At 47.8% G+C, this 230,686-nt stretch carries 214 protein-coding genes, 14 tRNA genes, 1 pseudogene and 1 riboswitch (2 of these 230 cut by a window edge); of the genes and pseudogenes, 96 read left to right on the forward strand and 133 right to left on the reverse strand.

The features are described from left to right. Both FMS18_RS04050 and FMS18_RS04055 read left to right on the forward strand, forming a co-directional pair. Positions 1-429, forward strand: the 3' portion of a protein-coding gene (locus FMS18_RS04050) for a diguanylate cyclase (protein WP_163292474.1). The gene continues 1,212 nt to the left of window position 1, outside the view; 429 of the gene's 1,641 nt are visible here — the last part of the coding sequence; its start codon lies off the left edge, out of view; it ends in the stop codon at positions 427-429. A gap of 68 nt (positions 430-497) precedes the next feature. Continuing rightward, entirely contained in the window at positions 498-1,118 is a 621-nt protein-coding gene (locus FMS18_RS04055) for a LysE family translocator (protein ID WP_163292475.1), read from the forward strand. A gap of 15 nt (positions 1,119-1,133) precedes the next feature. Here FMS18_RS04055 and FMS18_RS04060 read toward each other — a convergent pair whose 3' ends face one another. Continuing rightward, positions 1,134-1,880 carry an ABC transporter substrate-binding protein gene (locus FMS18_RS04060; protein ID WP_163292476.1) on the reverse strand — a complete coding sequence of 249 codons (747 nt, stop codon included), beginning with the start codon at positions 1,878-1,880 and terminating at the stop codon, positions 1,134-1,136. Positions 1,881-2,058: 178 nt separating this feature from the next. Between FMS18_RS04060 and FMS18_RS04065 the strand changes: the two genes are divergently transcribed. From FMS18_RS04065 to FMS18_RS04080, 4 genes are all read left to right on the forward strand, one after another. Next, complete coding sequence (locus FMS18_RS04065; RefSeq protein ID WP_163292477.1) at positions 2,059-2,457, forward strand: DUF2007 domain-containing protein; 399 nt, start codon at positions 2,059-2,061, stop codon at positions 2,455-2,457. A 17-nt stretch (positions 2,458-2,474) separates the two neighbouring features. After that, positions 2,475-3,116, forward strand: coding sequence for a cyclase family protein (locus FMS18_RS04070; RefSeq protein ID WP_163292478.1), 642 nt, complete (start codon positions 2,475-2,477; stop codon positions 3,114-3,116). Between the two features lie 230 nt (positions 3,117-3,346). Next, a complete protein-coding gene (locus tag FMS18_RS04075; RefSeq protein WP_163292479.1) occupies positions 3,347-3,595 on the forward strand; it encodes an amino acid-binding protein in 249 nt (82 codons plus the stop codon). Between the two features lie 97 nt (positions 3,596-3,692). Continuing rightward, the gene (locus tag FMS18_RS04080; protein WP_163292697.1) at positions 3,693-4,157 is read left to right on the forward strand and encodes a phosphatidylglycerophosphatase A; all 465 of its coding nucleotides are present in this window, start codon (positions 3,693-3,695) and stop codon (positions 4,155-4,157) included. A gap of 87 nt (positions 4,158-4,244) precedes the next feature. Here the strand turns inward: FMS18_RS04080 and pal are convergent, their stop codons facing one another. The 18 genes from pal to rsfS all read right to left on the reverse strand — a co-directional run bounded on the left by pal (position 4,245) and on the right by rsfS (position 18,278). After that, positions 4,245-4,835, reverse strand: coding sequence for a peptidoglycan-associated lipoprotein Pal (gene pal, locus FMS18_RS04085; RefSeq protein WP_163292480.1), 591 nt, complete (start codon positions 4,833-4,835; stop codon positions 4,245-4,247). 153 nt (positions 4,836-4,988) lie between these two features. After that, on the reverse strand, positions 4,989-6,362 hold the full coding sequence (locus FMS18_RS04090) for a PD40 domain-containing protein (RefSeq protein WP_163292481.1): 1,374 nt from the start codon (positions 6,360-6,362) through the stop codon (positions 4,989-4,991). Positions 6,363-6,377: 15 nt separating this feature from the next. Then, the gene (locus FMS18_RS04095; protein WP_163292482.1) at positions 6,378-7,328 is read right to left on the reverse strand and encodes an energy transducer TonB; all 951 of its coding nucleotides are present in this window, start codon (positions 7,326-7,328) and stop codon (positions 6,378-6,380) included. Between the two features lie 28 nt (positions 7,329-7,356). Continuing rightward, positions 7,357-7,773: a protein TolR gene (tolR, locus tag FMS18_RS04100; RefSeq protein WP_163292483.1), complete on the reverse strand. Its 417-nt coding sequence runs from the start codon at positions 7,771-7,773 to the stop codon at positions 7,357-7,359. A 2-nt stretch (positions 7,774-7,775) separates the two neighbouring features. Next, positions 7,776-8,492 carry a MotA/TolQ/ExbB proton channel family protein gene (locus FMS18_RS04105; RefSeq protein ID WP_163292484.1) on the reverse strand — a complete coding sequence of 239 codons (717 nt, stop codon included), beginning with the start codon at positions 8,490-8,492 and terminating at the stop codon, positions 7,776-7,778. A gap of 61 nt (positions 8,493-8,553) precedes the next feature. Beyond that, complete coding sequence (locus FMS18_RS04110) at positions 8,554-9,300, reverse strand: NAD-dependent deacylase (protein ID WP_163292485.1); 747 nt, start codon at positions 9,298-9,300, stop codon at positions 8,554-8,556. Positions 9,301-9,307: 7 nt separating this feature from the next. Then, positions 9,308-9,964 (reverse strand): histidinol phosphate phosphatase domain-containing protein, encoded by a 657-nt coding sequence (locus FMS18_RS04115; RefSeq protein WP_163292486.1) that lies wholly within the window; start codon positions 9,962-9,964, stop codon positions 9,308-9,310. Positions 9,965-9,973: 9 nt separating this feature from the next. Continuing rightward, complete coding sequence (locus FMS18_RS04120; RefSeq protein WP_163292487.1) at positions 9,974-10,453, reverse strand: bifunctional nuclease family protein; 480 nt, start codon at positions 10,451-10,453, stop codon at positions 9,974-9,976. Continuing rightward, positions 10,447-11,823, reverse strand: coding sequence for a tRNA (N6-isopentenyl adenosine(37)-C2)-methylthiotransferase MiaB (gene miaB / locus FMS18_RS04125; RefSeq protein ID WP_163292488.1), 1,377 nt, complete (start codon positions 11,821-11,823; stop codon positions 10,447-10,449). Before miaB ends, FMS18_RS04120 begins: the two co-directional genes overlap by 7 nt. Positions 11,824-11,958: 135 nt before the next feature. Next, the gene (locus tag FMS18_RS04130; RefSeq protein ID WP_163292489.1) at positions 11,959-12,315 is read right to left on the reverse strand and encodes a hypothetical protein; all 357 of its coding nucleotides are present in this window, start codon (positions 12,313-12,315) and stop codon (positions 11,959-11,961) included. Further along, a complete protein-coding gene (locus FMS18_RS04135) occupies positions 12,275-12,823 on the reverse strand; it encodes a hypothetical protein (RefSeq protein WP_163292490.1) in 549 nt (182 codons plus the stop codon). The genes FMS18_RS04130 and FMS18_RS04135 overlap by 41 nt, the downstream gene beginning before the upstream one ends. 85 nt (positions 12,824-12,908) lie before the next feature. Continuing rightward, positions 12,909-13,100, reverse strand: a complete 192-nt coding sequence (locus FMS18_RS04140; RefSeq protein ID WP_163292491.1) for a SoxR reducing system RseC family protein — start codon at positions 13,098-13,100, stop codon at positions 12,909-12,911. Between the two features lie 37 nt (positions 13,101-13,137). Beyond that, positions 13,138-13,647, reverse strand: coding sequence for a hypothetical protein (locus FMS18_RS04145; RefSeq protein ID WP_163292492.1), 510 nt, complete (start codon positions 13,645-13,647; stop codon positions 13,138-13,140). A gap of 111 nt (positions 13,648-13,758) precedes the next feature. Beyond that, complete coding sequence (locus FMS18_RS04150; protein ID WP_163292493.1) at positions 13,759-14,061, reverse strand: hypothetical protein; 303 nt, start codon at positions 14,059-14,061, stop codon at positions 13,759-13,761. After that, entirely contained in the window at positions 14,061-15,893 is a 1,833-nt protein-coding gene (locus FMS18_RS04155; RefSeq protein WP_163292494.1) for an RHS repeat-associated core domain-containing protein, read from the reverse strand. The genes FMS18_RS04150 and FMS18_RS04155 overlap by 1 nt, the downstream gene beginning before the upstream one ends. Before the next feature lie 198 nt (positions 15,894-16,091). After that, positions 16,092-16,334: a hypothetical protein gene (locus FMS18_RS04160; RefSeq protein ID WP_203544512.1), complete on the reverse strand. Its 243-nt coding sequence runs from the start codon at positions 16,332-16,334 to the stop codon at positions 16,092-16,094. A 3-nt stretch (positions 16,335-16,337) separates the two neighbouring features. Then, on the reverse strand, positions 16,338-17,870 hold the full coding sequence (gpmI, locus tag FMS18_RS04165; RefSeq protein ID WP_163292496.1) for a 2,3-bisphosphoglycerate-independent phosphoglycerate mutase: 1,533 nt from the start codon (positions 17,868-17,870) through the stop codon (positions 16,338-16,340). A gap of 21 nt (positions 17,871-17,891) precedes the next feature. Beyond that, positions 17,892-18,278: a ribosome silencing factor gene (gene rsfS, locus FMS18_RS04170; protein ID WP_163292497.1), complete on the reverse strand. Its 387-nt coding sequence runs from the start codon at positions 18,276-18,278 to the stop codon at positions 17,892-17,894. 491 nt (positions 18,279-18,769) lie between these two features. Between rsfS and FMS18_RS04175 the strand changes: the two genes are divergently transcribed. The 4 genes from FMS18_RS04175 to FMS18_RS04190 all read left to right on the forward strand — a co-directional run bounded on the left by FMS18_RS04175 (position 18,770) and on the right by FMS18_RS04190 (position 22,432). Next, the gene (locus FMS18_RS04175) at positions 18,770-20,080 is read left to right on the forward strand and encodes a phenylacetate--CoA ligase family protein (RefSeq protein ID WP_163292498.1); all 1,311 of its coding nucleotides are present in this window, start codon (positions 18,770-18,772) and stop codon (positions 20,078-20,080) included. Positions 20,081-20,105: 25 nt separating this feature from the next. Then, positions 20,106-20,537 carry an ACT domain-containing protein gene (locus FMS18_RS04180; RefSeq protein ID WP_163292499.1) on the forward strand — a complete coding sequence of 144 codons (432 nt, stop codon included), beginning with the start codon at positions 20,106-20,108 and terminating at the stop codon, positions 20,535-20,537. A gap of 81 nt (positions 20,538-20,618) precedes the next feature. After that, positions 20,619-22,046, forward strand: coding sequence for an RtcB family protein (locus FMS18_RS04185; protein ID WP_163292500.1), 1,428 nt, complete (start codon positions 20,619-20,621; stop codon positions 22,044-22,046). Between the two features lie 41 nt (positions 22,047-22,087). Continuing rightward, a complete protein-coding gene (locus tag FMS18_RS04190; protein ID WP_163292501.1) occupies positions 22,088-22,432 on the forward strand; it encodes an Hpt domain-containing protein in 345 nt (114 codons plus the stop codon). A gap of 69 nt (positions 22,433-22,501) precedes the next feature. Here FMS18_RS04190 and FMS18_RS04195 read toward each other — a convergent pair whose 3' ends face one another. The 7 genes from FMS18_RS04195 to FMS18_RS04225 all read right to left on the reverse strand — a co-directional run bounded on the left by FMS18_RS04195 (position 22,502) and on the right by FMS18_RS04225 (position 28,428). Then, positions 22,502-24,367, reverse strand: coding sequence for a potassium transporter Kup (locus FMS18_RS04195; protein WP_163292502.1), 1,866 nt, complete (start codon positions 24,365-24,367; stop codon positions 22,502-22,504). A gap of 84 nt (positions 24,368-24,451) precedes the next feature. Then, on the reverse strand, positions 24,452-24,913 hold the full coding sequence (locus FMS18_RS04200; RefSeq protein WP_368854142.1) for a nuclear transport factor 2 family protein: 462 nt from the start codon (positions 24,911-24,913) through the stop codon (positions 24,452-24,454). A gap of 66 nt (positions 24,914-24,979) precedes the next feature. Beyond that, on the reverse strand, positions 24,980-25,588 hold the full coding sequence (locus tag FMS18_RS04205) for an adenylyl-sulfate kinase (protein ID WP_163292503.1): 609 nt from the start codon (positions 25,586-25,588) through the stop codon (positions 24,980-24,982). Further along, positions 25,560-26,642: a phosphotransferase family protein gene (locus tag FMS18_RS04210; RefSeq protein WP_163292504.1), complete on the reverse strand. Its 1,083-nt coding sequence runs from the start codon at positions 26,640-26,642 to the stop codon at positions 25,560-25,562. Before FMS18_RS04210 ends, FMS18_RS04205 begins: the two co-directional genes overlap by 29 nt. Positions 26,643-26,774: 132 nt before the next feature. Further along, positions 26,775-27,707, reverse strand: coding sequence for a carbohydrate kinase family protein (locus tag FMS18_RS04215; RefSeq protein ID WP_163292505.1), 933 nt, complete (start codon positions 27,705-27,707; stop codon positions 26,775-26,777). A 109-nt stretch (positions 27,708-27,816) separates the two neighbouring features. Beyond that, positions 27,817-28,131 (reverse strand): divalent-cation tolerance protein CutA, encoded by a 315-nt coding sequence (gene cutA / locus FMS18_RS04220; protein WP_163292506.1) that lies wholly within the window; start codon positions 28,129-28,131, stop codon positions 27,817-27,819. 9 nt (positions 28,132-28,140) lie between these two features. Beyond that, positions 28,141-28,428: a hypothetical protein gene (locus tag FMS18_RS04225; protein ID WP_163292507.1), complete on the reverse strand. Its 288-nt coding sequence runs from the start codon at positions 28,426-28,428 to the stop codon at positions 28,141-28,143. Between the two features lie 131 nt (positions 28,429-28,559). Between FMS18_RS04225 and nth the strand changes: the two genes are divergently transcribed. From nth to FMS18_RS04240, 3 genes are read left to right on the forward strand one after another with little or no spacing between them, the layout of a single operon-like run. Continuing rightward, positions 28,560-29,222, forward strand: coding sequence for an endonuclease III (gene nth, locus FMS18_RS04230; protein ID WP_163292508.1), 663 nt, complete (start codon positions 28,560-28,562; stop codon positions 29,220-29,222). Next, positions 29,222-30,358 (forward strand): tRNA guanosine(34) transglycosylase Tgt, encoded by a 1,137-nt coding sequence (tgt, locus tag FMS18_RS04235; protein ID WP_163292509.1) that lies wholly within the window; start codon positions 29,222-29,224, stop codon positions 30,356-30,358. Before nth ends, tgt begins: the two co-directional genes overlap by 1 nt. Next, a complete protein-coding gene (locus FMS18_RS04240) occupies positions 30,358-30,999 on the forward strand; it encodes a YdcF family protein (RefSeq protein ID WP_163292510.1) in 642 nt (213 codons plus the stop codon). Before tgt ends, FMS18_RS04240 begins: the two co-directional genes overlap by 1 nt. A gap of 45 nt (positions 31,000-31,044) precedes the next feature. Here FMS18_RS04240 and FMS18_RS04245 read toward each other — a convergent pair whose 3' ends face one another. The 6 genes from FMS18_RS04245 to FMS18_RS04270 form a co-directional block, all read right to left on the reverse strand. Next, positions 31,045-31,833, reverse strand: coding sequence for an ArsA-related P-loop ATPase (locus tag FMS18_RS04245; protein ID WP_163292511.1), 789 nt, complete (start codon positions 31,831-31,833; stop codon positions 31,045-31,047). 9 nt (positions 31,834-31,842) lie between these two features. Further along, the gene (cooS, locus tag FMS18_RS04250; protein WP_163292512.1) at positions 31,843-33,720 is read right to left on the reverse strand and encodes an anaerobic carbon-monoxide dehydrogenase catalytic subunit; all 1,878 of its coding nucleotides are present in this window, start codon (positions 33,718-33,720) and stop codon (positions 31,843-31,845) included. A gap of 175 nt (positions 33,721-33,895) precedes the next feature. Beyond that, positions 33,896-34,546, reverse strand: coding sequence for a Crp/Fnr family transcriptional regulator (locus FMS18_RS04255; RefSeq protein ID WP_163292513.1), 651 nt, complete (start codon positions 34,544-34,546; stop codon positions 33,896-33,898). A 2-nt stretch (positions 34,547-34,548) separates the two neighbouring features. Then, positions 34,549-35,919, reverse strand: coding sequence for a YihY/virulence factor BrkB family protein (locus tag FMS18_RS04260; RefSeq protein WP_163292514.1), 1,371 nt, complete (start codon positions 35,917-35,919; stop codon positions 34,549-34,551). Between the two features lie 60 nt (positions 35,920-35,979). After that, positions 35,980-39,198: an AsmA family protein gene (locus FMS18_RS20970; RefSeq protein WP_368854143.1), complete on the reverse strand. Its 3,219-nt coding sequence runs from the start codon at positions 39,196-39,198 to the stop codon at positions 35,980-35,982. A 113-nt stretch (positions 39,199-39,311) separates the two neighbouring features. Then, positions 39,312-40,163, reverse strand: a complete 852-nt coding sequence (locus FMS18_RS04270) for a DUF89 domain-containing protein (protein ID WP_163292516.1) — start codon at positions 40,161-40,163, stop codon at positions 39,312-39,314. A gap of 290 nt (positions 40,164-40,453) precedes the next feature. On the opposite strand from FMS18_RS04270, the gene FMS18_RS04275 reads away from it, so the two are divergent. Genes FMS18_RS04275 through FMS18_RS04290 form a run of 4 tightly spaced genes read left to right on the forward strand, consistent with a single transcriptional unit; the run spans position 40,454 to position 42,811 of the window. Further along, positions 40,454-41,314 carry a P-loop NTPase gene (locus FMS18_RS04275; RefSeq protein WP_163292517.1) on the forward strand — a complete coding sequence of 287 codons (861 nt, stop codon included), beginning with the start codon at positions 40,454-40,456 and terminating at the stop codon, positions 41,312-41,314. A 1-nt stretch (position 41,315) separates the two neighbouring features. After that, a complete protein-coding gene (locus FMS18_RS04280; protein ID WP_163292518.1) occupies positions 41,316-42,173 on the forward strand; it encodes a 4Fe-4S binding protein in 858 nt (285 codons plus the stop codon). Between the two features lie 12 nt (positions 42,174-42,185). Continuing rightward, on the forward strand, positions 42,186-42,554 hold the full coding sequence (locus tag FMS18_RS04285; RefSeq protein WP_163292519.1) for a CGGC domain-containing protein: 369 nt from the start codon (positions 42,186-42,188) through the stop codon (positions 42,552-42,554). Between the two features lie 11 nt (positions 42,555-42,565). Then, on the forward strand, positions 42,566-42,811 hold the full coding sequence (locus FMS18_RS04290; RefSeq protein WP_163292520.1) for a zinc ribbon domain-containing protein: 246 nt from the start codon (positions 42,566-42,568) through the stop codon (positions 42,809-42,811). Positions 42,812-43,005: 194 nt separating this feature from the next. Here FMS18_RS04290 and FMS18_RS04295 read toward each other — a convergent pair whose 3' ends face one another. The 9 genes from FMS18_RS04295 to lysS all read right to left on the reverse strand — a co-directional run bounded on the left by FMS18_RS04295 (position 43,006) and on the right by lysS (position 52,901). Beyond that, on the reverse strand, positions 43,006-43,842 hold the full coding sequence (locus FMS18_RS04295; protein WP_163292699.1) for an LpxI family protein: 837 nt from the start codon (positions 43,840-43,842) through the stop codon (positions 43,006-43,008). A gap of 4 nt (positions 43,843-43,846) precedes the next feature. Then, on the reverse strand, positions 43,847-44,650 hold the full coding sequence (lpxA, locus tag FMS18_RS04300; protein ID WP_163292521.1) for an acyl-ACP--UDP-N-acetylglucosamine O-acyltransferase: 804 nt from the start codon (positions 44,648-44,650) through the stop codon (positions 43,847-43,849). Next, a complete protein-coding gene (fabZ, locus tag FMS18_RS04305) occupies positions 44,650-45,114 on the reverse strand; it encodes a 3-hydroxyacyl-ACP dehydratase FabZ (protein WP_163292522.1) in 465 nt (154 codons plus the stop codon). Before fabZ ends, lpxA begins: the two co-directional genes overlap by 1 nt. 1 nt (position 45,115) lies before the next feature. Beyond that, positions 45,116-46,144 carry a UDP-3-O-(3-hydroxymyristoyl)glucosamine N-acyltransferase gene (gene lpxD / locus FMS18_RS04310; RefSeq protein ID WP_163292523.1) on the reverse strand — a complete coding sequence of 343 codons (1,029 nt, stop codon included), beginning with the start codon at positions 46,142-46,144 and terminating at the stop codon, positions 45,116-45,118. A 6-nt stretch (positions 46,145-46,150) separates the two neighbouring features. Beyond that, a complete protein-coding gene (locus tag FMS18_RS04315) occupies positions 46,151-46,678 on the reverse strand; it encodes an OmpH family outer membrane protein (RefSeq protein WP_163292524.1) in 528 nt (175 codons plus the stop codon). A 93-nt stretch (positions 46,679-46,771) separates the two neighbouring features. Further along, on the reverse strand, positions 46,772-49,486 hold the full coding sequence (gene bamA, locus FMS18_RS04320; RefSeq protein ID WP_163292525.1) for an outer membrane protein assembly factor BamA: 2,715 nt from the start codon (positions 49,484-49,486) through the stop codon (positions 46,772-46,774). Further along, positions 49,473-50,156 (reverse strand): ABC transporter ATP-binding protein, encoded by a 684-nt coding sequence (locus tag FMS18_RS04325; RefSeq protein ID WP_163292526.1) that lies wholly within the window; start codon positions 50,154-50,156, stop codon positions 49,473-49,475. Before FMS18_RS04325 ends, bamA begins: the two co-directional genes overlap by 14 nt. After that, positions 50,149-51,378: a lipoprotein-releasing ABC transporter permease subunit gene (locus FMS18_RS04330; RefSeq protein ID WP_163292527.1), complete on the reverse strand. Its 1,230-nt coding sequence runs from the start codon at positions 51,376-51,378 to the stop codon at positions 50,149-50,151. The genes FMS18_RS04325 and FMS18_RS04330 overlap by 8 nt, the downstream gene beginning before the upstream one ends. Beyond that, complete coding sequence (lysS, locus tag FMS18_RS04335) at positions 51,375-52,901, reverse strand: lysine--tRNA ligase (RefSeq protein ID WP_203544531.1); 1,527 nt, start codon at positions 52,899-52,901, stop codon at positions 51,375-51,377. The genes FMS18_RS04330 and lysS overlap by 4 nt, the downstream gene beginning before the upstream one ends. Before the next feature lie 277 nt (positions 52,902-53,178). On the opposite strand from lysS, the gene FMS18_RS04340 reads away from it, so the two are divergent. The 3 genes from FMS18_RS04340 (at position 53,179) to FMS18_RS04350 (ending at position 54,023) form a co-directional block, all read left to right on the forward strand. Continuing rightward, positions 53,179-53,254 (forward strand) — tRNA-Asn (locus FMS18_RS04340). 334 nt (positions 53,255-53,588) lie between these two features. After that, a tRNA-Asn gene (locus tag FMS18_RS04345) sits at positions 53,589-53,664 on the forward strand. A 283-nt stretch (positions 53,665-53,947) separates the two neighbouring features. Beyond that, positions 53,948-54,023 (forward strand) — tRNA-Asn (locus FMS18_RS04350). A gap of 562 nt (positions 54,024-54,585) precedes the next feature. Here the strand turns inward: FMS18_RS04350 and pyk are convergent. Then, positions 54,586-56,013: a pyruvate kinase gene (gene pyk / locus FMS18_RS04355; RefSeq protein ID WP_163292528.1), complete on the reverse strand. Its 1,428-nt coding sequence runs from the start codon at positions 56,011-56,013 to the stop codon at positions 54,586-54,588. Between the two features lie 249 nt (positions 56,014-56,262). On the opposite strand from pyk, the gene FMS18_RS04360 reads away from it, so the two are divergent. The 3 genes from FMS18_RS04360 to FMS18_RS04370 all read left to right on the forward strand — a co-directional run bounded on the left by FMS18_RS04360 (position 56,263) and on the right by FMS18_RS04370 (position 59,748). Further along, on the forward strand, positions 56,263-56,739 hold the full coding sequence (locus FMS18_RS04360) for an OmpH family outer membrane protein (protein ID WP_163292529.1): 477 nt from the start codon (positions 56,263-56,265) through the stop codon (positions 56,737-56,739). A gap of 185 nt (positions 56,740-56,924) precedes the next feature. Beyond that, positions 56,925-58,583 (forward strand): Na/Pi cotransporter family protein, encoded by a 1,659-nt coding sequence (locus FMS18_RS04365; RefSeq protein ID WP_163292530.1) that lies wholly within the window; start codon positions 56,925-56,927, stop codon positions 58,581-58,583. 16 nt (positions 58,584-58,599) lie between these two features. Next, entirely contained in the window at positions 58,600-59,748 is a 1,149-nt protein-coding gene (locus tag FMS18_RS04370; protein WP_163292531.1) for a hypothetical protein, read from the forward strand. A 20-nt stretch (positions 59,749-59,768) separates the two neighbouring features. On the opposite strand, the gene FMS18_RS04375 is transcribed toward FMS18_RS04370, so the two are convergent. The 6 genes from FMS18_RS04375 to FMS18_RS04400 form a co-directional block, all read right to left on the reverse strand. Further along, positions 59,769-61,415 (reverse strand): PAS domain S-box protein, encoded by a 1,647-nt coding sequence (locus tag FMS18_RS04375; RefSeq protein ID WP_163292532.1) that lies wholly within the window; start codon positions 61,413-61,415, stop codon positions 59,769-59,771. After that, positions 61,399-62,559 (reverse strand): alcohol dehydrogenase-like regulatory protein ErcA, encoded by a 1,161-nt coding sequence (gene ercA / locus FMS18_RS04380; RefSeq protein WP_368854144.1) that lies wholly within the window; start codon positions 62,557-62,559, stop codon positions 61,399-61,401. The genes FMS18_RS04375 and ercA overlap by 17 nt, the downstream gene beginning before the upstream one ends. Positions 62,560-62,766: 207 nt before the next feature. Continuing rightward, complete coding sequence (locus FMS18_RS04385; RefSeq protein WP_163292534.1) at positions 62,767-64,302, reverse strand: DUF4301 family protein; 1,536 nt, start codon at positions 64,300-64,302, stop codon at positions 62,767-62,769. Between the two features lie 527 nt (positions 64,303-64,829). Continuing rightward, positions 64,830-64,906, reverse strand: a tRNA-Met gene (locus FMS18_RS04390). A 197-nt stretch (positions 64,907-65,103) separates the two neighbouring features. Next, a tRNA-Met gene (locus tag FMS18_RS04395) sits at positions 65,104-65,180 on the reverse strand. A 115-nt stretch (positions 65,181-65,295) separates the two neighbouring features. Further along, positions 65,296-66,168 (reverse strand): LysR family transcriptional regulator ArgP, encoded by an 873-nt coding sequence (locus tag FMS18_RS04400; RefSeq protein ID WP_163292535.1) that lies wholly within the window; start codon positions 66,166-66,168, stop codon positions 65,296-65,298. A gap of 98 nt (positions 66,169-66,266) precedes the next feature. On the opposite strand from FMS18_RS04400, the gene FMS18_RS04405 reads away from it, so the two are divergent. Continuing rightward, complete coding sequence (locus tag FMS18_RS04405; protein WP_163292536.1) at positions 66,267-66,887, forward strand: LysE/ArgO family amino acid transporter; 621 nt, start codon at positions 66,267-66,269, stop codon at positions 66,885-66,887. A gap of 155 nt (positions 66,888-67,042) precedes the next feature. Here the strand turns inward: FMS18_RS04405 and ptsP are convergent, their stop codons facing one another. From ptsP to dhaK, 3 genes are all read right to left on the reverse strand, one after another. Continuing rightward, the gene (gene ptsP, locus FMS18_RS04410) at positions 67,043-69,529 is read right to left on the reverse strand and encodes a phosphoenolpyruvate--protein phosphotransferase (protein ID WP_163292537.1); all 2,487 of its coding nucleotides are present in this window, start codon (positions 69,527-69,529) and stop codon (positions 67,043-67,045) included. Between the two features lie 51 nt (positions 69,530-69,580). Beyond that, complete coding sequence (gene dhaL / locus FMS18_RS04415) at positions 69,581-70,210, reverse strand: dihydroxyacetone kinase subunit DhaL (protein ID WP_163292538.1); 630 nt, start codon at positions 70,208-70,210, stop codon at positions 69,581-69,583. Positions 70,211-70,388: 178 nt separating this feature from the next. After that, positions 70,389-71,447, reverse strand: a complete 1,059-nt coding sequence (gene dhaK / locus FMS18_RS04420; protein WP_163292539.1) for a dihydroxyacetone kinase subunit DhaK — start codon at positions 71,445-71,447, stop codon at positions 70,389-70,391. Positions 71,448-71,947: 500 nt separating this feature from the next. Here dhaK and FMS18_RS04425 point away from each other — a divergent pair, with 500 nt between their 5' ends. After that, on the forward strand, positions 71,948-72,547 hold the full coding sequence (locus FMS18_RS04425; protein ID WP_239060936.1) for a VPLPA-CTERM sorting domain-containing protein: 600 nt from the start codon (positions 71,948-71,950) through the stop codon (positions 72,545-72,547). Positions 72,548-72,785: 238 nt separating this feature from the next. Next, the gene (locus tag FMS18_RS04430) at positions 72,786-73,418 is read left to right on the forward strand and encodes a hypothetical protein (RefSeq protein ID WP_163292541.1); all 633 of its coding nucleotides are present in this window, start codon (positions 72,786-72,788) and stop codon (positions 73,416-73,418) included. A gap of 147 nt (positions 73,419-73,565) precedes the next feature. On the opposite strand, the gene FMS18_RS04435 is transcribed toward FMS18_RS04430, so the two are convergent. Next, positions 73,566-73,642, reverse strand: a tRNA-Met gene (locus tag FMS18_RS04435). Between the two features lie 88 nt (positions 73,643-73,730). On the opposite strand from FMS18_RS04435, the gene FMS18_RS04440 reads away from it, so the two are divergent. The 7 genes from FMS18_RS04440 to FMS18_RS04470 all read left to right on the forward strand — a co-directional run bounded on the left by FMS18_RS04440 (position 73,731) and on the right by FMS18_RS04470 (position 80,021). Beyond that, positions 73,731-74,462: a glycosyltransferase family 2 protein gene (locus tag FMS18_RS04440; protein WP_163292542.1), complete on the forward strand. Its 732-nt coding sequence runs from the start codon at positions 73,731-73,733 to the stop codon at positions 74,460-74,462. Next, a complete protein-coding gene (locus FMS18_RS04445; protein ID WP_163292543.1) occupies positions 74,463-75,152 on the forward strand; it encodes a TVP38/TMEM64 family protein in 690 nt (229 codons plus the stop codon). It begins immediately after the preceding gene. A gap of 148 nt (positions 75,153-75,300) precedes the next feature. Then, positions 75,301-76,284 (forward strand): MoxR family ATPase, encoded by a 984-nt coding sequence (locus tag FMS18_RS04450; RefSeq protein ID WP_163292544.1) that lies wholly within the window; start codon positions 75,301-75,303, stop codon positions 76,282-76,284. Positions 76,285-76,293: 9 nt separating this feature from the next. Next, the gene (locus FMS18_RS04455) at positions 76,294-77,607 is read left to right on the forward strand and encodes a VWA-like domain-containing protein (RefSeq protein ID WP_163292545.1); all 1,314 of its coding nucleotides are present in this window, start codon (positions 76,294-76,296) and stop codon (positions 77,605-77,607) included. Between the two features lie 133 nt (positions 77,608-77,740). Beyond that, a complete protein-coding gene (locus FMS18_RS04460; protein ID WP_163292546.1) occupies positions 77,741-78,199 on the forward strand; it encodes a hypothetical protein in 459 nt (152 codons plus the stop codon). A 155-nt stretch (positions 78,200-78,354) separates the two neighbouring features. Then, positions 78,355-78,912 (forward strand): manganese efflux pump MntP family protein, encoded by a 558-nt coding sequence (locus tag FMS18_RS04465; protein WP_163292547.1) that lies wholly within the window; start codon positions 78,355-78,357, stop codon positions 78,910-78,912. 146 nt (positions 78,913-79,058) lie between these two features. After that, a complete protein-coding gene (locus tag FMS18_RS04470; RefSeq protein ID WP_163292548.1) occupies positions 79,059-80,021 on the forward strand; it encodes a YheT family hydrolase in 963 nt (320 codons plus the stop codon). Positions 80,022-80,052: 31 nt separating this feature from the next. Here the strand turns inward: FMS18_RS04470 and FMS18_RS04475 are convergent, their stop codons facing one another. From FMS18_RS04475 to FMS18_RS04540, 14 genes are all read right to left on the reverse strand, one after another. Next, positions 80,053-80,394 carry an Hpt domain-containing protein gene (locus tag FMS18_RS04475; protein WP_163292549.1) on the reverse strand — a complete coding sequence of 114 codons (342 nt, stop codon included), beginning with the start codon at positions 80,392-80,394 and terminating at the stop codon, positions 80,053-80,055. A gap of 58 nt (positions 80,395-80,452) precedes the next feature. Beyond that, entirely contained in the window at positions 80,453-82,177 is a 1,725-nt protein-coding gene (locus FMS18_RS04480; protein ID WP_306774074.1) for a methyl-accepting chemotaxis protein, read from the reverse strand. A 370-nt stretch (positions 82,178-82,547) separates the two neighbouring features. Next, positions 82,548-82,850, reverse strand: coding sequence for a Dabb family protein (locus FMS18_RS04485; RefSeq protein ID WP_163292551.1), 303 nt, complete (start codon positions 82,848-82,850; stop codon positions 82,548-82,550). Between the two features lie 228 nt (positions 82,851-83,078). Then, positions 83,079-84,881, reverse strand: a complete 1,803-nt coding sequence (locus tag FMS18_RS04490; RefSeq protein WP_163292552.1) for a methyl-accepting chemotaxis protein — start codon at positions 84,879-84,881, stop codon at positions 83,079-83,081. Between the two features lie 377 nt (positions 84,882-85,258). Then, entirely contained in the window at positions 85,259-87,418 is a 2,160-nt protein-coding gene (ldhH, locus tag FMS18_RS04495) for an L-lactate dehydrogenase (quinone) large subunit LdhH (RefSeq protein ID WP_163292553.1), read from the reverse strand. 2 nt (positions 87,419-87,420) lie between these two features. Then, positions 87,421-88,044: a lactate utilization protein gene (locus FMS18_RS04500; protein WP_163292554.1), complete on the reverse strand. Its 624-nt coding sequence runs from the start codon at positions 88,042-88,044 to the stop codon at positions 87,421-87,423. 255 nt (positions 88,045-88,299) lie between these two features. Then, a complete protein-coding gene (locus FMS18_RS04505) occupies positions 88,300-89,490 on the reverse strand; it encodes an acetate kinase (RefSeq protein WP_163292555.1) in 1,191 nt (396 codons plus the stop codon). A gap of 1 nt (position 89,491) precedes the next feature. After that, positions 89,492-91,609 (reverse strand): phosphate acetyltransferase, encoded by a 2,118-nt coding sequence (gene pta, locus FMS18_RS04510; RefSeq protein ID WP_163292556.1) that lies wholly within the window; start codon positions 91,607-91,609, stop codon positions 89,492-89,494. A 203-nt stretch (positions 91,610-91,812) separates the two neighbouring features. Then, the gene (locus FMS18_RS04515; protein WP_163292557.1) at positions 91,813-93,108 is read right to left on the reverse strand and encodes a (Fe-S)-binding protein; all 1,296 of its coding nucleotides are present in this window, start codon (positions 93,106-93,108) and stop codon (positions 91,813-91,815) included. Between the two features lies 1 nt (position 93,109). Beyond that, positions 93,110-94,495, reverse strand: coding sequence for an FAD-binding oxidoreductase (locus FMS18_RS04520; RefSeq protein ID WP_163292558.1), 1,386 nt, complete (start codon positions 94,493-94,495; stop codon positions 93,110-93,112). A gap of 108 nt (positions 94,496-94,603) precedes the next feature. After that, a complete protein-coding gene (locus FMS18_RS04525; RefSeq protein ID WP_163292559.1) occupies positions 94,604-96,316 on the reverse strand; it encodes an L-lactate permease in 1,713 nt (570 codons plus the stop codon). A 228-nt stretch (positions 96,317-96,544) separates the two neighbouring features. Beyond that, complete coding sequence (nifJ, locus tag FMS18_RS04530) at positions 96,545-100,069, reverse strand: pyruvate:ferredoxin (flavodoxin) oxidoreductase (protein ID WP_163292560.1); 3,525 nt, start codon at positions 100,067-100,069, stop codon at positions 96,545-96,547. 432 nt (positions 100,070-100,501) lie between these two features. Further along, the gene (locus FMS18_RS04535; RefSeq protein ID WP_163292561.1) at positions 100,502-101,974 is read right to left on the reverse strand and encodes a sigma-54 dependent transcriptional regulator; all 1,473 of its coding nucleotides are present in this window, start codon (positions 101,972-101,974) and stop codon (positions 100,502-100,504) included. Next, a complete protein-coding gene (locus FMS18_RS04540) occupies positions 101,967-104,627 on the reverse strand; it encodes an ATP-binding protein (RefSeq protein WP_163292562.1) in 2,661 nt (886 codons plus the stop codon). The genes FMS18_RS04535 and FMS18_RS04540 overlap by 8 nt, the downstream gene beginning before the upstream one ends. Positions 104,628-104,810: 183 nt before the next feature. On the opposite strand from FMS18_RS04540, the gene FMS18_RS04545 reads away from it, so the two are divergent. Then, entirely contained in the window at positions 104,811-105,857 is a 1,047-nt protein-coding gene (locus FMS18_RS04545) for an esterase-like activity of phytase family protein (RefSeq protein ID WP_163292563.1), read from the forward strand. 200 nt (positions 105,858-106,057) lie between these two features. After that, the gene (locus FMS18_RS04550; protein ID WP_163292564.1) at positions 106,058-106,237 is read left to right on the forward strand and encodes a hypothetical protein; all 180 of its coding nucleotides are present in this window, start codon (positions 106,058-106,060) and stop codon (positions 106,235-106,237) included. A 156-nt stretch (positions 106,238-106,393) separates the two neighbouring features. On the opposite strand, the gene FMS18_RS04555 is transcribed toward FMS18_RS04550, so the two are convergent. Then, positions 106,394-106,780, reverse strand: coding sequence for a DUF3568 domain-containing protein (locus FMS18_RS04555; protein ID WP_163292565.1), 387 nt, complete (start codon positions 106,778-106,780; stop codon positions 106,394-106,396). A 431-nt stretch (positions 106,781-107,211) separates the two neighbouring features. Here FMS18_RS04555 and FMS18_RS04560 point away from each other — a divergent pair, with 431 nt between their 5' ends. The 4 genes from FMS18_RS04560 (at position 107,212) to FMS18_RS04575 (ending at position 111,037) form a co-directional block, all read left to right on the forward strand. Further along, complete coding sequence (locus FMS18_RS04560) at positions 107,212-108,495, forward strand: hypothetical protein (protein ID WP_163292566.1); 1,284 nt, start codon at positions 107,212-107,214, stop codon at positions 108,493-108,495. Between the two features lie 137 nt (positions 108,496-108,632). Beyond that, on the forward strand, positions 108,633-109,433 hold the full coding sequence (locus FMS18_RS04565; protein WP_163292567.1) for a DUF3100 domain-containing protein: 801 nt from the start codon (positions 108,633-108,635) through the stop codon (positions 109,431-109,433). Beyond that, positions 109,433-109,891: a hypothetical protein gene (locus FMS18_RS04570; protein ID WP_163292568.1), complete on the forward strand. Its 459-nt coding sequence runs from the start codon at positions 109,433-109,435 to the stop codon at positions 109,889-109,891. The genes FMS18_RS04565 and FMS18_RS04570 overlap by 1 nt, the downstream gene beginning before the upstream one ends. Then, on the forward strand, positions 109,892-111,037 hold the full coding sequence (locus FMS18_RS04575) for an amidohydrolase (RefSeq protein ID WP_163292569.1): 1,146 nt from the start codon (positions 109,892-109,894) through the stop codon (positions 111,035-111,037). It abuts the gene before it with no gap. 63 nt (positions 111,038-111,100) lie between these two features. On the opposite strand, the gene FMS18_RS04580 is transcribed toward FMS18_RS04575, so the two are convergent. The 7 genes from FMS18_RS04580 to FMS18_RS04610 form a co-directional block, all read right to left on the reverse strand. After that, on the reverse strand, positions 111,101-111,496 hold the full coding sequence (locus FMS18_RS04580) for a response regulator (RefSeq protein ID WP_163292570.1): 396 nt from the start codon (positions 111,494-111,496) through the stop codon (positions 111,101-111,103). A 235-nt stretch (positions 111,497-111,731) separates the two neighbouring features. Next, positions 111,732-113,438 (reverse strand): FAD-dependent oxidoreductase, encoded by a 1,707-nt coding sequence (locus tag FMS18_RS04585; RefSeq protein ID WP_163292571.1) that lies wholly within the window; start codon positions 113,436-113,438, stop codon positions 111,732-111,734. A gap of 210 nt (positions 113,439-113,648) precedes the next feature. Then, on the reverse strand, positions 113,649-114,146 hold the full coding sequence (locus FMS18_RS04590; RefSeq protein WP_163292572.1) for a PocR ligand-binding domain-containing protein: 498 nt from the start codon (positions 114,144-114,146) through the stop codon (positions 113,649-113,651). Between the two features lie 202 nt (positions 114,147-114,348). Continuing rightward, positions 114,349-114,825: a cyclic pyranopterin monophosphate synthase MoaC gene (gene moaC, locus FMS18_RS04595; protein ID WP_163292573.1), complete on the reverse strand. Its 477-nt coding sequence runs from the start codon at positions 114,823-114,825 to the stop codon at positions 114,349-114,351. 1 nt (position 114,826) lies between these two features. Beyond that, positions 114,827-115,948, reverse strand: a complete 1,122-nt coding sequence (gene dnaJ / locus FMS18_RS04600) for a molecular chaperone DnaJ (RefSeq protein WP_163292574.1) — start codon at positions 115,946-115,948, stop codon at positions 114,827-114,829. A 3-nt stretch (positions 115,949-115,951) separates the two neighbouring features. Then, positions 115,952-116,173, reverse strand: a complete 222-nt coding sequence (gene rpoZ / locus FMS18_RS04605; RefSeq protein ID WP_163292575.1) for a DNA-directed RNA polymerase subunit omega — start codon at positions 116,171-116,173, stop codon at positions 115,952-115,954. A 38-nt stretch (positions 116,174-116,211) separates the two neighbouring features. Beyond that, positions 116,212-117,462, reverse strand: coding sequence for a DUF4340 domain-containing protein (locus FMS18_RS04610; RefSeq protein ID WP_239060938.1), 1,251 nt, complete (start codon positions 117,460-117,462; stop codon positions 116,212-116,214). 267 nt (positions 117,463-117,729) lie between these two features. On the opposite strand from FMS18_RS04610, the gene FMS18_RS04615 reads away from it, so the two are divergent. From FMS18_RS04615 to FMS18_RS04675, 13 genes are all read left to right on the forward strand, one after another. Continuing rightward, entirely contained in the window at positions 117,730-118,479 is a 750-nt protein-coding gene (locus tag FMS18_RS04615) for an ATP-binding protein (RefSeq protein ID WP_163292577.1), read from the forward strand. A 77-nt stretch (positions 118,480-118,556) separates the two neighbouring features. Then, complete coding sequence (locus FMS18_RS04620; protein WP_163292578.1) at positions 118,557-119,462, forward strand: M23 family metallopeptidase; 906 nt, start codon at positions 118,557-118,559, stop codon at positions 119,460-119,462. Between the two features lie 178 nt (positions 119,463-119,640). Next, positions 119,641-120,444 carry a flagellar biosynthetic protein FliR gene (gene fliR / locus FMS18_RS04625; protein WP_163292579.1) on the forward strand — a complete coding sequence of 268 codons (804 nt, stop codon included), beginning with the start codon at positions 119,641-119,643 and terminating at the stop codon, positions 120,442-120,444. Positions 120,445-120,455: 11 nt separating this feature from the next. Next, positions 120,456-121,517 (forward strand): flagellar biosynthesis protein FlhB, encoded by a 1,062-nt coding sequence (gene flhB / locus FMS18_RS04630; protein WP_163292580.1) that lies wholly within the window; start codon positions 120,456-120,458, stop codon positions 121,515-121,517. A 68-nt stretch (positions 121,518-121,585) separates the two neighbouring features. Beyond that, positions 121,586-123,673: a flagellar biosynthesis protein FlhA gene (gene flhA / locus FMS18_RS04635; protein ID WP_163292581.1), complete on the forward strand. Its 2,088-nt coding sequence runs from the start codon at positions 121,586-121,588 to the stop codon at positions 123,671-123,673. Between the two features lie 13 nt (positions 123,674-123,686). Further along, positions 123,687-124,775, forward strand: coding sequence for a flagellar biosynthesis protein FlhF (locus FMS18_RS04640; RefSeq protein WP_163292582.1), 1,089 nt, complete (start codon positions 123,687-123,689; stop codon positions 124,773-124,775). Between the two features lie 112 nt (positions 124,776-124,887). Further along, the gene (locus FMS18_RS04645) at positions 124,888-125,715 is read left to right on the forward strand and encodes a MinD/ParA family protein (RefSeq protein ID WP_163292583.1); all 828 of its coding nucleotides are present in this window, start codon (positions 124,888-124,890) and stop codon (positions 125,713-125,715) included. Then, positions 125,657-126,448: a FliA/WhiG family RNA polymerase sigma factor gene (locus tag FMS18_RS04650; RefSeq protein ID WP_163292584.1), complete on the forward strand. Its 792-nt coding sequence runs from the start codon at positions 125,657-125,659 to the stop codon at positions 126,446-126,448. The genes FMS18_RS04645 and FMS18_RS04650 overlap by 59 nt, the downstream gene beginning before the upstream one ends. A 10-nt stretch (positions 126,449-126,458) precedes the next feature. Beyond that, complete coding sequence (locus FMS18_RS04655; RefSeq protein WP_136674900.1) at positions 126,459-126,842, forward strand: chemotaxis response regulator CheY; 384 nt, start codon at positions 126,459-126,461, stop codon at positions 126,840-126,842. A 103-nt stretch (positions 126,843-126,945) separates the two neighbouring features. Then, entirely contained in the window at positions 126,946-127,650 is a 705-nt protein-coding gene (gene fliL / locus FMS18_RS04660; protein ID WP_163292585.1) for a flagellar basal body-associated protein FliL, read from the forward strand. A gap of 5 nt (positions 127,651-127,655) precedes the next feature. Beyond that, complete coding sequence (locus FMS18_RS04665; RefSeq protein WP_163292586.1) at positions 127,656-127,979, forward strand: hypothetical protein; 324 nt, start codon at positions 127,656-127,658, stop codon at positions 127,977-127,979. 72 nt (positions 127,980-128,051) lie between these two features. After that, positions 128,052-128,462: a hypothetical protein gene (locus tag FMS18_RS04670; RefSeq protein WP_136674902.1), complete on the forward strand. Its 411-nt coding sequence runs from the start codon at positions 128,052-128,054 to the stop codon at positions 128,460-128,462. Between the two features lie 6 nt (positions 128,463-128,468). After that, positions 128,469-129,302, forward strand: coding sequence for a hypothetical protein (locus tag FMS18_RS04675; protein WP_163292587.1), 834 nt, complete (start codon positions 128,469-128,471; stop codon positions 129,300-129,302). Here FMS18_RS04675 and FMS18_RS04680 read toward each other — a convergent pair. The 16 genes from FMS18_RS04680 to FMS18_RS04755 all read right to left on the reverse strand — a co-directional run bounded on the left by FMS18_RS04680 (position 129,299) and on the right by FMS18_RS04755 (position 140,278). After that, positions 129,299-131,431 (reverse strand): methyl-accepting chemotaxis protein, encoded by a 2,133-nt coding sequence (locus tag FMS18_RS04680; protein WP_163292588.1) that lies wholly within the window; start codon positions 131,429-131,431, stop codon positions 129,299-129,301. The two genes, FMS18_RS04675 and FMS18_RS04680, sit on opposite strands and share 4 nt — an antisense overlap. A gap of 168 nt (positions 131,432-131,599) precedes the next feature. Next, positions 131,600-132,526, reverse strand: a complete 927-nt coding sequence (lpxC, locus tag FMS18_RS04685; protein WP_163292589.1) for a UDP-3-O-acyl-N-acetylglucosamine deacetylase — start codon at positions 132,524-132,526, stop codon at positions 131,600-131,602. A gap of 175 nt (positions 132,527-132,701) precedes the next feature. Next, positions 132,702-133,565 carry a peptide chain release factor N(5)-glutamine methyltransferase gene (gene prmC / locus FMS18_RS04690; protein WP_163292590.1) on the reverse strand — a complete coding sequence of 288 codons (864 nt, stop codon included), beginning with the start codon at positions 133,563-133,565 and terminating at the stop codon, positions 132,702-132,704. A 74-nt stretch (positions 133,566-133,639) separates the two neighbouring features. Continuing rightward, a complete protein-coding gene (gene prfA / locus FMS18_RS04695) occupies positions 133,640-134,710 on the reverse strand; it encodes a peptide chain release factor 1 (RefSeq protein ID WP_163292591.1) in 1,071 nt (356 codons plus the stop codon). Then, complete coding sequence (locus FMS18_RS04700; RefSeq protein ID WP_163292701.1) at positions 134,710-135,639, reverse strand: DUF1385 domain-containing protein; 930 nt, start codon at positions 135,637-135,639, stop codon at positions 134,710-134,712. The genes prfA and FMS18_RS04700 overlap by 1 nt, the downstream gene beginning before the upstream one ends. Before the next feature lie 263 nt (positions 135,640-135,902). Further along, entirely contained in the window at positions 135,903-136,133 is a 231-nt protein-coding gene (gene rpmE, locus FMS18_RS04705) for a 50S ribosomal protein L31 (RefSeq protein ID WP_136674908.1), read from the reverse strand. A 316-nt stretch (positions 136,134-136,449) separates the two neighbouring features. After that, positions 136,450-136,767 (reverse strand): TusE/DsrC/DsvC family sulfur relay protein, encoded by a 318-nt coding sequence (locus FMS18_RS04710; protein ID WP_163292023.1) that lies wholly within the window; start codon positions 136,765-136,767, stop codon positions 136,450-136,452. A 199-nt stretch (positions 136,768-136,966) separates the two neighbouring features. Beyond that, positions 136,967-138,694, reverse strand: a complete 1,728-nt coding sequence (locus tag FMS18_RS04715) for a YcaO-like family protein (RefSeq protein ID WP_163292592.1) — start codon at positions 138,692-138,694, stop codon at positions 136,967-136,969. Next, on the reverse strand, positions 138,694-139,413 hold the full coding sequence (locus FMS18_RS04720) for a methyltransferase (RefSeq protein ID WP_163292593.1): 720 nt from the start codon (positions 139,411-139,413) through the stop codon (positions 138,694-138,696). Before FMS18_RS04720 ends, FMS18_RS04715 begins: the two co-directional genes overlap by 1 nt. 185 nt (positions 139,414-139,598) lie before the next feature. Beyond that, positions 139,599-139,673, reverse strand: a tRNA-Gly gene (locus tag FMS18_RS04725). 3 nt (positions 139,674-139,676) lie between these two features. After that, positions 139,677-139,751: transfer RNA gene (locus tag FMS18_RS04730), tRNA-Cys, on the reverse strand. 14 nt (positions 139,752-139,765) lie between these two features. Beyond that, positions 139,766-139,840: transfer RNA gene (locus FMS18_RS04735), tRNA-Gly, on the reverse strand. Between the two features lie 59 nt (positions 139,841-139,899). Beyond that, positions 139,900-139,974: transfer RNA gene (locus FMS18_RS04740), tRNA-Gly, on the reverse strand. Between the two features lie 64 nt (positions 139,975-140,038). After that, a tRNA-Gly gene (locus FMS18_RS04745) sits at positions 140,039-140,113 on the reverse strand. Positions 140,114-140,116: 3 nt separating this feature from the next. After that, a tRNA-Cys gene (locus FMS18_RS04750) sits at positions 140,117-140,191 on the reverse strand. A 12-nt stretch (positions 140,192-140,203) separates the two neighbouring features. Beyond that, positions 140,204-140,278, reverse strand: a tRNA-Gly gene (locus tag FMS18_RS04755). A gap of 366 nt (positions 140,279-140,644) precedes the next feature. Here FMS18_RS04755 and dksA point away from each other — a divergent pair. Then, positions 140,645-141,007: an RNA polymerase-binding protein DksA gene (dksA, locus tag FMS18_RS04760; protein ID WP_163292594.1), complete on the forward strand. Its 363-nt coding sequence runs from the start codon at positions 140,645-140,647 to the stop codon at positions 141,005-141,007. 16 nt (positions 141,008-141,023) lie between these two features. Continuing rightward, positions 141,024-142,535 (forward strand): NFACT RNA binding domain-containing protein, encoded by a 1,512-nt coding sequence (locus FMS18_RS04765; RefSeq protein WP_163292595.1) that lies wholly within the window; start codon positions 141,024-141,026, stop codon positions 142,533-142,535. Between the two features lie 9 nt (positions 142,536-142,544). On the opposite strand, the gene FMS18_RS04770 is transcribed toward FMS18_RS04765, so the two are convergent. Together FMS18_RS04770 and FMS18_RS04775 are read right to left on the reverse strand one after the other, a co-directional pair. Further along, complete coding sequence (locus FMS18_RS04770; RefSeq protein ID WP_163292596.1) at positions 142,545-143,534, reverse strand: hypothetical protein; 990 nt, start codon at positions 143,532-143,534, stop codon at positions 142,545-142,547. A gap of 140 nt (positions 143,535-143,674) precedes the next feature. Continuing rightward, positions 143,675-146,314, reverse strand: a complete 2,640-nt coding sequence (locus FMS18_RS04775) for a hypothetical protein (RefSeq protein WP_163292597.1) — start codon at positions 146,312-146,314, stop codon at positions 143,675-143,677. 29 nt (positions 146,315-146,343) lie between these two features. Between FMS18_RS04775 and FMS18_RS04780 the strand changes: the two genes are divergently transcribed. Next, positions 146,344-146,706 carry a molybdenum cofactor biosynthesis protein MoaE gene (locus FMS18_RS04780; protein WP_163292598.1) on the forward strand — a complete coding sequence of 121 codons (363 nt, stop codon included), beginning with the start codon at positions 146,344-146,346 and terminating at the stop codon, positions 146,704-146,706. A 50-nt stretch (positions 146,707-146,756) separates the two neighbouring features. Here the strand turns inward: FMS18_RS04780 and FMS18_RS04785 are convergent, their stop codons facing one another. Beyond that, the gene (locus FMS18_RS04785) at positions 146,757-147,602 is read right to left on the reverse strand and encodes a glycosyltransferase family 2 protein (RefSeq protein ID WP_368854145.1); all 846 of its coding nucleotides are present in this window, start codon (positions 147,600-147,602) and stop codon (positions 146,757-146,759) included. A gap of 207 nt (positions 147,603-147,809) precedes the next feature. On the opposite strand from FMS18_RS04785, the gene FMS18_RS04790 reads away from it, so the two are divergent. Continuing rightward, positions 147,810-148,916, forward strand: a complete 1,107-nt coding sequence (locus tag FMS18_RS04790; RefSeq protein ID WP_163292600.1) for a glycosyltransferase — start codon at positions 147,810-147,812, stop codon at positions 148,914-148,916. Positions 148,917-149,263: 347 nt separating this feature from the next. Here FMS18_RS04790 and FMS18_RS04795 read toward each other — a convergent pair whose 3' ends face one another. The 5 genes and pseudogenes from FMS18_RS04795 to FMS18_RS04810 form a co-directional block, all read right to left on the reverse strand. Beyond that, positions 149,264-150,175 carry a lytic murein transglycosylase gene (locus FMS18_RS04795; RefSeq protein ID WP_163292601.1) on the reverse strand — a complete coding sequence of 304 codons (912 nt, stop codon included), beginning with the start codon at positions 150,173-150,175 and terminating at the stop codon, positions 149,264-149,266. 18 nt (positions 150,176-150,193) lie between these two features. After that, a pseudogene (locus tag FMS18_RS20860) lies at positions 150,194-150,346 on the reverse strand (dual CXXC motif small (seleno)protein); the annotation flags it as partial. A 206-nt stretch (positions 150,347-150,552) separates the two neighbouring features. Beyond that, complete coding sequence (locus FMS18_RS04800; protein ID WP_163292602.1) at positions 150,553-151,977, reverse strand: TolC family protein; 1,425 nt, start codon at positions 151,975-151,977, stop codon at positions 150,553-150,555. Between the two features lie 115 nt (positions 151,978-152,092). Further along, complete coding sequence (locus FMS18_RS04805; protein ID WP_163292603.1) at positions 152,093-152,866, reverse strand: MogA/MoaB family molybdenum cofactor biosynthesis protein; 774 nt, start codon at positions 152,864-152,866, stop codon at positions 152,093-152,095. A gap of 19 nt (positions 152,867-152,885) precedes the next feature. Beyond that, entirely contained in the window at positions 152,886-153,590 is a 705-nt protein-coding gene (locus FMS18_RS04810) for a DUF1614 domain-containing protein (protein WP_163292604.1), read from the reverse strand. 131 nt (positions 153,591-153,721) lie between these two features. Between FMS18_RS04810 and rfbA the strand changes: the two genes are divergently transcribed. Both rfbA and FMS18_RS04820 read left to right on the forward strand, forming a co-directional pair. After that, positions 153,722-154,600, forward strand: a complete 879-nt coding sequence (rfbA, locus tag FMS18_RS04815; protein WP_163292605.1) for a glucose-1-phosphate thymidylyltransferase RfbA — start codon at positions 153,722-153,724, stop codon at positions 154,598-154,600. Between the two features lie 2 nt (positions 154,601-154,602). After that, positions 154,603-155,088: a hypothetical protein gene (locus FMS18_RS04820; RefSeq protein WP_163292606.1), complete on the forward strand. Its 486-nt coding sequence runs from the start codon at positions 154,603-154,605 to the stop codon at positions 155,086-155,088. A 65-nt stretch (positions 155,089-155,153) separates the two neighbouring features. On the opposite strand, the gene FMS18_RS20450 is transcribed toward FMS18_RS04820, so the two are convergent. Further along, complete coding sequence (locus FMS18_RS20450) at positions 155,154-155,297, reverse strand: hypothetical protein (protein ID WP_203544513.1); 144 nt, start codon at positions 155,295-155,297, stop codon at positions 155,154-155,156. Between the two features lie 223 nt (positions 155,298-155,520). Between FMS18_RS20450 and FMS18_RS04825 the strand changes: the two genes are divergently transcribed. Next, on the forward strand, positions 155,521-156,072 hold the full coding sequence (locus FMS18_RS04825) for a PilZ domain-containing protein (protein WP_163292607.1): 552 nt from the start codon (positions 155,521-155,523) through the stop codon (positions 156,070-156,072). Positions 156,073-156,111: 39 nt separating this feature from the next. Beyond that, positions 156,112-157,074: a D-2-hydroxyacid dehydrogenase gene (locus FMS18_RS04830; protein WP_163292608.1), complete on the forward strand. Its 963-nt coding sequence runs from the start codon at positions 156,112-156,114 to the stop codon at positions 157,072-157,074. Between the two features lie 109 nt (positions 157,075-157,183). On the opposite strand, the gene FMS18_RS04835 is transcribed toward FMS18_RS04830, so the two are convergent. From FMS18_RS04835 to FMS18_RS04845, 3 genes are all read right to left on the reverse strand, one after another. Continuing rightward, on the reverse strand, positions 157,184-157,624 hold the full coding sequence (locus FMS18_RS04835; RefSeq protein ID WP_163292609.1) for a response regulator: 441 nt from the start codon (positions 157,622-157,624) through the stop codon (positions 157,184-157,186). Positions 157,625-157,781: 157 nt separating this feature from the next. Next, positions 157,782-158,150, reverse strand: coding sequence for a hypothetical protein (locus FMS18_RS04840; RefSeq protein WP_163292610.1), 369 nt, complete (start codon positions 158,148-158,150; stop codon positions 157,782-157,784). 89 nt (positions 158,151-158,239) lie between these two features. Beyond that, positions 158,240-158,443 carry a hypothetical protein gene (locus tag FMS18_RS04845; protein ID WP_163292611.1) on the reverse strand — a complete coding sequence of 68 codons (204 nt, stop codon included), beginning with the start codon at positions 158,441-158,443 and terminating at the stop codon, positions 158,240-158,242. 237 nt (positions 158,444-158,680) lie between these two features. On the opposite strand from FMS18_RS04845, the gene rdgC reads away from it, so the two are divergent. The 5 genes from rdgC (at position 158,681) to FMS18_RS04870 (ending at position 162,890) form a co-directional block, all read left to right on the forward strand. Further along, entirely contained in the window at positions 158,681-159,298 is a 618-nt protein-coding gene (gene rdgC / locus FMS18_RS04850; RefSeq protein WP_163292612.1) for a recombination-associated protein RdgC, read from the forward strand. 27 nt (positions 159,299-159,325) lie between these two features. After that, positions 159,326-159,859: a hypothetical protein gene (locus FMS18_RS04855; RefSeq protein ID WP_163292613.1), complete on the forward strand. Its 534-nt coding sequence runs from the start codon at positions 159,326-159,328 to the stop codon at positions 159,857-159,859. 2 nt (positions 159,860-159,861) lie between these two features. Beyond that, complete coding sequence (locus tag FMS18_RS04860) at positions 159,862-160,425, forward strand: arylesterase (protein WP_163292614.1); 564 nt, start codon at positions 159,862-159,864, stop codon at positions 160,423-160,425. Positions 160,426-160,506: 81 nt separating this feature from the next. Beyond that, positions 160,507-161,673: a patatin-like phospholipase family protein gene (locus FMS18_RS04865; protein WP_163292615.1), complete on the forward strand. Its 1,167-nt coding sequence runs from the start codon at positions 160,507-160,509 to the stop codon at positions 161,671-161,673. Continuing rightward, complete coding sequence (locus FMS18_RS04870) at positions 161,670-162,890, forward strand: ABC transporter substrate-binding protein (protein ID WP_163292616.1); 1,221 nt, start codon at positions 161,670-161,672, stop codon at positions 162,888-162,890. The genes FMS18_RS04865 and FMS18_RS04870 overlap by 4 nt, the downstream gene beginning before the upstream one ends. Positions 162,891-162,941: 51 nt before the next feature. On the opposite strand, the gene FMS18_RS04875 is transcribed toward FMS18_RS04870, so the two are convergent. Together FMS18_RS04875 and FMS18_RS04880 are read right to left on the reverse strand one after the other, a co-directional pair. Continuing rightward, the gene (locus FMS18_RS04875) at positions 162,942-165,041 is read right to left on the reverse strand and encodes a PAS domain S-box protein (protein WP_163292617.1); all 2,100 of its coding nucleotides are present in this window, start codon (positions 165,039-165,041) and stop codon (positions 162,942-162,944) included. 125 nt (positions 165,042-165,166) lie between these two features. After that, complete coding sequence (locus FMS18_RS04880; RefSeq protein WP_163292618.1) at positions 165,167-165,841, reverse strand: TVP38/TMEM64 family protein; 675 nt, start codon at positions 165,839-165,841, stop codon at positions 165,167-165,169. Between the two features lie 152 nt (positions 165,842-165,993). Here FMS18_RS04880 and FMS18_RS04885 point away from each other — a divergent pair, with 152 nt between their 5' ends. Together FMS18_RS04885 and FMS18_RS04890 are read left to right on the forward strand one after the other, a co-directional pair. Beyond that, on the forward strand, positions 165,994-167,691 hold the full coding sequence (locus tag FMS18_RS04885) for a YcaO-like family protein (protein ID WP_163292619.1): 1,698 nt from the start codon (positions 165,994-165,996) through the stop codon (positions 167,689-167,691). 57 nt (positions 167,692-167,748) lie between these two features. After that, positions 167,749-167,835: transfer RNA gene (locus FMS18_RS04890), tRNA-Leu, on the forward strand. A gap of 115 nt (positions 167,836-167,950) precedes the next feature. On the opposite strand, the gene FMS18_RS04895 is transcribed toward FMS18_RS04890, so the two are convergent. From FMS18_RS04895 to FMS18_RS04905, 3 genes are read right to left on the reverse strand one after another with little or no spacing between them, the layout of a single operon-like run. Beyond that, a complete protein-coding gene (locus FMS18_RS04895) occupies positions 167,951-169,012 on the reverse strand; it encodes an HD domain-containing phosphohydrolase (RefSeq protein WP_163292620.1) in 1,062 nt (353 codons plus the stop codon). Next, entirely contained in the window at positions 169,013-171,646 is a 2,634-nt protein-coding gene (locus tag FMS18_RS04900) for an ATP-binding protein (RefSeq protein ID WP_163292621.1), read from the reverse strand. After that, positions 171,636-172,439 carry a substrate-binding domain-containing protein gene (locus FMS18_RS04905; RefSeq protein ID WP_163292622.1) on the reverse strand — a complete coding sequence of 268 codons (804 nt, stop codon included), beginning with the start codon at positions 172,437-172,439 and terminating at the stop codon, positions 171,636-171,638. The genes FMS18_RS04900 and FMS18_RS04905 overlap by 11 nt, the downstream gene beginning before the upstream one ends. A 362-nt stretch (positions 172,440-172,801) precedes the next feature. Here FMS18_RS04905 and FMS18_RS04910 point away from each other — a divergent pair, with 362 nt between their 5' ends. Next, positions 172,802-173,011, forward strand: a complete 210-nt coding sequence (locus FMS18_RS04910) for a hypothetical protein (protein ID WP_163292623.1) — start codon at positions 172,802-172,804, stop codon at positions 173,009-173,011. 3 nt (positions 173,012-173,014) lie between these two features. Here the strand turns inward: FMS18_RS04910 and FMS18_RS04915 are convergent, their stop codons facing one another. From FMS18_RS04915 to FMS18_RS04950, 8 genes are read right to left on the reverse strand one after another with little or no spacing between them, the layout of a single operon-like run. Then, positions 173,015-174,049 carry an adenylate/guanylate cyclase domain-containing protein gene (locus tag FMS18_RS04915; protein WP_163292624.1) on the reverse strand — a complete coding sequence of 345 codons (1,035 nt, stop codon included), beginning with the start codon at positions 174,047-174,049 and terminating at the stop codon, positions 173,015-173,017. A 3-nt stretch (positions 174,050-174,052) separates the two neighbouring features. After that, a complete protein-coding gene (locus FMS18_RS04920; protein ID WP_163292625.1) occupies positions 174,053-174,436 on the reverse strand; it encodes a DUF1987 domain-containing protein in 384 nt (127 codons plus the stop codon). 12 nt (positions 174,437-174,448) lie between these two features. Next, positions 174,449-175,039, reverse strand: a complete 591-nt coding sequence (locus FMS18_RS04925; protein WP_163292626.1) for a SiaB family protein kinase — start codon at positions 175,037-175,039, stop codon at positions 174,449-174,451. A gap of 55 nt (positions 175,040-175,094) precedes the next feature. After that, positions 175,095-176,339: a SpoIIE family protein phosphatase gene (locus FMS18_RS04930; RefSeq protein ID WP_163292627.1), complete on the reverse strand. Its 1,245-nt coding sequence runs from the start codon at positions 176,337-176,339 to the stop codon at positions 175,095-175,097. Then, positions 176,339-176,926 carry a SpoIIE family protein phosphatase gene (locus tag FMS18_RS04935; RefSeq protein ID WP_163292628.1) on the reverse strand — a complete coding sequence of 196 codons (588 nt, stop codon included), beginning with the start codon at positions 176,924-176,926 and terminating at the stop codon, positions 176,339-176,341. Before FMS18_RS04935 ends, FMS18_RS04930 begins: the two co-directional genes overlap by 1 nt. Positions 176,927-176,928: 2 nt before the next feature. Continuing rightward, positions 176,929-177,339, reverse strand: coding sequence for an anti-sigma regulatory factor (locus FMS18_RS04940; RefSeq protein WP_163292629.1), 411 nt, complete (start codon positions 177,337-177,339; stop codon positions 176,929-176,931). Then, the gene (locus tag FMS18_RS04945) at positions 177,336-177,791 is read right to left on the reverse strand and encodes an STAS domain-containing protein (protein WP_163292630.1); all 456 of its coding nucleotides are present in this window, start codon (positions 177,789-177,791) and stop codon (positions 177,336-177,338) included. Before FMS18_RS04945 ends, FMS18_RS04940 begins: the two co-directional genes overlap by 4 nt. Before the next feature lie 5 nt (positions 177,792-177,796). Beyond that, entirely contained in the window at positions 177,797-178,576 is a 780-nt protein-coding gene (locus FMS18_RS04950) for an STAS domain-containing protein (RefSeq protein WP_163292631.1), read from the reverse strand. A gap of 285 nt (positions 178,577-178,861) precedes the next feature. Between FMS18_RS04950 and FMS18_RS04955 the strand changes: the two genes are divergently transcribed. From FMS18_RS04955 to phoU, 3 genes are all read left to right on the forward strand, one after another. Next, positions 178,862-179,155: a YhdT family protein gene (locus tag FMS18_RS04955; RefSeq protein ID WP_163292632.1), complete on the forward strand. Its 294-nt coding sequence runs from the start codon at positions 178,862-178,864 to the stop codon at positions 179,153-179,155. Then, positions 179,152-180,624: a sodium/pantothenate symporter gene (gene panF / locus FMS18_RS04960; protein ID WP_163292633.1), complete on the forward strand. Its 1,473-nt coding sequence runs from the start codon at positions 179,152-179,154 to the stop codon at positions 180,622-180,624. Before FMS18_RS04955 ends, panF begins: the two co-directional genes overlap by 4 nt. Positions 180,625-180,764: 140 nt before the next feature. Continuing rightward, positions 180,765-181,433, forward strand: a complete 669-nt coding sequence (gene phoU, locus FMS18_RS04965; protein ID WP_163292634.1) for a phosphate signaling complex protein PhoU — start codon at positions 180,765-180,767, stop codon at positions 181,431-181,433. A 79-nt stretch (positions 181,434-181,512) separates the two neighbouring features. On the opposite strand, the gene FMS18_RS04970 is transcribed toward phoU, so the two are convergent. The 3 genes from FMS18_RS04970 to FMS18_RS04980 all read right to left on the reverse strand — a co-directional run bounded on the left by FMS18_RS04970 (position 181,513) and on the right by FMS18_RS04980 (position 184,935). Beyond that, positions 181,513-182,451, reverse strand: a complete 939-nt coding sequence (locus tag FMS18_RS04970) for a HEAT repeat domain-containing protein (protein ID WP_163292635.1) — start codon at positions 182,449-182,451, stop codon at positions 181,513-181,515. A 165-nt stretch (positions 182,452-182,616) separates the two neighbouring features. After that, positions 182,617-184,167 (reverse strand): DUF4831 family protein, encoded by a 1,551-nt coding sequence (locus FMS18_RS04975; protein WP_163292636.1) that lies wholly within the window; start codon positions 184,165-184,167, stop codon positions 182,617-182,619. 12 nt (positions 184,168-184,179) lie between these two features. After that, the gene (locus FMS18_RS04980) at positions 184,180-184,935 is read right to left on the reverse strand and encodes a hypothetical protein (RefSeq protein WP_163292637.1); all 756 of its coding nucleotides are present in this window, start codon (positions 184,933-184,935) and stop codon (positions 184,180-184,182) included. A 177-nt stretch (positions 184,936-185,112) separates the two neighbouring features. Further along, a riboswitch (TPP riboswitch) is annotated at positions 185,113-185,214 on the forward strand. A gap of 69 nt (positions 185,215-185,283) precedes the next feature. On the opposite strand from FMS18_RS04980, the gene thiS reads away from it, so the two are divergent. The 6 genes from thiS (at position 185,284) to FMS18_RS05010 (ending at position 189,087) form a co-directional block, all read left to right on the forward strand. Beyond that, positions 185,284-185,484 (forward strand): sulfur carrier protein ThiS, encoded by a 201-nt coding sequence (gene thiS / locus FMS18_RS04985; RefSeq protein WP_163292638.1) that lies wholly within the window; start codon positions 185,284-185,286, stop codon positions 185,482-185,484. Between the two features lie 5 nt (positions 185,485-185,489). Beyond that, a complete protein-coding gene (locus FMS18_RS04990; RefSeq protein ID WP_163292639.1) occupies positions 185,490-186,266 on the forward strand; it encodes a thiazole synthase in 777 nt (258 codons plus the stop codon). A gap of 5 nt (positions 186,267-186,271) precedes the next feature. Beyond that, the gene (gene thiH / locus FMS18_RS04995; protein ID WP_163292640.1) at positions 186,272-187,393 is read left to right on the forward strand and encodes a 2-iminoacetate synthase ThiH; all 1,122 of its coding nucleotides are present in this window, start codon (positions 186,272-186,274) and stop codon (positions 187,391-187,393) included. Then, positions 187,390-188,013, forward strand: a complete 624-nt coding sequence (gene thiF, locus FMS18_RS05000) for a sulfur carrier protein ThiS adenylyltransferase ThiF (RefSeq protein ID WP_163292641.1) — start codon at positions 187,390-187,392, stop codon at positions 188,011-188,013. Before thiH ends, thiF begins: the two co-directional genes overlap by 4 nt. Positions 188,014-188,027: 14 nt before the next feature. Continuing rightward, positions 188,028-188,678, forward strand: a complete 651-nt coding sequence (gene thiE, locus FMS18_RS05005) for a thiamine phosphate synthase (RefSeq protein WP_163292642.1) — start codon at positions 188,028-188,030, stop codon at positions 188,676-188,678. A gap of 76 nt (positions 188,679-188,754) precedes the next feature. Then, positions 188,755-189,087: a hypothetical protein gene (locus FMS18_RS05010; protein WP_163292643.1), complete on the forward strand. Its 333-nt coding sequence runs from the start codon at positions 188,755-188,757 to the stop codon at positions 189,085-189,087. A gap of 37 nt (positions 189,088-189,124) precedes the next feature. On the opposite strand, the gene FMS18_RS05015 is transcribed toward FMS18_RS05010, so the two are convergent. From FMS18_RS05015 to fdnG, 4 genes are all read right to left on the reverse strand, one after another. Further along, positions 189,125-189,853 (reverse strand): bifunctional 2-polyprenyl-6-hydroxyphenol methylase/3-demethylubiquinol 3-O-methyltransferase UbiG, encoded by a 729-nt coding sequence (locus tag FMS18_RS05015; RefSeq protein WP_163292644.1) that lies wholly within the window; start codon positions 189,851-189,853, stop codon positions 189,125-189,127. A gap of 163 nt (positions 189,854-190,016) precedes the next feature. Next, complete coding sequence (locus FMS18_RS05020; RefSeq protein WP_368854146.1) at positions 190,017-190,922, reverse strand: formate dehydrogenase accessory protein FdhE; 906 nt, start codon at positions 190,920-190,922, stop codon at positions 190,017-190,019. Positions 190,923-191,258: 336 nt separating this feature from the next. Further along, positions 191,259-191,993 (reverse strand): 4Fe-4S dicluster domain-containing protein, encoded by a 735-nt coding sequence (locus FMS18_RS05025; RefSeq protein WP_163292645.1) that lies wholly within the window; start codon positions 191,991-191,993, stop codon positions 191,259-191,261. Positions 191,994-192,040: 47 nt separating this feature from the next. Then, the gene (gene fdnG, locus FMS18_RS05030; protein ID WP_163292646.1) at positions 192,041-195,082 is read right to left on the reverse strand and encodes a formate dehydrogenase-N subunit alpha; all 3,042 of its coding nucleotides are present in this window, start codon (positions 195,080-195,082) and stop codon (positions 192,041-192,043) included. 344 nt (positions 195,083-195,426) lie between these two features. Between fdnG and FMS18_RS05035 the strand changes: the two genes are divergently transcribed. The 4 genes from FMS18_RS05035 (at position 195,427) to FMS18_RS05050 (ending at position 200,502) form a co-directional block, all read left to right on the forward strand. After that, on the forward strand, positions 195,427-197,739 hold the full coding sequence (locus FMS18_RS05035; protein ID WP_163292647.1) for a protein kinase: 2,313 nt from the start codon (positions 195,427-195,429) through the stop codon (positions 197,737-197,739). A 25-nt stretch (positions 197,740-197,764) separates the two neighbouring features. Then, positions 197,765-198,259, forward strand: a complete 495-nt coding sequence (locus FMS18_RS05040; RefSeq protein ID WP_163292648.1) for a deaminase — start codon at positions 197,765-197,767, stop codon at positions 198,257-198,259. 15 nt (positions 198,260-198,274) lie between these two features. After that, positions 198,275-198,490 carry a hypothetical protein gene (locus tag FMS18_RS05045; protein ID WP_163292649.1) on the forward strand — a complete coding sequence of 72 codons (216 nt, stop codon included), beginning with the start codon at positions 198,275-198,277 and terminating at the stop codon, positions 198,488-198,490. Between the two features lie 356 nt (positions 198,491-198,846). Continuing rightward, positions 198,847-200,502: an alpha-keto acid decarboxylase family protein gene (locus tag FMS18_RS05050; RefSeq protein ID WP_163292650.1), complete on the forward strand. Its 1,656-nt coding sequence runs from the start codon at positions 198,847-198,849 to the stop codon at positions 200,500-200,502. Between the two features lie 80 nt (positions 200,503-200,582). Here the strand turns inward: FMS18_RS05050 and FMS18_RS05055 are convergent, their stop codons facing one another. Both FMS18_RS05055 and FMS18_RS05060 read right to left on the reverse strand, forming a co-directional pair. Next, positions 200,583-201,002, reverse strand: coding sequence for a winged helix-turn-helix domain-containing protein (locus FMS18_RS05055; protein ID WP_163292651.1), 420 nt, complete (start codon positions 201,000-201,002; stop codon positions 200,583-200,585). Between the two features lie 9 nt (positions 201,003-201,011). Further along, positions 201,012-202,697: an FmdE family protein gene (locus tag FMS18_RS05060; RefSeq protein ID WP_163292652.1), complete on the reverse strand. Its 1,686-nt coding sequence runs from the start codon at positions 202,695-202,697 to the stop codon at positions 201,012-201,014. A 506-nt stretch (positions 202,698-203,203) separates the two neighbouring features. On the opposite strand from FMS18_RS05060, the gene FMS18_RS05065 reads away from it, so the two are divergent. The 12 genes from FMS18_RS05065 (at position 203,204) to FMS18_RS05120 (ending at position 215,011) form a co-directional block, all read left to right on the forward strand. After that, positions 203,204-204,337 carry a double-cubane-cluster-containing anaerobic reductase gene (locus FMS18_RS05065; protein WP_163292653.1) on the forward strand — a complete coding sequence of 378 codons (1,134 nt, stop codon included), beginning with the start codon at positions 203,204-203,206 and terminating at the stop codon, positions 204,335-204,337. A 20-nt stretch (positions 204,338-204,357) separates the two neighbouring features. Then, the gene (locus FMS18_RS05070) at positions 204,358-205,491 is read left to right on the forward strand and encodes a CmpA/NrtA family ABC transporter substrate-binding protein (protein ID WP_163292654.1); all 1,134 of its coding nucleotides are present in this window, start codon (positions 204,358-204,360) and stop codon (positions 205,489-205,491) included. A gap of 122 nt (positions 205,492-205,613) precedes the next feature. After that, positions 205,614-206,450 carry an ABC transporter permease gene (locus tag FMS18_RS05075; RefSeq protein ID WP_163292655.1) on the forward strand — a complete coding sequence of 279 codons (837 nt, stop codon included), beginning with the start codon at positions 205,614-205,616 and terminating at the stop codon, positions 206,448-206,450. Beyond that, on the forward strand, positions 206,451-207,212 hold the full coding sequence (locus tag FMS18_RS05080) for an ABC transporter ATP-binding protein (protein ID WP_163292656.1): 762 nt from the start codon (positions 206,451-206,453) through the stop codon (positions 207,210-207,212). Positions 207,213-207,295: 83 nt separating this feature from the next. Then, positions 207,296-207,751 (forward strand): YaiI/YqxD family protein, encoded by a 456-nt coding sequence (locus tag FMS18_RS05085; protein ID WP_163292657.1) that lies wholly within the window; start codon positions 207,296-207,298, stop codon positions 207,749-207,751. Between the two features lie 104 nt (positions 207,752-207,855). Then, complete coding sequence (locus FMS18_RS05090) at positions 207,856-209,133, forward strand: phenylacetate--CoA ligase family protein (RefSeq protein WP_163292658.1); 1,278 nt, start codon at positions 207,856-207,858, stop codon at positions 209,131-209,133. 210 nt (positions 209,134-209,343) lie between these two features. Continuing rightward, positions 209,344-210,627, forward strand: a complete 1,284-nt coding sequence (locus FMS18_RS05095) for an ATP-binding protein (protein ID WP_163292659.1) — start codon at positions 209,344-209,346, stop codon at positions 210,625-210,627. Continuing rightward, complete coding sequence (locus tag FMS18_RS05100; protein ID WP_163292660.1) at positions 210,627-211,253, forward strand: hypothetical protein; 627 nt, start codon at positions 210,627-210,629, stop codon at positions 211,251-211,253. Before FMS18_RS05095 ends, FMS18_RS05100 begins: the two co-directional genes overlap by 1 nt. A gap of 184 nt (positions 211,254-211,437) precedes the next feature. Then, positions 211,438-212,220 carry a 4Fe-4S binding protein gene (locus FMS18_RS05105; RefSeq protein ID WP_163292661.1) on the forward strand — a complete coding sequence of 261 codons (783 nt, stop codon included), beginning with the start codon at positions 211,438-211,440 and terminating at the stop codon, positions 212,218-212,220. Positions 212,221-212,274: 54 nt separating this feature from the next. Then, entirely contained in the window at positions 212,275-212,955 is a 681-nt protein-coding gene (locus tag FMS18_RS05110; protein WP_163292662.1) for a response regulator transcription factor, read from the forward strand. Continuing rightward, positions 212,930-214,321 (forward strand): HAMP domain-containing sensor histidine kinase, encoded by a 1,392-nt coding sequence (locus FMS18_RS05115; RefSeq protein ID WP_163292663.1) that lies wholly within the window; start codon positions 212,930-212,932, stop codon positions 214,319-214,321. Before FMS18_RS05110 ends, FMS18_RS05115 begins: the two co-directional genes overlap by 26 nt. 84 nt (positions 214,322-214,405) lie before the next feature. Then, positions 214,406-215,011 carry a hypothetical protein gene (locus FMS18_RS05120; RefSeq protein WP_163292664.1) on the forward strand — a complete coding sequence of 202 codons (606 nt, stop codon included), beginning with the start codon at positions 214,406-214,408 and terminating at the stop codon, positions 215,009-215,011. A gap of 78 nt (positions 215,012-215,089) precedes the next feature. Here the strand turns inward: FMS18_RS05120 and FMS18_RS05125 are convergent, their stop codons facing one another. Both FMS18_RS05125 and FMS18_RS05130 read right to left on the reverse strand, forming a co-directional pair. After that, on the reverse strand, positions 215,090-216,172 hold the full coding sequence (locus tag FMS18_RS05125) for a dual specificity protein phosphatase family protein (protein ID WP_163292665.1): 1,083 nt from the start codon (positions 216,170-216,172) through the stop codon (positions 215,090-215,092). Further along, the gene (locus FMS18_RS05130; RefSeq protein ID WP_163292666.1) at positions 216,165-218,612 is read right to left on the reverse strand and encodes a PEP/pyruvate-binding domain-containing protein; all 2,448 of its coding nucleotides are present in this window, start codon (positions 218,610-218,612) and stop codon (positions 216,165-216,167) included. The genes FMS18_RS05125 and FMS18_RS05130 overlap by 8 nt, the downstream gene beginning before the upstream one ends. Positions 218,613-218,856: 244 nt before the next feature. On the opposite strand from FMS18_RS05130, the gene FMS18_RS05135 reads away from it, so the two are divergent. The 3 genes from FMS18_RS05135 (at position 218,857) to FMS18_RS05145 (ending at position 223,131) form a co-directional block, all read left to right on the forward strand. Further along, a complete protein-coding gene (locus FMS18_RS05135; RefSeq protein WP_163292667.1) occupies positions 218,857-221,106 on the forward strand; it encodes a hybrid sensor histidine kinase/response regulator in 2,250 nt (749 codons plus the stop codon). 168 nt (positions 221,107-221,274) lie between these two features. Then, the gene (locus tag FMS18_RS05140; protein ID WP_163292668.1) at positions 221,275-221,688 is read left to right on the forward strand and encodes a desulfoferrodoxin family protein; all 414 of its coding nucleotides are present in this window, start codon (positions 221,275-221,277) and stop codon (positions 221,686-221,688) included. A gap of 63 nt (positions 221,689-221,751) precedes the next feature. Beyond that, positions 221,752-223,131, forward strand: a complete 1,380-nt coding sequence (locus FMS18_RS05145; protein ID WP_163292669.1) for a rhodanese-like domain-containing protein — start codon at positions 221,752-221,754, stop codon at positions 223,129-223,131. Between the two features lie 39 nt (positions 223,132-223,170). Here FMS18_RS05145 and FMS18_RS05150 read toward each other — a convergent pair whose 3' ends face one another. The 7 genes in view from FMS18_RS05150 to FMS18_RS05180 are tightly spaced (at most 27 nt apart) and all read right to left on the reverse strand, a layout consistent with a single transcriptional unit that may run on beyond the window. Then, positions 223,171-224,226: an HDOD domain-containing protein gene (locus tag FMS18_RS05150; RefSeq protein WP_163292670.1), complete on the reverse strand. Its 1,056-nt coding sequence runs from the start codon at positions 224,224-224,226 to the stop codon at positions 223,171-223,173. A 27-nt stretch (positions 224,227-224,253) separates the two neighbouring features. Then, positions 224,254-225,318 carry an HDOD domain-containing protein gene (locus tag FMS18_RS05155; RefSeq protein WP_163292671.1) on the reverse strand — a complete coding sequence of 355 codons (1,065 nt, stop codon included), beginning with the start codon at positions 225,316-225,318 and terminating at the stop codon, positions 224,254-224,256. A gap of 27 nt (positions 225,319-225,345) precedes the next feature. After that, on the reverse strand, positions 225,346-226,296 hold the full coding sequence (locus FMS18_RS05160; RefSeq protein ID WP_163292672.1) for an NAD-dependent epimerase/dehydratase family protein: 951 nt from the start codon (positions 226,294-226,296) through the stop codon (positions 225,346-225,348). 19 nt (positions 226,297-226,315) lie between these two features. After that, positions 226,316-227,686 carry an exopolysaccharide Pel transporter PelG gene (pelG, locus tag FMS18_RS05165; RefSeq protein WP_163292673.1) on the reverse strand — a complete coding sequence of 457 codons (1,371 nt, stop codon included), beginning with the start codon at positions 227,684-227,686 and terminating at the stop codon, positions 226,316-226,318. A 3-nt stretch (positions 227,687-227,689) separates the two neighbouring features. Further along, positions 227,690-229,195, reverse strand: coding sequence for a GT4 family glycosyltransferase PelF (pelF, locus tag FMS18_RS05170; protein WP_163292674.1), 1,506 nt, complete (start codon positions 229,193-229,195; stop codon positions 227,690-227,692). After that, positions 229,185-230,261 (reverse strand): HEAT repeat domain-containing protein, encoded by a 1,077-nt coding sequence (locus tag FMS18_RS05175; RefSeq protein ID WP_203544515.1) that lies wholly within the window; start codon positions 230,259-230,261, stop codon positions 229,185-229,187. The genes pelF and FMS18_RS05175 overlap by 11 nt, the downstream gene beginning before the upstream one ends. Before the next feature lie 10 nt (positions 230,262-230,271). Continuing rightward, a protein-coding gene (locus FMS18_RS05180; protein ID WP_163292676.1) for a GAF domain-containing protein crosses the window boundary here: on the reverse strand, positions 230,272-230,686 show its 3' portion. Its footprint extends 995 nt past the window's final position; 415 of the gene's 1,410 nt are visible here — the last part of the coding sequence; its start codon lies beyond the right edge, outside the window — the gene reads right to left on this strand; its stop codon occupies positions 230,272-230,274.

Raw genomic sequence — 230,686 nt, forward strand, 5'->3', positions numbered from 1 at the left:
AGCGGCCACCCCTTGTCACTAATCATGCTGGATATTGATTTTTTCAAAAAATACAATGATGTATATGGCCACTTGCAGGGTGATGAATGTCTAAAAATTATTGCCGAATCACTAAATGCAACGCTTAAAAGACCGACTGACATCTTTGCCCGTTACGGGGGAGAAGAGTTTGCGGCCATTATCGCCAACGATGAAGAAGGAGTAAAACAAGTAGCTGAAACAATGCGCCGGACAATCGAAAATTTGAAGCTGACACACAAAGATTCACCGCATGAAATAGTTACCATAAGCCTTGGTGTTACGACTATTATTCCCGAAAATGATACACCACCGGAAATACTGATCTTGCAAGCGGATGAAGCTCTTTACAAGAGTAAGGAGAATGGGCGAAACAGGGTTGAAGTATTCAATAACGAACGGAATGCTTAATAATTACCGCTTGCCTCCACACATTTAGTGATTATTCTAGCTGTAACTCAATCACATGGAGCAAGAAAATGATCAGCTACGAATTCCTGCTTACGGCATTAGTGGTGGTACTCATGCCCGGAACAGGTGTAATTTACACTGTTTCAAACGGCTTATTCCTTGGAAAAAAAGCGAGCCTGACTGCGGCTGCGGGCTGCACTGCCGGGATAATCCCCCACCTGACAGCGTCGGTACTGGGTTTATCTGCAATCCTGCATATGAGCGCACTTGCATTTCAATTGATGAAATTTACCGGAGCTGCCTACCTGCTCTACCTTGCATGGGCTACCTGGCGGGACACAGGAGGCTTAAGCTTTGACAAGCCCGGCGAAAATAAACAAATCCAGCTATGGCAGATTGCAAAACGCGGATTTCTCATAAATATTCTCAATCCTAAGCTGTCCATCTTCTTCCTTGCTTTTCTGCCTCTTTTCGTACCGCAGGAAGCAAGTTCCCCCACTCTGCACATGATTGTTTTAAGTGCTGTCTTTATGGCTATGACCTTAATAGTCTTCATAGGCTATGGTCTTTGCGCCACCAGTGTACGTAATCAGGTAATGTCTTCACCAAGCATTATCCGCTGGCTGCAAAGATCATTTGCGGTCATCTTTGCCGCTCTTGGATTAAAGCTGGCAACGGCTGAACAGTAAAAAAGAATACCCCTTTTAACGATACTGATCGTAAATTTTCTTAATAGTCCCGTCATTTAAAAGCTTATCTATAGCTTTATTAAACCTCGGAATCGCATCTTTTTTGCTGGGATGAAAACGGATCATCATCTCAAGTGAATCATAAGGTTTGCTGACTGCCAGCTTGCCGTTAAGACCTTGTTCCTTGATCTGGTAAAAGGCAAAATCCTTATTCATAAGGGCCTGGTCCAAACGATCAGCAAGTAGCAATTGCACCAGCTTGTTCTCATTTTCCAGAATATGGGAATTAATACGACCATCAGCAAAATACGGGCTGTAAACAGGGTAGTAATAACCCCGGACCACTCCCACTGTCTTGCCAAGCAAATCTTTTGGGGCAACGTCAGGAATAACTTTATCGGCCCTGAACAAAACAATAGAATCCGAGACAGCAAACGGCTTGCTGAATTCTCCTAGGACCTTGGCTGATTGCCGCCATACAGGATTGGACATGGGCTCAATATCTAATTCCCCGGCATCAAATTTACGCTGAGAACGATTGAAAGGGCAACGCACAAATTCAAAAGTATCTCCAGTCTCTTGACCAAAGGCATTAAATATATCTTTTACAATACCCGTTCTGACGTCTCCCTCTTTAAAATAGTATGGGGGAAAAGACCCCTCATGAAGCATAACACGAAGGGTTTCCGCAGCACTAACATTAACAAAAACAACACCTGCTAAAAATAATACTGCTACAAAACAAATCGCCAACTGCTTCATTTTTTGCTACCCCTCCCTGAAAAGCCCATGAATTTAATTTACAACCCAATACCTTAAAATCCACTTTATAACAACAATGATACTTCAAACAAGCGCAGCTGTGTCAATTCTGACACATTGTTTTTTTCTAAGACCATCAAGGACAAACGGCACATCCAAAACAACTGGATAATCAAAAATGAGCAAATCGGCTTTCAGCACCATCTTCAAAAGTACTGTGGCATGGGAAGTGAGGCTTCTTCAGCAAAAATTGAAATCAGAAGGCATCACCGCTTTTGTTGATGATGAAAACATTACAATCGCCAAACCCTATCTCGCTCATGCAATAGGCGGAATAGGCCTCAGAGTTTACACTGAAGATGCTGAACGAGCAGTTGCCATCATTCGTAAATTTCAGCCGTCTAAAATGAATCCGGCTGCCTGCCGGGCAACCTGCCCCAAATGCGGAAACGAAGTCGCTCTGCGCCTGAAATGGCCTAAAGAAATACTCTTTCTAGCCGTCCTGCTGCTGGGAATTCCATTTGTACTGCTCACCCGTCTAGGCTGCACCAAATGTGAGTATATCTGGTGGGGCTAAAATAAGGATCATAAATTATGCCATCAATCGATCTCTCACATACCATAAAAAACGGCATGCCCGTATTTCCCGGCACAGAAACTCCAACTATTGAAGAAGTCTTTTCCCATGAGGTACACGGCTTCCGGGAGCACAGATTAAATATATTCTCACACGTAGGGACTCATATCGACGCACCGGATCACATGATTGCCGGAGGAGAAACTCTCGACAGCATGGACGTAAACCGCTTCATCGGACCGGGAATCTGTATCGACTGCACCCACAGGAATTTGAGCTCACCTGAAATCAATATTGATGACCTCATTCCATATGAAGCTGAAATAAGTAAATGCGACTTCATCCTGCTTAACACCGGCTGGTACAATAACTGGGGAGAGCAAAAATACTTCACCCGCTATCCGGCTCTTAATGCTGAAGCTGCACGCTGGCTGATTGACTTCAATTTGAAGGGGGTAGGGGTGGATGTGATCTCCATTGACTCTGCTGAAATCAGTGGTTTTGCGGTGCACAACATCCTGCTGGAACAGGGCACCATAATTATTGAAAACCTCAACGCACTGCACCTTCTGCCTGATGAGGGTTTTATATTTTCCTGCCTTCCGCTTAAATTTGAAAATGCAGATGGTTCCCCGGTCAGGGCTGTTGCCACATACTGACAGAAATGTATGTATTTTGAACATTTACTAAAAAAACATATTACACTGGAAACCATGCCGCCCTACCACAAAAACCCTCACCCCTACCCTAAAACCCTACCCTCATTTACAGTCTTAATTACCTAAAATACGGGGTTTAGCCCGTTTACACAAAATCCTCCCAGCCACATAATGTAGTTGAAGAGAGCGAGGCTTTCGTTTGCAAAGCCAGCATCAAAGGAGGATAAAAAATGAGCTACGAAACAATCACAAAAGTGACCCAGGATATTGTTCTTGAAGGAACCAAACCAGCAAAAGAAGTGGCCCTGTCCATTGGCAAACCTTACTCAACGTTGCTGCGGGAGATAAATCCTTTTGACAACAACGCGAAGCTCGGAGCTGTCACTTTGATGGATATCCTTAAAACAACCAAAGAAACAAAACCCCTTGAGTTTATTGCCGAGTCTATCGGTTATACCCTTAAGCCGCGTGCAAATTAAACGTACACCAATATATTTATAAGACAAGGCTGAATTCATAATGAATTCAGCCTTGTCATTTCTGGACTTTTTACCGCTTTACACCGATACTGCCGACATGAAAAACATCAGCATTAATCTTACGCATGTAGCTACCCTCGGCCCGGTGGGACACCTGCCCAAGGCACCGGGAACTTGGGGATCTGCCGCTGCTCTTATTACCGCACCGTTTTTATTTCTGCCCTTCCAGCTCCCGGTCAGAATCCTGATTCTGGGGTTGATTTTTTATTTCGGAGCCAAAGCTTGCACCGCAGCAGAGCAGCAACTAGGAGAAAAAGACCCCAGCAGCGTCGTCATTGATGAACTGCTTGGACAGTGGCTTGTTTTCCTGCCCTTCTCCGCTGTTGTAGACTGGCACCTGATTGTGGGCTTTGTTCTTTTCAGAATCTTTGACATCACCAAACCCTACCCTATCAAGCAGTCTGAAAATTGGCTGAAAGAAGGATGGGGGGTCATGATTGATGATGCCTTTGCAGGGCTATATGCCATGATTGGTCTATGGTTGATCCGTTATTTGACCTAAAATATCTTATATCCCGACCCAAAATAAAATCCCCGCTTTCTTCTGGAAAGCGGGGATTTTATTTTCAGATGAAACTTTATCAGCTGTCTAGTAAGTCAGCCTGAACTGGGCTCTTCTATTCTTGGCCCATGCTGTTTCGTTCTGGCCGGGATCAAGGGGATCTTCTTCGCCGAAGCTTACTATGCTCAGCCTTTCAGGAGCCACTCCAAGCAAAATGAGAAACTCATAAGCTGCACGGGCACGGCGCTCACCAAGGGCGAGGTTATACTCTTCAGTTCCACGATCATCGCAATAGCCTTCGATAACCATGGTCACGTTGTCGAACTTCTTGAGAATTTCAGCTTTCTGTTGCAGCAGGGGACGGTATTCCTGTTTAATTTCAAAGGAGTCGAAATCAAAGTGAACCATATTTCCCAGCTCTACAACAGCATCGTCAAAAGCCTTTTTAGCGGCAACAGCCATACGCTCTTCTTCAAGAGCCTGTTCCTGAAGGGCTTTCTCTCTTTCAAGACGGGCCTGCTCTTCTTTATCCAGCTGTTCCTTGTTCTGCTGCTCAGCCATTCTTTCTTCGACAGCAGGGCTGGCCGAGGTAGACTCAACACGCTTCTTGGAACAACCGGTGCCAAGGCCGGCAATCAACATGAATACTACACACAAAATTATAGCTCTAGCTCTCATTTGCCCTCCTGAATAAGGAACTTTTAAGGACAGGAGTTTGTCCACACGCTTAGAAACAATACACTAACTTAGACTTTCAATACATCGACCCTAAAGTGTTTTGTGAAAAAATCAAGTCATGCCTGCAACAAAACGGTTAAATCACTCCTCAATTTACGATTTATGGGCCTTACCCCATGCCGGGGCCTTTGCAACACCGTTTCCGGTAGGTACCAGCATAGCCGGGTCGCCATGCCGCGTAGTCAGATAAATCTTGTACTTACCGTTTCTGCTGGATGAGAAAGCAATAAAATAACCGTCCGGTCCGAATGCCGGATCTTCATCATTGCCGGGACCGAAAGTAAGCTGTCTTTCCCCTCCGCTCTTGAGGTCATGCACAAAAATGCGGTGGCCCAAAGGAGTCTGACGGGAAAAAGCCACATAACGACCATCCGGACTGATGGTCGGGTTGGTATTGTATTTGCCTTCCGTGGTCACACGGGTAACAACACCGCTATTCATATCCAACAGAAAAATATGAGGATTACCGAACCTTGCAGAGGTGAAAACCATCTTCTGCCCGGTACGGTCAAAATCAGGCGAAACTTCGATGGCCCAACTTTTTGCAAGGGCCTTCTTGGGCTTATAATTCCCGTTGATCAAAAAAATATCAGAATTACCGTTCATGGTCAGGGTAGCGGCCATATTGCCGTCAGGCAGAAACTCCGGCCCGATTACGGTATTACCGGGGAAACTTTTCTGATCAATCTTTCCGGTAGCCCGGTCCCAGACGCAGAGCAGGTGCTGACGTGAGCCCAGACGGGTAAAAACCAATCTGTTCCCGTCAGGGGACCAATTGGGACTCAGGTTGATTCCGCCAAGTGAGCTGATCTGTCTGAGATTTCGGCCCTGGGGGCTGACCGTATAAATCTCCTTGTTCTTGCCCTGTTTACGGACAAAAGCGATAGAAGATTCAAAAAAACCGTCCCGCCCGGTAAGAATACGCATCAGGTGGGAACAAAAACGGTCGGCAATACGAGGCAGCATCTCCTCGGTAACCATGGAGTACTTTTTGCCCAGAATGGTGCGCCCGTTAAAAGTTCCGATGCAGCGCAAAAGCAAATTCTTCTCACCGTTGGGCCGAATCTCCCAGCCGGCAGTCAGGGCAAGGTCCACCTTGGAAAGACGTAGCGGCTTAATATCAATGTCACCGGGACGGACTCCCCGAGAAGGGTCGCCGCCGAGAATATCAGTGATGGGTACGATGTTAAGAAAAGGGAGAAAGCCTAAATCCTTGGTAAGATCCTTATTGAAAGTCCCGGCTTCGGCAGGCAGGGGCAAATCCTTATCCTTAGAACCTTTGTACTTTCCTTCGGGTACAGTCTTGGGCGGCAGCAGGATAATATTCACCTTACGCTGACCTGGACCGTAAATATCCACGGTAAGGGTATCCGCTGCAAAAAGGTTCCCGACTGCCAGAAGCATTAGCAACATGACTACCAGCAACCCGAGAGCGGATTTTTTTATACTCAATTTATTTTTTTTCATAATTGTGAACCTGCTCTACTGATCAAGATCATGCAGGTTAAAGTTTACAATGAGATTCCTGATGGATTTTCCCGGAGGCTTGGGAAGCACTTCTGTATCCCGCAGGGCGGTCAATACTGAATCATCAAAATCAACATTGCCCGATGAATCCAGCAGCTTGATACTGCTGATTTCACCACTGGATTTCAATTTAATTTCCACACGGGCCATGAGATTCTGCTTCTGCCCGAAAACCGGATATCTCCAATTCTTGCGCACCGCTTCCTTAACAATGGAAGCGTACACCTGCACCAGCCCCGAAGCACCGGCAGTGCCATCGGCGTGCCCGGTTACAGCAGTTGATTTTGCGCTTTTAGCCAGTGAAGCAAGATCACTGGCAACAGCGTTCCGTTCCTCTTTTTCCTGTTTCTTAACAATGTTAGCCAGTGAAGCAAGGTCGGCAGCGAGGGCATCCTCTGCCGAGACTTCAGGTTTCTTTTCAACCTTTTTCTTCACGACCTTTTCAGGAACTGGTTTCTTCTCCGCTTTTTTGGGTGAAGCTTTCTTTTCTACCGGTTTCTCAATCTTTTTCACCGGCTTTTTCTTGGTTGTGGTCTTCACTTTCTTGGGTGAAATTTTCTTTGCATCCGGCTTGGGCTTAACTTTAGGTTTGGGCTTGGCCTTGGGCTTTGGAACGGGCTTGGGAGTCGGTGCTTTAGTTGTTTCAGGCTTAACTTTCGGCACAACTTTCGGTTTTGCTTCAGGAATAGCGACAGCATTGGGCTTGGCAAGCCTGGAGGAAGCTTTAGGTGCAGGAGCTTTTTTAACAACCGGAGCAGCGGGCAGAGGGGCAAGGCTGACCAGATCAACCTTGTACACGGGCATATCAAGTGAAATCTTTACCGGAGGCGAGACTGACCATGTCAAAGCCAGAAATACCAGCCCGACATGAAGGAGTAAAGATATGAAAAGGCCGATGATCTTCATCAATAAATTCGCCTGTAGTATTCCTTAACTATTTCTTTTTCTTTTGAACAGGTTCTGCCACTACGCCCAGTCTGTCGATTCCGGCGGCTTTGATCTCGCCCATGACTTTAACCACTTCGCCATAAGCAACATTCTTGTCCGCACGCAGGAAAAGCATTTTATTCTGCTTTTTAACGAGCTTCTCAAGATGGGACTGCAACTCATCAAAACCGACCTTGTATTCATCAAGATAAATATCGCCCTTGTCGCTAATGGAAAGCACAAGGTGCTCATTATCCTGCGGCAGGGAACGTACGGTTCTGGTCTGCGGCAGATCAACCTCAACCCCCTGAGTCATCAGCGGTGCGGTAACCATAAAAATGATCAACAGCACCAGCATGACGTCAACAAAGGGAGTCACGTTGATTTCAGCCAGCATGCCCCGGTTATTGGTGGAAATACCCATACCTACTCCTCTGAAGAACTTTTGCCGGAAGGCTCAACCCATGAAACTTCGCGTTCCACACGATTGAGAAAAGTACCCGCGAAGTTGACCAGTTCGGTCTCAATTCCATTCAGTACACCGAGGAAAAAGTTGTAAAAAATGGTTGCCGGGATAGCCACAGCAAGACCGATAGCGGTGGCTACCAATGCTTCGGAAATACCGGGAGCAACCGCAGACAGAGCGGCAGACTTAGCGGAACCGATAGCATGAAAGGAATTCATGATCCCCCAGACGGTACCGAACAATCCTATAAACGGAGCGCCGTTGGCACAGGTAGCAAGAAATGAAAGTGAAGTGGTAAGCTTCTTCATTTCAGAACTGACCTTGCGGCGCAAAATACGACGCAGAGTATCTTTGATCAGACGACGTTTGTGGCTGGCACTGACTGCGGATTTTTCCAGCACGCGGTATTCCTTTACCGCTGCGGTTCCGATGCGATTAAGAGGAGAACTTTCAGTCTTGCTGATTTCGGTCAGCCCGGAAGAAAGGGAATCAGCCTCTTCCATAATTTTGCTACCCTTGAGAATCAGGGTCCTTGCCCGGCCAAGGGAAATCAATTTCCAGAAGATGATTGTCCAGCTCCAGAGAGACATGCCCGCCAGCAGGCAGAGTACGCCCTTGACCACAATTGTGGCCTGATCGAGCATCGCGAAAATTCCGCCCTGTGGTAAAAAATCCATACTGCACCGCACCTTTGTTTTGCCAACGCCATCAGACGTACGGCATTTAGATGAAATTATTTCAGCTTAAGCTCTGCACAATGGCAGGCAGAACCTCTTCCGCCGCGCCCTGAAGAAACACATCGCTAAATGATGTGTAGGCGGACGGAGCCTTGTTTATCTCGATAATACAGCCCCCCGCTTCCTGTATCCGGGGCGGAATGAGGCTGGCGGGAACAACGTCCCCGGAAGTCCCGGCAACGATAACCAGATCGGACTGATCGGCAAGTTCAAAGGCTGCCTTGTAAGCTTCAGAAGGAATCTGTTCTCCATAGAAAACCAGATCCGGCCTGATTATCCCGGAACATTGCGGACATCTCACCGGAAGTTCAACCCCGGCATCAATTCGTTCCGCAGGGAACGGAGCAAAACACTCCATGCAATAAAAGTCACTGCAATTGCCATGAAATTCAATCACGTTCACGGACCCGGCACGCTGATGCAAGCCGTCAATATTCTGGGTGATCACACCTTGCAAATATCCGTCTTTTTCCAGCTGGGCCAGTCCCCGGTGACCTGCATTAGGTTCGGCACTTTTAAGCATGGAATCCGCTTCCAGCAAAAATTTCCAAACTGTAACAGGATCGGACTGCAAGGCTCGGATAGAAGCAACCTTTTCCGGGTCGTATTTGGACCACAACCCGCCCGGACTGCGAAAATCAGGTATACCGCTGGCAACAGACATCCCCGCTCCGGTCAAAGCAACAGCACAACGTGCTTTTTTAATAAGCTGCGTTGCCTGTTCTATCCCGGATTTAAGGTTGCCCATATCTTGCCTAGCAACGTTTCATTATTTTCTGAACCAATTCGCGAGAATTTTCCTCGGCTTGTGCATACTCTTCAATGCTTAATCCTGCGCCAAGGGCAACCTTACGGCGCATTTCCAAACCGACAAGATCGCCGGGAGCGTGCGCATCATTATTGATTACCAGCTTGGCCCCGTGCTTCCGAGCAAGAGCCGCCACATGCCCATTAGTCAGGCTGTGTCCCTTGCGGGTGGTAATCTCCAAGTAGACACCATATTCAGCGGCAAGTTTAACTTCCACGTCAGTAATCATGCCGGGATGGGCCAATACGTCAACTTTAGCTTCAATAGCAGCAAGATTTGTACCCTCGGCAACCGGTTCCACAATGGTTTCACCGTGACAGACCACAATCTGGGCACCGGCTTTACGGGCATATTCAGTCATGTCTCCGATCAGTCCCGGAGGAACATGGGTCAGCTCCACTCCGGCAAAGACATCAATATCAAAATAATGACCGTGTTTCTTTGCAAATCTGCGAACATTTTCAAGAATAATATCAATATTGCTGGAATCGGCATGATCAGTCATTGCCAGAGCACGGTAACCCGCAACCTTGGCCCGTCTAGCCAGTTCCGCAGGGATAAGTTCCCCGTCGCTGAACACAGTATGGGTATGAAAATCTATCATAGAATCGACCTACATTTTATATTTAAAGTCATCAGCGGAAAGTCCTTCCAGATCATCTTCCCAGCCGGACTTCTCTTCAACTTTTTCTTCAATATCTTTGGTCCCGGCCACATCTATAACCTTGCGCGCTACACGCACCGGACAGTCCGCCCGCACAGCCAAAGCCACAGCATCGGAAGGACGGGAATCAATCGCCACAAGCTCATCATCCTTACGGACCATGATCTCAGCGTAAAAAGTGCCCTGCTCGATATCGACGATATCAACAGACACCACTTCCCCGCCGAAAGTGGCAATGGTAGACAAAAGCAGATCGTGGGTCATGGGCCGCGGAAAAGAAACTTCATTGAGAACCAGTGAGATAGCCATGGCCTCCATAGCACCTATCCAGATAGGCAGGACCATGCCCAGTTCTTCGCTTTTCAATACCAGAACCGGGGTCTCGGTATCATTTTCCACCGCCAGACCGTAAACCTGCATTTCTACCATGGTTCCCCCACCTTAGCACCCACAAGGGAATGATTCTTGGCTTCAGTGATCTTCACTTTGACCAGTTTGCCTCCGAGCTGCTGCCCTTCATCATAACCTGCAAAGTGGACATTGACCACCCGCCCGCCGGGATCTTTACCCCGCCATGACATGCCGCCAACTTCCTGCCTCTTGCTGGGTCGCTCCAGCAGAACCACGGTTTCAAGACCTTCTAAAGCTTCTAGACTTTCTCTAGTAATACGGTTTTGTCTTTCCTGCAAGCGGGCAAGGCGCGCCTGCGCGACATCTTCAGGAACTTTCGGTTTCATTTTTACAGCCGCAACTCCCGGACGATCGGAGTACTTAAAGGAAAAGCTGCTTTCATAACGCACCCGTTCCAGCATATCCATGGTCTGTTCAAAATCTTCGTCTGTCTCGCCGGGGAAACCCACAATTAAATCCGTGGTCAAGGAAATATTCGGACAGGCCTCTTTCAGCCCTTCCACAATTCCAAGATAACGTTCGCGGTCATATTTGCGGCCCATCTTTTTCAGAATATTATCTGAACCGGACTGCACGGGAAGGTGCAGGCTGGGACAAAGATTGGGCAGCTCGCCAAAGGCTTTGATCACCTCAGGAGCGATGTCCTTGGGATGGGAAGTGGTGAAACGAATGCGCTCCAGACCTTCTATAGCGGAAATTTTGTAGAGCAGCTCTGCAAAGCTGATATCGTCGCCTTTTTTATCTATACCGAAGCTGTTCACGTTCTGGCCCAGCAAACAAATTTCACGGATGCCGGATTTAACCAAATGCTGACATTCTTTGATAACAGCTTCCGACAAACGGGATTTCTGACGACCACGGGTATAAGGCACGATGCAATAAGCGCAGAAATTATCGCAGCCCTGCATGATATTCACAAATGCCTGACCGGGAATGGTTCCGATACCCGGAGGGATCAAGTCCAGATTGGGCTGCATTTCACCGCCCTCACGTTCCGGGTAATCGGCGAGAAAATCATTGAGAACCAGCCGCTTATCATGATTTGCGGCAAGATCTTCCAGCGCGTCCGGGGCCTGTGCAATACCGTCACTGCCGAAAACAAGGCGTACGTGCGGGAATTTTTCAAGGAATCCGTCACCGATCTGCTGGGCAACACAACCGCCAACAGCCGCAAAGCTACCGGGCTTCTTGCACAGCGGAGCCAGCCGTCCCAGCACGCTGTAAACTTTCTGCTCCGGCTTCTCGCGAACGGAACAGGTGTTAAGAATAAATATATCTGCTTCAGATTCAGTAACAGCTGTCCAGCCACGGCTCTCCATGGCCCGGATCAGCCAGTCTGAATCGTGCACGTTCATCTGACATCCGAATGTTAGTACTGTAAATTTCATACCCGGCTCATACGCTATATATATATGATGGTAARGCGCGGGRGGGCGGGTTTGGGCGGGGAAGGTTGATGGAATATAGCCCCCGGACCGACGTCCGGGGGCTTGCTACATTAATTGGGGGCTTGCTATATTAATCTATGGAAGTTGGTTTATTGTTTTGCAGTTAGGGCATTTGTATCCCTCTTTTTTAAGCAGATAATAAACAACCGTAATCCCCGTAAGATAACAGATAAAAGAAATCCCTTCACCAAGCACGAAGATGTCACCCAACAACATTAATATAAAGATAACCACAGTGACTCTTGTTATATCTTTAAGAGGCAATACACCATATTCTTGTCCACATTTTTGACAACAAATAGTCTTTGTTAATTTTGGCATGATGAACATTAGCCCCACAAGAAACATAATACCAATAATAAAATACCATAAATACCGCACCAACGACACACTACCTTCTTTTACTTTTAGTATTAGATTTTTCCATTGCATCGCGTAAACGCCCCTGAGAATCTTTGTCTGCGCCAAAAATATCAGAGATAGCGATTGCACCTACATCATAGAGCATTTGAACAGGAGCCCCTACAAAAGCTCCTGTCAAAAATCCAGCTAATGTTCCCGCTGGACCTAATGTTGACCCCCAAGTTGCTCCGATCGGTGCTCCTTTTGCGGCTCCTTTCAAACCGGAAGTGCCGAGTTCCATAATGCTTAAACCATTTTTATTCTTTTTAGCTTGCTTCGTATCTAAGGCAGGCACGTCAGCTTTGGGTTTAGCCTGCTGATTAGGATCAACAGTATCCGCCAAAGGACTGGACCACCCACTGGTTGCTTCTATAGCCGCACGCCGCTGATCATTTCTCTTATCCGCCGCAGCACTAGCCTTGCGATCCTGTTTCGCCTGTAAACTGACATCATATTTAGCCTCTTTTTCCGCCAAATCTTTAGCGGTCTTTGCCACTTCCCAGCCTGCTTGCGCACCTGTTTTGTTTAGATCCGTCAAAGCCTGCTTGCTTTATTTATTGCGATTAAAGAAAATCCCCCGGATAGGGGCCGGGGGATTTAAAATTATTCAATCAGTTGCACAATCAGCTGTCCTTTTCGTCATCCTTCGCTTCTTTACGATTGTACACCCAATAGGCGATCCAAAAACCCGGAATCATGAAAAAGAATTCTAGTCCAACTCCGATCCATGTTCTTGAACCCAAAAGATAATGCACGGCAAAGGCTGCATTGATGAGCCCTATAAATATACCTTTCTGCTTATTTGTTCTTAACATACCTGCTCCTTTTATCATATATACACGAAGGGCGTTCTTACCACTTAGAATCAATAACTCCCCAAACTCCTTTTGCGAAATCTGACATATCAGACTGATCAACACCTTCTTTAATTGTTCCTTTCAGTAGTCCAGAAGAAAAACCACCCACAAATCCAACAACCCCACCAGCTCCAGTCCCAACTCCGGGGGCAACACTCCCTACAGTTGCTCCAAGCAGCCCATATTTTATACCATCTTGCAAACCTCTCCCTAGAATATTGGCCCCAGAAGCAAGAGCGGCCGCCCGTCGCTGCCTACTCAACTGCCCTTCTTTCACAGCCTTACGATCTATCTTAGCCTGTAAACTAGCATCAAATTTGCTTTGCTGATTAGGATCAACAGTATCCGCCAAAGGACTGGACCACCCACTGGTTGCTTCTATAGCCGCACGCCGCTGATCATTTCTCTTATCCGCCGCCGCACTAGCCTTGCGATCCTGTTTCGCTTGCTCTTTTGCAGTAACTTGAGCCTGCTTAGCCGCCAAATCTTTAGCAGCATTTGCCACTTCCCAGCCTGTTTGCGCTCCTGTTTTGTTTAGGTCCGCTAAAGACTGCTTGCTTCAGTTATTGCTATTAAAGAAAAGCCCCCAAACTAGAGTCCGGGGGCTGGTTATGTTTTATGGCAATTGGTTAATTGTTTTACAGTTGTAGCATTTATATCCTTCTTCTTTGAAAAGATAATAACACCCTGCAATGGCGAGAAGGATACTGATTGAAAAGCCACCTAACCCAATCACAACATTACCTATTGCTACCCCCATCGCTCCTAACAAATACAAATAAGCTTGGGATTTATTCGGACGAACTACAAACTCATGACCGCAATTCAAACAAAATATAGTCCTATCAGAACGACCAAAGTAAACAATCAAGCCAACTGTATAACAAATCAGCACAACTAATCCGATCGCAAATTTCATTATTTAAAATCCTTTTTATGTGTATTAGGTTTAGCTGTTCCAAGAATTCCAAAGGAATCTTCCAAATCATTTTTATTCACACCAAACATATCAGCTAAGCCTTTAATGCCAACTACATCATATGCACCGACAGCAGCCCCATAAAAGCCTCCAGTTATGGTGGCCGCAATTCTTCCGCGAACACCTAATGGCTTTCCAAGTTTCTCAAAAGCAAGAGCTCCGCTGACAGCCCCGCCGGCCATACCTTTACCTAAATCCCAAAGATCAAAATCATCTTCATTCTTTTTAGCTTGCTTCGTATCTAAGGCAGGCACGTCAGCTTTGGGCTTAGCCTGCTGATTAGGATCAACAGTATCCGCCAAAGGACTGGACCACCCACTGGTTGCTTCTATAGCCGCACGCCGCTGATCATTTCTCTTATCCGCCGCCGCACTAGCCTTGCGATCCTGTTTCGCCTGTAAACTGGCATCAAATTGGGCCTGTTTAGCCGCCAACCCTTGAGCTGCCTGTGTAGCTTTCTGGCCTGCCAGCTCACCGGATTGGTTCAGGTGCCCCAGAGAATTCTGACTCCCTTTCTCATAATTCGCATTATTTGTCGCATTTTGCCCCCCTCCACCGCTAGGGGTATCATCCCCACTGTAGTCCGGACTTCCCAAATTGGTATTGTGACCCAATGCAGCAGCTTTACTTTCCATTTCCCGGGCGTGTTGAGCACTTGATTTAGACATAGCACTGCCCCCACCTAAAGTGTCCGACTGACCGCTTGCTCCGGCGTGCCCTGAACCAGAAACACTGAACAACCCGACCCGATCAATAAAATTAACCGGATCATCCGCGCAATACCCGTACACATCCACATCGCCGCCAGCAAGACCGAGAGGATCAGGAGTAATGAACCGCCCGATGGAAGGATCGTATTCACGATATCCGAAGTGGACCAACCCGGTATCCTTGTCATACAACCCGGCAGCGAATCCGAGCGGGATGTCCATGCGTTCATTAGTATCGATAGTTTTATTTCCAAACGAATCACGGATAATACGCTTTACCTCATTTCCCTCGCCATTAGCAACTATATAAATAGTCCCCACCTGATCAGTGGCAAAGTAATAAATTTCTTCATTCACACGCATGGCAATGGGATCACCATCTTCATCGTATGCGAATTCTTTTCGGTTACCGTAATTATCAGTCACAACGGCAAGGGTGGTGAAATCGAGCCAAAGGTAGCTCTCCACTATCTTTCCATTGATTGACTTTGAAACTCGCCTGCCTTCAGGATCAATGGTGTAATTGATGCGCCTGCCGTCGGAGAGGTTAACCTGCTCTAACTGACCGGAATGATGGTAGCTGTATCTAGTTACATGCTGACCGTCCTGCTTCGTGATGAGACGACCATATTCATCATAGAAATATTGTACACTCCCTGCCTTTTCCAATCGCAACCCCGGACCATAACGGAATGTACGTTGCGGCATCCGTACGGTTGCACCAAAGTAACGCTCACCGTATTTTCCGTACAAATACTCTTCAACCAGCTTTTCACCACTCCAGACTTTATGCAGCCTGCCCCCGGCATCGTATTCGTATTTCAGCTTTTGAGTAAAATTCTCGAATGCAATCAACCTCTCGATAATACGCCCGTTTTCATCACTCCCCGTTGCCAGCACGGAAAACGGTTCTGATGTTCCCGGCACGATGAACGGGACTACACGAACGGCGTCTTCGGGACTGTACTCAACGTTATCCCGTTCAAATTCATCGAACAAGTTTTCCCCTGTTCCGGTCTGGGGTGTACGCGACCTGCTCTCCCTTTGAAAATCGTAAGACATACTAATGCCTCCTAAATTAAAGATTTCGGAAACTGTCATGAATCCCCGTGATTCAAGACAATTAAAATCCCTCATACCTTCAATTTACCGGACATCACGGACCTGAATCAGGGGACTCAGGTCCGCCTTTGGGCACAAAAAAAGAGAGCCTCCTGCACACGCAGAAAGCTCTCTTCTTCAAATTATATTTACTACAGGCTAGAAAAAATCAGGATCAACAGCAGCCTTGCCGTTCTCAAGCATGATCTTGTAGAACCTGATTACCTTTTCATCCACCGGAACTATTGGAAAATTCTTCCGGCAGGCATCGCAGGTTGCCATGGCTGGCTGTGTCGGTGCGATGTAAGGAACTTCCCGACCACAAAACGGGCAGGGAAACATAAATATTATCTCCATCCCGCAGGGCTTGACCGGAGATAAAGGTTTGCGGGTTTCAGACATCAATTATCCTTTCAAAAGGTCTTTACCGGTCATTTCTTCAGGAACGGAAATGCCCATGTGATTCAAAATTGTGGGTGCAATGTCGCAGAGTGCGCCTTCAGCAGGGTTGGAACCCTCGAAAGCATCGCCGATAAATACCAGCGGAACATTGTTTAGGCTGTGCGCAGTCTGCGGACCGCCGTTACCGTCGATCATTTCCTCGGCATTACCGTGGTCGGCAGTCAGCAGGATGACCCCGCCGATTTCCTTAACCGCTTCCACGATCTTACCGACGCATGCATCAACAGTTTCGCAGGCCTTAATGGCTGCCGGGATAATGCCCGAATGGCCGACCATGTCAAGGTTGGCAAGGTTGCAGATACACAGGGAATATTTCGGCAGAGCTTCGATAAGCTTATCGGTTACTTCCTCAGCACTCATCTGCGGCTTAAGGTCGTAAGTAGCCACCTCGCGCGGAGAAGGAACAAGAATACGGTCCTCACCCTCGAAAGGCTCTTCGCGTCCGCCATTCATAAAATATGTCACGTGGGCATACTTTTCAGTTTCGGCAATACGCAGCTGCTTCAGCCCCTTATCCGCCACAACTTCCCCGATTGGGTTGCTGATGTTGAGCGGAGGGAAGGCATTAGGAAAAGGAAAGTCGGATTCGTACTGCGTCATAGTCACGAACCCACTGAATTCAGGAGCTTTAGGACGATCGAATTCACTGAAATCCTTCACCGCAAGTGCCCGGCAAATCTGACGGGCGCGGTCAGCACGAAAGTTGAAAAAGAACACGCCGTCACCGTCTTTCAAGGTTCCGTCAACACCGGAAAGAATGCGCGGCTTGATGAATTCATCTGTTTCACCGGCAGCATAAGCATCTTCAACAGCCTTGACCGGATCAGAAACTTCCTGACCTTCACCAAGAACCAGAGCCTTGTAGGAAAGCTCGTTGCGTTCGTAATGCTTGTCACGGTCCATGGAGTAGTAACGACCGGAAATGGAAGCCACTTTACCGGCACCGATTTCAGCCATTTTGTCCACAAGCTGCTGCATGTAAACTTTACCGCTGGTGGGTGAAGTATCACGGCCATCCATAAAAGCATGGACAAAGATTTCCTTGATCCCGGCATCCTTGGCAACTTCAATCAGAGCGTAAAGATGATTGATATGGGAATGCACTCCGCCGTCGGAAAGAAGGCCCATGTAATGCAGACGTCCGTCCGCAGCTTTAACATTATCCATGAGGGAGCTGATAGCCTCATTGGCCGCCAGCTCTTTTTTCTCAATGGTAATGTCAATGCGGGTCATGTCCTGATAAACAACCCGGCCCGCCCCGATGTTGGTATGACCAACCTCGGAGTTGCCCATGAAGCCGTCAGGAAGCCCCACCGCACGGCCAGCGCATTTAAGCTGGGTCTGCGGACAGCTTCTGAGCAGCCCGTCAAGGACGGGAGTGTTGGCAAGTTTAACTGCGTTGCCTTTACCTTCGGGGGCAATCCCCCAGCCGTCCAGAATAAGCAGGACTGCGGGAGCACCGGTTTGCTGAGACATGTTTAAATTCCTTGCGCAGGCTTAATCCTGCGGCTTGAGGTTTAGATCCATTCTGGTGCCTTCGGACCAGAGACCTTCCACGTTATAAAATCCGCGGTTTTCTTCCTGAAAAATGTGGACGATAATATCGTTCAGATCGAGAAGGATCCAGTCTCCGGTTTTGTAGCCTTCCATACCGAGATATTCGATATTATCGCTGGAAAGCTGTTCCAGAACGAAATCAGCCAAAGCCTGTGCATGACGCACGCCCTTCGCCCCGGCAACCATTACAACTTCGGCAATGGGGCAGATTCCCTGCACGTCCACTGCGGAAACATCACTGGCCTGTTTTTCGTCCATCCACTGCGCAACAAGCTGCACTTTATCCTTAGTATCGATCTGTTTAAATTTCTTTTCTTTAGTTTTCATTCTTTTGGTTTGATTAACCGGCGTTCTCCCCTTACGGAAAACGCGCTTGAATCCGGACCGCAAACAGCGGGAATAAAGGACTTTAAGTCCCTGCGTGCCTGACATCCAACACATCCGGCCTGACGCAGTTCTCACATTTCGTCCAAAGTACAATATGATTATATAGAGAATTTACGCCCGCTACGCAATCAATACTATAGCCTACTTTTAAATGGTTTTCAATTGTGAAAATAATTTTCGAATTCGAAAAAACACCGTCAAAAATTCAATGACTTGTTGACGGTGGGTAAACACTTATGCAATAAACTTCGTCATGCTTAACCACACCTTTTTATCCCTTTTCTTTTTTAGGACTGAAATATAGTCATCCCGTGGTTATGGAAAAAACACTGATTGTAAGTTTACCGGGCCACGGGCGCAAACCCCGTGGCCTTTTTTTATACTGTTAACACAAACCCTGTACCGGGATCAGCCATATCAGGAGGCAAGCGATGATCTTCGACGTAGACAAGGAAACAATGCCGAGGGAAGAGCTGGAAGAATTGCAGCTCAAACGCTTGAAGCAACTTTGCGAACGCGTTTATGCCAACGTTCCTTTTTACACCAACAAGTTTAAGGAACTGGGTATCGAACCCAAGGACATCAACTCCCTTTCCGATCTTACCAGACTGCCTTTTACTGAAAAGCAGGACCTGCGTAACCACTACCCCTTCGGCCTCTTTGCTGTTTCCCGCGAGAACATCGTCCGCATCCACTCTTCTTCCGGTACCACCGGCAAGGCAACCGTTGTCGGCTACACCAAGCGCGACATCAAGAACTGGGCGGACCTGATGGCCCGTTCCTTCGCTATTGCCGGGGCTACTCCTGAAGACAGCATCCACAATGCTTACGGTTATGGTCTTTTTACCGGGGGCCTCGGCGCTCACTACGGTGCGGAAGCACTGGGCGCGACCATCATCCCGGTTTCCGGCGGCGGCACCAGACGGCAGATCATGCTGCTCAAAGATTTCGGCGCGGACGTAATCTGCTGCACCCCCTCCTACGCCCTGTTCCTCTATGAAACAGGCAAGGAAATGGGCATTGATTTCAGCAAACTGCCCCTTAGAATCGGTATCTTCGGTGCTGAGCCGTGGACTGAATCCATGCGCCGCGACATTGAGAGCAAACTCAACATCAAGGCTCTCGACATTTACGGCCTGTCCGAAATCATGGGTCCCGGCGTTGCTATGGAATGTGCCGAAGAACAGAAAGGCCTGCATATCATGGAAGACCACTTTCTGCCTGAAATCATAAACCCAGAAACCGGCGAGCATGTAGAGCCCGGCGAAGTGGGCGAGCTGGTAATCACCACCCTGACCAAGGAAGGCATCCCGCTCATTCGCTACCGCACCCGCGACCTGACCCGTCTGAACTACACAGCCTGCCGTTGCGGCCGCACCTTTGCCCGCATGCAGCGTGTAACCGGACGTAGTGACGATATGCTCATCATCCGCGGCGTGAACGTCTTCCCGTCCCAGATTGAGTCCATCCTCGTTGAGACCGAAGGCATTTCCCCGCATTACCAACTCGTTGTTGAACGTGACGGCAATCTCGACATTCTCACTGTTAAAGTTGAAATTTCAGGTTCCTCGTTCTCTGATGAAATTAAAAATTTACAGCGTCTCGAAAGAAAGATACAAAAAACTATTAAGGAATTCCTTGGCGTAACAGCCAGAGTCAAGCTTGTGGAACCCAAATCCATTGAACGTTCCATGGGTAAGGCCCAGAGAATTATCGACCTGCGTAATCAGAACCAGCAATAGAACCTATCAAAAGCGAGGAAACACCATGAAATGTGACCAGCTATCCATATTCCTTGAGAACCGTGCCGGCAGACTTGCTGAAGTTACTCGTCTGCTTACTGAAAACAAAGTCAACATCCGTGCCCTCTCTCTTGCCGACACTTCTGATTTCGGCATCCTGAGAGTCATCGTGTCCGACTTTGAAACTGCGCAGAAAGTGCTTAAAGACGCAGGCTTCACCGTTGGTAAAACCTCCGTTGTGGCAGTAGAGGTCGACGACCAGCCCGGCGGACTGCACAACCTGCTCGAAATGCTGCGCGGGTCCGGTATCAACGTGGAATACATGTACGCCTTTGTACACCAGTCCGGTGCCAATGCCGTAATTATCTTCCGCTTTGACCGCACCGATCAGGCAATTGAACTTCTCACTGAGAAGAACATCAAAATGCTTCCCAGCGAAGAGCTTTGTAAGCTTTAAACTATTTAGCTTCACAAACAAATCAAAGGGAGATTTTAGCTATTATTAGTTAAAATCTCCCTTTTGTTTTATGTATACAAAATGAACATCAAACTACTCAAACAAGAAGCCCCCTGCCGTTGGCGTATGGAGAAATACGGCCCCATGCGCGTTGACGCTATGTTTTTCGGCAACAAAGATATTATCCTTGATCTGGACGAGACCACAGTCTCGCAGGTTCGTGATGTGGCATCACTTCCGGGCGTGGTAAGTCCGGTCTGCGCCATGCCGGACGCCCATTCCGGTTACGGCTTTCCCATCGGCGGGGTCGGTGCCTTTGATGAAAAACACGGAATAATTTCTGCTGGAGGGGTCGGTTTTGATATTTCCTGCGGCGTGCGTACCCTGACCACCGGACTGACCCGGCAGGACTTGATCACCTGCGATGAAAAGCTGGCTGATTTACTTTTTAGACGAATTCCATCAGGAACGGGAGTTGGCGGTGAGATAATCCTTGAAGGAGACTTGCTGGATGAAATGCTGCGCGGCGGTGCCTCATGGGCTGTGGGGCAAGGCATGGGCCAACCGGAGGACCTCGGCAGGATTGAAGGTAACGGACGCAACAATTTTGCTGATCCGAAAAAAGTTCCGCAGAGGGCTAAGCAGCGCATGCGCAACCAGTTGGGATCACTGGGATCAGGGAATCACTATCTGGAAGTTCAATATGTGGAAGAAATTTATGATGCAGCCAAAGCTGCGGCCTTCGGCATCGAAATTGATGATGTGGTGGTCAGCATCCATTGCGGGTCGCGCGGCTTGGGCCACCAGATTGCCAAGGATTACCTGCCCATGATGGCTAAAGCCGCCCCCGGATTCGGCATCAAACTGCCTCATCGCGATATTGCCTGCACACCTATCAGCTCAGAGCTGGGTCAGGATTACCTCGGGGCCATGGGAGCGGGCATCAACTGCGCCCTTGCCAACCGTCAGGTAATCACCCACCTTGTGCGCCAATGCTTTGCTGATCTTTTACCGCAGGCTGATTTGCGACTGCTTTATGATGTGAGTCATAACACCTGCCAGCGTGAAAAATTCAATGTTAACGGCAAAAAGCGCAATCTCTGGGTACACCGCAAAGGCGCAACCCGCGCCCTTGGCCCGGACCACCCGGAACTTCCCAGTGAATTCAAAAAACACGGTCAGCCGATAATCATCGGTGGAAGCATGGGGACGGCTTCCTACATCCTTGCCGGAACAAAGCAGGCTGCGGAAATTTCATTTTCGTCCTGCTGTCACGGTGCCGGGCGGGTTATGAGCCGAACCAAAGCGCGCAAGAATTTCAAAGGAAGTAAAATCCAAAAAGAACTGGGCAGGCGCGGAATCATCATCCGCAGCGGCTCAATCAAGGGCATTGCCGAGGAAGCCCCCCTTGCCTACAAAAACATCGATTCGATTATTGAATCAACCCAAACAGCCGGAATATCAGAAAAGGTTGCCTGCTTGCGACCAATTTTATGCATTAAGGGCTAATAATTGTGGAAATAGATTATGTTTTGGCTTAAGTTATCCTGATGGAAAATATTGAAGTAATCAACAAGGATTGGCTGGCCTCCATGGCCTCCACCAAAAAGGAATTCCTGACCAAGCTTTTTGCCGTATTCCTGCACGATGAACCTGCGCGGGTAATCAAAATCAGGGAAGCCTTCGAAGCCGGACAAATGGATGAACTGAAATACCTTGCCCACTCCCTTAAAGGCGCTGCCGCCACCATGGGTGCCGACAGGGTTCGCGAAGCCTGCCTGAGACTGGAATACAGTGCCCGCGACGAAGACAAAGAACTCTCGGAAAAGAACCTGCACATTCTTGAGGACGAGATGAAACTTGTTTACGATTTCATGAGCGAATTCATCCAGTAACAGATCAGTTTAAATAAATTTCAAACTGAAAAACCGGGAGTTCTCCCGGTTTTTCAGCTTTATACTTCTTTAGATTGTAATTGCCGTACCAATAGTAATCACCTTATCCGCAGGAATCCGCAAATAATCGAGAGGATCTTCGGACATGGAACTGAACAGAATAAAAAGCTTACGACGCAGCAAATGCTTTTTATTCTCCTTGTTTAAACGCAGCAACATCCTCCCCATGTAAAAAGAACTGTCCGTGCTGCTCAGCCCCAACTGGTTCCATGACTGAACCAGCACAAGCGAAAGATTTGGCTTTTCCATGAAACCGTAGTTCACGGTCATCCAATAAATATTTTTATCAATATTTTTAAGCGCGATGCGACTGTGCGGATCAAGATAGGGATCACTGGCAGTAGTTACCCGCAAAAAAACAAGCTTTTCATGCACAACCCGGTTATTGCGCAAATGTTGCAAAAACGCATGGGGGACGGATTCTGATGCAGTAAGAAAAACAGCCTCCCCCGGAACCTTGGCCAGCATATACTTTTCAATTTCAGGTTCCAGATTCGAAACCTCCAGCCCCCGCTTCTGCAACAACCCTCTCAGCTTGGCACGTCCCCAGATCCAGACAAACATGCCATAAGCAATAAGCCCTGCCAGCAGGATGGGGAACCAGCCACCCCCGGCGATCTTGGTGAAGTTGACGATGAAAAAACCAAGATCAAAAATTGCAAAAAATCCGGTCAGTACTGCGGCTAAAACCCACGGGCAATTGCGAATCTTGCGCAGGTAAAACCAGAATAAATAGGTGGTAATTACCATGGTCCCGGTTATGGCGATACCGTAAGCCCCGGCCAGATTTTCCGATTCCCTGAAAAAAATCACCAACAGAATGCACAACGCGGCCATAATCCAATTAACCGAGCGCACAAAGACCTGACCGGGATTATCCTCCGAGGTTTGCAAAATACGGATACGAGGCACAAAACCCAGATGCACAGCCTGTGCGGTAAGGGAAAAAGCCCCGGAAATAATGGCCTGAGAGGCAATGATTGCCGCAAAGGTTGCCAGCCCCACCATGGGCAGGGTCAAAAATTTCGGAAAAAGACTGAAAAAAGGATTGATAATGGCATGGGGATTCCTGATCAGCATAGCTCCCTGCCCAAGATAATTGAGAAGTAGACTAGGCAGAGCCACGCAATACCATGCCAGAGTGATCGGCTTGCGCCCGAAATGGCCCATATCGGCAAAAAGAGCCTCTCCCCCGGTAACACAGAGTACAACCGCGCCAAGGACCATACAGCCGGCAATTCCGTTTTCAACGAAAAAATTAACCGCATAATACGGCCTGAAGGCCTGCAAGACCTCTGGATTACCCACTGCGCTAAACAATCCGAAGGCACCGATCACCGTAAACCAGACCAGCATAACCGGACCGAACAACCGTCCTATCTTCTCGGTACCGCTGCTCTGAAAAGCAAAAAGGGCCAGCAAAATTGTACAGGCGATATGAGTCGTATACTTATGTGCGGCAGTAGTGGCTACATCCAGCCCCTCAATAGCGGAAAGCACGGAAATAGCAGGAGTGATGACCCCGTCCCCATAAAGCAAAGCACCGCCGATCATGGCAGCAAAAAGCATAAATGAAGCAGATCTGCGCTGCCCCGCATGACTGACCAGTTCGTAAAGTGCAAAAATACCGCCCTCGCCTTTATTATCTGCTGCCATGACGAATGTAACGTATTTCAGGCAGATCACGATCAGCAAAGACCAGATAATCAGGGAAAGCACCCCCAGCACATTTGCCGGGTTAAGCGTGATGGCATGGTGCCCGCTGAAACAGGCTTTCATGGCATAGAGCGGGCTGGTGCCGATATCACCGAACACAACCCCCAACGCGCCCAGCGCAAGTGCGGTCTGGCGGCTCTTTGCTTTATGCTTTGTCATAACTTCCCTGTACAAATCTCTAACGAACAAAAAAAGGGAAAACTACCACAATAGTTTTCCCTTAAGTGATAAAGCACCTTACGCTTACTTACCCTTACGCCCATAGGTTTCCTGCTCAATTAGCCATTTTCCATCCTTGAGCAGGAATTCAAAAGAAGGAGTAAATTTACCACGTCCGTCATTACTGCGGTAATCCCAGGCAACCCTTGCACGACACTTATTGCCTTCAACTTTAAATTCAGTAATTTTGAACAGACGCAGCTTGAATGAACTATCCACCCAATATGATGCACAACGGGGCAGACTTTCACTGAATCCCTTGAACAAATTCTCTTCTTTGTAATTACAGGGAAAAGACTTAATCACAGCATTATCTGCATAAAGCCCGCGGATAGCATCGAAATCCCTTAAATTGTAAGCGTCCTTATAATCAAAAAGAACATCCTTGATCTGAACCCGCACATCCTCCTCAGAAGAAGCCCCGGCGGAAACAGCAGCGCAGAGAACAACCAGCAACATCAACATTGAAAGCAAAATTTTCTTCACAGCAAACACCTTCTAATATGTATTTTTATGCAACTGCATTCCTTTTAAAACAATTCGAAATAAAAATCAGCAAATCCCGTTCATTCTACGCCACTTTTGCAGACAATTTTTCACCTCTTCAAAAGTTTCGTCGGGAGTTTTCCCGGCAGTATCCACAATGCATTCGGCATTGTGATCTTCCTGAAATTTAACATCCACCCCGATAACTTCCCCAAGATCCTCGAAATCCCTACCTGTGCGCTGCCGCTCAAGGGCTTTTTCATAAAGCCCGGCCATAACCAGCCCCTGTTGCCGCCCGGACTCACGCTTCATGGCCATATTCACCGGACAGCGCAAATAAACTTCAGCAAAATATTCTATTTTTTCACGGGCATCATTGCGCCAGCAAAGCTCATGAGCAGAACCATCCATAATCACACACCGCCCCGATTCCATGATGGAAATGGCGTCTTCCACAAAAAGGTTATAGGCCCGCTGCCGCTCATCGCAGGTGTATTCAGGATTGGGAATATAAATTTTACGCCGCTCATCCATGCAGAGCAGCACAACCTTAACCCCTTCCGCACGCAATTGCTCATAAAACTTTCCGGCAATGGTACTCTTGCCGCATGCAGGCAATCCGGTAATCCAGATAGCCCAGTTCCTGTTAACGCATATACCGTTCGAATTGGACATAATCGAAGACCTCATCCTCAAGGACATTTTCAATAAACCGCATCAGTGCATCGCGCACTTCCTGCGGATGATCCGGATACCAAACCGGAGAAGCAACGACCAACCCCCTGAACACGAAAAAAGGAGCCATAACCTGTAATACTTCATCATCCCCGGTCTTTTCAAGATATGTTTCCATATAGGTCATGTACAGGTTACGCAGCTTACTGGAAAACTTCCCCCCTGAATAAAGCCCGAAAAGAATATAATTGGTAGCCATGCAGCAAAGATCCCCGGCAGGCTCACCCCACTCACCCCTGCTGCGGTCCAGAACGCTGAATCCGTCCGGCCCGCCCATGAGAACATTCCAAGGATGAAAATCACCATGTACTGCACATAAACGGTGGGTGTAATGAAAAAGTTTCCAACGCCAGTCGATCAGCTTTTTCTCCAGATTCACAAAGCGGTCCTGTGAAAAAAAATCACAGGGATGTTTGAATGCCTCATCCACCAGCCCCATGATACATTCACTGGAACCGATCAAATCCCGGATACGGCGCATGTACAGATGGGGATCATACTTTTTCACAGAATGGATTTCAGCCAGCCACTCAGCAAGATCGACAACATTCTGTTCGTCCTGCTCCTGCAACTCTCCGTTACGAATACGTTCAAGATCATTAAAATAATCGTAGCCCTGCAACTTCTCATTGAGGATAAAAAACTCCTGCGGTTCATTAAGCGGGAGCATCTCACCGTCACGGCTGATATAACCGATGCCCATAGGCTTCACATGGCGCGGCAAACGGGCTGAAGCCTCATACTGAAACATAAGTACCGCTGCACGGTCCCAATAAAACTGATGCCCGTAATTATCCCCCTTCATAACCGAAATCACGGTTTCCAGCTTCTCGCCGTCTACGGTAAAAAGAACCAATAATGGCTTGCCGTAGCCGAATTTCTTCATACCCTGCTTATCCAAAGAGCCGATATCCCCATAATCCACAAGGGACGCGCCGAGACCGAAAGCCTCTTTCAAGTATGTTTCAAGCATGGAAGCTGTGATTTCAATCATGATCCATCCTCCGGGATTTTACCCCAAGGATACAGGAACTGAGAACTTACTTACAAACTATTTTTAATAAAAAAACCGGAACCCTGAAAACAGGATTCCGGCTTGAAAGCAAATTGTATAAATTATTAAGGTCTACAGCTTACCAAAATTTTTCTCGTAACGAGCCCAGAACTCTTCCTCGGTGTAGGAATGTTCCTGAGTACCGAGTTTTTCAACGCAGTAAACCGCGCTGACAGCACCAACGTGGGCAGCTTCAACAAGATTTTTACCCATGGCGAGGCCCTTGATCAGACCTGCGCGAAACGCATCGCCTGCTCCGGTGGGATCTTCCACAACTTCAGCCTTGGCTGCGGGAACTTTTGTTTCGCCGTCTTTTTCAACAACGAGACAGCCGTGCTCACCGAGAGTCACGATGATGGAATCGCAGATTTCCATGAGTTCATCACGGGTTTTACCTGTAGATTTCATTATCATTTCCAGTTCGTAGTCATTGGAAACAAGAATCTTGCAACCGCCGATCATTTCCAGCAGCTGTTCGCCGCTGAATGCGGGGATATTCTGGCCCGGATCGTAAATGTAGGAAACACCTTTTTCGCGGTAGACCTTGGGAAAATTCTGCATATCATCAAGGTTACCGGGGGAAACGATAGCCAGTGCATCTGCGGGATTAACAGCTGAGAAATCGTAATCACAACCGTATTTCATAGCACCGGGGTTGAATCCGGTAATCTGGTTATCGGATTTGTCAGTGGTGATGTAGGCTCCGGCGGTGAATTCATCATCAACGCGCTTGATGCCTTCACGGGTAATTTTGTTATCGTCCAGCCATTTTTCGTAGCCGTCGAAATCCTTACCGGCAGTACCGAGGATCACAGGCTTTTCATCCAGCATGGAAAGAGCGTAAGCAATGTTTCCGGCTGTACCGCCAAAACGTTCGTCAAGGCCGTCTACCAAAAAGCATACGTTAAGCATGTGGATTTTATCGGGCAGGATATGATCGGCGAAGCTACCGGGAAAACTCATAATTCTGTCGTAGGCCAAAGAACCGGAAACCAATATCTGCATTTGTTTGAACTCCTGAATAAATTTGGATCGGGCAAAAAAAGGAATCTCTGCCCGCTTAAGTTTTGCGGACAGAGACTATGCTTTCTTTTATGGGAAAGTCAATTAGAGGCTACTTTGTATGACTTTTCACCCATTCAAAAAACTCTTCATTACCCTGCTTAGACTCAAGGGCAACAATCGCCGGGCAGTCATAACTATGAATATTCTTTACTGTCTGGATCAATTTATCCACCAGCTCCGGCGATGTTTTAGCAATAAGCACCGCTTCCTCGGAACGCTCAAGCTTACCTTCCCACCAGTACATGGATTCCATTTTATCAAAGATATTCACGCAGGCTGCAAGATGGCGCATGAGCAGTTCGCCACCAATCTCTCGCGCTTCTTCCACATCTCCGGCAGTAATATAAACCAGCATTATGGACATAAAGCCCTCCTATTTACAAACAGGACTCTCACCGGGTTTGGCATTTGCAAGGTAATTGCTGATACCGTCCAGTTCATCGGCAGTAACGATCATTCCCATTTCAGCCATACGCTGAGTTGTTTTTTCCCATGCAGCGAGATCTTTTTTTCCCAACCCACGACAGACACGCTTCAAACTGTGACAACTTCCGCATTTTGCAAAAACAAGACTGGAACCATCTTCCGCGCCAGATACGGAAAGTCCAAGTCCTGACATGGTAAAAAGAACCGCAACTATCAAACTTAATGCTATTTTCATTTCAAATCCTCCGCTTTAATTTGTATTAAATGATACATGAATTGACATGAACGGCAACATTTATCAGGCTGTAGACAGCATATTCGATGATTGTAAGTTACAAAAAGAAATGATAGCCCACACCATATATTATGAAAATGAAAGCCCCTGATAAACGCACTCTGCAAAGAGCAACGACCATCTATGACCGCCTGATTAAACGGTACCCAAACCCGCAGCCGGAATTGGACTGGTCCAACGCATGGGAACTCATGGTTGCCACAGCTCTTGCTGCCCAGTGCACAGATGTGCGGGTCAATAAGGTTACCCCGGAACTTTTCCACAGATGGCCCGGCCCGGCGGAAATGAATAAAGCCGATGTGGCGGATGTTGAAGAAGTCATCCGCTCTACCGGACTTTTCCGCAACAAAGCCAAAAATCTGAAAGGCGCAGCGGATGTGGTCATGAATGAATTCGGCGGAGAAATGCCCCGGACCATGAAAGATATGATCAAGCTGCCCGGAGTAGCCCGCAAGACCGCAAATATCGTGCTCTCCAATGCCATGAATGTTCATGAAGGGGTTGCCGTGGATACCCATGTTAAACGGCTTTCATTCAGGATGGGGTTGACCGAAAGTACCAACCCCAATGTCATAGAAAAAGACCTGATGCCGCTTTTTGAACGTGATAACTGGGGCGATGCCAACCATGTTCTGGTTCTATACGGACGTGAAATATGTTCGGCCCGAAGCCCGAAATGCGACATCTGCGAACTTAACGATATCTGTCCGCAAAACGGAATTGAGAAAAAATAATGAGCGAAGAAAAAAAGAAACCCGGAAACTTTACCGTACATGCCACCGACGGCAACGCCCGCCGCGGAACCCTGATGACCGCCCATGGTGAAATCCAGACCCCGGTCTACATGCCAGTAGGTACTCAGGGAGCTGTGAAAGCCGTTTCCCCGCGTGATCTGCGTGAAATCAATTCCCAGATTATTCTCGGTAACACTTACCACCTCTACCTGCGCCCCGGTGACGAGCTTATTGCCCGCCGTGGAGGCCTGCATAAATTTTCCAACTGGGATAAGCCCATCCTCACCGACAGCGGCGGATTTCAGGTTTTCAGCCTTGAATCCATCCGTAAGATCACCGAACAGGGCGTGGAATTCCGTTCCTATATTGACGGATCAAAACACTTCTTTTCCCCGGAAAAGGTAATTTCCATCCAGAACAACATCGGCTCCGACATCATGATGGTTCTGGATGAATGTGTGGGCTACGGACATGACCGCGACTACACAGCTAAATCCCTTGAAATGACCACCCGCTGGGCTAAACGCTGCCGCGACGCCTACCCCGTAGGTTCCGGCGATCAGCTCATGTTCGGTATCGTGCAGGGCGGTTTCCACAAGGACCTGCGTGAAATCAGCCTTGAGCAACTCCGCGAGATTCCCTTTGAAGGCTTCGCCATCGGCGGACTTAGCGTCGGGGAACCCATCCCGGACATGTACGATATTTTACAGCACATCGGTCCCAAGCTGCCCGCTGAAAAACCCCGCTACCTCATGGGTGTGGGAACTCCGCTGGATATTCTTGAAGGTATCGCCAACGGCGTTGATATGTTCGACTGCGTGCTGCCCACAAGGAACGCCCGCAACGGCACCCTGTACACCAGCCTCGGCAAGGTCAACATCAAGCGTGCCCAGTACCGTGAAGATGATTCCCCGCTGGACCCCAATTGCGATTGCTACACCTGCCGCAATTTCAGCAAAGCTTACCTGCGCCATCTGTACACAGCAAAGGAACTGCTCTCCAGCCAGCTGAACTCAATCCACAACCTGCGCTTCTTCCTCAAGCTGACTGAAGAAGCACGGGAAGCCATTGAAAAAGGCACTTTCAACGACCTGCGCAAAAAATACGAAGCGGTTTACGAACCGGTCGTGAGATAATGAAAATTGTCAGGCCGTTACTAACGCTTATGGGAGCACTGACCGTTGCCGGAATACTGGCAACGGCAGTGCTTTTCTTCTTTGCCCCGGTCCTGCTTCAGAAAGAGGATGTGCTTGAAAAAGCTGACGCAATCGTGGTGCTGGGTGGAAGTGCTTTCAGACCAGCTTACGCTGCTGACTTATTTCTAGAAGGGTATGCACCGCAATTGCTGGTCAGCAAACCAATCAAATCTCCAGCCACTATTATGGCCAAAAAACTTGGTGCAACAGCTCCTTATCAGTGGGAACTGTATACTGATATTTTCTTAAATAAAGGAATCAGTCAGGATAATTTTAATTTTTTCGGGGAAGCGAACATAAGCACCATTGATGAAGCAGAACAGCTTGCAAAAGCTCTCCCTCCTCAAATAAAATCCATTATTATAGTCACATCTCCACTGCACACCCGTAGAGCAGGGATTATATTCAAAGAAAAACTTCCCAATATAAAAATCACGGTAGTTTCAACTCCCTTTGATCCGGTCCCCTCACCATGGTGGAAGAATTACCGCGCTGCCCCATTCGTTCTTCTGGAAGTAGCCAAGACCCTTTATTATGAGCTGGGCGGAGCTTTCAGAAGCTCGGAACAGATTGCAGATTAAAAGAACAAAGGCCTTCCGCTTAAACACGGAAGGCCTTCCCGGTTATTATGCCCTGGTCATTTTCTGCAATGACCGGACAATCATCTCCATCTTTGCATCAATCTCAACAGATTCGGGCAAGTTGAGCACATTGCCATCTGACATCTGTCTCTCTATCAACCCAGGCAGATGCGGCATGGAAAACTGCTCTTCGGGCAGATGCTCCAGTTCAGGAAAGGTTCCGCCCAAATAACGGTTGACGACCAGAACCTGATTTTCAAGCCCCAGCTCAAAAGCCATACGGCCAACCTCAGAGGCTGTTTGGAAACTGCGCATGGAAGGTTCACTGACCACCACAATTCCATCCACATGCATGGCTGTTCCCCTACCGAGATGCTCCACCCCGGCTTCAAGATCAACCAACACACAATCATCGCTGTCCATAACCATATGAGCCAGCAAGGCTTTTAGTAGAGCGTTGGCATCACAGGCGCAACCGCCCCCGGCATTTGACAGGCCGCCCATGACCAGCAATCTTTTCTTGCCGGGATCAACACCGGGGAAAGGCTCCTCATAAAGGGGAACTTCCACAGCAAGCTCTTCCGGCAGGTCTCCCACCTCGGGATTAAGATTGAGAAAACCTTCCTCATGAATCCGTTCCCTGACCAGATCTGACCTTGATGAAACGGGATCGGGCAACTCGTCAGCAGCCAGCCCGGAAGCCTGCCCCAAAGATAAAGCCGTATCAGCATCAATCATCCAGACATTCTGCCCGCTGCGGGCCATCCAATCAGCCATCCACGAAGTGATTGAGGTCTTACCTACACCACCTTTGCCTGCAAATGCCAGCTTCATAAGCCTCTCCTACTCGCTCAAACCGAGGCCTTTACGCTTGGCCTTAATCCGTTCGTCAAAGAGTTCAGCAGCCTTGGCCGGGTCCGGTTCAATGACAAAAGAGGCACCAACCAGATCCTCAAGACCGGAAACCGCGATATTGGTAACAGTCTCAGAGCCGAGAATATTCGGAGGATGACCGAGGTGGGTATAAATTCCGCTGGCTACGGCGTAAAGTCCGATAGCAGCAGCCTTTTCTGAATACCACTCAGGAGAGGAAGCACCCACAGGCAGATCGCTTATGTCCACATTAAGGGCATCTGCAAGTGCTGCGCATAGTTGCAAAATACGGGCGTTATCAACGCAGGAACCGTAATGCAGCACCGGCGGGATTCCCAGCGCGCCGCAGACTTTCTTGAGTCCCGGTCCGGCCATTTCAATGGCATCGGGAACCAGCAACCCGGCCTTACCCGCCGCAGTGGTTACACATCCGGTAACCAATACGAGAATATCTTTCTTGATCAATTCCTTGGCAAGACCCACGTTCATGGAATCCTGCTTGAACTTGGGATTGTTGCAGCCGACAATCCCCACTGCACCGCGAATGTCCCCGGCAGCAATGGCCTGTACCAGCGGATCAAGGGAACCGCCCAGCGCGGAAATAACAGCTTCATTAGAGAAACCAGTCATGATTTCCACAGGCTCACATGGAATATCCACACGGGAAGCATCACGTTCAACATAAGCCTTCACTGCCAGACGAACGATCTCGCAAGCCTGCTCGTAAGCGTTGTGTGGGTGGATATCGAAATGGGTTGCCCCGGTAAAACGGGCTTTGGGAGCGGTATCAATAAATCTGGTATGGTAGCAGCCGGAAATCTGTACAAGGCTGGGCATGATGCACTGGTAATCCACAACCACGGCCTCAACCGCTCCGGTCAGAATTGCCAGTTCGGTCATGAGATGGTTCCCGGCCATGGGGATGCCCTTGCGCATAAGCAGCTCGTTACCTGTGCAGCACAGGCCTGCGATATTGATCCCGGCGGCTCCGGCAGCCTTTGCCTCAGCAACGATTTCAGGATCACGGGAAGCAGCGAGGATCATCTCTGAAACCACAGGATTATGCCCATGCACAAGAATATTGACCTTGTCTTCCTTGATTACCCCGAGGTTGGCCTGCGACATGGACGGGGTCGGGGTGCCAAAAATCACATCCGACAATTCAGTACCGATCATGGACCCGCCCCAGCCATCAGCAAGAGAAGTGCGGACAGCATGGAGAAGAGTATTGGGAGCGTCGTTATCACAGCCCATATGGGTGCGGTGCATCATTTCAGCAATTTCACGGTCAACACCGCGTGGGGTTATTCCCAGCTTGGACCAGATATCTTTACGTTTCTGAGGAACGCGGGAAAGGAAGGAAACCTGCTTTTTGCGGCTGCCGAAATCGGCAAAAAAACATTCCATAGCATCACGGGCAATATCCATGATATCACGCCCTTCGGTTTCAATACCAATTTCAGCGGAAATACGGCGCAGCTTGTCCTCATCGGTTATTTTGTAATCCTTGGTCTCGCCCTCAACTATGGCCTCAAGCACCTCGATCAAATCACGACCATGATCGGAATGACCGGCAGCTCCGCCTGTTACAAAACGACCGAAATTCCTTGCCACCACAACATCCGCATCAGCACCGCATACACCGCGCGGAGATTTCGGGGTAATTTTGCACGGCCCCATGGTACAGATACGGCAGCTTGTCCCAAGCTCGCAAAATTTACAGTGCGGGGTCTGCTGCTGCAACCTTTCATGGACGGTCTCAATGCCCTCTGCTCGTGCTTTATTGATCATTGCGCGGGCATCATCCCAGATTGTCAATTCTTCAGCCGGACGGGGTTCTTTCGCCATTAACCTATCCTCCCTGTTTGCCGGAAGCCGGTTGATTCCCGCTCCCGATCCATTCCTGTTAAACAAACGTAACAAGTCGGGCACAATCTGTTTGTCGGGTAGCCGACAAAAGAAGTATATTTTTTATATTTGATACACTTTCACAGAATCGCATAATTTTACATTCAGCGACAGGCTAATTTTCAGCGAGGGCTTTCAATTGTTCCGGATCGGCAACAAGCCAGTGGGAACGGTCAATGCGAGTGAGAATCCCTTCACGGGTGAGATTATTCAGCAAAGTGGACACAGTCTGGCGGGTGGCACCGAGAAGAGTGGAAAGCTGTTCAGTGGTCAAATTAAGATTTATTTCAACGCCGCCCTTAACGGCCTTCCCGTATTGGGTGGCCTCTTTGTGCAGGTAGCCACAAAGGCGGGAATTGATATCCTTGAAAACAAGTCCATCAATAACAGAAAAAGAATTTTGCAGGATTTTTCCCAGCACCCGGACCATAGTGCGATTAAAAATTGGAATATCAGCCATACACCGCTTTACCGATTGAACATCGGTAGTCAGTAACATGCCGTCTTCATAAGCCTGCACAAAACATCCGGCATGGGTCGAATAGAGATCGCCGGGGCTGAGAATTCCCAAAGTGAATTCCTTGGATTCATAGGCGAGATAGATGCGCACCCTCCCCTTTGCAACAATAAAAACAAGATCTTCTTCAGTATCGGGAGCAAAGATAATGGCACCTTTTTTAAAACTTCGTTCGCCAAAGACACTGCGGATATCTTCAAATTCATCCCGCTCAAGTTCGTCCAGAAGATTAATGCCGGAAAATTTCATGCTCAACCTTCCTCGGGCGCGGCAGGAAGTTTTTTAATATACTTATCCATATTCTCCGCACACTCAGAAAGGGAAACATCAGCCCCGCTTTCACGAATGACCGTCTTAATATCATCTATCATTTTAGAAACGAAAAGCATGCCCGGATTTTCCACCACAGAACTGGCCCCTTTGCCTGTACCGGAAAGAATGCCCATAACTTGCAGCATGGTCAGTTTTTGCGGGGAAACAGCAAAGGCATAGACCTCTTTGCCTTCTTCCGAACCTTTGACCAGAATCCCGTTTTCAACAAATTTATCCATCAGCGGAGAGATAAACCGAACCGGAACACCGACCTCCCCTGCCAGTTCTTCCAGTTCGTACGGATGCTCAGAACGTTCAAAACGCAGAGTCATCAGGCTTAGGGCAAGCAGGGAAAATTTCTGCATATCCTCCACCCCGGCATCGGGCATGAATTTCTGCTGGCGGTAAAGCATCACATTCTGCACGGCATAACTTATCTCCGATCCAAGCAGGACAATTACCCAGCTGGCATATAACCAGACCAGAAAAAGGGGCAACTGAGCAAAGCTGCCATAAATTGCGTTATACTTGCTCACCCCGATCTGCCAGTTAATATAAGCCCACTGGGCCATCTGCCAGACTGTTCCGGCCACCACACCGCCAGCCAGCGCACTGGTAATCCGCACTCTGGTATTTGGCATAAAGGCATAAATAAAAGTAAAGGAAAGCCAGATCAATACCAGCGGGGTTAATCCGATCAAAAAACTTTCAAGCTCAGTTACGCCGTAAATACTTTCAAACGATTGCAGCACGGCCTGCTTTTTAATGGAAACACTTACACTGGTGGCAACAATCACCGCTACCGGGCAGATAAAAATAACTGAGAAAAAATCAGTAAACTTGCGCCAGAAAGAACGTCCATGGCGGACTTTCCAGATAATATTAAAAGCCTTCTCTACAGTACCCACAGTGGAAAGAACGGTAAAAAGAAGGGTTGCCACCCCGATCCAACCGAGAGTCTGAACATTGGTATTGTCCACGTATTCAAGTATCTTACCAACCACCTCTTCCCTTCCGGCAGAAACTTTGAGCAACATTTCATGGATATAGCTGGAATCCTGAAACCCCATTCCTTTCATCAGGGAAAAAGCCACCGCCAGAAACGGAACAATGGAAAGCATGGTGGTAAATGTAAGCGCGGAAGCCCGGATTATACACTGATCCTTGAGAAAACCTACAGTTACAAGATAACCCACGCGAGCCAAAGTGTGCAGGACTTTCAAAGGACCGCTGACGTGGGAAGAACCCCAATCCCAGATATCATTTAAGAAGAACTCGGAAATCCTTTGCCCTACTTTTCCGCCGGTCATCGCGTCCCCCTGCTGGATTATAAAGAAGTAACTGGAAGCATCAAATTTTATTGAACCATATCAAAATATAAGCTTCCTGAAAAACATAAAAGACTGCTCCGGAAGGCCGAGAACATCACCGAGAACATCGCCCCAGCGTTCCAGACCTTTCACCTCAACCTTAGGATCGCTGAGCTTGCCGATCACAGTAACATTGACTCCGGTCATGGCATCAAGAAAGGCATTAACCAACTTCAAATAAAGATTGGGAAGCTTGATAATATCGGCATTAACATGGAGATTGATGGAATCGTCAGGAAAACTGAATCCCCCGGTTGCCGTAGCAGTCAGATAATCGGTCTTAAGAAGGTAGTTACCTACTTTGAATTTTCCATCCCTGCCGTCTATGGCTCCTTTCATAATAGAAAACCGTGTAGGGCTGGGAGCCTTCTTCTCCTTGATGTCTTTTTCCGCTGTAGCAACAAAGAGATAAGAGCCATCAACAATTTTGAAAGCCAGCCCCCCGGTCATGGTGTTCACAAAATCAATATTGGCGGTGGAATGTCCATTAAGTTTAAGGGATGCATCGGTCAGGCCTCTCACGCAATCACGGCCTACATAGTCAGCAAAGAACAATCCGGACTGAAAAGAACGGACCTCAATATCCGTATCCAGCGAAACTGTTCCGTTCTTAAGGCCGAGATCTAGCTTTCCAGCCAGATTTCCTTCATGGAAATTGCCCTTCATGTTGTGAATGCCGATAACCTGATCCTGCATATCCACATCAGCGCTAAGCTTGCTGCCCGCGAAATCAAATATGCGAAAATAATTACATTCTACCTTTCCAGTAGCATTAATGGCTCCAAGCAACTTGTCCGGGAACTGCCATTCAGGAAACTTAAATTTCTGGACTTCCTTAAATCCATTTGTCTTGCTTTCAGGACGGGCACTCATAGTGTCCGGGGGCAGGAAGTGATCAACATCCACCTTATCTCCCTTAATAACAAAATTCAGAACCGGATTTTTAAAGTCGGTAAGCTGGAAAGTAGCCTCGGCCTCAGCATTATCGAGATTGACCTTGTTCACGCGCAGAGTCAGGTTTTCGCCATTCAATTGAAACGAGGAATCAAGGCCGACATTATCAAATGCATCAGGGTCCTGAGCCTGCGGTTTCTCCACTCCGAGAAGGTCAAATATTTCTGAGCAAGCCACATTGGGAAGCTTGAGTACTCCCTTTGCGGACGCGGTTTCAGTTCCAAGCCTGCGGGCATCAATGTTGCCGTGCAGATTAATCTTGCCGCTTTTCAGGGCAAAATGATCCAATTTAAGGTTGCCGGCCTTAACCCCTCCGCTGCCTGAAACAACGAGAGAAAGGTTCTTTTTGAAAACCGGAACCCCCTTTCCGCCAACGGAAAATTTCAATTTTCCATTTTTAATAACCACATTTTCAGGCTCAGACCTGCTGCACAAAAGGCCGCCAATAAAACCGCCCTTGAATTCCCCTTGCGGTTCCAAAAAAGAGCCGGACAATTTCAGATCAACCTTGCGCCCCACCAATCCCGGCTGGATGTCCCCGATCAGTGGTTCAAACTTAAGTGAAAGACCTACCTCTTTTGCACGAAATTTCTTAAGTTCATCAGGCAACCCCTTAAAATCCATACTAACCACAACGCCCTTGCCCACAAGACTGGAATCAAGCTTTAGATTGCGGACCAGTTCGCCTGGAGTGCGCCCGTTTGAGCGCAGAGAATTAAGATTGAACGAAGTTTTACCGGCATGAAATTTCATGCCAGCAACCTCAAGCGGGATACGAACAAGAGAAAATGGCGAAACAGCCCCTTCGCCTTTCAGATAAAGGATATCCTTCGCCCTGCGTTTATCAAAAGCAAGGTCAACAGACAGTCCGAAATCACCATCAAGATATGACCCTTTGCCGATGCTCAGGCTGGCAACTTTCGGACCCGGTGAAAGCGCGAGCTTAACCTTTTTCAGCCTGATGCCGTTATAAGCAAAACGGTCCACTTCCACTTTACCGTTACAGGGAATTTTTTTGACCAGCTCAGCAATAACCATGTCGCGGAATTTACTCTGCTCCGGCTTGGGATCGACCTTGGCTACTGTTTTATTTCCATTAATCTTTTTCTCAAGATCAAACAGTCTCACGTAGGGATCAAAAATAATGGAATCGGCCCGCACATCAAATTCCAACCAGGGACTGCGATAATCCTTAAGTGAAAATTCACCTTTGATGACGGTCTCATCCACAGCCAGAACTATGTTTGAAAGCTCCGTCTTTTCCAAAGTGGAGTGAAAATCCATCGCAAAAGAGGCCACATTGAGAATTTCTTTATAATCGTCAGGAATAGGGATGGGCGTAAATCTGGAAAAAACTTTCTTGGGATCAAAACGGGTGGATTTAAGTGAACCTTTGAAGTCAGGCGCGTGGTAAATATCTGTACAATTTGCAGCACCGGACAACCGCACTCCTGCGCCTTGCAGAACCAACCCCTTAACGTCAACCATGCCTTCTACAAGATTGAAATCAAGGGACGCAATCCCTTCCACCACCTCGCCTTTGCCAAGCAGTTCATCGCTCTCGACCTTAAGGGAAAGAGATGTTTCGGAAAGGGCAACCTCTTTTTCCTGAACGGAAAAATCCAGCAACCCCTTAAGATCCGCCTTGGCTTTGAGGTTAAACAGCTCCGCATCAAGCATGGCACTCAGATCAAAAGCCAGAGGAGTGTCCTTGCGTACCAATCCTGTACGCACATTGACCCCTGAAACCTTGAATGAATTACCGCTGCCCATGTCATTGTATGAGCATGTAGCATTGAGAACACTGACTCCGCGCACACTGATGCAATTGAAATAATTAAGCCCGGCATTATCACCCTCAGCCCCGCCGTTTGATCCAAGCAGGGGAAGATTAAGCGAGCCATCTTTCAAACGATCCACATGCAGGAAAGGGGAATCCACGATAATGGTATCAACCTCCAGCTCACCGTTAAGCAAGGGGATAAGCCTAACTTTGAGGTCAATATCTTCAACTGTAAGCTGGTGGGGGTAGGCTGAATCTTCAGGAGCAGAAACAGTTACCGGGCCTGTATCCACCCCCAGCCAAGGATAAAAAATAAGATTGAAGTTTTCATGAAAACGGACCTCGCGCTCAAGCTTCTCACTGAGAAAATTTTCCAGCACGATACGCGGTTCATCGGATTCCAGATAATACACTCCCCCGACCACTGCTGCCAGAAGGCAGAGATCGAAAAGAAGAAATAAAATCCAAAATATTTTTTTCACCCGCACAAACACAGATAACACCTGTATCTAAAAGATTGGTCCAACTATAAATGGATACGATATAACCGAAAAAAAAGTAAGGGAAATCCACTGACGGACTCCCCAAGTGAGCATTATTTTTCCTGACAAAAAAGCGAAGTCTTCATGGGAGCACCGACAACATCAGCTACAACCGGGCACTTTACCTTAAAAGCGTAGTAAACATCAGGCCTTACACCCCAGAGAGATTCAAAATTACCTTGACCTTTGCTAAGAACGACAGGTGATTCATCAAGTCTGGAACGAAATTCAGGGCTACAACGGTTCAGCACCGTTCCTGGTGTATCCACACCGGAGGTAATCACCTCGCAAAGGTCAGTCATCCCGACGACTTTTGCATCGACCACCGTAGCATCATTGAGAATGTTCTTGCCCCGCACGGCATAGGTCACATCAATGCCCTCATCGCGCAACAATCCGCTTAGAATCGTATCAAGCCCGATTTCCCCGGCATTATCACCAAGAACCAGCAGAGATTTATGACTGCGAACTTCATGGAGAAATTTTTCGAACGTTTCCGGATCAAGGCCATGCTCAAGATTATCCAATTCATCTTCCCAATCATATTCCCCCATAACCGCGCAATCCATGTAATTGCCGATGATGGACACACCCATGGCTGCAAGCAAAGGGTCTGCGCTGCCGAGGACCTTGGCCTTCACGTCAGGCAAAAGCTCCAGAACCCGCTGGTTGGCTTCTTCCTTCTGGGTTTTAAAAATATCCACCTCGCCCACATATTCAGCAGTCTCGCGGAAAAGTCTTCCGGCAAGAGACGGCGGAGATTCGCTAAGATCCGCTGAAGCAAATCCTAAGGCCCAGTGCTTAACTACTTTTTCATGAATATCTTCCCGACCGGGGCAGGTTTCCCTGATCCCGGCAATAGCCATTTTCAAAAAACATGGCAGGCAATCCAAATGAGTTCTCATAACTATACCTTTCCCCGCTCGGACGAACAGGGCTAATTTTGCTCCCACTACATATTTAAACGGGCTGATTTTAAGCCCCAACATCAACGACAAAACAAACATACAGCCCAATAACACATTGAATTAATGGCATTTACCACCAAGGCACGGCTGTTGCTAATCTAAAATAAGAATTCTTAAACAGAGGAGCGAACAATGCCACTTACAAACAGAAATAACAATAGCTCCCTCACGGCTTGTCGAGGACTTGGTCCGTACTGAGCCGGAACTTTCATTTAAGGAACATATATATGAAAATAGCAATTGCCAGCGGAAAAGGCGGTACCGGGAAAACCACTGTTGCCGTAAACTTTGCAGCCTATCTTGAATCTCTGGGCAAAAGCGTAAGCTTTACCGACTGTGATGTGGAAGAACCCAACGCCCACTTTTTCCTGAATCCGGTGCTTGGTGAAGAAAAAGAAGAATTCCTCACTGTCCCGGACATTGATGAAGAGAAATGCATAGGTGAATCATGTCGGAAATGTATTGAACTCTGCCGCTTCAAATCCCTTATCTGGATGGTGGATTCCGTGCTCTGCTTTTCAGAACTCTGCCACGGTTGCGGACTCTGCGAACTGGCCTGCCCGGTAGATGCCATCGGCAAAGGCAAAAGGGAAATCGGCACAACTTCCACAGGCAAAGCCGGAAGCATTAATTTTTCAAGAGGGCTGATGCGCATCGGCGAAGCTATGGCCCCGCCGTTAATCAATGCGGTTAAAAAACTTTCCCCCCGGGCGGAAGTGAATATTCTGGATTGTCCCCCCGGAACTTCCTGCCCGGTGGTGGAATCCGTTGAGGGTACCGATTTCGTGGTACTGGTCACCGAACCCACACCTTTCGGCCTGCACGACCTGAATCTGGCCGTACAGCTTATGCAGACCCTGAACAAACCCTGCGGAGTTGTCATAAATCGCTCCGGAATGGGTGATGACCGGGTAGAAAAATATCTGACTGAAAATAATGTCCCGCTGCTCGGCTCCCTTCCGCATAGCCGTGAAGCCGCGTCCAAATATTCCGAAGGGCATCTGCTCTATGAAAATATCCCCGGATTCAAGGACGAATTTGCAAAAATATGGTCTTCCATTCAAGAACAAGCGAGCGGAGCAAAATAGAATGAAACAATTAGTAGTAATCAGCGGAAAAGGCGGCACCGGAAAAACCAGTGTGGTTTCCGGGCTTGCCTCCCTCGGCCCCAAGAAAGTTCTCGCGGACTGTGATGTAGATGCAGCGGATCTGCACTTGATTCTGCACCCTGAAGTAAAAGAAAGACATGACTTCCTCAGTGGCGAACGCCCGGAAATCAACCCTGAATTGTGCACCCGGTGCGGACTCTGCGCCGATCATTGCAAATTCGACGCGATATCCAAAGATTTCTCTGTAATTCCTGAAAAATGTGAAGGCTGCGGCGTCTGTTCCTACGTCTGTCCCGTTGAAGCTGTATCCGTATCCCCGCGCCTGTGCGGACAATGGTTCCGCTCCGAGACACGTTTCGGCCAGATGGTCCATGCGGAACTGGGCATCGGAGAGGAAAATTCAGGTAAACTGGTAACTACCGTGCGTAACGCATCTGCTGAAATCGGCGAAGAACTGGGCGCAGAACTGGTTCTGGTGGACGGTTCACCCGGAGTGGGCTGCCCGGTAATCGCCTCCCTGACCAACGCAGACCTTGCTGTATTTGTGGCCGAACCCACAATCTCAGCAATTCATGACCTGAAAAGGGTCCACAAACTGACCGAACATTTCAAGATCCCCTCCATGGCCATCATCAACAAATGCGGGATCAATTCCGAGAAAGAAAACGAAATTAAATCATTCTGCACAGAAAAAGAAATTCTCCTTGCAGGTGAATTGCCCTACGACACCATTTTTTCAAAGGCACAACTGGCGGGTAAATCCGTTGTTGAATATGATCCGGATGGCATGGGTAAAAAGCTTAAGGCCATCTGGCATAAAATGGAATCAAACATTTAAAGGAGAGTAAGCATGGGTAAGGAAAAAGTTCTCATCATCGGCTGTAAAACAACCATGGATGATACTTGTATTGGCTGTTCCCGCTGCATGGTCGGTTTTAACCGCCGCGTGGGCGAATTCGAGCGCTATGATAAAGAAGCCGAATTAATCGGCATCATGGGCTGCGGCGACTGTCCCGGCGTTGCCATTGTCCCGCGTATGGCACTGATGAAACTCTGGAACTCCAAACTTGAAGAATTTCCTACCAAAGTGCACATTGCTCCCTGCGTCGCAACCCATTGCGAATATAAAGAAACGATTGTAAAAAAAATCAAAGCCAAAGCTGGCTGCGAAGTAATTGAAGGAACCCATCCCTTCCTGCCCGAAAACATTTTTGCCTAATAACTAAACAAATGCCTATTTACGAATACAAATGCCGCGAATGTGGAAACGTGTACGAAGAGATCAGCAGTGTAAACGCTGAAACAAATGAATGTCCCGAATGCGGAAAGCCCGCCGGGGAAAAACTGATATCATCAACATCGCCACTGACCGGTAAGGACACACCGAACATTCCTGATGCACGGGGAACCGGATGCTGCGGAGCCAATCCCTCAGCCAAGGGCTGCGTCCCCGGCTCATGCTGCGGCAAAGCTTAAAAATGAAAAGGCACCGTCTTTGTATTAAAGACGGTGCCTCTTTTTAATTCTTAGTCAAGGCGTCCTCAAAAACAGCCTTGTAATCTCTAACAAAAATTCATTAAACTGTGGCGGAGCCCACTTCAAAAACAGTTCTTTGTGTTTCCCAGAACGAATCATCTGCTCTAAAACAACATCAATTCTTGCAATTATTCTTAAGAAAACTCTTTATCGATCAACTCTTGGTTCAATCCTACAATTGTAATGCCGTGTTTATCTGCAACACGCTTCGACTCATCAAGATCAAAAAAAAGACTTTTCCCGGCTTCCACGCCGAGGCAGGTAGCACCAAGCTCTTTCATGCCCTGGATGGTCTTCAGGCCAATTGAAGGCATATCCACCCGCCCTTCCTGACCAGGTTTAAAAACCTTCACAATGCAGCAGCCTTTGCCACCCAGTTTGCATCCGCGTTTTACTGCGGCATCAGTACCTTCAATGGCTTCCACAGCGGCTACAATACCCTCACGGACAACAACACACTGACCGATATCCAACTTGCCCAGTTCGCGGGCAATCTTCCAGCCGAAGACAAGATCAGCGCGCTCCACTTCATTGGGTTTGCGCTTGGTCAAGAATCCCACGGGAGTCAGCAATTCAGGTGCATATTCATGGGGGCCGACAACTTCCATACCTTCGGATTCAAATTCCCCGGTAATTGCCCTCAGGAGAACGTCGTCGCCCTTGGTCGCCAGCTTAAAAAGCAGCTTGGCAGCACGCAGGTCAGGCCTGATATCAAGAGCCTTGGGCTTGTTTATAGTCCCGGCCATAACGACTTTACTGACCCCATTCTTTTTAAAAAAAGAAATCAGCTTTGAAAGCTGGCCGAGCTTAAGCTCAACAGTTTCATCAGCATACTCGATGACTTCGGAACTTGAATGACCCTTAAAAAAAACAGCCACAACACGATTACCCTGTGCTGCGGCTCCCTTTGCAACCAGAAGGGGGAATTGTCCCCCTCCGGCTATAAGACCGATTGTCTCAATATTAGTCATATCTCTATGAAGAACCATGCCCAGCAGAGGTAACTCCTCGTTTGCTGGTGCGGATAAATTCTACTAAATTCAAAACTTCAGGAATATCAGCAAACTGTTGCTCGGCTGCTTCCAAGGCTTCTTTGCGCGGAATCTCTGACCGAAAGATAAGCTTATACGCTTTTTTAAGAGAATTGCAGGCCTTGGCTTTAAAACCATTCCTGCGCAATCCGATAGAGTTAGGCCCCTGAAGCGCACCGCGAACACCGGTCGCGATCATGTACGGCGGAACATCCTGTCCAAAACCGGACATGGCACCGATGAATGCATAGTCACCGATACGCACAAACTGATGAAGCCCGGACATACCGCCGATTGTAACATAGTTACCGACATCAATGTGGCCGGCAAGGTTGGCTGAATTGGCCATGATAACATGGTCTCCAACGACACAATCATGAGCAATATGCGCATAAGCCATGAGCATGCAGTTGCTACCCACAACAGTGCTTTCGCGACCTATATCAACACCGGTAGCACGATGAATGGTCACATACTCGCGCAGAACATTATTATCACCAAGTTCTACCCAAGTTTCCTCCCCCTTAAAGCCGAGGTGCTGAGGGAGGCCGCCTAGAACTACTCCACTGTCAAGAGAGTTGCCCTCTCCCATACGGGTGAATGACTTGATCTGAACATTCGCGTCAAGAGTGCAATTATCACCGATAATGGTGTTCCCTTCAATTATGCAGAAAGGACCAATCTTAACATTTTCTCCCAACTGCGCACTCGAATCAACAATGGCAGAAGGATGAATTTCAGTAGCCACTATATGGCCCCCTTATCGACAATTGCAGCAGAGACTTCGCCCTGAGCAGCAACTTCACCATCAACAGTTGCGACGCATTTCATTTTCCAGATATTCATCTTGCGTCTAACTTCGTTGACTTCCAGAACAAGCTTATCTCCGGGAACAACAGGTCTGCGGAATTTAAGTTTATTAATTCCGGTGAACAGGAATACCTTATCTTCAGTGTCAATGTCATCGGTACTGAGAACGATAATCCCGCCAGCCTGAGCAAGAGCTTCCACGATCAAAACTCCGGGCATGACCGGAAGACCGGGGAAATGCCCCTGAAAAAAAGGTTCGTTCATAGTGACGTTTTTATACGCCTTAATGGACTTACCCGGCTCGATTTCATCAACCCGGTCAACAAGCAAAAAGGGGTAACGATGGGGAAGCATCCCCATAATTTCCTTGATATCAATATAATCTATAGTGGTTTTACTCACTTTAATCTTCCTTACTTAACTCTGCTTCCAATGCCTTGATACGCTTTTCAAGCGCAGACATCTTCTTTGCCATATCCGGCAATTTTCTATGATATATGGAGGACCTTAAAAAATTCCCCTTTTCAAGAAGAGGAGATCCTGCGCCCATGAATCCGGCAGGGACATCGTTGGTAACCCCGGCCTGAGCACCGATAATGGCACCATCGCCGATCTTGATATTATCCACCAGTCCGGCCTGAGCAGCAAGAACAACACCCTTACCGAGCTTGGTGCTGCCCGCAACCCCGGACTGCGAAATAACGAGGCAGTCTTCACCGGTGGTCACATTATGGGCGATCTGGACTAGGTTATCGATCTTTGAGCCGGCACCAATTCTGGTTACATCAAGGGCTGCACGGTCTATACAGGCATTGGCTCCGATTTCCACCTGATCCTGAAGCTCAACAGTTCCGATCTGGGGAATTTTCATATGCTTACCTGAAACCTGCGCATAGCCGAAACCATCGCCACCGAGAACCGCTCCGGGCTGAACAATCCCCCCGGTTCCGATAACGGTCCCGGCCATGATTGAGCAGTTGGGATAGATGATGCATCCCGGTCCGAGCTGGGCATCTTCACCAATGTAAACCCCGGCAAAAACCTTGCAGTTAGGACCGACCTTGGCCCCCCTGCCCACAAAAGCAAAGGGGTAAACTGTAGCACTCTCATCAACTTCAGCGTCAGGATGAATAAATGCCAGTTCATGAATGCCTTCGAGACAACCTTGAGGACGTGAAAAAACATGCATGGCTTTCGCAAGATCCATGTATGGATTCTCACTGATAAGCGCGGACTCTACCTGATCTGCATATTTCTCCTCAAGCACTATGGCAGCGGCCTTTGTGCTTTTGAGTGCAGATTCGTACTTGGCGTTGGCCAGAAAGGAAAGCTCGGAAGGACCGGCTAGTTCAAGCGTATTAATTCCTGAAATTTCCTTATCCTTTCCCGCCATCTTAAGACCTATAAGACCTGCAAGTTCTGAAAGAAGCATATGGTCCTACTTTTTGCCTGCTCTAAAAGCACGGTTCATTTCAAGAAGCAACTGGTTGGTAATATCAATAGTTTCGTCAACATAGAGAAAACCGGAAGTTTTCTTATCGTAAATAGCGGTATAACCATTCTTTTTACCGTATTCAATTACGATCTTCTGGAGAAGTTCGAGAACAGGAGTCCCGACTTTTTTCTGCTCAAGCTGCATTTTACGCTGGGTTGCCTGAGTAAGGTCCTGAAAATCCCTGACCTTGCGTTTGAATTCAAGCTCTTTGTCCTGCTTAGCTTCAAGGGAGAGTACAAGACTCTGTTTCTGGAGAGCCTGCTTAAGGGCTTCCAGTTCCTTCTGCTTGGTTTCAATCTGTTTCTTTGCAGTTTCGAATTTCTTTTCCATTTTTTTCTGGGCATCCTGACCGATCTCAGAATCTTTGATCAGTTTAGCCATGGAGGCTACTGCAATTTTCTGAGGAGCGGCAAACGCCGGTGCCTGAAAAGCAAAAACCAGAACCAGTACTGCAAAAAGAATTCTACGCATTAAAATTACTCCTTATAATTCCTATCTAATAATCAGCCGAAAAGGCATGCCTTTCCGGCATGCACTTCATTTACATTAATATGTCAAACTCTGCTAGAAGAACTGTCCCATAGAGAACTCAATCTTATGTCTCGAACTGTCTTCAAGCTTATCAAGACCGTAACCGTATTCGACCCTGATCGGTCCCATGGGGGAGAACCAGCGCAGACCGGCACCGATACTTTTGTACATGCCGAGGAAAAGGGAATCGCCGTTTTCCTGCTTGGTATCGTAGAAAAAGCTCTGACCGTCATCCCAAGAGTTACCGATGTCAAAGAAACCGACACCTACGAGGCCGAGTTCTTCGTTGATGGGGAACAGGAGTTCAAAGTTCATGTAGAACATCTTGTTACCACCGATACGGTCATTTGAGGTACTGTCACGTGGTGAAATCTCACGGCTGTCATAACCGCGGACGTTGTTGATGCCACCAAGGTAGAATCTTTCAAACACCGGGATATCGCCGCCGCCGAAGTTATCATGAATGAAACCGGCACTACCCTTCCAATGGAAAACCAGGTCCCAGAAGACCGGGGTGAAGTAGTTGGAGTCATAGGTGTACTTCACGTAAGAGTCATCACCCATGAGGACGCCGCCGCCCATTTCAACAACAAGGTTATTAACAGTACCGGAGGAGGGGTTAAAAGCCTTGTTAGTGGTATCACGTTTTACACCGGCAGTGATTACACTGGACCAGTTGTCACCCTCAATATCTTTAATTGACTGCGCCGCATTGTCGGCAACTTCAGAGATGGTGTAAAAATCCAAGCGGTAATTGGTGTAAAAGTGAGTGTACTCACCAAGGGGATAACCGGCTGAAACAACGCCACCGATGGTCTGTTTATCATAATCGGTGTAGTCATCGTTACGCCAGTAGGTATTAAAACCTCCACCCCAGAGGGTATCGTTAATGCGGGGGTTATAGAAGCTCAAACCGTAACTGATGGTCTTGGAACTCCAGCCACCATTCAGGGAGAACTCCATACCGCGACCGAACAGGTTGCGCTCGGTAATCTTTGCGGAAACAAAAACACTGTCGGAAGTGGAGTAACCGATACCACCACTGACCATACCGGTATTCTTATCCTTAACTTTGACCTTCAAGTCCATTTCGCCGGGGTCCCCGGTGGGAACCGGTTCGATATCAACTTCACTGAAGTAGTCAAGTTTGTTCAAACGGACAATTGAACGCTGCAACTTGGAACCGCTGAACTGGTCACCGTCAGCCAGACGCATTTCACGCAGAATAACGTTGTTTCTGGTTTTGGAGTTACCCTCGATAATGACCCTGCGGATATGTACTTTCTGCCTTTTGGAGACAATGAAAGTAATATCAACGGTCTTATCTTCCTTGTGCTGATCAAACTTAATGTTTGCGTCAGCGTATGCATATCCGTAGTTGGAGTAAAAATCGGAAATAGCCCTCATGTCTTCACGCAGGAGGGAACGGTCGAGGTATTCACCGCCGTCAGACATATCATCAGCACTGATAAGCTCACGCAGTCTGGCTTTCTTGACGATAAGATCGCCACGCAAGGTGACCTTCCCGACCTTGTAACGGTCTCCTTCCGAAACCTTAAAGGTCACGTAGATACCGTCTTCTTGGATGTCCAGCTCAGGCTCACCGACTTTCGCGTCGATAAATCCACGGTTACCGTAGTAAGCAAGTATTGCCGCGGCATCGCGCTCCAGCAGTTCTTCCTTAAGTACACCGGTTTTTGTGAACCAGGAGAGCCACCCCCTCTCAGTAAGAGCAAGCTGTTCCTTCACTTCATCAGGATCAAGCTTCTTGGCACCTTCAATCTTAATACCTTCAATATAAAGCTTTTTGCCTTCATTAATATTAAGATTCAAACGCGCCTGTGCGCCTTCACCCTCAATGTTGTAATCAATCTTGGCGTTGTAATACCCTTCCTTGCGGTACATCTCGCGCAGGGTATTTAGGTCGTCGGAAAGAACTTTGGGGTTCATTACCGCGCCTTTCTTGGTATTAACCGCCGCCAGGATATCATCGGAATCAAGCGCATCTTCACCTTTGACGGAAATAGCCTGAATACGCGGCCTTTCCTTGACGTCAAAAATGATTTTCTTGCCACCGGGAACATCGGTAATTTTGACTTTCACATCATCAAAATAACCGAGAGCGTAAATATTTTTGAGATCCGCGTTGATTTTGGAAGGAGTATAAAGGTCGCCGGTCTTGATGTTGGTACGCATCAGGATAACGTCTTTATCAAGAACCCTGCATCCACGGACTTCAACGTCCGCAATCTTATCCTGACTGAGCAGCTCCAGCTTCATCTTGGAAACAAGCTCATCAACAGCCGGCAGAAGGTTAATCAATCCTTTTTTGGAAACAAAAAGAGGAACCGCAGGCTTCATGCCAAACGCTTCCACAAGACGGACATCAAGGCTTAAATCTTCACCGATCTGACTGAAACTGCCGTAGACGGAATATCCGGCTCCGGACAGCAAAGCCATATCTTTAGCAGCCTGAATGTTTAAAAAATCGTATCCTTGCTCACTGACAAGTCCCATAACCTTTTTCTGATCAACAACGCGGAATCCCGCCTCGCGCAATCTGTCGGAAAGAAGAGTAGGTAAACTGTCTTTGAGATATTGTGTGTCAGCATCAGCATTAACTTCAAAAGGAAGTACGGCAAGAATAATACCTGAGGCATCTTCTGCCTGAGCCTTGCCTGCTCCGAAATTAATCAGAAACGCAAGAGTTGCCGCAATCAGTAAAAGCAGAATTCTAGTTCTGGGCATACAGTTCTCCGGAACGCAACTCAAGCCGGCGTTTCATAACCCCGGCTAAATCCATGTTATGGGTCACAACAATGAGCGTCATTCCAAGCTCTTCATTAAGGGTGGCCAGCATTTCACCGACCATCATCCCTGTCTTCTCATCCAAGTTACCGGTAGGTTCATCAGCAAGCAGGACCTTGGGCTTAAGCAGGATCGCACGCGCTATGGCGGCTCTCTGCCTTTCCCCACCGGACAGGGTTGTGACCCTGTGTTCAATCCTGTTCTGCAACCCTACCAGCTCAAGGGCTTCACGGGCCATGTCAGAGGCTTCACCCTGACCTATGCCTGCCATCATGGCAGGAAGAGCGACATTCTCCAGAGTGGTAAACTCCGGAAGAAGGTGATGAAACTGAAAAACAAAACCGATTCCCCTATTCCTCACTTCGGCCCGCTTTTCAGGTGTCATATCATTAATATTCATTCCCGCAAAATGGATATTTCCACTGGAAACAGTATCCAAGGTGCCGAGAATATGCAGCAGTGTTGTCTTACCCGATCCGGACGCACCGAGAATAGCAAGGGATTCTCCGGCATCAACCGTAAGGTCGATATGATCCAGAATCCGCACAGTCTCGTTCGGTCCCTCGTATTCTTTTACGATGTCGGTAAGTTCGTAAAGCAAATTACTCATACCTTAAAGCCTGTGCCGGTTCCAGGGCAGCCGCCTGTTTTGCCGGATACAAAGTAGCCAGAAAACAAAGCAAAAACGCCGCAACACCGATAATTGTCAAATCCATCCAATCCATCCGAATAGGCAGGTAGTCCACCGGATAAACATTGCTGGGCAACTTGATGAACTGGTACTTCTTAAGCAGAAGAGCCACCGGAATGCCTATAAGGTAGCCGATGGTGGTTCCAATCAATCCGATCAAAGTCCCCTGCAACATAAAAATTCGTTTGATGCTTCCGGAAGTAGCCCCCATAGACATCAACACAGCGATATCCTTGGTTTTCTGCATAACCAGCATAACCAAGGTAGTGATAATACTGAACGATCCGACCATGACGATCATTGCCAGAATGATGAACATGGCGGTCTTTTCAAGCTTAAGAGCAGCAAAGAGATTGGCATTCATTTCCTGCCAGTTCCTGATTTGCACCGGGTATCCGGCAAGCTCTTTATCCAGAACTTCACCTATCTTATCAACTGCATATACGTCCGCGAGACGAATTTCAAGACCGGATACAAAATCCCGCTTGAAGCCGAGCAGTTTCTGAGCTGCCGTATTGCTTATGTAAGCCAGTGAGGAATCATATTCGTACATACCGGTACGAAAAATTCCACCAACCTTAAACACCCGGACTTTCGGGGTAAATCCGGCAGCAGTGCGGGTACCAGACGGGGAAAGCAGATTGACAGTATCTCCGACCACAAGACCAAGACGCTTAGCAAGCTGATTTCCTATAACTATTTCAGGCAGTTTACTCTCTTTTGCAAGACAGTCAACATTACCTGAAACCATGTCTCCAGGCAGACTGAGTACACCTTTTGCGGTATCAGCATCTACCCCTCTCAAGACAACGCCTTTCACTCCGCCGCCACTGGAAAGCATGACCTCAGAATAGATAAAGGGCGTTACACCGGTAACGCCCGAAATCTTCTCTATTCTATCGGTCATGTGGTGGTAGTTTTCAAGCGTGCCATCATAAGCGGTCACGATGACGTGGGCATTAACTCCGAGAATCTTATCCCGCAGGTCGGTTGAAAAACCGTTCATGACCCCTATCACCACAATCAGGGCTGCTACGCCCAAAGCAACGCCGCACACGGCAAAGAGAGATATAACTGAGATGAAATTATTCTTTCTCAGATTAAAGAGATATCTCAGTGCGACGAAGAGTTCAAACTTCATGAGCCACCATTGCCGGAAGCACCTTCGGTTCTTAGAAGCGGAAACAGGATAACTTCCCTGATGGAAGGACTGTCGGTCAAAAGCATGACCAGACGGTCAATACCGATACCTAATCCTGCTGCCGGAGGCATACCGTATTCAAGGGCGCGGACATAGTCCTCGTCCATATTGTGCGCCTCGTCATCACCGGCATCCTTTTCCTCAACCTGCTCCATAAACCTGCAACGCTGGTCAACGGGATCGTTAAGCTCGGAAAAGGCGTTAGCCAGTTCACGACCAAAAACAAACAGTTCGAAACGGTCGGTAATATCGGGATTCTCTTCATTTCTTCTGGAAAGGGGAGAAATGTCAGTCGGATAATGATAAATAAAGTGAGGCTGAATCAGCTTGGGCTCAACCAGCGCGTCAAAAAGCTTGGCCTGAAGCTTGCCGAGTTTTTCACCCTCAACAGCTTTTTCGCCCAGTTTCTTAACCAACTCCTTACACTTATCGTAGTCATTGTATACTTCAGGAGAAACACCACCGATTGTTTCAAGGGATTCGTGGAAAGCTACGCGATGCCACGCCCCCGGAGTCAGATCGATCTTTTCTTCCTGATACTCAATGACAGTATCACCGTTTACCTCCTTACAGACGGTCGAAACCATCTCTTCAGACAGGTCCATCAGGTCTTCAAAATCGGCATAAGCCCAGTAGAATTCAAGCATAGTGAATTCGGGGTTATGCCGCACGGAGATACCTTCGTTACGGAAGTTACGGTTGATTTCGTAAACCTTCTCAAATCCACCGACCAGCAAACGCTTGAGGTAAAGCTCCGGCGCGATGCGCATGTAGAGTTCCATATCAAGAGCATTGTGATGGGTTGTAAAAGGTCTTGCCGCCGCGCCGCCGGCAATGGGATGCAGCATGGGAGTTTCCACTTCCATGAAGCCCTTGGCATCCAGAAAATTGCGAATAGCCCTTACAATGAGGGTACGCTTCTGGAAAATCTCGCGCGCACGGGGGGTTACAATAAGGTCGACATAACGCTGGCGGTACCTGGTCTCCACATCCTTGAGCCCGTGATACTTCTCAGGAAGCGGACGCATGGATTTGGTAATCAGGTCTACCTTTTCAGCTTTGACGGTCAGTTCATCAGTTTTGGTCCTGAAGAGTGTGCCTTCAACGCCGACAATGTCGCCGATATCGAATTTCTTAAAAATTTTGTACAGGTCGGCACCGAGGTCATCCCTCGCTGCGTACACCTGAATCCTGCCTGTCGGATCCTGAAGATGAAAGAATGCGACCTTACCAAAGGATCTGTGAGTGATAACTCTGCCGGCAAGCTTGAATTTCTTGCCCAGAGCTTCCAGCTCCTCTCCTCCGAGTTCGTCATAATTGCCCCAGATATCTGAGACTTCTGTATCTTTATTGAAGTCGTTGGGATAAAGCTGAATGCCTTCGTCGAGAAGGGCACAGGCCTTTTCCACACGATTCTTCAGAACCTGATTGAGTTCGTTCTGAGCTTGCAGAGCCTCAAGCATGGGCATAAATGACTGCACATGCTCTGATTTGGTTGCCAGCTTGATTTGCTTTTTCTTCTTGCCGCTCAAGTTATTAATTCTCCGTAACCGAATAAAGTCTAGATAAATACAAGATCCGTTGATTGCCTAAGCTAATTACCCTTTGTCGTCAAGAAAGTACATCTTTTATAGTTCACTTTCGCGCACAAATATTTTTTTAAAAAAGTATTTGACAACCGAGCATCAAATCCGTAAAACCCATCTTCGTTGCAGGGGGAAACTCCTCAACACCAATTATTCCTCGGTGGCTCAATCGGCAGAGCGGGTGACTGTTAATCACTAGGTTGGGGGTTCAAGTCCCTCCCGGGGAGCCAGATAGCTCAAAGGCTACTTTCATTTGAAAGTAGCCTTTTTCTTTTATTTCAAGCATCTGCCTTAACCTTCAACACAAACAAAACCCTATTAAAATCTCTCCCCTACATTAAATATATATAGCCTGAAAAAGCCCGGCCAAGAAAACCTGTTTCACTTTCCGCAAAAAACAGCTGCGCTGTTTCGAAGAAAAGCACCCCCCACCAACCGAACTCAAACGATTAATAGAAAGTCTAAAGAAAATTTAAATTAAATTGAAGATAACATTTGACATACCCGAAACATATCCGTAGAACCTGTCTTCGTTGCAGGGGGAAACTCCTCAACACCAACTATTCCTCGGTGGCTCAATCGGCAGAGCGGGTGACTGTTAATCACTAGGTTGGGGGTTCAAGTCCCTCCCGGGGAGCCAGATAGCTCAAAGGCTGCTTTCATTTGAAAGCAGCCTTTTTTTATTTGCTATCTTAGAATCAGAACCACATGATATTTTTGCAATTCTTTTCTCTCAAAAAAGAACATGCATACTTCAACAGGACCAACTTTCTACTGAAAAAACTCGCACCCAAAAACATTCCACGGTCACTTCACATAAACTCAAAAAAAATGAATTAATTTAAAGATAATGTTTGACAATTTTAAACCAAATCCGTAAAACCAATCTTCGTTGCAGGGGGAAACTCTTCAACACCAACTATTCCTCGGTGGCTCAATCGGCAGAGCGGGTGACTGTTAATCACTAGGTTGGGGGTTCAAGTCCCTCCCGGGGAGCCAGATAGCTCAAAGGCTGCTTTCATTTGAAAGCAGCCTTTTTCTTTATCTACACTTTTCTTTGCGCTTCCCATATCTACGGGCTATAATAGAGTCATGCAAAGAATCTACACCCCACTCCCCTGCTCTTTTCTGAAATCAACACCTCCCGGCCCTGGGTCAGGCTGTGAAGTTGAAGATGAAAACGAGCTACATGAATCTGAAAAAAAATCTATCACCTGCCGGGAGTGCGGATTCGAGATTACAAACAATTCATTTTCAACAAAAATCAATAACAGCCACGAGCACGCTTTTTTCAACCCTCACGGATACGTCTTTCAGCTCAGGTGCTTTTCAGCCGCCACAGGCTGCATTACAGCTGGCAACTCTTCCAGTGAATTCACTTGGTTTGCAGGATGTACATGGAAGATAGCCATGTGCTCACGCTGCATGACTCACCTCGGCTGGCGATTCCAATCAGACTCAAATTCTTTTTACGGACTGATCAAAGATAAAATCAAAGGATAAAAAAAGCTCCCGACACCATGCGGTATCGGGAGCTTTTGACTGCTATAAGCTGTTAAGACTACTTGTAGTAAAGCTTAACTTCATTGGTTTTAGGCATGGTCTGTCCGGGAGTGGGCTGTCCGGAAACAAGGACAAAACCTTCGCCCTGAGCAAATTCATCATTTGCTTCAAGAAACTCCACAAGGCGATCTCTGTGATTAGTGAGCTTGGATTCGGTCACAATGGGAGTTATACCCCAGAAAAAGTTAAGGTACGCAGGAACACTTTTATCCGGAGTCAGGCAGTAAACAGGCTGCTCCGGTCTACGACTGCACACGAGCCTTGCAGAGGAACCACTTGAAGAGTGGCAAATAATTGCCGGGCTATCAATATTCTTTGCCAGCAGACATGCGGAGTAGCTCAAATATTTTACAGGATTCGGAACAGCCTCTTCCGCAGGCTTGAAAGGTCCCTTAGCACGCAAAAGATAATAAGGTTCAGTTCCTTCCGCAATTTCCTTGATATAACCAACAGCTTCCACGGGATACGCGCCGATGGCGGTTTCCTCTGAAAGCATACAGCAATCAGCACCATCCATAATTGCGTTAGCAACGTCATTCGCTTCCGCACGGGTGGGGATGGGGTTTTTGACCATGGAAAGCATCATCTGAGTTGCAACGATGACCGGCTTCTGGGCATGGCGGGCAGCGCGGATGAGCTTCTTCTGAATCACAGGAACAGTAGAAAGCTTGCACTCAAGACCCAGGTCACCACGAGCAACCATGATACCGCTGGCAACTTCCAGAATGGACTCAATATTCTCAACAGCATTCTGACGTTCGATCTTAGCGATGATAGGCAGCATGACACCATGCTGATTCATTGCCGCCAGCACATCTTCAACGTCTTGCGCGGTCTGCACAAACGACATGGCAATGGAATCAACACCGATTTCAATGCATCCTGCCAGATCAACTTTATCCTTTTCAGTAAAAGCGGGGAGCGCAATGTGCTTGCCGGGAAATGTGATACCCTTTTTGGAGGCAAGAAGTCCGGCATTCTGAGCCTGAAGTTTGTAAAGTTTATCCTTTTCAATAGTTTCGGTAACGAAAAACTGAAGCATGCCATCGCTGAGAGAAACTTCCATACCATCTTCAAGCCCCTGCAACAATTCCGGCTGATCAAGAGGAATAAAGGGAAGATCTTTGGCCTTATCAGCTACTTCCGGAAGCCCAAGATAAACATAAGCACGGGACTCAATATCGTGGGGAGCATCTTCAATAACACCGACCCTGATCTTAGGTCCGCACAGGTCGCCCATGATGGTCAGAGGAGTGGAAAGGTCATTCTCAACCTGACGAATCATAGCAATGACGGGCTTAAAACTCTCTGCGTCAGAGTGTGAAAAGTTCAGGCGAAGAATTCTGACACCGTTCTGGACCATCTTGGTAATGGTTTCCACATTGCTTGAGCCGGGGCCGAGAGTGGCAACAACTTTGGTTCTCATGATCTTGTCCTCAATATTTTATTTGGGTAAAAATTTTACTGTCCCCAATTGATTGGTAAAATACGAATCCACCGCTACTCAATGTTCACTTTCGAAAATATTTCTAACATAATTTTCGGAAATGTACAAAATTTTAATTTCAACTCCGTCTAATTTACTTCTAATGTTTTTTTTATTTTACATGACACCTTTCCGAGTTTATACCGAATAACTCTAAATGAAAATAAATTTTAACTAACGGAGATTTGAATGTTTAAAAACATGCTGAAATTAGCTTTGATTATTGCCATGGCCGCTCTTGTAGCTGGATGTCAGCAGCAGGCTTCTTCTGGTGCCAAGGTCGGATTCGTTGATACCAACAAGGTTTTCAAAGAATGCAAAGCCGGAACTGAAGGCATGGAATACCTCAAAAAATCAAGCGAAGAATTTCAGGCAAAATTCACTGAAATGCAGAAAACCCTCGCCGGAAACCAGACCGAAGAAAACACCCGCAAGTTTCAGGAAGCCCTCGGCGAATACCAGAACAAAATGGGAGCAGAACAGAATCGCATAGTAGAAGCTCTCCAGAGCGGCTTCAGCAAAGCGGTTGACGATTACCGTCAGGCCAACGGCTACTCCGCTATCCTGTCCACCGAATCCGCCATCAGCTACGACCAGTCTGCTGATATCAGCGACAAAATCATCGAAGCAATGAACAAAATGGCCATTAAAATCAAGCCCGAATAATCACGGCCTGATTGCATTAGATCTTAAAAATCCTCCCGAAGCTCAGGTTTCGGGAGGATTTTTTGTTACAATCTGACTTTTTTTACGTTATTCTCATAACCTTTTCCTTGATTTTTCCCACCGCACAGGAGATTATCAAATCATATTTTCTCTCTTAATTTCAACAAGCTAGTGAATGGTCTAATATGGATATAGCATTATTTGGAAATCTCTTCGGCGGGCTTGGTCTTTTTTTGATCGGCATGCGGCTTATGACCACAGGTCTGAAGCAGGCTGCCGGAAAATCACTGAAAAAAATTCTCGGAGAATGGACTAAAAGTCCGGGCCGCGGCCTTTTTTCCGGATTCCTGATTACTGCGCTGGTGCAATCCTCAAGCGCGGTGACTGTTGCAGTCATCGGCTTTGTAAATGCCGGACTGATCACGCTTTCGCAATCCATCGGCGTTATCTACGGCAGTAATATCGGAACCACCGTTACCGGCTGGATTGTTGCTGCTGTTGGGTTCAGCGTTAACCTGAAGGCTTTTGCCCTGCCGGTCATCGCTCTTGGAGCACTGCTGCGCTTAAGCGGGCAAACTTCACGACGCGCATTTTTCGGAGATGCCTTTGCGGGGTTCGGCCTTTTCCTCATGGGTATCTCCACCTTGCAGATGGCTTTCAAAGGCATTGAATCGTCCATTGACCTTTCCTCAGTCGCCACCATGGGCACGCTGTCCATTCCCATTTTCATCGGTATCGGCCTGATGCTGACCCTGCTCATGCAAAGCTCCAGTGCGGCCATGGCCCTTGTACTCACTGCAACTGTCAGCGGGCTGATGGACCTCAATCAAGGTGCTGCTGCGGTTATCGGCACTAATATCGGCACAACTTCCACAGCCGCTCTCTCAGTTATCGGTGCGACCATTAATGCCAAAAAAGTTGCCACCGGACACATCATCTTTAATATTATCACAGCCCTTGCGGCCCTGATAATGCTCCCGGTACTCATAAAATCCATTCTTTTCTGCATGGATCTACTTCATCTGACCCATGAACCGGCCGTTGTTCTGGCCCTGTTTCACACCGCATTCAACTTTATGGGAGTGCTGATACTCTGGCCCTTCACCGGAAAGCTTGTTTCCTTTATTGAGAAAAGATTCGCATCACTTGGCGATGAACGGGGTCGCCCCAAATATCTGGACAACAATGTCATCGGCACTCCTACCCTCGCCCTTGACGCCCTGAATCTTGAAATGGAACGAATAGGGCAACTCACACGGAGAATAGTTCGGAAAGGGCTGAACTCAAACTTCAGCTACGGGGCACTTCCGGCGGACAAAGAAGCGCAGGACAGCCTCATCGAGGCAGCACGTTCCTTTTGCGCCAGACTGCAATCACGCCCGCTGACCGAACAGCAAGGCCAGCAGGTAGCAACAGCCCTGCGCGTACTGCAATATTTCCGCACTGCCGGAGCTCTTTGTGCGTCTTTAGAAACAAAGGGAATCAAGCCGGCTCTTGAACTTCTCGGCCCGGACTCTGACATGGTTACCGTCTTCCAAAACTCCTGCATCGGTGTCTTGAATGTTGCAGAAAATCCATGTTCCGAGGAATTCTGTAAAATCGACAACATGATACATGACATGTTATCAGCTTATCACGACCTGAAAGCCAAGTTGCTTTCCGCAGGAGGGACTGGAAATATCCCGGTACCCGAAATGGTCGAACAACTTGAGCTTTTCTCAAAAATCAGGCGCATAGCCCGGCAGGCAGCCAAAGGCGCAGTCTATCTGGCGGCCATGAGACCGGAATCCGGTATCTGCTGTCCGACCAATACCGTTAAATTTGCCTGGAACCGTCACTGGTAACCAATCTGGAGCCGCAATGAATAAATATAAAATTCCCGCACTCATCTTTGGAGTTGTCTTCGTTGTTTCCGCAGCAGCCTTGTTTTTCTATGTGAAAAAAGACCTGGGTGAAATAACCGGAACTGAAGTGGACGCCCCGGCATGGGTAACCAAAAACGGCTCCAGCGGGAAAATGCCCATATCCGGTAAAGTTGCCAGATCTGGAAATTCAATTAAACCCGAATCAGAGAAACAGGCTGAAACTGAGATAAAAACAAACAATAATAAAATTGCGACCACCGAAACAACCGAACAACCTTCCAACAAAACGGTGCAAACCCCGGTTGCAAAAGCTGTAGACAAAATCAAGGAAACCATCATCACCGAGGTATTCCTTGATAATCTCGCGCAATACATTGCAGACAGCTATCACCCGGCAGGCACGCTCCCCTACAGGGCCAAACAAGATTTCAGTTCCGCTTCGTTCAAGGGAATCAACATGCACTTCGGCCTGAATCTGCGCGGACTCATGCCGGAGGCGGAAAATATTGTCACAGCACGCAAATCCATCTGGTCATACCTGCTCACCACCGGAAATCTGGATGCCCTGTCAAAATCAGACACCGGACCGCTGCTTGACCTCATTGAAGAAAAAGGAATTTTTGCTGAAAGGAAATTTACGGAAGGCGACAGCTTCTCCACCCGCGAACTGACTAAAACGCAGCGGGCGGAAATGTTTCGTTCAAGCAGCATTCCTCTTAAACATGTTGCAGCCGTGCTGAAAGCCGTGGCAGACAACCCGGACCTCATGCAGGCTCTGGACAGTTATATCAAAGCGGAAAAACGTGTTGACTCCGCTAATGGAATTTTCCAACTCGATTTGGATAATTCCCGCAATTCCAAATCAGAATCAACACGAAACAAAGCCGCCCACTCCGGTAAAATCTTAAAAGACGCTATCACAATCAGGGAAAAGATTAAGACCGGCATAACTCAAAAGATCAAATCATACTGTGCCGGGGCTTGCGATAAGCCGGACGATTCTTTTTATATCGCTCAATGGGTATTCAGAAGGGTTCATAATGATGAAAAAAAACTGAAAGCTGTTGCTGCCGGAAGTGAAGTCCTCAGCAGCATAGCCGCCAGAATGATTGAGCGGGCCGAAGCTATCGAAAAATCAATGTAGACTGTAGAAAAGTCCAAACATTAACATTTAATAGGAATTTTTATAATAATTTTCATTCCCTTACCGGGACTGGTCTCAATCTCAAAAGTTCCACCGTGCTTCTGGGTAATGATAAAATAGGACACAAATAGTCCGAGTCCGGTCCCTTCCCCCGCAGCCTTGGTGGTAAAAAAAGGCTCCAAGGCTTTTTTACGGGTTTCCGCATCCATCCCGGGACCGTTGTCTTCAATTTCCAGACGGGCAAATTTACCCTCAGGCTTTAAACGAACAGCAATACGGGCGACACTGTCTTCCTTTCTTTCCGGGTCAGAGAGGATTGCCTGCACTGAGTTCTTAAGCAAATTAATCAGAACCTGCTCAATTTCTGACGGAGAACATTCCAAACAGGAAATGGAATCATCCAATTCCCGTATAATTTCCAATCCACCGCCCCCAGACTTACTGTAGAAGTCGTAGCCGCTAAAAGACAACTCAATGGAAGTTTCAACTATTTTCTTTATATCGGAACAGACCCTCTCGCCGCCGGACTGACGACTGAACTGGAGCATATTGGAAACAATGCGGGCGGAGCGTTCACCCATTTCCCGCACAGATTCGAGCTTATGCAGAATCCCCCGCCTCTCACAATATTCATGAATTGCTTTAAAAGGAATTTCTAATTCATCAGCTACGGCATGATTCTTAGGTAAGTGCCCAGAAATCCTGCGCTGGATATTTTGGACCCCCTGAAGGATACCACCCAAAGGGTTGTTGATTTCATGAGCCATACCAGCGGCAAGCCCGCCCACCGTCATCATTTTCTCGGTCTGAACCATGACTTCTTCCATACGGGTTCTGGCGGTAATGTCGTCAATCCTGATGACTGCACCGGACTCTTCTCCCTTAAACGGAAATACAACTATTTCATAAAAAACATTGTAACCGTCACGGTCCATGTGGAAAATTTCAGTCCCACCTTCGGTCTCCCCCCGGATAGTTGCCGAAATAAGGTGTTCAAAGCGGCGCAACTCCGGCATCATTTCATAAACAAAATTTCCTTCCGCATCCTCGGCAGCCCGTCCGGTTTCCTTGTGGGCATAATCATTCCAAAGCACAACATTTGAATCTTCATCAACCCCCACAAGCACAGAATGCATGGAATCAATAACATTACCGAGATAATTGCGAGTACGCTGCAACGCCCGTTGATCGGCAAGCCTGCGCCGCACATCACGGGCAACCATGACAATATAAAGCCTGCCGCCCACAAAGTGTACCCTGAGAGTCATTTCCACTGGAATACTGGAACCGCCTTGACCAAGCAAATCGGTCATGGAAACGTCTTCTTTATCCCACGAAGAATAAACATCATCATCGATCAACACTTCATGCAGCAAAAAACAGGTTTCTTCAGGAAAAACAAGTTCCGGCGGGCTATCTAGCAACTCATCCCTGCTATAATTCGTCTTGTTCAAAGCGGTCTTGTTTACATCGGCAAAACTCCATGAAAACGCATCAAGCACGAACAGGGCATCGTTGGCATTTTCCACCAAAGCCCTGAAACGCTCCAGCTCATTAATCCTTTCGCGCAATTCAGGATAATAGCTCTTGCGCATGGAATTTTCGCCCAGTCCGATAAGTTTGTTGCGGACATTATCATTGGGCTTTGACTTAGAGCGCCGCTTCATAAATTTTCTCTACATCTTCCTGACTGAGTTCTACCGGGTTGGTAACCATGCATGCATCTTTGAGAGCCATTTCAGCCAGTTTTGGAATTTCATCGCGAATAAGCCCCAGATCTCCCAGTGACTGGTTTATTCCCGCAGCTCTGCTCAAGTTCAGAACAGCCTGCACCAGCTCATCGCAAATCTGCCCGTCAGTTTTTTCTGCAATGGATACACCCATTTTTTCTGCAACACGGGAATACCGTGCAACTGCTGATGGATAATTTGCCCTGACAACATGAGGCAGCAAAATAGCATTACACTCACCATGCGGCAGATCCAGATGTCCGCCGAGACTGTGAGCCATGGCGTGCACAGCCCCGAGAATAGCGTTCGAAAAAGCAAGCCCGGCCTCCATACTGCCCAGCATGACCTGCCCACGTAATTCAAGATTCTTAGGATCGTTGATCGCAGCGGGAAGGTTACCGGAAACCTGCTCAATAGCATCAAGGGCCAGTAAGTCGGTCAAAGCGGAATTGGCATTGGAAACATAGGCCTCTATGGCATGGGTCAAGGCATCCATACCTGTGGCAGCCGTCAACTGGGCATCCATGGTGGAGGTCAGTTCCGGATCAATCAAGGCTGCATCGGGAACCATGGCTTTACTGACAATGCTTATTTTCACATCCCGTACGGTATCGGTAATAATAGCGAACTGCGAAACATCAGCGGAACTTCCAGCTGTGGTGGGTATACAAATCAGGGGCGGACCGGGAACTTCAACCATATCCACGCCCTCAAAATTCAAAATATGGGAATTATTGGTGGTGACAATGCCGATTCCCTTGGCGCAATCCATTGGACTCCCACCGCCTACGGCAATGATGCAGTCGCATCTGTTTTCCAGATAAAATTCAGCTCCGCTCATGACTTCAACATCCCGCGGATTCTCCGAGACATCGCTGAAAATATAGGTCTCAATTCCGGCACCCTGCAAGCTCTGCTCTACTGCCTGCACCCAACTACACCCGACAATACCGGGATCGGTAACAATCAAGGCCCTGTTGACTCCGAAATTTTCGGCATACTGACCGGCAAGCTTTGATGAACCGACGCCGAAAACAAGCTCAGGAGCTACGAATTTTCTCATCTCCAAAACTTCTTTCACACTTTCCTCCATCGCTTGAAAACACAACTATCCCTAACAAAACAAACTTTTTTCAAACATATTCATAAGTAACATGCAAAGCCACGTCTCTGCAACTATAGAGTACAAAAGCATACACAGTAACAACCTAACTAACTATAAATAAAATCCGCCCCTACATATATGCAGAGACGGATCAGGGTTCAGTTCGTATAACCAAATCAATTTTTACATACGATGCTCTTCCTTTAATAAATCATTTACAGTCTTAACCGGAGAAAAAGTACTCAGGGGAACTTCCACAAATACAGTTATCCAGTCAGCCATGGAACCGTTCCATAATCCCGGAAGTTCCATTGCCTTAAGCTTGCGACCATCCTTGGACTTGGTAGAAATGAATCCGGTCTCAGGATCGGTAAAATTCTTCAATGCATACCATTCCCCGCGATGACTTCTCATTCCACAAACTAAATCAACAGGATTGAAGTGGGTTGCTTTCTTTACAATAGCCGCCTGTTCGGGATTACTCATATCCACCTGACTCTTTTCCACGATCTGCGCGGAAACAAATCCATCCGGCCCATTTACCCAGAAAGGACCACCGCCTGGCTCGCCTTCATTCTTAACCATTCCGCAAACACGTATCGGCTTAGACAACCGGACCCGCAACATGCTGACCTTATCCTCAAGACTCATTTGGCCGAAATTATCAGGCAGCTGCATGGAAAGATGGGAGACTGCAAAAATTGCCACCGCAGCGACTTCAAACTCACTGCAATTATGATTTTCCAACATGTTCAAACATTCAAAAATCTGATCCTGCAACCTGACCAGCAAACCGCCAAGCAGCTTCTTATATTCAAGGGTATCGCCCTTAACGCTGTCAGGAACAATGTTATCAATATTCTTCAGGTAAACAATGTCACCGCGCAGCTTGTGCAAATTATCCAGCAAGGCTCCGTGTCCGGCTGGCCTGAACAGTATCTTACCATCATCGGTTCGGAAAACATCATTATTCATGTCTACCGCAACAGTGTCGGTTCTTCTGTTCTGCCGGGAATATTCAATATCAAAACGGCAATCAGAATACTTACCGGCAACTTCATCAACATGTTCACGCACGGCCTGCTCATGCAGCGGGGAAACAGTAAAATGCAGCTTAACCTTACCCCGGCGATCCTTGATGTAAGCGGCAGCCTCAGCAATATGCTCTTCAAAAGGAGTGCGGTATCCGCCAGCATAATTGTGAAACGGGATCAATCCCTTAGGCATTGCCGCATAATTCAAGCCTTTTTCAGTAAGCAAATATTCAAGTATCAGGTTATAATCCTGAACAGCATATGCATCTTCAAGACTGTCACCGTTCTCATTCATGATATCCTGCAAATCTGAATAAAAAGGAAGCACCGGGAGAAGATCCATGAAAGTCCGGACCATTTCGCTATCCTTTTCGGAGAGATCTTCACCATTCAGCTTTGCCAGCAGGTGCTTGAACATACGGGTAGCAGCACCGGAGGCCGGGACAAACTTGGTAAAACGCCCTTCATCGGCAGCTTCTTCAAAACAATCGAGCAATTCTTCTTTTTCGGCAGGCTGAATACGATAAATACCGTCAGTCAATGTACAGGCCCGCTCAAGCTGAGTCGGCGCAAAACCTGTCTTAAACCGTTCAACCTGCTCAGCCAGTGCTGATGCGGAAATACCTTCATCAATAATATCAATTAAACCATTCTCAATTTCTCGAAGCTCATTTTCAGTAGTCATACGTACCTTCCCGTGCTTTAAATTGAAAAACAGCGTAAAATCAGCTAATTAACATCGTACACAAAATCACCCCAATGCATACTAGGCACTGATAGATACCTACCCCTTAACACAGATTTTCAGCTCTGTTTAGTGTCAAAATAAATATATTTGAAACTTTTTTGCTTTTCTTCAAAAACTCAAGACCTTACAGCAACACACTGATATAACTCTATATTTCACATCACTAAAACCTAAACAGTCAGAATAATGTAAAAAAGAAGTAAAAAATGAGACAGAATAAAAAAGGACAGGTGACGCAACTTTCACAAGTTGGATGCGGTGTACGAAGATAAGGTCGAAAAACTATCGGCTGCGTGTGCGGGTTTTGTGCGGGTAGTCGAGAAGGAAATCAACGGTTGGAGATTTGATCAATCCGGCTTGCGCCCCTTTCTTTGGTGTAGACCCAAAACCTCTTGAAAAAACATTGGAGTATAAACCCAAAAAAAGGCTCAACCTTTCGGTTGAGCCTTTCTGATGAAGCTGTGTGGTTGCGGGGGCAGGATTTGAACCTACGACCTTCGGGTTATGAGCCCGACGAGCTACCAAGCTGCTCCACCCCGCGTCACTGTGAGAGCATGTCTACATGCTCCGGTATCTGCTGTCAACTCCTTGGTGAGTTTATTTCAGATTATTACAAATATTATCAGGAGTTAAAGAAGTTTTGAACATCCTTGCCTGATACTCAATCAAAAGATCATGCGTTTAAAAAACGCTCCTGCCTTTTGCCCCAAGCATTTCCGTCATGACCAGAAATATCGGTGGTTGCGGGGGCAGGATTTGAACCTACGACCTTCGGGTTATGAGCCCGACGAGCTACCAAGCTGCTCCACCCCGCGTCACTGAGAGGAGTAGAACTACAGGTACACCCTATGGATGTCAACGTAAAAAACAAAAATAAAACTAACAACAAAAGATATTTCAACAATAACGCTGGTTTGTATGCTTTTTTTATTAAAAGTATTTTACAAGTTCACGGCGCAACCCATCAAGTAATTGAGTTTCCACATTCCATGAATGCCAGTAAAGCGAAACCGGGACTCTACCCTGCGGCAAAATTTCGACCAACCTGCCTGAATCCAGCTCTTGCTGAACCTGAAACTCCGGTACCATTCCGTAAGCCAGCCCCCGGCAAACCACATCTACAAAAGATTCAGAAGACGGAACATAAAATATAGGATGCGTTACCGATTGACCGGGAAACACCTTTTCCAGCATCTGGGATTGTGTTTCATCCTTGCGATTGAAAACTGCTGCCGGAGCCTCGGCCACGGTTTCTCGGTCAAACCCATCACTGAACCAACGTTGGTAAAAATCGGGAGAACTCAGGCAAAGATAATCAAACGTGGCTAAAAAATCACTTCGACAACCTTTTACAGGCTTAGCCACTGTGCCGATGCAACCGACAACCTCTCCTCGACGAAGCATTTCATGGGTCCTGTTCTCATCATCCACGTAAAGATCAAGCAGCACATTGTGCTCTTTCAAAAAGCTATCAAGGGCATCCAGAAACCATGTGGCAAGACTATCCGCATTTACTCCCACAGGCAGAGTCACGAATTCCCCGGACGGATTCAGCCGCATGGAATCACTTAATTCCTTCTCCATGAGCCGTATGGTACGCAAATGTTTGATCAACTTGCGCCCGTCTTCAGTGGGTTCAGGGGGCGTGGAACGAACCACCAGCACACGGCCCAGTTGTTCTTCAAAATTTCGTATGCGCTGCGAAACAGCTGATTGGGAAATATTCAGTTTCAAGGCAGCCTTATCAAAACCGCCCTCTTCGATTACCGCTGCCAGTGCTTCCAGGTAAATGTTATCAAGCATGAATTCATTATAAGTTAAACTTATTAGAAATGAAAATGTTTAATTTTACTAATTAACATCATCGCTTTATGTTCCTGAAAAACACAACGGAGCAAACAATGTCATCAATTATTCCATATATGCAGGGATTCGGAACCGGGGCCGGGCTTATCATCGCCATCGGCGCACAGAACGCCTTTGTGCTGACCCAAAGCATCAGAAAAAACCATCACATGACCATTTGTCTGGTCTGCGCCATTTGTGATGCTCTTTTAATTTCACTGGGAGTACTGGGAACAGGCCAGCTTATTGCTTCCAATCCCATGCTGCTCAAACCGGCGGCTTGGGGCGGCGCGGCTTTTCTAACATGGTACGGATTCGGTTCTTTTCGCTCGGCCATTAAGGGAGGACAGCTTGAAGCTGAGAAGGCAGCAACGACGGGCTTAAAGTCCGTAATCCTGCTAACCCTGACCATCACCCTGCTCAACCCGCACGTATATCTGGATACGGTGGTCATGCTCGGGTCCATCAGCGGGCAGTATGACGGTATCGACCGCTATATGTTCGGATTCGGAGCCATGTCCGCATCTTTTGCATGGTTTTATACCCTCGGGTTCGGAGGAAGAGCCTTGGCACCATTATTTAAGAAGCCTGTAACATGGCGAGTGCTGGACAGCGCGGTCTGCCTGACCATGTGGGTAATTGCATACCATCTGGCAGAAAAGGCCATGAGTGTTTGATGCACACAACAAAGGCCCGCTCAATAAGAACAGGCCTTTAAAATTTAACACTCCGCCCTGCTAAGCTATAGGTGAAGCCCTAATGAAAGGTTTTGAAAAGGGGAGTCCAGAGGGGAAAACTTTTGTAAAAGTTTTTCCCCTCTGGCCGCCGGAGGCTATAAAAATTCCCGAACCTCATCACCGGACTTGGTTGCCAATGCCTTTTCAGCAAGAGCACGACAATCGTCCATGGACACGGCGCGGATGGCTTCCTTCACTTCGGGGATAGAAGGTCCGCTCATGCTCAGTTCATCGAGTCCGAGTCCGAGCAGCAGTGCTGAAGCCTTGGGATTCCCGGCCAGCTCACCGCACATGCCCACTTCAATTCCTGTAGCCTTGGCAGCATCACAGGTCATCTTGACCATACGTAACACCGCAGGATTAAGGCTGTCGCAGATTTTAGCAACCGACTTGTTACCGCGATCCGCAGCCATGACATACTGGGTCAGATCATTAGTACCGATGCTGAAAAAATCGCAAATTGCGCCAAGTTTCTCAGCCTCGGCAACAGCTGACGGAACTTCAATCATGATCCCGGTCTTGATCTTTTCAGCGATCTTTACACCTTCAGAAACAAGCCCTTCACGGACCTCAGCCTGAAAATCAAGCACACCCTGAAGTTCTTCCACCCCGGAAATCATGGGGAACATAATCCAGATATTTTCCTCGCTGGCAGCACGCAACAAAGCGCGCAGCTGGGTGCGGAAAAGTTCAGGCCGGGCCATGCAGAAACGCACACCGCGTTCACCGAGGAACGGGTTCTCTTCTACGGGAGTATCAAGATATTTAACCGGCTTGTCGCCACCGATATCAAGAGTGCGGATGATAACCGGATTGCCGTTCATGGTCTTGGCAGCTTCCACGTAAGCTTCAAACTGCTCCTGCTCGTCCGGTTCCTGCTCACGATCCTGAAAAAGGAATTCAGTGCGAAACAACCCTACGCCCTCTGCGCCGTATTCCAGCACGCGAGGAGCATCAGCCGGAGTACCGATATTACCCATGACCATGATTTCAGTGCCATCAAAGGTCTTAGCCGGTGCAGCACCTTTGGCCTTGGCCTCTTCTCGCTCAGCCAGCCACTTATCACGCTTGGCGGATATCTCATCAAGCTTGGCCTGATCCGCAGAAGTCCAGACCGTGCCTTCAAAGCCGTCCAATGCAATCATCTGACTATCTGAAATCTGCTGGAAACATTCACCCGTGCCGATAACAGCAGGAATACCCATGGAGCGGGACAGGATAGAGGCATGGGAAGTTGCCCCGCCGATCTCGGTAACAATGCCGAGAACCTTTTCCGGGTCCATTCCGGCAACATCGGAAGGTGTAAGATCATGGGCCACGATGATGGATTCGCGCTCAAGCCTGATGGCCTGCTCACCTTCTCCGGTCAGCACTCGCAACACTCGCCCACCGCAATCCATAACATCTGCGGCACGAGCCTGCATATATGCGTCATCAAGCTCACGGTAATCAGCAGCCATTTTATCCATGACCTGAAACCACGCAAACTCGGCATTAATCTTTTCATCAGAAATTAGAGAAGCAGCCTTGTCGCGCATATCCTTATCACCAAGGATCAAACCGTGGACTTCAAAAATTGCGGCATTAGCTTTACCTGCGGTTTTCTCGGTCTCACGCTGCAAAGCCTGAATATCAGCAAGCGCAGTGGTTATTGCCTGATCAAGACGGGCAGTTTCAGCAGCACTGTCAGATACCTCAGTCCGCTCTACTTCCGGCAGGGTCGCCAGATGGGCATAAACCGGGCCAACTGCATAACCCGTAGATGCTGGAGCACCATGCACAAAACCTTCACCGCCGATTTTGCAAGGTTCGGTTTCCATGACCACTTCAGCCACATCTTCATCGCGTTCACCGAAATTATCGGCATGCAACGCTTTCAGACCATCAATTGCCTGCTGTGCGTCAGGACCGATAGCAGTGACGGTAATAGTTTCACCATTTTTAACCGCCAGCAGTGCCACTTGGTTGATGCTCTTACCGGACGCGGTCTTGTCGCCCTTGCGAATCTGAATAGATGATTGAAATTTTCCGGCCTCGGCAACAAGATTTGCAGCCGGGCGGGCATGAAGCCCCATCTTATTGATCACCAGCAGGTCGATGCTCAGCTCTTGGCCTTCCTGAACTTCTTCTTGCGCAGCTGCAACAGGTTGTACGGTCTCCCCGGTAATGGGAGCCAACTGTTCGATCTTCACATTCAAGGCCGCACCGGCCTCGGCACTAACTTCTTTAAGAGAAGCCCCCACAGAAGCCTGCACCGCCGCTGCCATGGTCCCTTCCACGATAGGAGCGGAGCAAAGCAGTACCTTATCCTTGACCTCATCAGGCAGGAAATCGAGCGCGGTTTCAGCACTCATAAGCGCACTGCCAAGGTCCATTATGACCAGCACACCCTCTTCAGACTGGGCCGCCACAGATTCAATGGCCATCATGACCTTCATGGGGTCAGTGCCGATGGGATTGTCGGGATCATCAATGCCGCCAGCGGCTTCCATAACCACAGAACCGCGAGTCATCTGCTCAGCCAGTTCCAAAACACCCTGCGCCAATGTCTGGCTATGGGAAACAATTACTAATCCTACCATAATGAACTCCATCACCCCCACTATATTGGTAAATATAGTGGGGGTAATAAATTAAGACAAAACTTCTTTCAGGGTCTCAAGCATGTAAAAAGAGGAAGTTGCGCCCGGGTCCTGATGCCCGATGGAACGTTCACCGAGATAGCTGGCGCGTCCTTTCTTGGCCTGCAAGGGGATGGTATCGGCAAGGGCCTTTTCACCTACGGGCAACGCAGCATCTACGATGGCGAGCACATCATCACCGTTTCCTGCTTTTTCCTTAATAACTTCAAGCACAGGTGCCCAGAGATCGTACATGGTCTTGTCGCCCAGATTGGGTCTGCCGCGCTGAAGGATACCTTCAACCCCAGCTTCGATAACCTTGGCAAAATCTTCGGAATTAAGTTCCTCTTTACCGCCCATGAGCATGCCGCCCTTCATCCAGAAAGTTCCGTAAAGGGGACCACTGGCACCGCCGACGCTGGACATGAGGGTCATACCCACGGTTTTGAGAATGGTACCGATATCTTTTTCTTCTACGGTGGGCAGTTTTTCAGCAACTTTACCGAAACCGCGGTTCATGTTGATTCCGTGGTCGGCATCGCCGATGGCGGCATCAAGTTCTGTGAGATATTCTTTTTTGTCGGCATAAACTTCATTGAGCTTGCCGAGCCATGCAATAAGTTGGGCCTTGTTCATGGACATTTATGATCCTCCAAAAGGTGACGCCATCTAAAACTGGGTCAGGATTTAAATTATGACGGGCATATACGTGTAACAGCGTCAGCCCTGAAGCTTCTTCTTTCGAAAAAATGGGAACGCAGGCGTGAAAGAACTCTCCCACGCCTGCGTATTTTAAACTAATAATTTTGCAAAGTTATGCTTAACGAACATAACCGGGAGTCTGTGCCGGAGCATCCCAGAATTTGAGCATTTCATCATCTACCTTGAGCAGAGTAATAGAGAAGCCCTGCATTTCCAGAGATGTGATGTAAGGTCCGACAAGGTTACGGACAATGTTGATGCCCTTGGCTTTGCAGACTTCATCAAGCTTTCTGTAAACAGCGTAGAGTTCGGAAACCGGGGTTCCGCCCATGCTGTTAACAAATGCGATAACGTTGTCGCCCTTGGCAAAAGGCTCATCAGTAAGTTCTTTGTCTTCCCACTCGCTACCGTTCCATTCACGGACAGTGCGACGGTATGCGGGATCGTCAATGATCTGTTCAGCTGCGTACTGGGTCATTTCATCAACAGACTTGAGGGGCATACGCTCGATGCCGGGCTCACCGTGGATACCGATACCCATTTCAACTTCGTCTTCACCAAGGTCGAAAGTAGGCTTGCCTGCAGCGGGAACAATGCAGGAAGTCAGAGCCACGCCGAAAGAGCGGCCATACTGGTTGACCTTGCGGCAGAGATCGGAGCATTTTTCAAGGTCGTAGCCGGCTTCTGCAGCTGCGCCGACAATCTTTTCAGCCAGAACAGTAGTACCTACGCCGCGACGACCAGCAGTGTAGAGGCTGTCCTTAACTGCAACATCATCATCAATCAAAATATTCTGGACCTTGACACCTTCGCTGGCAACCAGCTCAGCTGCGGCTTCAAAGTTCATTACATCACCAGTGTAATTCTTTACCATAAAAAGAACGCCTTCACCGCTGTCTACGGCCTTGGCGCATTCGTACATCTGGTCAGGGGTGGGGGAAGTAAAGACTTCACCGGGGCAGGCACCGTCGAGCATACCTTTGCCGACAAAACCGCCATGCATGGGCTCATGACCGGAACCGCCGCCGGAAACAATAGCGACTTTACCTTTAACCGGAGCATCTTGGCGAACTACGTAGTAGGGTTCGTAGTTTACTTTCAGTTCAGGGTGAGCGAGGGCCATACCCTCAAGCTGTTCCTTAACCACATTTTCCACATCATTGATCAATTTTTTCATAGTAAAAACTACCTCTGGTTCTAGGTTCCTTACGTGCACAGAACTTTAAATCAATTGAAAAGCATTGTCGACAAATGAACGTATTTTTTTTCGCTTCCATTGAAATTATTTTTAAAGCATAGGCCCAATGTTCACTTTCGAAAATAATTTTATCAATATTTCCCGTACTAAATGAATTTATCCTTAATTTCATTCATGAGACAGTTCCAATAAGAACTAGAAACAGACACACTAATAACACACTTTTGCGGTATGGAAGTAAGTACCCAATCAAGGCTACCCCACTCACCAACATTACTTTCAAATATGAAACACTTCAAACTCAAACGATAATGCTTTTATTTATCATTATCATCTAGCCAAATAAACATAAATGCTTATATTTATATTATGCTCATAAAATCATAAATTTATTCATCATATATTTGAAGAATCTCAATCCTTCCGGGGGGGAGGGTAACATCATGAAGAATATATCTTTAATTGCAATATTTACCATAATGATTGCGACTTCAACCGTACAAGCCGCATCAATCACCGGCTGGACTCATGGCGACAACATCAGTGCTGAAATTTCCACCAGCTATAACTCCGGCGACTCCAGCCTGCTTCTTACTGTAACCAACACATCTCCTGCAACTTCTGCCTACCTAAGAGGCCTGCTCTTTTCAGCAGCAGATACAACACTCAATCTCAGGGATGTAACTTACTACTCCAACTCAATCTCTTCTCCTACCTTAAACGTGACCGAGAACTGGTCTCTCAGCAGCCCTGACGAGTCAATACTCAATGCAGAGCCAATGAAGTACTACGACGGGTTGAATACGGCTCTTTTCACTGGTGATGAATTCGGAGGAGGCAACCCGAATCTCGGCCTACAGGTAGGATGGACCGCTGACTTCCTCTTTGATGTGGATGGCACTTTGAATGAATCCATGAATAATTTTATAGGACGATTTCAAAGTATAAATTATCCCGGCATGGTCGGATCCGACAGTGATTTTGCATATCCGGTCCCGACTCCCATTCCCGGAGCAGTGTGGCTGCTCGGGGCAGGAATTGCAGGGCTTGCAGCCTTGAGACGCAGGATAAGATCATAACACACGACGTTAAACAGCTTTCAATTATAATATTCTGCCGGCAGCTGTTTAACGTTTTCATTCTGCATTAAAATCAACTCCAGCACACACGTTGCATCTCTACACCGGAAAACAGTAAATAATATATTTTTCAAACCTACTTTCCTTCCTTCCCGCTGGATTCATGAATATATTTAAAGTATACTGCATGAGTATTTATTTCATACTAGGGTAGATCCGAAGAAATCCGGGAGGAATAATGAATAAAACCATCATGATGTCATTTTTGACAATTCTGCTTACGGTCTCAGTTGCGCAGGCAGCGACAATTACAGGCTGGACGCACCCGGATTATGTGAGTGCAGACATCACGGCAACATACTCAGCTGGCGATTCGAGCCTGTTGTTGACCGTAAAAAACACCTCTCCGGCAAGCTCTGCAACCTTGCGGGGGTTAGTCTTTTCAGCACCGGATGTTAACCTTAATCTGCGGGAAGCCTCCTACTATTCCCAGTCAATCTCAACACCGTTACAGGTAACAGACAACTGGTCTATCGAATCAGCTTCAGAAACCAACCTTAATAATGAACCACTGAAATATTATGACGGACTGAATACAATTCTTTATACTGGCAAGAACTTTCAGGGGGGAAATCCTAAAACGGGCCTTGAAGTCGGGTGGACTGCCACCTTCCTCTTTGATGTGGAAGGCTCAATGGATGCCCCATTGGATCAATTCATCGCACGTTTTCAAAGCATAGATTATGAAGGTATGACCGCATCAGACAGTGATTTTGCTACCCCTATCCCTACCCCCATTCCCGGTGCAATATGGCTGCTGGGCGCAGGATTGGCCGGGCTGGTTGCTATTAGAAATAAATTTCAAATATAACCCCAGACTTCGAAAGAAGAATCCTCCAGTGGAACAATCTCAACGGGAGGATTTTTTAGTGTTAATTCCTGACCCCGAAACCGACATATGACTGGGACATAAAAAAAGGCTCAACCTTATCGGTTGAGCCTTTCTGATGAAGCTGTGTGGTTGCGGGGGCAGGATTTGAACCTACGACCTTCGGGTTATGAGCCCGACGAGCTACCAAGCTGCTCCACCCCGCGTCACTGTGAAAAGGGTTCTACAGACGGGGCCGCTTTGTGTCAACAGCTATTTACAAATTATTTAAATTTTCTTATCTCATCTCTCGACATGACAAATAACTATGAACTCTCCCTCGTAATCCCTGTTTACAACGAACAGGACAATTTACGGAAACTGATGCAGGAAATTGACTCAGCCCTTGAGCCGACCAATATTCCCTACGAAGTTATATTTGTAGATGACGGCAGCAAAGATAACAGCCTTGCCGTTCTCAAAGATATTTCATCAACCTACCCCAAGGCCCGCTATGTTGCCTTTGCGGAAAACCGGGGCCAGTCCGCAGCCTTTTGCGCCGGGTTTGATGAAGCCCGCGCACCTCGGGTTGCCACCATGGATGCTGACCTGCAAAATGACCCTGCCGATCTTCCGGCCATGTATGCTCTTTACAATGAAGGACATACCATGACCATCGGCTGGCGTCAGAAACGCAAGGACGTATGGATCAAACGGGTCGGCTCCAAAATCGCCAATGCTATCCGTAACAGGCTGACCCGTGAAACCGTTAAGGACACAGGCTGCTCCCTTAAAATTATGGATACCGCCATGGTCCGGGCCATCCCCCGCTTCAACGGCATGCACCGTTTTTTGCCCACACTTATGAAAATGCAGGGCGCATCCGTTGCGGAAATGAAAGTCAACCACCGCCCCCGCTTTGAAGGCGAATCCAAATACGGCACCCTCGACCGGGCCATTGCCGGAGGATACGACCTGCTGGGCGTACGCTGGCTGCTGGGACGCCATTTTTCATACAGTGTAAAAGACCGCAGCGACGATAAATAAATGAGTGCAGTAAGCAGCGAATCAAAAGTCAGTGTGAAAGCCTTGATTAAAGGTCTGGCCATGCTGGCGGTGATGGGGATTTCGGTTTACCTGATCAGGTATGCCGGACTGGCTGATGCCCTTGATACCCATTGGATGGACACACACGTGCGCTCTCGCGGCCTTACCGGAGTACTCACCTATGTGGGACTGGCGGCATTCTTTTCAGCTGTCGGCTTTCCCAGACAGGTGATCTGCTTCATGGGCGGATACGCGTACGGCTTCGCCCTTGGAACCCTGCTCGGAACTATCGGTACCGGACTCGGCTGCGCCGGGGCATTCATTTATTCCCGGTTGGTGGGCCGTTCCTTTATTAAAAGAAAGTTCGGTGCGCGCATCCAGAAAGTTGACGACTTCCTGAGCCGCAGCCCCTTTAACATGGCCCTGACTATCCGTTTCTTCCCGCTGGGGAGTAACGTGGTCACCAATGTGCTGGCAGGGGTAACAAGCATCCCGGCCCTGCCTTTTATACTCGGCTCCACTATCGGCTACCTGCCCCAAAACATGGTCTTTGCCCTGTTCGGCAGCGGTGTGGAAGTTTCATCCACCATCCGCATGATCATGGCCGTGGTGCTATTTGTCATCTCTACCCTCTTGGGATTCAAAATCTATCGCAAATATCGCAATCAGGCAGAAGCGGTCATAGAATAATCCCCCTGACCAACTTGATATTACAAAGCCGGATGCAATTTGTATCCGGCTTTTTCAATATCTTTTTATTGACATCGAAAATCGTTTTCAATATCAATGATTCAGTTTTGAGACCAAAACAACAATAAATAGCACCGAGAACAAATACATGACTCCAAAATTAATTACCAAGTCCTTGCATACGTTGATAAAGACCAAACAGCCTGTTTTCCTCTGGGGTCCTCCCGGAGTGGGAAAAAGTCAGGTTGTAGCCCAAGTTGCCAATGAACTTGATCTTGAACTGACCGACCTGCGCGCTGTCCTGCTTGATCCGGTGGATCTGCGCGGCCTGCCCCGCATTTCCGACGACGGCAATGCCAGTTGGTGTCCGCCCTCCTTTCTGCCCAAAGACGGTAAGGGAATCCTTTTTCTTGATGAACTTAACGCCGCCCCGCCGCTGGTACAGGCCGCCTGTTATCAGCTGGTCCTCGACCGTAAGCTGGGAGAATACACCCTACCTGAAGGATGGACCGTCATTGCCGCCGGTAACCGCGAGTCCGACAAGGCCGTAACACACCGTATGCCTTCAGCTCTTGCCAATCGCTTTGTACACCTTGATTTTGAAGTAAGCACTACGGATTGGCTCGACTGGGCTGCTGAAAGTAGTATTGCTGAAGAGCTGCTCGCCTTTATCAAATTCAGACCCGGCCTGCTGCACGATTTTGATCCGGCCCGCAATGAAAAAGCTTTCCCTTCTCCCCGCTCTTGGGAGTTCGTTTCCGGGATAATCAAATCCACCCCCTCCCCGGAAGTCGAATACGAACTATTCAAAGGAACGGTGGGCGAAGGAGCAGCAGCGGAATTCAGCGGCTTCTGCAAAATCTACCGCAAACTTCCCGATCCTGAATTCGTACTCAAATCACCGGACAAGGTAGCCATCCCCGAAGATCCGGCAACAACTTACGCTCTCTGCGAATCAGTGGCTTCCAAGGCCGCCCCGGAATATGCTGATTCTATCATGGTCTTTGCTTCAAGACTGCCTGCGGAGTTTGCAGTGCTGCTGGTGCGTAATGCGGTCAAGAAGGATCGTTCCATTGTTGAATCGGACGGATTCAACCGCTGGGCCACTGCCAACTCGGACATTCTTTTCTAGGAATTGCGAATGAACGCTGACCGCAAACTGCTCAAGGCCCGCGCCGACCTGCTCCTACAGCACCCTTTTTTCGGTTCCCTCTGCCTGCGCATGGAACCGCAGGAAGACCGCACCTGTGATGGGACATGGACCGACGGCAAAATATTTGCCTACAACCCGCACTTCGTGGACAAACTTTCCCATGAAGAATTGCAGGGAGTTCTGGCCCATACCATCATGCACCCGGCCTGCCAGCATCACAAAAGACGCGGCAACCGCGACGAACGGTTATGGAACATGGCCTGCGACTACTCCATAAACTGGATTCTGCTGCAAGCTGGTTTCGATCTCCCCGAAGGATTTTTGGATGACGAGAAATACCATGGCAAAAATGCCGAGGATATTTTCACTGATCTGACCAAGAATTTCGATCAGGCCGGAAACCCTGAAATCGGCAAAAAACAGGACGGCCCTAAACGCATTGATGTTGAATACGAAGACGGCGATGGCGAAGGCAATGATCTTGAATCCGGTGATGATGAGGAACGTTCCCAAGCTGGCGATGATGGCGATTCATCCGCAGATGGCATGGATTCGGAGGAAATTGAAGATTCCGAGGGTAATACCGATCAGGAGCAATCCGCTGATCCCGGCGGAACCGGGGAAATCCGCGACGCAGACGAAGCGGAGTCCGGAGATGGAGATTCCGGTGATGAAACAGACAAGGATTGGCTGCTGGCTCTTGCACAGGCCACCAATCAGGCCCGAGATTGCGGAGATCTGCCCGGTGGCCTTGAACGGTTGGTGGAAAAGCTGCTCTACCCCAAATTAGACTGGCGGGAACTGCTGGACCGATTCATCAGTGCCCGGGCACGCAACGATTATGCCTGGGCCCCGCCCAGCCGCCGTCATCTGCATATGGGACTTTACCTGCCCTCTCTCTCAACAGAGCTGCTGCCCGAAGTAGTGCTGGCTGTGGATACATCAGGAAGCATCGCACCACAGGAGTTGGAGCAATTTTCAGCTGAGCTTTCATCTATCCTCGAAACATACGACACCACCATCCGGGTACTCTGGTGCGACCTTGAAATCACCGGGGAACAAGTTTTCAGCCGTGCGGATTTACCCCTTGAGCTAGAACCGCAAGGGGGCGGAGGAACAGATTTTCGTCCCGTCTTCAATTTTATTGAGCGCAAAAACATAGATCCGGCCTGTCTGGTCTATTTGAGTGACATGGAATGCGGGCAGTTTCCCGAGCGCGAACCGGACTACCCGGTACTCTGGGCCAGAACCGGCGGCGCAGGATATGCCCCGCCTTTCGGTGAAATGATTGATGTTTGTTAAAAATAAGTTTGATGCGCTTCGCGCTTTTAATAAAACAGATTTCGCCTCCGGCGGCCAAAGGACCTAAGGCCCTTTGGAATCCCTATTAGTTTTAGTCTAGCAGATAGCTAAACATTCCATAGGAGGAGCTAAAATGATTATTGAATGGAATTTAAACAAAAAACGGGGAAACTTCCGGCCGGTGCTGACCTATACCATCAGGCTGGAAGACTTTGAAAAAGAACTGGGGCTGCCGCAGGTAGTTATGGAATCTTCCATTCCCGAACCGCCAAACTCTTGGTCGGCAAGCTGTCTGCCCGGAAAATGCGAACGCGCCGGTGCAGGCTGTACCGCATACCGATTATATACCCCCGACCATAAGAAGGGTGAAGTCGAGGGAAAATTTACACTCCCTTGGCGGGTGGATTGTGATTACCCTGAAATAAAAAAATCCTTTCTTAAACTCAGGGAAGACTTTGAAAACGTACTCAAAGATGCATATGACAGCCACCCTGTTGATATAAACGGTAAACTGGAGCTTTCCAAAGAGACCCGCCAACACATTGCCAGTGGTCTTGTTTCCCAGCGATTTCTCAAAGCAGCAGGGTTCTAAAAATTATCATGTAAGCCATGCAGGTCCCTCCACCTGCATAGGGAGGCGTGCTTAAGCAGGGCGCGCCTCCTTTATTATAGCATCTTTCACTTAACAAACGGGCACGGTAGAGGTAAGAGTATCCCCCATACGACATAAGGGAGTACAGTCTGATCATGCCGTTTTACGAAATATTCATTATCTCCGTGGCCCTTGCCATGGATGCTTTCACCATAGCCGTTGCCTGCGGACTGTGCATGCCGGAAGTGAGCAGACGCCAGAACTTCAGACTCTCCTTTCACTTCGGATTATTTCAGGCCCTGATGCCGCTTTTAGGCTGGCTGGCCGGATTGACTGTGAAATCCATGGTCGAAACCTATGCCCCGTGGATTTCCTTTTTCCTGCTTGCACTCGTAGGCGGTAAAATGATTCAGGAATCCTTTGAAACCGACGATTCATGCGAGACACACAAGGACCCCACCAAAGGCTTTTCCTTGATCTTTCTGTCTGTTGCCACCAGCCTTGATGCATTAGCCGTGGGACTTTCCTTTTCCATTATGGATTACCCCATTGCATTTCCCTGCGTCATGATCGGGATTACCGCGCTGGTGCTGACTTCATTCGGGCTCTGGCTTGGAAAATCATTTGCAAAGGCTTCCAGCTACAGCCACATTGCAGAAAGGGTCGGCGGCGGCGTGCTTATTTTGATCGGCCTGAAACTCCTCTTACAGTAAACCCTTGACTATCCTCGAAAGGATCTTAATTACTCTGCGCATAACCCTTTTGACAGCAGCCCTTCAAGGGTATATTATCTTTCGAATTGCAAGCAACAATCAACCGGTTTCAATTGAGTAAGCCAAAGGACGGATATTTTTACCAAATGCCTTTATTGCAACCCCCTCCCTATAAACCTAAATTTCCTCTCCAATCCGGTCATATCCAAACAATATTTCCTCGACTTTTCCGGAAAGTCAGCCTCCCGCCTGTAATAAAACGAAGAATTGAAACTCCTGACGGCGACTTTCTTGATATTGACTGGCACCTTGCAAGCAGCTCACGCCTTGCCGTTATTGCCCATGGCCTTGAAGGCAATGCCCGCAGACCTTACGTGCTCGGCATGGCCCGTGCTCTTGTGCTCGCCGGTTGGGATTGCATTACCTACAACTTCCGTGGATGCAGCCGCGACATGAACAGAAAACCCGGTATGTACCACAGCGGTGACACCCGGGACCTGCATACCGTTCTTGAATACGGTTTAGATCATGGAATATACGAAGATGCAGCCCTCGTAGGCTTCAGCATGGGCGGAAACCATGTATTGAAATATCTGGGTGAAAACCCCGACAAAGTTCCGGCCAAAGTAAAGCGGGCTATCGGAATTTCAGTACCCTGCGACCTTGAGGCGTCCGCTGTCAGGCTTTGCGATAGATCCAATTTCATCTACACCAGTTATTTTTTGCGATCGTTGAAGCAGAAAATCAAACTTAAACACAAACAATTCCCGGACCTTTACCCTCTCGACAAGCTTCCTTCCATCAAAAATATTGTTGATTTCGACAACGCATACACCGCACCCATCAACGGCTTTGCAGATGCTACCGACTACTACCGCAGGTCATCCTGCAATCAGTACCTCAAAAATATCAAAGTCCCTTCACTGGTCCTGAGTGCCAAGGACGACCCCTTTTTGACCCCTGAGTGCTATCCCATTCAGGAAGCTGAAAACAGTCAAGTGCTGTCCCTACAAATCACCAACTTCGGAGGGCACGTGGGATTTGCAGACCTCCCCATGGAAAAGCAGCTCTGGTCGGAAAACAGAACGGTAAGATTCCTGAATACATAAAAAAATCCCGGAACGCTTGTTCCGGGATTTTTTAGTTTTTATCAGCATAATCAAGCAGGGTAATAAGTCCCTTGCGTAATCGCATATGGTAACAACTCAAATATAGAGGAGAAGTGTTGACAGCGGCAGCTTCCAAATTTCCCGCAATCTGACTCAACTCTTCAAGACCGAGATTGCTCAGACTCCCCTTTAAAGTATGGGCACTGGAAACTACTATCTCAAAACGACCTTCATCGATCCCCTCATCAAGAGCGTCCATAATCCCCTTCAGATAGACTGATGTTTCTTTCAAAAAATCAACCAGTTTTTCATTAGGCATACCTGCCTTCTCAAGCAGGTGTTCTTTAACGGTCTCAATAAGTTCTGAATCCATGAACCCCTCCGGCAATCAATTTTAAGAGGACAGAAAATTCTGTCCTCTTATTTGGACCTTACTCTTCACTACGCAATTCTTCAACCAGATTGAGAAGTTCCTGAACTTCAGCAGTAAGCGAACGGGTTCCTTCCGCTGCCAACTGGCTATTATGAGCATTCTCTTCAGTCATGGAATCAATTTCACCGACACTGCGGTTGATTTCATCAGAAGTAGCAGACTGTTCCTCCGCTGCGGTGGCTATGGAGCGCACCTGATCAGCGGAACCTGCGGCCAGCTCGACAATTTCATCCAGCATTTCACCGGAGGACCGTGAAAGCTCAGTAGCACTTTCCACAGCATCAACCGTGGAGTCCATACCCTTAACATTTTCACGGGCCAGCTTCTGAATGGAATTGATACTAGTTTCGACTTCCTCGGTGGCACCGATTGTCTTTTCAGCAAGCTTGCGAACTTCGTCTGCCACAACAGCGAACCCCCTACCGGCATCACCGGCACGGGCAGCCTCGATAGCGGCGTTCAGGGCCAGCAGATTGGTCTGGTCTGCAATGTCATTAATCACACCAAGGACATTACCGATATCCACGGCCTGAGCATCAAGATGCTCCATGGAATCCTTAAGCTTTGCAGTACGCTCCTGAATATTGCCCATTGCGTCAATAACACCCTGAACCACCTTGGCTCCTTCGCTGGCCTTTTCCATGGACCTTGCAGAACTCTCATTGGTTTCAGTAGCATTCTTGGCAACTTCAAGGACAGTCACGTTCATCTCTTCCATGGCGGTTGCGGTTTCCGCAACACGCTGCTTCTGGAATTCACTACCGCGCTGGATTTCCTCAGCATTGCTGGAAACCTCGTTGGTAATACTTGATACACGGTCAATAACTTCCTGCAACCTGTTTGCCGCAGCAAGCATACCTTCCTTCTTGGCACCTTCAGCCTTTATCTGGGCCTCACGGGCCTGGGCAGCAGCACCTTCGGCGATGCGGGCCTGCTCCTGAGCCTCGGCTTCCTTGGACTTGATACTTTCAAGGTTGGATGACAAGGTTTCCACCATGGTATTCAAAGCTCTCTGCAAGGTAGAGATTTCATTTCGCCCTTCAGGGTTAAGGGAAACATCAAGATTTCCCTCAGCAACTTCAGTGGCGGCCTTGGTGGACTCAACAAGAGGATTCACTATTGAACGGATCAGGTAAATGGAAAGAGGAAGAACTATCAGCAACAGAACAGCTCCTGCACCGAAAACGATCTTCATGGTAAAGCCATCGGCACTTTCCCTCATGGCATCACCCATCTTCCCGGTTTCCACTTCAATATTATCAATATAGACTCCGGTTCCGATCCACATATCAGTACCGGGAATCATCATGGCGTAACTGATCTTAGGCTGCACCCCGGATCCGGGCTTTTCAAAGAAGTACTTCACAAAACCGCCGCCAGAATTGGCAACCTTGTTAATCTCCTGAATAACAAGCAGTCCGTTTTGGTCCTTAAGTCCCGCCAGATCCTTGCCTTGCAGGGACTTCTTGGGCGGCATAACCATATTCACGGTGCCCCTGTAAACAAAGAAATAGCCGGAACCGTCCTTCTCAAAACGAACTGGGTCAAGTGCTTCACGAATAAACTGAAGTCGCTCTTCCTTATCGGTAAAATACTTGATTTCCTGTCCAATAGACAAAGCCATACTCTGAGTAGCGACCTTGATCTTATCCTTCTGGTCCTGAAGCATTATCTTTTCAGTATTACCCACACCAAGATTAGTAACATCCCGAATAGCACCCATAAAGAATGCTCCGGTTGCAATCAGAAAAAGCACCATCAATGCCAATAACAAGAAAAACCTTGCGCCAATTGATAGATTCTTCAACATATGCCCTCCCCCGATTTATGGATTCAGGTAGGATGTTCGTTACACCGTATCAGGGACAAAATCCCAGTCTTAGTAAAAATATACATCTTTGGTGGAAAAATTCAAAGTAATTAACATTATTTTTGGATAAAAATACATCCAGCAAAAAACATTCACTGCTGTATTTTTAACACATTACAAATTATCTCCTTTAATAAATATAAGCATTACCGTCCAAAACACCAGTAACAAAAAAGGCCGAAGACGATAAGTCTCCGGCCTTTTAAAGCATATGCGGCTATTACTAGATTACATAATCAATCGCATCACGGGAAGATACAACTTCCTTGATAAATGCAACGCATTCCTGATGCAGAGGATGGACAGCATAAGCCTGTAGATCTTCTTTGCTGTCAAATTCAGAATAAAGCACGATATTCCACTTCTGTGTGGATTCGAAAACATCCACACTTACTTCAACATGCTTGAGTTCATTAATCTTACCGTTCAGGGCCTCAATCATTTCTTTGATCTTAACCCCGTTTTCCGCAGCAGTTGCTCCGGCAGCTTCCTCTTTAAGATTCCACATTACAATATGTTTAATCATTTTTCCTCCGTTCCTTAAGTGCATATTAAGAACAGGACAATGGATTTGTTATTTCAAAGCTGCATTAGAGCTTATTTTTACGGGCTGTTCAAGCCTAAACACACAGGCTGTTCAAAAATGGTGAGATGCTAGGCGCAAGAAAAGTTCAAGACCGACGCGTACTTTTCAGTACGCGAGGGTTTGAACTTTTTAAAACAACGACGCAGATCGCCGTTTTTCAACAGCCTGCTAACTTCTAAGTTCTTCCACCAAAGCTACCAGCGCATCCACTTCACGGGAAAGATCCGTCGCGGCTTCAGCGGCAAGCATACTGTTGCGGGCGTTATCTTCAGTCATGGAATCAATCTCAGCAATACTGCGGTTGATTTCATCAGAGGTTGCAGACTGCTCTTCAGCAGCAGTTGCAATGGACTGTACCTGCCCTGCTGCGTTGGAAGCAAGAGTAACAATCTCAGAAAGAACCTCACCGGAAGAACGAGAGTGGTCTGTTGCCCCGCCGATAGCTTCTACAGCTGTGCGCATTCCTTCAATATTCTGCTTGGCCAGCCCCTGAATGGAAGAGATACTCTTATCCACTTCATCGGTGGCCCCGATAGTCTTCTCAGCAAGTTTGCGGACCTCATCTGCAACGACAGCAAATCCCCGGCCTGCATCACCCGCACGAGCGGCCTCAATAGCAGCGTTAAGTGCCAGCAGGTTGGTCTGGTCCGCGATATCATTAATTACACCCATGACAGTACCGATTTCAATGGACTGGGTGTTTAGCTGATCCATGAGCCTTTCCAGCTCATTGGTCTGGTCCTGAATGCCGACCATGGACTCAATGGTCCCCTGAACTACACTCTGGCCTTCACTGGCCTTATCTCTTGTCTGCTCGGTATCTTCGTTGGTTTCAGTAGCATTCTTCGCAACTTCCAGAACCGTGGCGTTCATCTCTTCCATAGCTGTTGCGGTCTCAGCAATGCGTTCCTTCTGGAACTCACTGCCGTTCATAATTTCATTAGTGGACTTTTCAACATCGCGGGAGATTTTCACGATACTGTTCAGTACGGTCTCAAGCTTATTTGCAGCAGCAAGCATACCTTCACGCTTGGCACCTTCTGCCTCTTTACGGGCTTCATCAGCCTCGGCAGCCATCTTTTGGGCCACTCGTGCCTGCTCAGCAGATTCTGCTTCCTTACGCTTGATATCAGTCAGGTTCTCATCAAGGGTTGTGGTCATAGTGTTAATGGCCCGCTGCAAAGTGGAAATTTCACTCCGTCCGGTGGGGTTAAGGGTAATGGTCAGATCGCCTTCAGAAACATGTACCGCCGCATCAGTTGCAGCCTGCACAGGACGTACGATGGAACGGACAATGACAATACAAAGCGGGGTAAGCGCAAAAAGTAGCAATGCGAGCATAATCAACACAATTTTGGTTGTATCAGCCACGACAGCATCATCAATTACTGTTTCTACGCGCATCCTTTCCGCTTCAATATTATCAATGTATACCCCGGTTCCGATCCACATGGATGTTCCGGGAATCATGGTCGCGTAAGCAAGTTTAGGCTGGAGGCCTTTTCCGGGTTTATCAAAAATATATTCTACAAAATCACCATTTCTGGCAGCACTGGAAAGTTCCTTGACAAAGTAAACACCGTTCTTGTCTTTGGCACCACTGAGATCTTTACCCTGCAAAGATTTTTTAGGTGGTAGGGCGACAACAGTAGTCCCTTTGTAAACAAAAAAGTAACCGGACTTATCATTTTCAAATCTGAAGCTGTCAATGGATTTACGTATAAATTCAATTTTAGCATCTTCGCCGTCAACAGCTCTAAGCTGTGCCCCCATAGACTCCGCAGCAGCGCGGGTGGCAACCTCAATCTTGTCCTTCTGACCTTGAAGCATTACATTTTCAATCTCAGTAAGGCCAATATGCTCGACCTGACGGATTTCAGCAAGGAACATAGCTCCGCAGATTATCAAAAACACTAAGACTGAAGCCAGCAGCAAAACAAAGCGTCCACCGATAGACAAATTTTTTAACATAGCCCTCTCCCGAAAATTCAAATTTGATATTATCCCTGAAGCACAAAACAATATAATGCTGCATGCTCATCCCTTCGATTACACAGCTTTAACGTCCACAATACACACGTATCGGTAACAAAACAACAAAAGTTAATACTTTTGATGTTATCAAAAACAATAGAAAAACACTACGATGCACATTTTAACACAAACATAACAAAAAAGGCTTTTCCATCGGGCGAGCGAATGGAAAAGCCTTAAGTGCGCGGCCTGTAACCGGTGTTTTCAGTTGCGAGGTGAAGGTACCGGGTTTGGAGGCATTATTACATGCCGCAGCTTAAACCACTGTCCGCGACCGGCAAACATAGCCGCGGACAGTGAGCGTGTGTCGTATTTTATTTTCTGCGTTCAGCCATATATTCAGCAATGTGCTTAACTTCAAGATCCGTACCCTGCTTTTTGGCACCGCCGCGAATCTGCATTACGCAACCGGGGCAGTCGGTCAGCAATACTTTAGCACCGCTTTCCTTCGCATTATTAACTTTCTTAGTAAGCAGCTGCTCAGAGATTTTGGGGAACTTCACAGAGTAGGTTCCACCGAAACCGCAGCAGACTTCTTCTTCAGCACTTTCCTTGTAATCCAGTCCTGCTTTGACCATCAACTCACGGGGAGCGGATTTAACATCCAGTCCACGGCAAAGGTGACAGGGAGCGTGGTAGGTGACTGCATCACCGGCGGAATCAAGGAAGTCCTCTTTTTCAACACCAAGTACATCATTCATAAAGGAGCTGTAATCGATGACCTTGTCGGCGAAAGCCTTTACGCGGGTAGCGTACTTGGGGTCCTGTCCGAGCATCTTCATGTAATTGTGCTTCAGGTGGGATGCACAGGAAGCACACATGGTCAGGATGTAATCGCAGTCAGTACCTTCAAAGGCTTCCATGTTCTGGATGGCAACTTCCCTTGCGGCAGTTACTTCACCCATCATCTGCAACGGCAGGCCGCAGCAGGACTGATCCATGGGGAATTCAAGATTTACATCCTTGTTGCGCATACTTTCCACGGTAGCAACGGACTGCTCGGGGTATACGAAGTCCTGAACACAACCGGAGAAAAGCGCAACCTTGTACTTGGGATTAGCAACCTTTGCAGGCTGAACCTTGGCCCACATATCGCGGAAAGGAACTTCTGCAACGGTAGGCAGTGCCCTGAAATCATGATCAGGCATGAAGATCATGGGCAGGTGGCGCATGAAGCCGTCTTTACCCTTCATGGGTTTCTGGGCAGTCTTGGCGATGCGCAGGAACTTGTGGAAGAGTTTGCGGTTCTTCATCATTTTCGCGAGGAAGGAGGAGTACATGGGATGTCCTTCTTCTTCCAGAATGCGGGCCTGAATGTCTTTGATCAGACCGGGCAGGTCAATTCCACCTGCACAGATTTCCTTACATGCTCCACAGTTGATGCAGTTCTGAACAAGGTTCTTAGCCTTTTCAGTGCCGTGGTAGAAGTAAGTAAGGATGAGGCCGATAGCCCCGATATAGATATGGCCCATTTTATGGCCGCCGACCATGCGGTAGACAGGACAAACGTTGGCGCATGCGCCACAACGTACGCAGCGGTGAACCTGAGAGAACACCGGGTCCTTTGCGAGAGCGCGTCTTCCATTGTCCAAAAACACGAAGTGCACTTTCTTCCTGTCATCCTCAGCCGCGGCACACTCGTTGGACCCGGTGATCCAGGTAACATAAGAGGTGATCGCCTGCCCGGTAGCATTACGGGGCAGTGCTTTCAGAACGCGCAAAGCATCATGAAGCTTAGGGGTCAGTTTATCGAGACCCATGAGAGCTACATGAACTCTGGGCAGAGTGGTAACCAGTCGGGCGTTACCTTCGTTGGTAACAAGACCGATGGAACCGGTTTCAGCGATAGCAAAGTTACCGCCGGAGATGCCCATATCGGCATCAACAAATTCCTGACGAAGCTCGCGGCGGGCAACCTTAACGAGTGCCTGAACATCATCGCCCTGCTTCTGGCCGGTCACGTCAGAGAAAAGGTCGCTGACCTGATGACGGGAAAGGTGGATAGCAGGCATAACCATGTGTGAAGGGCCTTCCTTACGCATCTGAATAATCCACTCACCGAGGTCGGTTTCAACAACCTTGAGGTTCAGATCATCTTCGAGATGGTGGTTCAGCAAGGTCTCTTCCGCAGTCATGGACTTGGATTTGACGATGGTCTTACAGTTTTCATCCATTGCGATACGGCCGATGATTTCATTGGCTTCCTTAGCATCCTTGGCAAGGTGAACAACTGCGCCACGCTTTTCAGCTTCTTCCTTGAACTTGGCGAAAAGTTCGTCAAGTCTGGATGCGGCAGCGTCTTTGGCTTCAGCAATATCGCGGATCAGAGCTTTTTCATCCATATCCTTGAACGCATTGGCGCGGCTGCCGCGGTAGGCAACAGCAAAATTGTCCATTGCAGTTCTGAGGAAATCATTATCAAGGGATTCCCTGATCTCTTTTCTGTATTCTTTAAGATTCTTAGCGTCCTGCATGATTAGTCCTCCAGAAGAAGAATATGAAGTTCAAGGGGACCGTGTACGCCGATGGCGAGAACGCGCTCAATATCAGCAGTACGGCTGGCACCGGTGATGAATGCGGTGTAGTCGCCCTTCATCATGTTGCCTTCCATCCATGATTCAAGTTCGTAGGAGTTATCCACAAGTTTGGACTTGGGCAGAACTGCTACGTGTACTTCACTGATCATGGTGGCCAGCCTCAATTCTTCATTGGGACAGTTGAGAACGAGAGAACCGGTCTCGGCAATACCGTGATCAACACGGGTAAATGCGATATCAATGCCGCCGAGATGGTTGCGGACGCTGTCTTTAATCAGGGTAAAACCGTTTTCTTCACATTGTTTTTCCAACGCGGCGGCCTCTTTCTTGGCCAGTGCAGGAGCTACAATGGTTTTGCCGGTCTTGGTTGCACAGAGCTGCTCAGCAGTGTTGGAGAGGTTCTGTTCACAACCGGAAATAAGCATTTTACAGGCTTCTTTTTTTCCGCAGAGATCCATTGTGTACTTGTACGCTTCATCCAGAGAAGAGATCTCTGTCACTACAGCGGATACAAGTTCAGCTTTATCGGTAAAAAGCTTTACACTTTCAGCTTTAGCTGTCATTTTTCCCCCAAATACGATGGACGATGTTATATAAACAATGTCCGTTAATATTTCCGTAAATGCCACCTTATCCCTTCCACAAGACTGGCGGCACAGCCCCTTCCTTCAAGGCTGTTACGGACCGTTTCCTTCAGGCAGTCCTTCTAGTGCAGTGCCCATTAAATGGGTCATCGCACTAAAACTAGGAGGCCTGTCCATTCTTTACCGGGGTGAAGTCTTCCACACTTCACCCCGGTTTTTTTTCAATATATACTTCTACAGTCCGAGAACTGCTACAGTATCGTTAGCAATTTCAAGTTCTTCGTTAGTGGCAATAATCGCTACCTTTACAGCACCGTCATCATCACTGATGAAAGAGGGAGTTCTGTCCCAGTTCCAGTTCTTGTCTTTGTTGATGGTGATACCAAAGTTTTCAAGACCGGAAAGGGATCTTGCGCGGTATTCAGGATCGTTTTCGCCGATACCTGCGGTGAATACGATGGCGTCAACACGGCCCAGTTCAAAAGCGTAAGCACCGATGAACTGACGTACGCGATGGCAGGCCATATCCAGAGCGAGTTCTGCTTTTTCGTCGCCTTCTTCAATGCGGGCGTGAATGTCGCGCAGATCGTTGGAACCGCAGATGCCTTTGAGGCCGGACTCATTAGTGAGGGTAGAAACGACTTCAGCAGCACTCTGGCCGGTTCTTTCAGCAATGAAGCCCACGATTGCAGGATCAACATCGCCGCAACGGGTACCCATGATGATACCGCCGAGAGGAGTCAGACCCATGGAAGTGTCGTAGCACTTACCGTTCTTGACTGCGGAAATGGAAGCACCGTTTCCGAGGTGAACAGTGATGATGTTGGACTCTTCAAGGGGCTTGCCCAGAAGTTTAGCGGTTTCACGGGCAACAAACTTGTGGGAAGTGCCGTGCATACCGTATTTTCTAAGGCCCCAGTTTTCATAGTATTCGTAAGGAACGCCGTACATGTAAGCCTTGGGCTCCATGGTCTGGTGGAAAGAGGTGTCGAAAACAACAACCTGTTTTACACCGGGGAACAGTTCCATAGCGGTTTCAATACCGATAACGTGACCGGGGTTGTGCAGAGGTGCGAGAGGAATACAATCGCGGATACCCTGCAAAACTTTTTCGTCAACTTCAACAGGCTCGAAGAAAAGCTCACCACCGTGAACAATACGATGACCGATAGCTGCGATCTCGGACTTTTCTTTTACAACACCTTTATCGGCGTCGGTAAGCAGGTTGATTACTTCAACCATACCTTCCCTGTGGGTGGGAAAAGGCTGCTCAGCGGTATATTTTTCAGAGGTCTTGTAGCTGATGCTACCCATTTCTTCGCCGATGCGTTCTACAATACCGGAAGCGAGATCGTTACCGGAGGTCATGTCCAAAAGCTGGTATTTGATAGAAGAGCTACCAGCGTTGATAACTAAGATTTTCATTTTAAATAAGTCCTTTTTCGGCTGCTGCCTGAATTGCTGTGATTGCGACGGTGTTAACAATATCCGGAACAGTGCAGCCTCTGGAGAGGTCGTTCACAGGCTTGTTGAGACCCTGGAGTACTGGGCCGATTGCGACTGACTGTTCGGCGGAGCGTTGTACAGCTTTATAGGTATTATTGCCAGTGTTAAGATCGGGGAAAATAAAAACAGTTGCCTTACCTGCTACTTCACTGTCGGGAAGTTTGGTCTTCGCAACGGAAGGATCAATGGCGGCATCGTACTGAATAGGCCCTTCGAGCTTCAATTCAGGATTGCGTTCCTTGGCTATTTTTACCGCTTCCTTAACCTTCTCAACATCAGCACCCTTACCGGACTGCCCAGTGGAGTAAGACATGAGGGCTACGCGGGGTTCAACACCGAAGATCTTAGCGGTTTCGGCAGAGTTCAAAGCAATCTCGGCCAGCTGTTCCGCATTGGGATTCGGGTTGACTGCGCAGTCACCGAAGACCAGAACTTTGTCTTTGAGGCACATCAGGAAGACACTTGATACGATGGACGCACCGGGCTTGGTCTTGATGAACTCAAAAGCGGGACGGATAGTCTGTGCGGTGGTGGTTACGGAACCGGAAACCATACCGTCTGCGTCGCCTTTCTGGACCATCATGGATGCGAAGTAAGTGGGGTCCAGCATACGGTCACGGGCGTCGGACATACGGATGCCCTTGTGCTCGCGAAGCTTGAAGTAGGTTTCGCAGTAATCATCGAACTGGGGTGCGGACTCGGGATCGAGGATACGCACATCGTTCATTTCAAGGCCGAGCTGGGAAATCTTTCCAGCTATTTCATCAGCCTTACCGAGCAGGACGATATCAGCAACACCACGGCGGGTCAGCATATCAGCCGCACGCAGAACCCTTTCGCCAGTTCCTTCAGGAAGGACGATGGTCTGCTTGTTGGCCTTAGCTTTCTGAACCAGCTTATACTCAAACATTTTGGGAGTAACTTTGCTGGATTTGCTGGTGATCAGACGGTGTCTCAGCTCATCTGTCTTCACGCTGGCTTCAAAAGTACCCAGAGCGGAAGCTGTCTTACGCTGATCGTCAGGATCGATTCTTCCGTAGAGTTCACTCAGCAGCTGAGTGGTACGGTAAGTGTTGGTAGATACGGAAAGGATGGGAGTAGGAACACCGGTCCAACCTTCAATCAAGCGGTGCACGCTGGCACTGGGCTGAAGTCCGCCAGTAAGCAGAATACCGGAGATATCCGGAAAAGAACTTGAAAGACGGGATGCCAGTGAGCTCAGAATAATATCGGAACGGTCACCGGGAGTGATGATCAGACTGCCATCTTCAATGTATTCAAGGAAGTTGCCGATACGCATAGCTGCGATAACATAATCATCAACGAGTGTATCAAGTCTTCCATGACCATAAAGAACAGCACCGTCAAGCCACTTGCGGACGTCGTTCATGCTGGGATTACCCAGACTTTCGTTTTCATCAATACCGTAAACGAGAAGTTCCTGAGTACATCTGGTCTTGCACTTAATGCTGGACAGGATCTCTTTTTTCTCATCATCAGTCGCGGTAAGCCTGTTGATGATTGCGGCGACGGTGTCTACGCCTTTGTCTTCGAGAGCATCGATAACGAGCTGGGTAGAGGCGATAATGTCGTCAGCGGTCTTCCCTCTTCCGTTTGCAACCAGAAGTACGGGACAGCTGAGGTTGGCGGCGATTTCCGCGTTGATGTCGAACTCGAAGTTCTGGTCTTTACCCTGAAAGTCGGTTCCTTCACAAAGCACGAAGTCATACTTCTCTTCAAGCTGGCTGTACTTGTTGAGAATATTCTCCAGCAGCAAAGAATGCTTGCCGCTGTTAATGAGTTCCCTTGCTTCCTTCAAGGTGTAGGCATAAGTATCCTCATAACTGATATCCAGTTTGAAATGTTCCATGATCAGATTGATATCGTGATCACGGGCACCGGTCTGGTTATCATTAATGATGGGTCGGAAGATGGCTACGTGCTGCAGGTCTCTTAGCAACAGTTGCATCACGCCCAGAGCAATGGCAGATTTACCGCTCTTCTCTTCGGTGGCAGTGATGTAAAGGTTTTTAGACACTGGGATTATCTCCTGTGTAGAGCGTGAACGGCTGGAACCTTCAGAGCCGCATTTGAAGAGTTCACGCATTTTCATTAAGTTTTTATTGGGCCGGACGTTACTAAACTGTCCTACTAACCCGAAAAGTCATCCAACCAATCCCTATTTGAACTGTTTTTGTTGAAGTAGTCCAGAATGAAATCATTCTGGACTACTTTCGTATACTACTTCAGGGAATCGGCGTAGATTTCAAGGACGTGTTTTACCTCTACTCCACCACCGGTCTGGGACAGCATGTCACCGAGCTGCATCATGCATGCAGGGCAACCAGTTGCCGCAACCTGTGCACCGGCGTCGCGGACGTTGCCCGCCTTACGCTCACCGATGCTCTTGGAGAGGTCGTAGTGGTAAAGGTTGAAGGAACCGCCGCAGCCACAGCAACGGTTGGCTTCGTTCATTTCCTTGAACTCGTAACTTTCGTTACTCTTCAGCAAGGCACGGGGCTGTGCGGCAACACCAAGGGATTTAGAGAGGTGACAGGGGTCGTGGTAGGTAACGACCTTTCCGCCCTTCTTGGGTTCCGCAGGAGCCTTAACGCCCACGATATCAACGAGGAATGCGTTAATGTCCATGGTCTTAGCTGCGAGATCCTTAACTTTTTCTACGAAAACAGGATCTTCATTATCAATCATTTTAGGCCAGGTCTCATGCAGAGTGGCTGTGCAGGTAGCACAGGGAGTCACCAGATAATCAAAGGTTCCGTCTTCGAAAGCCTTGATATTCTGTTTCATGAGAGCAACCATGGTATCAGCATCACCGGAAGCCAGTGTGGGGATACCGCAGCAGGCCTGTCCCTTGGGCAGGAAGATTCCAACACCGTGGTGTTCCAGAATCTTGATTGCCGCATGACCTACATTGGGGAACATTTTATCCACAACACAGCCGGGGTAGAAAGCTACCTTGAGGCCGCTCTTGCCGCGGGGAGTATCCAGCTGGGGATAATCCTTGCGGAAAGGCTTTTTAGCCAGAGGCATGAAGTGACGTTCGCCAAGCAGCGGGTTCAGCATGGCACAGCTTGCAGCACCGGAGGCCTGGTCGGCGATCTTTGCAAACGGACCCTGAAACTTTGCGCTCATCTCAGTCAGAGTGTTGAACAGTTTGGGACGGGTAAGCAGTCCCTTGAAGATCATCTTCTTAGCCGGGGAAAGCCCCTTGTAGGCGGTAACGATAACGCGCGCCTTCATGAAGATGTCCATAATCTTTACGCCGGAAGGACAGTTGGCAGCACAGGAACCGCAAAGCAGACACCTGTTCAGCTTTTCGTTAACCTGATCAGCGTCTTTGACCATTTCGTGGGCAAGCTTCTCCAGAAGAGCGATCTTGCCGCGGGTCACGTCTGCTTCCTGCATGGTTTCGGCGAATACAGGACAAACGGCCTGACACATACCGCACTTCATGCAGGCGACCATCTGGTCATCCAGCTCCATGAGGTTTTGAGCTAATTGCTTAAGATCTTCCATCCTAGACGTCTCCGATAATCTTGGTGGGGTTCAGGATACCTTTCGGATCGATAGCCCGCTTCATTTTCAGGGAGTACTCAAGGGTAGCCTTGGAAGTTTCTTTTTCCATCCACTTGGATTTTGCCATACCGATTCCGTGCTCGCCGGAAAGGGTTCCCTTAAGGGAAAGAGCAACATCAAAGATTTCGTTAACCGCTTCTTCTACGCGGTGGAACTCTTCCTTGTTTCTGTTGTCACACAGGATGGTGGGGTGAAGGTTACCATCACCGGCGTGACCGAAGGTTCCGATGTCGAGTTTGTATTTTGCAGCGATCTTTTCCAGACCTTCCATCATTGCAGGAATCTGGGAGCGCGGTACGGTAGCATCTTCGAGAACGGTAGTCGGTTTCGCACGGGCAAGAGCAGGCAGAGCGTTACGACGAGCGGTCCAGAGGGCTTCACGTTCTTCAGCGGTTTCTGCCATTTTAACTTCGTTGGCACCGCACTTCTTACAAATATTAACAACCTTTTCAGCATCTTCGATGACTTCAGCCTGATGACCGTCAACTTCGATGAGCAGGATTGCGCCAGCATCACGGGGCAGACCGGCTTTGGTGAAGTCGTCTACGTAGCGGATGGTGGAATTGTCGAGGAATTCCAGAGTACAGGGAACAATGTGATTGGAAATGATGGAAGCAACGGTTTCAGATGCTTTGTGGACATCGGGGAAAACAGCCATCATAGCCTTGGATGCTTTCGGCGGCGGAACGAGCTTGAGGATGATGTTGGAGAACACACCCAGAGTTCCTTCGGAAGCAACCATGAGTCCGGCAAGATTATAGCCGGTTACACATTTAACGGTGCGGGAACCGGATTTGATCAGGTCACCGTTTACATCATAGAAATCCATGCCCATGACGTAATCTTTGGTAACACCGTATTTGAGTCCGCGGAGTCCGCCAGCGTTCTCAGCAACGTTACCACCGATGGTGGAAACTGCCTGTGAACCCGGATCCGGGGGATAGAAAAGTCCTTTAGCGGCAACCTGTGCTGCGAACTGTGCAGTTACAACACCGGGCTCTACTACTGCGTAGAGATCCTGCTCATTGATTTCGAGAATTTTATTGAGACCGTTGGTCAGAACAACAACGCCACCGGGGTGGGGAATGGTACCACCGGAAAGGTTTGTTCCTGCGCCGCGAACGGTCATGGGCAGGCCATGTTCATTACAGAGTGCGGTAACGGGGCCGATCTGCTCGGTAGTGGTAGGCTTGATTACGAGGGAAGGTACCTGGGGATCGAGTACCGCGGAATCGTAAGAATATGCGTGGAGGTCAGCTTCTTCGTGCATGACATTTCCAGCACCTACAATCTTTTCAAAGTCTTTTGCTAATTTAGCGTTGGACATGTTTTTTTGCTCCTGAATCTAAAAAACAATCATTTATATAAATCAACCCGGACTAATTAAACTCTCAGGGCCGGAGCCGTCTCCGGCCCTGAGGGGGACGTTATTTAATTAGAACAGTCCGGGGTACATTACGAAGGAGAGTACGCAGGCTACGATACCTACTACTGCACCGTAGAGGAGGAAAGGCCATACGGTACGCTTAAGGATCTGACCTTCCATACCGGAGAGACCGACAACCGCACATGCTGCAACGATGTTGTGGATGCAGATCATGTTACCCATTGCGCCACCAACAGCCTGTGCAGATACGATGATCTGACGGGGCAGGTCGAGTTTAGCAGCTACGCCCCACTGGAATTCAGCGAAGAGCAGGTCGGATACAGTGTTGGAACCGGTGATGAAGGAACCGAGACCACCAACAAAGGATGCGAACATGGGCCAGGTCTGGCCGGCGAGACCGGAAACAGCTTCAGCCAGTGCCAGAGGCATGGACTGGTAACCGTTGGGGTTCAGTGCAGCGTCAGCAATACCGGAACCGCGGAAGATGGAGACCAGTGCTACGGAGAAGAACAGCGCGATGGTGGGGTTCTTCATTTTAACGATAGCTTCTTTCCATGCGGTAGCGGCTTTATCAGCGGGCATACCGTGGATGAAGATGGTCAGTACTGCTACAAGAGCGAAAGGAATGGTACCGGGCAGGTACAGAACCTTGATGGAGTTGTTTACTGATTCAAAACCGAGGATGTTCTTAAAGGGGATTGCAACACCTGCGAGCATGCCTTTAAGGCCAAGCTCGGGGATACGGGTGATAACAAGGATGAGACCGATGAGAATGTAAGGAGTCCAAGCTTTCAGCTGACTCATGTGAGCCTTGAACTCACCGGAGTTCTCAGCGGATACGGAACCTGTCCATTCAGCATCCCAAGTGGAGGGTGCGCCGAAGTCCCAGGTTTTTTCAGGTACACAAAAACCGTTTTTAGCACCGAGTACAGCAATACCGAGACCTACGAGACCACCAAGCAGGGAGGGGAACTCAGGTCCGACAAACCATGCGGTGAAGAGGTAAGGAACGGAGAAAGCGGTGGATGCGAAAAGAGAGAATTTCCATGCAGCGAAACCTTCAGACCATTTCTTGTTTTCACCGAAGAAACGGGTCATGAAACCGAGCATGAAGATGGGCAGGATGTAGATCATGGGAATGTGCATCACAGTTGACCACTGACCTACAACTGCGTCGAAAGCTTCCATGGAGTTGAAGTTCAGGCCGGGTACTGCGGAAGCAACAGCCTGGTCAACATAAGAAGTCAGGTATTTCATACCGAGGATAACCGGGGTACCGACAGCACCGAAGGTTACAGGGAAGGAGTTGTATACCAGACACATTACAACTGCACACAAGGGGGGGAACCCGAGGCTGAGGAGCAACGGAGCTGCCAGAGCTGCGGGAGTACCGAAACCTGCGGCACCTTCAATGAATGCGGCGAACAGGTAACCGATGATCAGAACCTGTACGCGGCGGTCACGGCTGATACCCTGAAAACCGTACTGAATGGTTTCCATACCGCCGGAATATTGCAGAGTGTAAAGAATGATGATTGCCCCGAAAACAATGATCAGGACGCCGATAGCGGTAACAAAACCATGCAAAGTAAGAGCTGCAACATAAGCAGTGGGCAGGTTCCAGACGGCGATTGCGCCTGCAACAGCAGAGAGCCATGCAACGGGCATAGCTTTAGTAGCGGGCCAGCGAAGACCGACCATGAGTACCAGAGCCAGTACGATCGGGATGATCGCAACGAGGGCTAAAATTCCTACAGACATGTTTCCTCCTTAAGCAGTGAAAAATCACTTGTGTTCTTTGCCGTGCTCTGACGAGAACACTCCCATCATACCACATAAGCACGGCATAGGTTCAGCGTTTTTTAAAAGTCTGCTGAAATGACTTCTACCCTGCCCTCCTCTTGCTGCGATACCTTCCACAATTTCGCAGAGAGAGGGGGTGCTGCGGACGGGCCACCTGTGCAGGCCCGTCCGCAGGCGCGGGTGGTGCTATTCGCCTTGGCTGTAATCAGCCGCGGCCATGTGTTTCAATATTTCGTACCGTTCGTTGTAATCTTTTTCGATTTTCGCGCGGTATTCTTTGGATGCTTCGGGGTTGATGCGCTCAAGCAGGCCGTAGCGGTTTTCGCCGGCCATGAACTCCTGCATGGTTCCGTCGGGAGCTTTGGACTCCAGAACGAAGGGGTTTTTGCCTTCGTCGGCAAGCAGGGGGTTGAAGCGGTAGAGAGGCCAGTAACCGGAATCTACTGCCAGCTTCATTTCGAGCTGGGTCTTGCCCATACCCTTGCGGATACCCTGGTTGATGCAGGGAGCGTAGCAGATTACCAGAGAAGGACCGGGGTAAGCTTCCGCTTCCTGAATTGCCTTCATGAACTGCTGCTTGTTTGCGCCCATGGATACGGATGCAACGTATACGTAACCGTAGCTCATCATCATGCGGCCGAGATCTTTCTTGCCGGTGCTTTTACCGCTGGCAGCGAACTTGGCGATGGATCCGAGAGGTGTTGCCTTGGAGGACTGACCACCGGTGTTGGAGTATACTTCAGTATCCATTACGAGGATGTTGATGTCGCGACCGGAAGCGAGCACGTGGTCAACACCGCCGAAGCCGATGTCGTATGCCCAGCCGTCACCACCGAATACCCAGAGGGATTTCTTGGTGAAGAGGTCTTCCATCTCTGCGATTTCAGCCAGAACTTCGGTCTGGGGTACGGAGAAAACACCGTCCAGAACTTTCTGACCGTACTCTTCAGAGAGAGCTGCGTTATCTTTATTTTCCAGCCAGCCTTTCATGTCAGCTTCGAGTTCAGCGGGAACGCCTGCTTCGATAGCTTCACCAACGAGGTCGGCCAGTTTTTCACGGCGGTGGGAAACACCCATTTCAAGGCCGTATCCGAACTCAGCTGCATCTTCGAACAGGGAGTTGCCCCAGGTGGGACCGTGACCGTTCTTGTTGGTGCAGTAAGGAGTGGTCGGAGCGGATGCACCCCAGATGGAGGAACAACCGGTGGCGTTTGCAATGATCATGCGTTCGCCGAAGAGCTGGGTGATAGCTTTAACGTAAGGAGTTTCACCGCAACCGGAACATGCGCCGGAGAATTCCATCAGCGGACGCTGGAACTGGGAACCCTTAACAGTGGTTCTGCTCATGAGGCCGTCCTTTTCGGGGATGGTCTGGGAGAACTCAAGGTTGGGAACTTCAGTGGGGGTCTGGGTAGCGATGGGCTTCATGACCAGAGCGGACTCTTTTGCGGGGCAGATATCTGCGCAGTTACCGCAACCGAGGCAGTCCTGAGCGTAAACCTGCATGCGGTATTTGAGACCTTTGATCTCTTTACCCTTTGCATCGATGGTTACGAAGGACTCAGGAGCGTCTTTCAATTCTTCTTCAGTTACGAGTACGGGACGGATAGCTGCGTGCGGGCAGACAAATGCACACTGGTTACACTGAATGCAGTTTTCAGGCAGCCATTCGGGAACGTTGATAGCAACGCCGCGTTTTTCGAACTGAGCAGTGGAAAGAGGGAAGAGGCCGTCAGGCTCAAAAGCGGAAACAGGCAGGTTGTCACCTTTCTGAGCAAGGATGGGACGGACAACATCAGTGATGAAAGCCGGCTCATCAGATACGGCCGCCTCTCCTTCAGTGAGGTCTTTCCAAGATTCGGGAACATTGATTTCAGCAAGGTTGGCAACAGCCTGGTCAACAGCAGCGTTGTTCATGTTGACGATCTTGTCGCCCTTCTTGCCGTATGCTTTTTTGATGGACTCTTTGAGGTACGCAACTGCGTCTTCAAAAGGAATAACATCAGCAAGCTTAAAGAATGCAGTCTGCATAACCATGTTGATACGACCGCCGAGACCTACTTCAGCTGCAATTTTAACAGCGTCGATGGTGTAGAACTTGAGGTTCTTTTCAGCGATGGTACGGCGCAGCTCTACGGGAAGTTCCTTCTCCATGTCTTCAGCAGACCAGGGAGAGTTGATCAGGAAGGTTCCGCCTTCTTTGATGCCTTCGAGCAGGTCGTACTGGTGTACGTAGCTGGAGTTGTGGCATGCAATGAAGTCCGCGCTGGTTACCAGATAGGTGGACTGGATGGGGTTGTCGCCGAAACGCAGGTGAGACATGGTGATACCGCCGGACTTCTTGGAGTCGTAAGCAAAGTATCCCTGTGCGTACATGTCGGTTTTGTCACCGATGATTTTAATAGCCTGCTTGTTTGCACCGACAGTACCGTCAGCACCGAGACCCCAGAATTTACACTGAACAGTTCCTTTAGGAGTGGTGTCCATTTCAGGACCTACTGCGAGGGAAGTGTTGGTAACGTCATCTTCAATACCGACGTTGAAGTGGTTCTTGGGACCGGCTGCTTTCATGTTGTCGAACACGGATTTAACCATGTTGGGGCGGAACTCTTTGGAACCGAGACCGTAACGGCCTGCGGTAACAACGGGGTTCATGCCGCTTTCCATGAATGCGGTACAGATATCCTGATACAGGGGATCGCCGAGGGAGCCGGGCTCTTTAGTGCGGTCCAGAACAGTGATGTTGGTGGTGGTTGCGGGGAGTACGTTGAGGAAGTACTCGGTGAGGAAGGGGCGGTACAGACGTACTTTGATGAGACCCACTTTTTCACCGTCGGCAACGAGCTTGTTGACGACTTCTTCAATGGCTTCACAACCGGAACCCATGGCAACGATAACTCTTTCAGCTTCTTCGTGGCCCACGTAGTCGAAAGGCTTGTAGTAACGACCGGTAAGATCACCGACTTTCTTCATGCAGTTGGTAACGATAGCAGGAAGCTGATCGTAGAAACCGTTAGCTGCTTCACGAGCCTGGTAGTAAATATCGGGGTTCTGTGCAGTACCGCGAATGGAGGGATTCTCAGGATTCATACCTCTGGAGCGGAAAGCTGCAACTGCGTCCCAGTCAACCAGAGATTTCATGTCGTCGTAATCGATGACTTCGATCTTCTGGATTTCGTGAGAAGTACGGAAGCCGTCGAACATGTGCAGGAAAGGCACGCTGGATTCGATGGATGCGAGGTGGGAAATAAGGGCGATGTCCATACATTCCTGTACGGAGCTGGATGCCAGCATGGCGAAACCGGTCTGGCGGCAGGCCATTACGTCCTGATGATCACCGAAGATGGAGAGTGCCTGTGCAGCGATTGCGCGGGCGGAAACATGAAAAACACCGGGAAGGAGTTCGCCGGAGATTTTGTACATGTTGGGGATCATAAGCAGGAGACCCTGCGATGCTGTATAAGTAGAAGTAAGCGCGCCTGCTGCGAGAGCACCGTGAACGGCACCGGCTGCACCAGCTTCAGACTGAAGCTGTTTTACGTTGAGGACCTGACCAAAGATGTTCTTACGGCCCTGCGCTGCCCATTCTTCAGCAACTTCACCCATGGTGGATGAAGGAGTAATGGGATAGATGGCTGCTGTGTCACTCATCGCGTAGGAAACGTGAGCGGTAGCTGTGTTACCATCCATAGTTTTCATGTTCTTAGCCATTAAAAAAGCTCCTTAAGAGAATTAATGTAATAACCTCACCGAGTAATTAAAAACCTTGCAAAAACAATCGGAACCCACGGCGCAAGGTTGAACACTCACATAAGCCCTAGTTATCAATTTGCGTGCCAAGTTTCGAAAACACGACAAAAGTACGGATATTCAAGCAGTTAAAGAACTCTTCCCTTTGCCCTCAACAGTAACCGCTCATTTTTGTCCGAAATTTAAGACAAAGAAAGTGTCTTTAAAATTCCTTATCTCCGTAACAGGACTGAAACATGAGTCTAAAAGCCCGCAGCTCAACGCATTCAGCCCAAAGCACACAAAAAAAGCCTTGTCCTTAAAAAAAGACAAGGCTTAGTCTTAAAAACCAGACTGAACACTTATTCAATGATTATCTAGCACTGAGCCCGTCATAACAGGCACTCACTTACATCAATCATTTATCCCATGCTTCTTGAGTAAAGCATAAAAATGCGAGCGCGAAAGACCTGATATTTTAAGGATTGTAGCGGTCTCGCCCTCGTGTCTTAAGAGAAGCTCTTCAAGGTATTTTTTCTCGGCCATACCCTTGAAAATTTTAAGGGGAGGCAACTCTTCAGTGAGAATTTCAGACACAGCATTTTCAAAAACTGAATTCTGATTCAATCCAAGTGAGTCTTTTTTTTCAGACACAGATTCCCTTACAGGTTCCGGCTGAACATCTTCCAAAGAAATATTACCACTTTTCTTGAGATTATATTTTGCCAGCTTGATTCGCAGGTTATCTGAAAGATGCATGGCGTAGATGGTATTTCCGGAACCGGAAGCTACAAATGCCTGTTCCACAATATTAAAGAGCTGGCGCACGTTACCGGGCCAGTCATAGTTTTCCAGCACTTCGTAAAAGTCAGAACTGGCAACTTTGGGCGGCACACCGTATTGCGCGCTGAGCCGTGTAAGGTGATAAGAAGTCAGCTCGCGTATATCCCCTTCCCTTTCGCGCAGGGGCGGCAGGTAAATATGAATGGTCTGGATGCGATAAAGCAGATCCTGCCTGAATTCTCCACGGGCAACCATGGCTTCAAGATCACGGTTGGTTGCAGCAATCAGCCTGAAATCACTCTTGAACTCCCTATTCTCTCCCACCGGACGATAAGTACGCTCCTGCAAAACCCTGAGAAAGGACTTCTGCACCGCAAGCGGCATCTCGCCCACCTCATCAAGAAACAAGGTTCCCTTATCCGCCAAAGGAATAAGACCCTTCCGGTCGGCCTGTGCACCGGTAAAAGAACCGCGCTTGTGTCCGAAAAGAGTACTCTCAACCAATGTCTCAGTAAGAGAGGCGCAATCCACGACTACAAAATTATTCCCGGAACGCTTGGAATTTTCATGGATAGTCTGAGCGAAAAGCTCCTTACCGGTCCCTGTCTCACCGTTAACCAGCACGTTGGCATCAGAGCCGGAGGCATGGGCTACCAGATCGTAACACCCTTTTATCTCCGTACTTTTACCAACAATATTATCAAGATTCAGAGCCACACACTGGGCTTTGTTCTGCTTTTCGATATGAAACTCAAGAGCTCTGCGCATGGACAGGGTCATCTGCTTCACAGAGGAAGGCTTGACCAGAAAATCCCAGGCCCCGCCCTGAATGGCCAGTTCAGCCCCGTCAGCATCACCCTTCCCGGTCAGAATGATAACTTCGGGATTACCGGATGAATCTTTGACCTGCTGCAAATAATCAAGCCCGTTACCGTCCGGCAGAGAAATATCGAGAAAAACAAGATCAAAATCAGTGGCCTGCACTTTGGAAAGGCCGTCTCTCAAGTTATAGGCACTGACAGACTCATGCCCCGTGCGGGCAATAAGACTCTCAATTGTTTCGCAAACCTGCACATCATCATCTATAATCAGAATTTTACCCATCTATGTACTCCGTCGAAGACAGAACTTCTCGAATTGCGTCAGCTATAGTTGTTTTATTATAAGGCTTCATCAGAACTTTCCTGACACTCTTAACATCATATTCTACATCCGCTACGTAACTAAGCACATTGCGCCTGCCGGAAACAACCAGAATAGGCAGGTCCGGAGCCACATCCTGAACCATGCGAGCAAGTTCCAGCCCGTTGGTATGCGGCATATCGTAATCGGTTATCATCAAATCAAATCGTCCGGGTTCGTCCACAATCAAGTTAAACGCTTTTTCCGGGGAAGCAAGGGCCGTAACCATATATCCCAGACTTTCCAGAATACGGGGTGTGGTCTCCAGCTGATCCTCGTCATCCTCCACAAAAAGGATATTCTCCTTCCCCATGGGCAATGCCCCGTAACTCTTGCGGGCTGTATCACGCAGCTGCCCCTGTACCGGGAGGAAAATTTCAAAACAAGTTCTTACTTCCGGGGTACTGCTGACAGAAATTCCGCCGCCATGACCTTTAATCAGGCCATGCACAACAGCCAGACCCAGCCCGGTACCTTCGGCCTTTCCTTTGGTGGTAAAGAATGGATCAAAAATTTTATCAAGTATTTCAACGGGTATCCCCGGACCATTATCCGCAATTTCCAGTCGCAAATAGATGCCGGGAGCGACGCGCATGAACTGGGCCTGCTCATCTTCAACCTCGACAGTGGTCAAGGTTACATCAATGCGCCCGCCACGCCCTTTCAGGGAATGAAAAGAATTTGTACACAGGTTCATGATCACCTGATGGATCTGAGTCGGATCGGCCATAACGTGCGGCGCACCTTCCGGGACATTGGCTGATACCCGAATATTACGCGGCAGGGAAGCCTTGATAAAGTCCACGGTTTCCTTAACAACTTCACCGATATCAGTAGGCTTAAACCCCTCCTGCGAGGGACGGCTGAAGGTAAGAATCTGCTTTACCACCCGGCTTCCGCGCTGTGCAGCCTTAATGGCCCGGTCAAGATCTTTATAGGTCAGGGTCCCCTCCTCAATGTCACTCAAGGCCAGTTCCACCGAGTTCATAATTGAAGTAAGGATATTGTTGAAATCGTGGGCAATTCCACCTGCAAGGGTCCCGATAGCCTCCATCTTCTGAGACTGAAGAAGCTGCTTCTCAAGGTTGACCTTACGGGTCACATCTTCGGCAGTGGAAAGCGTTCCCACTACCGCCCCTTTTTCATTGTAAAGGGGCACCTTGTTAATCTCCAGCCAGACCGGGTCCTCACCTTCACGGATCAGGGACCAGTTGATCCCCATACGCGGTTTACCGGACTGAAGCACTTTTTTGTCCCAGACAGCAGCCTGTTCCGCAAACCTGCGGTGGACTTCAACCTCTGAATCAGTAAGCCCTACCAGAGCCCACGGGGAACCGAGCCCGAAAAAGTCAGTAAACGAATGGTTGGCACCCAGATAACGCTGCTCTTTATCCTTCCAGCAAATCAACAACGGGATAGTATCCATAAGGATTTCCTGAAACGAAAGCTGGGCCTTAATGCGTTTTTCCACCTTACGACGCTGTAAGATGGAAATAACCAGCATTACCAGAATCATACTCAATCCGAGAATAGAAACGATAATGGTCCAAAAAACCTGTTTATCCAGTTTGTAAAAATAATCAGGCTCATTGATTATGATGCTGTCTTCAGGAAGCACATCACTATTGATTTTAAACCTTTCCAACACGTTATAATCAAACATATAATATTCATTGGTGGCTTTGATCACTCTCTGCTTCGGCATTTTCCCGGTCTTGAGTACGTACAAAGCCATCTCAGCGGCCTTACGTCCCTGATCAGTGCCGGAAAGCAGCTTCCCGCCCACAATACCGTGGCCGAGCAGAAACTCCCAGACACTGAAAATCATCACCGGAGAATTCTGGTAAATTATATTAAGCACTTCTTCCGAAGATAAAAGTTCGCCATGTGCGCCTTTATAAAAAGGCGTGAAAAGCAAGACTTCATTCTTATTCATAGTCCGTGAATGGGCCAGCAAATCCACAAGAGGCATATCGTTCCAGTATTCAAAATTCAGAACCCCCTTGAACAACGGTTCCACTTTCCTGATCTGTTCCCTGATAGCACGGGAAGTAACAGACTGGTCCCCGACTACAACAACCTTGTCCACATTGGGATTAATATTAAGGGCAAGATCAATATTGTCCTTGATGTCCGGATTTTCCAAAACCCCGCAATAGTTATCCAGCCCTTTGATCAATTCAGGTCGGAAATCGTTGATCCCGCAAAAAATAACAGGCACACCGGGAAAAAAAGTATCCCGGTAACGGAGCATAAAATTAAGGGCATTGTTATCTGAAACAACAATGGCTGAGAACTTATACTTCTGATATTTGAATACGTAGTAGGAATGCAGGATTTCCATAAAATCCCGACCCTTAAACCGCTTTGTGTCCATATATTCAATATGCAGGTCAATATTCAGCCCGCTGCTGGCAAAAGATTTGCGCAAGCCTTGTAGAATATCATCAGACCACTTGTAGCCGTTCTGATAAGAATTCAGGTAAAGAATATTACGCTTATCACCTTCAGCCTGAGCGACAGAAGCTAAAAATATACTTATAATAAGCAAAGTTATAGTGAATAGTTGTTTCACTTTCCATGTTCTCCGGTTAATATGCCTAAATGCAGGGGTGCAGCCGGGATAGCTTTCAAATGTTCTCCCTCACAGGCTTCCCTGTCCAGCTTTTACAATATACAAGAAGCGTACCGCATTGTTTCAAATTTCACGCTATCTGCATATGTTATAATTCAAAAAACCCTTATTCTGGAGAAAAAAATGAAAAAAATCATTATCTTCATTCTCATCCTATGCAGCACCCCCATTACCCTGCTTTTCGGGGCATCTACCAAACTGGATAACCCCGCCCAGCCGGAAATCAACCCTGTTCAGATCACTCTTGCAAGCGAACAGACCGGGCCGCCTGCAAATGAAACTATAAAATCAGCTCATCCAAAACTTAAATATCGCGGCACCCTGCTCCTGAACAGCCCCCATCCCGCTTTCGGAGGCTTTTCCGATTTGCTGGTCAGTAAAGATCGCAAAACATTTCTGGCTGTATCGGATATGGGCTTCTGGCTGAAAGGTTCTCTGCTTTATACACAGGCAGGATTTTTAAAAGGAGTTGGACCTAAAGCTGAACTTGGCCAATTGCTGAACACCGAGGGTAAAACCTTTACCGTTAAATACGATGCTGACGCCGAAGCACTATGCCGGGCTCCGGGTCGCACTCCGCACCCCGGATATCTTCTAGCCTTTGAACGGGTACACCGCATTAATCATTATTATTCGGGAAAGAAAATGGACCTTTCCGGCAAAGCGACCACCCTGCCCCTGCCGGAACAATTGAAAAATTCGCCTTTGAACGGAGGCATTGAAACGATGCTCCTGCTCCCGGATAATACTCTTTTCGCACTCACCGAAGGGGATGATTCAGCTGGCCCTTTTTCCGAAGCTGCGCTGCTGTCCACCGGCAAATGGACGAGTTTCAAATATAAACGAAACTCCAGTTACCGCCCGACTTCCGCCGGCAATCTTTTAGACGGGAGAATCCTTATTCTCGAAAGAAAATACGAAGGCCCCGGCACACTGGGCATTCGCTTCTGCACCATAGACCGAGATAAAATAAAGCAGGGAGCCACACTTGAACCGGAAATATTTTGTGAAATAAACCTACCCATTCCCCGCGACAATTACGAAGGCATGGACATCATCAGCGATCCAGACGGCAGACAATGGATCTACATCATTTCCGATGATAATTTCTCACCGGTACAGCACACTTTGCTCAGCTTGTTTGAACTAAATATCGCGCCCTTTAATTAATTGTTAGATTTCATATCAATAGAGGGTCGACCCTAAATTTATCCTGTATTATCAAACAGATAAACTACAATAAAAATATCCTGATAATACGCGGACATTGAAACTTTATCCATTTTTTTTGTCTGTAAGCGTTGTTTTGTTTCTCTACAGAGGTTATCTTCTTAGTAGGTATAAAGTCTATTTAACAAACGGAGGAAGCTGTGAAACAGAACAAGCGTCCGGAAAAGCAACCTAAAACTACGGCCTGCCCGATCATGAAACTAAAGGATAAAAATGAGCTGTTCATGATTTCTAATGACAACTGGAACACTCAGGACAACCGCACCTTCATCATGAATGCGGATTTCCGCCAGATGGATTCTGCACGAGACAACAAATAATTTGTCTCCGACCGTCTTCCTACCCATTCTCCGAGCAGACACAATCACATTGGCCGCCCCCCTTTGAAACAAATGCTTAAAGGGGGGATGAAGGCATAAAAAAAGCACCCTGCCCGGTGGGCAGGATGCTTAAGGATTTTTTATTTTTAAAAGCAGCTAGAAATTATTGTTGATTGCCGTAAGAATTCTGCGTGAAGCAACTTCATCGCCGAGAATTCCGTACCTGACCGTCACTTCAGTTACTTTTGTAGACACATAAGTAAAATCAATAAAGACATCTTTATCAACATCAACAGCTTTTATGGAACCATCGCTGAGCCTTTTCTTCTTCTCTTCCACCTTTAGCCCAAGACTCTGACACCCCTTAAGCGCAGCCTGAAAAGTACTGCCCAGATCAGCATTAAATTTCTGCTTAGCCTGACCGGTCACATAAACATACGTACCGCCTGCTGCCGCTCCGCCAAGAACGATCGCTGCGCAACCGGAAACGGCAACACACATGGCAAGCACAAGGCAAAAACCCAAAATTCTATTTTTCAGCATAATGCAACTCCTTGGCATAGATATTTGCTAACTTAATTATCCTGTCGCCCGAAACGGGTCAACACCTCCTTGCTCAAAAAGAAAGACACTCAAATATTAAACCCCACAAGAAGGGGCACTCACACTTATTCACCCCTACTCTTCAGACAATGTAGCACCCACCCCATTGCGAAACGCGAAACTATCGATCACAATTCTTCTTCACAACACAAAAAACCACCTTTACACTCTTGCGAAACAGCCATCTACCCGCAGAATAATTGACCTAACACAAAACATCATTCCCGAGACCTACTTGACAGAATAAATACTTGCAGGCAGAATCACCCTTATTTTGGGCATATTTGTGACATGTCCTAAATTTCAAAAAAGCAAAAGACTACGTAATACGTAATAAAATTTTCCACCAACACAACGATCAGGTATCTCTAATGAAAATCGGCTGTATCGGACCTTCAGACTCTATCCGGCTTGTTAAGGAAGTCACCGCCAGATGTTGTCCCGATATCACCTTGCTCACCTATATAAGAGAGCGGGCCGAAGACTCATGGGAAGTGCTTGAACAGTGTCAGCGTGAAACCAGCGGGACCCTATTTACCGGTATTGCGGTACAGGAGGGAGCCAAGGCTCGCGGAACTATCACCAATCCTTACGAACACATCCAGCGCGGCGGATACAGCCTGCTGCGCGTACTCTCGGAGATGAACCGCAAAGGCATCAAGTCCGGCAGACTTAGTATTGACGTGGTAAGTGATGACATTCTGGTGGAGGTTGTACGCGAATTCGGTGTAGAACTCGAAAATATCCACTCTATGCCTTACGCTTTGCACCTTGGCGAACAGGAATATTTCGACCGCCATGTAGCACTCTACGAATCCGGCAAAGTCGAGGCCATCGCCACCGGATTCGGATACGTATACACCGAACTGAAAAAACTGGGACTTCCGGTCTTCAGGCTTTACGCCAGCACCTTGCAGATCAGGGACTCCCTGACCCGGCTCACCGGACGCATTAAAAACCTGAGTCTGCGCTCCGCCGGGATAGCCATTCAGCTGATCAAGCTGAAATCAATCACCCGCAGTTCCATCAACCAGTATGACGACATGAAAAACGGAGGCAGGTTCTACCTTGAGCTTCTAGAGTATGTCCGGGCCATTCAGGGCAGCCTTTTTAATTTCGGAACTGAGGAATACGTAATTTTCTCCACCCGCGGCCTTATCGACAGCCACCCGCACCGGGACCATTTTGAAAGGCTGCTCAGCTGGGGACGGGAGCGCAATATCATTTTTTCTTCCGGCATCGGTATCGGGGCCACAGCCTTTGAAGCTGAGAAATCAGCCCGCAAGGCTCTGGATAACGCCGTAAAACTCGACAAAGGAGGCCTTTTTGTTGTCGAGGGCACCCAGATTCGCGGCCCCATCGGTGAGGAAGATGAGCTGGAGTACAGCACCCATGTCGTTGATGACAGGCTGCTTGAGATGTCAAAGAAAATTGGTATCAGCCCCAGCTATCTGGATAAAATCAGATCTCTTATGGACAAAAGCCGCAAGGACACTTTTGATGCATCGGACTTTGCAGCCTGCCTCGGAATTGGCGAGCGCAGTGCGCGCAGGGTGCTGAAAAAGTTTCTGGACAGTGGTTTTGCTGAAATCAACGGCAGGGAAGTGGCTAACCAGGTAGGCCGTCCTAAAAAGATGGTCCGTTTGTTGATTTAAGAGAATCTGCTTTTTTTCGGCGGAATTTCGGACACATTTATGTCGTGTCCGAAATCAAATTATGGTCTTGCCTGCAAAGGCATTTTGTTCAACAACTTTCCGGCTGCACCGCGCAGTCAACTTCAGTGGAGTGTTTTATGAATGAAGCTGTGAAAAATGTTAAACTGCACCTTGTGGTTCTGGCCCTTGTTGTAGTTTCAGAACTCATAGGAATTATGACTTTCAAAGTAGGACCGGGTAAGCTGGTACTGCTGCCCATGCTTTACGCCATGTTTATGGGTATTTTCCTCGGTCCCAAATTCCTCAAGATCGTTAAAGAAAAAGATATGTTTCAGGCCAGCACCCTCGTAAGCCTGACTCTACTCCTGCTCATGGCCCGTTACGGCACCCTTGTCGGTCCGAAATTCTATGAAATCCTTAAGGCAGGTCCCGCTCTGGTTCTCCAGGAATTCGGTAATATCGCCACTCTGCTCTTCGGTGTTCCCATTGCCATGTACCTCGGTTTGAAACGTGAGACCATCGGAGCTGCCCACTCCATCGCCCGTGAGCCCAACGTGGCCCTTATCGGCGATATTTACGGTCTCGATTCCGCTGAAGGACGCGGCGTTATGGGCGTTTACATCTGCGGAACTGTTTTCGGTACCATCTTCTTCGGTTTGATGGCTTCTTTTCTTGCAGCCTTTGAAATCTTCCACCCATACGCACTGGCCATGGCATCCGGCGTGGGTAGCGCAAGTATGATGACCGCATCCGTAGGTAGCCTCAGTGCAGCTTACCCCGCAATGGCTGAGCAGATTCAGGCTTTCGGCGTGGCAAGTAACACCCTGTCCGGAATCGACGGCGTATACATGTCTCTGATTCTGGCCCTGCCCATGTCCAATAAGCTTTACAATTACATCTACAAACTCAAATACAAAACTGCTCCGGAGGCCGCGTAATGACTAAGCAGCAAAACCTTATAGAATCCATTGCCGTTCTCGTTCTCGTTAGCGTCATGGTTCTTATCGGAAACCATGTGGGCTTCAACAATAACATTGTGGAAGCACTGCCCGGCATGGGTATCCTGCTCCTGCTCTGCATTGCAGGTGTTGCCACCAACATGTTTGTGTTCAAGAAGATTCCTTCCGTACTCTTCGTCATTACTTACGGCGTTATTGTCAGTCTGCCGGGGTTTCCCCTGTCCGAAACTGTCAATGCGTATGTAGCCAAGGTCCACTTTCTGGCCCTGACCACTCCCATCCTCGCTTACGCAGGTGTGGCAATCGGTAAGGACCTCGATACCTTCAAGAAAAGCGGCTGGCGTATTGTGATTGTAAGTATCTTTGTCATGATTTCCACATACATCGGTTCTGCCGCTATTGCGCAGGGCGTTCTCAAGTTCATGGGAGACATCTAGATGGCTTTGAATTCCGAAGTTCTCGCCCTTCTTGATGAAATGAAGGAGATTCGCCGGAATATCCATCGCCAGCCCGAAGTGGGTCTTGATACGGTGGAAACCGCAAAACTCATCAAGTCCAAACTTGATGAGTACTCCATCCCCCATTCCGACTGCGGCGTGAATTCAGTTGTGGCCGAAATAAAAGGCGGTGACGGTGACACCACTGTGGCCTTCCGGGTGGACTTCGACGCTCTTGAGATGGACGAAGAAAACGACTTCGACCATAAATCCCAAGTTAATGGCAGAATGCACGCCTGCGGTCATGACGGACACTGCACCTCTTTGATTGCCCTTGCAGCCTATCTCTCCAAGCACCGTGATTTTAACGGCACAGTGCTGCTTCTTTTCCAGTCCGGGGAAGAAGGCTACGAAGGCGCGCTCAAGGTGATCGAAGACGGTTTCTTCGATAAATACAAAGTGGATTACATGTTCGGATTCCACAACTGGCCCGGACTTGAAACCGGGAAAATAGCAGTCCACAACGGGGCCTGCATGGCTTCCGAAGACCGCTTTGAAATCCACGTAACAGGCAAGAGCGGCCATGCCTCCATGCCTCACGTCAGCAACGAACCTTTTGCCGCGGTAGCGGACATAATCAAGGGTTTGCAGTCCATTATCGTACGTAAGGTTCCCTCCCACGAACGCGGGGTAATTTCCATTACTCAGGTTCATGGTGGAAGCATGCGCAACGGCATTCCCGACCGGGTTATGGTCCAGGGTAATGTGCGAACCTGCAATGAAGAGGTCCAGGATCTTATTGAAGAATCCATCGGACAGGTGGCAAAAGGGGCAGCGACCATGTACGGGGTAAAAGCGGAACTGGATTATGTCCGCAAACACCCGGTACTGGTTAACTCTGTACCTGAAATCGGCATCAAAGCCGCAGAAAGGGTTGTGGGTGTTGGGAATGTGGTTACCGACATGGAATCATCCATGGCTGCGGAAGACTACGCCTTCTTCATGAAACACACCAAGGGCTGCTATGTCTGGATCGGAAACGGTATGGACTCTGCCGCTCTGCACAACAGCAGATATGATTTCAATGATGAAATCCTGCCAGTAGCTGCAAGCTTCTTCATCGCCGTGATTGAAGAACTTCTATAAAATAAAAAACGGGGTCTTTAAAAGGACCCCGTTTTTTTAAACTCATTTCACAGCATAAAAATCTTAAAGTATACTGTTCTCGCGCAGCTCGTTCATGACCTGTACCTTATTGAACGGCTTCACAATATAACAGCTGGCGTATCCCTTAAAAAAGGCCTGACTGACATTTTTTGTATCCTTCAGGGAAGTGATCATGACCAGCTTGAATTCATCCGGCCCGTCAATTTCCAATTCCTTTTCCAGATCACGCAATTTCTTGGTTGCCTCATGACCGTCCATTTCAGGCATCAGAATATCCATGAACACCGTATCAAACGGGTCATTTTCTTCATAAGCTTTTTTGTACTGTTCAATGGCATCTGGTCCGCTGAACACTGCCTCACAGCGGGCATACGGTGAGAGCAGCTTACTCAGATACATGTGGACGGTTTCATCATCGTCAATTATTAGAAACCTCATATCTCCTCACTTAGCGCAATTGAATAGTTAAATATGATTCAAGACCTGCAATTTGCTTAATTTCTAGATTATACAGTAAAATAAATAAAAAACCATAGCAACGTCAAATTCAAAAAAATACTTCCCCGTCCACAAACAATCACAATACGGGAAAACACTTATTATCTATTGATACAAAAAAGAAAAACGCCGCCTTTTCAAAAAGACGGCGTTTGCAATACTTTATTCAAATAATCTAGATATCAACGCCGTAGGCTTTAATAACTGCCATCCCGCCATGTGTATTGTGGACTTCCTCAAATCCAAGGGCATCCAGCATAATCTGGGCTTCGTAGGAACGTCCACCGGTGTTGCAGACCAGCACCAGTTTTTTATCCTTGGGCAGTTCTTCATACCTTCTGGGAATCTCACCCTGCGGAATATTGTGCCAGTGTTCAGGATACTTCTCGAGAAAAGGCTCGGCATCGGCTTTTTCACGAACATCGAGGAAGCAGTATTCGCCGCTTTCACGATCATCCCAGTATTGTGCGAAAGTGTCCGGACCATGACCATGATTCATTCCGTAAAGGGCATTATCAGCCATATTGGCAATAGCGTTAAGCACGTCCATGGCAGATGCAAACGGCGGGGAGTAGGCAACTTCAAGGTTGCTTACATCTTCAATCTTGGGTTCATATTTCATGATGGCCGCCACAGCATTAACACGCCCCACAAGAGCGTCGCCGCCTGCTGAAATACCCTGAATGCCGAGAACACGGCGTGTTGCCTTGTCCACAACCATTTCAAGGGTCATCATATCCTTTTCAGGGTAGAAATGAGCACGGTCAGCCATGATGAGTGTGACGCTTATGGCATCGAACCCAGCCTGCTTAGCTCCGCCCAGACTCATACCGGTACCCGACATGGCCCGCTCAAAAATCTTAACACACCAGGAACCCGCTGCCGCAGGGAATGTTTCTTTGCGACCGGCAAGGTTTCCACCGATCACGCGCCCCTGCCTGTTAGCCATGGACCCCATGGGCAGAAACAGAGGAGATCCATCAACAGCGTTCTTGATAATTGCGCAGTCACCGCCGGAAAAAATCAGGGGATCGGAAGTACGCATACCTTCATCGACCATAATGCCGCCGCGTTCGCTGCACTCAAGGCCACATTCACGTGCCAGCTGGTCATTTGGAATAACGCCTGCGGAGATGATTACGATATCCGCTTCAACTTCGCCGTCAGAGGTAATTACGCGCTCAACCTTGCCGTCACCTTCAATCTTGGAAACAGTCTGGCCGAGTTTAAAGGAGACACCTTCGTCTTCCATGTGCTTCTGGCCCATTTTTGCCAACACAGGGCTGCACATACGGGGTAGAATCTGGTCAAAAATTTCAACAACTGTGGTTTCAATGCCCCACATGTCGGAAAAAGCTTCAGCCATTTCAAGGCCGATAAATCCGGCACCGACAACCACAGCTTTGCCGTACTGGCCCTTGGTGATACCTTCCTTGATTTTTTCAGCATCATGCATGTTGCCGACATAGAAAACATTATCAAGATCTTCACCGGGTAAACCAAGCTTGCGCGGAGTGGCACCGGTACCGATAACGAGTTTATCGTAATCCAGCACGCTTTCTTCGCCGGTCTTCAGATTTTTGATCTGGACCTGCTTGTTCTCACGGTCAATCTTGGTGGCCTCTGTGGAAGACAGAACCTCCACGCCTTTGATGTCGTTAAAAAACGGCTCGTCCCGGACCATATGGAAAGCAGTGGTACGAAGCTGGTTGGCTTCTGACACATCGCCGGAAACAAAGTAGGGGATACCGCAACCGCCATAAGAAAAAATTTCGTCCCTGTCGATGAGGGTAACTCTGGCATCCTGCCTGATTCTTTTGAAACGGCAAGCCGCCTTGGGACCAAGTGCAACAGCACCGATGACAACTACATGTTCTGACATGAACCGAACCTCTGTTTTGAGATTTACATAACTACTGAATAGCATCCTAAGCAGTAGGGGAATTGTCTTTGGTCTACGAACTAATCATTTTAAAGAATAAACGCAAGTAGCATAGATAGAAAACAACGAAGCCGCCCCTGCCAAAATCTTACTAGATCTCCGCAGAAACGGCTTAAACCAAGTCAGCTCTATATCTTTTAAAGTCACATCTTATGTGCTATCAATATCACCAACAAAATTCTCTAAAAAATCAGCCAGCTTTTCAATTCTTTCCATTGAAAGGACAGGAACCTCATCAGCAAGGTTTTCTACTTTTTCCAATTCGACATTAATAGCCTTATGTACGGTGAAAGATTCGATCTCTGAATCATCAGCAATTCTTCCACAACCACCTACAATACCGATAAATTCACCGTCGATAATCACCGGAGTACAGACCTTGACCATCCCGGCGTCACACTCTTCAATGACTGTCTTTCCGGAACTACGGGCCAATTGAGCCATATGTTGATGAGCCACAGAACAGATGGCCTGAATGCCTTCAGGATGAGATTTGATTTCAGCACACAGCGGGTTAACAAAATTTTTATAACCGGTAAAAGTCATCCCATCGGCGTTGTAAACACTCGCATTGAAACCCCATTCTTCATGAACTTTTCTTTCCAGAGCATTCCATTCTTCCTTAGACAACAAATCAGTCATAAGCATAATCAACCCCTTGTTTTAGTAGGTTTATGATAAATTTTATACCCACAGTATTCCAAAACCAATGTTCAAGCAAGGGGGGGGGCGGCAGGACGGACGCTGTTTCCGACACAAAGACATTAGGAATTAATCAATGATCCATAAAAAAAAGACCGCAATATCTCGAAGGATATTGCGGTCTGCTTTTTGATTATAAATCTAAAGCTTACTCTGCCCTGAAAGTCCCGGACTTGCCGCCTTCTTTGTAGACAAGACGCACATCAGAGATGATCACATCTTTCTGTACGGCCTTGCACATGTCATAAATGGTGGCACAAGCAACCTGTACGGCCACGAGAGCTTCCATTTCAACCCCGGTTTTACCGGTACAGCGCGCTTCACCTTCCACCTCGATGGTCAGTTCGGCTTCATTGATTGCAAAACGCACATCAACATAGCTGAGCGCAATGGGATGGCAAAGCGGGATAAGTCGGTGAGTTTCCTTGGCCCCCATGATGCCTGCAATCTTGGCTGAAGCAAGGGCATCCCCTTTAGGAAGAGCCTGCTGCTTGAGCAGATTGAAGGTTTCCTCGTTGAGGATAACCCTTCCTTTGGCAATGGCAGTGCGCTTGGTATCGGCTTTAGCGGCCACATCCACCATTACTGCATTGCCTTCAGCATCAATGTGGGAAAACTCACTCATGCTACTCACCCATCACTTTATCTTTTGCTTTTTTAAAAAGCTTTTTAACTTTCTTCATGGGCTTCTCTTCATCAAGGGCTGCGAATTCCCTGAGAAGCTCTTCCTGTCTGCTGTTCAAGCTGGTCGGGGTTACGACCTTTACTTCAATCAGCAGATCACCGTTATGAGAACTTCCTAAATAAGGAAGACCGAGTCCGCGAAGCTGGAACACCTCACCACTCTGTGTACCTTTGGGAATATCCATCTCAATAGGTTCGTCCAGAGTGGGAACTTCGAGCTTATGGCCCAATGCAGCCTGAACAAAGGTAATCTCAGTGCTCAGGACAAGATCCTGTCCCTGACGTCTGAAGACTTTATCCGGCTCCACGGTAATAACCACGTAAAGGTCACCGTGCGGACCGCCATTCATTCCGGCTTCACCTTCGCCGCGCAGACGCAGGCGGGAGCCATTGTCCACACCGGCCGGAATACGTACATTCAGATCTTTCTGTTTACGCACATATCCGGCACCATGGCACTCGGCGCACGGATTGGTGATAACCTTACCCCTTCCGTTACAGGAGGGACAAGGTACGGAGATACGGAAGAAGCCCTGAGTCTGCTCAACAGCCCCCCTGCCGCCGCAATGGGAGCAGGTTTCAGGAGAGGTTCCGGGCTCGGAACCGCTGCCGTCACAGGTGTCACAGATATCGGTTACCGGGATATTCAGTTCAACCTCGGTACCCTTGGCCGCATCACGAAAGGAAACGGTCAGGTTGTACCTGAGATCGGAACCGGCCTGCATACGGTTGGCTCCACGCCCACCGCCGCCGAATCCGAAAATATCACCAAAGATATCACCGAAAGCACCGAAAATATCCTCGGAAGACTGGAATCCGCCGAATCCGCCGTTCATACCGTTCATGCCTTCATGGCCGAAGCGGTCGTAGCGGCTCCTTTTTTCAGGGTCCCGCAGAACATCGTAAGCTTCCGCGGCTTCCTTGAATTTCTCTTCAGCTTCAGCATTACCCGGATTACGGTCAGGGTGAAACTCCATGGCCTTCTTGCGATAGGACCTTTTGATCTCCCCTTCCTGGGACTCACGGGAAACTTCTAAAACTTCATAATAGCAACGTTTTGACATGACTTATTCGCTGCCGGGCTTTTTACCGTCAGCAGTGTGATAGCTTTCGGGAAGAACCTTGGTAGCGGCAATTTCCCTGAGAGCAGTTACGATTTCTTTGTTTTTGGATTCAACAAGAGGAGTATAACCTTCACGGTACTGCTTCACTCTTTTAATGGCCATCTGGACAATAAGGAATCTGTTACCAACCTCAGCCAGACAATCTTCAACTGTGATTCTTGCCATGCGATCTCCAACACAATGGTTTTACCGGGTGTTCCCGGTTATTTTCTGAGAGGAATCTGACCCTGTAGGTCTTCAAGCAGTTTGTCGGATACAGGGTAGTATCCGCTGCCGTCGCCTAATGAGAGCCAGCATTGCCCGTCGGGCAGTTCAGAATCGGAAAAGAAGGACACCTTGACGACACTCAGGCCGTTTTCGTCCAGCAAATCCAGATCCATCACTTTTTCGGAAGTCTCCGAAAGAGCTGCCGCCGGTTCCGCCTCGAATTTTAATTCATTAAGTCGCCATAGAGACATGTCAATGCCCAGCAGCGGCTTTTTATCCTCAAAATTAATCCAGCCTTTATCGGATTTCATTCCGGTAAAAGTCTGGTTGCCCTGTACAACCCTTACAGTTCCAAGCTTTCCGGTTGCAACAGAAACGATATTTCGCTGCTGCATGGCAAAAGCTTTTTTATCCAGTTGCTCATAATGTTCTTTGCTGAGCACCAGATATCCGCTTTGGGATGAAGAACGGGCAAAATAAAAATTTTCACCCTCACCCGACTTGAAAACCTCCAAGGTTTCCACTTTTTGTTCGGGCAATAAAATCTCAATATTCAACAGGACCCTGCTTTCCTTATCAGGAATTTCAGCAACCACCCCTTTGGCCGGGACTTCGAGCAGGGAATGAAGAAAAAGATCAACATCACTGCTGCTGGCCTGCTTGCCACCAAGGGAAGCGGGAAATGAAAACTGAAAATTTCCATCCTTACGAACCAGAGTCCATGAAAAAGAACCGCCATGCCCCAAAGAAATAGAACTGACGTCTCCGGGTGTTGCTGAAACAAGATCCAAATCGTAATAATGATCAGCCGGGAATTCGCACCGGCTCACAAAATCTTTACCAAGCAAAAAAAGACTGCCTTTTTCCTTGGAATTTAAAGCATAAAAACCTTCACCGGAAGCACCCTCGGCACCCACAGTCATGGTCAGCTCCTGCCCCCCTCCGGCAGCTATACGCATCCGGGGGGTGTCAAAACCGTATTCTGCGGGAATTCTCTCCGCAACAGCCCCCATAAACCGAAGAGCCTTATCCTGAGCCAGAACCCCGAGAAGTGAATTCACTTTTCCCCGGTCGGCTTCAACTGTACTGTTCCAGCCGTGCTGCACGACTCCCCAGCCGTCAGCCCTGCGTACAAGGGAAAAGCAGTCATGGCCAAGCAAGCACACGTCTAGCCTGTCCACCTGTCCTTTATCCAGAACAGGCCAAACAGGCTCAGCGCGTTCAACCGGCTTTTTCGGCGAACTCAAATAAAAGGCTCCGCAAACAATGGAGACCAGAGTCAAAAATATTAAAAACCTTTTCAGCACAAACAGCACCTTGGGATTACTAGACTCACGACATTATTCAACAACGGAGCAATTTACTAAAATAAGAGATATAAACTTGCATGTCAACCTATTTTAAGGCAGAATCCCCATCCCGTCAGCATTTTACCCTGACTGACATATCTCTAGTATCAATAAAGTATAAAACCGATTTTTTCCACAACTTATTAAATCGTTCCGGAGCAGATCATGGCCAAATGGGGAAAATTAAAATTTGCCCAGAAAAAATGCGTATCCACAGTTGGAATGCTCATGCAAAAAACTGAGATGATCAAAGAGGGAGACCGTATCGGCATAGCCGTATCCGGCGGAGTGGACAGCTTTGTACTCATCCGCACCATGCTCATCAGGCAGGCCATCTTACCTTTTAATATAGAACTTATGGTCCTGCATGTTAACCCCGGCTTTGTACCGGACAACCATCACCCGCTTTCAGAGTGGTGCCGCGAGAACGGAGTAGCCTCCCACATTGAGCTGACCGACTACGGCCCGAGAGCGCACGGACCGGAAAACAAAAAAAAATCTGCATGTTTTTATTGCAGCCGACTGAGACGTAAAAGACTGTTTGAACTCTGCGATCAATACAACCTGACCCACCTCGCTCTTGGTCACACAGCCGACGACCTGGTAACAACATTTCATATGAACATGCTCCAGAGCGGACGGGTCCAGGGACTCTCGGCAAAAGAATCTTTTTTTCAAGGAAAACTATACGTTATCCGCCCCACCTTGATGCTCGAAAAAAAATATATCAAGGCTGCTGCGCGCCAGTGGGGACTCCCCATCTGGAACAACAAATGCCCCTCCAACGACAACACCAAACGCAGCGAAATCAATAACTGGCTGGAAGAAGAATGGCGCAAAATGCCCGGCTCAAGAAACAATACTTTTAATGCTTTAAGACGCTGGCAGCTTGACTTAAACATGAAAACATCTTAACAATTTTTTCAAATTTATTGTGCCTTTTAACCAGAGACAACTTAAACGTCATAATTAAGCAAGGCCCAAACAGAATCATGCTATTAAAAAAATATCACGTAGTCATATTTAAGAACCCCTGCGACAATGCCCGCAAATTCCAACTGCGAGGCTGGATCTTTTTCTTCATTTTCGCTTTGGTAGCCGGACTTGCCGGAGGCAATGTATATCTCTGGAAATACTACCAGAATTACGCCGGACTGGAAACAAACCTCGCCCATGCTGAAAAAGCGGTACAGGAGCAGAAAGCCCAGCTCCTTTCCCTTTCCCAAAAAATGAAGAACATTTCACAGGACCTTGACCGGGTCCGTAACTTTGACTCCAAACTGCGCGTAATGATCAACCTTGATCAAGGCAATGTGCAGAACGTAGCCCCAAAAGGCGGCTCAACCGGAGCTGATTTTTCCAAAAATTATCTGCCGCTATACAGACAGGAACTGCTTGTGCGCAAAATGCACGACTTTCTTGCCCAGCTTAGCACAGAAGCTAAACTGGAAGAAGTCAGACAGCAGGAAATCATTCACTCCATGCGTTCCAAACAGGACGCACTGGACGCAACACCGTCCATCTGGCCAGCAGAAGGCTGGGTTACTTCTCCCTTCGGCTGGAGAAGCTCCCCCTTCACAGGTAAACGTGAATACCATAAAGGGATTGACATTTCCTGCCCCACCGGCACCCCCATTTACGCACCGGCGAAAGGAACTGTATCCTTTTCCGGCACCCAAGGCGGCTACGGCAAGCTGGTCAAAATCAGCCACGGAGCAAACCTTGGAACCCGCTACGGACATATGAAACAGCCCATCGTCAAAAAAGGACAGGTCGTAACCCGCGGAGAACTTATCGGCTACGCAGGAAACACCGGACGTTCCACCGGACCGCATGTGCACTACGAAGTGCGCCTTGGCGGAGTTCCGGTAAATCCCATGCGCTACATTCTCAACTAGAGAGTGACACTCAAAACAAATCAAAGCCCGTAAGATTTTCTTACGGGCTTTTTCATTGAATTTGTTTACAAAAAATACTCATTCACCACAGTCTGCCTTTGCCCTCTTTCCCTCTTGATGATAATAGGTCTTGAAGAATGGGTCCTGATCTTGCAGACCCGTCCAAAACGAGGACAGCATGACTTTTTTTGATTTTGCCCCCAGCGACCTGATGAGCTTTTACCTTACCCTATTCAGGGTAAGCATCGTGCTGTTTTTACTCCCTTTCTTTGGCGGCAACTCCATCCCTAAAACAGTTAAAGCCGCATTGACCATTGTTTTGACGCTCGGTATCTGGCCCCATGTGACCTTTGATGGCAGCCTCATGCCCGCCAGTCCATACAACATTGCCCTGATGATCCTTGGAGAACTGTTACTCGGTCTGATCTTGGGCATTTCCGTACATGTAATGTTTGCCGCCATCCAGACCGGAGGTAACCTCATCGGTGTGCAGATGGGTTTTTCCATGGTCAACGTCCTCGACCCGTTAACCGGAACTAACGAGGCGGTTACAGCGCACTTTCTATACATGTGCGCAATCCTGGTATTCCTGAGTATCAACGGCCATCTTTACCTGATGTCGGCCATGGTGGAGAGTTTTAAATACATTCCGCCGGGGCAGATTTTTATATCATCGACCCTGACCAGCCAGATAATGATCATATCCAAGGACCTGTTCGTCCTTGCGGTCAAAGTGGCATCACCTATTATCGCCACCATCTTCGTGGTTGACCTCGGCCTCGCACTGATCAGTAAAATGGCTCCGCAAATGAACGTGCTCATGCTCGGCTTTCCGCTCAAAATTGTGGCCGGTTTCTTTGTTCTTGGCCTTGTCTTTAATGTCCTAGCCTTGCATGTCGGAGAATTTGTAGCCGACCTGCCCCAATATTTATTAAGTATAATCAAGGCCGGAAGCCCCCCGGACCTGCCAATCGGTAACTAGGAGGATGCAACATGTCTAAAGACCCTAGTAAAACTGAGAAGGCGACGCCAAAGCGAATAAACAAAGCCCGAAAAGACGGGAGCGTCGCCAAAGGGGAAGAAATGGGCAAGATAATGACCCTCATTGCAGGGGTCATTTGTCTGCGTTTCATCATGGATATGTATTACGAACAATTCTATGAGATATTCCAATGGTTTCTCACCAAAGGAATATTTATCAACCTAGATAAGCAATCGGTTTATCAGCTTTTCCAGTGGTGCTCTCAAAAACTGGCCCTGATCCTGCTGCCTCTGTTTCTTTTCATCGCCTTTATCGCCTTCCTTGTCCTGCGCCTTCAGGTCGGAAGTTTGTGGACCACAAAAGTATTCAAGCCCAAATTTTCAAAAATGTTCAATCTTGTGCAGGGCTTAAAAAGACTGATGTTCAACGTCAAAACAGCAGTCAGACTTATAAAAAGCCTGCTCTTCGCAATAATTGTAGGAATAGCACCCTATATAATTATTAAAAATGAGGTTGGAAATTTCCTGCCGCTCTTTTACTCCAGTGCTCATGAATTGGGCATCTATATCCTTTCAATAGGCTACAAAATGGTTACCTACACTATGCTGCCCATGCTCGTCCTTGCTCTGGCAGACTTATGGTACCAGCGCTATAATTATCAGGAAGAGATGAAAATGAGTAAGGACGAGGTAAAAGATGAGCGGAAGCAGGCGGAAGGTGACCCGCAGATCAAACAGCAACAGAAACAAAAAATGATGGCTGTGCTTCAGCAGCGCATGATGGCGGAAGTACCAAATGCGGACGTTGTTATCACCAACCCCACCCATTACGCCATTGCCATGAAGTATGATCCTATGGTAGCTCCTGCCCCTCTGGTACTTGCCAAAGGAATGAACAAAGTCGCTGAGCGCATCAAAGAAATCGCGCGCGAAAACAAGGTGCCCATTCGTGAAAATAAACCTTTGGCACAGGCCTTGTATAAACAGGTTGAGATAGGTGACATCATCCCGGAAGAACTTTATAAGGCAGTTGCGGCGATACTTGCTAAATTGAACAAATTTACCCGCAAATAAAGGCCTGACCACCTCTTCCGGTGAAGGCAGAATTCACCAGAAAAAGACCTGAAAGGGGTGTCAAAATCATGGCCGAATCAAAAGTGATAAATTACGAAAAATTTGCCAAGCAGGGCGATGTCCTTCTCGCGGGCGGCGTTGTAGTAATTCTCTTCGTTATGCTCATCCCCCTGCCGACCATGTTTCTCGACTTCATGCTGACTGTAAGTATCTCACTGGGACTGGTAATCCTGATTACCTCAATGTTTTTGCAGTCTCCCCTTGAATTTTCCATATTTCCCTCACTCCTGCTGGTAACCACTTTGCTACGTCTGTCCCTGAACGTAGCTACCACCCGAGCCATCCTCCTCCATGGTGATGAAGGTACCTCGGCTGCGGGTAATGTTATTCAGAGTTTCGGTGAATTTGTTGTTGGTGGTAACTACGTTATCGGTATCGTCATTTTTATGATCCTGTTCATCCTGAACAAAACCGTTATCGTAACAGGTACCACACGTATCGCGGAAGTTGCCGCCAGATTTACCCTTGACGCCATGCCCGGTAAACAGATGGCAATTGAAGCAGACCTTAACTCAGGTCTGATCGACGAAGACGAAGCAAGGGGCCAGCGCGAAAAACTCCGCCGTGAATCAGACTTTTACGGCGCTATGGATGGTGCCGGTAAATTTGTACAGGGGGACGTTAACGCAGGTCTGCTCATCACCGCCATCAACATCATCGGCGGAATCCTCATCGGCGTACTCCAGAAAGGAATGCACTGGACTGACGCAGCCCAGACCTACACCCTGCTGACTATCGGTGACGGTCTTGTATCCACCATCCCGTCACTGATTATCTCCACCTCCGCAGGTATCATTGTTTCACGCGCCGCAGCAGAAGCCAAGATGGGTGAAGAATTCATCGGACAGCTGACTTTCCACTCCCGGGCACTCAAACTGGTCTCCATCATCCTTGTTGTGTTCGGCATAGTCCCCGGTATGCCTACTATTCCTTTCCTTTGCCTTGCCGCGATTATTTACGGGGTATCAATGATGAACCGCGACCTTGAAGCAGAGGACCACGAAACCGAAGCAAAAGCTCAGAAAGCAAAAGCCGAACAGCCATCTCTGGACAGCCCCGAAGAAGTTCAGGCCCTGCTGCCCCTCGATTCTCTGGAACTGGAAGTGGGCTATGGCCTTATCCCGCTGGTGGACGAAGAACAGAGCGGCAACCTGCTCTCACGCATCCGCTCCATCCGTCGACAGTACGCGCTGGACATGGGTGTCATTATTCCGTCACTGCACCTGCGTGACAACCTGCAACTCAAGCCCGGTGAATACCGTGTACTCATCAAAGGCAACGCTGTTGCTTCTGCTGAAATCCTCATCGACCATCAGCTGGCTATGGATCCGGGTGATGCAAAGCACAGAATCAAAGGCATTGAAACCGTCGAGCCGGCCTTCAACCTTCCCGCTATCTGGATTCCCGATACCCAGAAGGAAGAAGCCATGCTTGCCGGATACACAGTTGTTGATCCTTCTACAGTTATCGCAACCCATCTTACTGAAGTATTCCGCCGCAACCTCGGTGAATTCCTCGGCAGACAGGAAACACAGGACCTGCTGGACAACCTTTCCAAGCGCGCTCCCAAGGCTGTTGAAGACCTCGTTCCCAACATCCTCTCTCTTGGAGCGGTCCAGAAAGTTCTCCAGAACCTTGTACGCGAAAACGTATCCATCCGTGATCTGCTGACAATTGTCGAAGCCCTTGCCGACTACGGACCGTCCATTCAAGACCCTAACCAGCTTACTGAATACGTCCGCTCCCACATGAGCAGGACCATCATTAAGCCTTACCTTGGCAGCGACGGCAGCCTGCCCATCCTGACCTTCGGCCCCAGCGGGGATGCCAAGCTCAATGATGCGGTACGCTCCTCGGAAACCGGTGGTTTTCTGGCCCTTGATCCCGGCAGTGCCCAGCAGCTTATCCAGAGTGTCAACTCTGCGGCGGAAAATGTACTGGATACTGACGGTCAACCCGTCCTTTTATGTGCTCCTCAGCTGAGAAGCCACTTGGCACAACTGATGGTACGCTTCTTGCCTACCATACCTGTAATATCGCAGGCCGAGATTCCTGCGAGCGTAAGAATCATGTCTGCGGGTACCGTAGAGTTCTAAAAAGGTTGGTAATATGCGGGTAAAAACATTCAGAGGCAACAGCACTGCAGCGGTCTTCGCCGAAATCAAAGCAGAATTCGGTGACAACGCCATTATCCTCAGCAACAAGTCAGTTGAAGAGGGCGGACGCAAGATCCACGAGATCATGGTCGGCGTTGACGGTCAGGATCAATCTGCACCGGCTCAGGACACAAGGGAAGAAGTCATTGATGATGCCATGAGCAACATCCCGGACTGGAATCAGGAATGGAACCAGATCAAGGGGCACATGATGGCCCTGCTCAAGCCCCAGATGAACCTGAACCTGCTTGCCCCCCGCCAACGTCTCGCCCTTGAGTATCTTGAGCGTGAGGGAGTTGAGAGCAAAGTAATACTCGACCTTTTTCAACAGCTACGCGGAAACAAATCCAAAGCCATCCTGCCCGAACTGGAAAAAATCGCTCCGGTCTGTGCACTGGATTCGAAAAACTGGCCCCAGAAATTTCAAGCCCTCGCCGGACCGCACGGCGCAGGCAAAACATCCACTATTATCCGCCTTGCACTCAAGGAAAAGAAAGAGAACCCCGCTGCCCGCATCTGCCTTGCCTCGGCAGACCAAGGACAAGGTAAAGGACGTCTAGTCCTTCGCCATTACGCCGACCTTTCAGGACTTGAATTCAGGGAACTCGCCAGCCGCGAGGACTTTGCAAAGCTTATCGGTGAAAGCCGGAATTTTGACAGGGTATTCATTGACCTGCCCGGACTATCCGGAAATGCTGAACTTGAAGGCTGGCTGGCAGCCTGCGGCATGACCGGTCCCTGTGACCTGGCTGTCCATCTGGTCATGAACCCCTACTACGCTCCAGCGCAGTACACCGCATTTCTCAAAAAATTCAAATCCTCCAAAGTAAAAAGCCTCATCTGGACCAAACTGGATGAAGCCTGCAACTACGGAGCACTGGTCAACACATCATACGAAAGCGGGCTTCCGGTCTCCCTGCTTTCATACGGATCAGGACTTCGCAACAGCATGAAACCGGCATGTGAAAAAGATTTTTGGAGACTGGTATTCAAACACCAGCTTCCCACTGAAGAAAAAATGAAGTTCGCCAAAGCGGTTTAACCGTTTTTTCTTAAAAAATAATCCATATTTTAGAGAAATCAGGCCCATTACTCGTTGCATAAAAATCGCTGGCAACGTAAACAGAGAGATAAATAAGAACAGGGTGATACAAATGAATTCCAATCTTCCCATGGTATTTTCAGTAACCTCCGGTAAGGGAGGCGTAGGCAAGACAAATATTTCAGTAAACTTGGCCTACAACTTAAGCCGCATGGGCAAGAAAGTCTTGCTGCTGGATGCCGACCTCGGCCTCGCCAACGTCGACGTTCTGCTGGGAATCGCTCCCAAATACAACCTTTTCCATCTCTTTCATGACGGAACAGGAATCCGGGAAGTAATCCACAAGACTGATTATGGATTCGACATTCTCCCTGCTTCTTCCGGCGTAAGTGATATGGTTTCCCTGTCAACAGGCCAGAAGCTGGATCTGCTGGAAGCCATGGACCATCTTGAAGAAGAAATTGATTACCTTATCGTAGACACCGGTGCCGGCATCAACGATAACGTTCTTTACTTCAACCTTGCCGTTCAGGAACGACTTCTGGTACTGACCCCGGAACCGACCTCCCTGACAGATGCCTATGCCCTGATCAAGGTCATGAAACTGCATCACGGGGTTGACAAATTCAAAGTTCTGGTAAACATGGCAACGGACATGAAAGAAGCCAAGGAAGTGTTCAGAAAGCTATATATGGCTTGTGACCACTTCCTGAGCGGAGTTTCACTTGATTTAGTGGGAGTTATCCCCCGCGATATCAACATGCGGCAGGCTGTTATTAAACAAACCCCGCTGTGCAAGATCTCTCCATCAAGTCCGGCTTGTACCCAGATCACTGAAACAGCTAAAAAAATAACCAAATGGAAAGCGACATCCGAGCTAGATGGTAATATCAAGTTCTTCTGGAAAAAACTTCTCTTCCAAGAACAGTCCGTGGCTTAATTTAGAGTCCGGAACGACTGATTGGGAAGATTTTCCGCCCTCAGATCAAGAAGCGATAGTACGGCATTATTCACCCAAAATACGTATTATAGCGCTTCGTATGAAATCCAAGCTCCCGCAGAATGTGGAGCTGGGAGAGCTTATCAGTGCCGGAAGCCTCGGACTGGTGGAGTCGCTTGGAAAGTTTCGTCCTGAACTGAAGATCAAGTTTGAAACCTATGCTGAAAACCGCATCAAAGGTGCCATGCTTGATGAACTCCGGCGTATGGATTGGTTCTCACGCGGGCTGCGCCAGAAAGTTAAGACAATTGAAAGCAGCATCCGTGACATCGAACACGAGACAGGTGAGAAGCCGACCAGTGCCCAGATTGAGGAGGCTACCGGATTTTCAGCAAAGGAAGTCCAGCAGGGACTTGAAGCACTTCAGAACCAGCTCTGCGTCAACCTTGACGCTTTTAACGATAATATTCCAAGCAACAAAGATTCTGAACATGACGATGAGCCTTTCCAAAGTGCTGTTTTTCAAGAAACAGTGGACAAGGTAGCTGATCTGATTGATAATTTGACGCCGAGGGAAAAACTGGTATTATCTCTGTACTACGGGGAGGAACTTAACATGAAAGAAACCTCCGAAGTAATGGATATTACAGAAGGCAGGGTATCCCAGCTACATTCTCAGGCACTGAAAAAATTGAGAAAAATGTTCCACGATAAATATCATACGGAACCTTAAGGAGAAATAAATGGCGATTGATTACTCTATGAAAGTTCTTGTTGTGGATGACTTCGCAACCATGCGTCGTATTATCAAAAACATCCTCCGCCAGATCGGCTTCACAAATATTGTGGAAGCTGATGACGGAACAACTGCATGGGAAACCCTGAATAAAGATGACAGCATCGAGTTCATCGTATCCGACTGGAACATGCCCCAGATGACCGGCATTGAATTGCTGCGCAAAGTAAGAGCAAGTGAAGAATTCGCCGACCTCCCGTTTCTGATGGTTACTGCTGAAGCACAGCAGGAAAACATCATTGAGGCTGTTCAGGCCAAGGTTTCCAACTATATCGTTAAACCTTTCACACCTGACACCCTCGGCCAGAAAATCAATAAAATTTTTGAATAAAAAATTATAATTCAGCGGACATGTCCCGGCATGTCCGCTGAACCTTATTTCAGGCGGCAGCTATAAAACTTCCGTCCGGAACCTCGTCTATCAGGATGCGTGCATGATCTTCCTCGCTGTTGATGATATTGATGAATCTGAATCCGGGGAGGATACTCAATCTTCAGCCCCTGCCAGCAAGGCAGCTCAAAAGGTAGAGCTGGACCTTGATGATGCGCCTTTTCTTGAAGACGAGGACGAAGAAGATGATATTCCGGACGAGGAACCGGAAGAGCTGGATGCTCTTGAAGAAGCACCCACTGAAAAAAAATCAAAAACAAAACTCTTAATTTTTATCGGAATCGGGGTAATAATACTCCTGCTTGCTGCTATTCTGGTAAAACTTTTCTTTTTCGATAGCACCCCACCACCGCCCAAGGAAGAACCTGCCATTGAAGAAACAATGGAGGAAATTCCCATGGAAGTTCCAGATGATACACCGCCTCCGCCGCCGGATGAGCCAGGTGTAACCCTGCTGCGAATGGACCCGTTCTGGATTGAGCAGAAAGACAAAGACAGCCGCACCAGATTTCTCATTGCCCGCTTTGCCATGACCACCACCGACGAACAGGTCGTGGCGGAATACGGACGCAAAACCCTCATCCTGCGCGATGCGGTATATTTCTACCTCAAAAATAAAGATTTACAATTTTTAGCCGATGAGAAGAATGTAGAGAAACTAAAAAAAGACCTGCTCATGGTTATCAATCAATATATTGTAGCAGGTGAATTTGAGAAAATCCTCTTTGAGGAGTATCTCGTGAGGTAAAAGTCATGCCCGGCCCTGTGGATATGCCCCTGATCATTTCGCAGCTTGCAAATGTACAGAAGATTTCCAACTCTGAAGCTACCAAGGCTGGGCTTCAGCAGACCCTCATGATCAATCCTGAAGAGCAGGACAAAAACAAAAAAGCCCAATCGCAAGTCCAGAAGACCGAAAAAGACGAAGCTGCCATCTCCGTCAAAGACGAGGACGGCAACAAGGGCGGTCAGCCGCATTCCGGACGCAAAAGAAAGAAAAAAGAAGAAGAGCCGGAAGATGAGACTCAGCCCAAGAAGTCCCCATGGTCCGGCAATATCATCAATGTAAAGATTTGATCCCCCTATTGCCCTTCTTCATCAAACAAGGCAAACTGTTACGGATTCAACGAACCTCTACCTTAGCAAACTATGACTGTATTCCTGCTCATTTTCTTTTCCGTAACTGAGATAGCCCTGCTTATCGCTGTGATCTTTTTCTTCCTCAGGCTGCGCAAGTCCGAAGAACTGGTCACCCAGCTCCAGAGCAAGCAGGAAGAATTCATCAAAAAACTCCAGTTTAACACCCAGCTCGAAAACGAACTGATGAATACCTTTGCCGAGAGGCAGGAAGAACTGGCTCAGCTGGATATGATGCTGGATCGCAAATCCAAAAAGCTGAAAAAGATCCTAGCTCAAGCCGAAGAATTTTCACGATCGCCGCAGTTCCTGCGTCAGATAATCCTTACCGGACACAAGGAAGGAAAGCCCGTCAGCAGGCTCGCCAAAGCTACCGGGCTGTCTATTGAAGAAGTAGAACTGATTCTTGATCAGCATAGTTAATTTACTATGAAAATTTCTAAATATGGACATAGAAGCTTCGGCGGAGGCGGCAAGAAATCCTCTGCACGCTCTACCATGTTCCGCAAAAAGTTTTCCGTGGGCGACATCCTGCAAGGCAAATTGATTAACTGGTATCAACCTAAGCTGGGCTGGGTTGTTATACAGGATCTCGAACTCCTGGCCAGCATACAGACTAACGCTGCTCCCGGCGATATCCTCACCTTCCATGTACAACAGCTTTATCCAGAAATTATCCTCAAAGAAATAAACCCGGACCATCTGAACGGTCAGGGAGTGTACATAAATCCTGCCGGGGTAACCCGTGAATTCGTCAGTCTCCGAGCCTCATTCCAATCTCAGGCCAGCTCTATTTTTAAGCAAATAAACAAAGAGAGAATTGCCAGTGCGGAAAAACGAAAGGAAAAATTCTTAAGCCTGCTGGAAAAAGAGATAAAAACAGCGGTCCTTTTTTTCAAAACACTCGAATGCACAGCAAAACTAAATTCGGTACTCAGCTCAACAAAACTATACTACATGCCGTGGCTGGTTCCCTGCGGACTCAATCAGGAAATAGTGCTCAAAACCAGAACGGATGCGGATAACCCCGACAACTCATTCTACGAGCTTCTCTACTCTCTGGATCTGCCCCCTGCCGTCCCGGCACGTTTTAAAGTCATGTACAAAAAGCCTCAATGCGGATTCAAGCTGCTGGCAGATGACCCGCGCCTGAGATCCTTGCTGGAACCAAAATTAAAGGACTCATTTCCTGAATTTCTAGGCACGGAACACATCCCGCCCCACATTGCAGGCGGGATTCTCTCCGAACTTCTCTCCGGCTAATCCTGATCAACCTGAAAAGCCGCCACTTCCTCTTCAAGACTGGAAACAGAGCTTGAGAGCTGTTCCGTAATAGACACGAATTCTGTAAGGGCATCCTTGGTCTGAATGGAAGTCTCACTAAGTTGAATCATGGCCTTGCTGATCTGCTCCGCTCCTTCGCTCTGGTTCTGCATCCCTTCGTTCACGGACTCAAAACGCGGAGTGAGGGTCTGAACCTGTGTTACTACGCCTGAAATTCCATCACCAAGCAAAGCGACATTGCTGACCCCGGTCTCAACCTGCTTGCGGAACTTATCCATCTCCATGACCCCGGCCGAAACTGCGGAAAGCATCTCAGCCACGATCTTCTCGATATCAAGGGTGGACATGGCTGTCTGGTCAGCAAGCTTGCGGATTTCACGAGCTACAACTGAAAACCCCTGTCCGAATTCCCCGGCTTTTTCGGCCTCAATTGCCGCATTCAAGGAAAGCAGGTTAATCTGCTCTGAAATCTTGGAAATGGAAGTTACCACTGAACTGATATTGGCAGCCTTGGAGTTGATAACTGAAAGCTTGGAAAAAATACCGCCCGAAGCATCACGCATGGCATCCATGGTTACGCCCATTTCACCAAGATCGTGTACTCCCTGAGCTGCCAGCTCTCCCGTGGAAACAGCTACGGTGGTCGACTCATTCATAGTCCGGGCAAGTTCCTGTGAAGTAGCTGAGATCTCACGCGAAGAACTCCCAAGCTCCTGAGTTGCCGCAGCCTGATTTTCAACAGCAGCTTCCAACTGGTTAATAGCGGTACCAAGTTTTAAGGCTGACCCGGTAACCTGATCCCCGGAAACCTGTACCTGACTGACCAGCGAATTCAAGGTCAGCAACATGGTATGGATGGATTTTACAAGGTGATCAACTTCATCAAACCGTTTTTCCTTTCCAGTCTCAAAGGATTCAACGACCTTCTTCAAATGCCCCTTGTCCGTAGCCATGGCAAAAACCCTTTTGGCTTCCCGCAAATCTCCTTGCGAAACATGATAGGCGACTCTAGACACACTGCGGATAGGCAAACAAATTCTGCGAATCACGTAATAAATGACCCCGATGGTCAACAGCAGGATAATAAAACTGATAGCTCCCTGCTTTACAATCAAATCCCTAACAGGTGCGTAAATCTCTTTCATGGGCACGGTCGAAGCAACAAACCAGCCAAGGGGGGCGAAATAATGCACATAGGACTGCCTTCTGACAATTTCACCGTCCTGACGGCGGACCTTGTAATCCAACCGCCATTCCCCAAGTTTACCGACCTCTTTCAAATCATGAATCAAAGTGTTTCCGGTTTTCAAATTCAAAGTCTTGGCAAACTCAGGCCCGGCACCTCTTGGAGGAACAAGCACCTTCTTGTCATTATCAAAAAGAAACAAGCGTCCTGTTTCAGCCAGACGAATCTGGGAAAATCCCTTACGCATGTCATGAAGCAGATCCTGCTTCTGGCGCTCCACAGAAGCCTCAATATCATCAACATACGCCCCGGTTCCGATTATCCATTTCCACTTTGAAAACCCCTTTACATAAAGGATCTTGGAAATAGGCTCATCCTCACCCAGACGGGTCCAGAGCAACTTTACATATCCGCCACCTTCACGTGTGGCCTTGCGGATCATATCCGGCCCGAATGCATAGCCGTTTATATCAGAAAGATTCGAAAGGTCGCGCCCTTCAAGGGTTCGATCAGGATGAGCCAATGCCTCCAGCTTATCGGTATAAATAAAAAAATAATCATTATTGAAGTATCTGGTATTGCGGGCCAATTTGTATGCAGCCTCTTTGGCTTCCTTTTCACTGAGCTTACCGGACTTATACAATTCGTAATAACTGTCAATTTGCGACATGAAAATAGTCATGGAATCCTTAATGGATTGCCTGCGGTCATCAAAAGCATGCTTCCGGTACCGATCAAGAGATTGATACCCTTCCTGAAGATAGAGCATCCCCATCCTGATGGTATTGCGAGCAGTGCGGCCCTGTGCATTGGTCATATCCTCTTCAACAGTAGAGCTTGTGAACAGCAAAGTAACCAGAGTGGAAGCAATGACGACAGCTGCAACTATATATGAAATTCTAGTACTGATTGACCGTAACATGGATTCTCCTTGAATATATAAATACCGACAGGCTTTTAAAATCAATACAGCCATTTTTACCGCTGCATAGAGTGGAGTCAAGCCCGTCCCGTAAATATCTGCATAACAGCACAAAAAAAGACCCACCAAAAAAGGCGGGCCTTAATAATATCAGGACATAATTTGCGACTATGCAGGCGCGGGAACAGCTTCCGGGGCGACCGGATTAAAAACTTTCCCCTCAACCTTGCCGGCTACAGGTTCGAGTGCGCGTTCTTCGAGATAATCTACTGCATTTTCATGCAGATATCTAAGGAAAGAATTGTTCAGGGCATGACCTGAAGCGTAAACTTCAAAACGGCCCTGCAACGGCATTTCAAGAACAGCCATATCGCCGATGAAATCAAGCATCTTGTGTCTTACAAACTCATCTACAAAACGGAGTCCGTCTTCATTAAGGATACCGTAATCATCAAGAACAACGGCATTATCAAGAGAACCGCCCAAAGCAAGACCGTTGGCATGCAGATATTCAACTTCCTTAAGGAAACCGAAGGTTCTGGCTTTTGCCAGTTCATCCATAAAAACATCAGGAGTAATTTCAAGAGAGAGGGTCTGTTTGCCGATCTGGGGATGCTCAAAATCAATGGTGTAATCAACGGCGAACCCATCATGAGGAAAAGCTCTGACGTATTTGCCGTCCTGCTCGAAATTGATAGATTTGGTCACAGCCAGAACCTTGCGGGACTTCAAAAGCTCACGCACTCCGGCCTGACGGAGCAGATATACAAAAGGTCCGGCACTGCCGTCCATGATGGGCAGTTCGTTACCTCTTACTTCAACATGAATATTGTCAATGCCCATTCCGCGAACAGCGGCGAGCAGATGCTCAACAGTGGAAACAGAATCCTGCCCGTTACCGAGGGTAGTGGCAAGTCCGGTGGCTACAACCAGATTAGGATTGGGAGTAATAAAAGAGCTTCCGGAACCGGTATGAAGTGAAAAAAGGATTCCGGTATCTTCTACAGCAGGCCTGAGTACGATTTCCACCTGCTTACCGCTGTGAAGGCCGATACCCTTGCATCTTACTGTATTCTGAATAGTTGTTTGTAGCATATTATCTCCTGTTGCCCTTAATTCTAGCAAATACTATACCACATCTACCCGTACTCATAAACAACTGTTTTAACATATCTTTTACTTTGAAATTTATTTCACAAAGTGTAACTAGTTGTATTTTTACAACAACCTGAAACATTCACTGTGGTTTTTTTGCAAACATGCAGCAAAGCTATCTCTTTTTTGCCACAACGATCCGATCATGCCCGGATAAGTCTTTCAAGACCTCCACACGCCCGGAAAACTCCACACAAGAGTCAAAAATATCATGAGCCACCCGCCCCTGAAGATAACCGATCTCCATAAAGACCCCGCCGCCCTGCTTAAGAGCATCTGCGATACGCGGAACACTGCCTTTTATATCTTCGTCTCCGTCAGGACCGCTGACCAAAGCGGAAACAGGCTCAAATTCAGCAACTTCATAACTGATCTCATCAAGCTCAGCGTCACAAAGATAGGGAGGATTAGCCAGAATCAGGTCAAATCTTGCGTCTACCAGCAGCGACTCATTAAAATCGGCCCGCACAAACTGCACCCTGTCCGCAACGCCATGCAACCGCGCGTTATCATGCGCTATCTCCAAAGCGGCAGGACTCAAATCAACTGCCACTCCACGCGCATTAGGAAAAAGCTTTGCCACAGTGACTGCCAGAATTCCTGATCCGGTCCCGAAGTCAGCAAAAATGAATTCATCATCCGCTCCAAACAACTCCTGAACCTTCTCAACCATTTCCTCGGTCTCAGGGCGCGGAATCAGCACACCGGGACCGACCTTGAATTCCAATCCGAAAAATTCTTTCACACCCAGAATATATGCCGCCGGTTCGCCTTTAGCCCTGCGTTTTATCAGTTCATAAAACTCCGCAACCATCGCTGAATCAAACAAGCTCTCCAGCTCCATAATTAATTCTACACGACTCAACGAAAAAACCTTTTCGGCAAATAACTGCGCAGACAAGGCAGGAGAATCCACCCCGACTTCATTCAATAAAGCAGTGGCTTTGGATATAACTTCTTTTAATTTTTGATCAGCCAAACCCAATCTCCCGAAAACAAAAAAAGCGAGATATTTCGAAAAACATCTCGCTCAAATATTCTAAACTAAAAAGATCAGTCCTGAGCCTGCTGCTTGAGAGCTTCAGACTGATAATGACCGACAAGTGCATCAACAACTTCGTTCATATCCCCTTCCATAATAGCATCAAGCTTGTAGAGGGTCAGGTTGATGCGGTGATCAGTGATTCTGCCCTGCGGAAAGTTGTAGGTACGGATACGTTCGGAACGGTCACCGGAACCGACCTGTGCGCGACGCTGCTCAGCCATTTCAGCATGCTGCTTGTCCTGCTCAGCCTGTAACAGACGTGAACAAAGAACCTTCATAGCCTTGGCCTTGTTTTTGTGCTGGGACTTTTCATCCTGACAGATAACAACCAACCCGGTGGGAAGGTGAGTGATGCGAATAGCGGAGTCAGTAGTGTTAACAGACTGACCGCCGGGACCGGAAGCACGGAATACATCGATGCGCAAGTCTTCATTGCGAACCTGTACGTCAACTTCCTCTGCTTCAGGCATGATTGCCACGGTAGCTGCGGAAGTATGGATGCGGCCCTGAGTTTCAGTCGCAGGCACACGCTGAACACGATGGGTACCGGACTCGTACTTCATCTTGGAATAAATACGGCTACCGCTGATGGCAGCAATGATTTCCTTGAAACCGCCTGTCCCGGTAGGGTTGGAGTTCAAAACTTCAACCTTCCAGCCGTTGGCATCTGCAAAGCGAGAATACATGCGGAAAAGATCGGCAGCAAAAAGGGCTGCTTCCTCACCGCCGGTACCACCGCGAATTTCAAGAATGATGTTCTTCCCGTCCATAGGATCCTTGGGCAGCAGGAGAAGCTTAAGCTCTTCCTCCAGCTTAGGCAGACGGGCCTTGATCTCAGAAATTTCCATCTCAGCCATTTCGCGGATTTCAGGATCGGAATCAGCGGCCATTTCCTTGTTATCTTCAAGGTCGGAGGCAAGCTGTTTGTATTCACGGAAAGCAGCCACAACTTCACCAAGCTCGGAATGAGCAATGGTTACTTTCTTGTAGCGTTCCTGATTATTATAAACTTCCGGATCTGCAAGCTCCTGCTCCAGATCCATGAAAGAACGTTCAATATCTTCCAATTTGGCAAACATCAGCTGTTTCCTCCATCAGCATCGGCAGCAACCGCCGTCTTAAGTGCCGCGAGAGCAACTTCAATCTGCTCTTCATCCGGCTCACGGGTAGTCAGCAGCTGCATTCCCATTCCGGGCAGGCAAGCGGCCTTGCACAGGGCCTTATCCTCATGCTTGGAAGACGCCTTGATCATCTCGTAGGCGACTGCACTCACAGGAGCCATCAGCAGCAACTTGATACCGACTATATATAAATGTTTAAGCACAAAAGTTTGCGGAGCCCATATGGCAACAATCATGGGGACCAGCACAGTGAAAAGCAGAATACTCACCACCAGCACGAAAAGCAGAAAAGCTGTTCCGCAACGGGGATGAAGCCTGCTGAATTTCTTTATCTCGCAAACATCAAGATCTCCGCCCGCCTCAAAAGCCCAGATAGCCTTGTGCTCCGCACCGTGATATTCAAAAACACGTTTGATATCCGGCACAAATGAAATGGATACAATATAACCGATGAACATGACCATCTTGAAAAAGCCGTCCCAAATGTGAAAACTGAGAGAATCCACACCGCCGGAAACGCCCCACCACTTCATGGCTACAGAAAAAAAGTGCGGCAGCACAACGAAAAGCCCCAACGCAGCACCCAGCGCGACAACCATGGTCAGCACCAGATGAAAGGTGGTCAGCTCGCCATCCTCCTCTTCATCAAGAGCCTGCGTAGCGGAATAATTCAGAGCTTTGACACCGTTAACCATGGTCTCCATAAAAATAGGAAAACCGCGCAGAAAAGGTTTTTTCATGAACGCGGGAGTCATTGAGAACCATGGACGAAGTTCAACAGTAATTTCACCGTCAGGACGACGGACAGCGATGGCGAGATTGTCCTTTGCGCGCATCATAACGCCTTCAATAACAGCCTGTCCGCCAACGGTCTTGGCTGCGGACATCAGAAGAGATGATTTCAAATCCGTTTCCTCACTGTAAGGGGCAGAGGCCCTGTAAAAAATAATGTTTCTCAGGTAAAATAATCATTCACAGCCGTCAAGCAAGACTGAAAATGAAAATCATTACATGAGAATACAGCGGGGAGGGATTAAAAACGTCCCACCCGGCTACGATGCAGGACTTTGAAATATTTCAAAAAAGGACATGCCTCTACCGTACGATACGGCAGAGGCATGTTCAAGCGGCAAAACCGCAAAAATATGAGCTAGTTGCCCTTAACTTTACTTGCTGCGTCGAAGCTACCGAACTTCTTCTTGAAGCGATCGATACGACCAGCGGTATCAACGAAGCGCTGCTTACCAGTGTAGAACGGGTGGCAGTTGGAACAAATTTCAGTGCTCACTTCTTCGCCGATAGTAGAGTACAGTTCAGACTCATAACCGCAGTGACAACGAACAGTTGCCTTATGAAGCTTAGGATGGATATCTTTTTTCATGACTTTCTCCTGTCTTTGTTAACCGTGAAAACAAGGCCGAATACACCTGCACATAATAATACGCAAGCTTTATTTGCCCAGTTCCGCAATTTTTGGTGCAATAAGTTAACAGGCCCGCATGACATACGTCAAGCGGCCGGGGATGAGCAGACAACCAGATGCCTACTGACGATTCAGCTATCAAGCCGGGGCAGTATGTCCCTCCCCCCAACTTCTCTCAATAACCGGACCGTCACCAGTCATCGGCCTGTCAAATTTGAATAAAAAAGGCGGGATCGCGAGGATCCCGCCCAAATATTCTGAAAGCTGTCTGGAACTAAACGCAGCCAGTAGGCTTAGGCAGACCAGCCATCTTACAAGCTCCCTTACCGGGACCGGAGGGGAACAGTTCGTAGATGTGCTTCAGTTTGAAACCAGTTACTTTAGAGAGGATACGCACCATGGGAGCGATACCGTTCTTTTTGTAGTAGTCCTGCAGGAAGTCGATAACTTTCTGGTGTTCTTCGTTGAGTTCTTTGATACCTTCGCCTTCTTTGCAGAAGTCAACCCACTCAGGGCACCAGTCTTCAAACTTCAGGAGGAAACCGTCTTCATCAACGTCAAAGCTCTTGCCCATGAATTCTACGATAGCCATAATAATACTCCTAGGAATATTTACATTTATTACTTTAGGTCCAACCTAAGCTGAACCAGCCATATCCAAAAACAGCGATCCGCTGTTTCACGACTATTTTTCAGCGCAAAATCTCTATACGTTTTTGCTCAAAATGAAATAAGCCTTTAACCCGGTTCTTGTCAATGAAGTTCTGGATAGAACCATATAAAATGACAATTTATTTATCGAGTAATTCCTGAAGATGCGGCAGGGCATATTCAAGGGAGGGATCAAGCTCCAACGCGGTAGTCAGATATTCAATGGCTTCATCATCTTCACCCATAAATTTATGACACAAACCGAGATTTGCAAGATCGGAAGCAGATCCGCTATCCAGCGCAAGTGCTCCCTTAAAATCAACAGCAGCGAGAGCGTAATCTTTGGCCTTGAATTTAGCCACACCGCGCAGGTTGAAATATTCTTTGGCCTCATCATCAAGCTCAATGGCCCGGTCAAGATAAGGAATTGTTTCCGGCCAACGCTCCTCAAGTGAAAGAGCGTAAGCGGTGTAGAACGCAGATAAAGCCTTCTCTTCATCAGCTGGCTGCATCTCTACAGCAACACTGAACATATCCACAGCGCGGGAAGTATCACCGCCACGCAGAGCCAGCATACCTTCAAAGAAGGGAATAAAGTACGGCTCATCGTAAATATCACCGATCACATCCAGCCCGTCCCCGGCTATATCAAGAGCTACTTTCTCTGAAAGAATACGGCCCACAAAAAGACCGAGACTGGCGTGCGGAGTGCGTTCACGAAACTGAAAACCAGGCACGAAATTGTAGTTTGCAGACACCCCCAGTTCAGGATGAGTGGTAGCCACAGTGTACAGGGTGTAGCCTTTTTCTTCCAATTGCGCAGCGAACTTCTTCAGCTCGTCATAAATATCATCACTCTCAACAGACGGCAGAGAATTCATCTTCACGCACTGCCCTGCTCCCAGCCAGCCGGTCTGTTCAATCTCGGTAAACTTGGGCAGCCCTGATGCTTCGTACACACGTCCAGTTTCAAAATCCCCGGCCAACTGCGCGACTTCAGTAAAAGCACGGATAGCGGCCTTGCACGGAGAAGCGGAAGTCCCGGCGGTAAAAACAATCTCACTCATACCCGGAAAGCTAGAAGGGTCCCACGCGGTAACCGCAACAGTAGGCAGAGGCATGCCAAACGAAAAATCGTTGATGATGTATTTGATTTCATTGTCATCAAAGCACTTGCAAAGCTTAGAAAGAACCTCGTCTTCACAGGAAGCAGGATCAATAACCGGAACTTCAGGCCGTTCGCGGTCAATTACTGCGCAGACATGCCTTTCAACCAGCTCGCTTGCCCCCTGAAGCACAGACTCTTCAGGAGTATTTCCCGCAGAAGAACCGTTAAACTCGTTAAGAATCTTAAACCAGTCCAGCGGAACATACTCTTCTTCCCCGGTATGGACGTTCAGTGCGGGATAAAAATGCCAGCGCACCAAGTCGAGAATAACCCTGGCCTTGCCGGGGTCCATCTCCTCACCTACGGATTGCAGGATCTTCTCAATAGAAATAACCTTTCCGGGCCAGAGATCCTCTGCTTCACTATAAGTAGCGAGAGTAAAATTATCAGGCTTGGACCAAAAACTGAAAAAACTGAACCGCTCCACCAATTCCATCAGCGCGGAAGCTTCGGCCTGCGCAACGGATGCGCCCTTCCCCATCTGCTTGCGGGTGGGCATCACTTCGCGGGCTTCGTCGCCGCACTCACTGATAAAAACAGGAATTCCGAGGCGTCCGGTATCAATCTTACGGGTACACTTGAGGACACCGTTGCACTTTTCGTCCAGCAGCGCCTTAACCCGTGAGACTGTCTCCTCCGGGGTGACCGCCTTATCCTGATCTTTGGAATAAACTTTGGGACATGATTTAAGTTCCAGCATTACTTCACTCCCATCCTGACCAGAGAAACAATAGACTTGCCTTCCCCTGCATTTCCGGCAAAAGGAACTTCCTGTCTCATCAGACGATAGCTCTCCTTAGTCTGCTCAAAAAATTTCTTTCCGCCACGCTTCTTATCCATAGCCAGCAGCACTTCGGAATCCTTGGCTTCAACCAAATGCCTGCCTATGAATCCGGGCAGAGACTGCGCCACATCGTCGCGATGCAGAATCTCGCACCCTAAAATATAGTTGAACTTTTCTTCCAGATCGGTCTCAGCAAAATCAACTTTGTGCATGCTGATTTTTTCATCAAGCTTATTGCGTGAAGCATTCAAGCGAGCAAAAAGCAGCGCGTCATCATCAGTATCAGCAAGCACAACCTCATAACCGCGGCTGGCAGCGATCATGCCGCAAAGTCCGCCATCAGTACCTACTTCAAGAAACTTTGCACCTTCTGCCGCCTTGAACTTAAGAGCGTAAAACCCCAGCACAAGAGAGGAAGGCCAAATCTTAGCCCAAAGAGGCAGATCAATTTTCTTACCGCCCCTGGCTTTGTTCACGAGCTTATCAAGATATGCAGGCATATCTGCAATCTGGGCCAGTTCAAAAATCTGATCGCCCACCTTAACTTCTTCAAACTTGATCGCACCGAACTTGTTCCGGGCCGCAGCAAGCAGCTCGTCAAAAGTCGCAGTGGGCTGTAACGCTATATTTTTCAAGGAAACCTCCTGAAGGAATATTCGAAATTCATTTCACCTGTCCAAACAGGTAAAACCATACTTCAATGAAGTGGATTTAGTTCCGTAGAGCAAGATGAGTAATCATTAACATGCGGGTGGTCAACATCCGTCATAAAACGCACCAAAAAAAAGGGTCGATCATTTCTGATCGACCCTAAAAATTCTGGAGCGGGAAACGAGATTTGAACTCGCGACTCCAACCTTGGCAAGGTTGTACTCTACCACTGAGTTATTCCCGCTAATGGAGGCGGCATCCAGATTTGAACTGGAGAATGGAGGTTTTGCAGACCTCTGCCTTACCACTTGGCTATGCCGCCTGAAATTTTTTTTTTGGAGCGGGAAACGAGATTTGAACTCGCGACTCCAACCTTGGCAAGGTTGTACTCTACCACTGAGTTATTCCCGCTCAATATCCGTACTACGGAAAGAAAACGGCCTCCCTGAATTAGGAAGGCCTGAAAAATCTGGAGCGGGAAACGAGATTTGAACTCGCGACTCCAACCTTGGCAAGGTTGTACTCTACCACTGAGTTATTCCCGCTCGGGAGTTCTCCTTCAAGTGGTGTGAAGGAAGGACTGCCACAGGGGGCAGCCCGAAAATATAGTGGAGCGGGAAACGAGATTTGAACTCGCGACTCCAACCTTGGCAAGGTTGTACTCTACCACTGAGTTATTCCCGCTCATGGAGGCGACATCCGGATTTGAACCGGAGAATGGAGGTTTTGCAGACCTCTGCCTTACCACTTGGCTATGTCGCCTGAAATTTTCTTTGGAGCGGGAAACGAGATTTGAACTCGCGACTCCAACCTTGGCAAGGTTGTACTCTACCACTGAGTTATTCCCGCTCACAAAAGCGAAGCAGTTTTTAACTTGCAGCCAAAAAACTGTCAACACTTTTTTTAAATTCATTATCTTTCTTGCGTTGCTCTCCGGGGTGAGTGCCGGAGATAAATTAATCAATTATCCAGCCACCTTTAAGCTTGAGAAGTAACGCAATTTATTTTCAAAGAACGACTCGTGCGTCGTTGGGAATGTGTTTAGGGCAGCTGTTTTTTTTTGTCAACCGTTTTAATTTTTTATTTTTTTATTTTTTTTTATCATGCCCTTTACTTCCATACCAACTTTAGGCTAATACCATTCATCTTAAAATATTGTTAGAGTTGGTTTGGTAAATTCGTAACCCCACCTCACTAAAAAGAGAGGTTATCAATATGGAACAGAAAGATATTGAATACTTCCGCGAAACCCTGAACAAGATGCTTGATGACATCCTTCAGAAGGGTCAGGAAACCATCGAAGACATGACAGAATCCGGGGAAACTTATGCTGACCCCGCAGACCGAGCAACCGCCGAGTCCGACCGAGCATTCACTCTCAGACTCAGGGACAGGGAGCGCAAACTTATTAAAAAAATCCAGAAGGCCATTCAGCGTATTGATGATGGAGATTTCGGTATCTGCCACGCCTGTGGTGACGACATCTCCGTTCCAAGGCTCAAGGCCCGCCCGGTAACAACTCTCTGCATTGCCTGTAAGAGCAAGCAGGAGGAAGAAGAACAGAACCGTGGGGATTAAGCCCGGATCAATCTAAATGGACGCACACTTCTTTCGTGCCCTGACCGGCGAACTTGAGGAAAATCTCAAGGGCCGCAGGGTGGAAAAAATATTTGCCCCCGCTGAGGGAGTGTGGACTTTCGCACTCCAATCAAAGGGAGGTAAGGAATATCTTCTATTCAGGCCCGCCAAATCGGTGGGCCTGCTCTTTCTTTCAAGGGTAAAACCGGTCAATCCCCCCAGTCCCCCGTCACAGGTCATGTGGCTGCGCAAACGGCTGGCCGGACGCAGACTTTTTGAAGCCCATCACGACTGGATCAACCTGCGGATCGCCTTTACCCTTTCCCCATGGAAACAACGCGACAAATACCGCTACCTGCTGCTGGACATGAAAAAGGGAGTTTCCCTCATCCATGACCTGCCGGAGGGATTCCCCGCGCCTGTGACATGGCCTTCATACGAAGAGGCCCGTTCGGATGATGAAGTCTGGCGAAACTTCCCGCAGATATCCCCTCCCCTGCGCAAGACCCTGAGCGGTCTTCCTGAAGAAAAAGGACGCAACCTGCTCAACAGGCTTGAAGACGGGATTACCGATCATTTCTATATCTCGGAAAAAAAGGGCGAACTAACTGCCCCGCGTGTCTGGTCAAACCCCAAGGGGGAAGAACAAGCCTACGATTCAGCCATTGAGGCCTCATCCATTTACGGGGAGAAAATACTTTTCCCGGTCATGGAACGTATGGAAAATGCCGAACAACGTAGCACCCTCAAAAGCGGAAAAAAGAAATTCAAAAAGATTTTCAAGCGCATTGAACAGGAAGAGGAGCGGTTACGCTCTATGCAGGCCCGCAAAATTGAGGCCGAAGCCCTGCAAGCGGAAATGTACCGCTTAAAGGATTTGCGCGAACTGGACAGGGTCACGGTCAACCATCCCGAGCATGGAGAGATGGAAGTTGAGCTTGATCCGCTACTAACTCCCGCTGAGAACATGGAAAAAATATTCCGTTTCGCAGCCAAGGCCCAGCGCGGATTCAAACACATGGAACGGCGCAAACAGGAAGTGGAAGCGGAGCATGAGCTGTTCCTGAAGGCCAACCTCATGCCCTCCACGGATAAAGGCCGGAAAAAGAAAAACATCGAGATACCCAAAAAGTACAAAAGTATAGCGGCCTCGCTATTCATCTCATCCGACGGTTTTCTCATGATCCGGGGTAAGAACAGCAAGGCAAATCATGAAATTCTGAGCAAAGTATCTTCGGTTTTTGATTACTGGTTCCACGTGCAGGGAGGTCCCGGTTCTCACGTTATACTCAAGCGCGATCATCCCGGTCAGGAAGTACCAGAACAAACCTTGCGCGAAGCTGCCATACTGGCAGCCCTTAAAAGCTATCGTACTAATGATTCCAAAGCGGACGTGATGTGCGCGCTGGTCAAAGATGTGCGCAAGGTCAAAGGCTGGGCGCATGGGCAGGTAGCTGTAGACAGCGTACTACAGAACCTGCACGTTGATATTGATCAGTCGCTAGAAGAAAAACTGGCTAAGAAATAATTTTAAAAATTAAGCCGTCCGTGAAATTCCTTCCAGCATGGACAGGACTGTGTTCTGTTCCTGCTGAAAACGATTGGCTACACTTTTCTGTACCCGCTCTGTAGAAGATGAGAACTGTCCTTTTCTTTCGCCGTAGATTTCCTTAACCAGATCAGATGGAAAACCTTTGCTTTCGGCATTAGAAGCCAGTTTGTCGATGGCTTTGGCAATCAAGCGGGAGGCTCCGGTGGGCCCGTGTTGAACCGAAGTGGACCAAAGAACCTCACGAACAGGAGCAGGCAGGGTATTCATATCGACCCCGGTCTTTTCAAGAATCATTTTAGCGGCGGGATCGTAGTGACTGCCTTGAATAAAATCATGCTGTAACTTCTCAAACCCTTTGGGATCAGCATCAGCAAGCTGCTTCCAGAGGTCAGGCATGGAGCCGGTTTTTGCCCCGGTATCAGCCGGTCCGGCACCGAGTAACTTGTTGGCAATCTCCGGGGCCTTGTCCTTCAAAAATTGGATAAACTTATCCATGGTCCCGGTCTTGGATGCTATCTGGTACTTGCCGTAGGATGTACCCCCCACACGGTCATAACCGATGGCGGAAACACCCTTGGAACCGGACTCGAATTTAGCGGAGAGATCACCGGAAACAACAGGAATGTCCATTTTTTTGACAGAAATATTATCCGCTGCGGCAGCCTTGGCACGATATGAATTCAAAGCTTGAATGTTCTGCATACCAGCCCCGCCCTGCAATCCTTTTACGGAATTAAGCGCGGTAAGGGCTTCCAGCATAAGCACATCGTTCATGACGCCCATGTCCATGCTGTTGGGCGAAAGCTGATTCTCGGAGCCGCCGGAGAACAGCTTATTGGCCATCATAAGTTCCATATCAAAGGCACCGGCCTTCCCTTTCATGGCGGTAAGGTCAGGAGAGGAATTACCGGCTGTCCCGGAAACATTCCCCAGCATCTTCATCATTGCGGCAATATCATTGGTCACATTATTCATGGCTTCCCTCTGTCAAAAAAAGTATCTTTTTCAACAGATACTGCAGCAAGTATACCAACTCATAAATCGACCCGAAAAATTAAAAAAAGGCCCTTCCGGAAAACATCGGAAGGACCTTTAATTACAACAAAACTGACGAATCAATCATCATCCTTACCGTCATCGATAAGAAAGAGTTCCCTTTTCTTTTTCTCAAAGACAACCGCAGCCCTAAAAGCAGCAACAGCAAGGGCCAAAATACTTAGGATCAGGATCAACCCTTTTTGGAACTCCCACTTCTGACGAATAATCATATCGATAATAAAATTTGATTGGAAATTATTCGAATAGTAGATCAGCAAGGGGATGCACAGCAATGCCAATCCGAGAAAAACAACTTCCAACCAGATAAAACTCCTGCCCAAAAGCATAATGAAAAGGGTTGAATCACGAATAACCCTAAGTGTGACCAGCCTCTTTTTAAGCTTTCCCAAACGGTCATCAATACGATTCAGATAGCGTTGGGTTTTGCGGAATGTTTCCGCCACGTTAAGCTGCTGGGTCTTAATCCAGTAAATCTTATCTGCGCAATAGTTGAAATCACTGTTAAATTCAGTCAATAACTTAGGAAAGGGAAACCATGACGCCTCGCGCTGAACGTCCAGCAATTCCTCACGGTAAATTTCAAGCTTCTTGTTAATGACCTTGATTTCGTATTCAACCCGCTTCTCAATCTCAGCAGTCAACCGCGCTATTCCGCTGGTCAGTTGCCTGAAAGCTACGTAATTTTTTATCTTAGCCAGCTTGTTCATTCGATCCATGAACCGGGCAGCCTCATCAGCAAATTCATGTCCTTCCTCGAACCACTGGGCAATATCCGAAGAAAGAGTGTCCATCCCCGAAGCAACTTCTTTGGCTTCCGCTTCAGCGATTTCCCAAAGCTCGCCCATCTCCTGCAAAACTGTCAGCCTGCCTCGGTCAAGTTCGGGGTCTATAGCCACCCTGTTAAAATAATGAGGATCTTTCTCAATAATATGCGTAAATGTAGAAATGGCCTGTTCAGCAAAGCCCATCTTGACCATACAGACCGCCCGGCGGTATTGAGGTTCCAGCCAGTCAGGACACTTGTTCTGTGCCTTTTTGTAAAGATCACACGCCTCTCCGAACTCCCCCATAACTTCCTGCATCCTGCCTTGCAGGTAAATAAAATACCCCTGCTGCAATGGAGAATAGCAGAGCCTTTCAGCTTCCTGCCAATAAAAATAAGCCTGTTCGAGATCACCACCTTCCAATTCGTAAAATGCCATCAATGAACGTGGCTGATAGCTGCGGCTGAACCGAATCATGGCGTTTTTGATCAAGGTTTCAGCCTCATTTCTGGAACCTCTTTGCAAAGCCTCATAAGCAGACCAGATCAGCTCTCCCTCTTCCGGGCCTTGATCTTTAATTCCAAGGGGCCAATCCTTGCCCCTACAGCGCCAGACCATATAGACCGTGCGCAGCTGGGAAATTGCGTTAATGGCAAAAAGAGCCCGGGTAACAATCCCCTCGTACCCCTTGCCCTTATGCAGGATTCTTGAAAATTCCTCGATAACATTATCTTTTCCCTGCATCTGCAAATCAATGTTCTGAAACCCTTCAGTAAATTTATCACTGTCGATAGCTGCAAGCTGCTTCCAGACAACCGGGTCAAGGCCTGCCAAAGTCCGACTGGGACAATCTGACGAATGATGGTTTTTCATGCCGCAATAAAAACAATCCTCCAGTTCCCCCACGGAAACCCTGCGGGAAATAGTAACCGATACAGCCGACGCACCGATATCATTAACCCCCTGCTTGAGACTTACATGACACCATCCGTCCACATTCTCCTGCTCACTTCCGAAACGGACTTCATTAACCGCGAAATCGTTTCCAAGCAGAAAAGCATCACGATAGCGCAAATGCGGACAATCAGGAGTGAGTTTATCCCAATCAAGGCTGACTTTACGGATTACCTCATCGTTAAAGCTCATATTCATCTGCGGCACCAGAGCCATTACTGAAGGCCAGTATGAAACTTCTTCAGTCAACTCGTTATTTCTTACCCTGCTGATGAGCACAAGCAGTTCACGCAGAAAAGTACGGAGCAGAGAAAAAGAAGCAATAGGAAGAATAACCTTCACTTCCGAAGTTATGTACTGAATGCCCAGCCTCTGAAGCATGACCTGCACTTCAGAAAAAAATGACCGCCAGCCTTTGATGAATTCCTTATCCGAAGGATTGCCGACCGGGATAAGGATAAAATACCAGCTTTGCAGGGAATCGTATCCAAGCCCCTGATCCGGAATCAAAGTCTGCCAGCCGGATTTTGAAATTCCGGTAGGAGTTCGAACATCTTCAAGGTTCAATCCGGCAATAACTTTTACCGAGTCGGAGAGCTTGGGATGAATAGTTATTTCAAATTCGGTGGGAAGTGCTGTTTCCTGAGCAGTAAATTCAGAATCAACCTTAAGTGAAAGATCAAGATTGTAATCGACCAGAAGCGTAGCAGGCATTACCTGGATAAAAAGCTCCATGGGATTAAGTCTGGCCCAGAGTTCAAGGCGGGCCACAACCCGGAAGACATCATCGCTGAAGAAAAACCAGTAAGCCTGATTAGCTTCCTCGCACATACACATGCCGCCGAAATCACGCATACTGCGGACAATGGAGTCTTCCAAAGTCCCCCCCCAGACCATCCAGACGCCAAAACCACGATTGACCATACGAGAATGGCTGACAACCGGGAATTTTTCGAATAAACTTGAAATCGAATACAAAACAACAACTCCTTACCTGCGGAGGAATTATGGACATTTCAAAAAAAATAGCTGAGCTTAAACAAGATCCCGGATTCGCCGAAAATGTAGGCATGGTCCTGATCCATAACGGAGTCGTCCGCGGCTGGTCGCGGGGAACCCGTGAAAAAGTCACCGGCATCGAAATCAAGACCGACCACGATAAAATTGAACAAATCCGCAAGGAACATGAAGAGTTCCCCGGAATCTATAAAATCGTGACCCACGCCAATGAAGGCGTCTTCAAACCCGGAGATGACGTGCTTTTCCTCATCGTAGCGGGCGACATTCGCGAGAACGTCAAGGAATGCCTTTCCAGCCTGCTCGACAGGGTCAAGGCCGAAGCCTTCGGAAAAAAAGAAATTCTCGCCTAATATAATCATTCAAGGGCCGGAGCGTATTTATTCAAATATCCCGGCCCGTTTCATATTTTAATTATTTCAGCAGGTACGACAGTATTTCCGGCCGCGACATCCTGTACCAGCCGCTCCATCTTCGCGGCCTGTCCGTCACGCCCCCTCTTCCTGCATCCGCCGATATAAAAACCGGCCTTACGCTGCAATTCAGCAAGAGCCATGTCATACTCTTCCGCGGAAAGTCCTCCGTCCTGAAGCAGCTTCACTATAGCGTAGATTCTGTATAAATCCAAACACGCTACACTGTTCGACAGCTGATCGGGACGCCCGCCATGTTTTACAGTCAAACGCTCCCGCAAAAGACCTACCGGATATTTTAGCCCGGCCCTGATCCAAAGATCATAGTCCTCGCAGGCGGGCATATCTTCATCAAACGGCCCCAGTTCATCCCAGAACTTACGGCTGAAGATCGCACAGGACGGACTGACCATACACATTTCAAGTGAGCGGTCGAAAAACATTCCTTCGGGCTTTTCATGCTTTTTACATTGATTAACCCGCTTACCCTTACGGATCCAGATTTCATCTGTCTGGCTGATTTCAAAACCGCCCTCTTCCATAAAAGGAATTTGCTTTTTAAGCTTTTCCACCACCCATTCATCGTCAGAATCCAAAAGAGCGATAAATTCACCACACGAATTTGCAATACCGAAATTGCGTGCAGCCGAAACTCCCCTGTTCTCCTGCCAAATGACTTTCAACCGAAGATCGGCATATTCAGCCAACCTATCCGCTGTATCATCTGTGGAGCCGTCATTCACAACCAGACATTCAAAATCCGCAAACTTCTGGGCCAACACGGAGTCCACTGCCCGGCAGACCCGATCCGCACGGTTGTAAGTCGGTATAATCACGGACACTTTCGGCTTATTATTCAACTTATCCAATTAATCACCTACATTATTACAATAAAAATTAACATCGGTACCAAATGGTATTTGATCATGTTAATAAAAAAACATACCCTGTGTACAGTTATGCAAGGTTGAATTTCCAGCCGATGAATAGAATATCGGCTATTTTACCAGACCCATTAGTTCTACGGATTACCATTTACTCACATGCGAATTTTCCAAGTCATCAACGTCCGCTGGTTCAACGCCACTTCATGGTACGCCCTTTACCTGAGCAAATTGCTGCAAGATGCCGGGCACGAAGTTCTACTCATTACTGTCCCCGGTTCCGAAACCGAGGAAAAAGCCCTTGAAATGGGGCTTAATGTTGAAACCATAGAACTTAATTCCGCCCGCCCGCATAAATTGATCAAGGCCTGCTCACAGGTTCTTTCCCTGATTAAAAAACACCAACCGCAGGTAGTTAACTGCCATCGAGGGGAAGCATTTTTCTGGTGGGGAATCCTGCGTAAAATGGGCATGGGCTACAAGCTGGTCAGAACCAGAGGTGACCAGAGACTTCCCAAGAGTGATATTTTCAACCGTTACCTGCATTCCAAGGTTGCTGATGCCGTAGTGGTAACCAACAAAAGAATGGCTGACCATTTTCTGGAAAAAATGGAGCTGGCTCAGAACCGGCTCTGGCTGATCCACGGAGGCGTGGACAACCAAGAATTTCGCTACGATGCCGAAGGGCGCAAGAAAATACGTGAACAATTCGGCTTCAATGAAAATGACATTGTTATCGGTATGCTCGGAAGGTTTGACCGGGTCAAAGGGCAAAAGGAACTAATCGAAGCCCTCGCCAAAACACGCCACAACGTACAGGGCAAAAGCATCAAGCTGTTCCTGATCGGCTTTCCCACTGCCACCAGCAAGCACGAGGTGGACACATGGCTTACCGATAACGGACTGACCGAAATAACCGCCATCAGCGGTAAATGCGAAGATGTGACTGCATGCATATCTGCCATGGATATCGGAGTAATAGCTTCACTCTGGTCGGAAACCATCGCCCGAGCTGCATTGGAAATCATGGCCTGCGAAAGACCGCTCATTTCAACTTCCGTCGGGGTCATGCCGGACCTGCTGCCGCAGGAAGCACTTGTGCCCCCGCAGGATGTCACCCAGCTTTCCCTGAAGATAACCGAAGCAATTAATCATCCTGAATTTCGTGAAAAATTACTTGAAGAGCACAAACGGACCATGTCCCAGCTTTCCGGCGAGGATTTCCTCAAAAGAACAATGACGCTCTATCAAGGTATTTTGAATTAAGAATGCCTCCGGCGGCTGGGGAAGGGAAAACTTTTGCAAAAGTTTTCCCTTCCCCAGACCCCATCCCTTTCAAAACCTTTCAATAAGCTTCGCATATAGTTTTGTTAAACTATTCTCATAAAAACGACCGCAATATCGTACCCGATATTGCGGTCGTTATTTTGAAAGTCGTCCTAACAAGCTATATGCGAAGCTTATTAAAAAAGTTTGGGATTCTTGCACTAGCTCTTAGGCGAGCGGTTTTCCCGCGAGCCTTAGAGATAGCGACAGTGGAACAAACCCTTTCCAAAGGGTTTAAGTCCCGGAGGGACCGTCGGTAGACTCCCAGCCGCCGGAGTCATCAATTATTAATCTGGCCCAAAAGTAGAGCGGATCTTTTCAAGCTGCCGGGAGACTTCGTAGATCGTCCGGGCATAGACCATGGAATGGTTGTAGCGATAAATAACCTTAAGCTTCTTTTTCTTGCTCAGAGAATTTTTCCAGCCGTGCCTTTTTAAAAAACTGGCCATGCTGAACAGGGCGTCTTCACGACTGAAAAGATCGATACGCCCGTCTTTATCTCCATCTACAGCATAATGAATAGCGGTGCTGGGCATGAACTGACAGATTCCGAAAGCACCGTAAGGAGAACCGGGAATTTCAGTAGGCACAATAGAGTTTGCAGAAGAAAATTTCAGCAGCGCGGAAAGCTCACGGTAGGCCCAATCAGCTTTTTTCTTCGTCCGCATCTTAAGCCAGAGCATATCTTTTTCTTCCAGCTTCTCGTAGCCTAACTTATCAAAAAATTTAAGCGGATCAGGACTTGCGGCCATGTTGGCGAGGTTATTAAAAGCCGGGGCATCGCCAAGAGTGAACCCGAGCTTGGTCTCCACCAGCAACAAGGCTACCAGTACAGATGGAGCAACACCGTATTCTTTGTCTATATCCTGCAATAATGCATAGTGTTCACGGAGATAGGAATAACCTCCCGCCAGCATAATCGGCCCGACATATCTTTCATCGTATTCCTTTTCACGGGCCACTTTCTTTGCCGGTGGCTCAAACCTGCGTTTGAGCAGCACCCGCATCTTGCGGGCCATCATGGCCGAATCATATTCCAGTGAACTGGCAGAAAAAACAGCATCCACATACTCACGGTTAAACCCGTCTGCCGCGAGCCTGTCTTTAAGCTCGTCCCAGCTATGGGAGTCAGCACCATGGGCAAAAGAAACACTTCCCAACAAAAGAATAAAAAATAATACTGCCAATTTCTTAAACATCTTGCTGTTTTTACTCCGTTAAAGCCTATTCATGGGCACGTTAGCCATTTCCTCTTCAAAATCGTCATCTATGTATTCCGAATAATCAGCAACATTGAATTTCTTGCCGCAGGACCCGCAGCGTAAAAAAACACCCCATCACTCGCGGTGAGTATACAGCTCTCCGCCGCAACCGCTGCAACGTACATCCTGCTTCTGCTCATTATCTTTTGCTTTATTGAAAAGGCTCCGCCCTCTAAACATTTTTCCCTCCGATCACAAACAATATAAATTTGAACAATCCTTGATGTCCACAATAAAAATCCGGCAGACTGCCTGAAAGCAATCTGCCGGATAAATATTTTTCAATTACACCAGATTATAATCTGAGCCAGCCTCTAGTTGGTCTTAAGAGACGGGTTCATGTCACCCATAGCGACATAAAGCTTGGCAAGGGCAACCTGATAGTCAGACAGGGCCTGAATAAGCTGAGCTTCACTGTCACTCAAACGGGACTGGGCGTTAAGCACTTCGTTGTTTGTGCTGACCTGAGCCTGATAACGGGCCATGGCCATTCTGTAACCTTCACGACCGGCTTCAACGGACTTGCGGCCCACGCCGATACGGTCGGCAGCAGCTTTGAGACTGAGCAACTGATCTTTAATTTCGTAAGAAGCTTCGAGCTTGGTATTATCAAACTCAGCCTTGATCTTCTTGACGTTGTCTTCAGCGCGCTTGGAGTCGTAGTAGGTCTGCCCCCAGCTGAAAACTTCCCAGTTCAGATTCGCGCCGATATTCCAGTCATCGGGACGATTCTGATAATTGTATTTATTTTTACTGACCGAAGGATCACCACCGTCACTGTTGTAGTTGAAATCCGCAGTGATGTCGGGATAAAAACCGCTCTCGGCAATGGTTACATCTTCTTCGGAAATTTCAACGGCCTTACGGGCGATCTTCAAGTCGGGACGACCTTTGTCCGCCTTGGCAATGCACTGATCAAGAGTCATGGAGAAAGGCAGGTAAGTCAGCTCACCGGAGTAATCAACATTCTTTTCAATTGGCAGATTGAGCAGGGTATTCAACCTTGCAGCCCTTGAATCGACGGTGTTTTTGGCGATGAGCAAATCCTGTTCCGCGGTGGCGAGTTCAACCTCAGCCTGCAGCACATCAACTCTGGGACGAAGTCCGACCTGATAAAAAGCCTGAATAACATCAAGCTGGGATTGCAGACGGGCAACAGAATCCTGTTTACTCTTAACTTCCATGCGTCCCTGCAACAGGGTCAGGAAAGAAGTCTGAATATTGCTGATCAGGGAAAGTTCTGCATTGTAGAGGCTGGCCTCGGTGGACGCTCTCTGCAACTTGGTTTTCTGGTACTTTGAAAGCAGTTCAAAACCCTTAAAAACAGGCTGGCTTACGTTAATGGAAAAAGCCCATTTATCCTGATAGTCAGCAGCAGTATTACCGGAACGGGGCTGATCACCGCTATGGGTGTAACCATACTTGGCTGTAACAGGACCACCGAAAGCACCACGCTGTCTCTTCACATCGCTTTCAGCTGCCAGCAGATTTTTGCGGGCCGCGATAATGGACGGGTTCTGTTTCAGTCCGAGGTTTACGCACTCCTCAAGAGTGAGGGTCATGTCGGCATCTTTGGCTTCATCAGTAACGGCTTGAGGCACCTGAGTGGTAGCCTCTTCCATGGAAACAGGAGCCTTGGCTTCACCAAGAGACTTTTCACCCTGCTCCTGCGCGTAGGCAAAGGAGACCGATGACAGCATGAAAATCAATACTAATAAAAACGGAACATTGCGTTTCATTCTACACATCCTGAACGTGCGGTTATTTTCTTTGAAAGAATTAATATACAAAAATCAAAACCTATATAGATGTTCCTGCGCAAGGAATCAAGCATCATTTTTGTTTTAAACACTACTAAATAGCTGCACAATCGGTTTTATCGCCCTGCAATTTGTCCACTGTATGTTTAAGAGCGGGAAGTACAGCTTCAAGGCTTTCCCGCACAGCTTTCGGACTGCCGGGAAAATTCACAACAACACTTTCCCCCAGAGTTCCGGCAACAGCCCGTGAAATCATGGCATGGGGAGTTTTTTCAAGTCCGGTGGCGGTTATGGCCCTTTCAAATCCGGGCAACCGTTTTTCAATCACCGCAAGAGTTGCTTCCGGGGAAACATCACGCGGCCCGACCCCGGTCCCGCCGGTAGTCATGATCAGATCAAAACCATCCACATGAGCTAGATGCATGAGCAATGCTTTGAGATCATCGCATTCGTCAGCGATCAGATAACCCTGCACGATGGAAATCGGAAGTGCATTTTTTATCATTTCAGCAATGAGCGGCCCGGCCTCATCCTTTCTTTGCCCGGCAGCCCCTTTATCACTCAGGGTAACGTAAGCAAGGGAATAACCTTCCTTCTTCACGGAAAGCTCAACCTCACCGTGAGGCAGCTCTGCCAAAACTTCAGCAACCCACGATTTTGCACCCGGTACACCTGAAGTCCAGCCGCCCGAAACAATGCGTAGCAGCTCTACGCCCTCACCGGTAAGCACCATTCCGGCCCTGAATCCAGCACTACTACCGGACAGAGCCATACAGATACACCCTTGCGGCTGGAAGCAGGAATCACCTAGCACGATCCTGCTGCCGACGCCTGCATCTTTTATCGTAGAAAAATCACATTTAAGCACAAAAAACTCCTTATCAAAATCAGGCCAGCAGAACAGCCAGAATACCGGTGATAAAAATTCCGTCAAAAGTTCCTGCCCCGCCGATGGAAACTAGCGGAGCATCCAGCACCCGCCGGGTAGCCGGGGTGGCAAGGTGCAGCAAATCCGCACCTATCAGGGTTCCAAGGCTTCCTGCAACATAAGCCGCTATAGGTGCCATTTCACCCTGCACAAAAATCAGGGCCGCAAGCGCGGTAATCAGCGGTGGAATCAGCACCGGGATTCCGATCCCCACTCCCGGAATAGGTCGGGCGAGAACATAAGCGGCTGCACTGACCACACCCACGCAGAGTAAAATGGAGAAATCAAAACCGGATCTGCTGAGCAAAGACAGGGAAAGCAGTACCGGAATCACACAGCCACCGAGGTTCACCGCCACAACCTGATTGGTCAGGGTTGCGCCCTCACGCTGAGCATCCAGCGGAGAATAGGGATTGAACATGCGCACCCGCCTGACTCTCACATCAGGTACCAGCCTTTCCGAACGGAACACCGGAATGTTGACCCCGCTCCCGAACAGAGTAGCAATAAGCAGCAGAAAACCCTGTCCAGCTGTCAAACCCAGCTTGGAAAAAGCAACGGTTACGAGACCAACCTGTACAAATATAAACAAAAAGAATATGAGGACAAAAAAAATGATGCCTAAAAAAAGAACCGTAGGCAGAGAAAACATGGGGCCACGCATCGAACGAAACTCCTTTTTTGCAGATGTAGACAAATTCAGGCCATTTAATGCTATAAGTGCAGACACCTCAAGAATTTATTGCTAATTTAAGTACGGTTTACCAGAGATAATCACCGTGAGGAAGGTTTAACATGAAAGGAATTATTCTGGCCGGAGGTTCCGGCACAAGGCTTTACCCGCTGACTAGGGTGGTCAGTAAACAGCTTCTGCCTGTTTATGATAAGCCTATGATCTACTACCCGCTCTCCATCCATATGATGTCGGGCATCCGCGATATCCTGATCATTTCCACCCCCGAAGACCTGCACAGGTTTGAAGATCTCCTTGGCGACGGTTCAAACCTCGGCATCAATATTTCATATAAGGTTCAGCCTAAACCGGAAGGTCTGGCGCAAGCGTTTATCATCGGTGAAGATTTTATCGGGGACGACAGCGTCAGCCTGATCCTCGGGGACAACATTTTTTACGGACACGACCTGCCGCATATCCTGCAAAAAGCTGCCAGCCGTAAAGACGGCGGTACGGTTTTCGCCTACGCGGTAAAAGATCCCAAAAGATACGGCGTGGTTGAATTCGATAAAAAACAGTCCGTGATCAGCATTGAGGAAAAACCTGAAGAACCTAAGTCAAAATTCGCAGTCACGGGGCTGTATTTTTACGACAACTCCGTGATTGAAATAGCCAAAAACATTAAGCCCTCTGCACGTGGCGAGCTTGAAATAACCGATGTGAACAACGAATACCTCAAACGCGGTAAGCTCAATGTGGAATTGCTTGGGCGCGGATACGCATGGCTGGACATGGGTACCCACCAGTCACTGCTTCGGGCGGCATCCTATGTAGAAGCGGTACAGGAAAGGCAGGGCTTCATGCTTGCCTGTCTGGAAGAAATAGCTTTCCGCATGGGCTATATCAGTTCCGCTGAACTGAAAACTATGGCAACAGACATGCTCAAAAACGATTACGGCCAGTACCTGATGGAAATTTATAACGACGCAAAGGCTGATTAACCATGAAAAAGACATTCATTACTTTAATCATCACCATAGCCCTGCTTGCACCATGCACAGGATTCTGCAAGGCCCCGGATATATCCGCTCAGTTCAGCAAACTCTCCGGAGTTGAAGCTTCTTTCAGAACTCTGGGTATGAAAATAGATAAAACGACCGGAGCCGACGCCCAACCGGACCGGGTCTATGCCCTTCAAGATATGGCAGACATGTGCAAAACAAGTAAAATGCAGGTACACAGCCTGACTTCGCTGTTCTCGGTGGTAAACCTTGTTAAGCGTGAAAAGAACTTTCAGAGCAGGGAAGCTGATCTGCTCAAAAAGAAATGTGGCTACGCCTACAATGACTTCAAAAGGCGCAAAATATTTATCCGGGATATTCTGGCTAAGGCCAAGGATCAGAAATTAAAGGATCTGGCCCATATCTTCGATGCCCAATTAGCCATTGTGCTTGAACAACTGACTGAGATAAACAGTAAATTAAAATAAAAAAAGGCCCGCAAATGCGGGCCTTTTTTCTTACTGAAAGGGATAGCAGCCCTCTCGAAATATTCCTAATGATGACCTTCTTTTTTGCCTTCTTCAATCCTGCGAAAGATCATGAACAGCATCCATGCAAGGTAACCAAAAATAAGAGAAACACCAACAAAGCCAGCAGTTGTGCTGTGGCCCATGTTACTGATAAGTTCGCCAATCATGCCCAAATACCTCCAAGTATTTAACCCGATTCATTACCAAAATTTTCATAATTCTTCGCTACTTTTTTCACAAATGTCAAGTTCTAGTTTAAGTATAAATATTGACAAACCACTTTATACAGATATGATAATAGAAAGCGCAGTAATAAATTAAGATTAGCAATACCAAGTCGTTATAAAAAGAGTAACGACGACCGCACTATACTTCCATCAGGGGACTAGAATGGGGAAAGATAAAGAAAAAAGTAAACCCGGACTGGTGAGCAAGTTAAAAAACAAGCTGGACCGCATGCTTGGCAGAAACACTGACGAGTCGCTGGACATTGAATTCAAGCCGCAAAAAGATATTCCAGCCGCACGCAGAGCTTTCCGCATTGATGTAGACAACATGCATGTCATCTGCCGTATCCCAAGAGTTAAATGCCGTATTATGGACATCAGTGCCAGCGGTATCGGCTTTGCCAGTTCAAAAGAATTCCCTGTAGGTACGGTGGTGGACGCAGTGCTGATCTGGTCCGGTAAACCCGTACTCAAAAATCTCAAACTTAAAATTGCAAGACGGACCCCAAAAATTGTGGGCTGCGAATTTACCGACCTTGAAAGATCCCAAGACAAAGTCATCAGCAAAATTGTCCTTGCCGCCCAAAAACGGCTAATCCAGAAAAAACACTCCGGCAAACATCCGGACATGACCGAAGAAGAAATGGCGAAGGAAATAGAAGCCCAGAAAAAGCGCGGCATAGCTCCAGCGTCCAACAAGAAATTCAAACTTTAGCCCCGACTTTATTGCACCGGGAATAATGGAAAAGGGTCTATGAAAACAGTAATTCTCGACGGCTACACGCTCAATCCCGGTGACAATCCATGGACCGGACTGGAAGAAATCTGCGAACTAACCGTCTACGACCGCACAAAACCGGATCAAATCCTAGAGCGCGCCATAGACGCTGACATTATCCTGACCAACAAAACCATTCTCAACGCAGACATCATCAGGACCCTGCCCAAACTTAAATTTATCTCCGTACTGGCTACCGGATACAATGTTGTTGATCTGGAAGCAGCTGCACAGCGAAACATCCCGGTCTCAAACGTTCCGGGCTACTCGCCCCCTTCAGTTGCCCAGCATGTCTTCGCCCTGCTGCTGAATCACGCCAACAGGGTTGCCATACATGACCGGGCGGTAAAAGAAGGCCAATGGGCTCAGCAGGATGATTTCTGCTTCTGGACCACACCGCTCATTGAGCTGGCCGGGAAAAAGATGGGCATAGTCGGATTCGGTGATATCGGAAAAAGAGTAGGCATCATCGCCAATTCATTCGGCATGGAGGTTCTGGTCTATGCACCGAGACCAAAACCCGCCCCCGAGTACACCCCGTTCAGTTTCGTATCCCTTGGAGAACTTTTTCGTGAAGCCGATGTAGTCTCACTGCATTGCCCGCTGACCGTTGAAAATGGAAATTTCATTAACAGCAAATTGCTTTCAACCATGAAAAGCAATGCCTACCTGATCAACACCGCCCGCGGGCCACTCATCGATGAAGCGGCTCTAGCCACAGCCCTTACTAAAGGGGTCATCTCCGGGGCCGCCCTTGATGTGGTCGGGGACGAACCCATGCTGCCCGGAAATCCTCTTTCAGGAACACCGAATCTGACCATTACTCCGCACATTGCATGGGCAACCCTTGAGGCCCGCTCAAGATTAACCAACACAACCGTTAAAAATGTTAAAGCTTTTCTGGATGGGAAGAACATAAATGTGGTTAACGAAACTTAGTGTTACATTTACCGAATTCTAAAATTTTGAACTTGATATAAAAAAACAGGGGCTGACATAGTTAACTATGTCAGCCCCTGTAATGTAGATCTACTTTAGGGTCTTAGCACTAAACAGGTAAGCTGGCCCCGTATTTCTGGACAGTAGAGATAAGATCAGCCTTGCGGACCGGCTTGGTCAGAAAATAATCACACCCAACTTCGTAGGCCTTATCTTCATTTTCCGGCAGGGCATGGGCTGTAACAGCGACAATGGGAGTCCTCTCACGGCTGTTATCCTTTTCAAAACCGCGAATAAGAGTAGTTGCCTCATAACCGTCAGTCACAGGCATTTCTATATCCATAAGCACAACATCATATTCTTTGCGCTGAAACAATTCAAAAGCTTCACTTCCATTTTCAGCCACATCAATAGAATACGGCAGCTTTTTCAGATACAGCTGCACCAGAAGCACGTTGTTCTCACAATCTTCGGCAAGTAAAATATTCAAAGGCCTGACTGCTCCGTTGGCAAAATTTATATCAGTTGCGCATTCTTCAGCATTAAGCATTTATATACCCTGCTATAAGTCAAAAAACAGCCCCCCGAAGGCAACCTGCTCCTCCCTTTGACCCGACGCCATTTGATATACTAACACTTTAGCAAAAGCAACCGTCCATAGAAACAAAATAACACATTTAGAAAAATGCGCAAATTAACATTCCTGATCACCTAGCCAGAGCTTTCACTTTAGCCGCAAAATCCTCTAGATCGTTGGGGTCCCCTTCCTTATAGTTCTCGGGGTAAAGAAGCGCGGACATAAAAAAAACACTGCCGACTTCAAGAGCCTGTGAAGCTGAAAGAGAAAAACGTTTAATACGTTCATTAAGCTCATCTGACACGGATTGAGTCTGCGGGACCACTTTGTCTGCAAGACCAGCAAGAATAATGGCCTTTTGGCGCATAAAATCCCGATAAGCATTTTCATCGTTGTCTGTATACAAAGCTTTGCGCCCAAGGCTTTCAATTTCGCGAACCTGCTTAGCTACCAACTCCAGTCGTTCAGCCAGCAGTTCATATGGATTACCGGAATTCATTTCCCCTCCGCTTTAGTTTTGCACGAATATTATGATCCGGGCAAAACAAAAGCAAGAGAAGTTAAATTTTTCCCCTCAGTGCTGAGCAATTATAGGGAACCGCACATCTGGCGATAGTTTCCGCACTCAATTTTGTTTATGAACGGACATGCTCTTTTCATAAACCACTTTTTGCGCGGACACCAGAAACGGTCCTTAAACGGCTCGTTACAGCCGTCAGATGTCAATTTTTTTCTACGCTGGTTACCAATTATGATATAGTTATCTTCGGTCCGTACTTCGATGAGTGTCATGGTGACCTCCACCAGCTTGCATCAGCTTGACTGACTCCTCCTTTGGGGGTTGCCTGATTTACAATCTTCTACAACTGAAATATATTATGCACCTAATATGCCATACTGGGTATATCGGGAATTCTTTCCCTTTACATCCTGAAAAAATGGTCATAACAGATAACGTTTGTGTTTACCTTCACAGCGAAATAAATCCGGCACCGCCAATAGAGTGACAGTCGGTTCAAGGAGCATGCTTTGCCAATACTTTCAGCCAGCACAGGAATCACCAGATACAGAATTCTGGAAGACGTCAGTGATGAACTGATCCGGGAAATCCCCGAAAGATTAGCTAAATTCGCATTTAAGGACATTGACCACACTGCTGAAGAACGTTCCTTCGGCTGGGTGAACATGGACGATATGCTTGATGACAAATGGGCAGTTTCACCACCGGAAAAAGCCCAATACTTCACTTTTTCCATGCGCCTTGATACCCGCAGAATTCAGCCCGCAGTACTGAAAAAACATTTTCAGATCGCACTGAACCACGAACTGGCTGAAGCCAAAAAAGAGGGAAAAAATTTCATCTCCCGCGACCGTAAAAGGGAGATCAAGGAACAAGTTACCCTTAAGCTGCGTGCCCGCTCCCTGCCCATCCCGGCAGTTTTCGATGTAGTCTGGAACGTACCGGAAAACCGTCTGTACCTCGCTGCCACCAACACCAAGGTTATGGATCTGTTCACCGACCACTTTTCCGACACATTCGAACTGACCCTTGAACCGCTGACTCCCTTCTTTCTGGCCATGGAAATGCTTGGCGAAGAGGCTGTACAAAAACTTGAATCGCTCGACCCCACCTACTTTGTGGGCTAGTCTAATTTACTCAAAGGAGCACCTGTTATGGACCTCATGATGCTTGCCGAAAGGGAAAACACACTTCTGGGCCAGGACTTCCTGACCTGGCTCTGGTATAAAAGCGAAATCCGCGACGGTATGTTCGAGCTGGAAGACGGCGAACGCTTCATGCTCTACATGGAGCAGCGCATGTCTGTTCAGGGCGGCGACGGCGAAAACGTGGACACAGCTACAGTCAACTCCGCCAGCGGAGATATGACCGAAGTACTTTACGGCCTGCGGACCGGCAAAAAAGTCACCCGCTGCCAGCTGAAAATGGAAATTGATGAGAACCTCTGGCAGGTTCAGCTCAAGGCCGAAGATTTCACCATGAGCGGACTTAAGACCCCCAAAGTGGAAATGAAAGACGAGGAAGGGGATGACCCGGATGCAAAATTTCTGGAAAAAATCTACCTTATCGAAAAGTGCATCACCCTTTTTGACTGCGTCTTCAAAGAATTCATAACCATCCGCATCTCAGATCAGTGGAAAGAAGAAGTTTCCAAATTCCAGAGCTGGCTGCGCGAAGGAGAAAAATAGGCATGGCAAAAATCACATTGGCAGCATTCGGAGACAGTCTCACCGAGGGTTACGGCCTCCCGGCGTACAGTTCCCTTCCAGCGCAGCTTGAACGCAGGCTGCTGGAAGAAGGCTTCCATGTGGCAATTAATAATTTCGGCCTGTCCGGGGATACTTCCGCGGACGGGCTATTCCGCCTTGCCGATGTTATTGAAAGTAAACCCGAAGCGGCCTACATTGAATTCGGTGCCAATGACTGCTTCCAGCTCATGGACCCTCAGCAGACCAAACTGAATATCTCCAGCATGGTCGAAGCATTTCAGGAAGCGGCTATCCCGGTCCTGCTGCTCGGATTCAAACCCATGAACTTTACCCCCCAATCCTACGCCACTGAATTCAACTCCATTTTCAGGGAAGTTGCCGAAAAATTCAGCATCCCTCTTTATCCGTCCCTGGCCGAAGGGATCGGAGAATCCCCTGAATACTACCAGCCGGACGGCGTTCATCCCAACAGCGAAGGTGTGGCGGTTATGGTTGAAAACATGTTCCCGGCATTCAAATCTTTTCTGAAGTCTATCTCCAGTTGAAAACAGCTCGTTTAAAGCTGCAATCCTTATTGTTTTTTTCCCGCCAGACATGTATCTTTTCTTCTAAATAATGGAGAGAAGATGGAAGAGAATAATGCCCCGGAGTCCCCGAAAGATAAAACCGGAACAGAAGAGCGGGAGAATATAAAAAAATCTCCTGAGCGTCCTTCTGTCGCCCTGATTATCGGTTCGGAAGGCATCAAGTCCTTCTGTGCCCTGCCTTTTATCGAATACCTGCAACAGGAAAAGGTCAATCTGGATCTTGTTATCGGGGTAAGCGGAGGTGCGCTTCTGGCCGGTTTCATGGGGGCGGGCTATGACCTCAAACAGATTCAGGAAGTCTTCTCCAAAACCGTGGACCCTCGTTTTTACACTGACGTGGACTACAACTCCGTGCTGGACATTGCCAGCACCGGTATGGGCAAATTCACAGCTGAATCAGGTATCCTGAAAACAGACTGCCTGCGCCGTACCTACGAAACCCTGTTCAAAAAAACGAATATTTCCGACCTCTCCCCCAAAACCCTGATCTCCACCACCGACCTTGAAACCGGCAAACCGGTCATCCTTGAAGAAGGCAACCTAGCTCAGGCAATCTATGCCAGCAGTGCCATCTATCCGCTCATGCCTCCGGGCAATGTGGACGGTAAACGACTCATTGACGGCGCATTTTCATCACCAGTGCCGATAATGGAATGTGTGAAAAGACAGATCGACATCATCATCGCCATTTATTTTGATGATGCCTGCAACCCGGAGCCGGACAGCTTTGTATCCAGCTATTTCAACACCTCACGCATCTTCAAACGCTCCATCCTGACCAGCCAGCTTCCCCTTTCAATTGACCTGCACCATCACGAAATCATTCCGGTTTATATCAAACATCCCCGGCCCATTGAACTCTGGGAGGTTAATAAACTCACTGAAATCGTGCATGCCGGAAAAGTAGCCTTTACCAATAAAAAGTCAGATTTTAATGAAGCTGTCTCGGAATTCAAAACCAAGACGAAACAGCGCGAAGCAGAACGCCAGAAAAAAGAAGCCGAGAAAAAGCTGGCGCAGGCAAAAATCGCAGCCGAAGATAAAAAGCACGAAGAGGCTGTGGAAAAAATGAAAAACGCAGCAACAGCAAAGAAGAAAACACAGCAGCCACAAACAGCTCCACACCCAGATGCATCGAAACCGGAAAAAAAGCGAACTTTCAAAATCATCAAGTCACGCAAAGAACGCAAAGGAAGCGGGTCATGAAAATTTTAACTTCATTGCTGGTCATATTCTGCTTGATGAGTTCTCCGCTTCATGCCGATGAAATCGTGCTGGGTACAATTTTCGGACTTAAGGGCAGCCAAGCCCCCACTGCACAGGAAGCCTTGAACGGTGCGTTGCTGGCAGTCCAGAAAATTAATAATTCCAAAAGCGGAACTAAGATCAGGCTGGAAGTGGAATCCAGCGCCGGTGAAACCACTGGAATCCTGAACAGTGCGAACAAGCTGGCCCAGTCCAAGGGAATCATAGCCGCCACCGGGATCATCGACGACAACACAGCACTCACCGCAGGGCCCGCATTTCAGGCCGTACAGCTCCCCTTTTTATGTACCGGGGCACAGGCTGACGCGCTCTCCTACGCCGGGACAAATATCTTCACTCTTGCCGTACCGGATATCAGAACCGGACAATTGTTGGCGGAATTCGCATGCAACATAATGCAGATCAGTAACATCCTGCTGGTCCGTTCTGATCTTGCGGACAGCACCGCCCGACAGGCAGACAGCTTTGCCCGCCGTTTCAAGCAGAACAAAGGCAATATAATGGCTGAAATGCGCATCACCGAACCGGACCCGGATTTATCTTTCATCAGTGAAAAACTGAAAGACCTTGCCCCGCCGCCGCCAGCAAACAGCACTGTTATCAATGAAACAGTAGGAGCCAGTGACTTTGTGGACAGCGCGGTAGGTCTCACCATCCAAAAAAGAGATACAAACCCCGCCAAGCCGCAAGTGGAAGCGGTGGTAGTCTTCGCCCCGGCCCGCATCGGGGCAAAGCTGCTTGAACAGCTCAAAAATGACCGGCAGGTCTATCCTATCCTCGGTGGGACTTCATTTGACAATGTCCCCATGCAGCAGACCATGAAAGCATACCCGTCAAGAATCTACTTTGCCTCGCAAGCGGCCATGGACCGCGAAGCACCGCTGGTCCGCTCATTTGTAAACTCTTACAAATCTCTTTTCGGAAGCACGCCCGAAACAGGATATGCCGCACTGGGCTTTGATTCCGTCATGCTTTTAGCAGCCACTGCGAAAAGGCACGGCTCAACGTCAACGGCAATCCGTAACGGACTGCCGCTTATCAAAGATTTCGAAGGAGTCTGTGGAAAGATTTCTTTTCAGGAAAATGGTGCGGAAAAACCGCTCTACATCATGCAGGTGGAGTCTGGACAGAAATCCATGGCGACCAGTTTGGACTAATACAAATAAGTTCAGGAAGATAAGCATATATCTAGAAAGACATAATCTCCTCTATCCATTATGAAAAATAAATGAGATTGCAGTACCTGTCTCCGCAGAGGTTTCCATTTCAATTTTACCAAGCTGGGCTTCCATCAGCAACCGGGCACTGTAACTCCCAAGCCCAAGACCATTTTTCTTACCTGAAGTTGAATACTTCTCAAAAAAAACCTCGTGTATTTCAGCAGGAACACTCCCGAAATTATGAATTTTCACAACAGGAACATCACCACCAAAAATAGAAACCGTGACCTGCTCACCACTTGGTGAAGCTTCTAAAGCATTCTTTAAAATATTGGAAAACATGGACTGACAAAAGTCATCCCTTCCTTTAACCAGTAAAGGATCATCCCCTTCCTGTATCTGCTCATCATCGAACTGCAATATGATTTTAATATCATTTGCAGCGGCAAAACGTTCATACTCCCGGACAATTTTCAACAAAATAAATTTAATATCTATCACTTCCGGAACATACCTATATGTTCCAGTTTCAATCTGATAGAGGTTCAATGAAGAATTAATCTGGTTCAGCATTCGCATCCCAGCCTCCTCAATCATTTTGAGACACTGGACCTGCTCTTCATTAAGCCCGCCTTCCTCAGCAATAATCACAGGAAGATTGATGATACCGTTCAAGGGAGCTTTGAGATCATGGCGCATTATTCTATCCACATCTTCCCGGAGATTTTCCAGATCCTTACGGCCTGAAATATCCTCCAAAGTCCAGATAATACCTTTTTCAAGCTCAGGCGGTGCCACTCCGCGCCCTGTGACACTACCCCAGACAACACTTCCGTCCTTATGCCTGAGCTGCAATTCACGTTGAACAATTTTCCCCTCTTCAAGAGGGCTTTTGACTGACTTCCAAAAATCAGCAAAAATCTTTTCAGAAAGATATAACTTTTTAGTACTCTCACCCTGAAGTTCATCAAGCTGATACCCTACCACCTCACAAAACCGAGAATTTACCCTGTGAACGACCCTTAACGATTTCATATAGGCGATACCGATGGCACTGTTTTCGAAGAGTGCCTCAAATTCGGAAAGAGAGTGCTCGAGTTCCAAGTCTTTACGCCGTTTAGAAGCTGTAATTACAACCATGAGCCACAACACCGGAATATATATTACCGTCGCCAGTACATATGGCAAAGTAGATTGTTTCCAAACTTCACCGGAAGAGACATGCGTTACCAGCTTCCATTTCCGCACTTTATAAGACTCAGCACCAGCGACAGTTTCGCCATTTTCTTGGGGTGAAAGAACTATTGTCTTAAAAGTAAACAGCCCATCATCGGTAAGAAACTGCCCGGACTCATTTTCATAAATACGTGCCCAAATTCCAGGATACAAATCTTCAAACGAACACTGCTTCCTGTCTGGAAACATAAAAGACCAGTTGCAATCTTCAGAACCACCCAAAAGCCACTGCCCGGCTTGATTCAAGAACATAAGTTTACCGCGCGAACCACAGGAAACATGATCCAAATTCACCAATGTATTCTGAGCAAGAAAATTCACAACCAGCACACCGGTCTTGTTTCCATCAGCATCAAAAAGAGGGGCAGCAGCACGCATCATGGGCTTGAAAGGCTCTTCAACCTTTCCCTTCTCAACATTCAGATCAAATGGCGAAACATAAAACTGTTCGGGACCAAGCCTGATTGCCTCTTTGAAATAATACCTTTCAGACTTATCCTGAAGATCACTCCCTTCAACAAAATATGCGCCGTCATCTCCGTAGTTAACCCTCACGACCTCCATTCCGCCTGTATCAAGAATTCTAATCTGATCAAATCGGCCGGAAACATTTGAAAAATGGCGAAATTCATCTTTAAGAATAGAAAAAGAGACTTCCTTTTGCTCTTCATCAAGCTTATGCAAAGAGTCATGCCCCATCAAAAAACGTAAGCCGGAAATCATCTTGTTCATTTCCAGTTCGGTACTGACCGCTGTAGACCGGACAAAAGAAGACTCAACATTGCGAAGCAATTCCATATGTGTTGCGGACTCCCGGTAAGCACTGCCGAACGCAGCGATTCCGAGAATAAGAGCAATAGGAAAAATAGGGCTCAATACCCAGGTACGGCAAAATGTTTTACATTCAATCATCAAAGGTCTTCTCCGCTAAAAACAGAGTGAAATAAAAGATTACTCATTCTAGCACCCGAACAACTCTGCTACAAACAATTTTCCTGTTTTTATGACACAAGCTATTTATCCTGTTCTACGTCCTGCTACCCCTCACTTTCGTCTTCATCCAAACTGTGCCGCACGGCCCGCACGAGAAAAAATATCAGCGCAGCCGCAACAGCCAGCACCCCAAGCATTTCCCAGTTAACGGTCCCCATACGCACCCCGGAAGAAAGCAAGTGCCCTCCGGCTGTCAGAAATACAGTTTCAGGAATCAGGCAAACCACACTCATGATCAAAAATGGCAAAAAACGCACTCCTGTAGCCGCCCAGAGGTAATTAGCCACTGAATATGGAACCACGGGGACAATCCTGCTCAAAGCCAGGACTTTGAGCGGATGTTTGCGGCTGAGCATCTCCATTTTCATAAAATTAGGATCAGTGCGAAACTTCTTAAACACTCGCCCCCGCAACACAAACCGGCCCAGAAAAAAAGATATGGACGATCCCACTGCCATGCTCAGCAGACACATACCAGTTCCCTTGACCGCGCCGAAAAGAACCCCGGCCACAACAGTAAAAAGGGTCTGGGGAATAACCAGCACCATGCCCACAACATTTATGGCGACAAACAAAAACGGGGCTAAATTTCCACTAGCCTCAATCCATGCTGTCAGACCGGATAGATGCCCTTGCCCATAATGCTCAGCTGCAAATGAAAGCACACCGACGGCCAACGCAACCATTATTCCATGCAGAAATATTTTTTTTGAATGCATATTTTCCCACTTCACTTGATGCTTTAAATATCATACCGTCACGGTCGGTTGTTCGCGTGACATCCATTAAAGATAAGGATAACAAACGCTGACCGACTCAAAGTTTAATTACTGAAAAATTTTAGTTCAGAAAACAATAATCAGGGGAAAATATGCGCTACGAACTTAAACTCATGGACACACTTTCCGGAACCGGATGCTTTGCCGCGTTCCCCGGTCCCAACCTGAGCTTCTCCGAAGTACTGGCCCACTTGGAAACACATCCGCATGACGAATTCATGCATCGTCATATGCTTGAAATGCTCGGAAAACACCGCACCCGCAAGATCCAGAAGCTGATCAAGGAAATCAAGGGCGACCCTAAAAAGAAAGTACTCGCCGCGCTTATCTACGAAGCTGTCATCACTCACCCCCGCCTCGCCTCCCTGCGTACCGAGGTGCAAGCAACCTTTGACGCTGAAGAGCTCAAGGAATTCAGTCCGACCCTGCATCTGCGTTCCCACCTGCTGGCTGACCAGCCGTTGCACAACAAATGGACCTGTATTTTCTCCGACAACATGGAAATGCATGAATGCCTGCCCACAATGGAAGAAGCGGGAATTGAGCCACTCTACAGCAAAGAAGACCTGCCATCCAAAGATTTCACCACCGCCTCCACTATTCGTGAAAAGCTGGAAGCTGAAAACAACCTGCCCCCGGCCAAAGAACGCGCCCCTATTGAGGAAGTAACAGCCAACGCCAACAAGAAACTTGAAGCTGTAGACGTATTCATGGGCCCCCAGATGCGCCAAAAGGGATGCCTCAGCCCCTTTGCAGTACTCCATCATTGGATGGTTGAAAACCGCACTGACAACGGAAGCCTGAGTAACTCCCTGCGCGCCATGCAGACCAGTTATGGACGTGGATTCACCTTTGAGCAGGCCTGTGTCTCCTGTGCCATGGAAGTAGCCGAAAGGGTTAGTTCCTATGCCAGTATCGGCAAATCCGGGATTGCGAACCGCACTGCCACACTGCCCGTAATTAAAGGATCATACGAAGAAATTTCCAAGGAAGGACCGGCAATCAACCCGGACGATCTCGGGCTTGAAACTCCGTACGAGAATCAGCAATTATGGTGGATGCCGGCGGAAAAATTTGACGGGAAAAAACATGTACAGGCACAAGTTCCGGTGCAGCACGTTTTCCTGTTCTGCAACCTTGATGAACAGAACCTGTTCAGCGGCCTCAGCTCCACCGGACTTGCTTCCGGCAACACCATGGCTGAAGCGCGCCTCAGCGGACTGCTGGAAGTTCTGGAACGTGACAGCGATTCCACCATCCCCTTTGATAAGGAAAAATGCTTCACCATTAAAACCGATGATGAAGAAGTACAGAAGCATCTCAATGCGCTGGAACAAAGCGGAATCAAGGTCTGGTTTCAAGATATGACCTCCGAACTTGGCGTTCCCTGTTACACCGCCTTTGCAATGGGCAAGCACGGAGACATCAACAATGGCGGCGGCTGTTCGCTTTCCGGCAAACGCGCTCTACTCTCAGCACTGACCGAAATTCCTTACCCCCTCCCCGGACCTCCAACTGCCGAAGTGCCCGAAGGACTTCCGGTCCGCAAACTGGAAGATCTTCCCGACCTGAGTACTGGAAGCGCGGAAGGTGATGTGATGGTCATTGAAAACACACTGACTGCCAACGGCTTCGCCCCATACTACGTGGACCTGACCCGTAAGGATCTCGAAATCCCGGTAACAAGGGCAATCATACCCGGCCTAGAAATTGTTTCAGACCTCGACAAGTTCTCGAGAATCAGCAAAAGACTGTACCGGAACTATCTCGACATGAAAAATCTTTTGTAATAAGCTGCCTACAGGCTTGACTACGCGATAGAGTCAGTATATCAAGCATTACTTCGTGCCGGGATGGTGGAATTGGTAGACACCCGAGACTTAAAATCTCGTAATCCTTGGATTGTGCGGGTTCAAGTCCCGCTCCCGGTACCAGATAAAAAATTAAAGGTTTACATGCAAATATAATTTTGTATGTAAACCTTTTCTCTTTTGTAACTAGCGATATTAAACTGAACAAAAAAATCAGCAATCTTCCTTCAAGCCAAAACTAATCATCCGGAAACTCCTCCCGGACAGCAAAAATTTCAGAAAGACAATTCAGAAAGACATTAACCACTCTGGGGTCGAAGTGCTTACCCGATTCTTTTTTAATATATTCTACCGCCTCATCCATGGGACATGCTGTTTTATAAGGGCGAGCAGAGGTCAAGGCATCAAAAACATCGCTTATTGCAGTTATGCGGGCGAAAATAGGAATGACATCTCCCTTTAATCCCTCTGGGTAGCCCTGCCCGTCCCATCTTTCATGATGATATCTGGCAATCTGGGAAGCAGCCCAGATAACTTCCGAGGGATGATCACCCATAATTTCCCCGCCTACGGCTGAATGGGATTTCATGATCTCCCACTCTTCTGGGGTCAACGGTCCTGGTTTAAGTAAAATGGAATCAGGTATGGCGATCTTGCCCACATCATGCATGGGACTGGCGTAAAGTATAATCTCGCAAGCCTCGTCATCAAACCCCATTCCACGGGCAATAATCTCCGCCACCTTACTCACCCGCATAACGTGTGCCCCGGTCTGATTATCCCGAAATTCCCCGGCCCGCCCCAGTCTTTGTACAACCTCAAGCTGAGTTTCGCGGATAGCCTTTGTCCTGCGCCGGACCTCAGCCTCAAGTATATCCCCGCGCTCTACCTGCTGCTTGTAGTAATACCGGCTCTCCAGCATATTTTTGATCCGTAATAGAACTTCCCAGAACTGAAAGGGCTTAGTCAAAAAATCGGTTGCTCCGGCCTCAAGAGCTTCCTGCCGAGTCTTCTCATCAGTCTGCGCTGTAAGCACAAGAACAGGCAAAAATTCATCCTTAATCTGTTCTTTCAAAGCCTCTAGAACCTCTATTCCACTCATATGCGGCATCCTGATATCCAGCAGGATCAAATCAAAATGCTCTTCAGCGTTAAGGGGAACCACAGTCCGTGGATCGGCGGTAGAAGTGTAATTTTCATACCCCTTGCGCTCAAGTATATTCTCCAGCAACACAATATTCGTAGGATTGTCATCAACAATCAATATGCTGGAATCAAGTAATGTTTTCTCATCAATCATCTATTTTTCCTTACTTTCCATCAAAATCTGCCGTAATCCCTCAAGAGTTACAGGCAAGTCCAGAACAACATCAGCTCCATGAGAACTACCGCTACCCAGCAGAGCAATAAACGGAGCCCATTCCCCTGAACCTTGCTCACGAATTTCTGCAATTATTCCTTCAACAAATTCCCCGGCCAATTCTTCACTGACAATCACCACATCCGGGCGAAGTAAAGAAACTGCCCGCATCCCTTTTGCGATTGTTTTGCGAACAATGAGCGCGCAGCCCCCCCAACCGGAAACAAGCCCCCGGAACTCTTCAAGAGTGGCGGTATCGTCTTCAATGAACAAAATCGTAGGTAAATCATCTTCAGAATCAATAACATCAGGCTCAAAGACAATATCATCAATCCCGGCAACAAGAACAGGAATTGTAACTGTAAAAGTAGTACCCCTGCCTTCAAGGCTGGAAAAAATAATACTTCCACCCATGGCTTCAATCAACTGCCGGGAAATTGCCAGCCCTATACCGGTTCCCTCAATTTCAAATTCCTTATCCGAAAAGCGACTGAACGGCTTAAAAAGATCCTCGTGCCTGCTTTCCGGAATACCAATCCCGGTATCAGCAACTGCCAACAGGACCTCATTACCACGGACAACACCGGAGATTTCGACCTTTCCCCCCTCATGGTTATATTTAATCCCATTAGAAAGAAGATTAATTAAAACCTGCTTAAACCGAGTCCTGTCGACATTAAGTTCAGGCAAATCTTCCACACTGGAGTCGACATGTATTGCCACTCCGCACTCCAAGGCCTGCTGCTCCAGAAGCACAGTCGACTCTTGAATAATCTCACCCGCAGTAACAGGCTCAAGACAGATTGCAATATTGCCGGACTCAATCATCGAAAAATCGAGGACTTCAGTTATCATCTTCAACAAATGCTGCCCGGCAGCAGCGATATGCTTTACATGGGAACGTATCTTGCTGGTAACTTCATCATCCTCGCAGCTCAACACTATATCAGAAAATCCGACAATAGCATTAAGCGGAGTCCTCAATTCATGACTCATGCGGGAAAGGAACTCGGTTTTTGCCTTGCTTACGGAATCTGCAGACTTGAGCGCATTTTTAAGCTGTTCTTCAGCCGAAATCCGATCTGTGACATCCACAAAACTCTCCAATAGAAAACTATCTCCGCCTCTTTTAAACGGCACAACGGTTTTCAAAACAGATTTCCCGTTGGCAAGCCTGCGCACGGCATGGTCAATTCCCTGTCCAAGATCAGTAACCGGGCATTTACCAACTTCTGCCGGACATATATATTTATGACATACCGCTCCCAAAGCATCTTCCCTGTTCACGCCGATAATCCGGGCTGCGGTCTCGTTCATATCCACAATCGTGTGGGTGCTGGACGCAATAACTACAACCCCGGCCTGTACTCCCTGCAAAACAGCATTGGTATAGTCCTGCTGATCCTTGAGCCGTTTTTCCATTTCAATTCGCTGGCTGATATCCATAAAAGCCTCAAGAATAAGCCGCTCCCCGGAAAGAGTGATATATGCAGCATTCTTTAAGACCGTTATCTTACGACCTGTGGCGGTTTTGATCTCCACTTCATTGACATAAGGACCTTCAAATTCACAAATAAACGGACAGGAGTCTTCAGACGAAAGGCAAAAAACTTTATCGCAACGGGTTCCCAGCACCTTATCCACAGAATCTGCCTCAAAAAGACGCAATGCCTCAGAGTTGACTTTAATAACTTCCCTGCGTTCATTGACAATAGCCATCCCCACAGGAATTGAATCAAGGATGGTTTCAATAGCCAACTTAGCCTCTTCAAGGTTGCGGGACTTTGCTTCACGATCATCCAGAATAGACCGGATATTAAAAAGAATCCTAAAAAAGAGAAACAAACAAACCGGAAGGGTAAAAGCCAGCACAGCAATCCTTGTGCTGTTCATCCTGCTTGAGGCCTGCTTTTTTAATAAATCAAGACGCTCTATTTCAATCTGAGTTTCATGGAAAATCTTACTGGATGATTCTCTGGCCCGGAGAATGAGCGCGGCAATCTGCATAGCCCTGAAATCCAGCGCATCATGAACTTTTTCATGTAAAGGCTGCTCTTTCTCACTCAGCATTTTCCGCAAGGCGGAATAAATGCCGGCAATTGCCTCTTCCAGCTCAAAGACCTTGGGATTAAGATCAATAACCTCCATGGCATATCCGGCCCCTTTCTCCCTGTGAAAAGTAATCTGCTCATCAACTTTGTCTTTATCATAAAAATTAGCCGGAAAACTGTTCTTAAAAGTGCCTCCGCTTTGAAGGACAGTCAGAGTATCACCAAGCTTGCTCAGGCTATGGTTGATATCAGAATTAATAACTTCAACCTTACGCAGATCGGTTGTATCCAGCATCCTCGCCACTCCAAGCTCGATCATAAGCAGGCGATGCATAATCGCCTTACCCAGCTCGGACCGGGCCTGCTGATTACTAATTTCGCGATCATAACGGTCCAGAGTATTCAACTGTACCCGGTCCACCACAAAAATAACCGCAAAAGCCATAAAAAAGATTAGGCAAAGCAGAAGCACTTTGAAAGTAATTTGCTCTTTCAACAAGCCGGAGAGCTTCTTATTTAACATCATATAATCCGTATTTATTAAATATTGCCCGTCCTTCGGTACTGGACGCATACTCCATAAAAACTTTGGAAATATCAGGGTAACGGGAAAATCTAAGCAGCCCGATTATCAATTTCTTTTTCCCGGCATATTCACCGCTGATCGGCAGAACGCTTATACTCTCCCTGTTTTCAGGCCAGATGGATGTCGCGTACCAATTAATAACCAAGTCCGCCTCATCATCTTTAATGACCCGGACAAGATCCTTGGAATCGGTTGTCATCATCTGCACATTTTCAGCAACCTCGGTGAAGATACCCTTTTTAGCCAAAATCTTCTTGGTTTCCCTTCCGATACTGCCGCTTTCAGGATTACCGATAACAACATAAAAATTGCTATCCGCCATACTGTCCAGAGTATCCGGAATATTTCTGGGGTTACCTTTTTTGACCATCATTGCTGCCTTGTTAAATCCCACATGTACAGTATCCGTAACCAGTCCCTGCTCAAGTGCCGCCTGAATATATGAACCTGAACCCGGCAGATATAGATCCCCCATCATATTAGCTTTAATGGATTTCAAGAGATTTCCGGACCCGCCCTTAGTGATCAGCACCTTACAGTCGTATTTTTCTTCAATAATCCCCGCAATCTCAGTCATGGGTTTGATCATGGTGATACCACAATAAACCAGCAACTCTTTTTCCTGTTCAACTCCCTGCTCCTGACATCCGGGCAGAAGCAGCAAAGCCAGAAAAAAAACTGTCAGGACGTAAAACTTGTTTTTATTCTCTATTAAATAAAATATCTTCATTATTTTCCCTGATTAAACTTAATGGGACTCAAAAAAAACATGCCATATCCTTTCAAAAAACTGAATCAAATATTGTGATTCTTCACGACACATGTATAATTATAAAAGTTGTTTTTTTATTCGACAACTAACCAGGCTTTATAAATCATACATGAAAAAAAATATTCCTCTTTATATCAATATATTGACCATCTTCACAACACTGATCAGTGCAATAGTCCTTTGTGTCGTTGTCTATGGCTATGTGCAGAATTCCCGTATCGCATTATTCTCAGCTGAACAGCTGGTAAAACAGACCGGGGCAGGCAGGCGGTTATGAATATCTTATTCGGACTTTCCGCATAGAAAACCGATACATAAAAATGCCCGTAAAGGGAGTGGAAGAAAACACAATTGCAGCCGAGCTCGCGGCGGCACGGGCCAACGGAACCGGACCGGGTATGATCAGTTGTTCTTTGAATCTTATGATATATTTCAGTAAAAAAGGATGGATTAGTGCTGTGCGACTGAAAAAGTTATGGACCATGTGGGCAAAGAGAAATTCTTCTCCGGACCGCTGGGAAAATAAGTAAAAACTAGGAGCCCCCCCCGAGAGAATCAAGAGCATTCATAAGCTCCAGCCTGACCTTCTCGCGGTCCTGCCCTGACAATTTTTCCTGATTAAGGAAAAAATTGAAACCATCACAACTCTGCCGGAAAACTTTTTCCCCTGCACAGCTGTCGTCATTAACATTCAGTACTGAAAAAGGTTTAACCTCACGCCTGATACCCTTGACCCGGATAGGCTCACGCTCTTCAGTCTCCACCAGATCCTTCACCAGAGCATAAGTTTCATACGACATCAGGATTCCACCGGGGTCACAACTGGACTCCAAACGAGCAGCGAGATTCACCTCTCCGCCGATAATGGTATAATCCATACGGTCTTCACTGCCGAAATTGCCTACATTGCAATACCCCGTATTAATGCCGATCCTCATCTGAAAAGGTTTCTCATATCCCTGCTCAAGCCATATCTTCTTGAGATTCTCCATGCGCCGCTGCATTTCCACCGCCATACGCAAACAACAACGGGCGTCCTCCTCCACCCCCCGACTCTTGGGGTCACCGAAAAACATGAGCATGGCATCACCGATAAATTTATCTATAGTCGCTCCGTGTTTCAGGGCAATGAAAGACATTTCAGTAAAATACATATTCAACAGGGAAGTCAGATCTTCCGGCTGCAAATCCTCGGTTGTCTGGGTAAAATCTTTTATATCGCTGAAAAAGACCGTCAGCTTCTTCCGCTTGGTGGTCAAGCTTACGTCCTGTGCCCCGGAAAAGATTGACTCATAAACTTGAGGTGAAAGATACTTGGCCAGCTTCTGTGAAAGTTGCTCAAGCATATTTCCCTTTTCATCCAAAGAATAAGCAAGTTTGTTGAGCTTTTCCTCATTGCGGTCACTCATCTTAACCAACCGTTTGGTTGTTTTGAAGAGTTTTGCATAAGCCTTGTGGAGCTTCTTGAATTCTTTTGCTGCTCCCTCGTCGGCAATGGTGCCAGACTCAAGAATGGCCTTACCCCGCTCAAAAATGCGGACTTCTTTTTCAAAAAGATCAAAACCCATTCATCACTCCACCGGTTTCATAATGAAATTTGCAGCTTCAAGATCTTCCCCGAATTCTTCACCAAGCTCTTCCATATTATCGTCATCCGAAACATATACCCATTCGACATTGACGGTATTGCCTTCTTCGGCAGCTTCTTCAAGCATATCAAACAGACTCATAAGCACCTTGGCACTGGAGCTGTTAAAATAAATCAACTCAAAGCCAAAATTAACCGTCTGCCCTTCAAGCTCTTCAAAATAACTTTCCAGAGTTTTCAAGACACCGCCGTAAAATTCGGTCACATCTTCAGGGTACGATTCTCCCTTTATCCGAAAAGAATTCATTTTAAAATTCAAATCCAGTTCCGGTGACCGTTCAGTTGCTTCAATTTTGATATTTTCCATATCCATCACCCCTTAAATATACGCCTTGAGCGTAAAAAAAGAATGAACATCATTCACTTCTGCAAAATCAAAAGTAAATCCCTTCCTTGCCCGGCGCGCAATATCGATCAGCCCGACACCGGCCCCCTTGCTACCCTCGGGAGGATCACTGCGCAAAGTCTCTTTCCACAACTTCTTGAGCTCCTTCTTATCCATGCCCTGAATCTGGACGAGATTCGACTCCAATCGTTCCTTGTCTTCGGTTTTAATTATATTACCGCAAGTTATAAACACTCTATCATCCTTTTTACCTACTGTGATAACACCGTATCTAAGCTCGGTCATATCTCCTGTAGTCTCAATTTCAGCGGAGTAACGGATCACATTCTGGACCTGCTCCACAAACACAGAAAACACAGCCCTTGTAGTCTTGGAATCCTCCTCATCAATGGTCAGCTTCTGCTTGATGGCGTTGCCGATTCCCACCAGAATATCATCTGTAACGTACCCGCTGTAGCAAAAAATTATCCCTGTGTTCTGGAGATAATTACGAAAACTGTACATATCTTTAGCCAGCATGCAGTCCCCTGTCATGGAACTGACCGGAGGAAGATTTACTCCCATTACACCCATCCTTTGCTTAAATAATCCTGTTAAGAATAACTCTTAAATTCCAATATTACACCTTAAACCCGAAAGCCGAAACATCATCGCGCCGCTTTTCAGCCCCCTGATATTCAAGCAGCTCATCGTAAATAATATTTCCGTGACCACTCAGAGGCGAAGAACGCGCGGACTCCAGCAAAGCGCGAAATCTTTTCTTACCGAATCCACGTCCTTTAGGCCCCCCTATCTGATCGAAAATGCCGTCCGATCCCATATAAAAAAACATGTCATCACGAATATCTACCTTCTTGTTTGTCCAGACTGTATCCGCCGGAATACCGCGATAACCTATGCCCTTACGGTCTCCTTTAAGCTGCCTAACTCCTTCCTCATCACTGATGAAAAGAGGAAAACCGGCCCCGGCATATGTCAGTTGAGTCCTATTACCGGGCAGATAGCAGACGCCGAGTTCCAGCCCGTCATCCGAACACTCCCCCTCATCAATTGAACAACTGTTCTGGTTAAGGACCTCTTGTATGTGGCAATGCATGTTCTGAATCAAACCACCGCAATCCCCGGCTTCAACTTTATTCAGGCTGATATCGAGAGCTCCACTGGAAATCAGGGTCATGAAGGCTCCCGGAACCCCGTGTCCTGTGCAATCGGCAAGGATGAGCAGTGCTCCTTCTCCCCAATTGCGGGCCCAGTAAATATCACCGCCAACCACATCACGCGGTTCCCAAAGCACAAAACATTCAGACGAAATACTCTCAAGAAATGATTTTGCAGGCAAAATGGAACGCTGAATACGGCTGGCATAACGGATGCTGCTTGAAACCATGGACAAAGCTTCCTGAACACGGGCTTCGCTCCGTTCAAGATCCTTGTTTTTCTTTTCAAGACAACGCAGCAACTCCTCCCGCGACGGAAGCAGGAGCATTTCCCGGAGAGACCTTAGTTTTTCTGGGTCGGGAATCCTGCTTCCCAACGCCAACTCGCGGCAGAACTTGAAACATTTACCTTCGACACACTCCTCTGAAGAAACCTTGAAATAAGATTTCAGAGATGGCGGAATTACGGCATCACGGCTAAACTGAAATTCAACCTCGATAAAAATCCGGTAAGACTCCTCAACAAGCGAAAAAAATAATTTCACAGGCCAGTTTACAGCGGGCCTCACAACTTCGGAAAAAAGAGTAGCCAACTTCGACGCTTCAAGGGAATTAAACCCGAGTTCTCTACCAAGACGCAAAACTTTGCGGCACGATTCATTGAAAGAAGGCAGATCTGCTATTTCCAGAACTCCAAGCTCAACCATCACCCATACCTCACAACAAGACATGAACCATCATCATCGCCCTTGTAAAAATTGCTGAAAACCCTCCCGGCAATATCTTCGGCAGAACCGACCAGCAGCCCCGGACACTCAAATTCCTCAAAACTCTCCTTTATACCGTCCGAATAAAGCATGACCACATCCCCCGGACTGAGTGAAACGGATTTTTCTCGCAGAGTCGGCAGATGATAACCAACCACTCCATCCGACGGAACAAAGCGAAAATTTTCAATGCCTCCAAAAACCCTAGTACAAATATTGCCTACACCGATGTAGTCCATGCGCCCCGTATTAAGATTCAAGCGGCACAAGGCAGCAACCGCTCCCCGCGTACCGACCAATGCCTCATGCATCCCTTGCATCATTTCAGTCAATTCAAGAGCATCGTTGCTCTCAAGATAGTGTCTGGCCGCATTGGAAGCTATATTGGCCGGACGGCCATGCCCCAACCCGTCAATCAACGCAAAAAAACAACTCCGGTTTTCCTGTCGGACATATCCGGCATCACCGCACTCATCCTCATGGATAAGCAGGCTTTTTTTTATCAAATGGCAGTCAACCGAATTCAAGCCTACCTCCACTTCCGGGCCACACATCGTGTTCCGCATTCTTCCGAAGATTCAATCACAAACTCATCCATAATCCGCCTTACCCCCGGCAACCCCAGTCCAAGACTTTGTGCTGTGCTGTAGCTGTCGGTCAAAGCCTGATCAATATCCGCAATGCCGGGGCCGGAATCAACAGCCTCCACTTCAATCCCTTCTCCCTTACAATTGCTGATATGCCGGAGAATCAAGACTCCGCCACCGCCATAACGAACCGCATTGGTGGATAATTCAGAAACCGCGGTGGCTATAAGGCTCTGCTCTACCTCGGTAAAACCGATTCTCTCAGCCATATGGCGGGCCGCGCTGAGGGCAAGGACATTGTCCGATATATCGGTAAGTTCTACCTCTTCCTGTTCAAGAACAAGCCTGCTCATTTAAAATCCTCATCCTCTCCGCTTTCAGTCGATTCAAACAGTTCTTCAGAATCCATATCCTGTTCACCATCGCCATCGTCTTCCGGATCATCAGGAACATCCATGGCCCGAAACAAACTAAGCCCATCTTCCATTGTACAGGCGCAGGTCAGCCCATCCATATCCACATCAAGATCAATCAAAGCCGAAACTACACCCGGTTGGAAGCCCACAAAAACAACCTCAGCCCCGAGCAATCCAATCATCCGCGCGCAATCGGTAATTGCTGTATATCCACTGCTATCCAAAATCTCCCTGCTGGAGACATCCATAAGCACTCTTTTCACAGACCGTGAACAAACCTGTTCCAGAACATTACGCCTGAAACCTTCCAGAACAGACTCCTCAAGCTCCGCAGGCACGGGAGCAATGAGACAGCCGTCAACGATCTGTATCTCATGAAAATCACGCATAAAAACTACTTTGCTGTGCTGACATCAAAATGAAGCTGTTCAAAAGCATCAGCCAAAGCATCTTTAAGTGTTGAGCTTGTCTCAATATCACCGAGGTCAATACCAAGCTGAACAATAGTTTCGGCAACAGCCGGAGAAATACCGGATATAAGGCATTTACAGCCCATAAGTTTGGTGGCCTTGGTAATCTTGATCAGATGGTTGGCTACTGCGGTATCAACTGCGGCAACGCCTTGAATATCAAGAATGATAATTTTGGAAGCTGTTTCTTTGATCTTGGAAAGCATGGCCTGCATCATCTGCTGAGCGCGGAAGGAATCCACAACACCTACCAGCGGCAAAACGATAATCCCCTCCCAGAGGCTGATGGCTGGGGTAGAAATCTCAAGGATGGTCTTACTCTGCTCCTGCAACTTACGCTCATCCCGGACCTGACGGGTAATATCAACGATATATTCCAGACCGCCGATAATGTTACCTTCATCATCACGCAAAGGAGCAGCTGTATATTCAATAGGGATGGTGCGCTGGCCTATGCGCACCTCGTTACGCGCGGTGCAGGTCGTTTGTTTTGCAATTGCCTGCTTCACCCGGCATTCATCGGATTTGCAATGAGCCGAATTGAAAAGGTCATAACACTTCTGACCTTTGACCTCTTCCCAACCTTTCCCCAAAAGCTTCAGGCCGGTTTCATTTAGGTAAATCAACTCATAATCATTATTAACAGCCATAACCGGAGTCGGCACCTGCCCCAAAATAGAAACCGCAAAATCTGCTCCAGACATACTTATCCCCCCTTATGTTTATAACATTCACAAATGTATCTAAAACTATAACAAAATAACACAGCCACTTACTAATTGTAAGTACTAATTAATAAAAACCATCACTTATACCCAGCAACAGTCGCTATAACATAAATCAACTACCTACACATCTACAAAGAACTTGCATTTATCCCATCCATAAGGCACTCAAGCCGCGGTGTCGGTCATTTATAACTTCCGCAACTATCCAATCCGACACTTAATCCATACAACCATAAACATCTCACCTCGAGGCCAAGCACCATGGACAAGCATCCCAAGGACTGGCGATTTGCGCAGGCCAACAAAGAAGCCCTGCTCACTTTGGGGGCCTACGCCCTTTACTTTATCTGGTGGTACGTCTGTGCTTACGGCATGGGCAGCGGCGACCCAGAACAGTATAAATATGTATTCGGACTACCTGAGTGGTTTTTCTACAGCTGTATTGTGGGATACCCGTTGATCACAATCCTGCTCTGGGCATTGGTTCGGTTTAAATTTAAAGATATGCCCCTTGATGAAGAACTAGACGAAATCAATGAGGAGAAGCTGTCATGAGCAACACCATGATGACCGTCATCCCGGTAGTGATCTATCTGGCAATGTCATTCGGCGTGGCTCTCTGGGCACGAAAAAAAGCCGAATCCACCCAATCCTCCAAGGGATTCCTCGAAGATTATTTCATCGGTGGCCGCTCCATGGGCGGCATGGTTCTGGCTATGACCATCATCGCCAGCTACACCAGTGCCAGTAGTTTTGTGGGCGGTCCCGGTGTGGCTTATAAGCTGGGCCTCAGCTGGGTACTGCTGGCCATGATTCAGGTCCCGACAACTTTCCTGACCCTCGGAATCCTCGGCAAACGGTTCGCCATCATGGCCCGCCGCACCGATTCGGTAACAATCACCGACTTCCTGCGCGCCCGCTACAAAAGTGACGCAGTGGTCATCCTCTGCTCCGTGGCCCTGATCGTGTTTTTCATGGCTGCAATGCTGGCCCAGTTTATCGGCGGAGCAAGACTTTTTCAGACCGTGACCGGATATCCTTATATTGTAGGGCTCGTACTTTTCGGGGTTAGCGTGGTCCTTTATACCGCCATCGGTGGATTCCGGGCGGTGGTGCTTACTGACGCCATTCAGGGCATTGTCATGGTTGTGGCTGTAGTGGTTATCCTGCTGGCGGTCATCAATGCCGGCGGAGGCATGGAGAACTGCATCCAATCCCTCAAAGCCATTGATCCCGGCCTGATCACCCCCACCGGACCAAAAGACGCAGTACCGCAACCCTTTGTTCTTTCATTCTGGGTGCTGGTCGGTATCGGCATTCTCGGGCTGCCCCAGACCACCCAGCGTTGTATGGGCTATCGCGATTCAAAAGCCATGCATGATGCCATGATCATCGGAACCCTACTTATCGGTTTCATGATCCTCTGCGCCCACCTTGCCGGAAGCCTCGGACGTGCGATCCTTCCCGATCTCCCTGCCGGAGACCTTGCCATGCCTTCGCTCATCGTAGAGCTGCTTTCCCCGGTCTGGGCCGGAATATTCATTGCCGGACCGCTGGCAGCCATCATGTCCACTGTAGATTCCATGCTGCTGCTGGTTTCTGCCGCTATTATCAAAGATCTCTATATCCATTACCGTCTGGATGGTGATGCCTCACGCATGACTCTGGTCAGCATCAAAAAAATGAGTCTGATCTGCACTGTGGTTGTAGGATTGATGGTTTTTATCGCAGCCATCCAGCCCCCGGACCTGCTGGTCTGGATCAACCTTTTCGCTTTCGGCGGACTTGAAGCAGCCTTCCTTTGCCCCATTGTCATCGGGCTGTACTGGGATAAAGCCAACGCCACCGGAGCCATATCATCCATTATCATCGGTGTGGGAACCTTCATCGTGCTGACCATCATGAAGCCTGCCATGGGCGGAGTACATGCCATTGTACCGACCACTCTGGCTTCCCTGACCGCTTTTGTGCTCGGCTCATATGCCGGGCTAGCCAAAACAGGGAACGGGCAGACGACCGCATAAATAAACCGCAACTCACATATCCATCCTCCCGCAACAGGGTCGACATGTTTTCGTAACAAAAATCACGTAATTGCATACAGCTGAATACGTTTTAAGAAAACTGCCACCGAATATAAACCCGCCGCACAGGAGTAAAGAATATGGATATGCATCATCCCCTGAAAGTATACGAAGAGGAACTTGCCGACCTTCAAGGACTTGTCCTTGAGCTCGGAAATCTGGCCCTGGACCAGCTGAACAAGGCCATTAAAACTTTCGAGGAAAATGATCCCGAGAAAGCGGAAGCGATCATTAGAAGGGATGAACAGGTTAATGATCTGGAACGCGAAGTGGACAAAGCTTCGCTGATGATCATCACCAAGATGGAGCCTAAAGCCGAAGATCTGCGTTATGTGCTGACCGCAAGCAAGATCGCATCTGACCTTGAACGCATTGCCGACTACGCCAAAAGCATTGCCAAGAAAGGCAAACGCGGGTTTGCCGAAGAACACACACAACATCTGGGATATGTCCAGCACATGGGACAGGAACTGAATGCCATGCTCGCATCCATCCTTGAAGCATTCAAGGACCTGAGCGTGGAAAAGGCCCTCGATGTCTGGCACAGCGACAGCAACGTGGATGCCCTGTTCAAGGAAGGTGTATCCGGCATGAAAAATTGCGTGGAGACTGAAGACTTAGAGGGGAAGGGATTCATCTCCCTGCTCTTCACCATGCGCTGCCTTGAGCGTGTCGGCGACCACATCACCAACATTGCCGAGCATATCTATTTTATTAAATACGCTGAGTTTTTTGGCGGGAAGAAATAGAGCTTAAATACAGAAATATGAAAAGGGTGGAAACGCTGCTGTGCTTTCACCCTTTTTTTGATTTCAATGATGAAGCTGATTAATAATAAAGATCAACCACTTCCTTGATCATTTCCTCATCCTTATAATCTTCTGAATTCCTAACCGAATCCATGAAAACATGCGAAGCTTCAGTGTCCATATCCCCGATGGCCTTGAGAGCCATAAATTTCTGGGTGTTCTCGTGTTCGCGGTAATACTGAATCAGGAACGGTAATTGTTCCTCTGCCTGCAACATGCCCAAAGCACTTACCGCGCAAGACTGAACCATGGTGTCATCGTGTTTAGTAAGCTCCATTAAAGGAACAATAGCTTTCGGGTTGTTGGTGTAACCAAGCTCAAGCACCTTCATGTAAACATAATCATTGTCATATTCTGCCTGAATTTCACGGTTAAGACGTTCGACTTCCGCATCAGGAGCAACGTATTTCATCACATGTCTGTTGACCTTGGAGGCGACCTCTTTGACCATCAGGCTGATCGGAATATTGTAGCAGGGGTGCTCTACTTCCCGGAAAGCCCAGATGGGAACCTTTCCGTTTTTAAAATAGCTTGTAATACGATGCTTCTGATCTCCCTCATATAAATCAGCACTGAAAGTCATAAAGGTAAAATACGGCGAAAATCCACTGCTGCGTTGGTTTCGGATACGGTATTTGCGAATCTCAAGATTTAAAGGATGTGCTGCCGCACCGTCCTTTCCAATATGAACACCACGCATCTTCAACTCTTTTTCAAGGTGATTTTTCAAGAACACGACTTCATTATTAATATCAAGATAGGCAGTAATGGTGCCTACTGAGAACTGTCTGTCTTCTCCACTACGCACATCTTCAAGAGTAAAAACAACTTCCTCTTCAGCAGGAGCTGAATAATCCACGCTGGACGGAGCAGGGGGAGCCACATTAAAAGATTTCGAACAACCTCCGAGCATCACAAGCGACAGAGCGAGAAATAAAAATGAACTTCTTAACCTCATAATTTCAACTTCCTTTATTGCATATTGTTTGAATATAAAATCGGCGTAATCATTATTCCATGTGTGCTTTAAACTCAAGATAAATGTAACGCTATTCTAAACCAAAAAAGGAGTGAAACGCTAATGCATTTCACTCCTATTTGAACTTTAAATTGCTGGGAAGAGCTATTCTTCTTCACCCGTCCCTGCGCTGAACGACTCTTCTAGGTTCCGCAGATCATCTTTGGCTTTTGCTTCATTATATTTGGCTTGGGCTATACTTGCTTTGGCCGTTGCTTTTGCGGACTCACTCTGTAGTTTTTTAGTTTCACCGAATGTTCCGACAACTGATGCTGCTTCTCCAAGCCCTGAAATCGAAGAAGCTTCGGGGACAGCCTTATCAACACTCACGGTTTTAAGAGCACCGCTTTCGCCATAGTATGTTGCTGCCAATCCGGACTGAGAACCAGTTACGGTGCGGGGCAGAAATGCGACCAGCCCACGCTGGGCAATCATTAACTCTTCACTTTTTAAAATATTGTCATTGGCGGAGATAGAGACAAGTGCCATGCCCGGAATACGGTAAGCCAAACCGCATGGAGGCGATGAGCACAGATTTGCAGTGCTGGGGTTACAGGTTTTGTCCTTGCCTGCCAGAACACATAATGCCGAGGACAGATCCTTCAACTTATCCACGCTTCCATCCAAGGCCGGATCTACCTTCAAAGCTACATGCGTTACGCCCTCTGCACTGCTGGGTGCTGCCTGATATACTTTTTTATCAAACCTAAGCCGTTTATCACTAGAATACACAATTCCACTATCGTAATAATCAAACAGGTCAATATGTTCCATACCGTCACTGGCAAGAGACCCTGGACTGAACTTAACAGTAAATGTTTTAGAAGTTTTAGTCTCACTGCCAATAAAAGAGGATTTATACTCATTAATACGCGCTATATAATTTGCCTTGGCAATGCCATACATTTCTTTACTGATGACTGCCTGCTGGGCCTTAGAAAAAGTCAAAAATTTTCCATATTCCGTCAATTCAGCGTTGTACTTCTTGTACTCTGCAAGGGCTTGTCTGAAAATCAATGAATACCCGCTTAACCCTCCGGATTTTGCCACACTTCCCAGACCGAAAAAACTGCCTGCAATGGATGCTGTGGCTTTGAGTCCGGCAACAGCATAATCAAGACTTTTATCAGTAGTTGTCATTGCCGCATCTGAAATCATGCCGTACTCGGCAAGAGTCATCTTTAAACTATTTGCAGTGAAGGAATCATCATCAACCTCCACATAAAACTGATTTTCAGTATCCGGCTCCACTGAGGTAACAATCGATATATCTGATACTTTATAATCGACATTCGGCTTCTGCACGGCTTTTTTATAAGTCAAAAGAGCTTTTAAACCCATGCAATTATTTATAACATCTATATTTGATTCCACACCTTTAAATTTGCCTATATACTTGTCACATTCTTTTATTATTTCAGTTCGGTTAGCCCAGAAGGCTCCCGGTTTCCTATCAATCTTCTGTACAGTGACAGCAACATTCAACACCGTTTTAGGCAATGAATAAAAAAAACCCTGCGATTTATCTTCAGCCATTTTCTTTACTAAATCACCATCATTTACAAGAGTCTTAACAGGATAGACATTGACTGTAGTCGTGGTACACCCAGCTAAAAGCAACAGGAAACTAATTACAAATAGCGTTTTTTTAAACATGTTATCCTCCGGTTAAATATGTTCATAGGTTATGCGGTCTATGGCCACAGCTTCGACAACAACTCCCTGTGAAATCACAGAGTAAGGTAGCCACCAACAGCCTTTGTCTGCGAACTCATTTCCTCTTGAATCCAAGACCTTAAAAGCCTGCATGGATTCATCCATACCAACCACAGCAACAGCGTGTCCCCTGCTGAGACTCAAATTTTCAGGTTCCGGCCTGTACACGGCGTAGGTCTCATTCAACTGATCATATGCTTCACCAACCAGCACTCCTATTGCAATCGGGTGATTCTTGCGCAGGGCTTCTTTCCACTCCTCTACAGCCCGACTCGTTGAATATGAAAGCTCGTAGTACCCGTACCTGCTTCCATAATCTCCCCAGTTACTATATACTATCTGATATTTAAGGGCTTCCCGGTCTGCTTCTCCAGAAGGAATTCTACGGGCTGCTTCAATTGTGACCGGAGCAGGAGTGTCGTGAAATTCGCGAGGAGCCACACCGTCATTTATTGCAGAACTAATTGCATCTTGAAGGCTCAGCTTGGTCTTCACCGAGCCGTAGCCTCTGGCTTTGTAATAATTATATAAAGGGGAAAGCTCTACATAAGCTCCATCCTGAGCATCCAGTATTTCCATGCAGGTAACAACAGCCATACTTGCACAGCAAAAAGCCTGATCGCCTTGATCCCGCACATGCATGGGAAGACCGAGAGACTTGGTTTCAAGCCTGATTTTACGAGAACGACTAAAAGAAGTGCCGGGCATATTCCCTCCTTCGTCTAAAAAGTCCTTTACAACGCTCCTCAAAGTTTCATGATTACCAATATCACCAATAAGCCTATTCCGCAAAATATATTAATATAAATTAATCAATTATTTTCAAGCGCGCCGATATGCCCTTTTCTTTTTCTCTTTACACAACCAAAGCTTTTGAATAACCTCTTTTGCTGCTGGGGGTGCCTTTATGGCTGAGATGGCGTTTTCGCCTGTCCCTTTGAACCTGATGCGGGTAATCCCGCCGTAGGGAAGCATAAATAGATTCATATCCTCAAGATCTTATCTATTCTTGCGCTCGCCCTATCCTGTGGTGAGCTTTTTTTTTACGGAGTGAAAATGATCGTAAAGCTTAACGGCAAGGATGCCGAACTCGCCGGGACACCAACTGTTCTGGACCTTCTTGAATCCAAGAATCTCCCACCCGAAACCGTAGTTGTTGAAATCAATATGGAAATCATACCGGCGGATAACTACGGCTCCACACAAATAAATGACGGGGACCACCTCGAAATACTGCGCTTTGTAGGCGGAGGTTGATTAAGATGAATAATGATATTTTCAAACTTGGCGGCCTTGAATTCAACAGCCGTCTGCTGACCGGAACCGGCAAATACGCCGATGATTCCGTAATCCCGGATGTCTGCGAAGCTTCCGGTTCCCAGATCATCACCGTGGCTCTGCGCCGCGTGGATCTGGAATCCGATACCGGAAACGTCATGGACTTCATTCCCAAACACATGCAGCTGCTGCCTAACACTTCCGGGGCGCGCACAGCTGAAGAAGCGGTGCGCATCGCCCGCCTTGCCAAGGCCATGGGTTGCGGCGACTGGATCAAGATCGAAGTCATTTCCGACAACAAATATCTGCTGCCGGACGGCTATGAAACCGCCAAGGCAACTGAAATACTTGCCAAAGAAGGATTCGTGGTCCTGCCTTACGTAAACGCAGACCTGTACATTGCCCGTTCTCTGGTTGACGCCGGAGCCGCAGCGGTTATGCCCCTTGGCGCACCCATCGGAACCAACCGGGGACTCAAAACCCGTGAGATGGTCCGTATTCTGATCGATGAAATTGACCTGCCGATCATTGTGGATGCCGGAATCGGCCGACCTTCCGAAGCATGTGAAGCCATGGAAATGGGTGCTGACGCCTGTCTGGTCAACACCGCCATCGCCACCGCAAGTAATCCCAAAATGATGGCAAAAGCCTTCGGCCGGGCAGTAAAAGCCGGACGCGAAGCTTACCTCTCCGGCCCCGGAGCAAAACACAGCCATGCCAAGGCATCCTCACCCCTTACCGGATTCCTGCACGAAGGATAAATAAAATGAGCTTCTATCCCATCTGCGCCGAATACAACGACGCCCCCCTTGCCGAGCAATTCGGCTCCGTAACCGAACACGATGTCAGGCGCGCACTTAACAAGACAACTTTAAGCCCCGAAGACTTCCTTGCCCTGTTAAGCCCCGCAGCAATTCCCTTTCTCGAAGAAATGGCCGCCAAAGCCAGCCAGCTCACTTTGCAGCACTTCGGGAGAACCATTCAACTGTTCACCCCGCTGTACATGGCCAACTTCTGCACCAACAAATGCGTGTACTGCGGCTTCAACACAAAAAACAACATCCCCCGTTCCCAACTGGGACCGGAAGAGCTCGAAAAAGAAGCCAAGGCCATTGCCGCCACCGGACTCAAGCATCTGCTCATCCTTACCGGGGACGCACGGGCCAAGTCATCCCCGGAATATATTGAATCCGCAGTGGAAATCCTGCGCAAACATTTTCCATCCGTATCCATTGAAATCTACGCCATGACCGAGGAAGAATACGGACGGCAGGTAGAGGCCGGAGTGGACGGCATGACCATGTTTCAGGAAACCTACAACGAAGAGCTGTACCCGGACCTGCACCCAGCAGGCCCCAAGGCAGACTACCGCTTCCGCCTCGATGCCCCGGAACGGGCCTGTCAAGCCGGAATGCGTGTGGTCAATATCGGTGCCCTGCTCGGCCTTGATGAATGGCAGCACGATGCCCTGAAAACAGGCATCCACGCCGCCTACCTGCAAGATAAATATCCCGAAGTGGACATTGCCGTATCCCTGCCGCGTATCCGCACCCATGTGGGCGATGCCTTCACACCCAAATCGCTGGTCAGCGACACAGCCCTTGTGCAGAACATGCTGGCCCTGCGTATTTTCCTGCCCCGCTGCGGAATCACCATTTCCACCCGCGAGGCCCCGGATTTCCGCGAAAATATCCTCCCTCTGGGCGTAACCCGCATGTCCGCAGGAGTTTCCACCGAAGTGGGCGGACATACCGGCGAAGATGAAGATAAAGTCAGCCAGTTTGACATCAGCGACGAACGCAGTGTGGATGAAATGTGTGAAGTTCTCAGAAAACACGGATACCAGCCTGTTTTCAAAGACTGGCACCCCTTGCAGGAAGCATCGTGAACCGCACCGAGCAAGGCATAGCAAAATATCTCGGCAAGGACTGTTTGCACAATCTGCAAGCAGTCCGCATCGGCATTGCCGGAGCTGGGGGGCTGGGGTCCAACTGCGCCATGCATCTGGTGCGCAGCGGATTCAAAAAATTTATCATTGCTGACTTTGACCGGATTGAGGAATCCAATCTCAACCGCCAGTTTTACTTTGCAGACCAAGTCGGTAAAAGCAAAGTCGAAGCCCTCAGCGATAATTTACGGGCCATCAACCCGGACCTCGACATCACTGCCCACGTTACTTCAATCCACCGTGAAAACGTGCATGAACTGTTTGGGGATTGTGATGTGATCATCGAAGCCTTTGATGATGCCGCAGCCAAAAAAACACTGGTGGAGACCTTCCTGTCCACAGGAAAACTGCTGGTCACAGCCTCCGGTATGGGCGGCACTGGCAACACTGATGAAATCAAAACCCGCAAGGTCCGCGACAATTTCTACATTATCGGGGACATGAAAACCGAGTGCAACGCCGAGACCCCGCCCTTTTCACCACGGGTGGCAATCTGCGCAGCCAAGCAGGCCGATATTGTACTCGAGCATTACCTGAATAAATTTCAAGAAGCCCAATAACGAGAGAACAAACTATGAGCACCAGAAAAATCACCCGCCAAAACATCCTTGATACTGATATATACTGCCTGACCGCCCTGAAATTCTCCAAGGGCCGCTCCAATATCGAAGTGGTCCGCGAGATGCTTGATAGCGGAATCAAGCTGATCCAGTACCGCGAAAAGGAAATCAAATCCGGGCAGAAGTACGAAGAATGTATGGAAATCCGCAAAATGACTCGCGAAGCCGGGGCCGCCTTCATCATCAATGACGACATCGACCTCGCCATGATGGTTGAAGCGGACGGCATCCATATCGGGCAGGAAGATTTCCCGGTCCATGCAGTACGCAAGCTCATCGGAAAAGACATGGCTATCGGCCTCTCTACCCACGCTCCCGAAGAAGCACTTGCAGCAGTAGAAGCTGGCGTAGATTATATCGGAGTAGGTCCTATCTTTAAAACCTACACCAAAGACGATGTTGTTGACCCCGTAGGTTTCGAATACCTCGACTGGGTAGTCAAAAACATAGACATCCCCTTTGTAGCCATCGGCGGAATCAAGGAACATAACATTGCCGAGGTCATGAACCGGGGCGCAAAATGCGTGGCCCTTGTCACTGAGATTGTCGGCGCAGATGATATCGGTGGGATGGTCGATGAGTTGCGTACGGCAATGGACAAATAAATTTCGAATCGGAACCACTCACCAGAAAGCCCCCTGAACCAGAAGCTCCGGTTCTGGGGCGGTGGAAGGAAGATACATGTTCAAACAAAAAGAATGGATATTCACAGGTAAATCAGGAAAGGAATACACTTTCGGAATCTTCGCAAAAACCCGCCCCATTCCTGAAGAAGCAGGAATCTACATCCTCTCCTACACCCACCCACGCGGACACCGGGCCGGATTCAAGGTCAATATGCTTTATGTTGGGGGAACGGAAAACTTCCGCCAAGAACTGAATAATCCACCAGAAGCGGACTGTTTGTGGGATGGAAACTGGAATTGCATTTATCTGCTGGAAATAGATGACATGGACGAAAGACTTAAAATTCTGGAAGATTTAATCTCTGGCTATGAATTCCCCTGCCAATAAAACACCGCCGCAACCTCACTGGCTGCGGCGGGCTTAATTAATTATCGCAAGTTACAATCAAAGTCCTACTTGTCAGCATACGGAAGGAAAACATATCTTCCACGTATTTCATATTGTCTTCCGACAAATGTTTCTTCTTTTGCTTAAAGAAAAAAAGCACCTTTCCCAAAAGAAGAACAGGCAAGAATGTCAACCACTTACCAAAACTTGACTTCTGAACTTTATCAGAATGGAAATCAATATTTCTGTAATCCTTCTCAGTTAGGGCATGGACAAGAAAAAAATAATGAATTGGAGAAATATGACTTCCGGTTGAATAATGTTCCTCATTCTTCATGGGAATAGGAGCAAACATCTGCTGGAAACCATTCATCAGGTAAGAAATTCTTGAGTTCATATTAAGAATGTTTGGAGTAGTTAGAATCAGTAGACCTCCCGGCTTGAGTACCCTTTTGGCTTCGTCAATGAGATTATCATAGGAATCCAGATGCTCAATAACTTCAACGCAAGTAACCAGATCAAAAGTTTTTTCCTCGTAAGGAAGCTGTTCTTTACAAACATTAACTCTTTTAATGGTAATATCTGTCGGCTCAAATCGTTCTGAATGAAAGTCACAAGCTTCAGTATCCAGATTGCAGGCATCTTTAATCTGCTTAGTAAAACCGCCTACTCCGGCTCCTATATCCAAATGCCTGACTCCCGTCTGCCCGAAAAACCTGTCTTTTATAATCTTAGTCAGCGCACGTCTGATTTGCTTTGTTGCCATTTTTTCGACTACTCCTAATATTAATTTTTCATTTGAAGGGATCCTTTTATATAAAGATAAAAAACAATACAACCCTCAATACTATTTTCACACAACTCACCACAAAACACCGCCGTAACTTCACTGGCTGCGGCGGTTTTTCATTTCCAATCTATCAAAAATCCTACAACACATTCCAAGGAGTCTCAGCCAAAGGCTGATACTTCTCCTCCTGAGCCTTGATATCCAGATGCACAAGCCCAAGCGGGGCAACACGCGGGTCGGGCTGGTCGGTGAGTTCGCGGGTATCGATGGTTACGAAATAATGTTTACAGGATTCGCAGACATCCACACGCTCGTTCTGGCGTTCCTCAGACTGTAGATAGCGGAGCTTTTCGATATCCTCATTTTCGCACCACGGGCAGGTGTTACGCTTGAAACGCCATTCGTGTCCGCAGCCGGAACAATGCAGCCAACGCTGACCGCCATGGGATTTAAGATAGGCATTGTCATCACCGGATTTTTTAAGCAGTGCCAGATCAGGAAATGTAGCGCAGACCGGGCAGTAGCCCTTATGCCAAGCCATATTCTCAATGACCTTTGCCGCTTCCGGCTCCATGCGGACCATGAACGGCTTTAGTGAAAGAGTACCGATAAATGCCAGAATCTGGTCATCAACTTTCCATTCTACCACCAGATTATTCAAAAGTTTGCCATCCTCATCCCAGAGAGCTTTAGCAAGATCATTGAAATTCTCAACTTCTCCCACTGCAACAACTATCTCATCCACCTGCTTTGAAATTGCAGGAACACCTTCGACAACAGCACTTGCCACCAACATGAAAACTTCACGGAACTTATCGCCGAGTTCGGGCAATTCCATATCCGCCATTAGAGCCACACCCTGCTCAAAGCGCGGGGCATATGCTCCCGGCACAGTATAGCCGCCCCAGTCCGCCAGCAACTCTTCCGCCTTCTCCTGTGCAACAACCAGCGGCCCGAAAGCATCAAAAATATTCTCAAGAGCAGGCATCTTTTTGCGCAATGCCAGCAATCCCGCCTGAACATCATGTTTCTTTTTATTACTCACTACTTATGCTCCTGAACTATTTGATGCGCTACGCGCTTTTTATATAAACTATTTCGCCTCCGGCGGCTCTCCGAGGGCCAAAGAAACTTTTTGGAAAAAGTTTCTCTGGACTCTTCAAAAACTTTTAATAAGTTTCGCGTCCGGTAACGATAAACTGTTGAAATTTGTTTAATTTACTTCCCGCAAATCCCTGCATGGGTGAAATTCTTTTGATTCTACCCCATTTCAGCAACCCCAGCGGCGAAGCCCCGATAAAAGTTTTGGAAGGGGGGGGGCTGGGGAGGGGGAAACTTTTTACAAAAAGTTTCCCCTTCCCCAGCCGCCGGAGGCACTTATTTATCCAAACATACGTTTAGCTGGTTTAGCGAGATTAGCGAGGAACTCTTTGCGGGTTACGCCGTTGCCTACGCCGGAAGCGTCTGCGGTAACGTACTCGTAATAAAGTTCAGGCTTATCCTGCACCAGATAGATGACGTTGACTTCGTCAGCATCGATAATCTGGGCATTGGGGTAGTCTTTCTTGACCCTCTCGAGGGCTTTTTCAGCAAGAGCGACCATTTCTTCGCGTTCACCGAAGTTCATAGTACCGGTGGGACAGGTCTTGACGCAGACGGGCACGAGTCCGGCCTGCTGACGGTCAATACACATGTCGCACTTGGTCAACATACCGGAACCGGTGTTGCGGCGCGGGATGTTGTAGGGGCACCCTTCAGTTATTTCCTGACACTCATCAGCACCGAGACGCTTGGTCTGATCGGTGAAGATTACCGCTCCGGTATCTTCATCCTTGATGACCGCGCCTGTTACGTAAGCATCAGCAATGTCCTTACAGGGAGGTACGTCGCAATGGCGGCACTGATCGGGGAAGAAATACCACTCGACCTTGCCGTTGATGCGATGCTCGCTGAAACGGACCAGTTTATAGTTAAAGGGGTTCAGATCAGGTGGATTCTGATGCGAACCGCGCTGTTTTGTTTCTACCGCGGGCAGATCGTGCCATTCCTTACAGGCAACCTGGCAACCGCGACAAGCCGTACATCTGGAAGTATCAACAAAGAATGCTTTAGGCATTTTTTACTCCTTTGCAGACGGATTTTTCAATCCGGCCTGGTTGCGGGTTACTCTTCAATCTCGGTGAGCTTTTTCGCTTTGCGAACGTTCACCAGACAGGCCTTGTACTCGGGAATGGTGGTGTTAGGATCACCTACAGCCGGGGTAAGGCGGTTGGTAGCATCCCCTGCACCTTTGGAGGTCCAGCCGAAACAGAAAGGCATACCGACTTCGTGAACGGTGTCGCCTTTGATTTTGAACGGAGTCATACGCACAGTAACCATAGCGATGGCTTCAACCTTTCCGCGGATACTTTCAACAATAACGGGATCGCCGTTCTCAATTCCCTTTTCCTTGGCCAGTTCAGGGCTCATTTCCACGTACTGCTGCGGTTCTGCCTCAAGCAGGACCGGAGTGTTACGGGTATCACCGCCACCGCACCAGTGCTCAGTCAAGCTGTAGGTGGTGAGGACAATGGGGAACCGCTCATCAGCAGGCTTGGCAAGCTTGTCCATGTCACTGTACACGCGCTTGTAGACCGGGCTGTTAAGCTGACGGGAGAAAGGATGGCTCTTGATGGGAGTTTCCACCGGTTCATAATGATCGGGGAAAGGACCATCCTGCAAGCCGGGACCGTAAAGCTGTCCGTGACCTTCCTTACGCATGATGAAGGGATAACGTCCCTTGCCTGTTGCGTTCGGCGGCCATCCGCCATCAGGAATATCGCCTTCCCACTTGGAACCGTTCCATTCGATAACGGCCTTCTGCGGTGCCCAAGGCTTACCGTTGGCATCAACAGAGGCACGGTTATAGAGGATACGGCGGTTTACAGGCCAGCACCATGCATAGTTGGGATAGAGGTTGATCTTAGCCTGCATGGGAGTCTGTTCCAGACTGCGGCGTTTAGCTTTGTTGCCGCCTTCTTCAGTGTAACTGCCAGCATAGAGCCAGTTAAATGAAGAGGTGGAACCATCATCAGCCAGAGCTACAAAGGAAGGTACCTGCTGGCCCTTTTTGTACTTCTTGCCCTTGAATTCAACATCCTTGGTAAAACGGCCGTTAATGCGCTGGGCCATATCTTCGGCATCGTAATATGCGGGCCAGTCAAGGGAAAGCAGAGGTTCGGGATATGCTCCGTTCTCTTTATTGTAGAGACGGCGTACGTGGTTGATAATATCCACATACATTTCACCCATACTCTTAGCTTCACCCATGGGGCGGCAGGCTTCATAATGCCAAAGCAGCCAACGGCCACTATTGGAGATGGAACCAGCTTTTTCCGCACGCTGGGCGGAGGGAAGCAGGAATACTTCTGTTTTATTCTGAGCAGGATCAATACCGGGACGGTGCCAGTTCTCGGAAGTCTCGGTGTGGTGAATCTCACCAACAACCAGCCAATCGAGATTATCAAGAGCCTTACGGGTCTTGTTGGAGTTAGGCACACTCATGGCCGGGTTGGTACCGAATGTGAAACCACCCTTGATCTCGCCTTTATACATGCGATCGAAGATGTAGATGTAGGAATAATCCACACCATCGTCAGCCTTGGGCAGCATCTGGTAACCGAAGCCGTTATCAGCTGAGGCATTTTCACCGCGCCATGCCTTAAGCAGGGAGGCCATATATTTAGGTTTATGCTGCCACCAGTTGGCACTTTCAGAATCGTGGGAGACCGGGGTGGTCTTCTTCACGTAGTCCTCATAAGACCCCATGCTGGCTTTGGGCATAGGCAGGTATCCGGGCAGGATATGCCAGAGGATACAATGGTCAGTGGAGCCCTGTACGTTAGGCTCACCGCGCAGGGCGTTGATACCGCCGCCTGCTACACCGATGTTACCGAGCAGGAGCTGCAAGATGGCGCTGGAACGGATGTTCTGTACGCCAACGGTATGCTGGGTCCAGCCCAATGCGTACATGATGGTACCGGATTTATCTTTCTTACCGGTAGAAGAGAATTCCTTGTAGACCCGCTTCAGGTTGTCTTTGGAAACACCTGTGGTCTTGGAAACGTTGGAGAGAGAATAGCGGGAGTAATGCTTCTTGAGCATCTGGAATACGCAACGGGGATGCTTCAGAGATTCATCACGCTTAGGTACGCCGTCTTTATCCAGCTCAAAAGCCCATTTGGATTTGTCATATTTGCGGGCTTTCTTGTCGTAACCGGAGAAAAGTCCTTTGGAGAACTTGTAATCTTTACCGACGATAAAAGCTGCGTTGGTATAATTTGCAACGTATTCCTTAAAGAACATGTTGTTCTCAAGAACATAGTTGATCATACCGCCCATGAAGGGGATATCGGTTCCCGATCTCAGGGGGACGTGAAAATCACATCTCGCGGAAGTACGGGAGAATTTGGGGTCAACATGCATAACCGAGGCGCCTTTGTCCTTGGCCCGCAATACCCATTTAAAGGAGATAGGATGGTGCTCCGCGGCGTTACTACCTATGATTAAGATAGAATCCGCATTTTCAATATCGCACCAGTGGTTTGTCATCGCACCGCGCCCGAACGACTCTGCCAGAGCCGCAACTGTTGCGCTGTGTCAGATACGTGCCTGGTGATCAAAATGCACCAGGCCGAGACCGCGTACACCCTGATGGACGACTGCACACTCCTCGTTATCCATCTGCGATGTACCAAGATGGAAAATTGATTCTACACGGTTAACTTCCTGGCCCTTATCATTGAACCGTTTGAAGTCTTCATCACGTGTTTCTTTTACGCGCTGGGCAATGCGATCAAGTGTCCATTCCCAACTCTTTTCTTCCCATTTATCGCTGTAAGGAGCGCGATACAGGGGCTTTTCAATGCGGTGATGGCTGTTATGCATGGAGAGCATAGCCGCACCCTTGGCACAGAGAGCACCTTCACTGACCGGGTAATCCGGATCACCTTCACAGCTGACAATCTTTCCGTCCTTAACATGGGCGATGAAATGACAACTGACCGAACAGAACGGACAGATGGAAATCACTTCTTTCGCGCCCTCAATCTTCAGCCCGGCAGCATAAGCCTGCGTCGGGGAAAGATCGAGTCCCAGCTGGCTCATACCGATACTTGCGACACCTACGCCTGCAAGTTTCATGAACCCTCGCCGTGAAATATTCATGGAACCTCCTCAGTTTAAATCAGGCTCACAAAACCGAGTAAACGCCTGACAATTACTTTGATGATTCCATAGAATATGAAGGGTGAAATAAAGTCAATGAATTGAATATGTTAGATTTAGCACATATGTATAGGGGGAGATTGTGAAAATTTGAAAGTTCTCCTATTTGTTTTGATTTGGTCACTGAGGGCTGGGTAACGGCTGGAAGTGGGAAAAGACATAACAGGATCTATCCTATACAAAAGTAAGCATTTTACGATATTTTTTCCTCTTGACGATTAAAATCCACATTGATATCTATTAACAAATATACCAACTCAAATTAGACAACAAAGAGAAATACAATGATTGCAAAAGCATTAACGGCAGAATTAAACGGTCAATACGGTAAAATTGATGATTCAGGCCTTAAAGGAGGCTGCGCACGAATATATATCGCAAAACCTGTTCGAAAAGGACTGGATGATTTGCCTGAAAAAGTTGCAATCAAAGTCTTGCGTATCAGCAACGCAGATAAAGAGGACATGAGACAAGACTTATTAAAGGAAGGAGAAATTCTTAAACAGCTTGATCACCCCTCATTCCCGAAAGTGCATGCAAGAGGTGAAATCACTGTGGATGACAAAATTCTTCCTTATTATGTTACTGATTATTTTGACCCAAGCAAGGGCAGCAAAAAGACCCTTGATTACATTAAGGCAATTTCAACTACCAGTGAAAAACACACGTTAATCTTCGAAATAATGAAGCAATTCTTGAGTGCCTTAAAACACTTACACAATAAAAAAACATACCATCTTGACATAAAACTTCCAAACACAATGCTTTCTGTAGGACAAGAAAATACTCCACGCCTGATTTTGCTAGATTTTGGGACTGCTATCCAAGTCGATAAAACAGCTTTTCCTGTCACCATACGATCTACAAAAAGCAATTGGCCAACGGGATTCTCATTTAGATTAGACTCAAGTATAACCGATGCAGCTGAAACCACCCTAACCCGTGAGAAGCTCACTCCACAAATTGATTTGCACATGATGAGCAAAGCTATTACGGAATTATTGTCAGAATTCTCTGGAACACTAAATGAGGAAGTTTCCCGTAAGGCTAGCTACCTAAAAGGCCTACTGAAACGCTTATCTCAAAATTCTTCGACTTCGGGTGTATCGATTGATGCTGCGACTGCCCTAGAAATGTACGAGAGGTGGGACAACAAACGGGAACTCACATCCTCTCTGGCTGGCGGCTACGTCAGAATTCCTGGGGACAGCATCAGACATTTTTCCGGAAAGGTAAAAACACTCGTAAACACCCGTGCTATACAACGTCTTCGCAGAATTAAGCAGTTAGCGATGGTTAGCCGCATCTTTCCAGGTGCTGAACATAGTAGATTTGAACATGCTCTAGGCACTTTTGAAAACGTTGTAGCCTATGTTGAAGCATTATGTGAAAATGGAAATTCTTCTATTTTTTTACAAGATGTATCTGTAGAACTCCTCAATTACACATTGCTCTATGCTCTTTTGCATGATGTTCACCACTATCCTTTTTACCATGCTTTCGAGGAAATACTTCCGGCAACCTGCTCTGATGAGTTTTTGCCTAACTTCATTAAAGGCGACAAACCTCTCACAAAGCTCATTCCATCCACACAGGTAGAACGCGAAGAACTACTGACTATTCTTAAAAAGGATTGGGGAGTTGACGATGCTTCCCGCTTGGCAGCCGTCTTTACTTTTTTGTCTGATAGAGACGCCACGGTGCGAGACTGCTTGCCTGAAAGCACGGGGACTCATGGCATGATTCATGTTTTAAGAGACATAGTAAATGGACCAATTGATGCAGACAAACTGGACTACCTACAAAGAGATGGACATCATTGTGGAGTTCCCTATGCAAATTGTTTTGATAGGCATCGATTCTTATCAAGTCTTTCTGTTGATCTTTCAGCAGGCCAGACTCCTAAATTAAGCATGACAGCCAAAGGCAGTGCTTGCGCCGAAGCACTAGCTGCAGCCCGCTATTGGATGTTTAATCAAGTATATTGGAGCCATACAGTTCGAAGCTTAACGGCGATGCTACGTGCAAGCATTACACTACACGCTGAAACAACAGGTCGAAAAGCAGAAGAAATACTACTTAAAGATGTAAACGCTTACACAGGCACAGACGAAACTGTTTTTGAAGCAATAGGGAATCTTTTCACATCACCCTTAACCGACTGCCTGCAAAGACAAAAACCATATAAACGGCTTGTCGTTCTGACAAAACAATCTGAACAGGATCTTCCTGCTTACGAAGCCATCATTAGAGCTCGCGGTAATGGCAGGGTCCCCAGAAAAGGATGGAAAAAGGCTCAACAAAGAGTCTTAGCTGGTCTTAGCACATTGTTTGACGTTGATATTGAGCCAGGCCAGATACTCATTGATATTCCAGACTGTGGGAAATATGGAATCAAAAATTTGGACATTGAATGTGAGTCTTTCCCCCAAGAAACCATGTCAATCGGAGTCCTATGGAAGGCTGCCAGCGAGTCCTTTATGGATTCAGCACGGAAAATTCGAGTTTTTGTGCATCCCCAATTAATTGAGTCTATTAAGGACAAGGTCTCTGCCGCCAAGGAGGCACGAGCCATCATCGAAACAGAGTTGCAATAACAGTCAATTATAGGAGTATAAAATAGTGAGAAAAAGACCATCTAAAATTGACTATTATCTCGGCATTGCAAAGGAAGTAGCAAAGCGTGGCACATGCCTCAGACGCAATTTTGGAGCTGTGATAGTAAATAATGACCAGATTATTAGCACAGGTTACGTCGGTGCTCCACGAGGCACAAAAAATTGTATCGACATTGGAGTTTGTCTCAGAGAACAACAAAATGTTCCAAAAGGGCAAAGATATGAATTATGTCGATCCGTACATGCTGAGATGAACGCAATTATCCATGCGGCACGCAGGGAAATGGCTGGGGGGAATCTTTACCTTGTAGGGTTAGATTCCAGCACAGGTGAATACGTTGAACAAGCTGAACCATGCAAGTTATGCAAACGTGCTATTATCAACGCAGGTCTATGCTATGTTTACGCTAAAATCCCTGATGGATACCACACTATGATCGTTGAGAATTGGATTCTGAACGAAGGTGACGTTTTTGAGGACCTGAATAAAGAATATTAGCAAGAAGGGTGTGCCATGCTTCGACAACTCGAATTGACTGTAGACGAACAAGAATATATTTTGGGACTACTACAGTACAAATTAAAAATCCTGCGCCGCGAATACGGCCAAATGAAAAAAACAGCTGAACGAGATCTCCTGAAAAAACAAAAAGGAGACTATCCTTCCAGCTTAATATCTCAAGAAGAAGTCATAAAAACAGTGGAAACAATAGTCACAAAACTCTCTTAAATGACTTCAGCCATATTGAGTCCTTCTAATCACCTTCAGAAAATGACTGAACATCCATATGGTGGAAATACAGCATTCAACAACCTATCTTATCGGTCTCATGTAGCATATTTGTAGTCTATAGCAGCAGGAAGGAACTTCGAATACTGAGTTTTCGCTTGGTACTAATAGAAAACCGAAGGAATGAAATGCTATACAAAAAATATAAAGGGTTAACTCCCCCGAGTTAACCCTTTAATCTTCCCACCATACATTCCCCCAACACTCCCCCCCCATAGACACAATCCCCCCACAAGAGCAGACGAGCAACCAAAATCATGCTACCCTGCTTACCATAAATAATAGGGGGATTATCCATGAACCAGACAGTTATCCAGCACTTGCTTGAACGATTAAAAGAAATCGGAATCACAGATATCTTCGGGGTTCCGGGCGATTATTCCTTCCCGGTTAATGATGCCTTCTGCACTGATTCAGACTTCAACTGGATCGGCTGCTGCAACGAACTCAACGCCGCCTATGCCGCAGACGGCTACGCCCGTATCAAAGGCAAATCCGCTGTCTGCACTACTTACGGCGTGGGCGAACTTAGCGCCATTAACGGTATTGCCGGATGCTATGCGGAGAACCTGCCTGTCTTCCATATCGTTGGCATTCCTAAATGCTCGGTGCAGCGCAACGGCAACCTCATTCACCATTCACTTGGTAACGGCGAATTCGACCTTTTTTATAAAATGACCCAACCAGTGGTCTGCGCCAGTACTATCCTTACAGCCGAAAATACCGTGGCAGAAGTGGAACGCTGCATCAATGCCGCGCTGACTAAAAAACAGCCCGTATACATTGCTGTGCCTGCGGATGAAGCACTAAAAGAACTGGGCTGCACCAAACCGCATCCCCTGCCCAAGCCTGTCAGCGATCAGGATACCCTTAATACAGTCATTCCGCTCATCATCGAAAGGCTGGAAAATTCAAAGAACGCCATCGCCATGGTCGGCGCACTGATTGGACGCTATGAACTGCATGAACCGATGCTGGAATTCATCGATAAATCCGGCATGCCGTTTACTTCAATGTTCATGGCCAAGGGGACGCTTTCCGAAACACATCCTAATTTTATCGGGGTCTACAACGGACGCATTCTCGATGAAAAAGTGCAGCAGACCGTTGAATCAGCAGATCTGGTGGTCAGCTTCGGCACTATCCGCTCCGACATCAACACCGGGGCTTTTACCGTAAATCTTGATCCCGCACACGAAATCAAAATTCATCCTGACCGCGTCTGCATCGGGCATGCGGTCTATCATAATGTGCTTATTGAAGACGTCCTGCGCGAACTTTGCGGGCGCATCGGAAATCTTTCCCTGCCTATCCCCATGACTCCGCAGGGACTCGGCGTACCTGTGGGGGAAGCGGATGATGAAATTACTGCAGACTCACTCTATCCGCGCATTGAACGCTTTTTCGCACCGAATGACATCATCATGGGTGAAACCGGGACAGCATCAATGGGGCTGGTCAATTCCCGGCTTCCAGAAGATGCGGTTTTCTTTAACCAGACGCTGTGGGGTTCCATCGGATGGGCTACTCCGGCTGCTTTCGGAGCGGCAATGGCTGCCCCCAAACGGCGCACTCTGCTGCTTACCGGAGAAGGCGCGCACCAGATGACCGTACAGGAAATCTGCCAATTTGCGCGTTTCAAACTCAAGCCCATAATTATTTGCGTGAATAATGACGGCTACCTCATCGAGCGGCTGCTCTGTGAAGATCCCTACATATATTATAATGATCTGGCCCAATGGAATTACAGCAAATTACCCGAAGCTCTGGGCATGGACGGCTGGTTCAGCGCAAAAGTAACGAACAACCGCGAACTGGACGAGGCCTTACAAAAAGCCGCAACAGCGGACAGCGGATGCTATATCGAAGTGGTGACCGGAATGATGGAAACGCCGGAAATGGGGCGGGTTCTAAACGAGATTGTGGTAAAGGGACCGGGCTGGAAGGCTTGATACTCCGCCTTGTAACCCACGCATAAAAACAGGCCGTACATGTTAATTCATGTACGGCCCTTATTTGATTAGTAAAGCTCTCAACTCTCCCCGAAGCTCTTAGACTTCCAAGGAAAAATTTCCTCCGCTCTAGCACGGGCATCCTGCTCAACCTTGTTGAACCATTCGAAATACTTGTCCCGCACGACCCGTCCCGCTTCGGTTAAGCGGTAACCACTGCGCCTGCTGCCTACCCGCTCCATGAGCTGGAACCCTAGGACCTGCTCGGTCTGTTTAATCTTGCCCCATGCGGCGCGGTAGGACATGCCCAGTTCCTCGGATGCTTTTTTCAGCGATCCACAGGTTTCAATGCGATCCAGCAGAAGCAGCCTGCCGTAGCCGAAGAAGACCCCCTCGCCTCCTTCCAGCCAAAGATGCAGCCGGATTGTGGGATTATGGGAATCCATTTCAGCCAATGCCGCAGTTGACCCCATTTCGGGCGGGTCGAGATTCTTATGCATACTCGCCTCCTATTTTCCAAAAGGACATTTGGGGAATGTGCAAACCTTGCATTCCATGCAGTAGCCGCCGTCAGCAAGCGATGCGAGATCATTGCGGGTCACATCCTGCCCGGCGATTACTTTGGGTAAAACAAGATCCAGACTTGTGGTTTTGAAAAAGAGCGCGCAGGCCGGAACGCCGATTACTCTTGCATTTCCGGCCTTAGCCAGCAGTAGCATGGTACCGGGGAGTACCGGAGCACCATACAGGAGGTCGGATACTCCGGCATCCACCAGGCCGTGGCGGGTCACGTCATCAGGGTCAACAGACATTCCTGCGGTTGTGATAAGCAGGTCACAACCTTCTTTCATGAGGGAAAGTGCTGCGTCGCGAATATCTTCGCGGTCGTCAGGCTTAATGACAGAGCGGACAACTTCGCAGCCTAATGCCTGCACCTTTGCAGTGATGACAGACTCAAATTTATCATCAATGAGACCGTTAAAAACTTCATCCCCGGTGATGAGGATACCGACCTTCTTGCGTTGCAGCGGAAGCACTTTGAATAACGGATCTCCGTCCAGTGCGGAAACAGCGCGGGAGAAATTCTCACGGGAAAGGTAGAGCGGGATGGCCCGTGTCCCGGCAATGCGTGCGCCCTCTTTGATCAGAGTACCGTTCTTACGGGCCGCAACCATCACGTCGGGCACAAGGTTGAAACGGTTCATCATTTCAAGATCGCTGACCAGCAGTCCGTCATGTTCGGCGAGCAGGGTTACTTTACCTTCTTTCGGCTCACCGTCGGTACAGATACCATCTCCGGACATGATCCGTCCGAAGGTCCGGGCGGCCTCATTTTCATGCACCCACTCCCCTTCGGGAATATCGCCTTCATCAACGTAAATATGGTTCTTGCCGATCATCTGGAGTCGGCAGATATCGTGAGCGGTAAAATCATGATTCTTGCGGAATTCAGGTCCCTTGCTTTCGCCGGGAACAATGCGGGTCATATCGTGAACTGCGGTCTTGCCTTCGGCTTCATCTACCGGAACAACTTTGAGTCCTTGGGGAAGCAGTGCTGTAGAAGCCTTGAGCCCTGCATCGCGGCTGGCATACGGGCTTTCTCCCTGACAGCTTCTACAGATAGCACCGAAAGAACCGGGGTAAGCGTCTCCGCAAATGGGGCAGGTAGTGATGCCGCCCTTGCTGCGCTTGATCATCGCTTCCGGCTTGATCTGCACAGCCTCGACGGAGCAGAAAGCAGCCCCCGCTTCCCTGATCTCAGCATGAAGCTTTACAGAATCCTGCTCGTGCTTGGGCCTGCGTTTGAAAAACCAAGACTCAGTTTCGGGCCAGTCTTTGAGTTTCTCGGGGTCAACCCGGATACGCACACCCTCGCCTGTGTACTTATCGTAAAGAGACAGGGCATAGACCCCGAGATTTTTAACTCTAAGCCATCCGTTTCCAGTGCTGCATACAGTGAGCATCTGCACGGCATCCGGCAGACACCATGAGGTCTCGGAAATGGCATCAAAAATTGCACCTTCAGGAAGATGCCTACGGGCCTCTTCCATCATATATCCGCCGAGAATAAGTCCCGGTGCGGGGCTGCCGTGAAACCTGCGCGCGGCTTCGATAAATTCGTCATATGTATAAGGGCCGATGGAATCATCCCGTACCGGGGTATTTTCCTGACTGATGGCGGCTTCAAGATTCATGTTCTCTCCATATGCTTAAAAAACTTTAATTATGCCGTATGGGGCACAATTAAAGAAAGCACATGGGAACAGCAAAATTTACGGGATTGCTTACGGTTTGGAACAAAATTATTTTTATGTTTATTTTAAGTATGTTAGCAAAAGTAGACCAAATATAAGAACAACTGAAACAGATAAACAGAAGTAATTAATTAAACACTCACCCATGCTGTAAGCCTATCGATCATAAGGGATTTCATGCCTTGCGGGGTAAAATATTTCTATATGTTAAAATAAACCGATACCTGTAATTCAACCCGCCGCCTCAGCTGCAAACCCGCAACAATACTATTAATACATCTTTATATGATGCCCGCCGCCACATCACAAAAGCCGATCACAAAAGCCCGAGATCATTTGTATTACCAATTGGACTCAACCATTATTCTATGATCCTTTAAGAGCGATTTTCTAAGGGCCGCCTAACCGTAAAAATGAATTTTTCAATTAATAAAGAGGACATAGCCATGAACTTGAAACCGTTCATTTCTTTTTCAGAATACAGTCTGGCAGAACTGGATGAGTGGAAAAACAAAGGCGGCAAAGTTGCCGGAGTTTACTGCATCTATGCTCCCAATGAACTTATCCGGGCTGCGGGCATCGCCCCGGTCAGCCTGTGCGGAAAAAAACAGGCCCCTATCAAGGATGCCGAACGGGAACTTCCAGCCAGCCTCTGCCCGCTGATCAAATCAAGTTACGGCTATGCGATAACAGACTCCTGCCCCTTTTTCAGTTTCTCCGACATAATTATTGCTGAAACTACCTGTGACGGAAAAAAGAAAATGTACGAGCTGATGGAGACAATCAAACCGCTTCACCTCATGCAGCTCCCCCATACCCAAAACGGTGAAGCTCCCCTCAGGTATTGGATGAGCGGCCTGCATGAACTGGAAAAATTTCTCGTGGAATATTCCGGCATAAAAGTTACCGAAGAAGCTCTACATAATGAAATCATTCTGCAAAACAAAATCCGCAAGGAACTTTACGAACTGATGATCCTCAGCGCGGACAGACGCTCCCCGCTCACAGCCCGGGAAATGCTCGCGGTGCAGGAAAGCAAAAGTTTTTCAATTTCTCCTGAAACATACCTGAAACAATTACAGACCCTGCGCTCTGAACTGCATGAATATCTGGCACGCCCGGAATTAGAATCAAAGAAAGGCTTACGCATACTCCTGACCGGATGCCCGGTAGGTAAAGGATCGGAAAAAGCAATCACCGTCACTGAAGAACTCGGTGCTCATGTGGTCTGCATGGAAAACTGTTCTGGCCTGAAGGGTCTTACCCTGCCTGTAGAGGAGAACGGCGATCCCTATGAAGCCATTGCCCGCCGCTATTTGCAGGTCCCCTGCTCATGCATGACCCCTAATCCCGGCAGACTGGAATCCATCAAGGAGCTGGTTGAAACATTCGAGGTGGACGCGGTCATGGATCTTACATGGCTTGGCTGCCATACCTACAATGCAGAGTCCACCAGCCTGCGAAATTTTATTGAAGATGAAATGAGTCTGCCTTTCCTGCACATTGAGACAGACTATTCTGAATCAGACATTGAGCAACTGCGGACCCGCATTGAGGCGTTTGTAGAGCTTGCTGAATAAAACAATTCAAGGAGACAAGGATGAACTTTAAAAGATTTTTAAACAAAGGATTTGTAATCCTAGCAGCACTGCTGCTGGCATGCAGCTTCAACATCGGCGCTGCACAGGCTGCAAAGAGCAAACTACCCAGCCTGTACATGGGATATATTTTCACCACCCATCATACCCCGATCATGGTCGCGGCAATCAAGGGCAAAGATTTCCAGAATTCCGGTGCTTATCTGGAAGAAATGGTACCCAAACAAAAGTACAAACTCTTTTCCTCCGAAGGCAAACCGCTGGCAGTAATCAACCTTATTGTATCCAAAAGCGGTTCCGAAACAACCACTCTGTTCGCCATGAACCGTCTGGACCTCGGCCTTGCTTCCAGCACCGCATTCATGAGCGGTATCGACAAAGGCACCAAGATGAAAATTCTCTGCCCCCTGCATGTCGACGGTATGAGCATGGTTTTCCCTGAAGGCAGCAAAGTCGATGGTTACAAGGATGTGGCCGCTGCAATCAAGGCTTCAAAAACACCATTCAAAATTGGCTATCACTCCCCCACCAGCGCGCCGCGCATTGCCTTTGAAGGCGCACTGCACAAGGCAGGATTCAAAATCACCGGCAATCCCAACGACGCAGAAGCGGACATTCTTATGGTTGATCTCAAGTCCACTTCAAACCTCATCCCGGCACTGCTCAGCAAACAGGTTGACTGTTGGGTCGGCCCCGCACCGCACCCTGTTGTTGCCGAGCACAAACATGTAGGGCACATCGGGCTTGATTCACGCGACCTGCCGCCTGCCGGACACTGGACCGACTTCCCCTGTTGCGTAATGGGTGCCAGTGAGCAGATCATTACCGATCAGCCCGCAGTCGTTCAGGCCATGACCGATCTCATGACCGCAGCATCCAAGTGGAGCAATGCCAACAAAAAGGAAACTGCTGCAATCTCCGCAAAATGGATCGGAGTTCCTGCCGAAGCAGTGGAAAAATCCACCATCATCTATACCACCGATCCCACTGAAAACTGGCTCAAAGGTGAAGCTGAATTCCTGAGCATGCTCAACAGCATGAATAAATTCAAAGGCAAAATGAAAAACGCGGACATCACCGCTGCAACTCCCATTTTGTTCGACTTCTCATTTGTTGAAAAAAGCTTAAAGAAATAAATTGAACGCCTCCGGCGGCTGGGGAAGGGAAAACTTTTGAAAAAGTTTTCCCTTCCCCAGACCCCATCCCTTTCAAAACCTTTTAGTAAGCTTCGCATCTAGCGCGGTATGGCGTCTTTCTTATGAAAACACGTGCTTTGTCACTTACACTTCCTGTAATGGCCCCGGCTCTGCTGGCTATGGTCTGGATCGCTCTTGCGGAGCAAATCGGCAATCAGGTCATACTGCCCGGAATAGAGCAGGTCAGCCATATTGTATTAAATCCCACCGAAGACCTGATCAGCATGGGCTCGCTTGCAGGTAACGTTCTGGTCAGCCTTGTAAGGGTGATCATGGGCTATACTCTAGCGGCAGCAGTCGCCATCCCGCTGGGTGTGGTCATGGGCTACTACGGCGTAATCTTCAAATTTTTCAATGGATTCCTGAATTTGTTCCGCCCCATCCCCCCGCTGGCGTGGGTGCCGCTGGTCATGGCCTGGTTCGGAATTTCCAGCCTTGCCACCATCAGCGGGGTGGAAACCGGACAAATATACATCTATCTGGACAACATAAAATTTGCCATGCTGTTCATCATCTTCATCGGCGCATTTTACCCCATTCTGACCTCCACCATCCACGGCGTGCGCAATGTGAACAAAACCCTCATCGATTCCGCACGGGTGCTCGGGGCCAGCGAAAATCAGATTTTCCGTAAAGTTCTGCTCCCCGCAGCCATGCCTTCCATCATAACCGGAATGCGTATCGGGCTGGGCATTGCATGGATGTGCCTTGTTTCCGCAGAAATGCTTCCGGGATCACTTTCCGGCATCGGCTATATGATCACTCACGCCTTTACGCTGGCATCAACTGATATCGTAATTGCCGGAATGATCTCCATCGGAATTGTCGGGGCTGCTATGGATGCGGTATTTCGACAAATTGAACAAAAAAAATTTTCATGGCGCAGACAGGCGGACTAGATGAATCAGAAACTGGAACAAGTCATAGAAATCAACAGGCTGAGCAAGGAATTTACTACAGGACACGGAAACACCATCCTTGCCGTGGACAGCGTAAGTCTGCAAATTCCACGAAACTCATTCACCTGCATTGTCGGGCCTTCAGGTTGCGGTAAATCAACCATCCTGCGCATTGCTGCTGGGCTGGAGAAGAGTTCATCGGGCACAGTTCACTATAAGGGAAGCCCGGTCAGCAAGCCTTGCGCGGAAATCGGCCTTGTATTTCAGGAATATTCCCTGTTCCCGTGGCTGAGCGTACTGGATAATGTTGCCGCCGGTCCGGAATTCGCCGGGGTCGATAAGGACAAACGGTATAAAGATGCGCTTCGCTACATCCGCATGGTCAACATGGTTGATTTCAAAGACGCCTATCCCCATGAACTCTCCGGAGGCATGCGCCAACGAGTGGCAATCGCCCGGGCCCTTGCCAACGAACCGGATGTCCTGCTCATGGATGAACCGTTCGGGGCACTGGATGCCCACACACGTATCCTGCTCCAAAAAGAACTGCTCAAGGTTTGGGAGATGACCCGCAAAACGATCGTACTGGTCACCCACTCGGTGGATGAAGCTATTTACCTTGCCGACCGCATAGTGATTATGTCCAGCCGTCCGGGCCGTATCCACAAAACTCTCGACGTTGAAATGGAACGGCCACGCAGCAGGGCCATGCCGGAATTCGGGGCACTGACCGATTATATCCTAAAAGAATTGGAGCACTAAAAACAGTCGTTGATTTTTATCCCCTGTCCTCATAGTAAAGGCAGAAACCTAAACTAACCATTTGATTATCAGGGATAGAGATTATGCAAATCTGGGTCGATGCCGATGCCTGCCCCAAGGCCGTAAAAGAAATTCTGTTCAAGACTGTCATGCGCCGGGAAGTAAAACTTACCCTTGTAGCCAATCAATATATGAATTTTCCCACCTCCCCTTTCATTGATATGATCAAGGTCGGTGCCGGTTTTGATGTGGCGGACAATGAGATCGTCAAGCTGTGCAATCCCGGTGATCTGGTGATTACAGCAGATATCCCTCTGGCAGATAAAATTGTAGAAAAAGGTGCAACAGGCCTTAACCCGCGCGGAGAGCTATACACCGAAGACAATATCAAATCCATCCTGAGCATGCGTAATCTTATGGAAGAACTGCGCAGCGCAGGAACTGTTTCCGGCGGTCCTGCGGCTTTTAGCCCCAAGGATAAACAGAATTTCACCAACCAGCTGGATAAATTCCTGACCCGCAGCCTGAACCGTAATTAAAGAAACTCAAAAAAATTCCCGTAAGTATATACATCTCCTCCCCAAATCTGATACGATTTGTTTGAAACCCTGCTCCAAGCATTGAACAAACAAGGGAGGCCAGCATGACCGATCTCCATTTCTCAGACAAAAAGACTGCTGAAATACACCAACTGGAAAAACTGAATCAGATTCTGGGTATTGCCGTTCAGGCTCCTTTTTATAAGAAACTATACCAAGGCATTGAGCTTCCGCTGAAAAGTCTGGACGAACTCAAGCAAATTCCGGTTATCGACAAGCAGGCCCTTTGCACTGAAGGCCAAGCCTGCAAAAAGGCCCTCTACACCCGCACTACCGGGGGATTCTATAAATTTTCCACCGGAGGCACCTCCGGCAGGATGACCTTTGCCCGTTACGGACTGGATGAATTCCGGGAAGTCTGCGAAGGCGCGGCTTACGGCCTCATGGCCTGTGGCATCACCCCTTCGGACGTGGTTGCAAACTGCATCCGTGCCGGGGCTTTCTGGACCGGATTCCTGACCAGCTACCGCGCCCTTGAAATGATCGGCTGCAACATCCTGCCCATTACCGACAACCAGCCCGTGGAACGGACCCTTGATTATCTGGAAATGATGAGTCCGAACACCCTTTTCGGGATCTCGCCAACACTGGTCCAGATTGCTCAGGAAGCCACAAGGCGCGGTCTCAAGCTCAATATTGAAAAAGTAGCCTTTGCCTCCACACCCCTGACCACGGAACAGGAAAGTTACCTTTCTTCGGTCTGGCCCAACGCCACCTTCCATTCTGCCGGATACGGTGCCGCCGAAGTAGGCCCCATCGGTTTCCAGTGCGAACACTGCACCGGAACCGAGCATCATATCCTGTTACCGCACTGCGTTGTGGAACAGGACGATGACGGCGGAATCATCGCCACCTCCCTGATCCGTACCCTGCAACCAGCCATCCGCATGAAGGTGGGTGACAACATTGAGTGGATGGAAGGGGAATGCCCCTGCGGCAGAACCAGCCCACGATTCAAACTGCTGCAACGTTCTGATGAAATCCTCGAATTTCAATATGATTCTATGTCCTTGGAACAAATAGGCTCCTGTCTCGGCAATTTCAGGGAACTGGCCCCGGTCTTTCAGATCAGGCTGGACTTAAACGGAGAAGAAACAGACATCATCATTCGCGTGGAAGCCGCAGACAGCGATGCTGTGGATGATTACCAACTAACTTCCAAGGTCTACGAATGTTTAAGTGATGATATTCCGGCAGTTGGCGCGAACAGACAAAAAAACCGCATCCGAGCCTTCAAGATTCTGGTTGTACCTTCCGGCGGCATCCCGAGAGTAGAAACCACCGGAAAAATCCGGCGGGTTATTGATAAGCGGTTCATGTAAATTGAAATTATGGTTAATCAACAAAGCCCCTCTTTGCCGGAACAGGTAAGGAGGGGCTTTGTTGTTAGGAATTCCAAAACACACCCTTATTTCTTCAATCAACCATTGACGAAAAATTTAAAAGCAACTAGATAAAGATATGCCTTGTAGCTTTTTCGGCAACATTTCACCGAAAACAGCTCAGTTCACAAACTTCATACGGAGCTTACAGTGAAAATTCTATCCTTTTGCTTTGACAACGCTTGGTCCTTCAAGGGCGAACAATGTCTGGATTTCGATTTTAAAAGTGTAGATAAAAAATATTCTGATGATCCCCGCTTTATTCAGTTGGCAGAGAATCATTACGTGCCTTCCGTTATTACATGTATCGGGGCCAATGCTTCGGGTAAATCAAATCTGATCAGTACCCTTATCGCCCTGCTCTATTTTATGACAGATAGACGACGCGAACTGGCTGTTGATTTTTTCAAATTGCACAAAGATATTGTCCCCGTATCTGACTTTGAATTGATGTTTGAAATTTCAAACACAGTCTATCGCTATTCGTTGGGATATAATCGTGACGGAAAACATGTCGAATATGAAGAGCTATACGAATCAAATCCCAAAACAGGACGTTGGAATTATATATTTAAAAGAGAGCTGGATGATGACGGAGAAATCCAGATAACAAAAGGAACAAAAGCCAAATTCAGCATTGATAAAATGAAGCGTGAACTGGAAGATAGTGAATCGCTTCTCGCTGTTTCCAGCTCACTGAAACACGAAACAGGCTTTGAAAAAATATTGGAAGGATTGAGCCTTTTCTTTGCATATAAATACAACAATTATGTTCCAGTAATAGAAGCAACAAAAGCATTCAAGGACTTGAACATAATAGACAACGTTTCCAATTACCTGAAGTCGTTCGATGTAGGGATTGAGCGGATTGAACATTCTGAAATCGAAATAGAGCAAGAATTTCTTGATTCTGAACCCGTAAAGAAAATCAAAGGGTTGTTGGAAAACATGCCCGACGAGAGTATTCCCACCCCTAAAGTGTATACTAATTTTTTTGCAGGTAAAGTTGAAGTGTGCGAAGCGATACATGAAATCAATGGCGTTGAATACAGATTCGATATCAACCTTGAGTCAGATGGCACAAAACAACTCATTAAAGTCCTTTTTCCAATCATAGCAGCTCTTACTACAGGTGGAGTAGCCATCATAGATAAAATTGAAGTTGGATTGCACCCTATCGTGGTTGAAGAAATTATTGAACTATTCAGAAAACAATCCGGTGAAGAATTGCGAGGACAGCTGATATGCAGCAGCCACAGTGTTAACGTCATAAATCAACTCAGTAAAAGACAAATTGTGCTGGTAGAAAAGGACAGACAGACCCTTGAAAGTCAGGCATGGTTCCTCAATGACGTTAAAGACGTTAAAGAGCGGGATAACTTCTTCATGAATTACATCACCGGAAAATACGGTGCTATCCCGCAGGTGAACTAATGCCTAAAAGATCAAACGGTTTCCGCAAAACAAGAAAATTTCAACGAGACAGAAAAAGAGCAGAGAAAACACAGAACACATCACTTCTGGTATTTGGTGAAGACCAAGCATGCATGGAATTATATAAAGCAATAACTAAATTCTACCCTACGCATCACCAATATAGCGTAAGGCCATGGTATGGAACTGGACGTAGTCCGGTGGAAGTCGTCAAGGATGCTTTATTATACAAAGATAACAGCTTCGATAAAATTATAATAATTATGGATTCTGATTTTGTTGAATCAGGTAAACGCAACTTAGACCAAATTATTGATGAAGCTCGAAAAAAAGTACCAAATAAAAGGCAACTTTCCAAAAGCCCTTACAATACTGAAATAAAAGCCTTCGCGATAAAACCAAACTGCTGCGAATGTTTTCTATTAAAAACAACAAAAGTTGGTACAGTTTCCACAAAAAAATGCAAAAATTGCAAAGAGACATGCAAATTAAAAAAAATAAACTCAAATGATCATAGCAAATATAGCCCAATGATCGACAGCGCACACCTTGAATATATGCGTAAACAACCTGATTATAAATGGCTGAAAGATTTTATTGCCGAAATTCAAAAAGCACCAAGCTAAGTCAAATTTTAAAATCCCATTTAAACCATATCAAATCAATAAAGCCCCTCTTTGCCGGAATAGGTAAAGAGGGGCTTTGTTGTGGCAAAATTACACCCGTGTAATTTTCAGGTAATAAGGACGCAATGGTGAGGCCTCACTATTCCCCGGACATGAAAAATAATTTCAAAAACAAAGGGGAAATATGAAACTTTATAAAAAAGACACACCATTCACTTTTTCAAGGGATGCCATACGCTTTTTCTTTGCCGCAAATTTTTACATTATGATGAAAATTCTAGGAATAGAATTTGAACTTGAAAGCGAATATCTCGTGCTCGGTTCCATAATTCTGTTCGGGCCGTTCTTCTGTAGCTGGGCCTGCCCGTTCGGGAGTGCTTCCTATTTCGCCACCCGCATCGGCAATAAGCTCTTCCCGAAGCTGCAATTCAACATTCCCCAGCCCTACGATAAGTGGCTGCGCATGCTCCGTTATCCGCTGCTGGGATTCTTCCTTTACCTGTTCTTCATCAAAGGGGTCAGCTATTTCGGGGACCATATTGAAATGTACAAATCCACCGCGTTCTCGTGGAACTTCATCAAGGTCAAACATTTTGCGGTCCTGCTGATTCCCCTGTTTATTCCCAATTTCTTCTGCAAATACATGTGTTTTCAAAAAGCCGGATACAACCTGATCAACAAGGTCTGCAAACTCTGCAAAATCAAAAGAAATTCTGAAACCTGCATCGATTGCAAAAAATGCGACCGGGTCTGCCCCATGCAGGTCAATCCTTCATCTAAAAAGGAAATCTGCGGTGATGACTGCTTAAGCTGCTACAATTGTCTGGATAATGTCTGCCCTTCCAAAGCGAACGCTCTTTCACTTGAATTCTTTGGCCGCAAAGTCAACCCGTCAATATTCTCAGCTCTGGCTATAGGCGTATATCTGATTGCCAGCTATCTGGTCTTATTCGTATATCACTGGTAAAGATACAGGCAGTGCGGCCAAGTAAGACCGCACTGCCATTCAAAGGAGCTTGCGTTGCGAATACTGATTGTTGAAGATGATATGACCATTGCCGACTATATTGCCCAGGGATTGCGCGAGTCCGGCTTTACAGTGGATCATGCGGCTGATGGGAATGACGGGCTAAACTTTGCACTAAATACTGAATATGACGCGGCCATAATCGACCTGATGCTTCCGGGCCGCGACGGACTGAGCATAATTGCAGAAATGCGAGGCCGCGCAATGGAAACACCGGTGCTTATCCTCAGTGCTCGCCAAAGTGTGGATGACAAGGTCTCCGGGCTTCAGGCCGGGGGGGATGACTACCTGACCAAACCATTCTCCTTTGCCGAACTTCAAGCCCGTTTACAGGCTCTTATCCGCAGGTCATCACGGACTCCGGCGGAATCCAAATTACAGGTCGGAGGACTGGAACTGGACCGCTTCACCCGCGAAGTCAGCCGTGACGGGAAACAGATAATCCTTCACGCAAGAGAATACGGCCTTCTGGAATACATGATGAACAATGCCGGACGAGTCATAACCAAAACAATGATCTTAGAACACATCTGGGATTACAGCTTCAACCCGCAGACCAACGTGGTGGAAGTGCTCATGCACCGGCTGCGCTCCAAGGTGGATAAACCCTTTACTCACAATCTGATTTCCACAATCCGCGGGGTCGGCTATGTGCTCACTGACAAAAAAGACTAAAAAACTTTTTTCTTCCTACCGGATAATCTCCGCCTATTTCCTGCTCTTTGTGTGCAGCACGCTTTGCCTATTCGCCATGAGTACCTTCATGCTTGATTACCAACTGACCCAAATGGAACGGGAACGTATATCCGAGCGGGTATCAACCTATAATAAAACATATGATACCAAGGGGCTTGAATCCCTGCTGCGCACTATCCGCTCCCAGCATAAAGCCAATACATTCAGTAATATTTTCATCCATTTAACGGACGCGAACGGCAAAACAGTCTGGCTGACCATACCGCAGGAACTTGACGAGCTGGAGTGGACCCCGCTCCAACTGAAGGCCATACCAAATCAACCCGGATGGCACCCGCTGGATCTGCCCACAATGAACGATCTGGATATTCTCGTTACCCCGCTTAAAACCGGATACACCCTGCATATCGGACGCACTACCGACCGACAGGAATTCATGGTTGAAGGGCTGCAAAGTGTATTCATAATAGTCCTTGGCGGAGTGATAATTCTAGGCATCATCGGGGGGATAATGTTTTCCCGTCATGTGCTGCGCCCGGTTCGAGAGCTGGCCGCGACGGCAAAAAATGTTTCTTCCGGCGACATGAAAAGTAGGGTTCCGGTATTTGAAAAAAGCGGAGAAATACGCGAGCTGACCGAACTTTTTAACCTCATGATGGAACGGATTGAAATCCTGATCACAGCCATGCGCGACACGTTAGGCAATGTCAGCCACGATTTGAAAACCCCACTGGCCCGAATGAAGGCTCGCATTGAACAAACCCTGCTGTCTGACTCATCCGCAGAAGAGCAACGGGAAGTACTCATGGATTGTGCCGAAGATATTGAGCGCATCGACAAACTCATTAACATGCTCATGGATATTACCGAGGCTGAAACAGGACAGATGCACCTTTCTCCGGAACCACTTTCCTGCATGGCACTAATAGAAGAGACGCTTGATTTGTATGAAATAATTGCTGAAGACCGAAACATCCACATAACCAATCATGCAAATAATTATATGATTTCAGCAGACCGCCAGCGAACATTGCAGGTTATTGGAAACCTGACCGATAACGCTCTCAAGTACACTCCCGAAGGCGGTAAGATTATTTTCAAAACCAGACTTGAAAACAATTTCACAATAATCTCCATTCAAGACAATGGACCGGGTATCCCGGAAGAAGAGCGAGACCGCATTTTTGAAAAGCTGTACCGGGAAGATAAAAGCCGCTCTACAAAAGGCGTAGGGCTGGGCTTAAGTCTTGTGCGCGCCGTAATGCAGGCCCATGGAGGCAGCGTAACTGTTCACGATGCCCCGGAAGGCGGCAGTCTTTTTGAAATCCGTTTTCCAAGAAACTAAAAATTACACCCGTGTAATTTCCGGGTAAGCAACAGGCAATCCCCATTTTCCATGATGTTCTCACCAAACAAAAGGAGAACCTTCATGGATAAAACAGTTTTTAAAGAAGTACTCATAGTTTTCTGCGCCGCAAGCATCATAAGCCTCGGCTCGATTTCCGCCATTGCTGATGATTTCTTCAGCGATGACTACATCAAAAGCGCAGACTACATCATGAAATCTGCAAAAGTAGGCAACTGCACCCTTGCAACATTAGTCGGCAAAGCTGAAAAGGCAGCTCAGGGAATTGCCGTTGAAGTGGAAATCGAAGAAAGCGATAGTGAAAAAAATTATGTAGAAATTGACGTTCTCCGTCAGAAAGACATTGTTCAGGTCCAATGTTCGCTCATAACCGGAGAAATTGTTGAGATCAGTCAACCCGAATTCATGTCTAGTCTGCTTGAAAGAGTCTGTAATTATTATGATTCAATCAAAGACGATCAATTGGGTATGGAGCAGGCTATCCGACAGGCAGAGCTGACCACCTGTAGCACAGCATATAGGGCGGAGTTTGAAAATATTGACGGCGTGCTATACTACCAGATCCACCTCTTCACCCCGCAAAGAGCCATCATGGTCATGCTTGATCCGGAAAGCGGACGCGTCATCAGCCACAGGGATATTGAACGGCGGGATAACGATGACCGTTAAAAAACTATAAAATAATCAATAGACTAAGGGCGGAATGTTTCTGACATTCCGCCCGATTACAATACTTCAAAACAAGATCTAAATAACTTCATCAATCCCCTGTGCCATCATCATCTTAAAAAGAATCTCAATGAATTTACCGGAAACAACATCCGGCAGGGAAAACGTGGGGAGCTTATCCTCCTGCATGGCCCCGGTGCAGGCAAACCAGATTTCCCTCGAAATTTTATCCAGTCCGGGACTGAGCACATCACGCCACAACTGCCCGTTCTCGGAGCTATCCAATCCGAAAGCACGACATTGCAAGGGGCGGTAATCAAAAAGTCGGCATTTCTCATCTTCCAGCAACGGACAGACAGAATCCACACCGGAAAGACAGAACCCCGCTTCGTTGTCTGCGGACAACTCCCGCATGGCCTTTTTTTCAGCCCGTGCAGTAACCACGGCTTTTTCAATCACTGCCAGCCTATCCTCATGGGAAAGCTCAAGGTTAACGCAATGGCTCAGGTGAAGGGCCTCAGCCAGAGTCATGTTCAGCGGGGTGCGGCAGCAGCGATCATGATCCAACCCGCATTGCTGAAGATCTTTAAATTTTACAGCCCGCTGCTCCACACTGCCAGCCAGTTCAAGGTAATCATTAAAAAACGGAGAAAGGTCGACCTTGCGCTTGAATTCCACACAAGGAGTGCGAGCGGTCAACCTGCCGCTTCTGCGCCCATACTTGCGAATGGTCCACCACTGGGAAAAATTAGCGGGTTTGGAACGCAGGTCCTTCATCTTGCGTCCAGCCAGCTTATGACCCAGCCCACGCCGCAACAGGTAGGCATTCAGCACGGTTCCGGTCCTGCCGATACCGTGGCGGCAATGGATAAGCACCTTCTTACCCAGATAAATGGCCTCATCAAGCCATTCAAGCCCGTTCTCCAGTTCCACCAGTCCCGGTGCTTCTTCGTCCTCAAGGGGCAGATAATAAACCTCAAATCCGGCACTTTGCTCGATTTCATGCAGGTCGCAGAACTCACCGCAAAGATTGATAATACCATCGATGCCCTGCGCTTTAAGGGAATCAAGCTGGGCATGGCTCATGGGTGCACATCCCACCGCAAGCTGGTCGGTCACCCATGTCGGTTTATAGGCATGACCGCTATTCTGCTCAGACATCAATTCCCTCCACTGCCGATATAAATTTCTTAAGTTCCGCTTCCACCTGCCCGGCATTATCAAGCCGCATATCCATCATCCGGGTTACTGCCATCAAATAACCCAGAACCGTAAGCTGGCGCGAAGTGGCAGTTGAATCAAGACGGGAGCTGAAAGCCTGCAACGTATCTCCGTGTATTTCAATCTCAAATCCATAATGATCAAGGGCCTTGCGTATAAATTCTAAACGCAGAACCCGGTTATCAAATCCGGCCCCGCCTCCCTTGAAACGAAACTTGATATAATTCTGCCCGGAAATATCTCCGCACAGGGAATCCACCTCGGAAAAATGATAACCGAACCGAACCAGCAAATGCAGGTAATCTTCGGCAAGCAGTCCGTAACTGGCAAGCAGTTTGGAGTCCTTGCTGAGAATCCCGGCGGACATACGATCGAAATCCTCCCAGTCCACATGGGTCATTTCCTCGGGCCATACTACCCGCTCATCGGCAAGCCCCTGCCAGAATGCCTGCATGGGAACGCTGCGCACATCATCCGGTTGAATTTCTTTTTTCTGCTCAACTCCGGAATCAAGTCCCCGCTCCAGATCAATCAGATACACCACCAGCGGCAGAGAGGTTGCAAGCCGCTTTGAATTGCCCATGCCCAGTCCGCGTTTATCTATCAGCGAAAACATTTCCTGTACTGCCATCTCATGGCAATAACGCACAAGATCATGCATGGATTTACACCCGGACGGACTGAAATTTTCATCTTGAGGATCAACAAGGTTCAGATGTACCAGCGGAGAAACCATATCCGCATACAGATCAAGAACACGGGGAGAAACCTGCCTATCACAGCAATTACGGGTTAGCACCTCCTCAACACAGCCGCTGTAAACTGCCCCGGACATGCCGTCTACTGTGACCAACTGCCCCGGCTCAAAGCGGTCCAGCACATCTCCCACCAGCACGGGAATTCCCATCTCCCTTGCCACGGAACCAAAATGGCTGGCCCTGCTTCCGGCAACGGAAAGAACCCCGTTTATTTTAGTGGCAAAGGTCAACAGTGCAGGCTTCAAAGCCGGAGTTACCACAATAGCCCCTTCAGGAATACGGGCGATCTCCTCACCGCTGCGTGCAAAATAAATTTCACCGCACCCCGCGCCTCCGGCCGCCCTTTCCAAATTTTCAATAATCGGCATAGCTGCGATGGGGACGTGAGCAACACTCTGCCCGTCAGCTTCCTGCTGCAAAGGGCGGGTCTGAAGAATGTGAAATTGTCCATCCTTATCCACAGCCCATTCCATGTCCTGCGGACAGCCGAACTGCTCTTCCAGCTTCAATCCGCATTTTGCAAGTTGAATGAGCATACGTTCGTCAGGCAAAGCGGCACGGTCAAAAGCGCATTCACTGACCAGCCGAGGCTCTTTGCCACGATGCAATGATGCCTTAACCGGAACAACGCTTCCGTCCACAAGAGAGCCGCCAAGTCCGGATACACCGTAAATCCCCACACTGTCCCTGCTGAGGCAATCCGGGTCCATGGAATAAACGACCCCGGAACTGCGGGCATCTATCATGGGTACGATGAGCACCGCCATGGCAGTATCATCATCGGTCAAGCCATTGGAAATACGGTAGGACACAGCACGGGGGCAATACTTCCCGGCCAGCACCCTCTTGTACGCTTCCAGCACATCATCAGGATGAACATCAAGCTCACTGGCGTATTGTCCGGCAAATGATATTTCACTGTCCTCAGCCAAGGCACTGGAACGCACGGCCAGCCTCCCTGTTCCGTCCAGATAAATTCCCAGTCCGCGTTCAATCTCCCCGGCAACTCCGGGCGGCACTTCCCCGTTAAGAAGCAGCTCTTGCAGCTCAAGGGTCAAGGAGGACAGCAAGCGCACATTGCCTACTTCCATGTGGCAAAGCCTCTTATTCACAGCCTCGCGCAGGTTGTTGTAGTCCAGGTAAGCCTGAAAAGCATTGGCAGTGACCACAAATCCGGGAAGGGCTTCCACATGCCCCAGCCCGTGCACCCGACCAAGATTAGCCGCCTTGCCTCCTGCCAGCTGCGGGCACTCCCCGGCTGCGGCAAGAGGCACTGTATATGGAGTACCTGAATCAGGCACAGGCAGGGCTACAACTCCTTGGGCCATTGAATCAATACGCTTAACTTCTTCTAATAATTCGCGAAACCTGTACGGATGCATTTGCTGCAACTCTCCGATCATTCCGTAAACAGCCTGCGCCAACTGCTTATACGAGCAGTTAACCTGCATGCGGTCCGCAAGTGTTTTCCCGTAAAACAACTCCTCAAGGTCAGCTATAAAATCAAGGGCTTGAGAATCATATTCCAACAGAATCTTGAACGCCTCATACTTCCGTTGCAGCAAAGCTCGCGGAGCCAGTAATGATTCGGCCCAGAATTTCCAATTATCGAATGGAAGCATAGGTTCTCCGGGACAGGATTGAGGTTTAAAATTCTACTTGCAGACAGGTTATCGCATTATAGCCTGAAATTACACCCCGCAGTACTTGTTTTCAGCAATTACTTTTCCCGGCAACACATCTTTTTTACATGACATATTGATTTTATCCCCCTGGCAAGATACATGATTAATAAGGCCCTTTGTGCTGTAGTCATAACATTAGGAAATAAACCGCCCGTCAAGGTATTCGGAGATATTTCAGACAATGAATTATATAAAAAAATGGTGGCTGGCTTTATGCTTTATCTCGCTGACAATAATCCTCACCACGATAATCATTATCCCCCACTCCACTACCTCCCGCAACGCCTTGTCCGGACTGGCCCGTGATATTATGCTTAATATTTCGGCCTATACGCTGGACAAATCCGAAAGCTACCTGCGTCCTGCGGAGAATGCTGCCGAGCTGACCCGTTTCCTAGCGGACAGCAATATTGTCAGCAGTGATAATTATGAAAATATGATCAAATATTTCAGCGAACAACTTTCCCTCTACCGGCAGCTTTCAGGCATTTACTACGGTACCATCAAGGGTGAATTTTTCATGGTGTCCCGCTCCGATGATAAAATCAAAAACGGGTTACTTTCAAAAACAATTCTTTTTGAAAACGGAGCAAGAAAAGTAACCAAAATATGGAGCACCGCTGATCAAAAGATTATGCAAAGAGATCTGGTTCCTCTGGATAAATACGATCCCCGGAAGCGGCCGTGGTTCATTGAAGCACTTATGGCTAATGATGTAATATGGACCGAACCATACATTTTTTTCACCAGCCAAGAACCGGGCATAACCACAGCAAGCCCGGTCTACAATAAAAAAGGGGAGCTTCAAGGCGTTGTCGGAGTGGATATTACTATTGCGGAACTTTCAACATTTTTAAGCACCCTGAGCATAGGGCGCAACGGCAAAGCCTTTATAGTAGACACAAGCGGCAATGTTGTGGCCTTTCCCGACCTTGAAGCTTTGAAACAAACCTCGCAGAATAATAAAATCCGCTTAAGTAAAATTAACGAACTCTCCGACCCTGCATGCCGCAAGGCTTATAAATCTTTAAAACTCTCCCCGGATCAACTTCCGCAAAAACCTGTATTCACATCCTTCGAGCATCAGGGATCACGTTATAATGCAGTCTTCACTCCCTTCAAAAATGCCCATTGGCCTTGGATCATCGGACTATACATCCCGGAAAATGACTATCTGGGAGAAATTAAGGAAGATCACAGACTCAGTCTCGTAACCGCAGCTCTGGCAATTCTGCTCTCAGGATTAATCGGCTGGATTGTAGCCCGTAAAATCAATGCAGCTAAAGAGGAAGCCATAGCTGCAAACCATGCCAAGAGCCATTTTCTGGCTGTTATGAGCCATGAAATAAGAACCCCCATGAACGTAATCCTCGGAACAACCGACCTGCTCAAGGATTCCACTCCTCGCGAAGACCAGAAGAAATATATCAAACTTCTCGATAACGCCGGAGAAGGATTGCTTTCCCTGATCAACGATATCCTCGACATGTCCAAGGTGGAAGCAGGATTACTTGACTTAGAAAGTATTAATTTCAACCCTTCAAAAATCATGCGCCAGTGCTGCAATGTTTTTGAACACTCAGCATCAAACAAAGGGATTGAGCTGGCCTGCCGAATTGACGGAAAACTTCCGGACCTTGTCGAAGGTGATCCTGTAAGGGTTAAGCAGGTACTGCTGAACCTCATCGGCAACGCAGTAAAATTTACCGATTCAGGGGGAGTTTACGTACAAGCCGGACACACAATTCTTGCAGACGGCAAGGTCGAATTACAATTTGAGATTCAAGATACCGGACCGGGAATCCCCGAAAACAGGCAGGATGCAATATTTGAACACTTTACTCAGGCAGATAACTCCATAACCCGTGAATATCAGGGAACCGGGCTGGGACTTTCAATCAGTAAAAAACTATGTGAATTGATGAACGGCAACATAACAGTCTCCAGTTCACCGGGGAATGGCAGCACATTTATCTTTACCATTACACTTAAAGAAATTCCGGCCTCCGCTGCATCAGAAGATAATACAGACAAGCTGACTGAAAATAGAACTCTGCCCCGCAAGGTATTGCTTATCGAAGACAACAAAAGCAACCGCCTTCTTTTCAAGCACTTCATTTCCGAATCCCCTCACACTATGAAATGTGCGTCAAACGGGGAAGAAGGCATTGAATTATATAAAGAGTTTCAGCCTGATATAATTTTCATGGATATAGAAATGCCCGTAATGGATGGCTATAAGGCCACTGAAGAAATTCGCGACTGGGAACGGATCATAGGTTTATCCCCTGTACCGATTATTGCTCTTTCCGCCCATGCAATCAAAGGCACAGCTGAATCAGCCCGCAATGCCGGATGCTCCAGCTACATGACCAAACCAATCACAAAATTACAATTTCTCGAACGTATCGAAAGAAAAAATTATTCATAAGAAATATATTTAATAAGTTTTTGGCTTTCAAAGTAAAGTTAATAAGAATCATTATTGACAAATGTTTTAAACAGGAGCATAAACTACTGTAAATTACATTGTCGGTGTATTAATATTGTCGGATCCATAAGCAGGAACAACGGCTGAAAAATCCGCAAGGAGAAAATTATGAATTCCAGAAGAAAATTCATGGCTATGTCCGCCGCAGCCACAGCGGCAATCCTCATGCCGGTAACCAACGCCGCTGCCGGAAAGAGCCGCAAATACCCTTCCAACGTTGTTTACACCCGAAAAGATCCGGGCGTATGGAGTAAAAAGGCCGGATCACACCTTCCACAAGTGGAGGTAAAAAACGGCAAAGTAATCATCCGCACCCTGCATCCCATGACCGAAAAACATTATATTGTCCGCCACACTCTGGTGGATGCAGATGGCAATATTATCGGCACAAAGACCTTTTCCAATACCGACGAGAAAGCTGTATCCCGTTTCAAAATTCCAGCCGGCAGCAAGGGTAAAAAATTCTTTGCTACCAGCTTCTGTAACAAGCATGATTTCTGGATTTCCCCGGTAACACTATAGCCCGGTAAGCGGACTCTACTCTCACGCTCGAAAATCTTACCCAGCTAAAAGGAGAACGCATTAATGTATTTCAAACAATTAACAACTGAAGGTCTCGGCTGTTACTCATATGTAATCGGCTGTCCCGCCGCAGGAGAAATGCTCATTGTGGACCCACGCAGGGATGTTCAGGAATATCTGGATATTTCCCGCGAAGAGGGCATGAAGATTACCCGGGTAATCAACACTCATGTCCACGCGGACCATGTTGGCGGTGAGCAGGAGCTTAAATCCATTGTCGGAGCGGAACTTTTCATCCATGAAAACGCAGAGGTGGGTTATGAACACAAACCCATCAAAGAAGGCGACACCATCACTGTGGGAGCAGCCAAACTTGATTTCCTGCACACCCCCGGTCACACCCCCAACGCCATCTCTATCATGGTTACCGACATCATGCGCGGCAATGAACCGTGGATGATTCTCACCGGTGACCTGCTTTTTGTGGGGGATATCGGACGCCCGGACCTTCCCGGCGACGAGATTCTCGATGAACAGGTGGCAAATCTCTACGACAGCCTGTACGTCAAACTTGGTAAGCTGCCTGACTATTTGGAAGTTTACCCGGCCCACGGACAGGGGTCTCTTTGCGGTAAGGGCATGAGTGCCAAGCCGAGTACCACGCTGGGGTATGAAAGACGTTACAACCCCATGCTCCAGTTCGAGAACTTCGAGGATTTCAAGGCCAAGGTGCTGGAATCATTCCCCAGCCGCCCAAAATCCTTCACCCACATCATCAATACCAACTTCAAAGGCGCGCCCCTGCTGGAACGCTGCCCCCTTGACCGGGCCATGAACCCGGAAAAATTCAAACAGATGATTGATCAGGGCTGTACAGTTATTGATGTGCGCGACGCTGCCGGCTTCGGTGGTTTCCACATTCCTGGCAGCATCAACATCGGCCTTGAAAAACAACTCGCCAACTGGGTGGGTATGGCTGTTGAACCGGACTCCGACCTGTTGCTGGTGGTCAATTCCAAAGAAGATTACGCCCGTATGTGCACAGAGCTGCACCGCATCGGTTACGACAGGATTTTCGGCTACCTGCACGGCGGCATTTCTGCATGGCTCATGGCCGGATACCCGGTTGAAAATCTGGCCCAGAAATCAGCAAAGCAATTACGCGATGCCATGGCCGAGGGAAAAGACTTCACCCTCCTTGATGTACGCACCCCTGCGGAAATTGCAGGAGGACGAATTAAAGGCTCCATGCACAAACCCTTTGCCAAGGTTCTTGATGAAGGAATTGATGTGGAAAAAAACACCCCGGTCATCGTCATGTGCGGATCAGGATACCGTTCAAATATTGTGGGAAGTTACCTGCAAAACAGTGGCTTCACGCAAGTCTGCTCGCTAGCTGGCGGGGCCATTGCGTGGTCCAGATCAGGCTACGAACTTGAATAATAAATAACAAAATCCCGGAACCTAAGTTCCGGGATTTTGTTATTCCTCAAAAATATAAAAAACATCATCTATTAATCTTCGAATCTCCGGCAACATTTCAATAAGTTGCTCGGCTGTAATGCCGATTTTTTCCCACGCAGTCCGGTCAATGTATCCGATTACCGGAGAAATTCCCAATTCGTACCCTAAAGCCTGCGCAATAAAATCAGCCACGTGAATGACCATGGCATCGGGATCAGTTTTCACCTTGCGCGGATTATGGTGTCCCCATGCCGCAGCAATCAGCTGCCGGGGAAATTTCCACTTCATAAGAATATAACCGCCGAGATCAGCATGGTTAAATCCGAGCATCTCATGCTCTGCCTTGTAAAGATTATATCCATCGCTACAGGCCAATTTAAAAATATCCACTGCCATACTGTAATCGCTTTCAAATATTACGTGCAGCCCGATATCATGCATCAAACCACCGGCGAAAAACCGTTCCGGATCTCCAAGTCCGGCGATAAAAGCAATTTCCTGCGCCACAACTCCGCAGGCTATGGAATGTTTCCAAAATTTTACCAAATCGAGAACAGCATCATCGGAACGTTTAAACAAACTCAACGACGCAGTTCCAAGGGCAAGAGTTCCGGCCTTTTCAAATCCGAGCAGTTCAACGGCTTTTGACGGAGTTTCAATTTTCCCTTCAAGCTTGTAAAGGCCGCTGTTTGCGAGTCGCAAAACCGCAGCAGCAAGCTTGGGCTCCCTGCCGATTATCTCGGTAAGGTCTCCAATAGTACTTTTAGGGTCATCGATGATTTCCTGCAACTGAATCTGAACTTGAGGCAGCGAGGGAAGCACAAACGATCCGGTAAGAAAATCACCCGGACCTTTAGGTTTCGTCCCGCTCCATGGTTCAATTTCAGCAGAGAAAATTCGGGGCATAAAAGAATCAGGATCAGCAAGCATCTGCTTGTAGACACGTTTAAAGGCCTCCTTCTTGAGCAACCTGACCAAGTCGGAATTCCCGGCCTGAATAAAAAGACTGCGCACATGTTGCGCAGCTGCTTCTTTGATATCCGGCCTTAATTTATATTGCTTCCCGATTTTCACTAACTTCCCAATTTTATTTAATTTACCTTAAGCAGGATTTAATATTTCAAAAATTTCTTCAATCATTTTTTGCACTTCGGGGACCATGTCAACAAACATATCTCCGCTAAGCCCAAAACTTTCATAAATTTCCTGATCCAAAACACCAAGCACAGTGGACAAGCCAAGATGGTAGCCCAAAGCTCTGGAGATAAAATCAGCCACGTGAATTATTCCGGCATCAGGATCTTTCTTGGCTTTATTCGGATTATGATGGGCCGCAGCCGCAACCACCAAAGATTTCGGAAAATTCCAATCCCTGATAATAACTCCACCGAGAGCAGCATGGTCAAAACCAAGCAGCTCCATCTCCGCATCGTAAAGACTGTTTCCATTCTTACGGGCTAACTCGTACAGTTCAAGCCCAAGGCTCTTGTCGCTTTCAAAAATAACATAAAGACCTATATCGTGGAGCATTCCGGCTACAAAAAACCGCTCAGTATCCTGAATCCCGGCCAGTTTTGCTATTTCCTGCGCAATAACTCCGCAGGCAATAGCGTGTTTCCAGAATTTCTCAACCTGTAAAACCTGAACTCCCTCACTCCGCTTAAACAGGCTAAGCGAAACAGTTCCAAGAGCTAAGGAGCTGGCCTGCTTAAATCCCAGCAAGGCCACCGCCCGTGAAGTTGTATCCACCTCAGTGCGAAAGCTGTACATGGCACTGTTTGCCAGCCGCAAAATAGAGGCCACCAGTTTGGGGTCTTTATTAAGCACCTCAGCCAGATCATCAGCCGAACTGTCCGGATCTTTAATAACCTTTTGAATCTCCAACAAAACCTGCGGTAAAGAAGGAAGAACCACCTTTGATTTCAAAAAATCCTGCGGACTATCAGGCTTAGCACCACTCCACGGCTCAATGTCAGCCGGACGGGGCCGGGCCATGAATTCATCCGGTTCAACAACCATTTTTTTATAGACATTCTTGAATGCTTCCTTTTTCAGCATCCGAATGAACTCAGAGTCATCAGCCTGACTGAAAAGATTTCTCACATATTTAATGGCCGCGTCTTTAATCTGCGGATTAAGCGTTGTCGTCTGTTCTACTTCCTGCATATATGTCCTTTTAAAAATTCATTACAACTAAGATTTTCCGGCCCACTCAACAGTGCGTCCCAAGCCGTCCTCAAAAGAGACTTCGGCCACAAAACCTTCAGCTGATATTTTACTCACGTCTGCGCAGGAATGTTTGATATCCCCGGCCCGTTCCGGTTTAAAATCAATCTCTTCCGGCGCAGAAGTCAAACCCGCTATAACCGTGGCAAGCTCACGCACCGATCTGCCTCTGCCCGTACCCACGTTATAGACACCGGTCAACGGCCCCCGGCCCTGTCCGTCAAGCCCGGCCGCTATAAGATAAGAGGTAACCACATCGGAAACATACAGGAAATCCCTTGTCTGCTCCCCGTCCCCGAAGATGACCATATTCTTACCGGCCAGCCCGAAATCAACAAAACGGGAAATCACTCCGCTGTACTGGCTGGTAGGATCCTGACGCGGACCGAATATATTGAAAAACCGCAAAGAACATCCGTAGCCCGACTGAGCAATATACGCTGAGGACTGATACTTCGCCACCCCGTAAGGGCTGAGCTGCTCGGCCTCATCAGCATATTCTTCCTTCACCGGAAGCCGATCCTCATTGCCGTATTCCGCTGCGGACCCGGCAAAAACAAAACGGGAAATCCCCAGTTTCTGCGCTGCATCAAGCATATCCCGGTTGGCTTCAAAATTTACCTGCATGGTCAACTCAGGATGCTCAACGGAATATGGAACACTGACCACTGCCGCCAACTGAAAGACAACATCAAGTTCAGGGTGGGTCTGTTTCAAATCAGTGAGCAAACCGTCTTCAGTGATGGATTTTTCATAAAAACTGAAACCGGCATGGTTTCTAAATCCTTCCATGTTATGGACATAGCCACTGGCAAAATTATCCACTCCCACCACAGAATGCCCGGCATCAAGCAGTGTCTGCGTAAGATGGCTGCCGATAAATCCGGCGCATCCGGTAACAAGACAGTTTTTGGTCATCTCCCCTCCCACCGTAATATTAGAACAACGGCTGACTTGAAAAAGTTATGTACTCCAGATCACGCACACTTTTTGAAACAAGGTAATAGGAAAACATCAATGAAATAAAACAGGAATAGCAGTAACCATAACCGTAAAAAGTAAAACCCAGCTGCATGCTCAGCCATGTCAACACCACGTTACTGAGCAGAAAAACAAGAGTTACAGCCAGAACTTCCTTACGCAGGTCAAAATAAAAAAGGATAATCACTGCCACGGAAAGCATAACCTGCATCAGCGACCCCACAAGGGCAATCTGCAAAAGAGGCTGCTGTAAAGGCGAAAGCCCCACCAACTCGATGAATTCGGGAGCCATAAAAATACAAAGCATGGTCAGGGAGCCTTGTACGATCAGAATTTCACGCAAACTTTCCTTGAGCATCCTGATCATACCCTGCTTTTCCTGCAAGATGCTGGAGAGGTCTTCCTTGGAAATTATTTTCGCAAAATAGTCATGATAATGCTCGTAAAATTTGGTTTCAATCTTGACCAGAAAGATGGCCAAAGTCGGCACAATAGTCAGATAGGCGAAAAATATCGGCCCTTCATACATGTCGTGAGTGCGCAGGTAAGGGACCACCATTCTGGAATCCGGCGCAAACCAGAACATGATCTTATCCACCCAGATGGCGAGGTTGAAAAACATCCCGATCAGGGCCAGCTCCCAATATTTGATAAAATAAGAAAACATCTCCGAATCCCAGACCCGGCCCGGCGGAAATTCAGCAAGCAAGCGGGCCAGCAGCCAGAAAAAAATAACAGCTTGTCCGAAAGTATATCCCAGCAGATAACCTTCAAGTCCGAAAAGCGGATAAAGAAGGAAGGCTGTGCCTACGCTACACGAGGTCCCCACAGCGAAAGCCTGTACAATAGAACGAAAATCCTTGACGGCTGAAAGAAAAATCATAGTCAGCCAGATCATGGCCACAATGAGGAAAAGTACCACCGCGATTATCTTGTAAGTGAAGGTCAGCTCAAAGAACCAGATCCCTCCCACACCGAGAACAGCCCCGGCAGCCAGAACAATTATCGTGCTGGTGGAGAAAGCGGTCAGGGTTATCTTCTCATCGCCCATGTAGAAACGGTCAGCAAGATAGCGGGTCACCACAAGCTGGATATAGCCCACATAGATGAGGGTGAAGGCATAGACATATACAATGGTGGTCCGAAAAATATCCTGATCCTGCGGGGAAAAACCGGAATAGGAATATAACCCCAGTACCGCAAGACAGAGTACACTCATGAGCCACGGGCCGGAGGAAACCATTGCCGCGTACAAATACGCCGAGACATCGGAAAGAAAGCTATCCCCGCGCAGCATTTTTCTAAGTTCAAATCCTATTCCAGCCATACGCTACTCCAGATCGTCCATTGCCATGTAATCCTTGTAAATTTTCAAATAAGTCTCATTGAGATCCGACTCTTTATAAAACGTCTTAACCCGCTCAATCCCGGCCTTCGACATCTTGCTACGCAGGATCGGGCTGGTCAGGATTTTTAGGATGGCCTCCCCGGTACTGACCGGGTCCGCAACCTTGGTCACAATACCGGACGGTCCCAGAGCCTGATCCGCCACAGTGCGCCCTTCAAGGAGTTCCCGGCAGGAGCCTACATCCGAGGCAACCGCTGGAATACCTGCACAATTGGCCTCCATAATAACCAACGGCTGAGCCTCACTGATGCTTGTCAACACAATTAAATCAAGGCCCGGCAGGTAATCCGTAACCCGGACCTTGCCTGTGAATTCCACCACATCCTCAAGATGCAACAAACGAACAAGGTTCACGCACTCTTCAAAGTACTCCTTATCCTCCTCAGTAGGTCCCATGATGTAGACCTTAAGCTTCTCAATCTTGATGGATACGATCTTGACGGCCCGCAGAAAAGTTTTCACATCCTTGATGGGAACCACCCTACCCACAAACCCTACTGCAAACTCAGTCTGCCCCATGTAGTCATGATCTTCGGGCTTAAGTCCCAGAAAATTATCTAGACTGATGCCGTTAGGAATAATCCTGATTTTGTCCGGGTCGGCACCCTCCTGAATCTCAAGCTGGCGGTTTCCTTCATACAGGGTATAAATTGCCGAAGAATAATCATAACACAAGCGGGCCAGCTGCTCGAACATCCTGATCCAAAAAGTCTGGAATGCACCGAGTTTACTTTCAATGCGCATCCGCTCATCTTCCTTACGGTAAACCCATTCAGCCTGAGAAATTTCGATCTTGCGTTCCTTGACGTAAATACCGTGCTCGGTAAGCAGCAGCGGACGTCCGGTCATAACCCTTGCAACAACCCCGAGCATCCCTGCATATCCAGTAGAAATAGTGTGATAAACCCGTGCCTTGGGCAAATCCAGTGGAAGCATCTTAAAGATAGGCAGATGGGTGAACCGATAGGTCCAGAAATAATCAATAAAAGATTCATCGTTACTGTCCGGCTTATATCTCTCAACCAGCATATTCCATGCTTTCTTGCCATGGAACAACTCAGAAAGTGGAAATTTATCATCACGGAACAACTCAACCATTTCCTTCATCATGCTGATATCATTTCGGTCCATGCGGTAATGGAATTTCCTGAGCTTCTCCATATTCCCGCCGGAAATCTTCTTGAACGGATTTTGTGAAATTTCAACTTCGTCATGCAGGTAAACAATCTTAAGATCGACGAAATTATCCGGTACATCGTAACGGTATTCGGCCTTTTCCTTGGAAGAAGCGAGAATGCAGACCGCTGTAAAGGTCAACTCCGGCATCCCTTTAATCAAATTGTGAATCCAAGTGGACACACCTCCGGCAACAAAGGGATAAGTTCCCTCAAGAAGAAGGCAGACATCGTATTGCTTATCAGAGCTCATGTTCTACCCCGCTGAAATCAGCTTCATTTCCTTCTGCGCCGGACAATGTATTTTCCATCCAGAAATTATAAATCAAAGTTTTGAAAGGGTCGGCAGATTTAAGTTCAGGTTGCGCCCGCAATTGTTCCACCTCCTGAAAAAGGGCGATGAAATTACCCATTTCAAAAAATGTCCTGCAAATCCCCAAACGCGATTCAAGCTCAAGTTCCGGGTCCTTCATTGTCTCGCGGTAAATATGCAAAGATTCACTGAAACTTTTGCTCTCGACATATGATTCAGCAAGACGCATCAGGTAATCCTTGTTTTCCTGATCTTTTTCAACGGCCTTGCGCCAATGTTCGCAGGCAAAAGCCATGGTTCGGACCTGCATGTTAACTTCCGGCAATCCGCTTCGGGCATAATTCCGGTAAGTGGAGGCAAGCTCGGCATGGGCCTGCGCGCTGTCATACTTTTCAGCACGGAAACGGGCCTTATCCACAGCATCGGCGTAATCCTCCTCAAGCCGTGTCAAAGCTGTGTGAGCATAAAAACGGACCTCGGCACTTTCATCAGAAAGACTCTTACGCAAAAGACTGACCGCCTCAGCAGAACCTATGCGGCGCAGCAGGTTTACCGCTCCCCTTTTCATCTCCATGTCATCGCCTGACAGAATATCTGCGATGGGATGGACATCAACTTCATCATATAAAAAACCAGTAATATCCGTGGGCAAATCAACATCCAGCCCGGAGCCTTCATAGGCCTTTTCCTTATATTCCTCAGCCAGTCCATGACTTTGCATAAAAACACGGGCTGCAAGCAAAGTCATGGAGATCCCAAACAATCCGATCAAGGGCATGAAAAGGGTAAAAAGAGCGGCAATACGAGGATAATAAAAACCCATTCCGGGCAGGGCCCACGGCTTGGGAGCAGTAAAAAGTATAAAGGACAAACCGGAAAAAACATGAGCTGTAATTGCGGCGTAGACGTACCAGGATACAGCTTCCCTGTTCAGGTACAGCCAAACGGCTCCACCCTCAAAAAGGTAGGAAGCAACAAAAGATCCCAGCAGGCGCAAACGCGCCATTCTGATTACTCTACTCCGCAAAAAGTACACTGACCATATCCTCTTTCACATTCGTGACCAGTTCTTCAGGATCTTCCATACCCAGAGTATATCCGGCCACCCCGGCCCGGAGTTCCACAAGGTTCTGGTCTGTTTCAAAAGCCATCACGCTGAGAGCCTTAAAAGAACTGAGCAGGTTGTTAACCACAATCCGTGCCCCGGCTGCTGGGGTAGTCGGAAGAATCATAAAAAATGCCCCCGGCTCATCACTCATGAACAGGATATCAATTTCACGAATCTGGTTCTTAAGAATCATACTGAAAGCCATGAGAACTTCATCTCGCCCCTCATCAGAGGCATTGGAAAGCCCCGGAAATTCGAGCATAATCAAAGAAAGATCCAACTCGTAACGCCGTGCCCTGACAAATTCCTCACGCAGCCTGCGC

The sequence above is a fragment of the Desulfovibrio sp. JC022 genome (assembly GCF_010470665.1).
GTDB lineage: Bacteria > Desulfobacterota > Desulfovibrionia > Desulfovibrionales > Desulfovibrionaceae > Maridesulfovibrio.

Bases quoted from the DNA above. Each gene is read 5' to 3' on its own strand.
- FMS18_RS04055 (WP_163292475.1), top strand. From the start codon at position 498: ATGATCAGCTACGAATTCCTGCTTACGGCATTAGTGGTGGTACTCATG.
- FMS18_RS04060 (WP_163292476.1), bottom strand. From the start codon at position 1,880: ATGAAGCAGTTGGCGATTTGTTTTGTAGCAGTATTATTTTTAGCAGGT.
- FMS18_RS04065 (WP_163292477.1), top strand. From the start codon at position 2,059: ATGAGCAAATCGGCTTTCAGCACCATCTTCAAAAGTACTGTGGCATGG.
- FMS18_RS04070 (WP_163292478.1), top strand. From the start codon at position 2,475: ATGCCATCAATCGATCTCTCACATACCATAAAAAACGGCATGCCCGTA.
- FMS18_RS04075 (WP_163292479.1), top strand. From the start codon at position 3,347: ATGAGCTACGAAACAATCACAAAAGTGACCCAGGATATTGTTCTTGAA.
- FMS18_RS04080 (WP_163292697.1), top strand. From the start codon at position 3,693: ATGAAAAACATCAGCATTAATCTTACGCATGTAGCTACCCTCGGCCCG.
- pal (WP_163292480.1), bottom strand. From the start codon at position 4,835: ATGAGAGCTAGAGCTATAATTTTGTGTGTAGTATTCATGTTGATTGCC.
- FMS18_RS04090 (WP_163292481.1), bottom strand. From the start codon at position 6,362: ATGAAAAAAAATAAATTGAGTATAAAAAAATCCGCTCTCGGGTTGCTG.
- FMS18_RS04095 (WP_163292482.1), bottom strand. From the start codon at position 7,328: ATGAAGATCATCGGCCTTTTCATATCTTTACTCCTTCATGTCGGGCTG.
- tolR (WP_163292483.1), bottom strand. From the start codon at position 7,773: ATGGGTATTTCCACCAATAACCGGGGCATGCTGGCTGAAATCAACGTG.
- FMS18_RS04105 (WP_163292484.1), bottom strand. From the start codon at position 8,492: ATGGATTTTTTACCACAGGGCGGAATTTTCGCGATGCTCGATCAGGCC.
- FMS18_RS04110 (WP_163292485.1), bottom strand. From the start codon at position 9,300: ATGGGCAACCTTAAATCCGGGATAGAACAGGCAACGCAGCTTATTAAA.
- FMS18_RS04115 (WP_163292486.1), bottom strand. From the start codon at position 9,964: ATGATAGATTTTCATACCCATACTGTGTTCAGCGACGGGGAACTTATC.
- FMS18_RS04120 (WP_163292487.1), bottom strand. From the start codon at position 10,453: ATGGTAGAAATGCAGGTTTACGGTCTGGCGGTGGAAAATGATACCGAG.
- miaB (WP_163292488.1), bottom strand. From the start codon at position 11,823: ATGAAATTTACAGTACTAACATTCGGATGTCAGATGAACGTGCACGAT.
- FMS18_RS04130 (WP_163292489.1), bottom strand. From the start codon at position 12,315: ATGCAATGGAAAAATCTAATACTAAAAGTAAAAGAAGGTAGTGTGTCG.
- FMS18_RS04140 (WP_163292491.1), bottom strand. From the start codon at position 13,100: ATGTTAAGAACAAATAAGCAGAAAGGTATATTTATAGGGCTCATCAAT.
- FMS18_RS04150 (WP_163292493.1), bottom strand. From the start codon at position 14,061: ATGAAATTTGCGATCGGATTAGTTGTGCTGATTTGTTATACAGTTGGC.
- FMS18_RS04155 (WP_163292494.1), bottom strand. From the start codon at position 15,893: ATGTCTTACGATTTTCAAAGGGAGAGCAGGTCGCGTACACCCCAGACC.
- FMS18_RS04160 (WP_203544512.1), bottom strand. From the start codon at position 16,334: ATGTCTGAAACCCGCAAACCTTTATCTCCGGTCAAGCCCTGCGGGATG.
- gpmI (WP_163292496.1), bottom strand. From the start codon at position 17,870: ATGTCTCAGCAAACCGGTGCTCCCGCAGTCCTGCTTATTCTGGACGGC.
- rsfS (WP_163292497.1), bottom strand. From the start codon at position 18,278: ATGAAAACTAAAGAAAAGAAATTTAAACAGATCGATACTAAGGATAAA.
- FMS18_RS04175 (WP_163292498.1), top strand. From the start codon at position 18,770: ATGATCTTCGACGTAGACAAGGAAACAATGCCGAGGGAAGAGCTGGAA.
- FMS18_RS04180 (WP_163292499.1), top strand. From the start codon at position 20,106: ATGAAATGTGACCAGCTATCCATATTCCTTGAGAACCGTGCCGGCAGA.
- FMS18_RS04185 (WP_163292500.1), top strand. From the start codon at position 20,619: ATGAACATCAAACTACTCAAACAAGAAGCCCCCTGCCGTTGGCGTATG.
- FMS18_RS04190 (WP_163292501.1), top strand. From the start codon at position 22,088: ATGGAAAATATTGAAGTAATCAACAAGGATTGGCTGGCCTCCATGGCC.
- FMS18_RS04195 (WP_163292502.1), bottom strand. From the start codon at position 24,367: ATGACAAAGCATAAAGCAAAGAGCCGCCAGACCGCACTTGCGCTGGGC.
- FMS18_RS04205 (WP_163292503.1), bottom strand. From the start codon at position 25,588: ATGTCCAATTCGAACGGTATATGCGTTAACAGGAACTGGGCTATCTGG.
- FMS18_RS04210 (WP_163292504.1), bottom strand. From the start codon at position 26,642: ATGATTGAAATCACAGCTTCCATGCTTGAAACATACTTGAAAGAGGCT.
- FMS18_RS04215 (WP_163292505.1), bottom strand. From the start codon at position 27,707: ATGCAGATATTGGTTTCCGGTTCTTTGGCCTACGACAGAATTATGAGT.
- cutA (WP_163292506.1), bottom strand. From the start codon at position 28,131: ATGTCCATAATGCTGGTTTATATTACTGCCGGAGATGTGGAAGAAGCG.
- FMS18_RS04225 (WP_163292507.1), bottom strand. From the start codon at position 28,428: ATGAAAATAGCATTAAGTTTGATAGTTGCGGTTCTTTTTACCATGTCA.
- nth (WP_163292508.1), top strand. From the start codon at position 28,560: ATGAAAATGAAAGCCCCTGATAAACGCACTCTGCAAAGAGCAACGACC.
- tgt (WP_163292509.1), top strand. From the start codon at position 29,222: ATGAGCGAAGAAAAAAAGAAACCCGGAAACTTTACCGTACATGCCACC.
- FMS18_RS04240 (WP_163292510.1), top strand. From the start codon at position 30,358: ATGAAAATTGTCAGGCCGTTACTAACGCTTATGGGAGCACTGACCGTT.
- FMS18_RS04245 (WP_163292511.1), bottom strand. From the start codon at position 31,833: ATGAAGCTGGCATTTGCAGGCAAAGGTGGTGTAGGTAAGACCTCAATC.
- cooS (WP_163292512.1), bottom strand. From the start codon at position 33,720: ATGGCGAAAGAACCCCGTCCGGCTGAAGAATTGACAATCTGGGATGAT.
- FMS18_RS04255 (WP_163292513.1), bottom strand. From the start codon at position 34,546: ATGAAATTTTCCGGCATTAATCTTCTGGACGAACTTGAGCGGGATGAA.
- FMS18_RS04260 (WP_163292514.1), bottom strand. From the start codon at position 35,919: ATGACCGGCGGAAAAGTAGGGCAAAGGATTTCCGAGTTCTTCTTAAAT.
- FMS18_RS04270 (WP_163292516.1), bottom strand. From the start codon at position 40,163: ATGAGAACTCATTTGGATTGCCTGCCATGTTTTTTGAAAATGGCTATT.
- FMS18_RS04275 (WP_163292517.1), top strand. From the start codon at position 40,454: ATGAAAATAGCAATTGCCAGCGGAAAAGGCGGTACCGGGAAAACCACT.
- FMS18_RS04280 (WP_163292518.1), top strand. From the start codon at position 41,316: ATGAAACAATTAGTAGTAATCAGCGGAAAAGGCGGCACCGGAAAAACC.
- FMS18_RS04285 (WP_163292519.1), top strand. From the start codon at position 42,186: ATGGGTAAGGAAAAAGTTCTCATCATCGGCTGTAAAACAACCATGGAT.
- FMS18_RS04290 (WP_163292520.1), top strand. From the start codon at position 42,566: ATGCCTATTTACGAATACAAATGCCGCGAATGTGGAAACGTGTACGAA.
- FMS18_RS04295 (WP_163292699.1), bottom strand. From the start codon at position 43,842: ATGACTAATATTGAGACAATCGGTCTTATAGCCGGAGGGGGACAATTC.
- lpxD (WP_163292523.1), bottom strand. From the start codon at position 46,144: ATGCTTCTTTCAGAACTTGCAGGTCTTATAGGTCTTAAGATGGCGGGA.
- FMS18_RS04315 (WP_163292524.1), bottom strand. From the start codon at position 46,678: ATGCGTAGAATTCTTTTTGCAGTACTGGTTCTGGTTTTTGCTTTTCAG.
- bamA (WP_163292525.1), bottom strand. From the start codon at position 49,486: ATGCCCAGAACTAGAATTCTGCTTTTACTGATTGCGGCAACTCTTGCG.
- FMS18_RS04325 (WP_163292526.1), bottom strand. From the start codon at position 50,156: ATGAGTAATTTGCTTTACGAACTTACCGACATCGTAAAAGAATACGAG.
- FMS18_RS04330 (WP_163292527.1), bottom strand. From the start codon at position 51,378: ATGAAGTTTGAACTCTTCGTCGCACTGAGATATCTCTTTAATCTGAGA.
- lysS (WP_203544531.1), bottom strand. From the start codon at position 52,901: ATGCTTGAGGCTCTGCAAGCTCAGAACGAACTCAATCAGGTTCTGAAG.
- pyk (WP_163292528.1), bottom strand. From the start codon at position 56,013: ATGAGAACCAAAGTTGTTGCCACTCTCGGCCCCGGCTCAAGCAATGTG.
- FMS18_RS04360 (WP_163292529.1), top strand. From the start codon at position 56,263: ATGTTTAAAAACATGCTGAAATTAGCTTTGATTATTGCCATGGCCGCT.
- FMS18_RS04365 (WP_163292530.1), top strand. From the start codon at position 56,925: ATGGATATAGCATTATTTGGAAATCTCTTCGGCGGGCTTGGTCTTTTT.
- FMS18_RS04370 (WP_163292531.1), top strand. From the start codon at position 58,600: ATGAATAAATATAAAATTCCCGCACTCATCTTTGGAGTTGTCTTCGTT.
- FMS18_RS04375 (WP_163292532.1), bottom strand. From the start codon at position 61,415: ATGAAGCGGCGCTCTAAGTCAAAGCCCAATGATAATGTCCGCAACAAA.
- FMS18_RS04385 (WP_163292534.1), bottom strand. From the start codon at position 64,302: ATGACTACTGAAAATGAGCTTCGAGAAATTGAGAATGGTTTAATTGAT.
- FMS18_RS04400 (WP_163292535.1), bottom strand. From the start codon at position 66,168: ATGCTTGATAACATTTACCTGGAAGCACTGGCAGCGGTAATCGAAGAG.
- FMS18_RS04405 (WP_163292536.1), top strand. From the start codon at position 66,267: ATGTCATCAATTATTCCATATATGCAGGGATTCGGAACCGGGGCCGGG.
- ptsP (WP_163292537.1), bottom strand. From the start codon at position 69,529: ATGGTAGGATTAGTAATTGTTTCCCATAGCCAGACATTGGCGCAGGGT.
- dhaL (WP_163292538.1), bottom strand. From the start codon at position 70,210: ATGTCCATGAACAAGGCCCAACTTATTGCATGGCTCGGCAAGCTCAAT.
- dhaK (WP_163292539.1), bottom strand. From the start codon at position 71,447: ATGAAAAAATTGATCAATGATGTGGAAAATGTGGTTAAGGAACAGCTT.
- FMS18_RS04425 (WP_239060936.1), top strand. From the start codon at position 71,948: ATGATTGCGACTTCAACCGTACAAGCCGCATCAATCACCGGCTGGACT.
- FMS18_RS04430 (WP_163292541.1), top strand. From the start codon at position 72,786: ATGAATAAAACCATCATGATGTCATTTTTGACAATTCTGCTTACGGTC.
- FMS18_RS04440 (WP_163292542.1), top strand. From the start codon at position 73,731: ATGACAAATAACTATGAACTCTCCCTCGTAATCCCTGTTTACAACGAA.
- FMS18_RS04445 (WP_163292543.1), top strand. From the start codon at position 74,463: ATGAGTGCAGTAAGCAGCGAATCAAAAGTCAGTGTGAAAGCCTTGATT.
- FMS18_RS04450 (WP_163292544.1), top strand. From the start codon at position 75,301: ATGACTCCAAAATTAATTACCAAGTCCTTGCATACGTTGATAAAGACC.
- FMS18_RS04455 (WP_163292545.1), top strand. From the start codon at position 76,294: ATGAACGCTGACCGCAAACTGCTCAAGGCCCGCGCCGACCTGCTCCTA.
- FMS18_RS04460 (WP_163292546.1), top strand. From the start codon at position 77,741: ATGATTATTGAATGGAATTTAAACAAAAAACGGGGAAACTTCCGGCCG.
- FMS18_RS04465 (WP_163292547.1), top strand. From the start codon at position 78,355: ATGCCGTTTTACGAAATATTCATTATCTCCGTGGCCCTTGCCATGGAT.
- FMS18_RS04470 (WP_163292548.1), top strand. From the start codon at position 79,059: ATGCCTTTATTGCAACCCCCTCCCTATAAACCTAAATTTCCTCTCCAA.
- FMS18_RS04475 (WP_163292549.1), bottom strand. From the start codon at position 80,394: ATGGATTCAGAACTTATTGAGACCGTTAAAGAACACCTGCTTGAGAAG.
- FMS18_RS04480 (WP_306774074.1), bottom strand. From the start codon at position 82,177: ATGGGTGCTATTCGGGATGTTACTAATCTTGGTGTGGGTAATACTGAA.
- FMS18_RS04485 (WP_163292551.1), bottom strand. From the start codon at position 82,850: ATGATTAAACATATTGTAATGTGGAATCTTAAAGAGGAAGCTGCCGGA.
- FMS18_RS04490 (WP_163292552.1), bottom strand. From the start codon at position 84,881: ATGTTAAAAAATTTGTCTATCGGTGGACGCTTTGTTTTGCTGCTGGCT.
- ldhH (WP_163292553.1), bottom strand. From the start codon at position 87,418: ATGCAGGACGCTAAGAATCTTAAAGAATACAGAAAAGAGATCAGGGAA.
- FMS18_RS04500 (WP_163292554.1), bottom strand. From the start codon at position 88,044: ATGACAGCTAAAGCTGAAAGTGTAAAGCTTTTTACCGATAAAGCTGAA.
- FMS18_RS04505 (WP_163292555.1), bottom strand. From the start codon at position 89,490: ATGAAAATCTTAGTTATCAACGCTGGTAGCTCTTCTATCAAATACCAG.
- FMS18_RS04515 (WP_163292557.1), bottom strand. From the start codon at position 93,108: ATGGAAGATCTTAAGCAATTAGCTCAAAACCTCATGGAGCTGGATGAC.
- FMS18_RS04520 (WP_163292558.1), bottom strand. From the start codon at position 94,495: ATGTCCAACGCTAAATTAGCAAAAGACTTTGAAAAGATTGTAGGTGCT.
- FMS18_RS04525 (WP_163292559.1), bottom strand. From the start codon at position 96,316: ATGTCTGTAGGAATTTTAGCCCTCGTTGCGATCATCCCGATCGTACTG.
- nifJ (WP_163292560.1), bottom strand. From the start codon at position 100,069: ATGGCTAAGAACATGAAAACTATGGATGGTAACACAGCTACCGCTCAC.
- FMS18_RS04535 (WP_163292561.1), bottom strand. From the start codon at position 101,974: ATGGGTAAAATTCTGATTATAGATGATGATGTGCAGGTTTGCGAAACA.
- FMS18_RS04545 (WP_163292563.1), top strand. From the start codon at position 104,811: ATGAAAAAAATCATTATCTTCATTCTCATCCTATGCAGCACCCCCATT.
- FMS18_RS04555 (WP_163292565.1), bottom strand. From the start codon at position 106,780: ATGCTGAAAAATAGAATTTTGGGTTTTTGCCTTGTGCTTGCCATGTGT.
- FMS18_RS04560 (WP_163292566.1), top strand. From the start codon at position 107,212: ATGAAAATCGGCTGTATCGGACCTTCAGACTCTATCCGGCTTGTTAAG.
- FMS18_RS04565 (WP_163292567.1), top strand. From the start codon at position 108,633: ATGAATGAAGCTGTGAAAAATGTTAAACTGCACCTTGTGGTTCTGGCC.
- FMS18_RS04570 (WP_163292568.1), top strand. From the start codon at position 109,433: ATGACTAAGCAGCAAAACCTTATAGAATCCATTGCCGTTCTCGTTCTC.
- FMS18_RS04575 (WP_163292569.1), top strand. From the start codon at position 109,892: ATGGCTTTGAATTCCGAAGTTCTCGCCCTTCTTGATGAAATGAAGGAG.
- FMS18_RS04580 (WP_163292570.1), bottom strand. From the start codon at position 111,496: ATGAGGTTTCTAATAATTGACGATGATGAAACCGTCCACATGTATCTG.
- FMS18_RS04585 (WP_163292571.1), bottom strand. From the start codon at position 113,438: ATGTCAGAACATGTAGTTGTCATCGGTGCTGTTGCACTTGGTCCCAAG.
- FMS18_RS04590 (WP_163292572.1), bottom strand. From the start codon at position 114,146: ATGCTTATGACTGATTTGTTGTCTAAGGAAGAATGGAATGCTCTGGAA.
- moaC (WP_163292573.1), bottom strand. From the start codon at position 114,825: ATGAGTGAGTTTTCCCACATTGATGCTGAAGGCAATGCAGTAATGGTG.
- dnaJ (WP_163292574.1), bottom strand. From the start codon at position 115,948: ATGTCAAAACGTTGCTATTATGAAGTTTTAGAAGTTTCCCGTGAGTCC.
- rpoZ (WP_163292575.1), bottom strand. From the start codon at position 116,173: ATGGCAAGAATCACAGTTGAAGATTGTCTGGCTGAGGTTGGTAACAGA.
- FMS18_RS04615 (WP_163292577.1), top strand. From the start codon at position 117,730: ATGGCCAAATGGGGAAAATTAAAATTTGCCCAGAAAAAATGCGTATCC.
- FMS18_RS04620 (WP_163292578.1), top strand. From the start codon at position 118,557: ATGCTATTAAAAAAATATCACGTAGTCATATTTAAGAACCCCTGCGAC.
- fliR (WP_163292579.1), top strand. From the start codon at position 119,641: ATGACTTTTTTTGATTTTGCCCCCAGCGACCTGATGAGCTTTTACCTT.
- flhB (WP_163292580.1), top strand. From the start codon at position 120,456: ATGTCTAAAGACCCTAGTAAAACTGAGAAGGCGACGCCAAAGCGAATA.
- flhA (WP_163292581.1), top strand. From the start codon at position 121,586: ATGGCCGAATCAAAAGTGATAAATTACGAAAAATTTGCCAAGCAGGGC.
- FMS18_RS04640 (WP_163292582.1), top strand. From the start codon at position 123,687: ATGCGGGTAAAAACATTCAGAGGCAACAGCACTGCAGCGGTCTTCGCC.
- FMS18_RS04645 (WP_163292583.1), top strand. From the start codon at position 124,888: ATGAATTCCAATCTTCCCATGGTATTTTCAGTAACCTCCGGTAAGGGA.
- FMS18_RS04650 (WP_163292584.1), top strand. From the start codon at position 125,657: ATGGTAATATCAAGTTCTTCTGGAAAAAACTTCTCTTCCAAGAACAGT.
- FMS18_RS04655 (WP_136674900.1), top strand. From the start codon at position 126,459: ATGGCGATTGATTACTCTATGAAAGTTCTTGTTGTGGATGACTTCGCA.
- fliL (WP_163292585.1), top strand. From the start codon at position 126,946: ATGATCTTCCTCGCTGTTGATGATATTGATGAATCTGAATCCGGGGAG.
- FMS18_RS04665 (WP_163292586.1), top strand. From the start codon at position 127,656: ATGCCCGGCCCTGTGGATATGCCCCTGATCATTTCGCAGCTTGCAAAT.
- FMS18_RS04670 (WP_136674902.1), top strand. From the start codon at position 128,052: ATGACTGTATTCCTGCTCATTTTCTTTTCCGTAACTGAGATAGCCCTG.
- FMS18_RS04675 (WP_163292587.1), top strand. From the start codon at position 128,469: ATGAAAATTTCTAAATATGGACATAGAAGCTTCGGCGGAGGCGGCAAG.
- FMS18_RS04680 (WP_163292588.1), bottom strand. From the start codon at position 131,431: ATGTTACGGTCAATCAGTACTAGAATTTCATATATAGTTGCAGCTGTC.
- lpxC (WP_163292589.1), bottom strand. From the start codon at position 132,526: ATGCTACAAACAACTATTCAGAATACAGTAAGATGCAAGGGTATCGGC.
- prfA (WP_163292591.1), bottom strand. From the start codon at position 134,710: ATGTTTGCCAAATTGGAAGATATTGAACGTTCTTTCATGGATCTGGAG.
- FMS18_RS04700 (WP_163292701.1), bottom strand. From the start codon at position 135,639: ATGTCCGCAGCCAAGACCGTTGGCGGACAGGCTGTTATTGAAGGCGTT.
- rpmE (WP_136674908.1), bottom strand. From the start codon at position 136,133: ATGAAAAAAGATATCCATCCTAAGCTTCATAAGGCAACTGTTCGTTGT.
- FMS18_RS04710 (WP_163292023.1), bottom strand. From the start codon at position 136,767: ATGGCTATCGTAGAATTCATGGGCAAGAGCTTTGACGTTGATGAAGAC.
- FMS18_RS04715 (WP_163292592.1), bottom strand. From the start codon at position 138,694: ATGCTGGAACTTAAATCATGTCCCAAAGTTTATTCCAAAGATCAGGAT.
- dksA (WP_163292594.1), top strand. From the start codon at position 140,645: ATGGAACAGAAAGATATTGAATACTTCCGCGAAACCCTGAACAAGATG.
- FMS18_RS04765 (WP_163292595.1), top strand. From the start codon at position 141,024: ATGGACGCACACTTCTTTCGTGCCCTGACCGGCGAACTTGAGGAAAAT.
- FMS18_RS04770 (WP_163292596.1), bottom strand. From the start codon at position 143,534: ATGAATAATGTGACCAATGATATTGCCGCAATGATGAAGATGCTGGGG.
- FMS18_RS04780 (WP_163292598.1), top strand. From the start codon at position 146,344: ATGGACATTTCAAAAAAAATAGCTGAGCTTAAACAAGATCCCGGATTC.
- FMS18_RS04790 (WP_163292600.1), top strand. From the start codon at position 147,810: ATGCGAATTTTCCAAGTCATCAACGTCCGCTGGTTCAACGCCACTTCA.
- FMS18_RS04795 (WP_163292601.1), bottom strand. From the start codon at position 150,175: ATGTTTAAGAAATTGGCAGTATTATTTTTTATTCTTTTGTTGGGAAGT.
- FMS18_RS04800 (WP_163292602.1), bottom strand. From the start codon at position 151,977: ATGAAACGCAATGTTCCGTTTTTATTAGTATTGATTTTCATGCTGTCA.
- FMS18_RS04810 (WP_163292604.1), bottom strand. From the start codon at position 153,590: ATGCGTGGCCCCATGTTTTCTCTGCCTACGGTTCTTTTTTTAGGCATC.
- rfbA (WP_163292605.1), top strand. From the start codon at position 153,722: ATGAAAGGAATTATTCTGGCCGGAGGTTCCGGCACAAGGCTTTACCCG.
- FMS18_RS04820 (WP_163292606.1), top strand. From the start codon at position 154,603: ATGAAAAAGACATTCATTACTTTAATCATCACCATAGCCCTGCTTGCA.
- FMS18_RS20450 (WP_203544513.1), bottom strand. From the start codon at position 155,297: ATGATTGGCGAACTTATCAGTAACATGGGCCACAGCACAACTGCTGGC.
- FMS18_RS04825 (WP_163292607.1), top strand. From the start codon at position 155,521: ATGGGGAAAGATAAAGAAAAAAGTAAACCCGGACTGGTGAGCAAGTTA.
- FMS18_RS04830 (WP_163292608.1), top strand. From the start codon at position 156,112: ATGAAAACAGTAATTCTCGACGGCTACACGCTCAATCCCGGTGACAAT.
- FMS18_RS04835 (WP_163292609.1), bottom strand. From the start codon at position 157,624: ATGCTTAATGCTGAAGAATGCGCAACTGATATAAATTTTGCCAACGGA.
- FMS18_RS04840 (WP_163292610.1), bottom strand. From the start codon at position 158,150: ATGAATTCCGGTAATCCATATGAACTGCTGGCTGAACGACTGGAGTTG.
- FMS18_RS04845 (WP_163292611.1), bottom strand. From the start codon at position 158,443: ATGACACTCATCGAAGTACGGACCGAAGATAACTATATCATAATTGGT.
- FMS18_RS04855 (WP_163292613.1), top strand. From the start codon at position 159,326: ATGGACCTCATGATGCTTGCCGAAAGGGAAAACACACTTCTGGGCCAG.
- FMS18_RS04860 (WP_163292614.1), top strand. From the start codon at position 159,862: ATGGCAAAAATCACATTGGCAGCATTCGGAGACAGTCTCACCGAGGGT.
- FMS18_RS04865 (WP_163292615.1), top strand. From the start codon at position 160,507: ATGGAAGAGAATAATGCCCCGGAGTCCCCGAAAGATAAAACCGGAACA.
- FMS18_RS04870 (WP_163292616.1), top strand. From the start codon at position 161,670: ATGAAAATTTTAACTTCATTGCTGGTCATATTCTGCTTGATGAGTTCT.
- FMS18_RS04875 (WP_163292617.1), bottom strand. From the start codon at position 165,041: ATGATTGAATGTAAAACATTTTGCCGTACCTGGGTATTGAGCCCTATT.
- FMS18_RS04880 (WP_163292618.1), bottom strand. From the start codon at position 165,841: ATGCATTCAAAAAAAATATTTCTGCATGGAATAATGGTTGCGTTGGCC.
- FMS18_RS04885 (WP_163292619.1), top strand. From the start codon at position 165,994: ATGCGCTACGAACTTAAACTCATGGACACACTTTCCGGAACCGGATGC.
- FMS18_RS04895 (WP_163292620.1), bottom strand. From the start codon at position 169,012: ATGATTGATGAGAAAACATTACTTGATTCCAGCATATTGATTGTTGAT.
- FMS18_RS04900 (WP_163292621.1), bottom strand. From the start codon at position 171,646: ATGTTAAATAAGAAGCTCTCCGGCTTGTTGAAAGAGCAAATTACTTTC.
- FMS18_RS04905 (WP_163292622.1), bottom strand. From the start codon at position 172,439: ATGAAGATATTTTATTTAATAGAGAATAAAAACAAGTTTTACGTCCTG.
- FMS18_RS04910 (WP_163292623.1), top strand. From the start codon at position 172,802: ATGCCCGTAAAGGGAGTGGAAGAAAACACAATTGCAGCCGAGCTCGCG.
- FMS18_RS04915 (WP_163292624.1), bottom strand. From the start codon at position 174,049: ATGGGTTTTGATCTTTTTGAAAAAGAAGTCCGCATTTTTGAGCGGGGT.
- FMS18_RS04920 (WP_163292625.1), bottom strand. From the start codon at position 174,436: ATGGAAAATATCAAAATTGAAGCAACTGAACGGTCACCGGAACTGGAT.
- FMS18_RS04925 (WP_163292626.1), bottom strand. From the start codon at position 175,039: ATGGGAGTAAATCTTCCTCCGGTCAGTTCCATGACAGGGGACTGCATG.
- FMS18_RS04930 (WP_163292627.1), bottom strand. From the start codon at position 176,339: ATGGTTGAGCTTGGAGTTCTGGAAATAGCAGATCTGCCTTCTTTCAAT.
- FMS18_RS04940 (WP_163292629.1), bottom strand. From the start codon at position 177,339: ATGAGCAGGCTTGTTCTTGAACAGGAAGAGGTAGAACTTACCGATATA.
- FMS18_RS04945 (WP_163292630.1), bottom strand. From the start codon at position 177,791: ATGCGTGATTTTCATGAGATACAGATCGTTGACGGCTGTCTCATTGCT.
- FMS18_RS04950 (WP_163292631.1), bottom strand. From the start codon at position 178,576: ATGTCTGGAGCAGATTTTGCGGTTTCTATTTTGGGGCAGGTGCCGACT.
- FMS18_RS04955 (WP_163292632.1), top strand. From the start codon at position 178,862: ATGGACAAGCATCCCAAGGACTGGCGATTTGCGCAGGCCAACAAAGAA.
- panF (WP_163292633.1), top strand. From the start codon at position 179,152: ATGAGCAACACCATGATGACCGTCATCCCGGTAGTGATCTATCTGGCA.
- phoU (WP_163292634.1), top strand. From the start codon at position 180,765: ATGGATATGCATCATCCCCTGAAAGTATACGAAGAGGAACTTGCCGAC.
- FMS18_RS04970 (WP_163292635.1), bottom strand. From the start codon at position 182,451: ATGAGGTTAAGAAGTTCATTTTTATTTCTCGCTCTGTCGCTTGTGATG.
- FMS18_RS04975 (WP_163292636.1), bottom strand. From the start codon at position 184,167: ATGTTTAAAAAAACGCTATTTGTAATTAGTTTCCTGTTGCTTTTAGCT.
- FMS18_RS04980 (WP_163292637.1), bottom strand. From the start codon at position 184,935: ATGCCCGGCACTTCTTTTAGTCGTTCTCGTAAAATCAGGCTTGAAACC.
- thiS (WP_163292638.1), top strand. From the start codon at position 185,284: ATGATCGTAAAGCTTAACGGCAAGGATGCCGAACTCGCCGGGACACCA.
- FMS18_RS04990 (WP_163292639.1), top strand. From the start codon at position 185,490: ATGAATAATGATATTTTCAAACTTGGCGGCCTTGAATTCAACAGCCGT.
- thiH (WP_163292640.1), top strand. From the start codon at position 186,272: ATGAGCTTCTATCCCATCTGCGCCGAATACAACGACGCCCCCCTTGCC.
- thiE (WP_163292642.1), top strand. From the start codon at position 188,028: ATGAGCACCAGAAAAATCACCCGCCAAAACATCCTTGATACTGATATA.
- FMS18_RS05010 (WP_163292643.1), top strand. From the start codon at position 188,755: ATGTTCAAACAAAAAGAATGGATATTCACAGGTAAATCAGGAAAGGAA.
- FMS18_RS05015 (WP_163292644.1), bottom strand. From the start codon at position 189,853: ATGGCAACAAAGCAAATCAGACGTGCGCTGACTAAGATTATAAAAGAC.
- FMS18_RS05025 (WP_163292645.1), bottom strand. From the start codon at position 191,993: ATGCCTAAAGCATTCTTTGTTGATACTTCCAGATGTACGGCTTGTCGC.
- FMS18_RS05035 (WP_163292647.1), top strand. From the start codon at position 195,427: ATGATTGCAAAAGCATTAACGGCAGAATTAAACGGTCAATACGGTAAA.
- FMS18_RS05045 (WP_163292649.1), top strand. From the start codon at position 198,275: ATGCTTCGACAACTCGAATTGACTGTAGACGAACAAGAATATATTTTG.
- FMS18_RS05050 (WP_163292650.1), top strand. From the start codon at position 198,847: ATGAACCAGACAGTTATCCAGCACTTGCTTGAACGATTAAAAGAAATC.
- FMS18_RS05055 (WP_163292651.1), bottom strand. From the start codon at position 201,002: ATGCATAAGAATCTCGACCCGCCCGAAATGGGGTCAACTGCGGCATTG.
- FMS18_RS05060 (WP_163292652.1), bottom strand. From the start codon at position 202,697: ATGAATCTTGAAGCCGCCATCAGTCAGGAAAATACCCCGGTACGGGAT.
- FMS18_RS05065 (WP_163292653.1), top strand. From the start codon at position 203,204: ATGAACTTGAAACCGTTCATTTCTTTTTCAGAATACAGTCTGGCAGAA.
- FMS18_RS05070 (WP_163292654.1), top strand. From the start codon at position 204,358: ATGAACTTTAAAAGATTTTTAAACAAAGGATTTGTAATCCTAGCAGCA.
- FMS18_RS05075 (WP_163292655.1), top strand. From the start codon at position 205,614: ATGAAAACACGTGCTTTGTCACTTACACTTCCTGTAATGGCCCCGGCT.
- FMS18_RS05080 (WP_163292656.1), top strand. From the start codon at position 206,451: ATGAATCAGAAACTGGAACAAGTCATAGAAATCAACAGGCTGAGCAAG.
- FMS18_RS05085 (WP_163292657.1), top strand. From the start codon at position 207,296: ATGCAAATCTGGGTCGATGCCGATGCCTGCCCCAAGGCCGTAAAAGAA.
- FMS18_RS05090 (WP_163292658.1), top strand. From the start codon at position 207,856: ATGACCGATCTCCATTTCTCAGACAAAAAGACTGCTGAAATACACCAA.
- FMS18_RS05100 (WP_163292660.1), top strand. From the start codon at position 210,627: ATGCCTAAAAGATCAAACGGTTTCCGCAAAACAAGAAAATTTCAACGA.
- FMS18_RS05105 (WP_163292661.1), top strand. From the start codon at position 211,438: ATGAAACTTTATAAAAAAGACACACCATTCACTTTTTCAAGGGATGCC.
- FMS18_RS05115 (WP_163292663.1), top strand. From the start codon at position 212,930: ATGTGCTCACTGACAAAAAAGACTAAAAAACTTTTTTCTTCCTACCGG.
- FMS18_RS05120 (WP_163292664.1), top strand. From the start codon at position 214,406: ATGGATAAAACAGTTTTTAAAGAAGTACTCATAGTTTTCTGCGCCGCA.
- FMS18_RS05125 (WP_163292665.1), bottom strand. From the start codon at position 216,172: ATGTCTGAGCAGAATAGCGGTCATGCCTATAAACCGACATGGGTGACC.
- FMS18_RS05130 (WP_163292666.1), bottom strand. From the start codon at position 218,612: ATGCTTCCATTCGATAATTGGAAATTCTGGGCCGAATCATTACTGGCT.
- FMS18_RS05135 (WP_163292667.1), top strand. From the start codon at position 218,857: ATGAATTATATAAAAAAATGGTGGCTGGCTTTATGCTTTATCTCGCTG.
- FMS18_RS05140 (WP_163292668.1), top strand. From the start codon at position 221,275: ATGAATTCCAGAAGAAAATTCATGGCTATGTCCGCCGCAGCCACAGCG.
- FMS18_RS05145 (WP_163292669.1), top strand. From the start codon at position 221,752: ATGTATTTCAAACAATTAACAACTGAAGGTCTCGGCTGTTACTCATAT.
- FMS18_RS05155 (WP_163292671.1), bottom strand. From the start codon at position 225,318: ATGCAGGAAGTAGAACAGACGACAACGCTTAATCCGCAGATTAAAGAC.
- FMS18_RS05160 (WP_163292672.1), bottom strand. From the start codon at position 226,296: ATGACCAAAAACTGTCTTGTTACCGGATGCGCCGGATTTATCGGCAGC.
- pelG (WP_163292673.1), bottom strand. From the start codon at position 227,686: ATGGCTGGAATAGGATTTGAACTTAGAAAAATGCTGCGCGGGGATAGC.
- pelF (WP_163292674.1), bottom strand. From the start codon at position 229,195: ATGAGCTCTGATAAGCAATACGATGTCTGCCTTCTTCTTGAGGGAACT.
- FMS18_RS05175 (WP_203544515.1), bottom strand. From the start codon at position 230,261: ATGGCGCGTTTGCGCCTGCTGGGATCTTTTGTTGCTTCCTACCTTTTT.